204 protein-coding genes, 8 tRNA genes, 2 rRNA genes, 6 pseudogenes and 1 riboswitch (2 of these 221 running past the window's edge) are annotated in these 226,601 nt (G+C 62.4%); of the genes and pseudogenes, 105 read left to right on the forward strand and 115 right to left on the reverse strand.

The features are described from left to right. The 5 genes from AACG97_RS03475 to AACG97_RS03495 all read left to right on the forward strand — a co-directional run. Positions 1 to 2,194, forward strand: a 23S ribosomal RNA gene (locus AACG97_RS03475); it begins 699 nt to the left of the window's first position. Positions 2,195 to 2,328: 134 nt separating this feature from the next. Next, positions 2,329 to 2,444: ribosomal RNA gene (gene rrf / locus AACG97_RS03480) — 5S ribosomal RNA — on the forward strand. 222 nt (positions 2,445 to 2,666) lie between these two features. Then, entirely contained in the window at positions 2,667 to 3,326 is a 660-nt protein-coding gene (locus AACG97_RS03485) for a paraquat-inducible protein A (RefSeq protein WP_009682077.1), read from the forward strand. Further along, a complete protein-coding gene (locus tag AACG97_RS03490; protein WP_054913778.1) occupies positions 3,313 to 3,936 on the forward strand; it encodes a paraquat-inducible protein A in 624 nt (207 codons plus the stop codon). Before AACG97_RS03485 ends, AACG97_RS03490 begins: the two co-directional genes overlap by 14 nt. After that, on the forward strand, positions 3,929 to 6,229 hold the full coding sequence (locus tag AACG97_RS03495) for a PqiB family protein (protein ID WP_009682079.1): 2,301 nt from the start codon (positions 3,929 to 3,931) through the stop codon (positions 6,227 to 6,229). The genes AACG97_RS03490 and AACG97_RS03495 overlap by 8 nt, the downstream gene beginning before the upstream one ends. A 149-nt stretch (positions 6,230 to 6,378) precedes the next feature. Here the strand turns inward: AACG97_RS03495 and rpsT are convergent, their stop codons facing one another. Further along, a complete protein-coding gene (gene rpsT, locus AACG97_RS03500) occupies positions 6,379 to 6,657 on the reverse strand; it encodes a 30S ribosomal protein S20 (RefSeq protein ID WP_003247625.1) in 279 nt (92 codons plus the stop codon). Positions 6,658 to 6,907: 250 nt separating this feature from the next. Between rpsT and murJ the strand changes: the two genes are divergently transcribed. The 6 genes from murJ to ispH all read left to right on the forward strand — a co-directional run bounded on the left by murJ (position 6,908) and on the right by ispH (position 14,243). Further along, positions 6,908 to 8,446 (forward strand): murein biosynthesis integral membrane protein MurJ, encoded by a 1,539-nt coding sequence (gene murJ / locus AACG97_RS03505; protein ID WP_009682080.1) that lies wholly within the window; start codon positions 6,908 to 6,910, stop codon positions 8,444 to 8,446. Positions 8,447 to 8,564: 118 nt separating this feature from the next. Further along, entirely contained in the window at positions 8,565 to 9,515 is a 951-nt protein-coding gene (ribF, locus tag AACG97_RS03510) for a bifunctional riboflavin kinase/FAD synthetase (RefSeq protein ID WP_009682081.1), read from the forward strand. After that, positions 9,512 to 12,343: an isoleucine--tRNA ligase gene (gene ileS / locus AACG97_RS03515; protein WP_009682082.1), complete on the forward strand. Its 2,832-nt coding sequence runs from the start codon at positions 9,512 to 9,514 to the stop codon at positions 12,341 to 12,343. The genes ribF and ileS overlap by 4 nt, the downstream gene beginning before the upstream one ends. Beyond that, on the forward strand, positions 12,336 to 12,851 hold the full coding sequence (gene lspA / locus AACG97_RS03520) for a signal peptidase II (protein WP_003247609.1): 516 nt from the start codon (positions 12,336 to 12,338) through the stop codon (positions 12,849 to 12,851). Before ileS ends, lspA begins: the two co-directional genes overlap by 8 nt. Further along, entirely contained in the window at positions 12,844 to 13,281 is a 438-nt protein-coding gene (gene fkpB / locus AACG97_RS03525; RefSeq protein ID WP_009682083.1) for an FKBP-type peptidyl-prolyl cis-trans isomerase, read from the forward strand. The genes lspA and fkpB overlap by 8 nt, the downstream gene beginning before the upstream one ends. 14 nt (positions 13,282 to 13,295) lie before the next feature. Continuing rightward, positions 13,296 to 14,243 carry a 4-hydroxy-3-methylbut-2-enyl diphosphate reductase gene (gene ispH / locus AACG97_RS03530; RefSeq protein WP_029886696.1) on the forward strand — a complete coding sequence of 316 codons (948 nt, stop codon included), beginning with the start codon at positions 13,296 to 13,298 and terminating at the stop codon, positions 14,241 to 14,243. A 60-nt stretch (positions 14,244 to 14,303) separates the two neighbouring features. Here ispH and AACG97_RS03535 read toward each other — a convergent pair whose 3' ends face one another. Beyond that, the gene (locus AACG97_RS03535; RefSeq protein WP_029886697.1) at positions 14,304 to 14,792 is read right to left on the reverse strand and encodes a GspH/FimT family pseudopilin; all 489 of its coding nucleotides are present in this window, start codon (positions 14,790 to 14,792) and stop codon (positions 14,304 to 14,306) included. A gap of 110 nt (positions 14,793 to 14,902) precedes the next feature. On the opposite strand from AACG97_RS03535, the gene AACG97_RS03540 reads away from it, so the two are divergent. The 5 genes from AACG97_RS03540 to thiO are packed head-to-tail and all read left to right on the forward strand — an operon-like array spanning position 14,903 to position 17,727. Continuing rightward, on the forward strand, positions 14,903 to 15,085 hold the full coding sequence (locus AACG97_RS03540) for a prepilin-type N-terminal cleavage/methylation domain-containing protein (RefSeq protein WP_009682085.1): 183 nt from the start codon (positions 14,903 to 14,905) through the stop codon (positions 15,083 to 15,085). Further along, positions 15,082 to 15,720 (forward strand): PilW family protein, encoded by a 639-nt coding sequence (locus AACG97_RS03545; RefSeq protein WP_125855532.1) that lies wholly within the window; start codon positions 15,082 to 15,084, stop codon positions 15,718 to 15,720. The genes AACG97_RS03540 and AACG97_RS03545 overlap by 4 nt, the downstream gene beginning before the upstream one ends. After that, positions 15,717 to 16,184 (forward strand): hypothetical protein, encoded by a 468-nt coding sequence (locus AACG97_RS03550; RefSeq protein ID WP_125855533.1) that lies wholly within the window; start codon positions 15,717 to 15,719, stop codon positions 16,182 to 16,184. The genes AACG97_RS03545 and AACG97_RS03550 overlap by 4 nt, the downstream gene beginning before the upstream one ends. Before the next feature lies 1 nt (position 16,185). Then, positions 16,186 to 16,575 carry a type IV pilin protein gene (locus AACG97_RS03555; RefSeq protein WP_009682088.1) on the forward strand — a complete coding sequence of 130 codons (390 nt, stop codon included), beginning with the start codon at positions 16,186 to 16,188 and terminating at the stop codon, positions 16,573 to 16,575. 54 nt (positions 16,576 to 16,629) lie between these two features. Further along, on the forward strand, positions 16,630 to 17,727 hold the full coding sequence (gene thiO / locus AACG97_RS03560) for a glycine oxidase ThiO (RefSeq protein WP_125855534.1): 1,098 nt from the start codon (positions 16,630 to 16,632) through the stop codon (positions 17,725 to 17,727). A 489-nt stretch (positions 17,728 to 18,216) separates the two neighbouring features. Here thiO and AACG97_RS03565 read toward each other — a convergent pair whose 3' ends face one another. The 10 genes from AACG97_RS03565 to AACG97_RS03610 all read right to left on the reverse strand — a co-directional run bounded on the left by AACG97_RS03565 (position 18,217) and on the right by AACG97_RS03610 (position 28,001). After that, a complete protein-coding gene (locus AACG97_RS03565) occupies positions 18,217 to 19,626 on the reverse strand; it encodes an amidase (protein WP_009683017.1) in 1,410 nt (469 codons plus the stop codon). A 1-nt stretch (position 19,627) separates the two neighbouring features. Beyond that, positions 19,628 to 20,905 carry a Zn-dependent hydrolase gene (locus AACG97_RS03570; RefSeq protein WP_009683016.1) on the reverse strand — a complete coding sequence of 426 codons (1,278 nt, stop codon included), beginning with the start codon at positions 20,903 to 20,905 and terminating at the stop codon, positions 19,628 to 19,630. Between the two features lie 116 nt (positions 20,906 to 21,021). Next, positions 21,022 to 21,717 carry an ABC transporter ATP-binding protein gene (locus AACG97_RS03575; RefSeq protein WP_009683015.1) on the reverse strand — a complete coding sequence of 232 codons (696 nt, stop codon included), beginning with the start codon at positions 21,715 to 21,717 and terminating at the stop codon, positions 21,022 to 21,024. Continuing rightward, complete coding sequence (locus tag AACG97_RS03580) at positions 21,717 to 22,469, reverse strand: ABC transporter ATP-binding protein (RefSeq protein WP_009683014.1); 753 nt, start codon at positions 22,467 to 22,469, stop codon at positions 21,717 to 21,719. Before AACG97_RS03580 ends, AACG97_RS03575 begins: the two co-directional genes overlap by 1 nt. Further along, positions 22,469 to 23,488, reverse strand: a complete 1,020-nt coding sequence (locus AACG97_RS03585; RefSeq protein WP_225786134.1) for a branched-chain amino acid ABC transporter permease — start codon at positions 23,486 to 23,488, stop codon at positions 22,469 to 22,471. Before AACG97_RS03585 ends, AACG97_RS03580 begins: the two co-directional genes overlap by 1 nt. A 1-nt stretch (position 23,489) precedes the next feature. Then, complete coding sequence (locus AACG97_RS03590; RefSeq protein ID WP_029887332.1) at positions 23,490 to 24,350, reverse strand: branched-chain amino acid ABC transporter permease; 861 nt, start codon at positions 24,348 to 24,350, stop codon at positions 23,490 to 23,492. Between the two features lie 65 nt (positions 24,351 to 24,415). After that, positions 24,416 to 25,618: an ABC transporter substrate-binding protein gene (locus AACG97_RS03595; protein ID WP_144187517.1), complete on the reverse strand. Its 1,203-nt coding sequence runs from the start codon at positions 25,616 to 25,618 to the stop codon at positions 24,416 to 24,418. A gap of 90 nt (positions 25,619 to 25,708) precedes the next feature. Further along, positions 25,709 to 26,473, reverse strand: coding sequence for a FadR/GntR family transcriptional regulator (locus AACG97_RS03600; protein ID WP_197885337.1), 765 nt, complete (start codon positions 26,471 to 26,473; stop codon positions 25,709 to 25,711). Between the two features lie 183 nt (positions 26,474 to 26,656). Next, the gene (locus AACG97_RS03605) at positions 26,657 to 26,887 is read right to left on the reverse strand and encodes a PP0621 family protein (RefSeq protein WP_009683009.1); all 231 of its coding nucleotides are present in this window, start codon (positions 26,885 to 26,887) and stop codon (positions 26,657 to 26,659) included. A gap of 94 nt (positions 26,888 to 26,981) precedes the next feature. Then, positions 26,982 to 28,001: an outer membrane protein assembly factor BamD gene (locus tag AACG97_RS03610; RefSeq protein ID WP_009683008.1), complete on the reverse strand. Its 1,020-nt coding sequence runs from the start codon at positions 27,999 to 28,001 to the stop codon at positions 26,982 to 26,984. A gap of 147 nt (positions 28,002 to 28,148) precedes the next feature. Between AACG97_RS03610 and rluD the strand changes: the two genes are divergently transcribed. From rluD to AACG97_RS03650, 8 genes are all read left to right on the forward strand, one after another. Beyond that, on the forward strand, positions 28,149 to 29,111 hold the full coding sequence (gene rluD / locus AACG97_RS03615; protein ID WP_009683007.1) for a 23S rRNA pseudouridine(1911/1915/1917) synthase RluD: 963 nt from the start codon (positions 28,149 to 28,151) through the stop codon (positions 29,109 to 29,111). Continuing rightward, positions 29,108 to 29,848 carry a peptidoglycan editing factor PgeF gene (pgeF, locus tag AACG97_RS03620; protein WP_115293346.1) on the forward strand — a complete coding sequence of 247 codons (741 nt, stop codon included), beginning with the start codon at positions 29,108 to 29,110 and terminating at the stop codon, positions 29,846 to 29,848. Before rluD ends, pgeF begins: the two co-directional genes overlap by 4 nt. Positions 29,849 to 30,020: 172 nt before the next feature. Continuing rightward, positions 30,021 to 32,585, forward strand: a complete 2,565-nt coding sequence (clpB, locus tag AACG97_RS03625) for an ATP-dependent chaperone ClpB (RefSeq protein ID WP_009683005.1) — start codon at positions 30,021 to 30,023, stop codon at positions 32,583 to 32,585. Between the two features lie 462 nt (positions 32,586 to 33,047). Next, positions 33,048 to 33,123, forward strand: a tRNA-Asn gene (locus AACG97_RS03630). Between the two features lie 3 nt (positions 33,124 to 33,126). Beyond that, positions 33,127 to 33,203: transfer RNA gene (locus AACG97_RS03635), tRNA-Pro, on the forward strand. A gap of 6 nt (positions 33,204 to 33,209) precedes the next feature. Then, positions 33,210 to 33,285: transfer RNA gene (locus AACG97_RS03640), tRNA-Lys, on the forward strand. A gap of 47 nt (positions 33,286 to 33,332) precedes the next feature. Next, positions 33,333 to 33,409: transfer RNA gene (locus AACG97_RS03645), tRNA-Pro, on the forward strand. A gap of 5 nt (positions 33,410 to 33,414) precedes the next feature. Next, a tRNA-Lys gene (locus tag AACG97_RS03650) sits at positions 33,415 to 33,490 on the forward strand. Positions 33,491 to 33,676: 186 nt separating this feature from the next. Here AACG97_RS03650 and AACG97_RS03655 read toward each other — a convergent pair. From AACG97_RS03655 to AACG97_RS03665, 3 genes are all read right to left on the reverse strand, one after another. Continuing rightward, positions 33,677 to 34,972 (reverse strand): NAD(P)/FAD-dependent oxidoreductase, encoded by a 1,296-nt coding sequence (locus AACG97_RS03655; protein ID WP_009683004.1) that lies wholly within the window; start codon positions 34,970 to 34,972, stop codon positions 33,677 to 33,679. Between the two features lie 84 nt (positions 34,973 to 35,056). Then, on the reverse strand, positions 35,057 to 35,230 hold the full coding sequence (locus tag AACG97_RS03660; RefSeq protein ID WP_033744188.1) for a DUF3094 family protein: 174 nt from the start codon (positions 35,228 to 35,230) through the stop codon (positions 35,057 to 35,059). Positions 35,231 to 35,363: 133 nt separating this feature from the next. Further along, a complete protein-coding gene (locus AACG97_RS03665) occupies positions 35,364 to 35,993 on the reverse strand; it encodes a DUF1780 domain-containing protein (RefSeq protein ID WP_009683003.1) in 630 nt (209 codons plus the stop codon). A gap of 131 nt (positions 35,994 to 36,124) precedes the next feature. Between AACG97_RS03665 and AACG97_RS03670 the strand changes: the two genes are divergently transcribed. Then, a complete protein-coding gene (locus AACG97_RS03670) occupies positions 36,125 to 36,808 on the forward strand; it encodes an energy-coupling factor ABC transporter permease (protein ID WP_009683002.1) in 684 nt (227 codons plus the stop codon). 50 nt (positions 36,809 to 36,858) lie between these two features. Here AACG97_RS03670 and yacG read toward each other — a convergent pair whose 3' ends face one another. Genes yacG through AACG97_RS03690 form a run of 4 tightly spaced genes read right to left on the reverse strand, consistent with a single transcriptional unit; the run spans position 36,859 to position 39,756 of the window. After that, a complete protein-coding gene (yacG, locus tag AACG97_RS03675; protein ID WP_009683001.1) occupies positions 36,859 to 37,059 on the reverse strand; it encodes a DNA gyrase inhibitor YacG in 201 nt (66 codons plus the stop codon). Next, the gene (gene coaE, locus AACG97_RS03680) at positions 37,056 to 37,679 is read right to left on the reverse strand and encodes a dephospho-CoA kinase (RefSeq protein ID WP_225786133.1); all 624 of its coding nucleotides are present in this window, start codon (positions 37,677 to 37,679) and stop codon (positions 37,056 to 37,058) included. The genes yacG and coaE overlap by 4 nt, the downstream gene beginning before the upstream one ends. Beyond that, a complete protein-coding gene (locus tag AACG97_RS03685) occupies positions 37,679 to 38,545 on the reverse strand; it encodes a prepilin peptidase (RefSeq protein WP_197885153.1) in 867 nt (288 codons plus the stop codon). The genes coaE and AACG97_RS03685 overlap by 1 nt, the downstream gene beginning before the upstream one ends. A 2-nt stretch (positions 38,546 to 38,547) precedes the next feature. Next, positions 38,548 to 39,756 carry a type II secretion system F family protein gene (locus tag AACG97_RS03690; protein WP_197885154.1) on the reverse strand — a complete coding sequence of 403 codons (1,209 nt, stop codon included), beginning with the start codon at positions 39,754 to 39,756 and terminating at the stop codon, positions 38,548 to 38,550. A gap of 215 nt (positions 39,757 to 39,971) precedes the next feature. Here AACG97_RS03690 and AACG97_RS03695 point away from each other — a divergent pair, with 215 nt between their 5' ends. From AACG97_RS03695 to AACG97_RS03710, 4 genes are all read left to right on the forward strand, one after another. Beyond that, positions 39,972 to 40,382 (forward strand): pilin, encoded by a 411-nt coding sequence (locus AACG97_RS03695; protein WP_029884908.1) that lies wholly within the window; start codon positions 39,972 to 39,974, stop codon positions 40,380 to 40,382. 71 nt (positions 40,383 to 40,453) lie between these two features. Next, positions 40,454 to 40,529: transfer RNA gene (locus AACG97_RS03700), tRNA-Thr, on the forward strand. A gap of 236 nt (positions 40,530 to 40,765) precedes the next feature. After that, a complete protein-coding gene (locus AACG97_RS03705) occupies positions 40,766 to 41,689 on the forward strand; it encodes a hypothetical protein (protein WP_232555171.1) in 924 nt (307 codons plus the stop codon). After that, positions 41,689 to 42,183 (forward strand): hypothetical protein, encoded by a 495-nt coding sequence (locus AACG97_RS03710; protein WP_232555172.1) that lies wholly within the window; start codon positions 41,689 to 41,691, stop codon positions 42,181 to 42,183. The genes AACG97_RS03705 and AACG97_RS03710 overlap by 1 nt, the downstream gene beginning before the upstream one ends. A gap of 2 nt (positions 42,184 to 42,185) precedes the next feature. Here AACG97_RS03710 and AACG97_RS03715 read toward each other — a convergent pair. Together AACG97_RS03715 and AACG97_RS03720 are read right to left on the reverse strand one after the other, a co-directional pair. Further along, positions 42,186 to 42,337: pseudogene (locus AACG97_RS03715) on the reverse strand (recombinase family protein); the annotation flags it as partial. Between the two features lie 98 nt (positions 42,338 to 42,435). Continuing rightward, the gene (locus tag AACG97_RS03720) at positions 42,436 to 42,576 is read right to left on the reverse strand and encodes a hypothetical protein (protein ID WP_232555173.1); all 141 of its coding nucleotides are present in this window, start codon (positions 42,574 to 42,576) and stop codon (positions 42,436 to 42,438) included. Positions 42,577 to 42,983: 407 nt separating this feature from the next. Between AACG97_RS03720 and AACG97_RS03725 the strand changes: the two genes are divergently transcribed. After that, positions 42,984 to 44,465 (forward strand): hypothetical protein, encoded by a 1,482-nt coding sequence (locus AACG97_RS03725; protein WP_232555174.1) that lies wholly within the window; start codon positions 42,984 to 42,986, stop codon positions 44,463 to 44,465. A gap of 109 nt (positions 44,466 to 44,574) precedes the next feature. On the opposite strand, the gene AACG97_RS03730 is transcribed toward AACG97_RS03725, so the two are convergent. From AACG97_RS03730 to AACG97_RS03805, 16 genes are all read right to left on the reverse strand, one after another. After that, the gene (locus tag AACG97_RS03730) at positions 44,575 to 45,162 is read right to left on the reverse strand and encodes a tail assembly protein (RefSeq protein ID WP_145913853.1); all 588 of its coding nucleotides are present in this window, start codon (positions 45,160 to 45,162) and stop codon (positions 44,575 to 44,577) included. Continuing rightward, positions 45,162 to 45,521 carry a hypothetical protein gene (locus AACG97_RS03735; RefSeq protein ID WP_191087282.1) on the reverse strand — a complete coding sequence of 120 codons (360 nt, stop codon included), beginning with the start codon at positions 45,519 to 45,521 and terminating at the stop codon, positions 45,162 to 45,164. The genes AACG97_RS03730 and AACG97_RS03735 overlap by 1 nt, the downstream gene beginning before the upstream one ends. 258 nt (positions 45,522 to 45,779) lie before the next feature. Next, positions 45,780 to 45,977, reverse strand: a complete 198-nt coding sequence (locus tag AACG97_RS03740; RefSeq protein ID WP_145913855.1) for a hypothetical protein — start codon at positions 45,975 to 45,977, stop codon at positions 45,780 to 45,782. Between the two features lie 129 nt (positions 45,978 to 46,106). Beyond that, on the reverse strand, positions 46,107 to 47,264 hold the full coding sequence (locus AACG97_RS03745) for a phage major capsid protein (RefSeq protein WP_232555175.1): 1,158 nt from the start codon (positions 47,262 to 47,264) through the stop codon (positions 46,107 to 46,109). Between the two features lie 81 nt (positions 47,265 to 47,345). Beyond that, positions 47,346 to 47,576 (reverse strand): helix-turn-helix domain-containing protein, encoded by a 231-nt coding sequence (locus AACG97_RS03750; RefSeq protein WP_232555176.1) that lies wholly within the window; start codon positions 47,574 to 47,576, stop codon positions 47,346 to 47,348. Positions 47,577 to 47,579: 3 nt separating this feature from the next. Further along, a complete protein-coding gene (locus AACG97_RS03755; protein ID WP_232555177.1) occupies positions 47,580 to 48,869 on the reverse strand; it encodes a tyrosine-type recombinase/integrase in 1,290 nt (429 codons plus the stop codon). A 307-nt stretch (positions 48,870 to 49,176) separates the two neighbouring features. Then, positions 49,177 to 49,470, reverse strand: a complete 294-nt coding sequence (locus AACG97_RS03760; RefSeq protein WP_232555178.1) for a hypothetical protein — start codon at positions 49,468 to 49,470, stop codon at positions 49,177 to 49,179. Continuing rightward, a complete protein-coding gene (locus tag AACG97_RS03765) occupies positions 49,470 to 49,898 on the reverse strand; it encodes a hypothetical protein (protein ID WP_232555179.1) in 429 nt (142 codons plus the stop codon). Before AACG97_RS03765 ends, AACG97_RS03760 begins: the two co-directional genes overlap by 1 nt. 463 nt (positions 49,899 to 50,361) lie before the next feature. Continuing rightward, positions 50,362 to 50,766, reverse strand: a complete 405-nt coding sequence (locus AACG97_RS03770) for a hypothetical protein (protein ID WP_182407805.1) — start codon at positions 50,764 to 50,766, stop codon at positions 50,362 to 50,364. A 57-nt stretch (positions 50,767 to 50,823) separates the two neighbouring features. After that, positions 50,824 to 51,111: a hypothetical protein gene (locus AACG97_RS03775; RefSeq protein ID WP_232555180.1), complete on the reverse strand. Its 288-nt coding sequence runs from the start codon at positions 51,109 to 51,111 to the stop codon at positions 50,824 to 50,826. Between the two features lie 3 nt (positions 51,112 to 51,114). After that, a complete protein-coding gene (locus tag AACG97_RS03780) occupies positions 51,115 to 51,246 on the reverse strand; it encodes a hypothetical protein (protein WP_290371024.1) in 132 nt (43 codons plus the stop codon). Continuing rightward, positions 51,243 to 51,536: a hypothetical protein gene (locus AACG97_RS03785; RefSeq protein ID WP_232555181.1), complete on the reverse strand. Its 294-nt coding sequence runs from the start codon at positions 51,534 to 51,536 to the stop codon at positions 51,243 to 51,245. The genes AACG97_RS03780 and AACG97_RS03785 overlap by 4 nt, the downstream gene beginning before the upstream one ends. After that, positions 51,533 to 51,802 carry a hypothetical protein gene (locus AACG97_RS03790; protein ID WP_232555182.1) on the reverse strand — a complete coding sequence of 90 codons (270 nt, stop codon included), beginning with the start codon at positions 51,800 to 51,802 and terminating at the stop codon, positions 51,533 to 51,535. The genes AACG97_RS03785 and AACG97_RS03790 overlap by 4 nt, the downstream gene beginning before the upstream one ends. After that, on the reverse strand, positions 51,799 to 51,996 hold the full coding sequence (locus AACG97_RS03795) for a hypothetical protein (RefSeq protein WP_232555183.1): 198 nt from the start codon (positions 51,994 to 51,996) through the stop codon (positions 51,799 to 51,801). The genes AACG97_RS03790 and AACG97_RS03795 overlap by 4 nt, the downstream gene beginning before the upstream one ends. Further along, complete coding sequence (locus AACG97_RS03800) at positions 51,993 to 52,439, reverse strand: hypothetical protein (RefSeq protein ID WP_232555184.1); 447 nt, start codon at positions 52,437 to 52,439, stop codon at positions 51,993 to 51,995. The genes AACG97_RS03795 and AACG97_RS03800 overlap by 4 nt, the downstream gene beginning before the upstream one ends. Then, positions 52,436 to 52,609 (reverse strand): helix-turn-helix domain-containing protein, encoded by a 174-nt coding sequence (locus AACG97_RS03805; protein ID WP_115295239.1) that lies wholly within the window; start codon positions 52,607 to 52,609, stop codon positions 52,436 to 52,438. The genes AACG97_RS03800 and AACG97_RS03805 overlap by 4 nt, the downstream gene beginning before the upstream one ends. Positions 52,610 to 52,799: 190 nt before the next feature. Here AACG97_RS03805 and AACG97_RS03810 point away from each other — a divergent pair, with 190 nt between their 5' ends. Further along, the gene (locus AACG97_RS03810; RefSeq protein WP_232555185.1) at positions 52,800 to 53,351 is read left to right on the forward strand and encodes a hypothetical protein; all 552 of its coding nucleotides are present in this window, start codon (positions 52,800 to 52,802) and stop codon (positions 53,349 to 53,351) included. Here the strand turns inward: AACG97_RS03810 and AACG97_RS03815 are convergent, their stop codons facing one another. Next, on the reverse strand, positions 53,352 to 54,560 hold the full coding sequence (locus AACG97_RS03815) for a site-specific integrase (RefSeq protein WP_232555186.1): 1,209 nt from the start codon (positions 54,558 to 54,560) through the stop codon (positions 53,352 to 53,354). Between the two features lie 844 nt (positions 54,561 to 55,404). Between AACG97_RS03815 and AACG97_RS03820 the strand changes: the two genes are divergently transcribed. The 3 genes from AACG97_RS03820 (at position 55,405) to AACG97_RS03830 (ending at position 57,381) form a co-directional block, all read left to right on the forward strand. Further along, positions 55,405 to 55,764 carry a hypothetical protein gene (locus tag AACG97_RS03820; protein WP_197886543.1) on the forward strand — a complete coding sequence of 120 codons (360 nt, stop codon included), beginning with the start codon at positions 55,405 to 55,407 and terminating at the stop codon, positions 55,762 to 55,764. Between the two features lie 112 nt (positions 55,765 to 55,876). Then, entirely contained in the window at positions 55,877 to 56,332 is a 456-nt protein-coding gene (locus AACG97_RS03825) for a GFA family protein (RefSeq protein ID WP_064314579.1), read from the forward strand. 350 nt (positions 56,333 to 56,682) lie between these two features. Then, positions 56,683 to 57,381 (forward strand): hypothetical protein, encoded by a 699-nt coding sequence (locus AACG97_RS03830; protein ID WP_009686076.1) that lies wholly within the window; start codon positions 56,683 to 56,685, stop codon positions 57,379 to 57,381. Positions 57,382 to 57,428: 47 nt separating this feature from the next. On the opposite strand, the gene AACG97_RS03835 is transcribed toward AACG97_RS03830, so the two are convergent. After that, the gene (locus AACG97_RS03835; RefSeq protein ID WP_197886544.1) at positions 57,429 to 58,814 is read right to left on the reverse strand and encodes a GntP family permease; all 1,386 of its coding nucleotides are present in this window, start codon (positions 58,812 to 58,814) and stop codon (positions 57,429 to 57,431) included. A 238-nt stretch (positions 58,815 to 59,052) separates the two neighbouring features. Next, positions 59,053 to 60,528 carry a PAS domain S-box protein gene (locus AACG97_RS03840; RefSeq protein WP_009686078.1) on the reverse strand — a complete coding sequence of 492 codons (1,476 nt, stop codon included), beginning with the start codon at positions 60,526 to 60,528 and terminating at the stop codon, positions 59,053 to 59,055. A 204-nt stretch (positions 60,529 to 60,732) separates the two neighbouring features. Here AACG97_RS03840 and AACG97_RS03845 point away from each other — a divergent pair, with 204 nt between their 5' ends. Next, positions 60,733 to 61,719, forward strand: a complete 987-nt coding sequence (locus tag AACG97_RS03845; RefSeq protein WP_009686079.1) for a hypothetical protein — start codon at positions 60,733 to 60,735, stop codon at positions 61,717 to 61,719. A gap of 76 nt (positions 61,720 to 61,795) precedes the next feature. Beyond that, the gene (locus AACG97_RS03850) at positions 61,796 to 61,975 is read left to right on the forward strand and encodes a CsbD family protein (protein ID WP_029884902.1); all 180 of its coding nucleotides are present in this window, start codon (positions 61,796 to 61,798) and stop codon (positions 61,973 to 61,975) included. A 76-nt stretch (positions 61,976 to 62,051) separates the two neighbouring features. On the opposite strand, the gene AACG97_RS03855 is transcribed toward AACG97_RS03850, so the two are convergent. Then, entirely contained in the window at positions 62,052 to 62,873 is an 822-nt protein-coding gene (locus AACG97_RS03855; RefSeq protein WP_029884901.1) for an amino acid ABC transporter permease, read from the reverse strand. Beyond that, positions 62,870 to 63,691: an ABC transporter substrate-binding protein gene (locus AACG97_RS03860; protein ID WP_009686082.1), complete on the reverse strand. Its 822-nt coding sequence runs from the start codon at positions 63,689 to 63,691 to the stop codon at positions 62,870 to 62,872. The genes AACG97_RS03855 and AACG97_RS03860 overlap by 4 nt, the downstream gene beginning before the upstream one ends. Positions 63,692 to 63,809: 118 nt before the next feature. Between AACG97_RS03860 and AACG97_RS03865 the strand changes: the two genes are divergently transcribed. Both AACG97_RS03865 and AACG97_RS03870 read left to right on the forward strand, forming a co-directional pair. Continuing rightward, positions 63,810 to 64,694: a homocysteine S-methyltransferase family protein gene (locus AACG97_RS03865; RefSeq protein ID WP_175442619.1), complete on the forward strand. Its 885-nt coding sequence runs from the start codon at positions 63,810 to 63,812 to the stop codon at positions 64,692 to 64,694. Between the two features lie 164 nt (positions 64,695 to 64,858). Continuing rightward, entirely contained in the window at positions 64,859 to 66,832 is a 1,974-nt protein-coding gene (locus AACG97_RS03870; RefSeq protein WP_232555151.1) for a BCCT family transporter, read from the forward strand. Positions 66,833 to 66,838: 6 nt separating this feature from the next. Here the strand turns inward: AACG97_RS03870 and AACG97_RS03875 are convergent, their stop codons facing one another. Beyond that, the gene (locus AACG97_RS03875; protein ID WP_115293360.1) at positions 66,839 to 67,795 is read right to left on the reverse strand and encodes an arsenic resistance protein; all 957 of its coding nucleotides are present in this window, start codon (positions 67,793 to 67,795) and stop codon (positions 66,839 to 66,841) included. Positions 67,796 to 67,936: 141 nt separating this feature from the next. Between AACG97_RS03875 and AACG97_RS03880 the strand changes: the two genes are divergently transcribed. From AACG97_RS03880 to AACG97_RS03920, 9 genes are all read left to right on the forward strand, one after another. Then, positions 67,937 to 68,482: a fimbrial protein gene (locus tag AACG97_RS03880; protein ID WP_064314581.1), complete on the forward strand. Its 546-nt coding sequence runs from the start codon at positions 67,937 to 67,939 to the stop codon at positions 68,480 to 68,482. Positions 68,483 to 68,554: 72 nt separating this feature from the next. Beyond that, positions 68,555 to 69,310 (forward strand): fimbrial biogenesis chaperone, encoded by a 756-nt coding sequence (locus tag AACG97_RS03885; protein ID WP_115293361.1) that lies wholly within the window; start codon positions 68,555 to 68,557, stop codon positions 69,308 to 69,310. Continuing rightward, positions 69,294 to 71,882, forward strand: a complete 2,589-nt coding sequence (locus AACG97_RS03890; RefSeq protein ID WP_115293362.1) for a fimbria/pilus outer membrane usher protein — start codon at positions 69,294 to 69,296, stop codon at positions 71,880 to 71,882. The genes AACG97_RS03885 and AACG97_RS03890 overlap by 17 nt, the downstream gene beginning before the upstream one ends. Next, complete coding sequence (locus AACG97_RS03895; RefSeq protein ID WP_115293363.1) at positions 71,879 to 73,228, forward strand: fimbrial protein; 1,350 nt, start codon at positions 71,879 to 71,881, stop codon at positions 73,226 to 73,228. Before AACG97_RS03890 ends, AACG97_RS03895 begins: the two co-directional genes overlap by 4 nt. Then, a complete protein-coding gene (locus AACG97_RS03900) occupies positions 73,218 to 73,985 on the forward strand; it encodes a fimbrial biogenesis chaperone (protein WP_115293364.1) in 768 nt (255 codons plus the stop codon). Before AACG97_RS03895 ends, AACG97_RS03900 begins: the two co-directional genes overlap by 11 nt. 46 nt (positions 73,986 to 74,031) lie before the next feature. Next, a complete protein-coding gene (locus tag AACG97_RS03905) occupies positions 74,032 to 76,851 on the forward strand; it encodes an ATP-binding protein (protein ID WP_197885458.1) in 2,820 nt (939 codons plus the stop codon). Next, positions 76,851 to 78,035, forward strand: a complete 1,185-nt coding sequence (locus tag AACG97_RS03910; RefSeq protein WP_029884892.1) for an EAL domain-containing response regulator — start codon at positions 76,851 to 76,853, stop codon at positions 78,033 to 78,035. The genes AACG97_RS03905 and AACG97_RS03910 overlap by 1 nt, the downstream gene beginning before the upstream one ends. A 100-nt stretch (positions 78,036 to 78,135) precedes the next feature. Continuing rightward, entirely contained in the window at positions 78,136 to 81,054 is a 2,919-nt protein-coding gene (locus tag AACG97_RS03915) for a hybrid sensor histidine kinase/response regulator (protein WP_223809638.1), read from the forward strand. A 28-nt stretch (positions 81,055 to 81,082) separates the two neighbouring features. After that, on the forward strand, positions 81,083 to 81,730 hold the full coding sequence (locus AACG97_RS03920) for a response regulator (protein ID WP_029884890.1): 648 nt from the start codon (positions 81,083 to 81,085) through the stop codon (positions 81,728 to 81,730). A 90-nt stretch (positions 81,731 to 81,820) separates the two neighbouring features. Here AACG97_RS03920 and glyA read toward each other — a convergent pair whose 3' ends face one another. Beyond that, positions 81,821 to 83,074 (reverse strand): serine hydroxymethyltransferase, encoded by a 1,254-nt coding sequence (gene glyA, locus AACG97_RS03925; protein WP_009686086.1) that lies wholly within the window; start codon positions 83,072 to 83,074, stop codon positions 81,821 to 81,823. A gap of 369 nt (positions 83,075 to 83,443) precedes the next feature. Beyond that, on the reverse strand, positions 83,444 to 87,274 hold the full coding sequence (locus tag AACG97_RS03930; protein ID WP_225786128.1) for a sensor domain-containing protein: 3,831 nt from the start codon (positions 87,272 to 87,274) through the stop codon (positions 83,444 to 83,446). A gap of 248 nt (positions 87,275 to 87,522) precedes the next feature. Between AACG97_RS03930 and AACG97_RS03935 the strand changes: the two genes are divergently transcribed. The 3 genes from AACG97_RS03935 to gdhA all read left to right on the forward strand — a co-directional run bounded on the left by AACG97_RS03935 (position 87,523) and on the right by gdhA (position 91,397). Continuing rightward, a complete protein-coding gene (locus tag AACG97_RS03935; protein ID WP_029884888.1) occupies positions 87,523 to 87,921 on the forward strand; it encodes a hypothetical protein in 399 nt (132 codons plus the stop codon). A gap of 237 nt (positions 87,922 to 88,158) precedes the next feature. Beyond that, on the forward strand, positions 88,159 to 89,826 hold the full coding sequence (gene ettA, locus AACG97_RS03940; protein ID WP_009686092.1) for an energy-dependent translational throttle protein EttA: 1,668 nt from the start codon (positions 88,159 to 88,161) through the stop codon (positions 89,824 to 89,826). A gap of 230 nt (positions 89,827 to 90,056) precedes the next feature. Continuing rightward, a complete protein-coding gene (gene gdhA / locus AACG97_RS03945) occupies positions 90,057 to 91,397 on the forward strand; it encodes an NADP-specific glutamate dehydrogenase (RefSeq protein ID WP_197886162.1) in 1,341 nt (446 codons plus the stop codon). A gap of 49 nt (positions 91,398 to 91,446) precedes the next feature. On the opposite strand, the pseudogene AACG97_RS03950 reads toward gdhA, so the two are convergent. The 4 genes and pseudogenes from AACG97_RS03950 to AACG97_RS03965 form a co-directional block, all read right to left on the reverse strand. Beyond that, positions 91,447 to 91,943 (reverse strand): annotated as a pseudogene (locus AACG97_RS03950) (GreA/GreB family elongation factor). Positions 91,944 to 92,011: 68 nt separating this feature from the next. Further along, a complete protein-coding gene (locus AACG97_RS03955) occupies positions 92,012 to 92,368 on the reverse strand; it encodes a hypothetical protein (protein WP_009686095.1) in 357 nt (118 codons plus the stop codon). A 121-nt stretch (positions 92,369 to 92,489) separates the two neighbouring features. Next, positions 92,490 to 94,343, reverse strand: coding sequence for an Lnb N-terminal periplasmic domain-containing protein (locus AACG97_RS03960; RefSeq protein WP_054913978.1), 1,854 nt, complete (start codon positions 94,341 to 94,343; stop codon positions 92,490 to 92,492). A 69-nt stretch (positions 94,344 to 94,412) separates the two neighbouring features. Continuing rightward, positions 94,413 to 94,901, reverse strand: a complete 489-nt coding sequence (locus AACG97_RS03965; protein WP_009686097.1) for a DUF3015 domain-containing protein — start codon at positions 94,899 to 94,901, stop codon at positions 94,413 to 94,415. Between the two features lie 261 nt (positions 94,902 to 95,162). On the opposite strand from AACG97_RS03965, the gene AACG97_RS03970 reads away from it, so the two are divergent. The 4 genes from AACG97_RS03970 (at position 95,163) to AACG97_RS03985 (ending at position 99,483) form a co-directional block, all read left to right on the forward strand. Next, a complete protein-coding gene (locus tag AACG97_RS03970) occupies positions 95,163 to 97,601 on the forward strand; it encodes a Lon protease family protein (protein WP_197886161.1) in 2,439 nt (812 codons plus the stop codon). 162 nt (positions 97,602 to 97,763) lie between these two features. Next, positions 97,764 to 98,102 (forward strand): PA4575 family protein, encoded by a 339-nt coding sequence (locus tag AACG97_RS03975; protein WP_009686099.1) that lies wholly within the window; start codon positions 97,764 to 97,766, stop codon positions 98,100 to 98,102. A gap of 147 nt (positions 98,103 to 98,249) precedes the next feature. Next, positions 98,250 to 98,738 carry a TIGR00645 family protein gene (locus AACG97_RS03980; protein WP_003247486.1) on the forward strand — a complete coding sequence of 163 codons (489 nt, stop codon included), beginning with the start codon at positions 98,250 to 98,252 and terminating at the stop codon, positions 98,736 to 98,738. Between the two features lie 127 nt (positions 98,739 to 98,865). Further along, positions 98,866 to 99,483, forward strand: a complete 618-nt coding sequence (locus AACG97_RS03985) for an FKBP-type peptidyl-prolyl cis-trans isomerase (protein WP_009686101.1) — start codon at positions 98,866 to 98,868, stop codon at positions 99,481 to 99,483. Positions 99,484 to 99,596: 113 nt separating this feature from the next. Here AACG97_RS03985 and AACG97_RS03990 read toward each other — a convergent pair whose 3' ends face one another. The 3 genes from AACG97_RS03990 to AACG97_RS04000 form a co-directional block, all read right to left on the reverse strand. After that, positions 99,597 to 99,842: a PA4570 family protein gene (locus tag AACG97_RS03990; RefSeq protein ID WP_054903906.1), complete on the reverse strand. Its 246-nt coding sequence runs from the start codon at positions 99,840 to 99,842 to the stop codon at positions 99,597 to 99,599. 83 nt (positions 99,843 to 99,925) lie between these two features. Beyond that, the gene (locus AACG97_RS03995; RefSeq protein WP_009686103.1) at positions 99,926 to 100,267 is read right to left on the reverse strand and encodes a zinc ribbon domain-containing protein YjdM; all 342 of its coding nucleotides are present in this window, start codon (positions 100,265 to 100,267) and stop codon (positions 99,926 to 99,928) included. Positions 100,268 to 100,434: 167 nt separating this feature from the next. Next, a complete protein-coding gene (locus AACG97_RS04000; protein WP_029884883.1) occupies positions 100,435 to 101,403 on the reverse strand; it encodes a polyprenyl synthetase family protein in 969 nt (322 codons plus the stop codon). Positions 101,404 to 101,647: 244 nt separating this feature from the next. Here AACG97_RS04000 and rplU point away from each other — a divergent pair, with 244 nt between their 5' ends. From rplU to AACG97_RS04025, 5 genes are all read left to right on the forward strand, one after another. Further along, entirely contained in the window at positions 101,648 to 101,962 is a 315-nt protein-coding gene (gene rplU, locus AACG97_RS04005; RefSeq protein WP_003247466.1) for a 50S ribosomal protein L21, read from the forward strand. 38 nt (positions 101,963 to 102,000) lie between these two features. Beyond that, positions 102,001 to 102,258 (forward strand): 50S ribosomal protein L27, encoded by a 258-nt coding sequence (gene rpmA / locus AACG97_RS04010; RefSeq protein ID WP_003247464.1) that lies wholly within the window; start codon positions 102,001 to 102,003, stop codon positions 102,256 to 102,258. A 188-nt stretch (positions 102,259 to 102,446) separates the two neighbouring features. Continuing rightward, positions 102,447 to 103,673 carry an Obg family GTPase CgtA gene (cgtA, locus tag AACG97_RS04015; protein ID WP_029884881.1) on the forward strand — a complete coding sequence of 409 codons (1,227 nt, stop codon included), beginning with the start codon at positions 102,447 to 102,449 and terminating at the stop codon, positions 103,671 to 103,673. Between the two features lie 85 nt (positions 103,674 to 103,758). Further along, a complete protein-coding gene (proB, locus tag AACG97_RS04020) occupies positions 103,759 to 104,877 on the forward strand; it encodes a glutamate 5-kinase (protein WP_009686107.1) in 1,119 nt (372 codons plus the stop codon). A 22-nt stretch (positions 104,878 to 104,899) separates the two neighbouring features. Further along, positions 104,900 to 105,343, forward strand: coding sequence for a CreA family protein (locus AACG97_RS04025; protein WP_161892746.1), 444 nt, complete (start codon positions 104,900 to 104,902; stop codon positions 105,341 to 105,343). A gap of 111 nt (positions 105,344 to 105,454) precedes the next feature. Here the strand turns inward: AACG97_RS04025 and AACG97_RS04030 are convergent. The 4 genes from AACG97_RS04030 to mksB all read right to left on the reverse strand — a co-directional run bounded on the left by AACG97_RS04030 (position 105,455) and on the right by mksB (position 111,735). After that, a protein-coding gene (locus AACG97_RS04030; RefSeq protein ID WP_225786126.1) for an IS3 family transposase occupies positions 105,455 to 106,815 on the reverse strand; the annotation gives its coding sequence in 2 pieces (ribosomal slippage) (positions 105,455 to 106,347 and positions 106,347 to 106,815; 1,362 coding nt in all). A gap of 105 nt (positions 106,816 to 106,920) precedes the next feature. Continuing rightward, complete coding sequence (gene mksF, locus AACG97_RS04035) at positions 106,921 to 109,752, reverse strand: Mks condensin complex protein MksF (protein WP_197886129.1); 2,832 nt, start codon at positions 109,750 to 109,752, stop codon at positions 106,921 to 106,923. After that, positions 109,749 to 110,456 (reverse strand): Mks condensin complex protein MksE, encoded by a 708-nt coding sequence (gene mksE, locus AACG97_RS04040; protein ID WP_009686110.1) that lies wholly within the window; start codon positions 110,454 to 110,456, stop codon positions 109,749 to 109,751. The genes mksF and mksE overlap by 4 nt, the downstream gene beginning before the upstream one ends. After that, positions 110,446 to 111,735, reverse strand: a complete 1,290-nt coding sequence (mksB, locus tag AACG97_RS04045) for an Mks condensin complex protein MksB (protein ID WP_009686111.1) — start codon at positions 111,733 to 111,735, stop codon at positions 110,446 to 110,448. The genes mksE and mksB overlap by 11 nt, the downstream gene beginning before the upstream one ends. Before the next feature lie 458 nt (positions 111,736 to 112,193). On the opposite strand from mksB, the gene AACG97_RS04050 reads away from it, so the two are divergent. Then, positions 112,194 to 112,979, forward strand: coding sequence for a hypothetical protein (locus AACG97_RS04050; protein WP_029887539.1), 786 nt, complete (start codon positions 112,194 to 112,196; stop codon positions 112,977 to 112,979). Further along, positions 112,976 to 113,431: a ribosomal protein S18-alanine N-acetyltransferase gene (gene rimI, locus AACG97_RS04055; protein ID WP_029887538.1), complete on the forward strand. Its 456-nt coding sequence runs from the start codon at positions 112,976 to 112,978 to the stop codon at positions 113,429 to 113,431. Before AACG97_RS04050 ends, rimI begins: the two co-directional genes overlap by 4 nt. Positions 113,432 to 113,458: 27 nt before the next feature. Here the strand turns inward: rimI and AACG97_RS04060 are convergent, their stop codons facing one another. Beyond that, on the reverse strand, positions 113,459 to 114,376 hold the full coding sequence (locus AACG97_RS04060) for a LysR substrate-binding domain-containing protein (RefSeq protein WP_197886126.1): 918 nt from the start codon (positions 114,374 to 114,376) through the stop codon (positions 113,459 to 113,461). Between the two features lie 187 nt (positions 114,377 to 114,563). On the opposite strand from AACG97_RS04060, the gene AACG97_RS04065 reads away from it, so the two are divergent. After that, the gene (locus tag AACG97_RS04065; RefSeq protein WP_144187550.1) at positions 114,564 to 115,178 is read left to right on the forward strand and encodes a LysE family translocator; all 615 of its coding nucleotides are present in this window, start codon (positions 114,564 to 114,566) and stop codon (positions 115,176 to 115,178) included. A gap of 106 nt (positions 115,179 to 115,284) precedes the next feature. Here AACG97_RS04065 and AACG97_RS04070 read toward each other — a convergent pair. Both AACG97_RS04070 and AACG97_RS04075 read right to left on the reverse strand, forming a co-directional pair. Next, positions 115,285 to 115,361, reverse strand: a tRNA-Met gene (locus tag AACG97_RS04070). Positions 115,362 to 115,456: 95 nt separating this feature from the next. Next, complete coding sequence (locus AACG97_RS04075) at positions 115,457 to 116,380, reverse strand: FecR family protein (protein WP_225786175.1); 924 nt, start codon at positions 116,378 to 116,380, stop codon at positions 115,457 to 115,459. 191 nt (positions 116,381 to 116,571) lie between these two features. Here AACG97_RS04075 and AACG97_RS04080 point away from each other — a divergent pair, with 191 nt between their 5' ends. The 3 genes from AACG97_RS04080 (at position 116,572) to AACG97_RS04090 (ending at position 119,271) form a co-directional block, all read left to right on the forward strand. Then, on the forward strand, positions 116,572 to 117,786 hold the full coding sequence (locus AACG97_RS04080; protein ID WP_009686117.1) for an MFS transporter: 1,215 nt from the start codon (positions 116,572 to 116,574) through the stop codon (positions 117,784 to 117,786). Positions 117,787 to 117,892: 106 nt separating this feature from the next. Further along, positions 117,893 to 118,030 (forward strand): hypothetical protein, encoded by a 138-nt coding sequence (locus AACG97_RS04085; protein ID WP_165944152.1) that lies wholly within the window; start codon positions 117,893 to 117,895, stop codon positions 118,028 to 118,030. Positions 118,031 to 118,113: 83 nt separating this feature from the next. Further along, entirely contained in the window at positions 118,114 to 119,271 is a 1,158-nt protein-coding gene (locus tag AACG97_RS04090; RefSeq protein ID WP_338463389.1) for an MFS transporter, read from the forward strand. A gap of 73 nt (positions 119,272 to 119,344) precedes the next feature. On the opposite strand, the gene AACG97_RS04095 is transcribed toward AACG97_RS04090, so the two are convergent. Both AACG97_RS04095 and AACG97_RS04100 read right to left on the reverse strand, forming a co-directional pair. After that, positions 119,345 to 120,295 carry a FecR domain-containing protein gene (locus AACG97_RS04095; RefSeq protein WP_047149690.1) on the reverse strand — a complete coding sequence of 317 codons (951 nt, stop codon included), beginning with the start codon at positions 120,293 to 120,295 and terminating at the stop codon, positions 119,345 to 119,347. Beyond that, positions 120,288 to 120,803: a sigma-70 family RNA polymerase sigma factor gene (locus AACG97_RS04100; protein WP_225786174.1), complete on the reverse strand. Its 516-nt coding sequence runs from the start codon at positions 120,801 to 120,803 to the stop codon at positions 120,288 to 120,290. The genes AACG97_RS04095 and AACG97_RS04100 overlap by 8 nt, the downstream gene beginning before the upstream one ends. Positions 120,804 to 120,973: 170 nt before the next feature. Here AACG97_RS04100 and AACG97_RS04105 point away from each other — a divergent pair, with 170 nt between their 5' ends. Genes AACG97_RS04105 through AACG97_RS04115 form a run of 3 tightly spaced genes read left to right on the forward strand, consistent with a single transcriptional unit; the run spans position 120,974 to position 125,180 of the window. Then, positions 120,974 to 121,600, forward strand: coding sequence for a DNA-3-methyladenine glycosylase family protein (locus AACG97_RS04105; protein WP_115293373.1), 627 nt, complete (start codon positions 120,974 to 120,976; stop codon positions 121,598 to 121,600). Positions 121,601 to 121,653: 53 nt separating this feature from the next. Next, positions 121,654 to 122,712 carry a bifunctional DNA-binding transcriptional regulator/O6-methylguanine-DNA methyltransferase Ada gene (ada, locus tag AACG97_RS04110; RefSeq protein ID WP_054882060.1) on the forward strand — a complete coding sequence of 353 codons (1,059 nt, stop codon included), beginning with the start codon at positions 121,654 to 121,656 and terminating at the stop codon, positions 122,710 to 122,712. 56 nt (positions 122,713 to 122,768) lie between these two features. Further along, positions 122,769 to 125,180: a DUF3772 domain-containing protein gene (locus tag AACG97_RS04115; RefSeq protein ID WP_125854898.1), complete on the forward strand. Its 2,412-nt coding sequence runs from the start codon at positions 122,769 to 122,771 to the stop codon at positions 125,178 to 125,180. A 77-nt stretch (positions 125,181 to 125,257) separates the two neighbouring features. On the opposite strand, the gene AACG97_RS04120 is transcribed toward AACG97_RS04115, so the two are convergent. The 15 genes from AACG97_RS04120 to AACG97_RS04190 all read right to left on the reverse strand — a co-directional run bounded on the left by AACG97_RS04120 (position 125,258) and on the right by AACG97_RS04190 (position 140,513). After that, a complete protein-coding gene (locus AACG97_RS04120; RefSeq protein WP_029887928.1) occupies positions 125,258 to 126,688 on the reverse strand; it encodes an aldehyde dehydrogenase family protein in 1,431 nt (476 codons plus the stop codon). Between the two features lie 12 nt (positions 126,689 to 126,700). Then, positions 126,701 to 128,200, reverse strand: coding sequence for a purine-cytosine permease family protein (locus tag AACG97_RS04125; RefSeq protein ID WP_197886122.1), 1,500 nt, complete (start codon positions 128,198 to 128,200; stop codon positions 126,701 to 126,703). A 92-nt stretch (positions 128,201 to 128,292) separates the two neighbouring features. Further along, positions 128,293 to 128,682, reverse strand: a complete 390-nt coding sequence (locus AACG97_RS04130) for a YybH family protein (protein WP_029887927.1) — start codon at positions 128,680 to 128,682, stop codon at positions 128,293 to 128,295. 572 nt (positions 128,683 to 129,254) lie between these two features. Beyond that, positions 129,255 to 129,725 carry an OsmC family protein gene (locus AACG97_RS04135; RefSeq protein ID WP_197885885.1) on the reverse strand — a complete coding sequence of 157 codons (471 nt, stop codon included), beginning with the start codon at positions 129,723 to 129,725 and terminating at the stop codon, positions 129,255 to 129,257. A 363-nt stretch (positions 129,726 to 130,088) separates the two neighbouring features. Further along, entirely contained in the window at positions 130,089 to 131,189 is a 1,101-nt protein-coding gene (ychF, locus tag AACG97_RS04140) for a redox-regulated ATPase YchF (RefSeq protein ID WP_009686182.1), read from the reverse strand. 24 nt (positions 131,190 to 131,213) lie between these two features. Beyond that, on the reverse strand, positions 131,214 to 131,798 hold the full coding sequence (gene pth / locus AACG97_RS04145) for an aminoacyl-tRNA hydrolase (RefSeq protein ID WP_009686183.1): 585 nt from the start codon (positions 131,796 to 131,798) through the stop codon (positions 131,214 to 131,216). A 79-nt stretch (positions 131,799 to 131,877) separates the two neighbouring features. Continuing rightward, positions 131,878 to 132,477, reverse strand: coding sequence for a 50S ribosomal protein L25/general stress protein Ctc (locus AACG97_RS04150; RefSeq protein ID WP_009686184.1), 600 nt, complete (start codon positions 132,475 to 132,477; stop codon positions 131,878 to 131,880). 120 nt (positions 132,478 to 132,597) lie between these two features. Beyond that, complete coding sequence (locus AACG97_RS04155) at positions 132,598 to 133,539, reverse strand: ribose-phosphate pyrophosphokinase (RefSeq protein ID WP_003247410.1); 942 nt, start codon at positions 133,537 to 133,539, stop codon at positions 132,598 to 132,600. A gap of 48 nt (positions 133,540 to 133,587) precedes the next feature. Beyond that, a tRNA-Gln gene (locus AACG97_RS04160) sits at positions 133,588 to 133,662 on the reverse strand. A 21-nt stretch (positions 133,663 to 133,683) separates the two neighbouring features. Continuing rightward, positions 133,684 to 134,544: a 4-(cytidine 5'-diphospho)-2-C-methyl-D-erythritol kinase gene (gene ispE / locus AACG97_RS04165; protein ID WP_125854896.1), complete on the reverse strand. Its 861-nt coding sequence runs from the start codon at positions 134,542 to 134,544 to the stop codon at positions 133,684 to 133,686. A gap of 4 nt (positions 134,545 to 134,548) precedes the next feature. Further along, the gene (lolB, locus tag AACG97_RS04170; RefSeq protein WP_029886866.1) at positions 134,549 to 135,166 is read right to left on the reverse strand and encodes a lipoprotein insertase outer membrane protein LolB; all 618 of its coding nucleotides are present in this window, start codon (positions 135,164 to 135,166) and stop codon (positions 134,549 to 134,551) included. A 4-nt stretch (positions 135,167 to 135,170) separates the two neighbouring features. After that, a complete protein-coding gene (locus AACG97_RS04175) occupies positions 135,171 to 136,892 on the reverse strand; it encodes a tetratricopeptide repeat protein (protein ID WP_182367347.1) in 1,722 nt (573 codons plus the stop codon). A gap of 1,020 nt (positions 136,893 to 137,912) precedes the next feature. Next, positions 137,913 to 138,272 (reverse strand): hypothetical protein, encoded by a 360-nt coding sequence (locus AACG97_RS04180; RefSeq protein ID WP_009686191.1) that lies wholly within the window; start codon positions 138,270 to 138,272, stop codon positions 137,913 to 137,915. Between the two features lie 764 nt (positions 138,273 to 139,036). Further along, positions 139,037 to 140,014, reverse strand: a complete 978-nt coding sequence (locus AACG97_RS04185) for a hypothetical protein (protein ID WP_009682970.1) — start codon at positions 140,012 to 140,014, stop codon at positions 139,037 to 139,039. A 10-nt stretch (positions 140,015 to 140,024) separates the two neighbouring features. Then, on the reverse strand, positions 140,025 to 140,513 hold the full coding sequence (locus tag AACG97_RS04190; RefSeq protein ID WP_125854894.1) for an Hcp family type VI secretion system effector: 489 nt from the start codon (positions 140,511 to 140,513) through the stop codon (positions 140,025 to 140,027). 580 nt (positions 140,514 to 141,093) lie between these two features. Here AACG97_RS04190 and hemA point away from each other — a divergent pair. The 6 genes from hemA (at position 141,094) to AACG97_RS04220 (ending at position 146,442) form a co-directional block, all read left to right on the forward strand. After that, complete coding sequence (gene hemA, locus AACG97_RS04195) at positions 141,094 to 142,371, forward strand: glutamyl-tRNA reductase (RefSeq protein ID WP_009682968.1); 1,278 nt, start codon at positions 141,094 to 141,096, stop codon at positions 142,369 to 142,371. After that, positions 142,368 to 143,450 (forward strand): peptide chain release factor 1, encoded by a 1,083-nt coding sequence (gene prfA, locus AACG97_RS04200; protein ID WP_197885889.1) that lies wholly within the window; start codon positions 142,368 to 142,370, stop codon positions 143,448 to 143,450. Before hemA ends, prfA begins: the two co-directional genes overlap by 4 nt. Then, the gene (prmC, locus tag AACG97_RS04205) at positions 143,450 to 144,280 is read left to right on the forward strand and encodes a peptide chain release factor N(5)-glutamine methyltransferase (RefSeq protein ID WP_197885890.1); all 831 of its coding nucleotides are present in this window, start codon (positions 143,450 to 143,452) and stop codon (positions 144,278 to 144,280) included. Before prfA ends, prmC begins: the two co-directional genes overlap by 1 nt. Beyond that, positions 144,274 to 145,029: a molybdopterin-synthase adenylyltransferase MoeB gene (locus tag AACG97_RS04210; RefSeq protein ID WP_029886863.1), complete on the forward strand. Its 756-nt coding sequence runs from the start codon at positions 144,274 to 144,276 to the stop codon at positions 145,027 to 145,029. Before prmC ends, AACG97_RS04210 begins: the two co-directional genes overlap by 7 nt. Next, the gene (gene murI / locus AACG97_RS04215) at positions 145,022 to 145,819 is read left to right on the forward strand and encodes a glutamate racemase (protein ID WP_029886862.1); all 798 of its coding nucleotides are present in this window, start codon (positions 145,022 to 145,024) and stop codon (positions 145,817 to 145,819) included. Before AACG97_RS04210 ends, murI begins: the two co-directional genes overlap by 8 nt. Positions 145,820 to 145,923: 104 nt before the next feature. Beyond that, positions 145,924 to 146,442 carry an acyloxyacyl hydrolase gene (locus AACG97_RS04220; protein WP_009682962.1) on the forward strand — a complete coding sequence of 173 codons (519 nt, stop codon included), beginning with the start codon at positions 145,924 to 145,926 and terminating at the stop codon, positions 146,440 to 146,442. Positions 146,443 to 146,507: 65 nt separating this feature from the next. Here the strand turns inward: AACG97_RS04220 and AACG97_RS04225 are convergent, their stop codons facing one another. From AACG97_RS04225 to AACG97_RS04245, 5 genes are all read right to left on the reverse strand, one after another. Beyond that, the gene (locus AACG97_RS04225; protein WP_125854892.1) at positions 146,508 to 147,209 is read right to left on the reverse strand and encodes an SDR family NAD(P)-dependent oxidoreductase; all 702 of its coding nucleotides are present in this window, start codon (positions 147,207 to 147,209) and stop codon (positions 146,508 to 146,510) included. A 19-nt stretch (positions 147,210 to 147,228) separates the two neighbouring features. Next, the gene (gene phrB, locus AACG97_RS04230) at positions 147,229 to 148,650 is read right to left on the reverse strand and encodes a deoxyribodipyrimidine photo-lyase (protein ID WP_125854891.1); all 1,422 of its coding nucleotides are present in this window, start codon (positions 148,648 to 148,650) and stop codon (positions 147,229 to 147,231) included. Next, positions 148,641 to 149,540: a MerR family transcriptional regulator gene (locus AACG97_RS04235; RefSeq protein ID WP_009682959.1), complete on the reverse strand. Its 900-nt coding sequence runs from the start codon at positions 149,538 to 149,540 to the stop codon at positions 148,641 to 148,643. Before AACG97_RS04235 ends, phrB begins: the two co-directional genes overlap by 10 nt. Continuing rightward, a complete protein-coding gene (locus tag AACG97_RS04240) occupies positions 149,530 to 150,498 on the reverse strand; it encodes a YbgA family protein (RefSeq protein WP_197885892.1) in 969 nt (322 codons plus the stop codon). The genes AACG97_RS04235 and AACG97_RS04240 overlap by 11 nt, the downstream gene beginning before the upstream one ends. Before the next feature lie 99 nt (positions 150,499 to 150,597). Further along, positions 150,598 to 151,584, reverse strand: coding sequence for an NAD(P)/FAD-dependent oxidoreductase (locus tag AACG97_RS04245; protein ID WP_115293383.1), 987 nt, complete (start codon positions 151,582 to 151,584; stop codon positions 150,598 to 150,600). A 187-nt stretch (positions 151,585 to 151,771) separates the two neighbouring features. Between AACG97_RS04245 and AACG97_RS04250 the strand changes: the two genes are divergently transcribed. Continuing rightward, positions 151,772 to 152,677 carry a TIGR01777 family oxidoreductase gene (locus AACG97_RS04250; protein WP_029886855.1) on the forward strand — a complete coding sequence of 302 codons (906 nt, stop codon included), beginning with the start codon at positions 151,772 to 151,774 and terminating at the stop codon, positions 152,675 to 152,677. Positions 152,678 to 152,690: 13 nt separating this feature from the next. After that, positions 152,691 to 153,713, forward strand: coding sequence for a ferrochelatase (gene hemH / locus AACG97_RS04255; RefSeq protein ID WP_009682955.1), 1,023 nt, complete (start codon positions 152,691 to 152,693; stop codon positions 153,711 to 153,713). Positions 153,714 to 153,791: 78 nt separating this feature from the next. Here hemH and AACG97_RS04260 read toward each other — a convergent pair whose 3' ends face one another. Together AACG97_RS04260 and upp are read right to left on the reverse strand one after the other, a co-directional pair. After that, on the reverse strand, positions 153,792 to 155,066 hold the full coding sequence (locus AACG97_RS04260; protein WP_009682954.1) for a uracil-xanthine permease family protein: 1,275 nt from the start codon (positions 155,064 to 155,066) through the stop codon (positions 153,792 to 153,794). 2 nt (positions 155,067 to 155,068) lie between these two features. After that, positions 155,069 to 155,707 (reverse strand): uracil phosphoribosyltransferase, encoded by a 639-nt coding sequence (gene upp / locus AACG97_RS04265; RefSeq protein ID WP_009682953.1) that lies wholly within the window; start codon positions 155,705 to 155,707, stop codon positions 155,069 to 155,071. Positions 155,708 to 155,865: 158 nt separating this feature from the next. Here upp and AACG97_RS04270 point away from each other — a divergent pair, with 158 nt between their 5' ends. The 3 genes from AACG97_RS04270 to AACG97_RS04280 all read left to right on the forward strand — a co-directional run bounded on the left by AACG97_RS04270 (position 155,866) and on the right by AACG97_RS04280 (position 157,297). Continuing rightward, the gene (locus AACG97_RS04270) at positions 155,866 to 156,423 is read left to right on the forward strand and encodes a hypoxanthine-guanine phosphoribosyltransferase (protein ID WP_009682952.1); all 558 of its coding nucleotides are present in this window, start codon (positions 155,866 to 155,868) and stop codon (positions 156,421 to 156,423) included. Between the two features lie 44 nt (positions 156,424 to 156,467). Further along, a complete protein-coding gene (locus AACG97_RS04275; RefSeq protein WP_009682951.1) occupies positions 156,468 to 156,938 on the forward strand; it encodes a hypothetical protein in 471 nt (156 codons plus the stop codon). Between the two features lie 68 nt (positions 156,939 to 157,006). Further along, positions 157,007 to 157,297, forward strand: a complete 291-nt coding sequence (locus AACG97_RS04280; protein ID WP_009682950.1) for a PA4642 family protein — start codon at positions 157,007 to 157,009, stop codon at positions 157,295 to 157,297. Between the two features lie 268 nt (positions 157,298 to 157,565). Here AACG97_RS04280 and mqo read toward each other — a convergent pair whose 3' ends face one another. Then, positions 157,566 to 159,074 carry a malate dehydrogenase (quinone) gene (gene mqo / locus AACG97_RS04285; RefSeq protein WP_197885893.1) on the reverse strand — a complete coding sequence of 503 codons (1,509 nt, stop codon included), beginning with the start codon at positions 159,072 to 159,074 and terminating at the stop codon, positions 157,566 to 157,568. Between the two features lie 765 nt (positions 159,075 to 159,839). Here mqo and AACG97_RS04290 point away from each other — a divergent pair. Further along, the gene (locus tag AACG97_RS04290) at positions 159,840 to 160,424 is read left to right on the forward strand and encodes a YajG family lipoprotein (protein WP_029886852.1); all 585 of its coding nucleotides are present in this window, start codon (positions 159,840 to 159,842) and stop codon (positions 160,422 to 160,424) included. Positions 160,425 to 160,519: 95 nt separating this feature from the next. Here the strand turns inward: AACG97_RS04290 and AACG97_RS04295 are convergent, their stop codons facing one another. Beyond that, positions 160,520 to 160,726 (reverse strand): hypothetical protein, encoded by a 207-nt coding sequence (locus tag AACG97_RS04295; RefSeq protein WP_009682946.1) that lies wholly within the window; start codon positions 160,724 to 160,726, stop codon positions 160,520 to 160,522. A 160-nt stretch (positions 160,727 to 160,886) separates the two neighbouring features. Between AACG97_RS04295 and AACG97_RS04300 the strand changes: the two genes are divergently transcribed. Beyond that, positions 160,887 to 161,147: a hypothetical protein gene (locus tag AACG97_RS04300; protein WP_009682945.1), complete on the forward strand. Its 261-nt coding sequence runs from the start codon at positions 160,887 to 160,889 to the stop codon at positions 161,145 to 161,147. Positions 161,148 to 161,180: 33 nt separating this feature from the next. Here the strand turns inward: AACG97_RS04300 and AACG97_RS04305 are convergent, their stop codons facing one another. Next, positions 161,181 to 162,347, reverse strand: coding sequence for a 1-acyl-sn-glycerol-3-phosphate acyltransferase (locus AACG97_RS04305; protein ID WP_054912104.1), 1,167 nt, complete (start codon positions 162,345 to 162,347; stop codon positions 161,181 to 161,183). Between the two features lie 124 nt (positions 162,348 to 162,471). Between AACG97_RS04305 and AACG97_RS04310 the strand changes: the two genes are divergently transcribed. The 4 genes from AACG97_RS04310 to AACG97_RS04325 all read left to right on the forward strand — a co-directional run bounded on the left by AACG97_RS04310 (position 162,472) and on the right by AACG97_RS04325 (position 164,468). After that, positions 162,472 to 162,654 (forward strand): CPXCG motif-containing cysteine-rich protein, encoded by a 183-nt coding sequence (locus tag AACG97_RS04310; RefSeq protein WP_009682943.1) that lies wholly within the window; start codon positions 162,472 to 162,474, stop codon positions 162,652 to 162,654. Continuing rightward, positions 162,654 to 162,914, forward strand: a complete 261-nt coding sequence (locus AACG97_RS04315) for a putative signal transducing protein (protein WP_029887158.1) — start codon at positions 162,654 to 162,656, stop codon at positions 162,912 to 162,914. Before AACG97_RS04310 ends, AACG97_RS04315 begins: the two co-directional genes overlap by 1 nt. A gap of 15 nt (positions 162,915 to 162,929) precedes the next feature. Further along, positions 162,930 to 163,550 (forward strand): SOS response-associated peptidase, encoded by a 621-nt coding sequence (locus tag AACG97_RS04320; protein WP_029887159.1) that lies wholly within the window; start codon positions 162,930 to 162,932, stop codon positions 163,548 to 163,550. Positions 163,551 to 163,649: 99 nt separating this feature from the next. After that, on the forward strand, positions 163,650 to 164,468 hold the full coding sequence (locus AACG97_RS04325) for a M48 family metallopeptidase (RefSeq protein WP_054881704.1): 819 nt from the start codon (positions 163,650 to 163,652) through the stop codon (positions 164,466 to 164,468). Between the two features lie 43 nt (positions 164,469 to 164,511). On the opposite strand, the gene AACG97_RS04330 is transcribed toward AACG97_RS04325, so the two are convergent. The 3 genes from AACG97_RS04330 to AACG97_RS04340 all read right to left on the reverse strand — a co-directional run bounded on the left by AACG97_RS04330 (position 164,512) and on the right by AACG97_RS04340 (position 167,381). Continuing rightward, complete coding sequence (locus AACG97_RS04330) at positions 164,512 to 165,096, reverse strand: TMEM165/GDT1 family protein (protein ID WP_009682938.1); 585 nt, start codon at positions 165,094 to 165,096, stop codon at positions 164,512 to 164,514. Between the two features lie 87 nt (positions 165,097 to 165,183). After that, positions 165,184 to 165,324, reverse strand: a riboswitch (yybP-ykoY riboswitch). A 38-nt stretch (positions 165,325 to 165,362) separates the two neighbouring features. Then, on the reverse strand, positions 165,363 to 166,361 hold the full coding sequence (locus AACG97_RS04335) for a class I SAM-dependent methyltransferase (protein WP_009682937.1): 999 nt from the start codon (positions 166,359 to 166,361) through the stop codon (positions 165,363 to 165,365). Between the two features lie 54 nt (positions 166,362 to 166,415). Next, positions 166,416 to 167,381 (reverse strand): 2-hydroxyacid dehydrogenase, encoded by a 966-nt coding sequence (locus tag AACG97_RS04340; protein WP_054889829.1) that lies wholly within the window; start codon positions 167,379 to 167,381, stop codon positions 166,416 to 166,418. 210 nt (positions 167,382 to 167,591) lie between these two features. Here AACG97_RS04340 and AACG97_RS04345 point away from each other — a divergent pair, with 210 nt between their 5' ends. The 8 genes from AACG97_RS04345 to AACG97_RS04380 all read left to right on the forward strand — a co-directional run bounded on the left by AACG97_RS04345 (position 167,592) and on the right by AACG97_RS04380 (position 180,367). Next, positions 167,592 to 169,274 carry a fatty acid--CoA ligase gene (locus AACG97_RS04345; protein ID WP_054889824.1) on the forward strand — a complete coding sequence of 561 codons (1,683 nt, stop codon included), beginning with the start codon at positions 167,592 to 167,594 and terminating at the stop codon, positions 169,272 to 169,274. 331 nt (positions 169,275 to 169,605) lie between these two features. After that, positions 169,606 to 171,492 (forward strand): DUF1302 domain-containing protein, encoded by a 1,887-nt coding sequence (locus tag AACG97_RS04350; RefSeq protein ID WP_009682933.1) that lies wholly within the window; start codon positions 169,606 to 169,608, stop codon positions 171,490 to 171,492. A gap of 25 nt (positions 171,493 to 171,517) precedes the next feature. Further along, a complete protein-coding gene (locus tag AACG97_RS04355) occupies positions 171,518 to 172,882 on the forward strand; it encodes a DUF1329 domain-containing protein (RefSeq protein ID WP_125854888.1) in 1,365 nt (454 codons plus the stop codon). Positions 172,883 to 173,661: 779 nt separating this feature from the next. After that, positions 173,662 to 176,364: a LuxR C-terminal-related transcriptional regulator gene (locus tag AACG97_RS04360; RefSeq protein WP_232554974.1), complete on the forward strand. Its 2,703-nt coding sequence runs from the start codon at positions 173,662 to 173,664 to the stop codon at positions 176,362 to 176,364. A gap of 158 nt (positions 176,365 to 176,522) precedes the next feature. Then, positions 176,523 to 178,130, forward strand: coding sequence for a tetratricopeptide repeat-containing response regulator (locus AACG97_RS04365; protein ID WP_054890458.1), 1,608 nt, complete (start codon positions 176,523 to 176,525; stop codon positions 178,128 to 178,130). Then, positions 178,127 to 178,819, forward strand: coding sequence for a sensor histidine kinase (locus AACG97_RS04370; protein ID WP_009682688.1), 693 nt, complete (start codon positions 178,127 to 178,129; stop codon positions 178,817 to 178,819). The genes AACG97_RS04365 and AACG97_RS04370 overlap by 4 nt, the downstream gene beginning before the upstream one ends. Before the next feature lie 72 nt (positions 178,820 to 178,891). Then, positions 178,892 to 179,536 carry an MBL fold metallo-hydrolase gene (locus tag AACG97_RS04375; protein ID WP_029887745.1) on the forward strand — a complete coding sequence of 215 codons (645 nt, stop codon included), beginning with the start codon at positions 178,892 to 178,894 and terminating at the stop codon, positions 179,534 to 179,536. Positions 179,537 to 179,644: 108 nt separating this feature from the next. Then, complete coding sequence (locus AACG97_RS04380) at positions 179,645 to 180,367, forward strand: OmpA family protein (RefSeq protein WP_029887746.1); 723 nt, start codon at positions 179,645 to 179,647, stop codon at positions 180,365 to 180,367. Between the two features lie 35 nt (positions 180,368 to 180,402). On the opposite strand, the gene pta is transcribed toward AACG97_RS04380, so the two are convergent. Both pta and AACG97_RS04390 read right to left on the reverse strand, forming a co-directional pair. Next, on the reverse strand, positions 180,403 to 182,490 hold the full coding sequence (pta, locus tag AACG97_RS04385) for a phosphate acetyltransferase (RefSeq protein WP_029887747.1): 2,088 nt from the start codon (positions 182,488 to 182,490) through the stop codon (positions 180,403 to 180,405). A gap of 31 nt (positions 182,491 to 182,521) precedes the next feature. Continuing rightward, positions 182,522 to 182,824: a DUF3565 domain-containing protein gene (locus AACG97_RS04390; RefSeq protein WP_054890460.1), complete on the reverse strand. Its 303-nt coding sequence runs from the start codon at positions 182,822 to 182,824 to the stop codon at positions 182,522 to 182,524. Between AACG97_RS04390 and AACG97_RS04395 the strand changes: the two genes are divergently transcribed. Further along, positions 182,823 to 183,308 carry an FKBP-type peptidyl-prolyl cis-trans isomerase gene (locus AACG97_RS04395; protein ID WP_029887748.1) on the forward strand — a complete coding sequence of 162 codons (486 nt, stop codon included), beginning with the start codon at positions 182,823 to 182,825 and terminating at the stop codon, positions 183,306 to 183,308. The two genes, AACG97_RS04390 and AACG97_RS04395, sit on opposite strands and share 2 nt — an antisense overlap. Before the next feature lie 144 nt (positions 183,309 to 183,452). Continuing rightward, positions 183,453 to 183,935, forward strand: coding sequence for a glutathione peroxidase (locus AACG97_RS04400; RefSeq protein WP_009682696.1), 483 nt, complete (start codon positions 183,453 to 183,455; stop codon positions 183,933 to 183,935). Positions 183,936 to 184,056: 121 nt separating this feature from the next. Here AACG97_RS04400 and AACG97_RS04405 read toward each other — a convergent pair whose 3' ends face one another. After that, on the reverse strand, positions 184,057 to 185,247 hold the full coding sequence (locus tag AACG97_RS04405; protein WP_054890457.1) for a glycosyltransferase family 4 protein: 1,191 nt from the start codon (positions 185,245 to 185,247) through the stop codon (positions 184,057 to 184,059). A 266-nt stretch (positions 185,248 to 185,513) separates the two neighbouring features. On the opposite strand from AACG97_RS04405, the pseudogene AACG97_RS27965 reads away from it, so the two are divergent. Both AACG97_RS27965 and AACG97_RS27970 read left to right on the forward strand, forming a co-directional pair. After that, positions 185,514 to 186,200, forward strand: a pseudogene (locus AACG97_RS27965) (PAS domain-containing protein); the annotation flags it as partial. A 129-nt stretch (positions 186,201 to 186,329) separates the two neighbouring features. Then, positions 186,330 to 186,740: a methyl-accepting chemotaxis protein gene (locus tag AACG97_RS27970; protein ID WP_371928201.1), complete on the forward strand. Its 411-nt coding sequence runs from the start codon at positions 186,330 to 186,332 to the stop codon at positions 186,738 to 186,740. 166 nt (positions 186,741 to 186,906) lie between these two features. Here AACG97_RS27970 and cysZ read toward each other — a convergent pair whose 3' ends face one another. Then, positions 186,907 to 187,635, reverse strand: a complete 729-nt coding sequence (gene cysZ / locus AACG97_RS04415) for a sulfate transporter CysZ (RefSeq protein WP_054890456.1) — start codon at positions 187,633 to 187,635, stop codon at positions 186,907 to 186,909. Positions 187,636 to 187,957: 322 nt separating this feature from the next. On the opposite strand from cysZ, the gene trxB reads away from it, so the two are divergent. Then, positions 187,958 to 188,920, forward strand: coding sequence for a thioredoxin-disulfide reductase (trxB, locus tag AACG97_RS04420; RefSeq protein ID WP_003247318.1), 963 nt, complete (start codon positions 187,958 to 187,960; stop codon positions 188,918 to 188,920). Positions 188,921 to 189,296: 376 nt separating this feature from the next. On the opposite strand, the gene nadC is transcribed toward trxB, so the two are convergent. After that, positions 189,297 to 190,145, reverse strand: a complete 849-nt coding sequence (gene nadC / locus AACG97_RS04425; RefSeq protein WP_009682701.1) for a carboxylating nicotinate-nucleotide diphosphorylase — start codon at positions 190,143 to 190,145, stop codon at positions 189,297 to 189,299. Positions 190,146 to 190,366: 221 nt separating this feature from the next. On the opposite strand from nadC, the gene AACG97_RS04430 reads away from it, so the two are divergent. The 3 genes from AACG97_RS04430 to ampE all read left to right on the forward strand — a co-directional run bounded on the left by AACG97_RS04430 (position 190,367) and on the right by ampE (position 193,969). Continuing rightward, positions 190,367 to 192,496 (forward strand): DUF1631 domain-containing protein, encoded by a 2,130-nt coding sequence (locus AACG97_RS04430; protein WP_197886393.1) that lies wholly within the window; start codon positions 190,367 to 190,369, stop codon positions 192,494 to 192,496. Between the two features lie 73 nt (positions 192,497 to 192,569). Next, positions 192,570 to 193,142 carry a 1,6-anhydro-N-acetylmuramyl-L-alanine amidase AmpD gene (gene ampD / locus AACG97_RS04435; protein ID WP_197886392.1) on the forward strand — a complete coding sequence of 191 codons (573 nt, stop codon included), beginning with the start codon at positions 192,570 to 192,572 and terminating at the stop codon, positions 193,140 to 193,142. Continuing rightward, complete coding sequence (gene ampE, locus AACG97_RS04440) at positions 193,139 to 193,969, forward strand: regulatory signaling modulator protein AmpE (protein ID WP_054890468.1); 831 nt, start codon at positions 193,139 to 193,141, stop codon at positions 193,967 to 193,969. The genes ampD and ampE overlap by 4 nt, the downstream gene beginning before the upstream one ends. 21 nt (positions 193,970 to 193,990) lie before the next feature. Here the strand turns inward: ampE and AACG97_RS04445 are convergent, their stop codons facing one another. Next, complete coding sequence (locus tag AACG97_RS04445) at positions 193,991 to 194,767, reverse strand: TatD family hydrolase (protein WP_054890467.1); 777 nt, start codon at positions 194,765 to 194,767, stop codon at positions 193,991 to 193,993. A gap of 2 nt (positions 194,768 to 194,769) precedes the next feature. Next, positions 194,770 to 195,765 (reverse strand): catabolite repressor/activator, encoded by a 996-nt coding sequence (cra, locus tag AACG97_RS04450; protein WP_125855254.1) that lies wholly within the window; start codon positions 195,763 to 195,765, stop codon positions 194,770 to 194,772. 388 nt (positions 195,766 to 196,153) lie between these two features. On the opposite strand from cra, the gene ptsP reads away from it, so the two are divergent. From ptsP to AACG97_RS04465, 3 genes are read left to right on the forward strand one after another with little or no spacing between them, the layout of a single operon-like run. Beyond that, positions 196,154 to 199,006, forward strand: coding sequence for a phosphoenolpyruvate--protein phosphotransferase (gene ptsP / locus AACG97_RS04455; RefSeq protein ID WP_070085853.1), 2,853 nt, complete (start codon positions 196,154 to 196,156; stop codon positions 199,004 to 199,006). Continuing rightward, the gene (gene pfkB, locus AACG97_RS04460) at positions 199,007 to 199,954 is read left to right on the forward strand and encodes a 1-phosphofructokinase (protein ID WP_054890464.1); all 948 of its coding nucleotides are present in this window, start codon (positions 199,007 to 199,009) and stop codon (positions 199,952 to 199,954) included. Further along, positions 199,951 to 201,690 (forward strand): PTS fructose-like transporter subunit IIB, encoded by a 1,740-nt coding sequence (locus AACG97_RS04465; protein WP_009682710.1) that lies wholly within the window; start codon positions 199,951 to 199,953, stop codon positions 201,688 to 201,690. Before pfkB ends, AACG97_RS04465 begins: the two co-directional genes overlap by 4 nt. Before the next feature lie 98 nt (positions 201,691 to 201,788). Here AACG97_RS04465 and AACG97_RS04470 read toward each other — a convergent pair whose 3' ends face one another. Continuing rightward, positions 201,789 to 202,007 (reverse strand): DUF3820 family protein, encoded by a 219-nt coding sequence (locus tag AACG97_RS04470; RefSeq protein WP_054890463.1) that lies wholly within the window; start codon positions 202,005 to 202,007, stop codon positions 201,789 to 201,791. 201 nt (positions 202,008 to 202,208) lie between these two features. Between AACG97_RS04470 and AACG97_RS04475 the strand changes: the two genes are divergently transcribed. After that, positions 202,209 to 202,685 (forward strand): ferritin-like domain-containing protein, encoded by a 477-nt coding sequence (locus tag AACG97_RS04475; protein ID WP_009682712.1) that lies wholly within the window; start codon positions 202,209 to 202,211, stop codon positions 202,683 to 202,685. Here AACG97_RS04475 and AACG97_RS04480 read toward each other — a convergent pair. The 18 genes and pseudogenes from AACG97_RS04480 to AACG97_RS04565 form a co-directional block, all read right to left on the reverse strand. Continuing rightward, positions 202,682 to 204,172 carry a sensor domain-containing diguanylate cyclase gene (locus tag AACG97_RS04480; RefSeq protein ID WP_054890462.1) on the reverse strand — a complete coding sequence of 497 codons (1,491 nt, stop codon included), beginning with the start codon at positions 204,170 to 204,172 and terminating at the stop codon, positions 202,682 to 202,684. The two genes, AACG97_RS04475 and AACG97_RS04480, sit on opposite strands and share 4 nt — an antisense overlap. A 572-nt stretch (positions 204,173 to 204,744) precedes the next feature. Beyond that, positions 204,745 to 206,079 (reverse strand): OprD family porin, encoded by a 1,335-nt coding sequence (locus tag AACG97_RS04485; RefSeq protein ID WP_070085855.1) that lies wholly within the window; start codon positions 206,077 to 206,079, stop codon positions 204,745 to 204,747. Positions 206,080 to 206,284: 205 nt separating this feature from the next. Then, positions 206,285 to 206,509: a hypothetical protein gene (locus tag AACG97_RS04490; RefSeq protein ID WP_029888076.1), complete on the reverse strand. Its 225-nt coding sequence runs from the start codon at positions 206,507 to 206,509 to the stop codon at positions 206,285 to 206,287. 195 nt (positions 206,510 to 206,704) lie between these two features. Further along, positions 206,705 to 207,142, reverse strand: a pseudogene (locus AACG97_RS04495) (ATP-binding protein); the annotation flags it as partial. A 55-nt stretch (positions 207,143 to 207,197) separates the two neighbouring features. Beyond that, positions 207,198 to 207,635: pseudogene (locus AACG97_RS04500) on the reverse strand (sensor histidine kinase); the annotation flags it as partial. A gap of 29 nt (positions 207,636 to 207,664) precedes the next feature. Then, on the reverse strand, positions 207,665 to 208,825 hold the full coding sequence (locus tag AACG97_RS04505; protein WP_317529134.1) for an IS3 family transposase: 1,161 nt from the start codon (positions 208,823 to 208,825) through the stop codon (positions 207,665 to 207,667). A gap of 113 nt (positions 208,826 to 208,938) precedes the next feature. Next, positions 208,939 to 209,037, reverse strand: a pseudogene (locus AACG97_RS27975) (hypothetical protein); the annotation flags it as partial. Positions 209,038 to 209,150: 113 nt separating this feature from the next. Beyond that, positions 209,151 to 210,584 carry a heavy metal sensor histidine kinase gene (locus AACG97_RS04515; protein ID WP_144187573.1) on the reverse strand — a complete coding sequence of 478 codons (1,434 nt, stop codon included), beginning with the start codon at positions 210,582 to 210,584 and terminating at the stop codon, positions 209,151 to 209,153. After that, the gene (locus tag AACG97_RS04520; protein WP_054890587.1) at positions 210,559 to 211,233 is read right to left on the reverse strand and encodes a heavy metal response regulator transcription factor; all 675 of its coding nucleotides are present in this window, start codon (positions 211,231 to 211,233) and stop codon (positions 210,559 to 210,561) included. The genes AACG97_RS04515 and AACG97_RS04520 overlap by 26 nt, the downstream gene beginning before the upstream one ends. Before the next feature lie 9 nt (positions 211,234 to 211,242). Further along, positions 211,243 to 214,335, reverse strand: coding sequence for a multidrug efflux RND transporter permease subunit (locus tag AACG97_RS04525; protein ID WP_125855695.1), 3,093 nt, complete (start codon positions 214,333 to 214,335; stop codon positions 211,243 to 211,245). Further along, a complete protein-coding gene (locus AACG97_RS04530) occupies positions 214,332 to 215,495 on the reverse strand; it encodes an efflux RND transporter periplasmic adaptor subunit (protein WP_125855696.1) in 1,164 nt (387 codons plus the stop codon). Before AACG97_RS04530 ends, AACG97_RS04525 begins: the two co-directional genes overlap by 4 nt. Positions 215,496 to 215,660: 165 nt before the next feature. Then, a complete protein-coding gene (locus AACG97_RS04535; protein ID WP_054890585.1) occupies positions 215,661 to 216,395 on the reverse strand; it encodes a YkgJ family cysteine cluster protein in 735 nt (244 codons plus the stop codon). Beyond that, a complete protein-coding gene (locus AACG97_RS04540; RefSeq protein ID WP_009685180.1) occupies positions 216,392 to 216,703 on the reverse strand; it encodes a hypothetical protein in 312 nt (103 codons plus the stop codon). The genes AACG97_RS04535 and AACG97_RS04540 overlap by 4 nt, the downstream gene beginning before the upstream one ends. Before the next feature lie 87 nt (positions 216,704 to 216,790). Then, on the reverse strand, positions 216,791 to 217,690 hold the full coding sequence (locus AACG97_RS04545; protein WP_009685181.1) for a chemotaxis protein: 900 nt from the start codon (positions 217,688 to 217,690) through the stop codon (positions 216,791 to 216,793). A gap of 519 nt (positions 217,691 to 218,209) precedes the next feature. Beyond that, complete coding sequence (locus AACG97_RS04550; protein WP_115293400.1) at positions 218,210 to 219,394, reverse strand: HlyD family type I secretion periplasmic adaptor subunit; 1,185 nt, start codon at positions 219,392 to 219,394, stop codon at positions 218,210 to 218,212. Further along, positions 219,391 to 221,559, reverse strand: coding sequence for a type I secretion system permease/ATPase (locus AACG97_RS04555; RefSeq protein WP_054890296.1), 2,169 nt, complete (start codon positions 221,557 to 221,559; stop codon positions 219,391 to 219,393). Before AACG97_RS04555 ends, AACG97_RS04550 begins: the two co-directional genes overlap by 4 nt. Further along, entirely contained in the window at positions 221,556 to 222,992 is a 1,437-nt protein-coding gene (locus AACG97_RS04560; RefSeq protein ID WP_047149712.1) for a TolC family outer membrane protein, read from the reverse strand. The genes AACG97_RS04555 and AACG97_RS04560 overlap by 4 nt, the downstream gene beginning before the upstream one ends. A gap of 63 nt (positions 222,993 to 223,055) precedes the next feature. Next, on the reverse strand, positions 223,056 to 226,601 hold the final stretch of the coding sequence (locus tag AACG97_RS04565; protein ID WP_338463404.1) for a BapA/Bap/LapF family large adhesin. It continues 13,335 nt past the right edge of the window; the window shows 3,546 of its 16,881 coding nt (coding positions 13,336-16,881); its start codon lies beyond the right edge, outside the window; its stop codon occupies positions 223,056 to 223,058.

Genomic DNA, 226,601 nt, shown 5'->3' on the forward strand with positions numbered 1-226,601 from the left:
TTAGGTAACACTGACTGGAGGACCGAACCGACTACCGTTGAAAAGTTAGCGGATGACCTGTGGATCGGAGTGAAAGGCTAATCAAGCTCGGAGATAGCTGGTTCTCCTCGAAAGCTATTTAGGTAGCGCCTCATGTATCACTGTAGGGGGTAGAGCACTGTTTCGGCTAGGGGGTCATCCCGACTTACCAAACCGATGCAAACTCCGAATACCTACAAGTGCCGAGCATGGGAGACACACGGCGGGTGCTAACGTCCGTCGTGAAAAGGGAAACAACCCAGACCGTCAGCTAAGGTCCCAAAGTCATGGTTAAGTGGGAAACGATGTGGGAAGGCTTAGACAGCTAGGAGGTTGGCTTAGAAGCAGCCACCCTTTAAAGAAAGCGTAATAGCTCACTAGTCGAGTCGGCCTGCGCGGAAGATGTAACGGGGCTCAAACCATGCACCGAAGCTACGGGTATCACCTTTTGGTGATGCGGTAGAGGAGCGTTCTGTAAGCCTGTGAAGGTGAGTTGAGAAGCTTGCTGGAGGTATCAGAAGTGCGAATGCTGACATGAGTAACGACAATGCGAGTGAAAAACTCGCACGCCGAAAGACCAAGGTTTCCTGCGCAACGTTAATCGACGCAGGGTTAGTCGGTCCCTAAGGCGAGGCTGAAAAGCGTAGTCGATGGAAAACAGGTTAATATTCCTGTACTTCCAGTTATTGCGATGGAGGGACGGAGAAGGTTAGGCCAGCCTGGCGTTGGTTGTCCAGGTTTAAGGTGGTAGGCTGAAATCTTAGGCAAATCCGGGATTTCAAGGCCGAGAGCTGATGACGAGTTGCCTTTAGGCGACGAAGTGGTTGATACCATGCTTCCAAGAAAAGCTCCTAAGCTTCAGATAACTGGGAACCGTACCCCAAACCGACACAGGTGGTTAGGTAGAGAATACCAAGGCGCTTGAGAGAACTCGGGTGAAGGAACTAGGCAAAATGGCACCGTAACTTCGGGAGAAGGTGCGCCGGCGAGGGTGAAGGACTTGCTCCGTAAGCTCATGCCGGTCGAAGATACCAGGCCGCTGCGACTGTTTATTAAAAACACAGCACTCTGCAAACACGAAAGTGGACGTATAGGGTGTGACGCCTGCCCGGTGCCGGAAGGTTAATTGATGGGGTTAGCGCAAGCGAAGCTCTTGATCGAAGCCCCGGTAAACGGCGGCCGTAACTATAACGGTCCTAAGGTAGCGAAATTCCTTGTCGGGTAAGTTCCGACCTGCACGAATGGCGTAACGATGGCGGCGCTGTCTCCACCCGAGACTCAGTGAAATTGAAATCGCTGTGAAGATGCAGTGTATCCGCGGCTAGACGGAAAGACCCCGTGAACCTTTACTATAGCTTTGCACTGGACTTTGAATTTGCTTGTGTAGGATAGGTGGGAGGCTTTGAAGTGGGGACGCCAGTTCTCATGGAGCCATCCTTGAAATACCACCCTGGCAACTTTGAGGTTCTAACTCAGGTCCGTTATCCGGATCGAGGACAGTGTATGGTGGGTAGTTTGACTGGGGCGGTCTCCTCCCAAAGAGTAACGGAGGAGTACGAAGGTGCGCTCAGACCGGTCGGAAATCGGTCGTAGAGTATAAAGGCAAAAGCGCGCTTGACTGCGAGACAAACACGTCGAGCAGGTACGAAAGTAGGTCTTAGTGATCCGGTGGTTCTGTATGGAAGGGCCATCGCTCAACGGATAAAAGGTACTCCGGGGATAACAGGCTGATACCGCCCAAGAGTTCATATCGACGGCGGTGTTTGGCACCTCGATGTCGGCTCATCACATCCTGGGGCTGAAGCCGGTCCCAAGGGTATGGCTGTTCGCCATTTAAAGTGGTACGCGAGCTGGGTTTAGAACGTCGTGAGACAGTTCGGTCCCTATCTGCCGTGGACGTTTGAGATTTGAGAGGGGCTGCTCCTAGTACGAGAGGACCGGAGTGGACGAACCTCTGGTGTTCCGGTTGTCACGCCAGTGGCATTGCCGGGTAGCTATGTTCGGAAGAGATAACCGCTGAAAGCATCTAAGCGGGAAACTTGCCTCAAGATGAGATCTCACTGGGATCTTGAATCCCCTAAAGGGCCGTCGAAGACTACGACGTTGATAGGTTGGGTGTGTAAGCGCTGTGAGGCGTTGAGCTAACCAATACTAATTGCCCGTGAGGCTTGACCATATAACACCCAAGCAATTTGCTGACGCAGATTGCGGTGGTGAAGATGACATGAACCGAAAGTTCGCAAGGCATCACAAACATCACATATCCGGATTCGCTGGGCTGTCCATCTGGACATTCTGGCTACAGAATTTCTTGACGACCATAGAGCATTGGAACCACCTGATCCCATCCCGAACTCAGTAGTGAAACGATGCATCGCCGATGGTAGTGTGGGGTTTCCCCATGTGAGAGTAGGTCATCGTCAAGATTCATTTCGCAAAACCCCTATCTGCGCATGCAGGTAGGGGTTTTGTCTTTGTGCTCCAAAAAAGTCCCCTGGCTCACCACAATCCCTGTGGGAGCGGGCGCGCCCGCGAACACCGGCGCAGCCGGTGCCATTCACCGCGCCGTGCGCTTCACCGGCACGCCGGCTCCCACAATTCGAGCCAGAACACTAGAATAGGCCCACGCACCTACTCAGAAGTACTCCATGTCCAATCCCGTCGAACCTGAATCGCTGGCCCGGTTGCCGCTGGAAGAGCTTGTGGCCTGCCACGAATGTGACCTGCTGCTGCGCAAGCCCGTGCTACAACACGGTGAAAAGGCCCTCTGCCCGCGCTGCGGTTACGAGCTGTATGCTCACCGGCACAATGTGGTCAATCGCAGCCTGGCCCTGGTACTGACGGCCTTGTTGCTGTTCGTGCCAGCCAATTTTCTGCCCATCATGCAGCTGCACCTGCTTGGCCAAACGTCTGACGATACTGTCTGGAGTGGTGTGCTAGGCCTGTACAACTCGGAAATGCGTGGCGTGGCGGTGGTGGTTTTCCTTTGCAGCATGGCTATTCCATTAACCAAGTTGCTGTGCCAACTGGCTGTATTGCTGAGTATTCGCCTGAACGTGGGGCGCGGTTTGGGCCTGCTGTTCTACCGTATCTATCACCACCTGCGCGATTGGGGCATGCTCGAGGTCTATTTCATGGGTGTACTGGTGGCCATCGTCAAGCTGGTCGACCTGGCTGAATTGACCGTAGGGTTGGGGTTGTTCTGTTTTATCAGCCTGTTGTTGATCCAGGTTTGGCTGGAAGTGGTGATGTCACCGCACCAGATCTGGAGTGCGCTATCGGGGGAGGACCTGCATGCGGGCGATTGATGCGGGCATTCTGGTCTGCAATGAATGCCATGAGCTGAACCGGCAGGCGCCGGACAGTAAATCGCAAAGCTGCACACGTTGTGGCGCTGTAGTGCATGCGCGGCGTCCGAACAGCATCGTGCGCACCTGGGCGCTGCTGATTGCCGCGTCGATTCTGTACATCCCGGCCAACGTGTTGCCCATCATGACCGTGAGTACCCTCGGCCAAGGCAGCCCGGACACGATCATGTCCGGGGTCATTACCTTGCTCAAGCACGGCATGGTGCCGATCGCTGCAGTGGTGTTTATTGCCAGCATCCTGGTGCCGACCTTCAAGCTGGTAGGCATCGGTTTGCTGCTGTACTCCGTACAACGGCGGCAACCCCTTTCGGCCCGGCAACGGATATTCATGTACCGCTTCATCGAATTCATCGGGCGCTGGTCCATGCTGGACATCTTCGTCATTGCCATTCTCGTGGCAGTGGTGAATTTCGGCCGAATCGCCAGTGTCGAAGCCAATTTGGGCGCCGTCGCCTTCGCAACTGTGGTGATCCTGACAATGTTTGCTGCTTTAACTTTCGATCCCCGACTGATTTGGGATAACACGGAGTCGGATGACGACCATGAGTGACCTGCCAACGGCTAAAACCCGCCCAGCCTCGAACTGGTCGGCCATCTGGATACTGCCTTTGATCGCCTTGATGATCGGTGGTTGGCTCGCTTGGCAGGCTTACCGCCAGGCCGGTGTGGAGATTGAAGTGCGCTTCGAGTCGGGCGACGGGATCGTCGCCAACAAGACCGAGGTGATCTACAAAGGGATGCCGGTTGGCAAGGTGAAGAGCCTGGTGCTCGATGCCGAGGGTGAGAACCAGGGTGTTATCGCCACGATCGAAATGAACAAGGATGCCGAGCCGCATCTGACCAAGGGGACGCGCTTCTGGCTGGTGAAGCCCAGTGTCACCCTGGCAGGCATTTCAGGCCTGGAAACCCTGGTGTCTGGTAACTACATCGCAGTCAGCCCGGGCGAAGGTGAGCCTACCAAGCGCTTTACCGCGCTGAAGGTGGCGCCGCCACTGTCGGACAGCGAACCTGGCCTGCATCTTGTACTCAAGGCTGAACGGCTAGGTTCGCTCAACCGTGACAGCCCAGTGTTCTATAAACAGATCCAGGTCGGCCGGGTGAAGAGTTATCGCCTGTCCGAAGACCAGAGCACGGTGGAGGTAAAAATATTCATCGAGCCGGCTTACGCCAGCCTGGTGCGCAAACACACGCGCTTCTGGAATGCCAGCGGGGTAAGCATCGACGCTTCGCTTTCGGGTGTGAAAGTGCGTAGCGAGTCGCTGTCGAGCATCGTTGCCGGGGGTATCGCCTTTGCAACCCCGGAGTATCGCAAGGACAGCCCGCCAACCGACCCCAGCCTGCCGTTCCGCCTGTATGAAGACTTCGATGCAGCTCAGGCGGGGATACGGGTCAAGGTCAAGCTTACCGATTACGAAGGCCTGCAGGCGGGTCGTACCCCGGTCATGTACAAAGGCATCCAGGTTGGCTCGCTGAAAACGCTGAAGATGGAAGACAACCTGGCCAGCGCTTCGGCCGAGCTGACACTGGACCCGCTCACCGAGGACTACCTGGTGGAAGGGACCCAGTTCTGGGTGGTCAAGCCTTCGATTTCCCTGGCGGGTATCACGGGGCTGGAGGCGCTGGTAAAAGGTAACTACATCGCCATTCGCCCCGGCGAAAAGGGCGCGCGGCCAGAGCGCGAGTTCGAGGCGCGTGCCAAGGCGCCGCCGCTGGACCTCAAGGCGCCTGGCCTGCACATGGTGCTGTTCGCCGACACCCTCGGTTCGCTGGAGGTCGGCAGCCCGGTGATGTATCGCCAGGTCAAAGTGGGGAGCGTGCAAAGCTATCAGTTCGCCCGCAACAGTAACCGCATCCTCATTGGTGTGCACATCGAGAAAGAATACGAAAAACTGGTCAACGGTTCGTCGCGCTTCTGGAACGCCAGCGGTATTACCCTGACTGGCGGCTTGTCCGGCATCAAGGTGAAGAGTGAGTCGCTGCAAACGCTGATGGCCGGTGGCATTGCCTTTGACACGCCGCGTGCGGATGTTCCGCTGAAGCGGCACATTCCGCGCTTCCGGCTGCACGAGAGCCAAGAGGCGGTGAACCGTGCGGGCACCTTGATCACCATCCGTGTCGACCGCGCGGATGGCCTGAAGCCAGGCACAGCGATTCGCTTCCGGGGCCTGGATGTGGGCAGCATCGAGAGCGTCGACTTGACCAATGACCTGCAGGCGGTGCTGCTGCGGGCGCGTATCACCGAAGCGGCAAATCGCATCGCCCGGGCCGGGACGCAGTTCTGGGTGGTCAAACCTGCGTTTGGCCTGGTGCGCACTGAGAACCTGGATACCCTGGTGACCGGCCAGTACCTGGAGGTGCAGCCGGCCACCAAAGACCGCGGGCCGCAAAGTGACTTCATTGCGCTGCCCGAGGCGCCGCAGGTGGCTGGGCCAGAGGTCGGCCTGCCGTTGACACTCAGTGCACCACGCCGTGGCTCGATCAAGCCCGGGGTGCCCGTTACTTACCGCGAGGTAGCCGTGGGTAAGGTGACAGGCTTCGAGCTTGGGCAGAGTGCTGACCGCGTGCTGATCCATATCCTGATCGAGCCGCGTTATGCCGCGCTGGTGCGCAGTGGCAGCCGTTTCTGGAACACCAGCGGCTTCGGCTTCGACTGGGGGCTGTTCAAAGGCGCGACCGTGCGCACCGAGTCGCTGGAAACCGTGATCGATGGTGGCATCGCCTTCGCAACGCCGGACGGCGAGCGGATGGGTAACCCGGCCCGGCCGCAGCAGACCTTCGCCTTGTTCGACAAGGCCGAGGACGAGTGGCTGCAATGGGCGCCGAAGATTCAGTTAGGCAAGTAACAGCAGGCAATCACAGTCACTGGGGCTGCTTTGCAGCCCGGTGGCGACCAAGGCCGCCCCTGCAAAATTGCGGTTACACCTTGGCGCATGCCCAAATCGCAGGCAACAAAAAGCCGACCCTAGGGTCGGCTTTTCGACTTTAACGTCGCTTAGGCAGCTGCAGCTTCTTTCAGCGCCTTGATGTGGCCATTCAGACGGCCTTTGTGACGAGCAGCCTTGTTCTTGTGGATGATACCTTTGTCGGCCATGCGGTCGATTACAGGTACAGCCAGAACATAAGCGGCTTGTGCTTTTTCAGCGTCTTTTGCGTCAATGGCTTTAACTACATTCTTGATGTAGGTGCGGACCATGGAACGCAGGCTGGCGTTGTGGCTGCGACGCTTCTCAGCCTGTTTTGCACGTTTCTTGGCGGAAGGTGTGTTGGCCACCGTCGAGCTCCTCGAAAGACTTTAGGTAAATAGCAAACAAAATAGGCCGCGAATCATGCCGATCAGTCGAGCGGATGTCAAGGCCACCTGCAAGGTTCCGCCGAGCGGTGCGCCAACAAGCGGGAAAGATTCCTTTCTGCTGCGCGACCTGTACACTCGGGAATTTTTGGCTCCCCTGCGAAGGCGCGGGAGTATCGCACATTCGGATGCTGTCTGGCAGCGTCCTCTGTCATTGGCGTGAATCTTTTCGATGAACCTGCTCAAATCCCTGGCTGCAGTAAGCTCGATCACCATGATTTCGCGGGTGCTGGGCTTCATTCGCGACACCATTCTGGCGCGTATCTTCGGTGCGGGCATTGCCACCGACGCTTTCTTCATCGCTTTCAAGTTGCCCAACCTGCTGCGGCGCATTTTCGCCGAAGGTGCATTCTCCCAGGCCTTCGTGCCGATCCTGGCCGAATACAAGACGCAGCAAGGCGAGGAGGCGACCCGCACTTTCGTTGCCTATATCACCGGTTTGCTCACCCTGGTCCTGGCCCTGGTGACCGCCATCGGCATCCTGGCGGCACCCTGGGTGGTGTGGGCCACGGCCCCGGGGTTTGTCGACAGCACGGAAAAGTACGAACTGACCACGGCCCTGTTGCGGGTGACCTTTCCTTATATATTGCTGATCTCCCTGTCGTCCCTGGCCGGGGCGATCCTCAATACCTGGAACCGTTTCTCGGTACCGGCCTTTACCCCGACCCTGCTCAACGTGGCGATGATCGCCTTCGCGGTGCTGCTCACGCCGTACTTCAACCCGCCGATCATGGCCCTGGCCTGGGGCGTACTCGCCGGTGGCCTGGCGCAACTGTTGTACCAGTTGCCGGCGCTGAAGAAGATCGGCATGCTCGTGCTGCCCCGCCTGAACCTGCGCGATACCGGCGTGTGGCGGGTGCTCAAGCAGATGCTGCCGGCCATTCTCGGGGTGTCGGTGAGCCAGATCTCGCTGATCATCAACACCATCTTCGCCTCGTTCCTGGTGGCTGGCTCGGTATCCTGGATGTATTACGCCGACCGCCTGATGGAGCTGCCTTCCGGCGTGCTGGGCGTGGCCTTGGGTACCATCCTGCTGCCGACCCTGGCCAAAACCTACGCCAACAAGGATCGCGAGGAGTATTCGCGGATCCTCGACTGGGGCCTGCGCCTGTGCTTCCTGCTGGTGTTGCCGTGCACCCTGGCACTGGCCATTCTGGCCGAGCCGCTGACCGTGGCGCTGTTTCAGTATGGCAAGTTCAGCGCGTTCGATGCCGCCATGACCCAGCGGGCGCTGATGGCCTATTCGGTGGGCTTGCTGGCGATCATTCTGGTCAAGGTACTGGCACCCGGCTTTTATGCGCAGCAGAATATCCGCACGCCGGTGAAGATCGCGGTCTTCACCCTGGTCTGCACCCAGCTGTTCAACCTGGCCCTGGTCGGCCCGCTGGCGCATGCCGGGCTGGCCTTGGCCATCAGCCTGGGTGCCTGCCTGAATGCCGGTTTGCTGTTCTGGAAGCTGCGCAGTCAGCGCCTGTTCGAGCCGCAGCCGGGCTGGGCGATGTTTCTGGCCAAGCTGGTGCTGGCCGTGGCGCTGATGTCGGCAGTGCTGCTGGTGGGCATGCACTACATGCCGGCCTGGGAGCAGGGCATCATGCTGCAGCGCTTCATGCGCCTCGGCGTGCTGATCGTGGCGGGGGTCGTGACCTATTTCGGCTGTTTGTTCCTGTGCGGTTTCCGCCCCCGGCATTTCGCTCGCAAGGCCTTGCACTAGGGCTACCTGCGGGTCAGGCGTCGGTTTTTCGCATTCCACGCCGCCCCTGGGCGCTGCTGCCTGTCACCGGCGCCCGGGTGTGGTTATAATCGGCCACTTTATGAGCAAGAAGCGCGTTATGCAGCTGGTTCGAGGTCTTCACAACCTGCGCCCCGAGCACCGGGGCTGTGTCGCCACCATTGGCAACTTCGACGGGGTTCACCGTGGCCACCAGGCAATCCTGGCGCGCCTGCGCGAGCGCGGCCAGGCCTTGGGCCTGCCGACCTGCGTGGTGGTCTTCGAACCGCAACCGCGCGAGTACTTCGCGCCCGATACCGCACCTGCGCGCCTGGCCCGCCTGCGCGACAAGCTCGAGCTGCTGGCCGCCGAAGGCATCGACCGGGTGCTGTGCCTGGCCTTCAACCAGCGCCTGAGCAAGCTCGGCGCCGATGCGTTCGTCAAGACCATCCTGGTCGATGGCCTGGGCGTGCGTCACCTCGAAGTGGGCGACGATTTCCGCTTTGGCTGCGACCGCGCCGGCGACTTCGCCTTCCTGGTCGAGGCCGGTAAGCAATATGGCTTTACCGTCGAAGCTGCCAACACCGTGATTCAGGACGGCCTGCGGGTCAGCAGCACCGAAGTGCGCCAGGCCTTGGCCGACGGCAACTTCGAGCTGGCCGAGCACCTGCTGGGCCGCCCATACCGCATTACCGGCCGTGTGTTGCACGGCCAGAAGCTGGCTCGCCAGCTTGGCACGCCCACTGCCAACATCCAGCTCAAGCGCCGCCGCGTACCGCTGTCCGGGGTCTACCTGGCCAGCATCGAAATCGACGGCAAGGCCTGGCCGGGTGTCGGCAACATTGGCGTGCGCCCCACCGTTGCCGGTGATGGGCGCCCGCACCTGGAAATTCATCTGCTGGACTATGCCGGCGACCTTTACGGCCGGCGCCTTACGGTGGAGTTCCACCACAAGCTGCGTGAAGAGCAGCGATTCGCCTCCCTGGAGGCGCTGAAGTCGGCGATCGATGCGGATATCGCCGCCGCACGTGCACATTGGCACGCTCAACCGCTAACGAAGAGCCTGAAATGACCGACTACAAAGCCACGCTTAACCTTCCGGACACCGCCTTCCCCATGAAGGCCGGCCTGCCTCAGCGCGAACCGCAGATCCTGCAGCGCTGGGACAGCATTGGCCTGTACCAGAAGCTGCGCGAAATTGGCAAGGATCGTCCAAAGTTCGTCCTGCACGACGGCCCGCCCTATGCCAACGGCAAGATTCATATCGGTCATGCGCTGAACAAAATCCTCAAGGACATGATCGTCCGTTCCAAGACCCTGGCCGGTTTCGACGCGCCGTACGTGCCAGGTTGGGACTGCCATGGCCTGCCGATCGAGCACAAGGTCGAGGTTACCCACGGCAAGCACCTGTCGGCCGACCGCACCCGTGAGCTGTGCCGCGAGTATGCTGCCGAGCAGATCGAAGGGCAGAAGACCGAGTTCATTCGCCTGGGCGTGCTGGGTGATTGGGACAACCCGTACAAGACCATGAACTTCGCCAACGAGGCGGGTGAAATCCGTGCCCTGGCCGAAATGGTCAAGCAAGGTTTCGTGTTCAAGGGCCTGAAACCGGTGAACTGGTGCTTCGACTGCGGTTCGGCGCTGGCTGAGGCGGAAGTCGAGTACGCCGATAAAAAATCGCAGACCATCGACGTGGCCTTCCCGGTTGCCGATGAAGCCAAGCTGGCTGCCGCCTTCGGCCTGGCGTCGCTGGCCAAGCCTGCCGCCATCGTGATCTGGACCACCACCCCGTGGACCATTCCAGCCAACCAGGCGTTGAACATCCATCCCGAGTTCACCTACGCCCTGGTCGACACCGGTGAGCGCCTGCTGGTGCTGGCTGAAGAACTGGTGGAGTCGTGCCTCAAGCGTTACAACCTGGAAGGCTCGGTCATCGCTACCGCCCAAGGCGCGGCGCTGGAGCTGGTCAACTTCCGTCACCCCCTCTACGACCGCCTGTCGCCGGTGTACCTGGCCGACTACGTCGAGCTGGGCGCCGGTACCGGGGTGGTGCACTCCGCGCCAGCCTACGGTGAAGACGACTTCGTCACCTGCAAGCGTTACGGCATGGTCAACGATGACATCCTTACCCCGGTGCAGAGCAACGGTGTGTATGTCGAGTCGCTGCCATTCTTCGGCGGCCAGTTCATCTGGAAGGCCAACCCGGCCATCGTCGAGAAACTCGGTGAAGTCGGTGCGCTGATGCACACCGAAACCATCAGCCACAGCTATATGCACTGCTGGCGCCATAAAACCCCGCTGATCTACCGCGCTACCGCGCAGTGGTTCGTGGGTATGGACAAGCAGCCGACTACCGGCGAGCCGCTGCGTGAGCGCGCGCTGAAAGCCATCGAGCAAACCAAGTTCGTTCCGGCCTGGGGCCAGGCACGCCTGCACGCGATGATCGCCAACCGCCCAGACTGGTGCATTTCGCGTCAGCGCAACTGGGGCGTACCGATTCCGTTCTTCCTGCACAAGCAGACCGGCGAGCTGCACCCGCGCACCGTCGAACTGATGGAAGAAGTGGCCAAGCGCGTCGAGCAGCAGGGCATCGAAGCCTGGTTCAAGCTGGACGCTGCCGAACTGCTGGGCGGTGAAGCCGAGCAGTACGACAAGATCGCCGACACCCTCGACGTGTGGTTCGATTCGGGCACCACCCACTGGCACGTGCTGCGTGGCTCCCACAACATCGGCCACGCCACCGGCCCGCGCGCCGACCTGTACCTGGAAGGCTCCGACCAGCACCGCGGCTGGTTCCACTCGTCCTTGCTGACCGGTTGCGCCATCGACAACCATGCGCCGTACCGCGAGCTGCTGACCCACGGCTTCACCGTGGACGAAAACGGCCGCAAGATGTCCAAGTCGCTGGGCAACACCATCGAGCCGGAGAAGGTCAACAACACCTTGGGCGCCGACATCCTGCGCCTGTGGGTTTCGGCTACCGACTATTCCGGTGAAATGGCCGTTTCCGAGCAGATCCTGCAGCGCAGCGCCGACGCCTACCGGCGTATCCGCAATACCGCACGCTTCCTGCTCTCGAACCTGTCCGGTTTCGACCCGGCCCGCGACCTGCTGGCCCCGCAAGACATGCTGGCGCTGGACCGCTGGGCCGTGGACCGCACCTTGTTGCTGCAACGCGAACTCGAAGAGCACTACAGCGAGTACCGTTTCTGGAACGTGTACTCCAAGGTGCACAACTTCTGCGTGCAGGAGCTGGGCGGCTTCTACCTCGACATCATCAAGGACCGCCAGTACACCACCGGCGCCAACAGTGTGGCCCGCCGTTCCTGCCAGACTGCGCTGTATCACATCAGCGAAGCGCTGGTGCGCTGGATTGCACCGATCCTGGCGTTCACCGCCGACGAAATCTGGCAGTACCTGCCGGGCGAGCGCAACGAGTCGGTCATGCTCAATGGCTGGTACCAGGGCCTGAGCGAACTGCCGGAAGGCACCGAGCTGGACCGTGGCTACTGGGACCGCGTCATGGCGGTTAAGGCCTCGGTCAACAAGGAGCTGGAAAACCAGCGTACCGCCAAAGTCATCGGCGGCAACCTGCAGGCTGAAGTGACCCTGTACGCCGATGAGGGCCTGAGCGCCGACCTGGGCAAGCTGGGCGACGAGCTGCGCTTTGTGCTGATCACCTCCGCTGCCAGCGTGGTGCCATTTGCCCAGGCCCCTGCCGAAGCGGTTGCCACCGAAGTCGAGGGCCTGAAACTGCAGGTGGTCAAGTCCGGCCACGCCAAGTGCGGCCGTTGCTGGCACTTCCGCGCCGACGTTGGCAGCCACCCGGAGCACCCGGAAATCTGCAGCCGTTGCGTCGACAACCTGACCGGCTCGGGTGAGGTGCGCCACTATGCCTAACCCTGCAGCGGGCCGCTTCGGGCGCCTCGCATGGCTGTGGCTGAGCTTGCTGGTCCTGGTCATCGACCAGGCCACCAAGCTGTATTTCAACAACGCCCTGACCATGTACCAGCAGATCGTCGTCATACCTGACTACTTCAGCTGGACCCTGGCCTACAACACCGGCGCCGCGTTCAGCTTCCTGGCCGACGGCGCCGGCTGGCAGCGCTGGTTGTTCGCCCTGATCGCCGTGGTGGTCAGCGCAGTGCTGGTGGTGTGGCTCAAGCGCCTGGGGCGCAATGAAACCTGGCTGGCCGTGGCGCTGGCGCTGGTGCTCGGTGGGGCGATCGGCAACCTGTACGATCGCATCGTGTTGGGCCATGTGGTCGACTTCATCCTGGTGCACTGGCAGAACCGCCATTACTTCCCGGCTTTCAACGTGGCCGACAGCGCCATCACCGTTGGTGCGGTAATGCTGGCGCTGGATATGTTCAAGAGCAAGAAGTCCGAGGATCCGGTCCATGACTGACACCCGTATCGGCCAGAACACCGAAGTCACCCTGCACTTCGCGCTGCACCTGGAAAACGGCGACACCGTAGACAGCACGTTCGACAAGGCCCCGGCAACCTTCAAGGTCGGCGATGGCAACCTGTTGCCGGGCTTCGAGAACGCCCTGTTCGGCTTCAAGGCCGGTGACAAGCGTACGCTGCAGGTTGCGCCAGAAAATGCCTTCGGCCAGCCCAACCCGCAAAACGTGCAAGTCATGCCGCGGTCCAACTTCGAAGGCATGGAGCTGTCCGACGGGCTGTTGATCATCTTCAACGACGCCGCCAACGCCGAACTGCCAGGGGTGGTCAAAGCGTTCGACGACGACCAGGTGACCATCGACTTCAATCACCCACTGGCTGGCAAGACCCTGACCTTCGAGGTGGAGATCCTCGAGGTGAAGGCCCTGTAAGCCTGGAGCCGAGCATGCAAATCAAACTCGCCAACCCTCGCGGCTTCTGCGCGGGGGTCGACCGGGCGATCGAGATCGTCAACCGCGCGCTGGAAGTCTTCGGCCCGCCGATCTACGTGCGCCATGAAGTGGTGCACAACAAGTTCGTCGTCGAAGACCTGCGCAACCGTGGCGCCGTCTTCGTCGAGGAGCTGGACCAGGTGCCGGATGATGTCATCGTCATCTTCAGTGCCCACGGTGTTTCCCAGGCTGTGCGCCAGGAAGCTGCTGGCCGTGGCCTGAAAGTGTTCGATGCCACTTGCCCACTGGTGACCAAGGTGCATATCGAAGTCGCCAAGTACAGCCGCGATGGCCGTGAGTGCATTCTCATCGGCCACGAAGGGCACCCGGAAGTCGAAGGCACCATGGGCCAGTACGACCCCAGCAACGGTGGCGCCATCTACCTTGTCGAAGACGAGGAAGACGTGGCCAAGCTGCAGGTGCGCGACCCGGACCACCTGGCTTTCGTCACCCAGACCACCCTGTCGATGGATGACACCAGCCGTGTGATCGACGCCCTGCGTGCGCGCTTCCCGAACATTGGTGGCCCGCGCAAGGACGACATTTGCTACGCCACGCAAAACCGCCAGGACGCCGTCAAGCAACTGGCCGATGAAAGTGACGTAGTGCTGGTGGTTGGCAGCCCGAACAGTTCCAACTCCAACCGGCTGCGCGAGCTGGCCGAGCGCATGGGCACCCCGGCCTACCTGATCGATGGCGCCGAGGACCTGCAACGCGGCTGGTTCGACCAGGCTGCGCGTATCGGCATCACCGCCGGTGCGTCGGCCCCGGAAGTGCTGGTGCGTGGTGTGATCGAACAGCTCAAGGCCTGGGGTGCTACCGGCGCTGAAGAGCTGGATGGGCGGGAAGAGAACATCACGTTCTCGATGCCCAAAGAGCTGCGGGTTCGCTCGCTGATCTGACCGGCCGGGGCTTAGGTGCACGAGCGGCCTTGCGCGACGCAAGGCTGCTCGATAAGCGCGTTAGCCGGGGCAGCGCTGATTGTCGCGGTGCTCAGCCAGCAAGTTGACCCTCCCTGAAGAGGCCATCACCACTTGGTGGCGGCTGCTGGCCGCCGAGCGCTCGCACACCTCCAGGGTGATGGCGAACCAGCCGTTACCCAGCTTCATTGGCACACCCAGGGCACTGAACTTGAACTGTTCGTCGCTGTTGCCGACGATTACCAGCGGCCTGGCCAGGCGCTGCTCACGCAGTACCTGCCGGTTGTGCTCCAGGGCTACACGCCAACCATTTCCCCAATTGCCATCCAGCGCCTGCACCAGCACCGGTTGCCCCTGCAACAGCGCGTGGCTACGGGCGCTACGCAGTGCCTGGGCCAAGTCGCGCGCCACCGCCGCCCGCTGCAGGTCATCGCTCATCCTGGCGTAGGCCGGTAGGCCGATCTGCGTCAGCAACGTCGCCACAGCCAAGGCCGACAACATCTGTATCAGTGTTACCCCACGTTGCTTCACCGTGCATTCCTCCCAGGAAGTGCTTCGCTAATAGCTTCTCGGTGGCTGGCCAGGAGTTCCAGTCGCTCAAGTTGAAGGCAATAGCGGGAAAAATCGCAGGAGGTGCAGGGATGCACGCATGGCAAAAGGGCATGACGCTGCTGGAGGTGTTGTTGGCGGTGGTGGTCGTGGCCGTGGGCATGTTCGCCGCTGCGGGGCTGCAACTGCAGGCCTTGCAAGCCACAGACAGTGCGCGACGCGATGGGCAGGCGGCAATGGCGGCACACAGTGAGCTTGAAAGGGCACGGCGATGAGGCGCCGGCAAACGGGTGCTGGTTTGCTTGAGTTGCTGCTGGCGCTGACCATCGGGTTGATGGTGCTGGTGGCGGCCAGCCAGCTGTTCGCCTCCGTGCACCAAGCCTGGCGGCTGCAAGGCGCCGCGCTGCGCATGCAAGGGGAGGCGCGCCAGGCGCTGCTGCGCATGGCCCAGGATATTCGCATGGCGGGCATGTTTGGCTGTTTGCGCCTGAAACCTGGCGACTTTCCGGCCCAGGCTGTGCCGCCTGGCTTCGCCCGGCCAATGGAGCTGGGGCCGTCCAGCTTGAGCCTGATGGTCGCCGAGTTGCCGGGGCATACCGGCGACCCGGACTGGACCTTGCTGACCAACTGCATCGACGAGGTCAAGGTGCTGAGCCGCCGAGCACAGGCTAGCGCCACACAGATGGCGGTGCCCATCAGCCATCACCACTATGCGCACAGCGGCGGCAGGCTGTATTTCAAGCGCCGGGGCAACAATCAGCCGCTGGTCGAGCATGTGCGGGAGCTGCGCATCGTGCAGGTTGCCGGTGAGCGGATGGATATTCAGCTGACCTTGTATGAGCCCACGCTGCAACTTGAGCAGCACCACGCGTTGAGCGTGGCATTGCGCAACCCGGTACCGGCTTCATGAGCCGCCAGCGGGGTGTGGTGCTGCTGTTGGCCTTGGTCCTGAGCCTGCTGCTCGGCCTGCTGGCCGCATCGGCGCTGCGCGACGCGCTGGTCGAAACGCGTATGAATGGTTACCTGAGCGATGGCCTGCACGCACTGGAAGAGGCCGAGGCCGCCTTGCAGGCCGGGGTGCGCAAGCTGGAACAGGGCCCGCCGCCGCCCTCGTGCAATGCCTGCCTGCCGCCACCACAGCCACACGACCTGGCTGGCCAGTGGCAAGCCACCCCAACTGGATATTTCCAGCTACAGAACCTGGGCATCAGCCAGCGTGCTGCGCACGTGCCCGAAGGGCAGGCGGTCACCCTGTTGCGCATTACTGCCGTCAGCAAGCGAAGCCAATCCAGGCATGTACTGGAGGCGGTCTACGCCGCAGCCGACGGCACATTCCAGCGCATCACCTGGCGACAGAGACTGAGAGGAGACTGACATGCAGCAAGGTTTGAGCCTGATGGAGTTGTTGATTGTCCTGGCCGTGACCGGCATTCTGGCAGCCATTGCCTACCCCAGTTACAGCGACCAGCTTCGGCGAGCCGCGCGCAGCGAAGTGGTTGGCCTGCTGCACGATGCCGCCCTGCGCCTGGAGCGCCACCGCGTACGCACCGGCCAATACGCCGAGGGCGACCCGGCGCTGCCCGGCGGCACCCGCCATTACAGCTTGCAGGCGCAACGCGACAGCGACAGCTTCACGCTGCGCGCCCGGCGCTTGCCGCATGGGCTGATGGCGCAGGATGGCTGTGGCGACTTCCAGCTGGACCAGGCAGGGGTGCAGCGCAACCCAGGTGCCGTTGAGCACAGCGCGCACTGCTGGGGGAGCTGAAGGTTGAATGGTGCCCGGCGCATCGCGGTTTTACTTCAGGTGTTGGATCGACAGATGAGCAAGCAAGTAGTGGTGGTTGGCGGCGGGGTGATCGGCCTGTTGACGGCGTTCAACCTGGCGGCCAAGGTCGGCCATGTGGTGGTGTGCGATCAGGGCGAGGTCGGCCGTGAGTCGTCGTGGGCCGGTGGCGGCATCGTTTCGCCGCTGTACCCGTGGCGCTACAGCCCGGCAGTGACTGCCCTGGCGCACTGGTCACAGGACTTTTATCCGCAGCTGGGCGAACGCTTGTTCGCCAGCACCGGTGTCGACCCCGAAGTGCACACCACTGGCCTGTACTGGCTGGACCTGGATGACGAAGCTCAAGCGCTGGCCTGGGCCGAGCGCGAACAGCGGCCGTTGAGTGCGGTGGATATCTCGGCAGCCTATGACGCTGTGCCGGTACTGGGCCCGGGTTTCAAGCGCGCCATCTACATGGCGGGCGTGGCCAATGTGCGCAACCCGCGCCTGGTGAAATCGCTGAAGGCGGCGTTGCTGGCAATGCCGAACGTGACTTTGCGCGAGCACTCCCAGATCACCGGTTTCGCCCAGCAAGGCGGGCGTGTGACCGGGGTGCAGACGGCCGACGGTGTGCTGGCGGCGGATGAGGTGGTGCTCAGTGCTGGCGCCTGGAGTGGCGACCTGTTGCGTACGCTTGGCCTGGCGCTGCCGGTGGAGCCAGTGAAGGGCCAGATGATTCTGTTCAAATGTGCCGAAGACTTCCTGCCGAGCATGGTGCTGGCCAAAGGGCGCTATGCGATCCCGCGGCGTGATGGGCACATTCTGGTGGGCAGTACGCTTGAGCATGCCGGGTATGACAAGACCCCGACCGGGGATGCACTGCAGAGCCTGAAGGCTTCGGCGGTGGAGTTGTTGCCTGAGCTGGAAGGGGCCACCGTGGTGGCGCACTGGGCCGGGCTGCGGCCGGGGTCGCCTGAGGGCATTCCGTATATCGGGCCGGTGCCGGGGCATGCGGGGTTGTGGTTGAACTGCGGGCACTACCGGAACGGGTTGGTGCTGGCGCCGGCTTCGTGCCAGCTGTTTACCGATTTGCTGACCGGTGCCGAACCGATCATCGACCCGGCGCCCTATGCCCCAGCGGGGCGTTTGGGCTGAGAATACCGGGGCCGCTGTGCGGCCCTATCGCAGGCAAGCCAGCTCCCACAAATGGACTGCCCCCAATAAGTTGGACACCAATCCAATTTCTTGGGGGCAGTCCACCCTGTGGGAGATTCTATGGTTCCTGGCAAGGGTAGCCGGAGCATCTTCAGCGCCTGTGAGATCGAGCGCCGCCCGCGCGGCGCATCGCGAGCTGCGCTCGCTCCTACGTTTGTTTCGGGCCAGTAACGCCTGTGACAGGCGCGCGCGGCCGCCTTGTTTGTACGGCGCGATATTGAGGCATGCACCAAGGCGTTCGCGCGCGAATCCCACAGGAATAATTGGCCCGAAACAAACGTAGGAGCGAGCGCAGCTCGCGATGCGCCGCGCGGGCGGCGCTCGATCTCACAGGCGCTGCATATCTTGTGACAAACACCTGTCAGCCCTACGGCGATCCCTGTGGGGGCTGGCTTGCCTGCGATGAGGCAGGGAAGGCCGGTAGGGTTATCAGCCTGTGATCGGCGCCTGTAAATGCCGGCTCGGGTAATGCTGCTCATACACCTTGCACACCCGCAGCACCTGATCATCGGCAAAGCGCCCGGCCACGACCTGAAGCCCCACCGGCAAGCCTTCGCGGGTGAACCCGCAAGGCACTGACGCTGCTGGTTGTTGGGTCAGGTTGAAGGGGTAGCTGAACGGCGTCCATTCCATCCATTGCCCCATCCCCGACCCAGGCGGTACGTTGTGCCCGGCCTCGAACGCCACCAGCGGCAGCATCGGCGAAACCAGCACGTCATAGCGCTGGTGGAAGGCATTCATCTTCGCAATCAACTCCGCCCGTGCCTCCAGTGCTTGGGTGTACTGGCTCAGGCTGATGCGAGCCCCCTGTTCGGCAATCCAGCCCAGCCCAGGGTCAAGCAGCGCTCGCTGCTCATCGCTCAACGCACTGGCCAGCCGCGCTGCACCGGCAAACCACAGGGTATTGAACGTTTCCAGCGGGTCGCTGAAGCCGGGGTCCACTTCTTCGACCTGCGCTCCCAGCCGAGCCAGGCGCTGTACCGCTTGCGCCACCAGCGCCTCAATCTGCGGGTCGACCTGCACGTAACCAAAATTGGCACTGTAGGCGATGCGCAGACCATTCAGGTCTTGCTGCTGGCCCAGCCACGGAGCCTGTCGTGGCGCACCGGCCAGCCCGTCACGTGGATCGGGGCGGGCGACACAGTCGAGCATCAGCACCGCGTCATCCACGGTGCGCGTCATCGGCCCCAGGTGCGACAGTACGGTCATGGCACTGGCCGGCCATTGCGGCACATAGCCAAACGTGGGCTTGATGCCGAAGGTGCCGGTAAAGGCGCAGGGTATGCGGATAGAGCCCCCGGCATCGCTGCCCTGGTGCAGTACGCCCAGGTTCAATGCGGCAGCGGCGGCGGCACCACCCGACGAGCCACCGGCAGTCAGCCGTGTGTTCCAGGGGTTACGGGTGATGCCGTACAGCGGGTTGTCGGTTACGCCCTTCCAGCCGAACTCGGGGGTAGTGGTCTTGCCCACCAGGACTGCACCGGCCTCACGCATGAAAGCGCTGAACGGGGCATCGACCTCCCATGGCCCGGCCGCGGACGTGGTGCGGGACCCTTTGCGGGTGGGCATGCCACGGGTCAGGGTCAGGTCCTTGATCGAGGCGGGTAGGCCATCGAGCCGGCCGCAAGGCTCGCCCCGTTGCCAGCGTTGTTCGCTGGCCCGGGCAGCCGCAAGGGCGCCTTCGCCGTCGACGTGGCAATAGGCGTTGACCGCCGGGTTGTGCTGGTCGATGCGCGCCAGCACATCGTCGACCACCTCCACAGGCGACAACTGGCGGCGCTGGTACAGTTCGAGCAGTTCGGCAGCGGTGAACTCGCCAATCGCGGTTTTCTGAGGCATTTCAGCGGGCTCCTGGGTTGGCGGCCTGGAACATGGCGCGCAGCAATACGTCGCAACCATCTGCCAGGTCCTGCGGCGCGGCATTTTCGATTTCGTTGTGGCTGATGCCGCCTTCGCACGGTACGAATATCATCCCGGCCGGGCCTAGCTCGGCGAGGAAAATCGCATCGTGGCCGGCACCACTGACAATATCCATGTGGCTCAGGCCCAGCGCACGCGCCCCTTGGCGCACGGCATCCACGCACTGCTCGGCGAAGTACAACGGCGGGAAGTCGGCCGTCGGGGTGAGCTGCCAGGCAAGGCCGTGTGCCGTTGCGCTGGTTTCGATGGCCGTGCGCACTTCACTGACCATGGCGGCGAGGTGCTCTGGGTCGAGGTGGCGCAGGTCGATGGTCATGTGCACCTGGCCGGGGATGACGTTGCGCGAGCCCGGGTGCAGGGTCAGGCAGCCTACCGTGCCGCAGGCATGCGGCTGGTGGGCGTGGGCAACACGGTTGACCGCAGCCACGACCTCGGCGGCACCGACCAGCGCATCCTTGCGCAAGTGCATGGGGGTGGGGCCTGCATGTGCTTCTACACCGGTCAGCACCAGGTCGAACCATTTCTGCCCCAGGCAGCCCTGTACCACGCCGATGGTCGTGCGCTGGTCTTCCAGTATCGGGCCTTGCTCGATATGCGCTTCGAAGTAGGCACCCACGGCATGCCCGGTAGGTACGCGCGGGCCGGCATAGCCGATGCGCTGCAGCTCGGCCCCCACCGACAGGCCCTGGTCATCGACCTTGTCCAGGGTCTGCTGCAGGTCGAACTTACCGGCGAATACCCCAGAACCCATCATGCACGGTGGAAAGCGCGAGCCTTCTTCATTGGTCCACACCACCACTTCCAGTGGGGCTTCGGTGGTCAGCTTCAAGTCGTTGAGGGTACGCATGACTTCCAGGCCGGCCATGACCCCGTAGCAGCCATCGAACTTGCCACCGGTGGGCTGGGTGTCGATGTGGCTGCCGGTCATGACAGGCGGCAGGGCCGGGTTGCGGCCGGGGCGGCGGGCAAAAATGTTGCCGATGGCGTCGACGCTGACGGTGCAGCCGGCTTCTTCGCACCAGCGTACGAACAGGTCGCGGGCCTGGCGGTCAAGGTCGGTCAGGGCCAGGCGGCACACGCCGCCCTTGGCGGTGGCGCCGAGCCGGGCCAGGTCCATCAGCGATTGCCAGAGGCGTTCGCGGCTGACCAGCGGGCCTTGGGCAAGCAGGTGCTGCGGGGGATCGATGCGGGTGTTCATGGTTCATCTCTCCTGAAAGTATCGGGTTGCTGGTACCGGCCTCTTCGCGGGCTTGCCCGCTCCCACAGGTCCTGCATAGTCCTTGGAAGAGGCCGGTACAGAAAAGCAGGTCTGGGTCAGGCACTCAGGGCCAGATAACGGTTCTTGATACTCGGGTCCTCACGGAACTGCGCCGCACTGCCCTGGTAGGCAACCCGACCCTGCTCCAGCACGTAGTGGCGGTCTGCAAGGGCATCGCAGACCATCAGGTTCTGCTCCACCAGCAGGATCGACAGCCCTTCGTCCTTGATGCGCCGCAGAATCTTCACCAGCTCGTCGACAATCACCGGCGCCAGACCTTCAGTCGGTTCATCGAGGATCAGCAGCTTGGGCCCGTTGAGCAGCGCGCGGGCGATGGCCAGCATCTGCTGCTCGCCACCGGACAGCGCGAAGCCACCGTTACGGCGCCGCTCCTTCAGCCGCGGAAACATGCTGTACACGTCCTCCAGCTGCCAGCGACTGGTCTTGCGCACGGCGATCTTCAGGTTCTCCTCGACACTGAGCTGGCGGAAAATGCCGCGGTGCTCTGGCACCAGGGCAATGCCCAGCCGGGCAATGTCGAAGATTTCACGGCCGACCAACTGTTGGCCGTTGAAGCTGATCTGCCCCTGCCGAGGGCGAACGATGCCAAGAATGCTGCGCAAGGTGGTGGTCTTGCCGGCACCGTTGCGCCCAAGCAGTGTGACCAGTTCGCCTGCCTCGACCTTGAGCGAGACGCCTTCGAGCACATGGCTCTTGTCGTAGTAGGAATGGATCGAATCGACGTTGAGCATCAGGCGGCCTCACCAAGGTATGCAGTGCGCACGCGTTCGTCGTTGCGCACCTGTTCAGGGGTACCCTCGACCAGGATCTGGCCGTGGCTCATTACCGTGATGCGCTGGCTGATCGACATGACGATGCTCATGTTGTGCTCGATCAACAGCACGGTATGGTCACGGCCCAGGTCGCTGATCAGGTCGGTCATGACCGGGATGTCATCAATGCCCATGCCCGAGGTGGGTTCGTCGAGCATCAGCAGGGTAGGCTTGGCGCAGATGGACATGCCCACTTCCAGCACCCGTTGCTGGCCGTGCGACAGCTCGCCGGCGAGGGTGTTGGCGCGGCCAGTCAGCTGCAGGCGCTCCAGTACCTGGTCGGCGGTGTTCCAGTGGCTGCGCTTATGCTCGACGCTACGCCAGAAGTTCAGCGCGCCCAGGCCATCGCGGCCCTGGGCCGCCAGGCGCAGGTTCTCGCGTACCGACAGGTTCTGGAACAGGCTGGTGAGCTGAAACGAACGCGCCATGCCCAGTGCCACACGGCCGTGGGACGGCTTGCGGACGATGTCCTGGCCATTGAACAGGATCTTGCCGGCGGTGGCCTGGCGCTCACCGGTCAGGCAGTGGAACAGGCTGGTCTTGCCGGCGCCGTTGGGCCCGATAACGGTGTGAATGGTGCCGGCGCGCACGTTGAGGTCCACGCCCGCGACCGCCTTGAACGGCCCGTATGCCAACTCCAGCTGGCGGGTTTGCAGGAGGTAGTCGCTCATCACAAGGTCTCCTTGGTCTTGGCCTGGGGTTTGTCGTGGGAGGCACGGCTAGCCAGCAGGCGCTTGGCCAGTTCGGCCAGGCCGCCCCACAGGCCACCGCGCATGAACACCACGACCAGGATCAGGATCACCCCAAGCAGCATCAGCCAGCGTGGCCACAGTTCGGACAGCACATCGCCCAACAGCACGATGGCACCGGCCCCCAGCAGCGAGCCGAACAGCGAGCCGGTACCGCCGACAATGGTCATGATCAGAATGTTCTCGCTCATCATCAGGTCGATGTTCGACAGCGGCGCAAAATGCAGCAGCATGGCGTACAGCGCCCCGGCAATCCCGGTGATGGCGCCCGACAGCATGAACACCAGGATCTTGAAATGGCGGGTGTCATAGCCGATGGCAGCAGCGCGGGTCTCGTTCTCGCGGATGGCCAGCAGGGTGCTGCCGAACGGCGAGCGAATGACCCGCAGGGCGCCGGCGAAGATCAGCAGGAACAGCACGGCGACAAACACATAGAAGTGCCGCGGGTCGGCCAGGTCGACCAGCATATGGCCGGCGATCTCGATGTTCGGCCGTGGTACGTCGAGCAGGCCGTTGTCGCCGCCGGTCCAGCCACTGAGGGTATAGGCCAGGAAGTAGGCCATCTGGCTGAAGGCCAAGGTCAGCATGACGAAGTAGATGCCCGTGCGGCGTATGGCCAGGGCGCCCACCAGCAGCGCGAGGAAGGCGCCGAATACAGCGGCGCCAAGCAGCGCGGCGAACATGCCCCACTGCAGGTGGATCATCAGCAATGCCGCGCCATAGGCGCCCACACCAAAGAAGATGCCTTGGCCGAACGACAGCAGGCCGGTGTAGCCCAGCAACAGGTTGCAGGCCAGCGCGGCCAGGGCAAAGATCAGGATTTCAGTGGCCAGGGTGGCCGATGGCAGCAGCAACGGCAGCGCCACCAGGCTGACGACTACCAGCAACAGCAGTGCCGGGGCACGGCCCCTGGCGACTGGCAAAGGGTTTTTTTCACTCATCTCAGGCTCTCCCGAACAGGCCATACGGACGCACCAGGATCACCGCCGCCATGGCGCCGTAGATCATCAGGCTGGCGCCTTGTGGCCACAGGCTGGTCATCATGCTTTGCACCACACCCACCAACAGGCCGCCGACCAGCGCACCGCCAAACGAGCCCATGCCGCCGATCACCACCACCACGAAGGCGATGCCGAGGATTTCCGGGCCGACGAAGGGCTGGGCACCGCGCAGCGGCGCGAACAGCACACCGGCCACGCCGGCCAGGCCTACGCCCAGGGCGAATGTCAGGGAGAACAGGCGGAAGATATTGGTACCCAGCAGCGACACGGTTTCGGTGCTCTCGCTGCCGGCCCGCACCAGGGCGCCGAAGCGGGTGCGTTCCAGTAGCAGCCACAGGCCAACGCCGATCAGTGCGGCAAAACCGATCAGGAACAGGCGGTAGTACGGGTAGATGAAGTCACCCAGGATCAACACCCCGCGCAGCTCGGGCGGCACGGCGATGTTCTTGCCCACCGGGCCCCAGATCAGCACCGAGGCTTCCTGGATGATCAGGGCGATGCCAAGGGTAACGAGGATCTGGAAGGTGTGTGGCAGGTGATAGATGCGTTTGATCAACAGGCGCTCGACCGCCCAGGCCAGGGCGGCCACCACCAGGGGCGCGATCAGCAGCGCCAGCCAGAAGCTGCCGGTGATGGCCACGGCGGTGTAGCACAGGTAGGCGCCAAGCAGAAAGAACGCACCATGGGCGAAGTTGACGAAGTTGAGCAAGCCGAAAATGATCGTCAGGCCTACGGCGATGAGGAAGTAGATCATCCCCAGGCCCAGGCCGTTGAGCAGTTGGAACAGGTACAAATCGAGCATGAGCGTGCCCTCGACAGCGCGCGGCGCGGCTGCCTGTACGAGTGTGAGTGACTAACGCCGCGGCTTCAGGCCAGGGCGCAACCGGTGTGGTCGGGCTCGACGAACGAGCGGCCCGAGCTGATGACTTCGGCCAGGTCGTCTTCGTCGCGCATCTGCCCTTGGGGCTTGCCGCGCAGCAGGTAGTAATCCTTGAGCACCTGGTGGTCGCTCGGGCGGATCAGCTCGTCGCCGGTCGGCCCCTGGAAACGCATGCCCTGCAGTGCTGCAGAGACGGCGGCACCGTCCAGGCTGCCGGCCTTGACGATGGCTTCGAGCATGACCTTGGTGCCGATGTAGTCGGCGGCCAGCGGGTAGTTGGGGTTGATGCCGTAGGCCTTGCGGGTGGCGGCAACCAGTTGCTGGTTCAGCGGCGTATCCACCTGGTGCCAGTACTGCGCGCCCAGGTACACGCCTTCGAGCACGTCGCTGCCCAGCTCCTGGAACTGGTCGAGGCCGGCTGACCACACCATCAGCACTTTCATACGGTCCTTGATGCCGAAGTTGACCGCCTGGCGCAGCGCGTTGGAGGCCTGGCTGCCGAAGTTGAGCAGCACCAGCACGTCGGGTTTGGCCGCGATGGCATTGGTGAGGTAGCCCGAGAATTCCTGCTCTTGCAGCGAGTGATAGCTGTTGCCGATATGTTCCACGCCCTGCTCGGCGAAGACTTTGCGGGCGTTGTCCAGCAGCGCGTCGCCGAACACGTATTGCGGGGTGATGGTGTACCAGCGCTTGGCCTGCGGAAGTTGGCGAATCATCGGCACCAGGGTTTCGCGGATGGCGCCGTAGGTCGGCACCGACCAGCGGAAGGTCGAGGCGTTGCAGTCCTTGCCGGTGATTTCGTCGGCGCCCACCGGGGTCATGAACACGCCACCGGCCTTGTGTATTTCCTTGGAAACCGCCAGCGCCGAAGACGACAGGGTGCAGCCCTGGAAGAAGCGGGCGCCATCCTGGCCAATGGCTTCCTGTACCTTGCGCACGGCCTTACCGGCGTTGCCTTCGGTGTCGATGACTTTGTACTTGAGCGGGCGCCCCAGCAACTGCGGGTATTCGGCGATGGCCAGGCGCGAGCCCATGTCGGCGTACTTGCCGTAGCTGGCGAAGGCACCCGACATGGACTTGAGCCCATAGAAGGTCAACGGTTGATCGGCGAATGCCCGGTGTGCTCCCAAGGGGAGGCTACCGAAGGCACCCAGGGCAAGGCCTGCCTTGAGCAGGGTACGTCTTTGCATGGGTAACTCCTTGGTTGTGGTTATTAGGCAGGAGTGGCAATGACAAAGCGGGTACGGCCGGGCCTGTGAGCAGGCCTCTTTCCAGGCGGATCAGTGGTGGTGGTTGAACTCCAGCAGGAAGTGGCGGGCGACCTCGCCCTCCAGTGCGGTCATGTGGTGTTCGGCGTCGCACATGTGCTCGTGCATCAGCCGGCGTACGCTGGGCTCGTCACTGGCGCGCAGGGCGCTCAGCAGTTGTTTGTGGTAGTCGATGTTGGCTGCGGCGAACTGCTGACGCTTGGGCATGTAGGCTTTTTTCAGCACCACCAGGTCGCGCAGCAAGTCGTTGAGGAACACTGCCATAAAGCGCAGCAACGGGTTGGGGCAGCGGTGGGCCAGCAGGGTGTGGAACTCCAGCTCCGCCAGGCGCTGTTCGCGCTGGCCCTCTTCGCTGTCTTCCGGCGCACTGCAGAAGTCGATGTTGGCCTCAAGCGCGGCATAGTCCGCTTCGCTCAGCTGGCCCATTACCGACACTGCCAACTCGACCTCGATGACTTTGCGCAACTGGTACACCTGCTCGCCGTCCAGGTGCTGAAAGTGCAGGTAGTTGCGCAGCGCTCGGCTGGCGGGCTCGGTGCCGACCTCGGCCAGGTAGGCACCACCGGCAGGGCCGGTGCGGGTGCTGACCAGGCCTTCGACCTCAAGAGCCTTGAGTGCCTCGCGGGCAGTGCCCTTGGAGCACTCGAAGTGTTCCATCAGTTCACGCTCGGTGGGCAGGCGGTCGCCGGGGTGCAGCGCTTCGGTGACGATCGAGCGCTTGACCGATTCGACGATCACATCCGACAGCTTTTGGCGCTTGCGTTTGGGTTTGAGCATTTCGCTATTTTTCATATTTATGCGGATAAATAGGATTTAGCGAATTTTGCCGGGGTGGGTCAATGCTGGGGGAGGGGGAGGGGTCGTATTTGGTGTGAAAGGGTCGGGGAGGGATATGTGAAGAGGTGTATGGACTGCAGACCCTGTGGGTGCGGGTAAACCTGCTCCCACAGGGCTCTTTGTTCAGCCTTGGCGGCCAGGACCTTGCTGCAGGTGGGCCTGGCTGCAATACCACTCGTTGCCCTGCTGCAGCGCCCGATCATTGGGCAGGTGCACGCCGCAATGGGCGCAGCGCACCATCGTCAGTGGCGCATCGAGCTTGGCGTCGGGGCGCGACTGCTGGCTGATTTTGAATTTGCGCCACAGCCAGAACGCGGCGGCGATCAGGGCGATCCAGAAAAGTAGGCGAACCATGGTGTCCAGCTTGTTGATGGAAGAAGCCGACAGTCTAGGATGCAGCCAATAAAAAAGGGAGGCCCAAGGCCTCCCTTTCATTTACCGCGGTCGGTCAATCGAACAGACCAAAGGTCATGTAGCTGAACCAAGAGCGGTCTTTCTCGGCCTCTTTCGGGCCCTCGGGCACGATCGGGTCGCCGTTTTCATCCTTGGGCAGCAGCTCTTGCGGCATCTCGTCGCGCGCGTCCTGGAACTGCTTGACCACGTCCTGATTGGCGCGGGTTTCACCCGGCGGCAGCGGCGTGTCGGTCTCGATCAGGCCCAGGGTGGCCTTGGACAGCCAGCCGCGGCCGTCAGACTCGGTCTGCTTGGGCTGGAACTCGCCATCGACCAGGCTTGGGTGGTCTGGGTAGTTGAGCTTGAGGGTTTCCAGGCTGGTGGCGGCCAGTTCGTCCAGGTGCATCTTCTGGTACGACTCGACCATTACGGCCAGGCCGTCACCAACCGAAGGCGTTTCCTGGAAGTTCTCGACCACGTAGCGGCCACGGTTGGCGGCAGCCACGTAAGCCTGGCGGCTCAGGTAGTAGTCGGCCACGTGGATTTCGTACGACGCCAGCAGGTTGCGCAGGTAGATCATGCGCTGCTTGGCATCGGGCGCGTAGCGGCTGTTGGGGAAGCGGCTGGTCAGCTGGGCGAACTCGTTGTACGAGTCGCGGGCAGCACCCGGGTCACGCTTGGTCATGTCCAGCGGCAGGAAGCGCGCCAGCAGGCCACGGTCCTGGTCGAACGAGGTCAGGCCCTTGAGGTAGTAGGCGTAGTCCACGTTCGGGTGCTGCGGGTGCAGGCGAATGAAGCGCTCGGCAGCCGACTTGGCAGCCTCGGGCTCGGCGTTCTTGTAGTTGGCGTAGATCAGTTCGAGCTGCGCCTGGTCGGCATAACGGCCGAACGGGTAGCGCGACTCCAGGGCCTTGAGCTTGTTCACGGCGCTGGTGTAGCTGGAGTTGTCCAGATCAGCCTGGGCCTGCTGGTACAGCTCGGCCTCGCTGAGGTTCTCGTCGATGACTTCCTTATTCGAGGAACAGGCCGCGGTGAGCCCAAGGATGGCGATCAGCAGCAGGTGTTTCACTTGCATGGCGGCTTGCGTCCCTTTGACGGCCGCTGTTTTGGGCGGTGCCGTCCTGTTATGATGAGCGCCCCGGCCAACCCCGGGACAAAAGAAGCCGTATTTAACCACAAGCTCGCAGCCGAAACCAAAGGCTGTGCGCCCGCCGAATCGAGCATGTCCGAGATCATTCAACTTAGCGCAGAGGTCCCGTCCGAATTGGGCGGCCAACGCCTCGACCAGGTCGCCGCCCAATTGTTCGCCGAGTACTCGCGTTCGCGGCTAACTTCGTGGATCAAAGAGGGCCGCCTGACGGTCGATGGTGCCGTCGTGCGCCCTCGCGACCTCGTTCACGGTGGCTCCCAGCTTGCCCTGCAGGCCGAACAGGAAGCCCAGGGTGAGTGGGTAGCAGAAGATATCGAACTGGATATCGTCTACGAAGACGACCACATCATGGTCATCAACAAGCCCGCCGGGCTGGTCGTGCACCCGGCTGCCGGGCACGCCAGCGGCACCCTGCTCAATGCGCTGCTGCACCACGTGCCAGACATCGTCAACGTGCCGCGTGCCGGTATCGTTCACCGCCTGGACAAGGACACCACCGGGCTGATGGTGGTGGCCAAGACCCTGCAGGCGCAGACCAAGCTGGTCGAGCAGATGCAGGCGCGCAAGGTCAGCCGCATTTATGAGTGCATCGTCATCGGCGTGGTCACCGCCGGTGGCAAGATCGACGCCCCGATCGGTCGCCACGGCGGCATGCGCCAGCGCATGGCGGTCACCGACGGCGGCAAGCCAGCCGTCAGCCACTACCGGGTGCTCAAGCGCTTCCGCTCGCACACCCATGTACGGGTCAAGCTGGAAACCGGCCGCACCCACCAGATCCGCGTGCACATGGCCCATGTGGGCTTTCCGCTGGTCGGCGACCAGACCTACGGTGGCCGCTTCCGCATTCCGCCGGCTGCCAGCCCAACCATGGTCGAGGCAGTGAAAAGCTTCCCGCGCCAGGCGCTGCACGCGCGGTTCCTTGCCCTGGCCCACCCGATCACCGGTGAAGTCATGAAGTGGGAGTCGCCACTGCCCGACGACTTCGTCTGGTTGCTGTCGCTGCTCAACCAGGACCGTGAGAGCTTCATCGGATGAGTGACCTGGCGCGGACGCTGCTGTTTCCCGACTGGCCAGCCCCGGCCTCGGTACGCGCCTGTGTCACCACCCGTCAGGGCGGTGTGAGCCTGCCGCCCTACGCCACGTTCAACCTGGGTGACCATGTGGGGGATGACCCTGCCGCGGTTGCCGAAAACCGTCGCCGCCTGCGCGAGCAGTTCGCCATCCAGCCAGCCTGGCTCAAGCAGGTGCATGGGCTGGAGGTGGCGGATGCCAACCCGGCCGTGGTCGCCGAGGCCGATGCCAGCTGCACCAGCCAGCCCGGCATTGCCTGCACCGTGATGACGGCCGACTGCCTGCCTGTACTGTTCTGTGACCGTGCGGGCACCCGCGTGGCGGCGGCGCATGCGGGCTGGCGCGGGCTGGCGGGTGGCGTGCTGGAAGCCACCCTCGACCGCCTGGCGCTGGCGCCCCAGGAGGTGCTGGTGTGGCTGGGGCCGGCGATCGGGCCCAAGGCCTTCGAAGTGGGGCTGGAAGTGCGCGATGCCTTTACTGCCGTGCACCCTGAAGCCGCCCGGGCTTTTGTCGAGGGCGAGCGGCCAGGCAAGCTGATGGCAGACATCTACGAATTGGCGCGCATTCGCCTGGCGGCCCGTGGGGTATCGGCTGTTTATGGCGGTGGCTGGTGCACGGTCAGTGACGAGCGGTTTTTCTCCTACCGCCGTACGCCGCAGGGTGGCCGCTTCGCTTCGCTGGTGTGGTTGCAGCCGCTCTAGCCTTGATGGGCACCGCCTGCCCCAAGCGCTAATCCAACCCGTTGATCCCGGTCAACCCCGCTACGCTTGAATCTTCCAGAATCAGCCTTATCTATAAAGGCATCTCAGGCAGGTTTCTTTATAAACAGGCGCTGTCCATCGCTCCGACCTGCCCTTTAAAGGAAGGTACACCATGCGAATAGACCGTTTGACCAGCAAGCTGCAACTTGCAATATCCGATGCCCAATCCCTGGCCGTAGGCATGGACCACCCTGCCATCGAGCCCGTGCACCTCTTGCAGGCATTGCTCGAACAGCAGGGCGGCTCGATCAAGCCACTGCTGATGCAAGTGGGCTTCGATATCAATAGCCTGCGCCAGGCACTGGTGAAAGAACTCGACCAGCTGCCGAAAATCCAGAACCCCACCGGCGACGTCAACATGTCGCAGGACCTGGCGCGCCTGCTCAACCAGGCCGACCGCCTGGCCCAGCAAAAGGGCGACCAGTTCATTTCCAGCGAGCTGGTGTTGCTGGCCGCCATGGACGAGAACAGCAAGCTGGGCAAGTTGCTGCTCAGCCAGGGTGTCAGCAAAAAGGCCCTGGAAAATGCCATCAACAACCTGCGCGGTGGCGCGGCGGTGAATGACGCCAACGCCGAAGAGTCACGCCAGGCGCTGGACAAGTACACCGTCGACCTCACCAAGCGTGCCGAAGAAGGCAAGCTGGACCCGGTCATTGGCCGCGACGACGAAATCCGCCGTACGGTGCAGGTGCTGCAACGCCGTACCAAGAACAACCCGGTGCTGATCGGCGAACCCGGCGTGGGCAAGACCGCCATCGCCGAGGGCCTGGCCCAGCGCATCATCAATGGCGAAGTGCCCGACGGCCTGAAAGGCAAACGCCTGCTGGCGCTGGACATGGGCGCGCTGATTGCGGGTGCCAAGTACCGCGGTGAGTTCGAGGAGCGCCTGAAAGGGCTGCTGAACGAGCTGTCCAAGCAGGAAGGCCAGATCATTCTGTTCATCGACGAACTGCACACCATGGTTGGCGCCGGCAAGGGCGAGGGTGCCATGGACGCAGGCAACATGCTCAAGCCGGCCCTGGCCCGTGGCGAACTGCACTGCGTGGGCGCCACTACGCTGAACGAGTACCGCCAGTTCATCGAGAAAGACGCCGCCCTGGAGCGCCGCTTCCAGAAAGTGCTGGTAGAGGAACCGAGCGAAGAAGACACCATCGCCATCCTGCGTGGCCTGAAAGAACGCTATGAAGTGCACCACAAGGTGGCCATCACCGACGGTGCCATTATCGCTGCGGCCAAACTCAGCCACCGCTACATCACCGACCGTCAGTTGCCGGACAAGGCCATTGACCTGATCGACGAAGCGGCCAGCCGCATCCGCATGGAGATCGACTCCAAGCCGGAAGTGCTCGACCGCCTCGATCGCCGCCTGATCCAGTTGAAGGTGGAATCGCAGGCGCTGAAGAAGGAAGAAGACGAGGCAGCGAAAAAGCGCCTGGAGAAGCTGACCGAAGAAATCGAACGGCTTGAGCGCGAGTATTCCGACCTGGAAGAAATCTGGGCTTCGGAGAAAGCCGAAGTACAGGGCTCGGCGCAAATCCAGCAAAAGATCGAGCAGGCCCGCCAGGAGCTGGAGGCTGCCCGCCGCAAGGGCGACCTGAGCCGCATGGCCGAGCTGCAGTACGGGGTAATCCCGGACCTGGAGCGCAGCCTGCAGATGGTCGACCAGCACGGCAAGACCGAGAACCAGTTGCTGCGCAACAAGGTGACTGAGGAAGAGATTGCCGAGGTGGTGTCGAAGTGGACCGGTATTCCGGTATCCAAGATGCTGGAGGGCGAGCGCGAAAAACTGCTGAAAATGGAAGCGTTGCTGCACCAGCGCGTGATCGGGCAGGGCGAAGCGGTAACCGCCGTGGCCAACGCCGTGCGCCGCTCACGTGCCGGGTTGTCCGACCCCAACCGGCCAAGTGGTTCGTTCCTGTTCCTGGGCCCTACCGGTGTGGGCAAGACCGAGCTGTGCAAGGCACTGGCCGAGTTCCTGTTCGACACTGAAGAGGCCATGGTCCGCATCGACATGTCCGAATTCATGGAGAAACACTCCGTGGCTCGCCTGATTGGTGCGCCACCCGGGTACGTAGGGTACGAAGAGGGCGGTTACCTGACCGAGGCGGTACGGCGCAAGCCCTACTCGGTGGTGCTGCTGGACGAGGTGGAGAAGGCCCACCCGGATGTGTTCAACGTGTTGCTGCAGGTGCTGGAAGATGGCCGCCTGACCGACAGCCACGGGCGCACCGTGGACTTCCGCAATACGGTGATCGTGATGACCTCCAACCTGGGCTCGGCACAGATCCAGGAGCTGGTCGGCGACCGCGAGGCACAGCGTGCGGCAGTGATGGATGCAGTAGGGGCGCACTTCCGTCCGGAGTTCATCAACCGTATCGACGAAGTGGTGGTGTTCGAGCCGCTGGGCCGCGAGCAGATCGCCGGCATTACCGAGATACAGCTGGGCCGCCTGCGCAGCCGCCTGCTGGAGCGCGAGTTGTCGCTGAGCCTGAGCCCGGAAGCGTTGGACAAGCTGATCGCCGTGGGTTACGACCCTGTCTACGGTGCCCGCCCGCTGAAACGGGCGATCCAGCGCTGGATCGAAAACCCGCTGGCGCAATTGATCCTGGCAGGCAAGTTCATGCCGGGTACCGCGATCACTGCCAAGGTGGAAGGCGACGAAATCGTCTTTGGCTGACCTGCTTCACCATGAGCCCCGCGTTTGCGGGGCTTTTTTTGCCTGGCTGTCTGCGCTGGCCTGTTAGCGGGTCATACGTTTACCTGCAGCCTTGAAGCCTGCGCACAATCCTGTAGGAGCGGGTTCACCCGCGAAGAAGCCGGCACCGCCCCAGCAAATTCGGGCTTTCCCAGCCTGTCTGGATAACCCGCTGAAATTTTTGAAATTTTTGCTTGCATCAAAAAACGAGTGCCCCTAATATACGCCGCGTTGTCAGGCACTAAGCGAATCATCAGCAGTAACGATGGTCGCAAAAAAACTTACAAATCAGTAAGTTGAATGAAAAAAAGTGGTTGACAAGCAAAACGAAGAATGTAGAATAGCCGGCCTCAGCAGCTACAACGCGAAAGCAGCGAAGCTCAAGAGTCCGAAGCGAACACAGTCTTCGGAGTAGCAAATCGGAAAGTAGTACCGAAGTTCAGTTCCGCGATAGCTCAGTCGGTAGAGCAAATGACTGTTAATCATTGGGTCCCTGGTTCGAGTCCAGGTCGCGGAGCCATCTCGGGGTGTAGCGCAGTCCGGTAGCGCGCCTGCTTTGGGAGCAGGATGTCAGGAGTTCGAATCCCCTCACCCCGACCATTTTCCGGGTCGTTAGCTCAGTTGGTAGAGCAGTTGGCTTTTAACCAATTGGTCGTAGGTTCGAATCCTACACGACCCACCATGTAAAGAAGGGCATCTCAAAGAGATGCCCTTTTTTTTGAAAGACCTCGGGGTGTAGCGCAGTCCGGTAGCGCGCCTGCTTTGGGAGCAGGATGTCAGGAGTTCGAATCCCCTCACCCCGACCATTTTTGGGTCGTTAGCTCAGTTGGTAGAGCAGTTGGCTTTTAACCAATTGGTCGTAGGTTCGAATCCTACACGACCCACCATGCAAAAAAGGGCATCTCCTACGAGATGCCCTTTTTCTTTGCCTCGGGAAAATGCACCCTTGCCTTGTTGGAGCGGGTAAAACCCGATCCAACAAGGGGCAAACCAAGGCCTTGAGCCTGTTGCAGCCTCTGGGGGGGGGCTGGCCGGCGATGAGGCCTGTACAGGCAGCCTCTATTGCATGTTTGTCAGTGCAACTTCAACCGCGGCTCGGTACCCCGGCCAATCTTGCTGCCCAACATCATCAATGCCGTACGGAAGAACCCGTACAACGCCATCTGGTGCATGCGGTACAGCGACACATAGAACATCCGCGCCAGCCAGCCTTCCAGCTTCACGCTGCCCATCAGGTTACCCATCAGGTTGCCCACCGCCGAGAAGCGCGACAGTGAAACCAGCGAGCCGTAGTCCTTGTAGGCATACGTGGGCAGCGGCTTGTTCTCCAGCCGTGCTTTAAGGCTTTGCGCCAGCATCGACGCCTGCTGGTGCGCCGCTTGCGCGCGTGGCGGTACATTGCGGTCGCTGTCTGGCTGCGGGCACGCCGCACAGTCGCCAAAGGCGAAAATGTTGTCGTCGCGGGTGGTTTGCAGGGTAGGGCGTACCACCAGCTGGTTGATGCGGTTGGTTTCCAGGCCATCGATGTCCTTGAGGAAACCGGGCGCACGGATACCGGCCGCCCACACCTTCAAACTGGCCTGGATCACCTCCCCGTCCTTGGTTTTCAGGCCGTCCTCGGTGACTTCGCTGACAGCGGCATTGGTCATTACCTTGACCCCGAGTTTTTCCAGGGTCTTGTGCACCGGTACGCTGATGCGCTCCGGTAGCGCCGGCAGAACGCGCGGGCCGGCCTCGATGATGGTGATGTGCATGTCCTTGGGCTGGATGCGGTCCAGGCCATAGGCCGCCAGCTCGTGGGCCGCGTGGTGCAGCTCGGCCGCCAGCTCCACACCGGTGGCGCCCGCACCCACAATGGCTACGCTGATTTTCTCGCTGGCCACGTCGCCGGCGTGGGCACGCAGGTAGTGGTTGAGCAGTTGCTGGTGGAAGCGCTCGGCTTGCTTGCGGGTGTCCAGGAACAGGCAGTGCTGCGCCGCGCCCAGGGTGCCGAAGTCGTTGGTATTGGAGCCCACGGCAATGACCAGGGTGTCGTAACCCAGGGTACGTGCAGGCAACAGCTCGCGGCCCTCTTCGTCCAGGGTGGCGGCCAGTTGGATCTGCTTGCCTTCACGGTCCAGGCCGCTCATGCGCCCCAGCTGGAAGTTGAAGTGGTTCCACTTGGCCTGGGCCACGTAGTTCAGTTCGTCTTCCGAGGAGTTCAGCGAGCCGGCGGCCACTTCGTGCAGCAATGGCTTCCAGATGTGCGTGAGGTTGGTGTCGACCAGGGTGACGTCGGCCTGCTTGCGCTTGCCCAGGGTTTTACCCAGGCGGGTCGCCAGTTCCAGGCCGCCGGCGCCGCCGCCGACAATCACGATGCGATGAGTCATGGGGATATCTCATAAGGTTTACGGAATGCTTGCCCTTTGGGGGCGGCCGCAAACTGCACGAGGGGAGGGCGAGCGCAAGGCAGCTCACAGCACCAGTCCACTCAGCAGGCGGCTGACAAGGCCCAACCCGATGGTCACGGCCACCACCAGCACAAGGAGCAGCCATGGCCGGAAGGGGCGGCGCTCGACTTGGTGCTGTGGGGCTCGCAGATACTCATCGACACGACGCTGATCTTCCGGGTTCAGGCGGCTGGTCATGGTAGGGCCTCGTCAGGTAGACGTAAGAGACTGCACAAACGCTACAGCGTTCGTGCAAGCGCTTGAAACAAATGATAATGCGTTCTATCCCTGGCGCCGAGTGTACGCCATCGCAAACACTCGCTGCACGGGATCAAAGACTGATGCCAACGTCGAAGACGATGCTGCGCCCCAGGTTGCTGCGCAGGAAATCTGGCGCATCGGGGTGGGCGAACAGCACGCGGGCAAAGGTTGGCCCGACCAGCGACAGCGAGCGCCAGCCCTGGCGCAGGTATTCGGTGGGCGGCGGGAAGTGGGTGTTCAGGTCCAGCACCTCGCGCTTTAGGCTGGAAAACGCAATGATGTCCAGCTCGTTCAGCTCCAGCCCGCGCTCGCGATAATTGCGCGCCTTCTTGCGCAAGGTGGGCGCCAGCCGCCCGAGCAGTTCGGTGGCACTGATGCGCCGTGGGCGGGCTTCGCGGCGCACCAGCTGCGCCAGGGAAAATGCACTGCGCCGGCGCTGCAGCTCCTCGCGCCATTCATCATTCAGGCGGCGGCCCTCGTCGAGCACGAAAAACACCTCGAAGGCGGCGTCGCGAAACAGCACGTCGGGCGGCTCTTGCCCGGCCGGGGTGAAGTCTTCGCTGCGGTAGGGAATGTTCAGCCCCTGCAACAGTCGCTGGCACACCCACCGCTCCCGCTCCCACTTGCGGGCGTTGGAGAGGAAGGCATTGGCTTGTTCGGCCTGAATGGTCAGCAGGCGCAGGTAGTCGGAGTCATCCATGCACACAAGCTTAGCCGTTAATCGATGACAGCAAGAGGCACGCATGCGGCCGCAGGCCGTCCGCTGCAGAGGGGCCGGGAAGTTTGCGTGTACACTGCCCTTATCCACAAGCCGGCAAGGGGCATTATTCAGTGATCAGCGCACAGGTGTTGTCTGGCACCACCCTGAGCCTTGGCTGGCTGGGTTACGTGCCGCTGCTGGCCTGGGCCGCCAGCCAGGTTCGCTGGGTGGAACTGCTTACCGACCGGCGCCGCCAGCACCTGCTGTTTGGCACGGTGTTCTGCCTGTTCGCGTTGTGGCTGGTAAGGCGCGATTTCGATACCGGCGTGGCGTACCACTTCATCGGCATGACGGCGGTTACCCTGTTGCTGGACTGGCCACTGGCCGTGCTGGGCGGTTTCATGGCCCAGCTGGGCCTGCTGGTGCTGGGGCGCCAGGACCTGGCGGCGTTGGGGGTCAATGGTCTGTTACTGGTGGGTTTGCCGGTGCTGATCACCGAGGTGTGCGCCCTTGTGGTGGAGCGGGCACAACCGCGGAACCTGTTCGTTTACATCTTCTGCTCAGGGTTTTTCCCTGCCGCACTCACGGTGCTGGTCTGCGTGCCGGTGGCGCTGGGGCTATTGTGGCTGGACGGGCGCTTTGCGCTGCCAGAGTGGCTTGGCGACTTTGTCGGTTACCTGTGGCTGATGATGTTCCCCGAAGCGTTCATCAACGGCATGGTGATCAGTGCGCTGGTGGTGTTTTGCCCGGACTGGCTGGAAACCTTCAACCGGACCCGGTATTTGCAGGCGCCGTGGAAGGACGATGAGCACTGAGCCCGCAGGCTATGCCGATGCATCACCGCCTGCCCGGCAGGTGGGTCAGTTCAATGCCGCGACTCCAGGTCACCTGAATACAGCTCGTCCTCGGACTCCTGCGCCCCAGGAATCTTGTGTTCCTCCGCTGCCCAGGCACCCAGGTCGATCAGCTTGCAGCGGTCTGAGCAGAACGGCCGGAACGCGCTTTTCTCGGTCCATTCCACAGGTGCGCCACAGGTCGGGCAATCGACGGTCAATGGCTGGCTCATGGCTGGCCTCCTTTCAAAGTCAGGTAAAAGTGGTGCAGGCGGTCAATCTGCTCATGCAGCGCGGCGAGGTCGCCGTCATTGACCACCACATCGTCGGCATGGCGCAAGCGTTCCTCACGGGCCAGCTGGGCCTTCAGGATCGCCTGCACCTGCTCGGTACTGGTGTTGTCCCGGGCCAGGGTACGCGCCACTTGCAGCGCCTGCGGCGCATCGATCACCAGCACGCGCTGGGTCTTGTGGTGCTGCCCCGACTCGATCAGCAGCGGCGACACATAGATCGCATACGGCGACTCTGCCTTGGCCAGGTAGCTGAAAATCTCCTGCCCGATCAGCGGGTGCAGCAGTTGCTCCAACCATTTGCGCTGCGCGGGGTCGGCGAAAATCAGCTGGCGCAGCGCGGCACGGTCGAGCTGGCCGTCGGCTTGCAGCACCCCCGCGCCAAAGCGCTCGACAATGCTGGCCAGGGCCGGGCGGCCGGGCTCGACCACCCAGCGTGCGGCCTGGTCGGCGTCGACCAGGTGCACGCCAAGCTCGACGAAGCGCTCGGCGGCGGCGCTTTTGCCGCTGCCAATGCCGCCAGTAAGGCCGAGAATCCAGGGGGGGAACGCCGCAGTGGTCATCAGTATCCCAGCAGTTGCAGGTAAGAGGCGTATATTTCATCACCCCAGAGCACGGCAATCCACCCCGCAATGGCCAGATAAGGGCCAAACGGCATCGCCGCGCCTAGTGCGTGCCGGTGCAAATGCAACAAGCACAGGCCAACCAGCGCCCCGACCACCGACGACAACAGCAGCGTCAACGGCAGCACCTGCCAGCCACCCCAGGCGCCGATCAGCGCCATCAGCTTGAAGTCGCCATAACCCATGCCTTCCTTGCCGGTGACCAGCTTGAACAGCCAGTACACCGACCACAGGCAGAGGTAACCCGCCACCGCCCCCCATACCGCACTGCCCAGCGGCACATACACCGCAAAGGCGTTGACGATCAGCCCCAGCCACAGCATCGGCAGCACCAGCACGTCCGGCAGCAGCTGGTGATCGGCATCGATCAGGCTCAGGGCCAGCAGGCACCAGGTCAACGGCAATGCCAGCAGCCCTTCGGCCGACGCACCAAAACGCCAGGCCACCAGCAGCGACAGCAGTGCGCTGGCCACTTCCACCAGTGGGTAACGCGGGCTGATGCGGGCCTTGCAGGCAGAGCAGCGCCCACGCAAGGTCAGGTAGCTGAGCACTGGAATGTTTTGCCACGGGCGAATCGGGTGTGCGCACTGCGGGCAGCGCGAAGCAGGCAGGCACAGGTCGAAGCGCGGGTGCTGCGTAGTCGGCAGCCCCAGAACCTGCTGCGCTTCACGCTGCCATTGGCGCTCCAGCATGATCGGCAGGCGGTACACCAGCACATTCAGAAAGCTGCCTACCAGCAGGCCGAGCACGCTCGCCAGGGTGTAGAAGTACGCCGGCTGTTCAGCCAGCAAGGTCCATAAAGTCATGTTCAGATCAAGCTACCCAACTGGAAGATCGGCAGGTACATCGCCACTACCAGGCCACCCACCAGCAAGCCCAGGACCAGCACGATGGCCGGCTCCAGCAAGCTGGTCAACTGGTCCAGCGCCTGGCTGACCTGTTCCTCATAATGGCTGGCGGCTTTGTCCAGCATCGTGTCCAGCGTGCCGCTGGCTTCACCGATGGCCGTCAGTTGCACCAGCAAGGGTGGAAACAGCGGCTCACCCGCCATCGCCTGGTTCAGCCCCTGCCCATTGGCCATACCCTGGCGCAAGCGCAGCACCGCCTGTTCATGCAACTGGCCCCCGGTCACCCGCGCCACTGTACCCAAGGCATCCAGCAAGGGCACCCCGGCCCCATAAGCGGTTGCCAGGCTACGCGCAAAGCGCGCCAACGCGGCCTGCCCCAGCAGCGTGCCGAATACCGGCAAGCCCAACACCAGGCGCCCGAGCCACAACCGCGCAGGCGCATGCCGGCGGCACAGCTGGCGCCCGGCAAAACCTAGCACCAGGCCCAGCGCCAGCAACATCGGCGCAAACCGGCCGAACCCTGTGGACAAGTCGATCACCCACTGGGTAAATGCCGGCAATTGCGCGCCCATGCCTGCGAACATGTCCTCGAACCTGGGTATTACCTCCAGCAACAACACCGCCGACACGCCCAACCCGGTCAGCAACAGCAGCAACGGGTAGACCATCGCCTTGCGCACCTTCTTCTGCAGCGCCCGGCGCTGTTCCAGCATGCCTGCCAGCTGCTCCAGCTGCCGGTCCAGCGTGCCCGACTGTTCGCCCACCCGTACCAGGTTGCAGTACAGCGCATCGAACCAGCCCGGGTGGCGTTGCAACGCATTCGCCAGCCCCAGGCCCGCAGCTACATCCTGTTTCAATCTAACCAGCAGCGCAGCCAGGGCGGCACCACAGCCACTGCGCCCCATCACCTCGAACGCCTGCAACAGCGGCACCCCGGCCTTGAGCAAGGTCGCCAACTGCCGGCTGAAACCTGCCGGGTCGGCCTTTTCCCGGCGCTTTGGCAGCTTGAGGCCAAGCCCGCTGGCCGGCCGCAAACTGGCCACGTTGATGCCTTGGCGAATCAACCCGGCACGTACATGGGCCGGGCTGGGCCCAGGCGTTTGGCCACTGACCGGCGCGCCGTTGGCGTCGGTGCCGTGCCAGCTGTAGAGGGGGGTGGTAGTGGTCATGCGAAGGTCCTTTTGTTGCCCGTGCGACAAGCCTCGAAACAGCTTGCCGCGCCTATGCCAGGGCGCGCGTCCATGATGCTCACTAGAGTAGTTCAGCGATGATGAAGCCCAAGCAGGCAGGGGTGACAAAAGGTGACTGTTCAGGCCTACTGCGCCGCTGTCGCTTGGGGCGAGATTGACCCTAACGAGTACGCGTATCAAAAAGGAAACTGTTCATGAAAGGGCAACGCGGTATCACCCTGATCGAACTGATGATCGTTGTGGCGATCATCGGCATTCTGGCGACCATCGCCTTACCGATGTACACCAACCACCAGGCCCGCTCCAAGGCCGCGGCCGGCTTGCTGGAAATCAGCGCCCTGAAAACGGCGATGGACCTGCGGCTGAACGACGGCAAGGATGTAGCCGGCGTAGCCGAACTGGGCGGCCAGCCGGCAACGGCGCATTGCGCGATCACCGCCAACGGCAAGGCGGCCGATAGCAGCGGCAGCCTGGTGTGCACCCTGGTGGACGCACCGGCCACCGTGCTGGGCAAGGCCCTGACGTTGACCCGTTCGGCAACGGGCTGGGCGTGCACCACCGACATCGAAGAAGACCTGGCGCCGAAGGGCTGCAAGGGGGCCTGAGGGCAGGGCAATAAAGTAGTGGAAACAGGGGTTTGCGTAACAGGTGCGAGCAGTGGTACGTTGCGCTACACGCCGGTGTAGCTCAGTCGGTAGAGCAGCGCACTCGTAACGCGAAGGTCGCAGGTTCGATTCCTGTCTCCGGCACCAGTAAAATCAAGGCTTTAGGTTAAATTCAGTTTTCGCTTTTCTCATGCATGACAGCAGCGTGACAGCAATTGGAGAGGGTTTTCTCTCGGCCTAGCAGTTTCCTCGCGGTTTTATCTGTGGGTGTATGGTGGGTGCAAATGGACGTCCCCAATCGCTGCCTGACCCGGAATCCGAGGTCATCTGCTGGTTAGACTCCATGTGTCATCCTTTACCAAAATTGTGTTTAGGGTGTGGCAATGAGTCGAGTACCGAAGCGGATCTACTGTTTCAGATTGATGAACCTCGCTGGTCATCTCGTCGACATAAGCGAGACGCTGATTGATATTTCGGACGCCCTCACTATCGGGCAGACCGAAATCCAGCTGTTTGAGGATGTCATACGCATCCAGCGTTTCCGTGACTCGCCCGCGGGGCGGTTGTACCACCTGACGCGCTACTCTCCAGGCACCCTTAACTCGACTTTGACGCCTAAAGCTGCCGGGAAGCAGGACAACGAAGGAAGTCTAGGCGCCCCGGCTGGCAAAGAGTTCAAGACGGGTGAGGGCTACGTACTCGTGAACAGCCATAACGTGCTGTTCTGTGGGCACGGCCTGACCCACCAAAAATGCACATCCTATTTCTTTCAACTGATCAAGGGGCAGGGGCACGCCCTTGATGCTATAAAACTTCATCCGTCGAGTAATATCGACAAGGTCGCCCTCCTTAATGCCCAGGGGGCTAAGACCATTAGACTGAACGTAAACGCATACAAGCTCAGCTTGCCAGAAGCTGAAAAGGGCTGGTTCGGGCAAGTCATGTCCTCGGTTGGTGATGAGGTTCTGGCTCTGATTGGTAAGGACCCTGATCGTTCTCAAGAAAAGGCGCTTGAGAATATGACCGTCGCTCTTGAGATCGGGCTGGAGGGGAATTCTCGGGCAACGGTAGAGTCGAAAGATACAATCACCGATTTTGCCAACGAAGTTTTAGGTGATGATGAGTCCCCTGTAGATAGTTTCACTATATTGACGCGAGATGGAACGCCAATTACTAGTGAGGATGTAAAGCTGCACTCCACTATCTCTGTTGAGAAAAATGGAACCTCGCTAAACCATGTAAATGTCTGGGATGGTATTATCAAATACTATGGGCAGTTGGTTAAGCAGAATCTGCTGGAGCAATGATGAAAATTGAATGGCGTCGTGTGTTCTTCTTCTTAGGCGCGCTTTTTGTCAGCTGCTGGTGCGGCTGGAAGGGGCAGCCTTTGATCCATGAGAGCGACGACGCTAGGTCTATGATTACAGATGTCTTCGCTATACTGGCGGGCTTCCTTATGACGGTCCTTACTTTGCTAATTGAGCCTAAGCCAACGGCGAAGATTTGGAGGGAGGCAGCCTCCAAAAAAACTACCTTTGTGAATCGTATCATTCGATATAAGTGGCTTTTCATGCTCTACTTGAGCGTGCTTGGTCTTATTTTTGCGTCAAACTTGCTCATGAAAAGTAAGGATCCTGGTGATCTTTTGATGTGGCTTGAAAGAACTTATCTGTCGATGGCGACGCTTGCTTTTATTATCTCTCTTACACTTCCGCATCAGCTAATGCAGCTCCAGGTTGATCGTTACAATGAAATGATTAATGAGAAAAAGAAGGGCTCAAACAATCAATCTGCCGATTGAGATCAAGATTTAATCCAGAGCACGGTTTTGTTAGAGCAGTTCGCGTGCTTTACGTTGCCCGACTGCCCAGGCCGGCGCCCAGCAGCTCCTTCAGCCGTTTATGCAGTCCCTCATAAACCGGTCGGCCCTGATACGTCCCTGCGGGCTTAGCCTTCTAAACTCTCTAAATCTGGCGCTCTCGGTGCTGCAGTAGCAGTAACTCATATTGTTTGGTTCACGATTCTAGTCTTTGGGAGATTCGAAGACTAGCCTTTAGTCGTTGATATTACTGGTCACGCTGGTTTGTCCGTTTATCGGCTGACCATGAATAGTGCCCAGCGCATTGGCGTAGATCGTAATGCCGTTCATCTTCGCTATGGCAACGCTCTGATTCTTCGCGATGAACGCTTTCAAGTAGACTTCGATGCCAGGGCTGCTTGCACACAGGCTGGTCGGAATAGCTCATGGTTCGTCCGCGATTCCCGTGTCAGGATCAGCGCGGGATCAAGATTGCTATCTGCGTTTTCGATTACCGCAACGCTTGGCAGAGGTAGGGGACGCACGGGCAAATCTCTAAGTGTGGTGGTCCGCGATACATAACATGCTTTCGATCACTGCCAAATCCTCTCCGCCGTGGTGCTTCGATGTGGACTACCTCACTCTTTAATCCACCGCTGTATGAGGGTGCTCCGACTATCGACTCCATCGCCAGGAGGAGACCGTACCTTGCCCCCCACCCCAACTGAAGTGCGTTTTCCCCTCTTGCCATTTTAGAAAAGGCCAATCAATGTAGCAGCCAAATGACACCGCATAGGCTGAACATGATCCGACTCAAGGCTAAGCTAACTGTATTACTGCTTTGTTTGGTTAGGAAGGCACCATTTCTCGCGGGTCCGCGCTTGAGGTATCTAGCCCAGCAGTATAGTTCGAATAGATCGGCTGAACTTGAAATCAACCGCTGGGATGAAAAGGTTTCAGAAGCCAGCTTAATGGACGATAAAACCACTTGGCGGGGTGTTCATGCAGTAATGCCATTAAGCAAAGAAGAAGCGACTAAAATTCATGGTCACATGTACAGAAATAGCACAAATTTTGGTCCTGCTAAAGAGGAGCTAGATATTAATTTCTTTGGATCGGGTTACCAATCTTTGGGTTTCATTGATTTCTCCAATGACTTGATCTGTCCTGCTATGCGCATCTCCCTTGTTGCTGAGTTGCCAAAATCATGTTCGGCTAATATCTTGTATTTACCCAATGGGATTATTTACCTTAGTCTCTATGTATATCTCAAATCATCGGCTACCCTGAGACTTTCTAGAGTAAGTGTGGCTCACATCAAGCGCTATATTTCTTTGTTTTCTCTGAACCCATTTTCAAAAAAATTTCCCGTTATCAGACATCACGACAGACATAATCAGATCGAAGATTACATTTTTGCTGTGGCGAAAAATATCGTAGATGAATCAAATCAGGCGATTATCGCATTGTTGAATATGTGGGGCGTTAAGAAGGGTGATGCTGATATTACTAGGGTGGCTGACTTTTCAAGGGACTCGGCCTACCCTTATTTCAGGGATGAATTCGAGGAATCTCCTTGCCATAGAGTGGTAGTTGACCCATCCTCAAAGTTTTTATCTGCTAGGATTGGGAATGTGCTCGGTGAGGAATTTATAACTTACCGAGTACCTACGCGGATTGGCGTGGACGGAATATTCATACATAGCGAGGATCGCGGAAAAATTGAAGAATTTGATCAATATATAAATTCAGACCAACCTGGTCTGACCAAATATGCCGCTTTCCTATATTTGAAGTCGATAGAGAAGCGGATATTGAATTGTGGGGAGCGTATTGGTGCTTTGTTTGGTGGAGACTCAGGGGGTAGTAAGCCTCTACTCAATCGTTTGGATGCATTCAGTTCAAGGCGAAATACAGAAAATTTGAAAGTTTTAATATCTCAGGATTTGAATCTAAATATAATTGAGGGGCGGTTAGATTCGCTCCAGAAAAGCTCGCACTGGTTCGAGTCTGCATATGTCGATTACTTGCGGACCAATCTAAAATATATGAGCACGCTAGCAGTCGACTTGAGGAATAAAATCAAAGCCCGGCATGATATAACCAATGCTGAGCTTCAGTTATCTAATTTGGGCTGGATGAAAAAATACTCAAGGAGGATGTGGTATCTGGTTTGGATACAATTGATCCTGGCTGTCATAGCCGTAGATTGGTCCTCCGGTGGAATTGACAACAATGCGATGTTTAAAAATTACGAAGCTATCAAGCAAAAATTCACTAGCTAAGTGATACGGTGGAGTGGCTTGTAATGCTTGGCGGGTTAAAGGTGTCCTCAGATCTGAGGACACCCCCTACACCCGGAATTCGGAGTATTCAAAGTGATCCTGGCTCACTTTAAGCCTTGTCCTGCGCCTCGATCGATGCAGAGATGATGGCTCCACCCCAGCGGCGCTCGCCGATGCAGATCGGTACCGGTAATCCACTAGCGGTGGTGTTCTTGGCACTTCCAAAGGCGTAGCTAGGCAGGTTCTCGGGCGCGCCGCTCTGTGACAGCCCCTTCGCCTGGGGGCTGAGCATCTGAATGACACCTCCAGCGACCAACGCGACACCTGGCCCGTAAGTGGTGCCTCCCGTGAACGGTCCAGCAATGATCAACGCGATTCCAACGATCGTCTGCAACAGCCCGGCACGTTTGCTGCCATGCACTACCGGCACCAACCAAAGCTCTCGAGCACCGCCCAGGTCTAGCTCACCATCGCCTATGTTCTTGCCGTTCTTGAAGACCGCGAAGCGCAGGCCACGACCCTCTGCGTCAAGTAGGTCACGTGTGAAGCCTGGAAAGTTAGCGTCCAACGCTTTGGCGGCTTCCTTCGCGTCACCGCGATCGAGCAAGAAATGGTGGTGCTTGCCGTACTTCTTGCCCAAGAAACCGCCCAGGCGAATCTTGGTCTTTGGTGCGTAGTCGATCACGGTTGCGGCCATTACACGGCCTCCTGTGGCATAGCCAGGTGGATGCCCAGGCGCCGGGCAAGCATCTCGCGACACTGCAACGCCTCCAGGTGAATGGCGGCCTCCCGGGCGGGATCAGGGTTCCAGTTCGGCGCATAGCTGCACATGGAAGCGCGAGCGCCGCGCAGGCTGCCACGCAGCAAGTCGGCGGATATCCGGGCCTCCTCCTCGGTGAAGAACACGCCATCGAGCTTGACCCTCTGGCCGGCCTGGACGTGCTCGACTTCCCATAGCAGATAGCAGGGGCCGCCTTTGTCCAGGGTGAAGGTGGCCACGTCGCAGGCTCGGGCGAAACGCTCTTGAAAGGTGGACGGAGCTGGTTGAATGGTCATCAGCGGTTAGCCTCCAGGTGTTAACTCGTCGGTGTTAAAGCGTTAACTTTTCGAGGTTAAAGCTGTTAACCCGGTTAACATCCGCCAGAGGGCCCTAACGCCGTCTATGCCTCTGTTTCCGTGGCTTACAGCCCCATGCACGTTCGGCATGGGTGTTAACGTCGCTTTAACATTTTTTGTTAAAGGGGGAAAAAATCTGCACGTGGGGTCGATAGCGGTCTAGGTCAGCGGACCTTCTAGACTTTCGACCCGCCCCCCTCAGTAGTCCGGCGCTTTGTACGGCGGCGCCGACCGGATCTTTTCCAGCGCTTCTGCTGCGCTCAGGCCGGTGGCCAACAGTCGATCAATCTCTTTGCTCAACCGCTCACGCTCCTCCATCTGGCGCAGCAGGGCGCGGCTGTGAGCGATCTGGTTGAGGGCTCGTTGAACTGGCTTGGGTAGATGGGTATGGCTCATGGTCTTCTCCGGTGTGAATGAAAAGGCCCGCGAGTGCGGGCCAGTGCCGGATCACCCCACAAAGGAAAGAAGGGCTCCGGCTGCTGCGGTTAGGAGGTCGTGGCACTCACAGCTAACCCACGCTCGTTGTCACGGTGTCGGCGGGCCGGCCAGCGTGACGAGTCGAGTAGCTGTGGGAGCGAACACAGCCAGGCCAGCGCGCAGCTCTGCCAGGATGGTCACCATGTTGCGGCGGAAGTTGTCACCGTCATGGCGGCTGGCCTCAACGGTTACCTCCTGGCGGTCCAGCAGCGCTGCCACGCTGGTATCAAGGATCAATGCTTCACCCTGCGGCATACCGTTGGTGACGACGACTGGAGTGCCCCACAAGCTGGGTGGCGCAGGATCACGCGGTGTACCGATCACATACTGGCCGTCGCCATCCTCGGCGCGCTCGCTCTCGATGGCGAACCAGTCACGCGGGTTCATCACGATAACGTTCGGGTTCCAACCTTCGGCCTTGAGGTCTGTGAGGGCGGCGCCAATACGGTCAGCCGGCTTACCGGTGGTGATGCCGGCAGCGGTGGCTTGCTTCTTGAACCCGAGGATTTCCCCCGCGCCGCCGTCGCCGTTGATGAGTTCGGCTTCCAACTTCTGGCGCACGCCCACGCTCATCAGCGTGTTGATCTGTCCCTCAAGCTGGTCATTGTCCTGCAGCACCTGGAGGCTCGCCGGAATCCAGGTGGCGATGGTGGCGATCTCCGCCCGCTCCATCTTGGTTGGCATCGACCCTTCGGCCTTCTCCTCACCTTCTTCTTTCTGGTAGGCCGCGCCGTTGATGTAGCCGTCGAGGCGAACGAACTCGTAGGTAGCGCTGGTGACCGGCACGATCGGCAGCACATCCAGCAAGCTCAGCCGCGGCTGCGGAATACCACGGATGCCGGCGCCATCACGCTGCGGGGCAGTTGGATAGCTGGTCGAGCCAGTGACGCCTTTGTTGGGGCTGGTGATGGCTGCGCGGACGCCCACTTTGCAATTGATCTGGCCGGTGGACTTTATACCGTTGCGGAAGCCGGCGATGCCATCGGCGGCCACGACCTGGGCAGTTACAGCGTTGGAGTCGGTGGAATCGTCGTTAGCGCCTCGGCGGGCGCTGACATTCACCATCTTCTGCTCGATTTCTTGAAGGCGGGCGCCGAACTCGGTTTGTTTCTCTGCAGAGGACGATTTGAAGTCAGCGATCTGCGTGCCGATGTTCTGCAGCGTTTGATTCAGCTGGGTCATGTCCTGCTGATAGGGATCTGGCATAGGGTTCTCCGGGGTGTGTAAACGATGCCGTCTACCCTATGCGCGCACGCACACCCCGGTCAGCGGTTAACTTCGACGTCCTCAGTCGGTATGCGTCGCAAAGCGCACTATGTCGGCTATTTTGTAGAACCGCCGATTACCACGGCGCACGAATGGCAGCGGTGAACGACCCTCGGCAGCCAGGCGGCGCAGGTAGCTGGGGGCATATCCCAACAGGTCTGCCGTGGCTGGCTCGGGTACCAGGCCACCAATCAGCGGGGTGATGCCGGCCTGGGCCAGCCGCTCGGTAACGTCCTGTTCAACGTCGACCATGATTTACATACTCCTCTGTGATGCATCCGGGTTTTCGCTAGAGGCCCCGTGGTCTGTGGCCTGTGGCGAATCTTGTGAAATTGCGTATCTCGGGTATGTCTCGCCTGTGAGTGCGCTCAACCCGAGCCCGTCTAAATGGTCGTGCCAGCGCTCCAGTGCTTGGCGCTTGAGCGCTTCGGCGGTGGTGTGGATGTAGGTGGCGTCCATGTTGCGCAGGGCGTGGTTCACCAGCATCTCGCCCACCAGGTAATCCACGCCCAGGTCCATCCAGCAGGTGCGGGCCACCTTGCGCACGTCGTGACTGGTCCACTGGCGGTCGCTCAGTTCGGCAAATACCTGGCTGGCTGTCGTGGCGCCCAGTGGCCCGCGACGGCTGGCCGGGAACAGGTACGCACCTTGGTAGCCCTGCGCGGCCTGCTGGGCCTGATAGCGGCTCAGCAATGCGCAGGCCTGACGGGTCAGCGGCAGGGTGTGGTTCTGCTTGGTCTTGGTGTCGTCAGCGGGGATGAACCACTGGCCGGCCTGCAGATCGACGTTGCGCCACAGTGCGCTGCGCGTCTCGCCCAGGCGGGTGCCGTGGCACAGCATCATCAGCGCCAGCAGGGCGTCACCGGGCCGGGTCTCGCTCCAACCAGCCAGCTTGGCCAGCAGCTCGGGTAAGTCTCGCTCCCGCAGCCGTGACGACTTGGGCTTGATCCGCACCCCGACGAAATCCCCGAAGCGCAGCGAGCCCATGGGGTTCTGCTCGATCATCCCGAGCCGGTGCGCCTTGCGCATGGCCACCGCCAGCACGTTGAACACCAGGCGCAAGAACGACAGGGCGTAGCGCTCCTGCAGTGGCCACATCAGGCGTTGGTCGAGTGTGGCCTTGCTCACCTCGGCCAGCGGCAAATCATGCAGCCGTGGCGCCAGGTGGCAGGTGATCGCCGACTTCGCGCCGGCCTTGCGCTTGGCCGACAGGTTGCGATCACGCAGCATGCGGTCCAGGTACCAGTCCAGCAGCTCACCGGTACGGCTCCAGGTGCTGGTCAGCGAGGTGGCCTCGGCGTCTGCGGCACGGCGCCCCAGGATGGCTGGCAGCGCTGTGAGCATGGCCTTGGTGGTCAGGCTGGGAAAGTCGCCGGCCTTGCCCCACTTGCCCCTGACGACAACGTGCCAAGCGCCCCGGGTGCGGTCGACGGTGGAATAGCGGAATCGCAGCTCGGGATAGCGCGGGTCACGCAACTGGCGCACCGGCTGGCCGGCTTGCTTGCGGATCTCGGCGTCAGTGAATGTGATGTGTTTGGTGGTCATGCATCACGCCTCGCGGATACAGGGTGAACATTCCTTGAAGTCGGATTTTCGGACTTCAAATGCCTAGCTGAGTTGGGCGACAAGGGTGTTGCTGTCATGGCAACACCTTTGGCGGGCATCACTTCTTGGAGGTAGGCCAATTGAGCTGATTCGGACCAGATCAGCCGAAACAGACCGAATGATCTGTCACGACAATCCACCGTGTTGATTCCTACACAGGGTGTTGATAACGCCACGGTGGATGAGATTTCCCACCTACCTCGACGAGCGCGCGACGATTGTTCGCCTAGCCGCCTGCTACGGCTTGTCATGGCCCCACCTCCGCACCTGGCCAGCGCACACGAACATCTGCCAAGGCCTCGTCGCGGGTGATCGGCTCGCTGATCATGGTGAACGGCCGGCACCCAGGTACCAGCACCGTCCAGTTGCAGCGGCGCTCCAGGCCGTCGTTCGCTGCCAGCTCGGCCAGTAGCGCCAGCCGGTGCGCTTTGACGTACCGGCGAATGTCGTCGGTGATCAGCGCCTTGGGGCCGACCACTACCCGCATGCCGCGCTTGCGAACAGAGAGCCCTTGGTCGCGCAAAAAGTCGACGGCTGCCATCACAGCTCCTCCTCATCGGGACCTATTTCAAATTCCTCGGTTAAGGTGCTCAAAGCCGATAGCGCCACCCCAGCTTTAGGCCGGAATTCATCGGAAAAGGTGGGCTCGCTGGCCAAGACATTTAGGTGCTCATTCGGAGAATCTTTAAGGTGCTCAACTACCGATGCACCCAACACCCACCACCAAGAGCCGCCACCTCTCCGCCCTTCTTCGCCGTGCCGAACGGCCTTGGCCCCCACGGCCTGCTGTGCTCGGCGCACGCTCGCCCAGGCACAACCGGAGGTTTGAGCGGCTCTCTTGATCTCGCTTGTCGGCACAGGCCCGCGCGCCAGCAGATCCAGCAAAAAACGCTGGGCCTTAGCTTGGCCTTTGGAGAGCAGGGCAGGAGCACTGCCTTGCTCGGGTTGATTGCCGACCACGCGCCGCATTTAGCTGCACCTCGTGCCGTTTGCTGCACCCCGTTGACCTGGCGCCAGGCAATCCAGCGTCAGTTGCTGGGGCGCGTTGTTTACGACCAGCTCCAGGTGCCCGGCCAGCGTGCAGGCTTGGGCGGCTAGTAATTGCGGCTTCACGAACACCGCGCACTTGCGGCAGCAACCTGCAGCAGTCCACGGAAGCCACTCGAACACCAGGAACGTGTACCCACCCGCTCGCTTGCATCCGGCATCGGCCTGCGATCTGCACCGGGCTTGTTCCGTCGTAACTCGGCTCATTTCAAATCCCTGTGGTGGTAATAGTTATAAAGGGGCTCAATTTTTGAAGCTGGAACTGCCCTCAAAAGGCCGGTAACGCTTCAAAAATTGATGCCTTATTGGCCTTCAAAAGCTCGAAAACCTCGGGAAGGCTTCAAAAAATCGCGCCTTCGACTTCAAAAAATGAAGCCGGTAAACATCAACCGGTCAGCCGTCTTAAGGCAGTGGTCGTTGGGCCGATCTCCAGCCCCTTTCCCGGGCATTCGTGAATTGGCAACCAGGTCAATGCATACAACGCGCACCTAGCACCCTCCCGCCCCTTCATGTTCGTTCTGCTCTTCACGATCAGGTTTCGCTCCTGCAACCCCTGCAGCGATTTGGCTAGCGTTCCCTCAGCCATGCCGCCGCGCTCCTCCATCATCGAGTGCGTGGCCGCTAGGTCGCCGTTGTTGTTCCCGCGGTACTGCGAGAGCAGCAGCATGAACACCTTCAGTTCGGAGCCGGTCATCGTCAGAAAATCGGGATGCTCGCCCAGCAGCCTGGGGATCATGTACGCGCCACGACCTCCCCAATCTGAGTCGCGGCGGGTTTTCCTCTTGGCCATCAGAGCCTCAGTTCTGCACCATTCAGCCGCGGATCGGACTGATCGGCCTTGGTCGCCTTACCCATGGCTCACCTCCGGCGAGCAGGCGCCAGCAAAGGCCCGGCAAACCTGACCGTTGTTCACCGCGTGCCAGTAGGTCAGCTCGTCCAGCGAGTCGATGAGGCAGGCAGTCACAACCGCATCAGCACTACGCAAAACTGCGCGACCGCACTCTGCGTCCGCCTGGCTCAAGAAGGGCCCCAGCAAGTCCCGTTCGATCTTCGGATGGCTCACGTAAAACAGTTCAGTGGCTTTCTTCGGGCAAGCCGATCCCGTCAGCGCTTGCGCACTGTTTTGGTTCTTCATGGGTTACTTCCTGTTGAAGTTGATCGGCGTGAGGCTGTCGACGTTGTGCGATGCACGCAGAGGCTGGGCGGCTTCCCAAACCATGCTGGCTTGCTGCGCAATCACGGCTGCGACGAGAGGGGGCACCGAGCTCATACCTTCACCTCCTCGTCTGTTCCGGGCCGCTCGCCTACAAGGCCATAAGAGGCTCCCAAGTGGCGATGAGCCCAGCAGAAATTGCGGCTGAAAATTCGGACCTGCTCAAGATGCCGCGCAATGTCGCGCATCGGTCCTTCCTCATGGCTCTCACACACGGGGTAGAGCAGGTCGTAAAGCTTATTGAATTCATCCCGGGCGAAGTTCATGGAGCACATAGCGCGGGCATCAAGCACCGCCTCCGAGAGAACCTCACCTTCGAGAATCACCGCTTTTGGGAGGTTGTTCATTGGGCGCCTCCTGCTACAGAAGCGCTGTAGCTATAACCCCAATGACGGTGCTGCCAGCAGAAATTCTGTGTACCCAGACGGACGTTTTCCATATGGGCGTAGAGACTCTTGGAAACGGGGTGCTGCTGTCCAAGTGCAGGGATGATCAAGTTCGTGATGATCCGCTCAAGCTTCTTGAACTCATCCCTGGCTTGGTTGTGATGGTGGACTTCGAAGTCAGCGAGCAAGGCCGGCCGCAACACAGTTTTGTTAGTGGTGTTTTTCATTCGGCACCCCCTTGAGCTTCAAGGGCGCGAGCCTGATCCATGTGGTGGTTGTAGCGCTTCAAGCGGCCGGACAGCGAAGAGTTTGCGTGAAGTGCACTGAGCGCCATTTTGCGGTGGGCGAGGGCGCGGCTTTTCGTTTCTTGACCGCTGCCCGTTGGCGAGCAGGTGTTGTACTGGTTGAGATGTTCTGTCACGATGCTTTCCTCTCGTTGGTGCTACCCAATGCGATATCCCCGGAAAGGTGCTGCAACACCTTCTCCTGCAACTGCTCTACTGACTCAGTGCCCTGTATTGCCTCCAAGGGGCTAGGGCGCTGTGTTAACCCCCATTGATGACCATCCAGCGTTATGCCTACCCATTCCGGCTCTCCCTCTAGGGCGATATGCCGAACCTTTCCGAACATCGCCTTATTCACTTCCTCACGGAGCTGCAGCCAGTGATCATGGTCGCCTGCCGTTCCGACGTCTTGGGTTTTCACCCAAACAGGTAGCTCTCCCCTGATCCGCATCTCGTTCAAGAAAGTCCACCACAAGCTCGCCTTGCGCCGCTCAGCTTCCACCAGGCCGGCAAGCTTTCGCCGCTGATCCAAATTCAGCGCCACCACGGCCTCAGCCGGGAGGGAGTCCACGCCACTCACCGGCTGCTCTCCTTTGCGACACGGTTGATCCACGCCTCGAGCTCTTTCACCAAGATCAATCGGCGCTTTCCCGACTTGAACGCCTGCAGTTCACCTTTAGCGATAGCGCTGTAAATGGCGCTCCGGCTGTGGCTTGTCAGTCGAGCCGCTTCCTCTGGGCCGACTGCCATGGGTTGAGTGATCGCTGCGGTAGTCACTGAAATCTCCTCGTGTATTGAAGTTTGTGGACACCATAGTCAAGCGAATGTGATGTGTCCACATTTTTCTTACACTCATGGATTCGAAAGGACACCCATTGACACGTATCGACACAGCGCAAGGTCTGTGACATGCTGCCGCGAATGGATTGAGGAGATCGGTATGGCAAAGGCCCCGGCCAACAGAGTCAAAGCGGAAACCCTATCTCTAAGGGTTTCTCCAGAGTTGAAATTTGGGCTTGAACTCTTGGCTCGCATCGAAGAGCGTTCTTTAACAACCCAGGTTGAGCGAGCTCTGAAGGAACTATTCAACACAGTCAGAATGGATAGTAGTTATTTGGGTGACTACACGTTTTCATATCCAGTGAGTGATGAGCTCTATTTTTTGGACGTGCTTGGCCTAATCTATAGCGTGGATTCGCCTACAAGGCTCATTAGAACCGCAATCATGATGCCTCATACACTCTCGCAGAGAGAAACGGCGATACTGCGGTTCATACACGACACTCCAGAGTTCAATGGAGATGACAGTGTTTATTTCTCATTGCCCAGTGATGACGAAGAGTTATTGGATGCTCTAACTAAAAATTACTTCAGAAATAAGCAGCCGCTTGATATGAAAACTGTCAGAAAGAATTGGGCAAAGATCAATGATGTAATTGATTTCGCGCTAGAGCACGGTCACTATCCGCCAGACAGTCCGTCCTGGGACTGACTAGAGCAACTCCACGGCAGCCGCCTTTGTATCAGGGGCTAAGTGGGCGTATCTCAGAGTCATCTTGAGGTCGGCATGCCCCAATAGGTCCCGGATCGTATTGAGCGGAACGCCCTTCATTGCTAGTTTTGAGGCGAAGGTGTGTCGAAGGTCGTGCCAGCGGAATGAGCTCACTTTTGCTTCTTTCAATACCCCGTCCCAAGACTTTTTGACATTATCCATTACGCCGCCAGTCCGGCTTGGAAAGAGCAGGGGTAGGCCACTAGACTGGATTTTCCACTCTTTGATAGTTTCCAGCGCTTCCTTGTTCAGTGGGATGTGCCTGGTCTGGTCTGACTTTGCGCCCTCCCCAACTACCGTCAGCGTCTTTTGTGAAAAATCAATATCCGGCCAAGTTAGATTAAAAAGTTCGCCTCTGCGCAGTCCGGTGTTCAGGCTGATGATCGCCATCGGCTTCAAATGGTCGGCGAACTTCTTGCCCCTCAAGTCGGGTAGCTCTTCTTTCTTCCGCTCCCGGCGCCACCGGTTGGCGCTGTCACGTTCGCCCCTAATGCGCTCCTCCCGATCGTCCAGAGCCTGACGCAACCGCCGTTCCTCTTCCGAGGATAGGAATCGAACCCGGGCGCGGGTGTCGAGCCGCATCGGCTTCAGTTTGGTCATCGGGTGTTGATCAAGGGCGCCCCACTCGACTGCCTTGGAAAGCGCCCCGCGGAGGGCTGCCAGCTTCCTGTTTGCGGTGGCATCCTTCAGCCCGGCAGCCAACCACTTCACCCGCATAGCCTCTAGATCGCGCTGGGTGATGTCTGTCAGCGGTTTACGCATCAGTGCGCCGAAGCTGTACTCTATGGCGTGTCGCGTCTTCTGGTGGGCTTTGTGGTGGGTTTCCAGCCACGGGTAATAGCTCTCCTCCAGGTAGCTCTGAAGGGTGTGCGCAGCTCGACGCTTACTCTTGGTAGCCACCAGTGGGGTGCCGTGGGCGTGGGCCTCAGCAAGCCATCGAGCAGCCTCGGTGCGCGCCTGGTCCAGGGTCATCATGCCAACTCGCCCCAAGGTGGCGGCCTGGTTCCGCCCCCAGGTCACCATATAGCTGGCGTGGCCACTGGGCAGCACCCTGATCGACAGGCCCGGCTGTGCGGTGTCGTGGATGCGATATGCCTTCTCTTGCGGCTGGATGCTGGATAGAACCTTGGCGGTGATCTTGGTTTTCATGGTGGTTGTCCGTGACAGCAGGGTGACAGCAAAAATGACTATACGGACCTGTCTCGGTGGACTCAACCAGACGATATTCCCCAATGAATACGGGATTTCCCCTGTAATCACTGGGCACTATAACGCACTCGTAACGCGAAGGTCGCAGGTTCGATTCCTGTCTCCGGCACCACATCCAGCTCCACTGCATTGCGCTGAATGCTTTGGAAGCCCTCTAAACCGGCCTTATGGCTAATGCCAGTCAGTTAAGTAATTTGGGGCCGCTTTGCGACCCTTCGCGGGCACGCCCGCTCCCACAGGGATCGCGCATTTCTTGCGTTCACCGCCAGACGTGTGGGAGCGGGCGTGCCCGCGAAGGGCTGCAAAGCAGCCCCAGTAATTCTTAACTGACGGGCATTACCCTTCTGGCCGGTTTTTCGTCTCCAAGACCGACCGTCGGGAACCCACTAAATCCCCAATAACCGGGGGTGTTTTTTGGGTTACAGCGTCTTTCCTGAATGGAGAGCGTACCCCAATGCCACGCCTAGCCACTCCGCTCAGCGACCTCAAATGCCGCACGGCCAAACCGAGTGATCGCGCCTACATTCAAAACCCGGCGCTCGATCTGGCCGGCTCGATTCAAGCGCCGCGCACCGTGCACCGTCCTGCACTCTCGCTGACCCGCCTTCCTGGGAGGTATGGCAGGGACCGGTATCTGTGCCTTTGTTCTGGGCGTCAGTACAGGCGGCCCTGGTGCGCTGGCTTGTGCTGTCGTCGGAGGAGCAGTGGGCGGTAAAGTCCTCGGAGATGGAGGGGGCAAGGCGGGCGAAATGTTTGGTGACTTTTTGTACGGCGAGGTATCGGAGTGAATGAAATTGAGCCTGGACTCATTGCGATTCTGATTCTTGCACCCATGATGCTTGCGATGGTCGTGCAGTGTTTCATCGCACATAAATACACTGAATACTACGAGTCGTTGCTAACGCGCTGTAGCTTCGTGACCGGTAATAAGATTACGTTTCAACATGCAGGTCTTTTGGGCAAGGTTATGCGTACGGGTTTGATCTCCATGGTGCTGGCCATACCTAGCATCTTCCTGCGCAGGGGGTTGATTGACTTCGATGAAGTCAAACGTTTCCCCTCAAGCATGAGGCGATTGTTGGTGAGCCTTTTGATGATTCACATCCTCTTGGCCACCGCGCTGATTATTTTCACTTACACCTAGCCTGACCGCTTCTGCATGGGGCGCGGTACTGGCCAGCCCGATAGCGGTAGCCCCTGTGTTCGGGCATCTGCGGCCAGTCCGGCAAGCTGGCCTTTCAAACGGGAGAAACGCCATGACGGATAAAAACAACGATAACCGCCCTGTCTACCAAGCAGCCTGCCATTGCGGCACCGTGCGTTTCTCACTGCGGTTGACCGATGGTCTGCGCACCGCACGCAGGTGCAACTGCTCGCTGTGCCGTATGCGCGGGGCGGTGGCGGTGTCGGTCAATCTGGGCGATATCACGGTCACCCAAGGTGAAGAGGCGCTGACGCTCTATCAGTTCCACACCCGGGAAGCCAAGCACTACTTCTGCTCGAAGTGCGGCATCTACACCTTTCACCAGCGGCGTTCCTCGCCGGACCAGTATGGGGTGAACGTTGCGTGTATCGAAGGGATGAGCCCGTTCGATTTTGCAGAGGTGGCGGTCAGTGAAGGGCGTGTTCATCCCAAGGATCGGGTGGGGGGTGGCGCGGAGGTTGCGGGGTGGGTGCGGTATGCAGCTAACCCGGCGTGTGATCAGGGCTGAGGGCATCGCCCATGTTCGCGTGGGTCTTCGGGATCTGGCTTTCGCCAACGGGGTAGGTGTAGGTCTTAAACCGCCACAGCCCAGCCCGTGCAGGCCAGCTCGAAAGGCACCAGACTGACGCCATAGCGGGTAATGAACGGCGAGTCCGAGGCTGGCAGTGGGGCCGCTTTGCGGCCCATCGCGACGCAAGGCCGCTCCTACAGGGGGAGGTGGCGACGCAAGGGAATAGCAAATGGCTCAAGTTGAGTGGAACGCTTGCGCCGCTCTCGGGCATGGTAATCAGGCAAGGCGCGCTGCCAGCACTTTGCAGTAACCATTCACTGGCCAATGCCAACTGCCGAGGATTTTGCATGGATCAGAACAGAGACAGCCTGAAAACAACCAACCCTATCGCCGGGCTGCCGGGGGCAGTATTCGAGAAAGCCTGGGAGGTGCGTTGGGCCTTGAAACTCACCTACGTGTGCCTGTTCATGGATATGGCTTTCATGACAGCCTTGGGGACCACTCTGCTGGATTTCTCGGGGGACATGGCTACGGTCTGGGGGAATATCGGGCGGATCTTTGTGAGTGTCGTGGTGTTTTGCCTGGCCGTGTCGGTGTGCGTTCCAGTGCTTGCGCAGGTCGCGGTCATGCTTGGTTCCTACATCCCTTGGCACTGGCTACAGAGCCGGCGCGATTACTCCCTGCTACACAATCACGTGACCTATAGCGCCTTGAAAGAGCACAGTCTTCGTGAGGGCAATGAGTTCCTGTTCAACTACTGGCGCAGCAAGAGCCAGCAACGGGAGGTGTGGCGTCAGCAGCGCTACCAGGCCGGTGTCCTGGTATTCGGGCTGGTGGTGATGGCCATTGCCAACGCCAATGTCGGGGCGCATTACCAGTTGCCTGGCTTGATGCATCAGGTCACCGAGCTGATTGGCTGGGAGGGCTATCTGGTGCTGGGGGGCATTACGCTCTGCCTGTTGCACTGGGCGTGGTGGGCTGCGGATGAGATTGGCCAGATCTACTACCCGCCCTTGGCAGAAAAGCTGAGGGAGCGCGGCTACTGACGCCGGGGCATGTGAGCCAGGAAAACTGGCTCACCCGCTCACCCGGCTCAGCCCACCGCAACCGCCGCATTCACCACCAACACCACGACCAACCCCACCACCGCCACGATCGACTGCACCACCGAGATGGTCTTGGTCGCTTCCCCCATGGTCATGCCAAACGACTCTTTCACCATCCAGAAGCCGGCATGGTTGGCGTAGTTGAAGAACAGCGAGCCACAGCCGATGGACAGGGCCAGCAAGGGCAGGTTCAGGCTGGGGTCAGCACCTGCCAAGGGGGCCAGCAGGCCGGCAGCGCCGACGATGCCAACGGTGGCCGAGCCGGTAGACACCGACAGCAGCATGGCGATCAGCCACCCCAGAATCAACGGCGGGAATGCCGATTGCTGGGTCAGGTGCACGATGGCATCGCCAACCTTGGCGCTGGTCAGCATCTCCTGGAAAGCGCCGCCGCCGGCAATGATCATGATGATCGAGGCAATCGGCTTCAGGCTTTTGCCCAGCGCATCGCGCAACTGCTCGGCGTTGCCACCGCGCGCCAGTACCAGGCTGAAGCCTGCGAACAGCACGCCCAGCAGCATGGCGATCAGTGGGTTGCCAAGGAAGCTGGCCAATTCCAGCAGCGCATTGCCCTTGGGCAGCAGCATTTCGGCAACGGCATGCACCAGCATCAGGATCGCCGGCAGCAGCGCGGCCAGCATGCCGATCAATACACCGGGGCGGGGTTGGCCGTCGGCCTGCTCAGCCAGGGTGAACTGGTCCAGCAGTGCCTGATCGGGGCGGGTGCTCATGCGCCGGGAAATGAACATGCCGTACAACGGGCCGCCCAGGACCATGGCAGGGATCGCGGCAAGGAAGCCGTAAAGCATGGTCGGCCCAACCGAGGTCTTGAGCACGGCAATGGCGGTCAGTGGGCCTGGGTGCGGAGGGACCATGCCATGCATGGCCGCCAAGGCGGAAATCACTGGCACTCCCACGTACACATAGGCAGAGCCCTTGAAGCGCGCCTTGCCCTCCAGCTTGCGTGCCACGCTGAAAATCAACGGCAGCATGATCACCAGGCCCACCTCGAAGAACATCGGGATGCCGATGACGAAGGCCACCATCATCATCGCCCAGGGGATCAGCCGGTCGGGGGTGCGTTTGAGGATCACATCGGCGACCTGTTCGGTAACGCCAGCATCCGCCAGGATCTTGCCCAGCATGGCGCCAAGGGCAATCACCACCCCGACCGCACCCAGTGTCTTGCCAGCACCGGTGAGCAGATGCGAAACGATACTGCCGGGTTGCATATGGGTCGCGAAGCCCACGCCAATGGACACCACCAGCAGGGCCAGAAGCGGGTGCATCTTCAGGCGCGATACGATCAGCGCCACCAGCACCAGAACACTGACCAGGGCGGTCAGCAACAGCTGAATATCTAAGGGAGTCATGCAAGGAGTCTCGGTTGGGCAGGCGCGTCAGCGGCAAACAGAAGGTGCAGGCAGGGCAATCAAATGTGCGGGCTGGCCAGCATGCAAAGGCATCGGGACGGGGAGTGCGGTCATGGAACGATTCACCTTGTTATTTGGTCATCTATATGAATCTGCCCAGAGTATTTGCGGTCAACCGGGATACTGTCAAGGGTAGGCCCTGGCAGCGGCAGCGCCAGGCCCAGCCGCGAACAACCCATTAGGTACTGAACAAACGCCGTTCCCGCGCCCACACGATCGCTTCACTGCGGCTGTGCACATCGAGCTTGGAATAAACCGTTGCCACGTGGTTGCGCACCGTGTTCAGCGCCAGGTTCAGGCGCGCCGCAATCTCCTTGTCGGCCAGCCCTTCGCAGATAAGCGCCAGCACATCCCGCTCGCGGCGGGTAAGGTCGGTGAACGAGGCATCGGGCAACCGGCCGGTGTTGATACGTTTGGCATTGGCCAGCTTCTCGATCAAGGTCTGGCTGAACCACGATGCATCCTGCATGACGGTCTCGATCGCCTCGACCAGTTCCAGCTCCGAGCGCTTGCGCTCGGTGATGTCCATCAGCACCAGCAGGTAGCACGGGGTGTCCAGCAGGCTCACGGTGTCGGCTTGCAGCATGCAGTCGAGCGGGTCGTCACCTTTCTTGCGCAGCTTCACATCCAGCGCCTCGATACGCCCGCTCTTTTCCAGCGCATCGAACACCTGCGCTGCCACCCCGCGGTCGGCGAAGAAGTCGATTTCGGCCACGGTTTTCCCGATCAGCTCCTGGGCGGTGTAGCCCAGGCTGTCGAGGAACGCTTCGTTGGCATCGATCAGTTGCTGCTTGTCTGCGCTGCACAGCAAGGTCGGCACAGGGCTCAGGCGAAACGCCTTGGCAAAGCGCTCTTCACTCTGGCGCAGGGCGTTCTCCGCCTTGCGCCGGGGCTCCAGGTCGGTGAACGAAAACAGCATGCAATCCTCTTCGTGCATGTCCAGCGGCTGCCCGGCCACGATCACCAGCTTGGTGCCGCCTTCTGGCAAGCGCAGCTCGGCCTGCATCTGCGGGATGGTCGCACCTTCTATCAGGCGCTCGATCGCCAACTCCTTGCGCTCGGCGTTTTCCAGCACGTCCACTTCATACACCGACCGGCCAATGACGTTTTCCCGCACATGCCCGGTCATTTCCAGAAAGCCCTGGTTCACCTTGATGAAGCGCAAGTCGCTGAGGCGGCAGATAACGGCGGGGGCAGGGTTGGCGTTGAAGGTTTTTTCAAAGCGCTGCTCTGCGCTGGCCCACTCGGTAGCGTCGGCCAGTATCAGCACCAACGATTCGGCCTCGCCCTTGCTGTCTTCCAGCACCATGCTGCGCACCCGGTGTACCCGGCTGCGTGCCTCCTCATCACCAACCGGCGAAACCTCGACCACGACATCGCTGAACACTTGCCCCGCCGCCACGCGGGCAATGGGGTACTGGTCGGCTTCCAGTGGATGGTTGTTGCGGTAGCGCAGGGCAAAGCGCTGGCGATAACCCTCGGCGTCACCGCCCAGCTGTTCCAGGCTGTCGACCCCGTGCATGCGCAGGGCGGCTTCGTTGGCCCAGATGATGGTCTGGTCCACTTCCAGCAGCATCACGCCATCCGAAAGCCCGGCAATTATCTGCTGCAGCTGGCGGCGGTTGGTTTCACGGGCAAGCACGGCGTCGCTCATGGGCGTCCCCCGGTCGGTAGTGGCTGGTGTTGTGACTGGCGTTGAGCATAAACGCAGCAGGCACCGGCAGATTGGTGCCAATGCACTAGTGCGGGTGGGGCAGATGCATCAATACACCCTTGCATGGGACCCGCAAACTGGCCATGACGTTGCATCAGGCACCCGTGGCCGGTGCAGCCAGTTCCCATTGACGAGGATGCATAGATGACTGAAGCCTATGTAAGCACCCCGGCAAATGCCGTGAGCCCGCTGCGGGTGTCGTGGAGTGCAGTTTTCGCCGGGGGGGCCATTGCCTTGGCTACCTACCTGGTACTCAGTGTGCTGGGCACCGCCATCGGGGCCGGAGCCGTTGACGCGATGGCCGATGGCAACCCGCTGCGTGGCTTTGGCACAGGTGCGGGGGTGTGGTTGTTCGTCAGCACCCTGGTTTCGGTCGCCGCCGGTGCCTGGGTTGCCGGCCGCACGGCGCCGGGCCGCGGTGGCCTGCATGGCCTGTTGAGCTGGACGGTGACCACATTGCTGGCGACCTGGCTGCTGGCTTCGCTGGCCGGGGGCGTGGTCGGCACTGCCGGCAATATTGCCGGTAAAGGCCTGTCGCTTGCCGCGGATGGTGTGGCTGCCGCCGCACCGGCAGTCGGCCAAGGCATCAAAGAGCGCCTGGGTAAGCAGGGCATTTCGCTCGACTGGGACAGCCTGGAAGCGGAGCTGAACAAGACCCTGCAGCAGTCCGGCAAGGCCGAACTGAACCCGTCGAACCTGGAGCAGCAGGCCGATCAGGCGCAGGCGCAGGGTGAGTCGGCGGGCCGTATTGCCGCCGAGGACCCGACCCAGGCCGTTGACCAGCTCAAGCAATGGTTCGACCGGGTACGCAAGGCCGGTGAGCCTGCGCTGAGCGCGGCAGACAAGCAGGCCCTGGTCAACATCGTGGCGGCGCGCACGGGCAAGAGCCAGCAGGAGGCCCAGCAGATCGTGGATAACTATGCCCGTGCCTACCAGCAAGCCGCCGAGCAGGTGCAGGTGCTGAAAGACCAGGCAGAGCAACAGGCGCGTGAAGCTGCCCAGGTAGCGGCCAGCAACGTGTCCAAAGCCGCCTGGGGCACGCTGGTAACCCTGCTGCTTGGCGCTGCCTTGAGCGTTGTGGCAGGCCGCTTCGCCCTGTCGTCACGCAAGACCCGGGTCGTGAATGTGTGATCACCCGCCCAGGTTTGCCCGTTTCACTGGTGTAACCCCAACCCACATGTACGGATGTCGTTGAAGGAGAAAAACCATGAGCAGCACGTCTGACAAAGTCAAAGGCATGGCCAACGAAGTGGTTGGCAAGGTTAAGCAAGCCGTCGGTAAAGCGACTGGCAATACCGAGCTGGAGGTAAAGGGCAAGGTGCAGGAGAAAAAGGGTGAAGCCCAACAAGTGGTTGGCGATGTGAAGGACGCCGTCAGCAAGGACTAGCCGACTGTCGCCCCACCCATCAGCGGTCGCCTTCGGGCGACCGTTCTTGCATGTGCCTGCTGCGCCCAGGCGCTGCTCAGCGCTGGTACGCCTTGCCGAAGTGCCGTTCCAGGCGCGCTTGCACCAGCTCCAGCAGAATCGACAGTACCCAGTAGATGATTGCCGCGGTGGTCAGCATTTCCAGGTAACGGTAGCTGGAGCGCCCGTACGACTGGGCCAGGAACATCACTTCCCACACCCCCATCACCGAAATCAGCGATGAATCCTTCAGCATCGAGATGAACTGGTTGGCCGTGGGCGGAATGATCACCCGCATGGCCTGGGGCAGCACGATGTAGCAGAACGTCTGCGGCGGGCGCATGCCCAGCGCCAGCGCCGCTTCGCGCTGGCCGCGCGCCACGCCGAGAATGCCGGCGCGGAAGATTTCACTGAGGTAGGCGCCGTAGTTCAGCGACAACGCAATGATGCCTGCGCTGATTGCGCCGGGCACCAGGCCGACCTGTGGCAGGCCCAGGTAAATCAGCAGAATCTGGATAAGCAGCGGCGTACCGCGGAAGAACGACGTGTAGAAACTGGCGATACCGACCAGCACCGCACTGCCGGACAAGCGCGCCAGGGCTGCGGCAAAGCCCAGCAGCACCGAGACCACCATCGAGCACAGGCACAGGAACAGGGTCAGCGCTGCGCCTTGCAAAAAGCCGTTAGGGCCCAGTTTGAAGCCGGCGAGGTTGGGGAACTTCTCCACAATGATCGCAAACTTCAGGTCGAAGCTGAGGAAGAACGCCACGAACAGACCGAACAGCGCCAGCCAGGTCAGCAGCAGCCGGGTGCGAAAGCCGAACAGGCTGGCGCCCGTGGCTTTGGCCGCGGGCTTGGGGGAAGAAGGGAAGGTGCTCATTTGCTGATGTCGGCGCCAATCCATTTCTGCGACAGCTTGGCCAGCGTGCCATCGGCTTTCAGTTCGGCAAACACCTGGCGCACCTTGGCATCCCATTCAGGGTCGCCTTTCTCGATGGCCACCGAGTTGGGCTCTTCATACAGTGGGGCACCGGCCAGCTTGAAGCGCTTGTCCTGGGTCAGGCGCGGCTGCGCGGTCACCAGGTTGGTAAGAATGGCATCCAGACGCACGCCCGCGCCCAGGCCCAGGTCCTGGAAAGCGACGTTGTCGGTGTCGTAAGGCGCAATCTGCACAAAGTCGAAGGGGTAGTCGATCTTCTGGTCTTCCTTGCCTTCGATCACCAGGTTCTTGTTCAGGTAGCTCTCGTAGCTGGAGGCGCTGGTCAAGCCTACCTTGCGCCCATCCAGGTCCTTGGCCCCATGAATGCGCTCATCCTTGGCATTGACCACGATCACTGCCGGCGATGCGTAGTACTCCACCGGGAAGTCGAACACTTCGGCGCGCGCCTTGCTGGGCGTCATCGAGCAGATGCAGATGTCGTAGCGGCCGCTCCAGCGGCCGGCGGCGATCACGTCCCACGACGGGGTTTCCAGGCGCAGCTTCACGCCAAGCTTGTCGGCCACAGCCTTGGCCACATCCACGTCGAAGCCGTCGAGTTGGTTCTGATCATTGAGGAAGGAGAACGGCGGGTAGCTCTCCATCAACACGTTGACCATTTCCTTGCGCGATTCAACCCGCTCCAGCGTGGTGCCTGCCAGGGCCTGGGACGCAGTGGCGAGCAACACGAGGCCCGCGCCGAGCACAGTAGAAAAGCGCATGTACATACCTGAAAAGTTTGCCAAAAAAGAGAAAGTGTATTTAATAGTTATAAACCTTTCTCTCATAATGAATTTTATTCATAACCACCTTCAGAGTAGTTATATGACACAGCGCGCGATGGTTATTCTCGACGGGGGCATGGGCCGTGAACTGCAGCGCAGCGGCGCACCGTTTCGCCAGCCCGAATGGTCGGCGCTGGCGCTGACCGAGGCGCCCGAGGCCGTGGTAGGTGTACATGCGGCGTTCATTGCCGCGGGTGCCCAGGTCATTACCAGCAACAGCTATGCGGTCGTGCCGTTCCACATTGGCGAGCAACGTTTTGCTACAGAAGGCCAGCAACTGGCCAATACCGCCGGCCAGCTGGCGCGTCATGCCGCCGATAATGCTGCACACCCGGTCAAGGTAGCGGGTTCGCTGCCACCGCTGTTCGGCTCTTACCGCCCTGACCTGTTCCAACCTGAGCGGGTCGAAGAAGTCCTCAAGCCGCTGCTCGCCGGCCTGGCGCCGCACGTTGACCTGTGGCTGGCCGAAACCCAGAGCGCCATCGCCGAAGTACGTGCCATCCATGCGCACCTGCCCGAAGACGGCCGCCCGTTCTGGGTGTCGTTCACTTTGCAGGACGAGGACGTGGATACGGTGCCGCGCCTGCGTTCCGGTGAGCCGGTGGCTGATGCCGTGCAAGCGGTAGTCGGGCTGGGCGCCGCAGCGGTGCTGTTCAACTGCAGCCAGCCGGAAGTAATCGGCGCGGCCATTGACGTCGCCCGTGCCGTTATCGACAAGCAAGGGGCAGGGGTGGCCATCGGTGCCTACGCCAACGCCTTCCCCCCGCAGCCCAAAGAGGCTACCGCCAACGATGGGCTGGACGAGCTGCGTGAAGACCTGGACCCACCGGGCTACCTTGCCTGGGCCAAGGACTGGCGTGAACGCGGCGCCAGCATGGTGGGCGGCTGCTGCGGCATCGGCCCCGAGCACATTGCCGAGCTGAAGCGTAACCTCGGCTGACAGGTTCGAAGGCTTCTATACGGCAAGCGAAGCGGCTAAGTTTTGGAATTGCTGGAACTGACGGTAAGGTTTCAGCATCTTCCATGCATCATGCGCCACGGGCAGTCGTGTTCTGACTGCCCAGTGATGGAGCGCAGCGCTGAACGCCCGAAGGAGTAACGCCTATGCCTGAAAACCAGAAACGCAGGAGCACCATCAACCCACCTGTCTTTTTCACCAGTGCAGTACTGGTGCTGTTACTGGTGTTGTACGCCACAATGTTCCAGGCGCATGCCCAAAGCGTCTTCGAGCAGGTTCAACAATGGATCGTCACCAATGCAGCCTGGTTCTACATCCTCACCGTCGCACTGGTGCTGATCAGCGTCGTCTTCCTGGCCGTAAGCCGCTACGGCGACATCAAGCTGGGCCCGGACCATAGCGAGCCCGACTACCCCAACAAAAGCTGGTTCGCCATGCTGTTCTCTGCCGGCATGGGCATCGGCCTGATGTTCTTCGGTGTGGCCGAACCGGTGATGCACTTCATCAACCCGCCCGTGGGTGACCCCAACACGGTGGCCGCCGCCCGCGAAGCCATGAACATCACCTTTTTCCACTGGGGGCTGCATGCCTGGGCGATCTACGCCATCGTGGCGTTGATCCTGGCCTACTTCAGTTTCCGCAACGGTCTGCCGCTTACCCTGCGCTCGGCGCTGTACCCCTTGATCGGCGAGCGTATCTACGGCCCTATCGGCCATGCAGTGGACATCTTCGCCATCCTGGGCACGGTATTTGGCGTCGCCACCTCGCTGGGCTACGGTGTGCTGCAGATCAACAGTGGGCTGAACCAGTTGTTCGGCCTTCCGATCAGCACCTCGGTGCAGGTCATTCTGATTGCCGTTACCTGTGCATTGGCCACGCTGTCGGTGGCCAGCGGCCTGGACAAGGGCATCCGTATCCTGTCGGAGCTCAACCTGGGCCTCGCGGTGGTCCTGATGCTTTTCGTGCTGGCGGTAGGCCCTACGGTATTCCTGCTGCAGGCCTATGTGCAGAACACAGGGGCCTACCTGTCCGATATCGTCAACAAGACGTTCAACCTGTTTGCCTACGAACCTACCGACTGGATTGGCGGCTGGACCTTGCTCTACTGGGGCTGGTGGTTGTCCTGGTCGCCCTTCGTGGGGCTGTTCATTGCGCGCATTTCCCGTGGGCGCACCATTCGCGAGTTCGTGTGTGGCGTGCTGTTCGTCCCGGCCGGCTTCACGTTGCTGTGGATGACCGTGTTTGGCGACTCCGCCATCCATATGATCCTGCACGGCGGTGTCAAGGACCTGGCCACGGTGGTGGATCAGGACAGCTCGCTGGCCTTGTTCGCGTTCCTCGAGCACTTCCCCTGGTCTACGGCCATCTCGATGCTGGCAGTGCTGATGGTGGTCGTGTTCTTCGTTACCTCGGCCGACTCGGGTGCGCTTGTCGTGGATATGCTGGCGTCCTCCGGCAGGGGCCATTCACCGCTCTGGCAGCGCGTGTTCTGGTCGGTCACCATGGGCGCGGTGGCCATTGCCCTGCTGCTGGCCAACGGCCTGAAAGCATTGCAGGCGGCCACCATTGCCAGCGCCTTGCCGTTCGCGATCATCCTGCTGTTTTCCATCTGGGGTTTGTTCAAGGCCCTGGGGCTGGACGCCACACGGCGTGGGCTGCGCACCCAGGCACTGCCAGGTCAGCGGCAGGGCCGTCAGAACCACGGCGGCTGGCAGCGCCGCTTGCGCAATATCGCCATGATGCCGCGCAGGGCGCACGTTACCCGCTTCATCGCCGATGTGGTCAAGCCCGCGTGCGAAGAAGTGGCGCAGGAACTGCCCAAACAGGGCTATGAGGTGACCGTGGATGAGCGTGAAGACGGCCGCATCACGCTCGAGCTTTCCCATGCCGGTGAAGGGCGCTTCAAGTACGAGGTACGCCCCCGGGCATTCAATACGCCGAGCTTCGTCATGCGCGACGCCGATGACAACAGCGATGCGCGCAAATACTTCCGTGCAGAGGTGTACCTGCGCGAAGGCGGGCAGGACTACGATGTGATGGGCTGGAGCCGCGAGGATGTGATCGGCGACATCCTCGACCAGTACGAGCGCCACCTGCATTACCTGCACGTGGTGAGCTGATGCCGTTTACGTGCGGGCGATCGCCGGAATCGCCCGCACGTAGACCAGCTCGCAGACCAGCTCGACCAATGTCTGGGTAATCACCGCCGCTGCCGCCAGCGTGCGCCACTGCTCTGGCAAGGCGAGCGCCAGCGGCAACACCACCAGCGAGTTGCGCGTCGCCGCACTGAACATCACGGCGCGCTTCTGCTGTGCCGGCAAGCCCAGCAGCCTCGCTGTTGCCCAGCCGATGGCCGGTGCCACCAGCGCAAAGCCCAGGTAAACCGGCACTACGGGCAGCAGTTGCGGCAGGTCGTGCAACACGATCCGGATCTGTGAAGCGATCACCACGAACAGCACCAGTGCCATCGCCGGTACGGGCATCCAGGCCCAGGCATCGTTCCACCGGCTCACCCCCCGCCACTTGCCGACCAGGGCACTGGTCCACACGGCCAAGGCCAACGGCACGACGATCATCGCCATGAACGCCTGCACGAAGGGCCCTATCGCCAGGTTCAACGGCTGGCCATCGTCGAGCATGAGCGCCAGGTAAAACGGCAACAGCAGCAGTTGCAGCAGCAACAGCACGGGGGTGGCGGCCAGCATGAGCCGCGCATCGCCTTTGCCCATGTGTGTGAACACCACCACATAGTCGATGCAAGGTGCCAGCAGTACCAGCAGGGCGCCTGCCAGCAAGGCCGGCTGGCCCGTCAGCCCGCGCGTCAGGCCCCACACCAGCAAGGGCACCAGCACGAAATTGGCCAGCAACAAGGCAACCATGAAGCGTCGATTGGCCAGGCTCGCGCGCAGGTCCAGAAAGGGTATCTGCAAGAACATGGCGTACATCAGCACGGCGATGGCGGGTGTGATCAGCACTTCCAGCACTGAAGCACCCGCACCGGCGAAAAGGCCGAAAGCGCAGGCCGCCAGCACGGTGGCGAAATAGATCAGCGTTTGCCGGGATTCGAGTTGGTCTCTGGTCAAGAAATTACCTGCTGAAAAAAGTGCGGGCCATGCGGTGCCGGGCACTGCAGCCAGTGGTTGTTTTAAGACTCGTCTGAGTTATCCGCCAGCGCCATCGCTGCATTCTATGTGCAGCCTACACAACAACCACAGGACGTCGTAATGAACATTCGTGCCATCGCTATCGCCGTAGCTGCAACCATGACTGCCCCTGGCCTGGCCAGCGCGGCCAATACCATTACGTTCAGCGGGGAGGTCACTGACCAGACTTGCTCGGCTGTCGTCGATGGCAACACCGAGCCAACCGTCGTCATGCAAAGTGTGCCAGCCAGTGCGCTGATCGGCGGCTCCGGCAAGAACACCGGGGAAACCAAATTCACGTTGCGCCTGACCGGTTGCGCTGCGCCAGCCGACGCCAACGAGCAATTCACGACGCTGTTTCAAGCTACCAACCCTACAACGCTGGGCAACCTGACCAACACGGCCACCAACGGCGCCACAGGCGTTGCGTTGCAGTTGCTCGATGCACCCGGCGGCAGCCCGGTAAACCTGGCAGGTGGGGCGGCAGTCAGCGCGGGGCAAATCGTCCTGAGCGCCGGCCAGACGTCTACAAGCCATGACTATGCCGTGCGTTATGTCTCCGAGGCAGCCACCGTCACCGCAGGCCCTGTCCTGGGCGCCGTCACTTACACCCTGCGTTACGAGTGATGCGTGCACGCCAAGCTTTCTGACTGCCGCCATTGGACAGTACTCATGGCGGCAGGCCTTCGAGGTAAATGCATGAGAACTTCGTCAGCAGGTCGGCTTCGTTCGGTCGCCATTGCGCTTGCGCTGGTGCTGGGCATGACGGGTACCGCATTCGTCCAGGCCAGCGTAGTGGTGACAGGTACCCGGGTCATCTACCCCGGGGATGCAAAGGAAAAAACGCTGCAACTCACCAATCAGGATGCCTTCGCCAATGTCGTGCAAGCCTGGGTGGATTCCGGTGACCCGGCCTCCACGCCCGAAACTGCCAGGGCCCCGTTCATGGTCAACCCGGCCGTGTCACGTCTGGCCCCGGGTAGCGGGCAGTCCCTCAGGCTCATCTATACCGGCTCGGCGTTACCCGGCGACCGGGAATCGGTCTTTTATCTGAACGTGCTGCAGATCCCGCCACGCAATACCGCGCACGCCGACAGCAACCAGATGTTGCTCATCCTGCGTAATCGCCTGAAGCTGTTCTACCGCCCTGCTGCCATTGCCGGAACGGTTGAGCAATTGCCTGAAAAACTGCGTTTTAGCCTCGTGGGCCAGGGCGCCAGCTGGCAGGTGCTTGTGGATAACCCAACGGGGTTCTATGCCTCATTCGGGGCTGCGACGCTCACCGCGGGTAACCGCCAGGTAACGCTGCATGCCACCATGGTGCCGCCCTACGGCTCGGTGCGTTGGGCGCCGGAGAGGGGCGGCCTGCTCGAGGGCAAAGCCCCCGAGCTCAGGGCGCAGTTGATCAACGACTATGGCGCACGCGTGGGCATCACTCATGTGTTGCAGCGCTAACCTGCGGCGCAACACGGCCCTGCTAGGTGGTGTTGCCTTACTGATGGCGCGGTTAGCCCACGGCAAGGGCGATTACCGCTTCGATGACAGCCTGCTACTCGGCTCGGGTCTGGCCGGCGGCAACCTGGAGCGTTTCAACCAGGCGCAGCAGGTCGATCCAGGTACTTACCTTGTCGACGTGTATGTGAACACGCAATACGTCAACCGAAGTGAAGTGAGCTTTCGGCCGCAAAACGATGTGGTCGAACCCTGTTTGTCCGAGCAGTTCCTGCGCCAGCACATGAACGCGCGCAAGGTCGAGACGCCCATCGTCGATTCGACCCAATGCATGGCCCTGAGCAAGCGGCTGCCGGGATCAATGTTTCAATACGACTCCGCCCGCTTGCGCCTGGACCTTTCAGTACCCCAGGCATTGCTCTACATCAAGCCGCGCGGCTACGTCGACCCGCAGGACTGGGACGCGGGCAGTGCCATGGGCTTCGTCAACTATGACGCCAGCCTTTACAACTCTCGCTATCAAGCGTCAGAAAGCGAAGCTGCCAATTATGGTTACCTGGGGCTGAACACGGGCTTGAACGTCGGGCTGTGGCGTTTGCGGCATCAGTCCAACTACAGCTACTCAAGTTTCGGTGGCACCGCGGTCAGCCGCTGGAACAGCATTCGCACCTATGCACAGCGCGCAATCGCGCCCTGGCAAAGCGAGCTGACGGTGGGCGACAGCTTCACCGAAGGCAACTTGTTTGGCAGCATCGGCTTTCGCGGCGTGCGCCTGGCCAGCGACGACCGCATGCTGCCGGACTCTCAGCGTCAGTATGCTCCGCAGGTACGCGGCACGGCGGCGGGCAATGCACGCGTGGTGATCAGCCAGAATGGCCGCAAGGTTCAAGAAACCACCGTAGCGGCTGGGCCATTCGTTATCGACGACCTGTACGGCACGGCTTACAACGGTGACCTGGACGTGCAGGTGATCGAAGCTGACGGCAGTATCACGCGCTTCACCGTGCCCTATGCGGCAGTGCCCGACTCAATCCGCCCGGGCATCTCGCGCTATAGCGCAACCTTAGGCCAGGTCCGCCAGACTGATACCAACCAGGGCGTCTTTGCCGAGGCCACTTACCAACGGGGCCTGACCAACGCAGTGTCCGCCAACCTCGGGGCTCGGGTAGCGCAGGACTATTTGGCTGTGCTGGGCGGCGGCGTGCTGGCAACGCCTTATGGCGCGTTCGGGCTCAACAGCACCTTTTCCAGTGCCACGGTAGAAAACCGTCAGCACAGGCAAGGCTGGCGCATGGGGCTGAGCTACAGCCGCACCTTCCAGCCTACCAACACCACGCTCAATCTTGCCGGGTACAGATACTCAACTCAGGGTTATCGGGATTTGGCCGACGCACTGGGTGCCCGGCAGGCCACCGTGCGCGGTGAACGTTGGGACTCGACCAGCTTCAAGCAGCGGAACCAGCTGACCGTGCTGGTCAGTCAAGGGCTGGGCGGGTATGGAAACCTGTATCTGTCCGGGTCGCGAAGCGATTATTACGACGGCAAGAGCCGTGATACGCAGGTGCAGTTCGGTTACTCGAACACCTGGCGACAGCTTAACTACAGCCTGGCCTATTCACGTCAGCGCACCACCTGGTACCGCGATAAGGCGGAAAGTTCAGAACTCAGTTTCACAAACCCGGCGGACGTGTACGACACCAGCAATAGCAGCAATACCCTGACGCTGACCTTCTCCATGCCCTTGGGCAGCTCAAGCCGGGCACCGACCATCAGCTCAATGGTGACCCGGCGCTCAGGTGATACGAATGGCAGCAGTTTCCAGACAGGTATCAACGGTACGATGGGCGCACAGCGTGACATGAGCTACGCGATCGCGGCCAGCCGTGACAGCGCCGGGCGCGGGACGAACTGGACCAGCAACCTGCAGGCGCAGAGTGCCGTTGCCACCTTCAATGGCGGCTTTTCGCAAAGCGCCGACTATCGGCAGATCAATGGCGGCATTCGCGGAGCGGCCGTGGTGCATGAGGGTGGTCTCACGTTGGGTCCCTACGTCGGGGATACCTTCGCGCTGGTGCGGGCCAAGGGCGCGGGCGGCGCGATCATCCGGGGTGGGCAGGGGGCACGTGTGAACGCTGATGGGTATGCGGTGGTGCCCTCTTTGTCACCTTACCGATACAACCCTGTCGGGCTTGACCCCAGTGGAATGGGTGAACAGGCCGAGTTGATCGAAACCGAGCGAAAGGTGGCCCCTTATGCCGGTGCTTCCGTGCTGGTCGACTTCAAGACCTTGCTTGGGCATGCCTTGTTGATCCAGGCCAGCTTGCCGGGCGGTAGGGCAATCCCCCTGGGAGCCGACGTGGTCGACGAACAGGGCACGACCCTTGGCATGGTAGGCCAGGGCGGGCAAGTGTATGCACGTGCCCAGGCCGACAGCGGGCGCTTGCTGGTGCGTTGGGGCGCCGGCCCTAGCCAGCGATGTCAGCTGCCCTACGACGTCAACAGCGCCACAGCCGCCAACAGTCAGGGCTTCATTCACCTGAAAAGCATATGCACGCTCAATGAGGAACCATCATGACGCTCAGGTCCTGGCTGCTGACGGCCATCCTGCTCATCCCTGCTCAACACGCCTGGGCGACCTGCTACAGAGTGACCTCCGTGGGCGCCGCCAACACCACGGCCAACGCTGCGATCAGGCCCGGGGAGGGTACTGCCGGCGCCTGGGCCGGTGCATGCGACACGTGCAATGGGTCATTGGGCATACCGAGTGTGATCAACGTCAGTGACCCAAGCTTTCAACCTTATGGCACGTTGATCGCGAGCTCCGTGGTCCCCTTCACCCAGTATGGCGCTACGGCTGGCTACAATCCGGAGTACGTATTTTTTCGCTGCGAGGGGCAAGATGCGGTTTACGAAATGTGGTCTACCAATGGCGATGATGTCTACAGTGGCTGGTTCCAAGGGGGCGACAGCGTCGGCCTGAGCCTGGGTTTGCAGGACGCCTACAGAACGGCCTGGCCTAATGTGCTGTTGCGCTTGACCCATCTTGCAAGCGGCGAGCCTTTCACTCACATCTGGCGTGAGCGTAGGCTCACTGGCCTGGACATCGATTCTCGCGGCTATCAGTTGGTCAAGGCCAAGAACCTCAGCGCCGTGCGTGCGGAGGTTTTCAGCGCACCGAAAGACCCTACGTACAACTATTACAGCGACACGGTCTCGTCGCAGCTCTACGCCTATGCCCAACAGGCGGCCTACATCGCGATCAAGGGGCCGGGCCTTGCTTATCCGACGGTAGGGCAAACCCACTACGGTAACTGGAGTGGCTGGTATGGGAACTGGCCTGGTGCATTGGGCCTGTACAACCAGGTCACGCTAAAGCGTTACCCCACCTGCAGCGTATCGAGCGTTACACCCTATGTGGTGTTTCCCTCGATCAGCGTGAGCGAGATCAACGCCGGGGGCAGCCGCGAGGTGCCTTTTCAGATCAATTTCCGCTGCCAGAGTACTGTTCTCAACAGCGCCAGCGCCAACGGTACAGCCATTGGCATCAAGGTTTCTTCCGGCGCCCTGGCTGCGTCCTCTTCCTTGGGCCTGATCAACGCCCAAGGTGGTCTGGCCTACTTGCTGTCGGACCGTTATGGCCAGGCGGGAATGGCGCAGGGGGTGGGCATTCGCGTGCTGCGCGGCGGCGCTCCCATCAACTTGCTGGCCAATGAAGACTCTGCCAATGGCAGTGGTGCAGCGGGTCGAGGGTGGTACCCGGTTGTCAGCAATACCGCCAACCTCACAGGCACTATCAATGGTATCGGCCAGTACACCGAGACGTTCAGAGCTCGATTGGAAAAGCTCTCCATCGGCACCATGCCGACGGTAAGGCCTGGTCGGGTCGAGGCCACTGCGCAAGTGGTGATACGTGTCCAGTAGCTACGCGCAGGGCCTGCTGCTGGTCGTCGTCGCGCTGGTCAGTACGGTCACCTGCGCGGGTGTCACTGCTGAGCGTACCCGGGTCATCGTGCGTGAAGGTCAGCGTGACACTTCCTTGGCACTGGTCAATCAAAATGCCTATCCAGTCGTGGTTCAGGCCTGGGTCGACAATGGGGAGCTGAATGTTACGCCGGACACCGCAACTGCACCCATCATGCCGCTTCCGCCAATGTTCAGGCTCGAGCCCCGGCAACAGCGAAGCCTACGCCTGGTGACTACCGGGCAGGCGTTTGCACAGGATCGAGAGTCCCTGTACTGGCTGAATGTGTACGAGATTCCACCCCGGCCGCGCGAGGCGCTGGGCGAGGGCTCGACCCGGCTGACGATCACGCTGCGCACCCAGCTGAAAGTCATCTATCGCCCCCAAGGCTTGTCGAAGAAGGCCGAGACAGCGCCTTTGCAACTGGTGGTCAAAGCCCAGGGCCGCACTGTGCAGTTGCATAACCCGACGCCGTTTTACATATCCCTGGCGCAGGCGCAGATCGGCGATGGCAAACGGTCGATCGTGCTTGATGCGCCGTTGTTGACGCCATTCAGTACGCAGCGCCAGACAGTGGGCGGTAACGTGCCCAGCGACGCGACGTTCAACTACACATGGCTGGATGATGATGGCAATGCGCAAACCGGCGAGCGTCCTGTCCTGGGCGCGATGCCCCACAGCGTCGAACCTACGCTAGAGGCCGCTGCAGCAGATTGAGATTCGTCCTATTCAGCAATGGCATTGGTGCCCCTAGGCTGGCTGCATGAAGCTAGCCAACCTGTTACCTGCCGCTCAGTGGAACCTGTCGACGCCTATTGCCGCACGCAATTTGTTGCGCCTTTTCGCGATCACCCTCGTCGCGGGGTTCTACATTGGCGCCTACGGTTACATGCGCATGACCTTGAACGAGGAAATCTCGTCTCGGCGCAGGTACATGAACGAGGCCATTTTCAACGCCCAGGATTTCTTTGTCAGCCGTCAGACCTTGCTTAAATCGCTAGGGCTGTCGACGGTCAGGCATGCTGGCTCCTCGGGTGGCGAGGCGTACATTCCAGGCGAGGAAGTCCATGTTTTCCTGCGCCAGCCCAGCGGTACATGGAGCTTGTGGCTGACGCCGCGCATGCTGGATTTCCTGCGAACCAAGCAGACCAGCCTGTTGTATGTCCCTCACGCCCTTGATGGGCCGGTGCAATGGCTTTTCAGTCAGCCTCAGCGTCCTCCTCTGGTCCCCAACGCTGTGTTGCAACGGCTGCGCGGCTCGACTGGCGAGCCTGGCCAGGAGCAGATCTTGCTGGCAGACGCTGGAGATGAAAAATCGCCTCCGCTCTATATTTTCATTGCCATGGATGAGCGCGACCGGGCTTCAGGGTGGCTGGGCCTTGAGGTGGAAGGCTCGCAACTGCTCACAGCGCTGGCGCATGAGCAGGCCGGCGACTTCCAGCTCGTGGACAGCGCAAGCCAGATCATCGCCAGCAACGATCAGGAGCAACAACTGAGCGCTCGGCACTATACGGCAACGCCTATCGATGACGGCTTTGGTTGGGAAGGCGGACATTGGCTTCCGGATCGGCTGACCATCCGCAAACAACTTGATCATTCGGACTGGCAGATCGTCTATAGCATGCCCTTGGCGTTGTTGGTCCCCGTGCTGATTCTGCCGTTCGGGTTGGCAGTGCTGATCAGCGTCGCTGTTACGCTGTTAATGCTGTGGTTGGTTCGTCGGGTCGACGTGCGACTGATCAGCCCGGCAGCGGCGCGAATCGATGCATTGGTCGAAAGTGAAGCGTTCAGCAGTGCTGTCATCCGCACCGCCCCGGTAGCGCTGTGTGTGCTGCGTCGTAGTGACGGCGAAGTGGTTTTGGCCAATCGGCTGAGCGAGCAATGGCTGGTCATGGGCGATGAACGCACCAAAGCCTGCCAGGACTGGATCACCCGTGCCTTCAGCAAGCCTGCGCAGACCAGTTGTACAGAAGAGCTGCAAATGGCCGACGGCCGTCATCTGTGTCTGAGCTATGCCCCCACTCGCTACAGGCGTGAAGACGTTCTGATCTGCGCCTTCAGCGACATTACCGAGCGCAAAACCGCCGAGCTGTCGTTGCAGCAGGCCAGGGCCCTGGCCGATGCCGCCAATGAAGCGAAGACACTGTTCCTGGCGACGATGAGCCATGAAATCCGTACGCCCCTGTACGGCATGCTGGCCACGCTTGAATTGCTCTCCCGTACCCACCTCGACAGCCAGCAGCGAGGGTATCTCAATGCCATCGAAGGTTCATCTGCCACTTTGCTGCAACTGATCTGCGACGTGCTGGATGTGTCCAAGATCGAGGCAGGCCAACTGGCGTTGGAAACAAGTGCGTTTTCCCCGATCGAACTGACACAGGAAGTGATGAAGGGCTATATGGGCGCCGCCCATACAAAAGGGTTGCAGTTGCTCAGTTGCATGGACCCGCAGCTTCCTGAACAGGTCCTGGGCGACAAAATGCGCACCCGTCAGATCCTTGGCAACCTGCTCAGTAACGCGGTGAAGTTCACTAGCAGTGGCCGGATAATGGTCAGGCTCCACATGGTTGGGGTCGAAGGTGAGCGCATGATGTTGCGCTGGCAAGTGGTCGATACCGGGCAGGGCATACCTGAACAGGACCAGCAGTACTTGTTCGAGCCGTTCTTCCAGAGTGGCCCGAGTACGAACACTGTTGCAGGAACGGGCCTTGGCCTTTCCATCTGCAAGCGACTGGTCGAATTGATGAGCGGCTCTATACGGGTGTTCAGTGAGCCGGGCTTGGGCAGCAGCTTCTCGTTCACACTGCCGCTTGGCCAATTGGCGCTTGATGAAGACCAGTACTGGGCACAGCCATTGCTCAATCAGGAAGTAGCTGTCTATTCCGGTGTTCCCGAACTGGCCGAGCACGCCGCAGGCTGGCTGCGTCGCTGGGGGGCGCGAGCGCAAGTAACGACCGCGCGGGACGTGCCTCATGAGCCAGGCACCGTGCTGGTCGAGATATGCCCCGGGCCGGCCAGCTCGGCAGCCATCGAGCATTGGCCAGGTCCGGTGATACGCGCATGCGCCGATGGTCATGGCCTATCGCGTCCTGCGGCTCAATGTTGGCAGGTGGCGTTGAATGATCTTCAGTTGCTCAACCGGGCTGTGAGCCAAGCCCAGGGTATAGAGGCGCGTCACAATGCAACTGCCCGCCAGGCCATGATCGAAACCAAGCTGTGCATTCATGTACTGGTGGCTGAGGACAATGTCATCAACCAGCTCATATTGCGTGACCAGCTGGAAAAACTGGGCTGCACCGTTACCCTGGCCAGTGATGGCGAGGAAGCACTCGCCCTCTGTCAGATGCACGTTTTCGATCTGGTGCTGACCGACGTGAACATGCCAAGGATCAACGGGTACCAACTGGCGCAACGCCTGCGCCAGCTAGGCCAGGCCATACCCATCGTGGGCGCCACCGCGAACGCGATGCTCGATGAGGCAGAGCGTTGCCTGGGCGCCGGGATGGATCAATTTCTGGTCAAACCGTTCACGTTGCATGCGCTCTATCAGTGCCTGTTGCCGTACCGAAAGGTCTCGCCCTGATGCTCTACCGCGTCTTGATCGTCGAGGATCATCCGTTTCAACTCCAGCACCTGGCACAACTGTTCCGATCCGTCGGCGGGTTTGATGTCGAGCTGCAAGGGAATGCCAGTATGGCGATCGAAAGCTTGCGCAACCAGGCTTACCACCTGGTCGTGACGGACCTCATGATGCCCCAGCTGGACGGTGTACAGTTCATTCAGAAGATGAGCCTGTTACCTACGCCACCGGCCCTGGGGCTCATGACAGCCGCTTCTACGCGCATGCTCGGCGGCGTCGCCAAGGTTGCCGAGAATCTCGGTATGCGCGTCGCAGGCATGATCAGTAAACCTTTGCAGATTCATCACGTTCTTGCACTGCGCCATTACCTGGACCGCGGGCGCACCCAAGCCAACCGGCAACCTGTTGCCTGCCCTGGCGTGCATTCGGCGCGAGTCCTGACCCATGCGCTCCAGTCAGGCGAAATACAGGCCTGGTTCCAGCCCAAGAAGTCTCTGCTCGACGGCCGGATCGTCGGTGCGGAGGCGCTAGCCAGGTGGCTGCATCCGGTCGAAGGTATCCTGATGCCTCGGGCATTTCTGGCCGAGCTGGAGTCAGCGGGGCTCGACCTGCAGCTGCTGTACAGCATGCTTGAGCAAACGCTTGCCGTTCAGGCGCTGTGGGCGGCTCAGGGGCACAGGTTACCGGTCTCGATCAACCTTCCCACGCATCTGCTTGACCAGCCCGACCTGGTCGACACGTTGCACAGGGCAGTGCGAGCGCGAGGCGCTGATCCCAAAACCATCACCTTCGAGTTGACAGAGACGTCTACCACTCGCCATTCCAGTGACTATCTAGCGGGCACGTGCCGGTTGCGCTTGATGGGTTTCGGTCTGGCCCAGGATGATTTTGGCAAGGGGTACAGCTCCTATTCCAACTTGATAACTACGCCTTTTACCGAAATGAAGATAGATCGTTCCTTGGTCAATGGGTGTGCAAAAAGTCCTGACATGGCTATCGCCCTGGCCAGTGCGGCTGAACTTGGGCGAGCACTGGGAATGGTTACGGTAGCAGAGGGCGTCGAAACCCGAGAGGACCTTGAAGTTGTCCGCAAGGCACGGTGTAACCAAGTGCAGGGGTTCATTATTTCCCCAGCGGTAGATGGTACAAGGATGCCTGCGCTGCTGAACGGGCATAGCTATGAGTAAAACGCATCAAAAACCAGGATGAAACGTTTCAGCTTTAAGATAATGAAGCCATTTGGCATGAATTTTGTGTCCAGGAGAGCACTCCTACCTTCATAGAGTGATGTCGACGATCAACACCATGAAAAATGCAAGCTTGCGCATGGATAAACTTGCGCGCAGCTCTCAACGTCTGAACAAAGCCATCCTGCTGCTCAGCGGGCTTTTACTGTTGTTGTCCAGTACATGTTATTGGGCGGTATCGCGTCTTCTGGAATCGGAACAGCAAAGACTCGAACTGCACTTTGCCAGGGTGATTGAAATCATCCATGAGCATGAGCTGTTTCTGCGTAACCTGACCAATAGTCTGCCACCCAATGGCGAGCTTCCCCCGCCTGTGAGGCAGGGCGTCATGTTGCTCGATTCGGTCAGCACTGACGGCAGAACGTTGACCAAGGCTAAAGGCTTCGAACTTTCATTACCCTTCACAATTGCCTACACGGGGGACTTCAGACCCGAGGAAGTAAGCGGCGCTCTGGGGCTTGGGCTGCGTCTGACCGACTACTACGGCGGGTTCTGGGCTCGCTCCTTCTACGCATCGCCGCAACTGTTCGTGCTCGAGCAGGGAACGGGCGCGAGTATCGCCGTGCCTGCTGCCGGTGACCAGCGTCAGCATCAGCCGCTGCTGCCTCGCCACTATGTAACCGTGGTAGATCGCTTGGTGAAGTTGCTGGCCCAGCCCGATCTACCGCTTGATCAGCGTGTTCATTGGGTGCGAGCGCCTGCCCGTCTGTACAACGACAACCTGCGTATGGTCGCGCTCATGGGGCTAGGGCCAGCGCATACCCTCAAGCCGAGCGCAACGGGTGAACACTTGATGGCCTTGGCCGCAGTGATGGACACCGAGCAGGTGGACGAATTCGAGCGCGTGCTCAGGTTGTCGGTCTACAACCAGTTCACCCTCATCTCGCCGGACGGCAAGGTGTTGATGGGCGAGCGCAGTGATGGGGACCCGGCGCCGCTTGGGTTGAGCTTCAACCGCAACGGCTTGCGTTTCAAGATGATCTCGTCGTCGGGCGACTCATGGACGGGGCTGTATGCCATCAGCTACAGGGATTTCCTGCGCTATGCCAAGTGGCCGCTTCTTGGTCTTGGCCTGACGATCATCGCCGCCGTCCTGTTGGGGCTGTGGGTCAATCACTGGTACAAATCGCGCATCGTCCGGCCTGCTCAGCGAGCACAGGTCCGGCTTGCCGAAAGCGAAGCCTTCAGCCGCATCATCCTGCACAACGTGCCGGTAGGTTTGTGCGTTGTTCGTCGTCACGACCACCGCGTGCTGTTGGAAAATGAGCGTGCAGCGCAGTTGGGCGTTACCGCAGCGGTACTGCAACTGCTGCGGGACAACCATGGTGACGAGGCCCCCGGTGAACTGTGCTTGCTGGTGGATGAGCGTTATGTACAGGTCGTGGCTGTGGCTACGCGTTACGACGGCGAAGACGTGTTTCTATGCGGTTGTAATGACATCACTCGCCACGTTGACGAGCAACTTCAACTCAACCAGGCCCATCAACGTGCAACGGCTGCCAATGAGGCCAAGACGGTTTTCCTGGCTACCATGAGCCATGAAATCAGAACCCCGCTGTACGGCGTGCTGGGCAACCTCGAATTGCTGTCGCTGACCGAGCTCAATGAGCGGCAGAGGCATTACCTGCAGATCATCGAGAATTCATCTGCCGTGCTGTTTCAGTTGATCAGTAACGTGTTGGATGTGACCAAAATTGAATCTGGGCAGATGGCCTTCGAGCATGCGGCCTTCGATCCGCGGCAACTGGTAGACGACGCGCAGGCCAGTTTCAAAGCCACGGCTCAGGGGAAAGGGTTGCAGCTTGACGCTGAAATCGATGCACAGGTACCCGCGCAGGTCCAGGGCGACGCCGGGCGGATCAGGCAGATCTTGCACAACTTGCTGGGCAACGCAATCAAGTTTACCCCCTCCGGGCGGGTACGCCTGCGGCTGATCGTTCACGAACGCAATGCCCAGGATGTGCTGCTGCAGTGGCAAGTCACAGACACCGGAAAGGGAATCCCCGAGAAAGCCCTCGAACACCTGTTCAAACCGTTCTATCAGGTTTCCGCAGGGCAGGAAGGAGGAGCCGGGCTCGGGCTTTCCATATGCGCGCGGTTGAGTGAGTCGATGGGCGGCACGATGCGAGTGGTCAGTGAGCCTGGTTTGGGTAGCAGCTTTTCGCTGTTCATCCGTTTGCCCGTCGTTATCGCGCTATCCCAGGCCGTGAAGGCTGTCCCACGGGTGGTCTCGCAGGCGGCGTCTGCCCCATTGAAGTTGTGTGTGTTGGTGGCAGAGGACAACCCGGTCAGCCAGGCTGTGCTGCGTGAGCAGCTTGAAGCCATCGGGGTTTCCCCTACCGTAGCAGCTGACGGTCAGCAGGCTTTGCAACTGTGGCAATCCAAAACGTTTGACCTGGTCATCACCGACATCAACATGCCGAAGGTGAATGGTTACGAGCTGGCCCGCCAGTTGCGAGAGGCAGGCGTCCAGGCGCCCATCATTGGCATCACTGCCAATGCGTTGCGCGAAGAAGGCGAGCGCTGCCTGCAGGCGGGGATGAACGCCTGGGTAGTCAAGCCTTTGAGCCTCGGTGCTTTGCGTCAGGTGCTGATGAGCCATTGCCATGGCTTGAGCGAACCCTACGTTGCGAACGATTCAGGCAAGGAGGATTTCTCGGGCTGGCTGTCATTATCCCAGCCCATGCGCAAACTGCTTGCCCAAACGTTGGCGAGCGATATTGCGCAGTTGGAAGGGGGGGTGACCGAGCACGATGCCGTTCTGGTGCAACAGCGGTTGCATAGCCTGGGCGGTGCTTTGGCCAGCGTTAACGCCACTGCCTTGTGCAGCGAGTGCCTACGCCTGGAGAACATGTTGCAGGAGCTGCCGCTGGACGTACGCGTGAGCGAGCAAGTCATTGCCCTGTGCGGGCGCCTTGCCAAGGTCGCGCAGCGTTTGTCAGACGAGATTCCCGGATGAGCCTTGTCCCCTATTGGAGTATTTCTGCATGCCTCATCACAAGGTTGTCCTCGCCGACGACCATCCCATTGTTCTGCTAGGGGTGCGTGAAGTCATTCAACGCATCGGGCGCTATAAGGTCGTCGGCCAAGCCACCAACTCTTCCGAATTGATTGAACAACTGCGCCTGCACAATCCTCGCACCCTGATCACTGACTTCAATATGCCGGGCGATTGCACCTACGGTGATGGCTTCAAACTCATCGAGTACATTCTGCGCCACTTCCCGGATACTCAAGTGCTCATTCTGACCATGATCTCCAACGACCTGATCCTCTCCCGCCTCCAAGAGTTGGGGGTTGCCGGGGTCATTCAGAAAAATCACCTGCATGATGAAATCGAAAAAGCGCTCAGTGCAATCCGCAAGCGGCGTCGATACCGAAGCCCGCTATCGGCGCCCACTTCCGTGGTGCGTGAAGCGGTCAGGGTCGAGGAGCGGTTCAATCAACTGTCGCCCAGGGAGCTTGAAGTCGTTCGGCTCTTTGTTACCGGTATGACCGTAGGCGATATTGCCCGGCAATTGTCGCGCAGCAACAAGACAGTCAGTGCGCAGAAAATCTCGGCGATGCGCAAGCTCAACGTTGACAGTGATCAGGATCTGCTGACCTATTGCATCGAGGCCAGGCAATTCCAGTGATTCACCGCGCCGGGCGGCAAATCCTGTGAGGAGTGGGCGGGCATAAAAAAACCCGGCATCGAGCCGGGCTTTTCTTCTGGCGAGCAGCGATTAGTTGCCGTAAACCGGCAGCTTCTTGCAGATGGCCTTGACCTTTTCACGCACGGCATCGATCACCGCTTCGTTGTTCAGATCAGCCAGGATGTCGCAGATCCAGCCAGCCAGTTCCTTGCACTCGGCTTCCTTGAAGCCACGGGTGGTGACGGCTGGGGTGCCGAAACGCAGGCCCGAGGTGACGAACGGCGAACGTGGGTCGTTGGGTACCGAGTTCTTGTTGACGGTGATGTAGGCTTTGCCCAGGGCAGCGTCCGCATCTTTACCGGAGATTTCCTGCTTGATCAGCGACAGCAGGAACAGGTGGTTCTGGGTACCGCCGGACACCACGTCGAAACCACGCTCGATGAACACTTCGGCCATGGCCTGGGCGTTTTTCACGACCTGCTGCTGGTAAGCCTTGAACTCAGGCTGCAGGGCTTCCTTGAAGCAGATGGCCTTGGCGGCGATGACGTGCTCCAGCGGGCCGCCCTGGGCGCCAGGGAACACGGCGGAGTTCAGCTTCTTCTCGATTTCTTCGTTCTTGCGCGCCAGGATCAGGCCGCCGCGTGGGCCGCGCAGGGTCTTGTGCGTGGTGGTGGTGACCACGTCGGCGAACGGTACCGGGTTCGGGTACACGCCAGCGGCAACCAGGCCGGCAACGTGGGCCATGTCGACGAACAGGTAGGCACCCACCTTGTCGGCGATGGCACGGAAGCGGGCGAAGTCCAGCACTTGCGAGTAGGCGGAGAAGCCGGCAACGATCATCTTCGGCTTGTGCTCGACAGCCAGGCGCTCGACTTCGTCGTAGTCGATCAGGCCGTTGCCGTCGATGCCGTACTGGATGGCGTTGTACAGTTTGCCCGAGGAGCTTACCGAAGCACCGTGGGTCAGGTGGCCACCGTGGGCCAGGCTCATGCCCAGGATGGTGTCACCGGCCGACAGCAGGGCCAGGTAGACAGCAGCGTTGGCCTGGGAGCCAGCGTGCGGCTGAACGTTGGCGTAATCGGCACCGAACAGCTCTTTGGCACGGTCGATGGCCAGTTGCTCGACGACGTCGACGTACTCGCAACCACCGTAGTAGCGCTTGCCTGGGTAGCCTTCGGCGTACTTGTTGGTCAGCACCGAGCCCTGGGCTTCCATGACAGCCGGGCTGGTGTAGTTTTCCGAGGCGATCAGCTCGATATGCTCTTCCTGGCGCAGGGCTTCTTGCTGCATGGCTTCGAAGAGCTCGGCGTCGTACTTGGCAATGGTCAAATCACGGCTGAACATGGCGGTCCTCAAGGATCGGGGTAGTTTGGGGGGGCATTCTAACCGATTGATTCGCGGCTGGCATATGAAGTGGCGTCAAGTCGCGGACCAATGGGTCTCATGTTGCATCCCGCGCCGTGTCTGGGCTGAGCGGGGGTTGGAGTTGACTTTGAAGTCCGGTTTCTGGGGGGCTTTGCGCCCCATCGCCGGCAAGCCGGCTCCCACAGGTTGGCACATGGCTGGAAGTTGGTGCGGTCGGTGTGGGAGCGGGCCCGCCCGCGAAGAACCCGGCGCGGTGGCTGGCACCGGCTACGCCGGTGTTCGCGGGCACGCCCGCTCCCACAAGGTCCTCCTGAATCAATAGTTGCGATGAGGCCAGTGCAGGCAGCGTCAATGGAACATGAACAACGTCTCGTTGGCGAACTGTGCCTCGAACTGATGCGCCGGCATCGGGCGCCCGAACAGGTAGCCCTGCACTTCGTCGCACCCGTGCTCGCGCAGGAACTCCAGTTGCTCGTGGGTTTCCACGCCCTCGGCGATGACCGCCAGGTTCAGGCTGTGGGCCATGGCGATGATCGCCCTGGCAATCTGCGCGTCCTGCTCGCCTTCGGGCAGGCCGTCGACGAAGGTTCGGTCGATCTTCAGCACGTCGATAGGGAACTGCTTGAGGTAGTTCAGCGACGAGTAGCCGGTGCCGAAGTCATCCACCGCAATGCTCAGGCCAAGGTTCTTCAGGCTCGCCAGTATCTGCAGCGCCTCGTTCACCTCACGCATCAGGATACTCTCGGTCAGTTCCAGCTCCAGGCACGCCGGCGGTAGCCCGCATTCCTCAAGGATGGTGGCAATCCGGGTGCCCAGCTGGCCATCGGAGAACTGCCGCGCCGAGATGTTCACCGAGACCTTGGGCACCCGCACCTTGGCCTTGTGCCAGGCCTTGAGCTGGCGGCTGGCCTCGCGCAGCACCCAGTCGCCCACATCCACCACCAGGCCCAGTTCCTCGATCACCGGGATGAAGTCGCCGGGCGGCACCAGGCCGCGGGTCGGGTGCCGCCAGCGCAGCAGCGCCTCGGCACCGGTCAGGCGTTTGCCATCGCCACTGAACTGCGGCTGGTAGTACAGGATGAACTCGTTCTGCTCCATGGCGTGGCGCAAGTCGCTTTCCAGCTCCAGGCGCTCCAGGGCGCTGGCGTTCATCTCGGCCTGGTAGAACTGGAAGTTGTTCTTGCCGCGTTCCTTGGCGTGGTACATGGCGGTGTCGGCGTTTTTCATCAGCTGGCTCAGCTCGCTGCCATCCTGCGGGCTGAGGGCGATGCCGATACTGGCGGTGACGAAGAACTCGCGGTTTTCCAGCACGAACGGCCGCACCAGGCTGGCAAGGATGTTCTCGGCCACATGGATGGCACGGTTCAAGGCCATTTCCCGGGTCGCGCGCGGTTGCAGCAGCAAGGTGAATTCGTCGCCGCCCATGCGCGCCACGGTGTCGTCGTCGTCCACGCAGGCCAGCAGGCGCAAGGCCATGTCCTTGAGCATGCGGTCGCCGGCGGCATGGCCAAGCGAGTCGTTGATCGGCTTGAAGCGGTCGAGGTCGAGGAACATCAGCACCACCCAGGCCTTTTGCCGCTCGGCCTGTTGCAGGGCGTTGTACAAACGGTCCTGGAACAGCGTGCGGTTGGGCAGGTGGGTGAGGGCGTCGTAGTAGGCCAGGCGGTGAATGCGTTGCTCGCTGGCCTTGCGCTCGCTGATGTCGGTAAAGAAGCACACGTAGCTGGCCAGGTCGCCCTCATCGTCCAGCACTGCGGTGATGCCGACCCAGGCCGGGTAGTGGTCGCCGTCACGGCGCTTGAGCCACACCTCGCCCTCCCAGCTGCCGCGCTGGTGCAGTTGCTTGACCACGTAGCGCAGGTGGCTTTCCTGCTGTTCGTCGACCGTGAGCATGCTGGGCAACTGGTCGAGCACGTCGCTGACGGCGTAGCCGCTGACCCGGCTGAACGCTTCGTTGGCCTGGACGATATAGCCGGCCGGGTCGGTGATGAGAATCGCCGAGGTCGAGTGCTCGAATACCGTCGCGGCCATGCGCAGGTCTTTTTCTGCGCGGCGCTGCTGGCTGATGTCGCGGCCGACCCCCAGCACACCTTCGAAGCGCTGGTCGTCGTCCCACACCAGCACCAGGCGCAGTTCGATCGGGATCTTGCGGCCATCGGCGCGCAGGCAGTCGAACAGGAACAGCTGGGTCGGCAGCTGGCTGCGCAGCTGGGCCAACTGCTCGGCGTCGCCCATGGCCTTGCTGACCCGCTCCATCAGGCTGTAGATGCCGGTGAGCTGGGCCGGGTTGGCGATGATCGACTGCCAGCCGTTGGTGAAGATCCACTCGGCCTGGTAGCCCAGCACGCTCTGCACCGACGGGCTGACGTAGTTGAGCTGGAGCAGGCTGTCGGTGGAGAAGATGACGTCGCTGATGCTTTCGGCCAGCATGCGGTAGCGCTGCTCGCTGTCACGCAGCGACTGGCTGGCCTCGATCTGTACGGTGACATCCTTGCCAACGCCGATGATGCGCGTTACCAGGCCTTCGGCGTTGCGGGTCAGTACCTGCTCACGGATGTCGTAGCAGCGCCAACTGCCGTCCCGGTGGCGGAAGCGCAACTGACAGTGCAATTGCTGGTCGTGGCCATTGTTCCGCTGTTGCTGGCGCAAGGCCTGGTAGTGCGCGGCGTCTTCGGGGTGCAGCAGCAGTTCCCAGAAGCGCTCGCCCATGTGTGCCAGCTCGGTACGGTCGTAGCCCAGTGTCTGGCCGAGGTGGCGGTTGCTGAAGATCATCCGCTGGCTGAGCACATCCTGCACGTACAGCTGGTCGGGTACGGTGCGCACCACGTCGGACCAGAAGCTTTCGCGCTCCAGCAGCGACAGTTCGACCTGCTTGCGGCTGGTGATGTCGCTGATGCTCAGGATCACCGCCTGGTAGTCACGCCGTTGTTGCGGCAGGCGCGCCATCAACCACAGGTGCAACTCGCCACCCAGCGGTGACGGCAGGCGTACTTCCAGCTCCAGCACCTGGCGCTGTTCGATCAGCGCGTCGATCAGTTGCATGCCGATGCTGTCGCGGCCATCGCCGGTGCCGTCGATCAACCGCTGCCAGGCGCCTTCATGGCAGTCGATGTTCAGTAACTGGCGGGCCACCTGGTTGACTTCGGTGATCTTCAGTTCCAGCAGCAGGGACCGGCGCAGGCCTGGATCCAGGGCCAGGCTGTGCTTGAGTGCGGCGCGGTTGCGCAGGTGGTAGCGGTCCAGCTGGCCCGGCAGGCTCGACAAGTCGAGCACGCACAGGGCCACGCCGGTGCCTTCGAAAATTTCCTGGTAGCGCCGGCGGTCTTCCTGCAGCGCACGCTGGCGCCGGCGCATGTTGATCAGGGCCAGCACCGGCAGCAGGGCGCAAAACAGCACCAGCAGGCATTTGCCGATCAGCGCCGGCAGCAGCTTCTGTTGCATCAGCTTGGCGTCGAACAGGCCGCGCAGTTGCCAGGTGCTGTTGTCGATGAAGGCCAGCATCACGCTTTGCAGCGGGTCATCGCTGGTAGCGGTGGGGGCATGGCGCTGCAGCACTTCGCCGGTGCGGCTGTTTTCCAGCAGCCATAACGGGTGGGTGCCGGTGTCCAGGTGCAGGGTGAGCTCGCGGTAGTAGTCTGGCGACAGGCGCAGCAGCCAGTAGCCGCGGTCCTGCTCGGTGGCCTGGCGCAGCAGCATGTACAGCGTGTGGTTGTCGGGCGAATTGGTGAAGAAGTACGCACGCCCCTGGTTCAGCGCCAGCAACTCGTCCAGCCACTGCCGGTCCGGGCTGCCGGCCAGGCTGTCGGCGCGCAACTGCCCGGTGCTGTCCAGCCAGGCCAGGCTTTGCAGGTCGGGCAGGCGCTGGCGCAGGGTATCCACCAGGCTGGGCATGGCTGCGGGCGTCGGCGGGTTGATGTAGGGCTGTACCACATTCAGCGCCTGCTGGGCCTTGAACGCCATGTTCAGGTTCAGGTGGTCGGCCATTTCCACGCTGGCATCCAGGCTCTGCGCGCGCAGGTCGGCCTGGGTGTGGTTGAACTGGACGAACAGTTGCCACAGCAGCAGGCCCAGCAGGATCAGGGCCAGCAGCGCCAACGTGCCCTTGATCGACCCGCGCAGGGTAGAGGCGGGTGCTTCAGGCGCGGAACGCAGTGACGACGGGTGAGTAAGATTGATCAAGCGCTGATCCTGCGATTGGGCTGGCGATGGCAGGGACGAAACGTGCACGGCATGTACCGATGTCCGGCAGTCACACCGTGGTGGCGCACTATAAGGCCGGACACCCGAAACCGGCTAGCATGCCTACGATTATGGCAAAGTGCCAGCCATCTGGACCGATGGCGACTGCCCGCCGGTTCGGCAAGCCCCTGCAACCTGTGCGAGAATGCCGCCCGCTTTACATGACAACGCATCGGAGATGTTCGCTTTTGGTTACTCACTTTTCCTCCAATGGCCTCGATTCCGCCTGTGGGCGTAGCAGTCAGACCCTTGTCAGCACTGCCGTGACCGAGGACGTATCCTGCAAGTCTTGCCAGCGTTCGCTGAGCAAACCTGAAGCGGCCAGTTCGGCCAAGCCCAAGGCCCCGTCGCTGGCTGAACTGCGCAAGACCGCCAAGGCGGCAGCGCCGGCAGTGGCTGCGGCCCACAAGCCTGCAGCCAAGGTGGTCAGCACTGCCCCTGCGGCCGCCAAACCCGCGAATGTTGCCGAGCAGCAGCCTGCCCGCAGCAGTGGCTTCAGCGTGAAGTCTGCCTGGGCCGCGCGCCTGGCCGAGCAGGGTGACCGTTGCCGGTTGCCGCGTGGCAAGGCCCGGCAGCGTCACGTCTGAGCCATCTCGGCAGCTGTGCCGCCCCTTTCGCGGCTAAAGTCGTGAAGGGGCCGCCACAGGCAACACATTTCCCCATAGATCACACCGTTCCCTGCCCACCATCGCCCCGCCTATGAAACGCCGTGCGATGGCGTAGAATGGTCGCCTTTGTTCAATTACACCCAAACACACATCTCCCTGGTCAGCGCGCCAGGGCGATCGTCGATGTCTTTACTTACCTGATTAGAGGGCTTGGTTTTGGCTCAATACGTCTACACCATGCATCGGCTGAGCAAGGTCGTGCCGCCGAAGCGGGAAATTCTCAAGAACATTTCCCTGTCATTCTTCCCAGGCGCCAAGATTGGCGTGCTCGGCCTGAACGGCGCCGGTAAGTCGACCCTGCTGCGGATCATGGCGGGCGTCGACAAGGAATTCGACGGCGAAGCCCGTCCGATGCCCGACATCAACGTGGGCTACCTGCCCCAGGAACCGCAACTGGACCCGAGCAAGACGGTCCGCGAAGTGGTCGAAGAAGCGGTCAGCGTGATCAAGGACGCCCAGGCCCGCCTGGACGAGGTGTACGCTGCCTACGCCGAACCAGATGCCGACTTCGACAAGCTGGCCGCCGAACAGGCCAAGTTGGAAGCCATCCTGCAGGCCGCCGATGGCCACAACCTGGAGCGCCAGCTGGACGTCGCTGCCGACGCCCTGCGGCTGCCGGCCTGGGACGCCCGCATCGAGCACCTGTCCGGTGGTGAGAAGCGCCGTGTGGCCCTTTGCCGCCTGCTGCTGTCGGCCCCAGACATGCTGCTGCTCGACGAACCAACCAACCACCTGGACGCCGACTCGGTGGCCTGGCTGGAGCGCTTCCTGCACGACTTCCCGGGCACGGTGGTGGCGATTACCCACGACCGTTACTTCCTCGACAACGTCGCTGGCTGGATCCTGGAACTGGACCGTGGCGCCGGCATCCCGTACGAAGGCAACTACTCGGGCTGGCTGGAAGCCAAGTCCGAGCGCCTGGCGCAGGAGTCCAAGCAGCAAAGCGCCCATGAAAAGGCCATGAAAGAGGAACTGGAATGGGTGCGCAAAGGCGCCAAGGCCCGCCAGTCCAAGTCCAAGGCCCGCCTGCAGCGCTTCGAAGAAATGCAGTCGCAGGAATTCCAGAAGCGTAGCGAAACCAACGAGATCTACATCCCGGCCGGCCCACGCCTGGGTGACAAGGTCATCGAGTTCAAGAACGTCACCAAGGGCTATGGCGACCGCGTACTGATCGACAACCTATCGTTCGCCATGCCAAAAGGCGCGATCGTCGGCGTGATCGGTGGTAACGGTGCTGGTAAGTCCACCCTGTTCCGCATGCTGATGGGCAAGGAACAGCCGGATTCGGGCAGCATCGAAATCGGCGAAACCGTGCAACTGGCTTGCGTCGACCAAAGCCGCGAAGACCTGGACGGCAGCAAGACCGTGTTCCAGCAGGTGTCCGACGGTTCCGACATGATCAAGATCGGCAACTACGAGATCCCGTCGCGCACTTACGTTGGCCGTTTCAACTTCAAAGGCGGCGACCAGCAGAAGTTCGTCAAGGACCTGTCCGGTGGTGAGCGGGGTCGCCTGCACCTGGCGTTGACGCTGAAGGAGGGCGGTAACGTCCTGCTGCTCGACGAACCGTCCAACGACCTGGACGTGGAAACCCTGCGTTCGCTGGAAGAAGCCCTGCTGGACTTCCCGGGCGCCGCGATCGTGATTTCCCACGACCGTTGGTTCCTGGACCGTGTGGCGACCCACATCCTGGCGTACGAAGACGACTCGAACGTGGTGTTCTTCGAGGGTAACTACACCGAGTACGAAGCCGACCGCAAAAAGCGTCTGGGTGACGCTGCTGCCCAGCCGCACCGGGTAAGGCACAAGAAACTGGCCCAGTAAGCCAGTGTTTTGATGCACAAGAATGGGGCCCTTGGAGGCCCCATTTTTGTGCCTGACGTTTACCGGCGTGGCTGTTTACAGGCCAGTATCGCGGCTTATTTTGTATACACTTATATAAAACGCACCAAATAAATTCAGAAAAACGACATGTCGCCCTGTTCCGGTGCGATTGCTTCTTGGTACATTCCCGAAAAACCAATAAGTCCAAAATCTTCGGTGAGATGTCTACCATGATCGAATCTGTCGACAGTTTCCTCGCGCGCCTGCAACAGCGCGACCCAGGCCAGCCCGAGTTCCATCAGGCAGTGGAAGAAGTGCTGCGCACGCTATGGCCTTTCCTTGAGGCCAACCCTCATTACCTGCAGTCCGGCATTCTGGAGCGTATGGTCGAGCCGGAGCGTGCGGTGCTGTTTCGCGTGTCGTGGGTCGATGACCAGGGCAAAGTGCAGGTCAACCGCGGCTACCGTATCCAGATGAGCAGCGCCATCGGCCCGTACAAGGGCGGCTTGCGCTTCCACCCCTCGGTCAACCTCAGCGTGCTGAAATTCCTGGCCTTCGAGCAGGTCTTCAAGAACTCCCTGACTTCGCTGCCCATGGGCGGTGGCAAGGGCGGGTCGGACTTCGACCCCAAAGGCAAGAGCGACGCCGAAGTGATGCGCTTCTGCCAGGCGTTCATGAGCGAGCTGTACCGCCACATCGGCGCCGACTGCGACGTGCCGGCCGGTGACATCGGCGTGGGTGCCCGCGAAATCGGCTTCATGTTTGGCCAGTACAAGCGGCTTGCCAACCAGTTCACATCGGTACTGACCGGCAAGGGGATGACCTACGGTGGCAGCCTGATTCGCCCCGAAGCCACCGGCTACGGTTGTGTGTATTTCGCCGAGGAAATGCTCAAGCGCCAGGACAAGCGCATCGACTGCCGTCGCGTGGCGGTGTCGGGCTCGGGCAACGTTGCCCAGTATGCCGCGCGCAAGGTCATGGACCTGGGCGGCAAAGTGATCTCCATGTCGGACTCCGAAGGCACGCTGTATGCCGAAGCCGGCCTGACCGATGCCCAGTGGGAAGCACTGATGGCGCTGAAGAACGTCAAGCGGGGCCGTATCAGCGAGCTGGCCGAGCAGTTCGGCCTGGAGTTCCGCAAGGGCCAGACCCCTTGGAGCCTGGCATGCGACATCGCCTTGCCATGCGCCACGCAGAATGAACTGGGCGCCGAAGACGCCCGTACCTTGCTGGCCAACGGCTGTATCTGCGTGGCCGAAGGCGCCAACATGCCGACCACCCTGGAAGCGGTGGATATCTTCCTGGAAGCCGGCATCCTCTATGCCCCGGGCAAAGCATCCAACGCCGGCGGTGTGGCCGTGTCTGGCCTGGAAATGTCGCAGAATGCCATGCGCCTGCTGTGGACTGCCGGCGAAGTGGACAGCAAGCTGCACAACATCATGCAATCGATCCACCATGCTTGCGTGCATTATGGTGAAGAGGCGGATGGCCGGGTCAATTACGTGAAAGGTGCGAACATCGCCGGCTTTGTCAAAGTGGCAGATGCGATGTTGGCTCAGGGCGTGGTTTGATCCGGGATCGCAGGGGGCCGCTTTGCGGTCCGTCGCGATACAAAGCACCTCAACCTTCAGCGATCACGTCAGTCACTTCGATCACCAATTCCCCAACCGGCCGCTGCCACACCACCTCATCCCCGGCCCCGCCCCCAGCAAAGCCCGCCCCAACGGCGACCCCCAGTTGATCAGGCCGCGCCCGGCATCCGCCTCATCCTCGCCCACCAGCCGTACCTCATGCGCCTGGTCTTGCGCGTCGACAAAGCGTACCCGGCTGCCAATCTGCACCTTGCTGTGCGACGTCGCGGGCGGTACCACCTGGGCGCTCTGCACCCGCGCGCTGAAGTACCGCAGGTCGCGCTCGGTATCGGCCAGCCGCTGCTTGTCCACACGCTCGCCCTGCGCCTGCAGGTCGCTGCGCAAGGCATTCAACTCGGCCACACGTTCCTGCAACTGGCGCAGGCCGCTGGCGGTCACATAGTTGGGTTGCTCACTGACGCGCCGCTCTACCGGTTGATCGGCCTGGGCGGCGGCTTGGTCCTCATTGACGAATGCTCGGCTCATGCAAGGCCTCCTTGTGCAGAAGACCATCATGGCAGGCCGCAGGTTTAAAGAAATGTCCGTTAACGACCTCAGTCGTGGCGATAGGCCTTGGCGGCGCCACGGTCCTTTTCCTGCTGCCACTCGCGGTCGCGCTGGTCCCAGAAGCGCTCGTGGTACTGGCGCTGCTCTTCAGTGTTCTGCATGGCCTGGCACTGGCGAAAGCCATCGTCCCAGCCGGTTTCGTACTGGCGCTCGTGCAGGTAGCGGGGTACGTCCTTGCGAAAGTCGCCGGCCATGGTGCCGGCGGCCTGGTGGCCACTGCTGCAGCCGTCCTGAAAGCCATCGGCATAGGCAGGGGGATAGCCGTTGGCGAGCATTTGCTCGTGGGTGGTTTCACAACCTGACAGCAACAACGCAATGCACACGCCGAACCAGTACCGCGACATAACCACCTGACCCTCCCGTCGATAGGGGCAAGTCTAGGTGGCGATTTGTCGGGTTGGTGTCAAAACAGTGTCAAAGAGTTGGTCGGGCCACACTGTTGCCTGTGCAGGCAACCCACAATCTTCAGTAGTGGTACCACTTCAGCTCCAGCATCACCTCATTCTGCGCAGTGGCCAGGTGGCTGAACTCACGCGACGCACTCAACCTCACCCCCAGGTTCTGGCTGATTTCCCATTGCTGGTTCAGGCTCAGGCTGCGACGTACTTCGCCATTGGTGAAGTAATCCCCTTTGGCCTCCAGGGTCATGTTGCCCAGCCCGTTGCGCCACAGCAGCCCGCCATTGAACCCCGCGGCCGGGGCAATGAATTCGGCGAAGTCGTTGTGGTGTTCCACCCGCACCGTGCCCAAGGCAAAACCGAGCAAGCCATCGGCCAGTTGCCAGGTACCGCCGGCGCCACCATTTACATGGCTCACCAGCACCTCGTCATCATGCTTGCCGGGTACCCGCTCCAGGCCGCCAGCCACTTGCCATGACCAAGGCTTGAGCAACGCATTGCGTGGGGTCAGCGAGCGGATGGTGGCCAAGTCCAGGCGTTGTACCTGCCAGTCGTTGCCTTCGTACTGGCGCACCTTCAATTGCAGGATCTCGATCTGCGCGCCCAGCGGGAAGCCATAGGCGTTGTCGTTCAGGTCGTGGTAGGCCATGCGCAGGCCATACTCGGCGTAGGCACGGTCTTCGCGGGTGCCCACCCCCAGTTGCCAGGTTCGTGAGTCATGGCCGTCTTCGGGCAGGCCGGGGCGCTCTACCTGCAGCGGCGGGGGCGGGTTGCCGTTGATCGCCCGCAGCAGTTCGAAGCTGCGCTTGGCTTGGCCCGGGTCACGTTCCTGACCGTTGGCACGGTAGCGCTCGAGGCGATAGGCGGCGTCCTGCACCAGCGCCTGGCGCTCGCGGGGCAGCGCCTTGAACGCAGGGCTCTGCAGTTGCGCGGTGTCGGCGCTGACCGCCAGCACCTGTTGCTTTTCGTTGTGGTCCAGCGGCTCGGCGCGGGCCAGCAGCTCACGTTCGCGCGAAGGGCGGTAGGTTTCGCTGGCGACCAGGCCGGATTGCTTCACGGCCTTGACCGTGTCGGTGGGGATCGCGGTCAGCGGAAACTGCGATGTCAGGTCCAGGCTTGGGCGGGCCACCTGCAGCAGTTCCAGCAGGCGGTACGAGCAGTTCTCGTCGAAGAAGAAGTAATCGAACTGGATCTGCTTCAGTTCCCACACATGCTCGACCATGCGCCCGGTTTCCTGTGGGGTCAGGTCCAGCTGGTATTCCCACAGGTCGCGGTTTTCCAGGCTGCGGTATTCGGAGAGCTTCTCTTGGTAGGGCATCAGCGCGAACAGCCCCGGGTAGCCGCCCATCAGGCCTTTCCAGGCATACAGGATGCTGTTGTCGCTGCCTTCGATGTAGGCGCCGAAGTTGATCGCGTAGCTCAGCAGCGTGGTGTCGTCGCTGCGGGTAGTGGACTGGTCGATGCGCAGCAGGGTGTGGCCGAACATCGACGAGGGGCTGTTCAGGTAGGCCGCCGGGAAAATCAGCGCGGCGCTGTGCGGGTCGACCGATTTGTACCAGGTGTTGAACGCCTGGCAGTCCGGTTGTGGCAAGCCTTGCAAATTCAGCTGCTCACGCAGCCAGCGGGTGCGTGCGGGGAATACGCACTGGGCATGTTTGTCGCCGAGGCTGGCCGGGGCGTACAGGGCTTGCACCGTGGCTTGCAGCTCCTGGTCGGGGTGGTGCGCACCGTCTTTGGCCAGGAAGAACGCGTCATCGTCCACATAGCTGCGCCAGCCGCCGAGCTTGGCGGTTTCGTAATGACCCAAGGCAATCCAGTAGGGGGTATTGGCCAGTTGCTGGAGGCGGCCTTGATCCAGCACAGGGGCGGCGTGAACAGGGGCGCAGACACACAGCGCGAGGGCAGCGAAGCGTTTGAGCATATCGGGCAACTACTTCTGAACGATGCCGAAAAAGGCGAAACCCGCCCCCGAAGGGGCGGGAGCTGCAGCTTAGGCCTCGGTAGCGTATTTGGCCAGGCGTGGGTCGCCCTTCAGTACAGCGAGGGTGTTGCTGTGGACAGTTTCAGCGGTGACGTCGGCGCTGCTGAAGATCTGGTTGAAGTGCTGGTGGGTGACCGAGTTGAAGTAGCCACGGTCTTCCGGGGCCACGCCGAGTACCACGGCATAGGTGGTCAGTGCTTCACCTTGGCCCATGGCCATGTCTTCGGAAAGCTCGTTCATCATGCCGTTCATGGCGAACCAGGACTTGCCGCCGTAGGTCAGCGAAGCCTTGGTCGAGCAGCCGTTGGTGCCGGAGGTCATACCGAAGGTGGCGTTACCAGAGGTGCCGTTGGTGGTGGAAGCCAGGAAGTGAGCCGGCGTGCCGCGCTGGCCCTCGAACAGCATGTTGCCCCAGCCGCAGTTCGGGCCGCCTGGCGCTTCTGCCATGGCGTTGAGCGAGACCACGGTGAACAGAGTACCCAGAAGAATCCGTTTCATAGCTTTTTTCTCTTTGTCATAACCAAGGGTCAGTGTTTTCTGGCAACTCGGTTGCCAGGTCGGGAAAGCATTTCACCCACCCGCGCAGCTTGGAGTTTAGGCACGATCTAAAGGTTGCGTTGTTGATTGCGAAAAATTTGCTGTTCGAATACCTGCTCTGGCGGTGAGGTGCGGCGATATAAAGTCCCCGGGAGCCTTGCAAGGCGCGCGCGGGCAGCGCCAGAATGCTGCGTATCTGCCCCGCCGAAGTAAGGAAACCCAATGCCCGATCCTGTCGCTGCGCGCCTGCGTCTTGCGCCTGAAGCCCTGACCCGGCGTTTCTCACCCGAGCAGTTTGCCTTTACCAATACCGACGATCTGGAGCCGTTTCGCGGAGTCCTGGGCCAGGAGCGTGCTGTCGAGGCCCTGCAGTTCGGCGTGGCCATGCCACGCCCTGGTTACAACGTGTACGTGATGGGCGAGCCCGGCACCGGGCGTTTCTCGTTCGTCAAACGCTACCTCAAGGCCGAAGGCAAACGCCAGCAGACCCCGGCCGACTGGGTATACGTCAACCACTTCGACGACACCCGCGAGCCGCGGGCACTGGAGCTGCCGTCCGGCACCGCCACCGAGTTCATCGCCGACATGGGCGGGCTGATCGACAACCTGCTGGCCACCTTCCCGGCGGTGTTCGAGCACCCGTCGTACCAGCAGAAGAAGGGCGCCATCGACCGCGCCTTCAACCAGCGCTATGACCGCGCCCTGGATGTGATCGAGCGGGCGTCGCTGGAGAAGGACGTGGCCTTGTACCGCGACTCCAGCAACGTCGCCTTTACCCCCATGGCCGATGGCAAGGCGCTGGACGAAGCGGAATTCGCCCAGTTGCCGGAAGAGGTGCGCGAGCAGTTCCACGAAGACATCGCCCAGCTCGAAGAGCAGCTGAACGAGGAGTTGGCCAGCCTGCCGCAATGGAAGCGCGAGTCGAACAACCAGTTGCGCCAGCTGAACGAAGAAACCATCACCCTGGCCTTGCAACCGCTGCTGGCGCCGCTTTCGGAAAAGTACGCCGAGAACGCCGCGGTCTGCGCCTACCTGCAATCGGTGCAATTGAACCTGCTGCGCACCGTGGTCGAGCAACTGGTTGATGACAGCAAGACCGACGCCGTTGCCCGCAAGCTGCTGGAAGAGCAATACGCGCCAAGCCTGGTCGTGGGCCACTACGCCAACGGTGGCGCACCGGTGGTGTTCGAGCCGCATCCGACCTACGACAACCTGTTTGGCCGCATCGAATACAGCACCGACCAGGGCGCGCTGTATACCTCGTATCGCCAGTTGCGCCCGGGGGCGCTGCACCGGGCCAATGGCGGCTTCCTGATCCTCGAAGCCGAGAAGATGCTGGGCGAACCTTTCGTGTGGGACGCGCTCAAGCGTGCGCTGCAATCGCGCAAGCTGAAAATGGAATCGCCGATCGGTGAGCTGGGCCGGGTGGCTACTGTCAGCCTGCAGCCGCAGATGATCCCGCTCAATGTCAAGCTGGTGATCATCGGCTCGCGGCAGCTGTATTACGCACTGCAGGACCACGACTCGGACTTCCAGGAGATGTTCCGCGTGCTGGTCGACTTCGACGAAGACATGCCCATGGTCGACGAGAACCTGGAGCAATTCGCCCAGCTGTTGCGCACCCGCACCAACGAAGAAGGCATGGCGCCGCTGACCAGCGATGCGGTGGCGCGCCTGGCCACGTTCAGCGCACGCCTGGCGGAGAACCAGTCGCGCTTGTCGGCCCGTATCGGCGACCTGTTCCAGCTGGTCAGCGAAGCCGACTTCATCCGCAAGCTGGCCGGTGACGAAATGACTGACGCCGGCCATATCGAGCGGGCGCTCAAGGCCAAGGCCACTCGTACCGGCCGGGTATCGCAGCGGGTACTGGACGACATGCTTGCCGGCATCATCCTGATCGACACTGAGGGTGCGGCGATTGGCAAGTGCAACGGGCTGACGGTGCTGGAAGTCGGCGATTCGGCGTTCGGCATGCCGGCACGTATTTCGGCCACGGTATACCCGGGCGGCAGCGGTATCGTCGACATCGAGCGAGAGGTCAACCTGGGCCAGCCGATCCACTCCAAGGGGGTGATGATCCTCACCGGTTATCTGGGCAGCCGCTACGCCCAGGAATTCCCGTTGGCGATTTCCGCGAGTATCGCCCTGGAGCAGTCCTACGGCTATGTCGACGGTGACAGCGCCTCGCTGGGCGAGGCGTGCACGCTGATCTCGGCCTTGTCGCGTACACCGCTCAAGCAGTGCTTCGCCATTACTGGCTCGATCAACCAGTTTGGTGAAGTGCAGGCCGTGGGTGGGGTGAACGAGAAAATCGAGGGCTTCTTCCGGCTGTGCGAAGCCCGTGGCCTGACGGGCGAGCAGGGGGTCATCATCCCGCGTGCCAACGTGGCTACCCTGATGCTGGACGAGCGTGTGTTGCAGGCTGTGGAAAACGGCATGTTCCACGTCTACGCCGTCAGCCAGGCCGACGAGGCGCTCAGCCTGCTGGTGGGCGAAGAGGCCGGCGTGCTGGATGACAAGGGCCAGTTCACCGAGGGCAGTGTCAACGCCCGGGTGGTGGAGCGCCTACGTGAAATTGCCGAGATGATCAGCGAGGAAGAGATCGAAAAGGCGGAAAAGGAGCGCCTTGAGGAAGTCATCGCTCAGGCCAAGCCCGCCTAAGTCAATAAACCGGCGCTGGCGGCCATGTGCTACCGTTCAGCGCCGGTTTTCCAACTTTCTGTTTTGCTCTTCTATGCTGGAACTTAAGGAAGGAACAGCGTTCAGGATGGAAACAGCCTGAGGGTTTCAGGCTGAACAAGGCTCATTGGAGGGGACGCGGCCATGCGCAACCTCAGCCTCACACGCCAGTGCCTGGGCCTGGTGACCCGCATCGAATGCAGCATCCGCCCATTGGCCGGCGACACCGGCATGTGGACCTTGCTGTTCGCCGCCGGCATGGCCGGTGAACAACCCTCTGCAATCAAGGCCCAGGGGCCGTTCCATGGGCCAATGGTGGCCGAGTCGGTGCTGCATGCCATCGTCGACAGCCTGACCCTGCACGGGTACCAAGTGGCAGAAGACCCGCAGATCTGGTGCTTGCACCTGCAGGCGCAGCTGCGCCGGATCAACGGCGAGCGCTGCCGGAACCTGGGGGACTACCAGTTCCATCCGGAGACCTGAGCGAGCGCTAGGGCCGCTTTGCGGGCCCATCGCGACGCAAGGCCGCCCTACAGGGGGGCGTGGTCGCCTGGATCGGGCTTTTGCTGCAACAGGTGGCTGGCTATACTCGCCGTCGCTTTTTTAGTCACCTGATGAGTCCCGAACTTCATGGAACGTATCCTCGAAAACGCGATGTATGCCTCGCGCTGGCTGCTCGCCCCGATCTACTTCGGCCTGTCACTCGGCCTGCTGGCCCTGGCGCTGAAATTTTTCCAGGAAGTGGTCCACGTCCTGCCCAACGTCTTCGCCCTCAGTGAAGCCGACCTGATCCTGGTGATCCTGTCGCTGATCGACATGTCGCTGGTGGGCGGCCTGCTGGTGATGGTGATGATTTCCGGCTACGAGAACTTCGTCTCGCAACTGGACATCGACGAAAGCAAGGAAAAGCTCAACTGGCTGGGCAAAATGGACTCTTCGTCGCTGAAGATGAAGGTGGCCGCATCGATCGTGGCCATTTCGTCCATTCACCTGCTGCGAGTGTTCATGGACGCACAGAACATCTCCACCGACTACCTGATGTGGTACGTGATCATTCACATGACCTTCGTGGTTTCGGCGTTCTGCATGGGCTACCTGGACAAGCTGACCAAGCACTGAGTTGTACAGGGCTGTTCGCGCGCGCAGCCTTCGGCCTGGTAGCTGCTCGCGGCGGCCCAGTGTGCTAGGCTGCTCGCCCTTTTCATCAAGGGCGCGGCTGCACTGCGCCCTGCAGTGGAGCACGACAATGTCCGAACTCAACCTGTCCACCGACGAAACCCGCGTCAGCTACGGCATTGGCCGTCAGCTGGGCGGCCAGCTGCGGGACAACCCACCACCAGGCGTCAGCCTGGAAGCGATCCTGGCCGGCCTGACCGACGCTTTCAACGGCGCCGACAGCCGCGTCAGCGAAGCCGACCTGTCGGCCAGCTTCAAGGTCATCCGCGAAGTGATGCAAGCCGAAGCGGCGGCCAAGGCCGAAGCCGCTGCTGCCGCGGGCAAGGAATTCCTGGTCGAGAACGCCAAGCGTGACGGCATCACGACCCTGGCTTCCGGTCTGCAGTTCGAAGTGCTGACTGCCGGCGACGGCGCCAAGCCAAGCCGTGAAGACAACGTGCGCACGCACTACCACGGCACCCTGATCGACGGCACTGTGTTCGACAGCTCCTACGAGCGTGGCCAGCCGGCTGAATTCCCGGTCGGCGGCGTGATCGCTGGCTGGACCGAAGCCCTGCAGCTGATGAACGCAGGCAGCAAATGGCGCCTGTACGTGCCGAGCGAGCTGGCTTACGGCGCCCAAGGCGTGGGCAGCATCCCGCCACACAGCGTGCTGGTGTTCGACGTCGAGCTGCTCGACGTTCTGTAAGATCGCCGGGGCCGCTTTGCGGCCCATTCGCGGGCTTGCCCGCTCTCACAGGTGTCGCGTTAGCAGTACTTGTGGGAGCTGGCTTGCCAGCGATGAGGCCGGGCCTGAAAACCTCAGTTCCAGTCTGTTCCCGTAGGGCGCAACGCCCGCGCATAGCAGAACAGAAACAGATTCCGCACCAACTCCTTCAATACCCCCGGTTCACTCGAATTCAACCCGCTCATGTCCAGGTCGCCCTGGTCACGCAGTTCGTCGAGGGCTTCTGCTTCGAGTACCGCGCACACTTCGCCGGTTTCCCGATGAAGAATGCGCAGGTAAGGGTGAGGGCGGTCCAGCCAGGCGTCGATCAGATAAGTCATGGCTACTCTCCTTGGAAATCGATTCCAATGAGAATAATTCTTATTATCAGAATAGCAAGCGCCAATTGGCGGAATTCATGTAATCAGACTTTGCGAACGAACTCGGACTTCAGCTTCATAGCGCCGATGCCGTCGATCTTGCAGTCGATGTCGTGGTCGCCATCGCACAGCCGGATGTTCTTGACCTTGGTGCCGACCTTGACCACCAGGGATGAACCCTTGACCTTCAGGTCCTTGATCACGGTAACGGTGTCGCCATCCTGCAGGATGTTGCCGACCGAATCCTTTTTCACCACCTCGTCGCTGGCGGCCTCGGCATCGCCGCTGGCCGACCACTCGTGGGCGCATTCAGGGCAGATCAGCTGAGTGCCATCCTCATAGGTGTATTCGGAATTGCATTTCGGGCAGGGTGGCAGAGTGCTCACTTCGGTTCCTCAAACAAACAGACGGGCGGTAGAAAGCCCGCATTGTAAAAGGTATTTTTCCAGAAGGGATTATGTCCGGACAAAAGCAACCGCGGGCTTGCCCTCTCCCACAGTGTCGGTATCAACCTGTGGAAGCGGGCAAGCCCGCGAAGAAGCGGCTCGGTCTGTCAGTGCGTGCGCGCGACTGCAAACTCGCTCAGCTCAACCAGCGCATCGCGGTACTCGCTGGCCGGCAGCACCTCAAGGCATGCAATGGCGCGCTTCACGTAATCACGAGCCAGCTCTGCGGTGTACTGCAGCGCACCCGATTCCTCGACTGCCACGCGAATCTGCTCGAGGTCTTCCAGGCCGCCCTTCTGAATGGCCTGGCGCACCAGCGCAGCCTGTTCGGCAGTGCCTTCGCGCATGGTATAGATCAGCGGCAGGGTAGGCTTGCCTTCGGCCAGGTCGTCGCCAACGTTCTTGCCCAGCGTCTGCGAGTCGCCCTTGTAGTCCAGCAGGTCGTCGACCAGCTGGAAGGCCACGCCCAGGTGGTCGCCAAAGGTTCGCAGGGCTTCGCGCTGCGCGTCCGTGGCTTCGGCCAGCGCCGCGGCGCTGTGGGTGGAAGCTTCGAACAGCATGGCCGTCTTGCCCCGGATGACCTCCATGTAGACTTCCTCGGTGGTGCTGGCGTCGCGTACCCGCGACAGCTGCAGCACCTCACCCTCGGCGATCACCCGGGTGGCCTTGGACAGGATCTGCATGACCGGCATCGAGCCCAGCTCGACCATCATTTCGAACGAGCGCGAATAAAGGAAGTCACCCACCAGCACGCTCGGCGCGTTACCCCACAGGGCATTGGCGGTGGAACGCCCGCGGCGCATGCCGGACATGTCGACCACATCGTCGTGCAGCAGGGTGGCGGTGTGCAGGAACTCGATGGTGGCAGCCAGCAGGCGCAGGTCGTCGCCTTCACGGCCCAGGGCCTTGCCACACAGCAGGACCAGCAGGGGGCGCAGGCGCTTGCCGCCGGCGGACGTGATATAGTCGCCGATCTTCGATACCAGCGGCACGCGCGAGGTCAGCTGCTTCTTGATGATCTCGTCGACGGCGCTGAAATCATCAGCTACCGCGCGGTAGAAGGTTTGGGGTTGCATCGGCTGCTCCAGTGAGGTTGCGCGGCATGCTAGGTCGCAGGTCCCGGTGTGTCAAGGCGCGGTGCCAGCTGGCCGGGGGCGGCACTTGCAAGCAAAACCGTGGTTGCGTACAATCGCGCACCCTAACTTCCTGGGCAGCACCTGCCTTACGCAATTGCGCCGGGCCGTTCCAGCCCTGTGCAGCCATGCCAGCCAATACTCATCATATAAAGCGCTGGGTGAGCAGGATTATCGGAGAAATACCATGTCTTACGCAGTAATCGTTACCGGCGGCAAGCAGTACAAAGTCGCTGAAGGTGAATTCCTCAAGATCGAAAAACTGGAAGTCGCCACTGGCGAATCCGTGACTTTCGATCGCGTCCTGCTGGTCGCCAACGGTGAAGAAGTCACCATCGGTGCTCCAGTTGTTGCTGGCGCTAAAGTAGTGGCCGAAGTCGTTTCGCAAGGCCGCCACGACAAGGTTCGCATCATCAAGTTCCGTCGTCGTAAGCACCACATGAAGCGTATGGGCCACCGCCAGTGGTTCACCGAGATCAAAATCACCGGCATCCAGGCTTAATCCCCTAGATCCCCTGAATTTATTTGGAGAATTGAACCATGGCTCACAAGAAGGCTGGTGGTAGTACTCGTAACGGTCGCGACTCAGAATCGAAACGCCTTGGCGTGAAGATGTATGGCGGCCAGGTTATCAAGCCAGGCAACATCATCGTCCGTCAGCGCGGCACCGAATTCCACGCTGGCTACGGCGTTGGCATGGGCAAGGATCACACCTTGTTCGCCAAGATCGAAGGCGTGATCAAGTTCGAGAAGAAAGGCGAGTTCATGCGCCGTTACGTGAGCATCGTCGCCGCTTAATCGCGACGTCGCTCCAGAAGCCCCGTCATGCGACGGGGCTTTTTCGTTTGTGGTGAGCCTCTTGCAAAGCTGTTTGTCTGGGTTGCCGGCGTTGGTTTCTACGGTCGTACGGGGCCGCCGCGCTCATTTTTGCAAGAGCCTCATGTTTTTGAGTCATTCAGCTCGTCTGCCGACGAGAGGCGGTTTTAATGAAGTTTGTTGACGAAGTATCTATTCGGGTCAAGGCCGGTGACGGCGGCAACGGTTGCATGAGCTTCCGTCGCGAGAAGTTCATCGAGAACGGTGGCCCCAATGGTGGGGATGGCGGTGACGGCGGCTCGGTGTACATGGTTGCCGACGAAAACCTGAACACCCTGGTCGACTACCGCTACACCCGTCACCACGAAGCCCAGCGCGGCGCCAACGGCGGCAGCACCGACTGCACCGGCAAGAAGGGTGAAGACCTGTTCCTGCGTGTGCCGGTCGGTACTACCGTGATCGATGCTTCCACCCAGGAAGTGATCGGTGACCTGGTCACCCCGGGGCAGAAACTGATGGTCGCCCAAGGCGGCTGGCACGGCCTGGGCAACACGCGCTTCAAGTCCAGTACCAACCGGGCACCGCGCCAGACCACCCCAGGCAAGCCGGGTGAGCAGCGTGACCTGAAGATGGAAATGAAGGTGTTGGCCGACGTGGGCCTGCTGGGCCTGCCAAACGCCGGCAAAAGCACCTTCATTCGCTCGGTTTCGGCCGCCAAGCCGAAAGTGGCCGATTACCCGTTCACCACCCTGGTGCCGAACCTGGGTGTGGTCAGCGTCGACCGCTGGAAGAGCTTCGTCATCGCCGACATCCCCGGCCTGATCGAAGGTGCTTCCGATGGCGCCGGCCTGGGTATCCGCTTCCTCAAGCACCTGGCCCGCACCCGCGTGCTGCTGCACCTGGTGGACATCGCGCCGCTGGACGAGAGCAGCCCTGCCGACGCAGCCGAAGTGATCGTCAACGAGCTGACCCGCTTCAGCCCGTCGCTGGCCGAGCGTGAGCGCTGGCTGGTGCTGAACAAGGCCGACATGGTCATGGACGACGAGCGCGACGCACGCGTGCAGGAAGTGGTCGAGCGCCTGCAGTGGGACGGTCCGGTCTACGTGATTTCGGCCATCTCCAAGCAGGGCACCGAAAAGCTCAGCCACGACCTGATGCGCTACCTCGAAGACCGCGCCGACCGCCTGGCCAACGACCCGGCCTACGCCGAAGAGCTGGCCGACCTCGACCAGCGCATCGAAGACGAAGCCCGTGCCCAGCTGCAGGCCCTGGACGACGCCCGCACCCTGCGTCGCACCGGCGTCAAGAGCGTGCACGACATCGGCGACGATGACGGTTGGGACGATGATTTCGAGGACGACGAAGACGGCCCGGAAATCATTTACGTGCGCGACTGACCGGTTGCAGTACACTAAACGCCGCTCTCTGGAGCGGCGTTTTTGTATCCACGGTATCTACAGATTCGACATAGGTTGGAAGAAGATGCGAAGCAAGGTGACGGGCGCCAAGCGCTGGGTCGTGAAGATTGGCAGTGCTCTGCTGACCGCCGATGGCAAGGGCCTCGACCGCGGGGCCATGGCCGTTTGGGTCGAGCAGATGGTCGCGCTGCGTGAGGCGGGCGTGGAGTTGGTACTGGTGTCCTCCGGGGCCGTTGCTGCCGGCATGAGCCAGCTGGGCTGGACCTCGCGACCGAGCGCGATGAACGAGCTGCAGGCCGCTGCGTCGATCGGCCAGATGCGCCTGGTGCAGGCCTGGGAGTCGAGCTTCGGCGAGCACGGCAAGCACACCGCGCAGATCCTGCTGACCCATGACGACCTGTCCGACCGCAAGCGTTACCTGAACGCCCGCAGCACCCTGCGTACCCTGGTCGACCTGGGTGTGGTGCCCGTCATCAACGAAAACGACACCGTGGTCACCGACGAAATCCGTTTCGGCGACAACGATACTCTGGCGGCGCTGGTGGCCAACCTGGTCGAGGCCGACCTGTTGGTGATCCTTACCGACCGTGATGGCATGTTCGACGCCGACCCGCGCAACAACCCCGAGGCCCAGCTGATCTACGAAGCCCGTGCCGACGACCCGGCGCTGGATGCCGTGGCCGGCGGCACCGGTGGCGCGCTGGGCCGTGGCGGCATGCAGACCAAGCTGCGCGCCGCGCGCCTGGCGGCCCGCTCGGGTGCCCACACCATCATTATCGGTGGCCGCATCGAGCGCGTGCTCGACCGCCTGAAGGCTGGCGAGCGTCTGGGGACCTTGCTGTCACCCGAGCGCGGCATGCTCGCGGCGCGCAAGCAGTGGCTGGCTGGGCACTTGCAAACCCGTGGCACCCTGGTGCTGGATGCCGGTGCCGTGCAGGCGCTGCGCCAGGCCAACAAGAGCCTGCTGCCGGTGGGGGTGAAAACCGTGCAAGGCAGTTTCCGCCGTGGCGAGATGGTGGTGTGCGTCGGCCCGGACGGTGCAGAGGTCGCCCGTGGCCTGGCCAACTACAGCGCCCTGGAGGCGCAGAAGATCATTGGCCAGCCTTCGGATGCCATCGAGAGCACCTTGGGCTACATAGCGGAGCCAGAACTGGTGCACCGCGACAACCTGGTTCTGGTCTGAGGGTTTGGCTGTGTTGAAAAGGATGATTGCCGTTGCCGCTTTGGCCTTGCCCATGCTGGCCGGGGCTGAGGAAATCGGCCAGGTGTCCACCGTGTTCAAGTTCCTTGGGCCGAACGACCGCATCGTGGTGGAAGCATTCGACGACCCCAAGGTCGAAGGTGTGACTTGCTACCTGTCGCGGGCCAAGACGGGCGGGGTGAAAGGCGGGCTGGGCCTTGCCGAAGATCGGGCGGAGGCCTCCATCGCCTGCCGCCAGGTCGGGCCGATCAGCTTCAAGGGTGAGCTCAAGGATGGCGAGGAGGTGTTCAAGGAGCGCACCTCGCTGGTGTTCAAGACCATGCAGGTGGTGCGCTTCCTCGACAAGAAGCGCAATACCCTGGTGTACCTGGTGTACAGCGACCGCATCGTCGAGGGCAGCCCGCAGAATGCGGTGACGGCGATTCCGATCTTGCCTTGGGCGCAGTGATCGCCTGGTAGATGGCCGGGAGGCCTTTGGCCTCCATCGCGACGCAAGGCCGCTCCCACAAAGGTCCTGCATATGCCGGTCAATGGACTGCCCCCAATAAGTTGGACAGTTTCAGCTAGCAGCCCCTGCAGCATGAGCTCTGTATTTCACAGGGCTCATGCCATTGAGCTTTAGCTTGATGCGGTCATGGTTGTAGTAGTGGATGTACTCATCCAGACCGGCTTTCAGTTCTTCAACGCTCTTGAAGCGCTGCGGGTAGAAAAATTCGGACTTAAGCGTACCAAAAAAGCTCTCCATAGCCGCATTATCCAAGCAGTTTCCTTTACGTGACATGCTCTGCTTCACCCCTTGCTCGGCCAGCTTGTGGCGGTACTGCGAGTGTTGGTAGTGCCAGCCTTGATCCGAGTGGAGTACCAGTTTCGGCTTGTTTCCCAGGCGCTTGAAGGCCTTGCCCAGCATGTTGGTGACCAGCCCAAGGCATGGCCTGCTGGCCACTTCGTAGGCCACAATTTCGGCGTTGTACAAGTCCATCACGGGGGAGAGGTAGACTTTTTCCTGAGCCACTTTGAACTCGGTCACATCGGTCACCCACTTCTGATTCGGGCGCTGCGCGATAAAGTTTCGCTCCAGCAGGTTGGGCGCGATGGTGCCGACGACACCCTTGTACGACCGATATTTTTTCGGCCGCACGAGTGAGCGAAGATCAAGCTCGATCATCAAACGCTCCACCACTTTTTTGTTAACCAAGGTCCCGCCATTGCGGATCACGATCGCAACGCGCCGGTAACCGTAAAGCCCTTTTTCCTCGTGATAGACACGCTGAATCATCTGCTTCAGAGCAGCATGCTTATCAGGTTTGGCCTGCGCTTGAAGCTGGTAATAGAACGTACTGCGCGGCAGATCCGCCAACTCCAGAACAGCGGCCAAGGGAAACCTGTCCTTGAGCGCAGACACGATCAGGGTTTTTTGGGCTGCCTTCGCTCCTGCTTCTTCAACTCTTCCAGCTTTTTTAGGTAAGCGTTCTCCATGCGCAGCCATTCAAGCTCAGCCAGCAACTGGTCGCGGCTTTTATCGGTGTCATCAGAGGTTGTGGGTTTGATGGGGTAAGGCTTTTTCGACATGGCAGCAGGTTTTCTTCTCTTGGGAGCAGGCGAAGCCGGACTTCCACTGTAGTACTGCCGCGCCCAAATGCCTATCTGCGAAGACTGACCAAGACCGAAATGGGCGGCGGTCTGGCGCAAGGAAAGCTGATGCTTGTGCATGTACTCAAGGACTGAGCGCTTATAGGTCGCACTGTACCGCTGGCCTGGTTTACGCAGACTGAACTGGCCATGTTTCTGGAAGCTGGAGACCCAGCGCCGCAGCAGGCTGAAGTCCACTGCAAGTCGCTGGGCTACTTTTCGGAAACCTTCACCACCCTCCAGGTAGGCATGAACGGCGGTAAGCTTGAATTGGTCTGAGTACTTGCTCATATGGACACCCCAAGAAATTGGATTGGTGTCCAACTTCTTGGGGGCAGTCCACAATGTGGGAGCGGCCTTGTGTCGCGAAAGGGCCGCAAAGCGGCCCCAGGTTCCTCAGGCCAACTCTTCGGCCTGATCCTCACGCACAACCGCTTTCACCTCATCCAAGCGGCTGATGAACTTCCAGTCCGCCTCGTCGATGTAGATGCCATTCGGCCCGCTGCCACCTTCCAGGTCGATCGCCACACGTGCCGATACCTGGGGCTTTACGCTCGCCAGAATCGGCACGAAGCCCAGCTGCAGGCTGGTTTCCAGCAGTGCCGCCTGGTTGCGCTCGTCGATGTCGGCCGCTTCGTCCAGGTAGTACGGCAGGCGAATACGGCCGGCCAGGTCGCGGTCCATCAGGTGCAGCAACAGGTACATGTTGGTCAGCGCCTTGATGGTCATGGTGGTGCCGTTGGACGCCGCACCATCGATGTCGGCATGGATGACCGGCTGGCCGTTGACCTTGGTGATCTCGAACGCCAGCTCGAACAGGTCCTTCAAACCCAGTTGGTTGTGGTTGGCCGCCACCAGGCGCGCCAGGTACTCCTTGGCCTCTTCGTTCTTGTTGTCCTGCTCGGCGCTCTGGGTCAGGTCGAATACCGACAGGGTTTCGCCTTCCTCGTACTGGCCGGCACTGTGGATGATCTGGTCGATATGCTTGAGCGCTTCCTTGTTCGGCGCCAGCACCACGCGGAAGCTTTCCAGGTTGGATACCTGGCGCTTGTTGATCTCGCGGTTGAACAGCGCCAGCTGGTGCTCGAGGCTGTCGTAGTCGCTGCGGATGTTGCGCAGGGTGCGGGCGATGTCGGTCACCGCCGCGCGGCGCGCCTTGGCCAGGGTCAGGGCTTCGTCGGTGCGGTGCGCATAGGCGTTCACCAGCAATTGCAGGCGGCGCTCCATGTCGTCTTCACTGTCGAACTTGGCCACGCCTTTCAGGCGCACCTGGGCATACAGTGCCTCGATCTGGTTATCGACGCGCTGCAGGCTCTGCCAGCTGTCCTGGTAGTCGTTGAGCAGCGGCAGCAGGTTGTCCATCGAATCGTCGATGGCTTCCATGAAAGGCGTACCGTAGGGCAGGTCGGCCGGCAGCAGTTGGCGGCGGCGCAGGGCGTCTTCCAGGGTGCGCTGCTTGGACTCCAGGTCGCCGAGCTGGCGGCCGACCAGCTGCAGCTTGGCCGACAGTTGCTGGACGCGTTCGGTGAACGCGTCGCTGGAGCGCTTGAGCTCGTCCTGGGCGGCTTCCAGTTGCGACAGTTGCTCGAGTTTTTCCGGCTCTTCGGCAGCGAGGGTCTGGCTGCGGCGGTAGTCTTCCAGGGCCTTCTGGGCGTCCAGCACTTCCTTATACAGGGTTTCGGTCTGGGCCTTGGAGGCAGAGCGGTCGGCGGCTACGGCCTGCTGGGTCTTGAGCTGTTTCAGCTCTTTCTCCAGGCGCTCTTTCTGATCGCGCAGGGCGGCGCGGTCGGCCAGGGCCTGCAGGGCCGGCGGGTCGATGTTGGTCAGGTCGATGGCCAGGCCCGGCGCCTCGAAACGCTCGCCCTTGAAGCCGTCGAGCACCGCTTCCAGCGATTTTACCCACAGGTCGCTGTCGTCCAGCTCGATGCCGCGCTCGCCCAGTGGCAGGCTGAACAGCGCACCGTTGAACAGGCGCATCAGGCGGTCGACGTCCTGCTGCGAGAACTCTTCGCGCAGGCGCGCATAGCTGTTGTTGTCGGCATGGTCGAGCTGCTGCTTGACCTGCTTCAGGCGCTTTTCCAGGTCGCGCACACGCTCGTCGAGGTCTTCGGCGCTGAACTGCCGCGACTGGGCCAGGGCACCGGCCAGTTCGTCGTGCGCGTCCTTGGCTGCCAGCAGTTGCTGCTCCAGCACCTTCACGTCATCGACCAGCGCAAAGCGGTGCTTGAGGACCGACAGCTCACCCAGCCAGCGCTGGATACCGGTGATTTCGCGCTCCAGGCGCATCAGCTCCTGGGTGCCGCCGCGCTGGTCGTTCTGCAGGCGGTCCTGCTCGCCACGGTAGTGCTCGGCCTGGATCACCAGCTCTTCCTTGCGCGCCATGGCGTATTCCTGCCATGTGCCCAGCAAGGTGTCGAGCACCGGGGAAATGCGGTGCAGCTTGCCGCGCAGGATGTCACGCTGGGCCACGCCGCCCGCCAGCGCCTCGACCAGCGGGCCGGCCGCGACCAGGGCGTTGTAGTCCTGTTCCATGCGGCGTACGTCGCGGAAGGCCTCTTCGCAGGCGGCGATGTAGTCGACGCTGCCCGAGCGCAGGCTGTGCTCGAAGGCATCGAGGAACAGTTGCTTGAGCTTGGCCGCAGTGATTTCGCGCATGTGCAGCAGGTTGATGAACAGTGCGCGGAAGGTTTTCAGGCTTTGCTCGCTGGTGGAGCGCAGCGGGATCATGGTCAGGTCCAGCGGCACCGACGTGTGGCCGCCGACAAGCAGCCGGCGCAGCTCGTCGGGCTTGACCTCGTAAGCCTTTATGCCCAGGCGCTCGAGGTTGGTGAAGAGCTCTTTCTGGCGCAGGCAGGTGTCGTTCTTCTGGTAGTGGGCCAGATCCAGTTCGCCCTTGTAGGCGAAGAACTGGTGACCGAAACCACCGCCCGGCCCGCGGCCGACCACGCCAATCACGTGGGGGCCATGGGGCAGGCTCAGTTCGCAGAGAATGTAGGAGGTGTCGCTGGCAAAGTAGAAGCGGCGCGACTGCTCGAGGCTGTACTTGCCGAAGCTCATGTCTGACATGCGTGCCAGGATCGGGAACTGCAGCGCGTTGATCGACGCCGATTTGCCCAGGTTGTTGGCGCCGTAGACCGACAGCGGGTGCTCCAGCGGGAACAGGCCAAGGCTGTAGCCTGCAGTGTTGAGCAGTGCAAAGCGGCGGATGCCGTAGCGTTCCTGGCTCATGCGTCAATCTCCTGTTGCTCTTCGCGGATGGCCCGGGCCAGGGCGTCCTCTTCGCTTTCCTCGCCCTCGAACGGCGTGAGGTCCAGCGGGTCGTCGGTGCGGTTGAGTTCTTCGGGGCTTTCTTCCTCGACCAATACCGGGGTCGGCAGCGGCAGGTCGCTGTGCAGCGTGGCGGCCAGGTCGCGGTCCTGCTGCACCGACAGGCACACGTCGAGGAAACGGTGCATGGGCGGCAGGAAGCGGTAGATGCCGCCTTCTTCGTGGGCGAAGCCCAGCTGGGTCATGCGCCGCAGGATCTTCTCTTCAAGCTCGTCGACGGTCTGCACCTCGGCCTGCAGGAACAGGTCGCGGTACTTGTCCAGCAACGAGGGCAGCTCGTCGCGGCCGATACTGCCGCCGTCCAGCACTGCCATGGGGTCGCGGCCCTGGTCCGCCAGGTGCTCGACCAGGATGAAGGTGAACAGCGACAGGCGTTGCGCGGTCTTGTTGACCTGCGCGGCGGTCATGTCCGGCACGAAGTAGTAGAAACCACGGGTGTCGCACACCAGCTCGAAGCCCAGGGCCTTGAACAGGGTGCGATATTGGTCCTGGAAGTTCGACAGCTGAGCGTACAGCTCGGGGTCGCGACGGCTGATGTGGAAGCCTTTGAACAGCTCGCGGAAGATCGGCGCGAGCTGGGACAGTTCGGAAAGATCAAGATGCATGGGCTGGGCTCGCGTTGGGGTCGGTAGGCGCGCTGTTGGCGTCTTCGCGGCTGGAGGTCAGGGCGAACGAGCGCAGGCTGACCAAGTGTTCCTGGGTGGTGTACTCGCGCCGGTCCAGGCGTTCGCGCTTGAAGCGCTTTTCCCGCGACAGGCGCGAGAACCAGTACAGCAACTCGTCGGTGGCGCCTTCGGGCTCCTGCTCCAGCAGCCAGACCATCAGGTCGGGCAGGGGCAGCGCCTGTTCGCAACGTTCGGCCATTTCCTTGACCGTGCGTGGGGCGCGGGGCAGGGCACCGGACTGCGTCTTGTGGGCCTTGGGGAAGCGCGCCGGCTTGGGCTCGAAGCGGGCCAGGGCGTACACGTAGGCTTCGACCTGGCTGGCACTGCCGAGGAAGGTGCTTTGCGGGCGGGTGAACATCGGCATGGCCGCTTGCGGCACGGCATCCAGGCCCTTGCGCCGGATCACCGACAGGGCCAGTGCGGCGCCACGGGTCACGGCGTTGTGCCGACGGGCTTCTTCGCGCAGCGGCAACAGCAGTTCGCGGGCGTGGCGCAGGGTGAGCTGAGCGTTGGTCTGCATCTCCAGGATGCGCGCATGGGTGCGCAGCAGCATGTCGTCATCGACCAGGTGGCCCAGGCGCGCCTGTTCGCCCAGCAGCTTGAGCAGCACGGTCTCGACCTTGCGCACGCCTTGCTCGAAGGCGCCGTCGGCGTTGACCAGCTGGATCATCGGCTCGACGTACTCGTCCCAGGTGGCCAGGACCTCGGCATAGCGCTGGCGCAGCGGGATCTGGCGGTTGCTGGTCTTGGCCCGTTCGGCCACGGCCACCAGCGCCTGCTCGTCGTTGTCGAGCTTTTTGAGCACATCGCGCACGCGCATGTCGAGCAGGCGCAGCTGGCGCGCCAGGTCGTCGCTGTCGCGGTTGTCGAAGGCGTCCTGGATGTGCCCCGCAAGGCGTTCCAGGTGGCGCAGGTAGGCTTCGATCTCCAGGCACAGGCCCAGCCGGTGCTCGCGGCGCAGGTAGGCGAGAAAGTCGTGTATCTGCGCATTGAGCTCGAAACGGTTCGGGCTTTTGGCCACCGGGACCAGGATGTCCAGGCGGATCCACACGTCGAGCAGCTGGGTGATGTCCTGCGGGGTGCTTTCTACTTGCTGGCGGGCCACATGCTGGCGCAGCTCGACCAGGCTCAGGGTGCCCTGGTCGAAACGCTCGCACAGCGGCTCGATCAGGGCCCAGTGTTCGGCTAGGGCGCGCAGGACGCGCTTGGGTTCGATCATTGGCTTCGACTCGTTGCCAAGAAAAAGGGGCGATTGTACTGCATCCGGGGGGCAGGGTTTCACCCCTTGGTCTGTAATGGGGGGATAACCTCATGTCACATGGGTGTATGGCGTGGTTTTTGTGGTGGCAGTGAGATCGAGCGCCGCCCGCGCGGCGCATCGCGACGCAAGGCCGCTCCTACATCTGTTTCGGGCCAATTACTCCTGAGTCCTTGGCGCGCGCACCCTGGGTGTATGACTGGAAACTGTAGAAAAGCAGCAGCGCCCCCTTCGATATCGAAGGGGGCAAGCAAGGCGGGCAGCGATGACTTCACAGGAGCGACTGGCCAGAAACAGATGTAGGAGCGGCCTTGCGTCGCGATGCGCCGCGCGGGCGGCGCTCGGTCTGATAGACGCTGCAAAAACCAAGGCGTACACGTTAGAATGCCCAACTGCCTCCCCCCCTCGGACCCTGCCCCTTGCTCACCGAACCCCGCCGCCGCGCCTTCCTTTCCGCCATGCAAGTGGTGCACTGGCTGCCGCGCGCCGAATTGCCGTTCGCTGCGCCGTCGCGCCCCGAGTTGCTGCTGCCGGTGGCCCCGGTCGAGGACCTCGACTTCGATGTGCGGCCGGCCCCCCCTGGCAACGAAAAGCCAATCGCGCCCCAGGCGCGCTCCGCCGAGCGGCCCAAAATCGAGATCCCGCGGCCCGGCAGTGGGCCCAAGCCGGCGGTCAAGGCGGTCGAGGCCGAGGCGCAACCCGCACCACCAAGGCCGGCGCCGGTGCCACCGCCACGTTTCGCGCTGCAGTTGCTGCGCGCCGGCAGTTGCCTGCTGCTGGTCGAGCTGGCCACCGGCCAGCCGTTCCAGAGCCGCGACCCTTCCTACCTGCTGCTCAAGGACATGCTGCGCGCCGCCGGGCTACCCGATGCACCGCAGATCATCGGCGAGCCGGTGCGCTGGCCGTTGCTGGTACGCGGCAACATGGACCAGGGCCCGGAGGCGGCGCGTGATTTTGTCCAGGGCTTTGTCCAGGCGCGCCTGGAAGACGCGCCGTGCACCTGCCTCTGGCTGGTGGGCCTGCCAGCGGTGCGCTTTGCCGCCAACGCCGACGCCCAGGCCTATTACCAAACCCTGAAGCTCGACGGCCTGGGCGATGCCTGGGTCTTGCCGGGCCTTGAACTGTTGATGGACGAGCCGCAGCGCAAGGCGGACGTCTGGAAAGCCATGCGCCAGCTGATGGCGCGCTGGAAGAGCGTTGAATGAGTGACTCGATCAGTTTTCGCCCGATGACCGAGGCGGATCTGGATGCCGTACTTAAGATCGAATATGCCGCGTTCAGCCACCCCTGGACCCGCGGGATTTTCCAGGATGCGCTCAAATCCTACGAAGTCTGGCTGATGTTCGATGGCGAGCAGCAAGTGGGCCATGGGGTGATCAACGTGATCATCGACGAAGCGCACCTGCTCAACATTACCGTCAAACCCGAGAACCAAGGCTGCGGCCTGGGCCTGCGCCTGCTGGAGCACCTGATGGCCCGCGCCTACCAGCTAAATGGCCGCGAATGCTTCCTGGAAGTGCGCGCCAGCAACCAGTCGGCCTACCGCTTGTACGAGCGCTACGGCTTCAATGAAATCGGCCGTCGCCGTGACTATTACCCCGTGGCGGGTGGCCGTGAAGATGCCCTGGTGATGGCTTGTACCCTGCTTGAAGACTGACCCTGCGTGCTGCCTGGTTAACATCGCCTAGCGCGGCTGGCCCGGCAACGGCGGTGCCGGGGCGTCAGGCTGCAACAAGCCCAAATGAGCCAGACAGGCGTGGCACTCTTCCATGACCCAGCCTGTGAAGCGCTGGCGCTTGCCACCATCGTTCAACGGCTGGGGGCTGAGCAGGTGGTAGGCCGAGCCATCGCGGATAAACCCGAACGGCGCCTGCAACTGCCCGCTGTCGAGTTCGTCGCGCACCATCAAGGCAGAGGCCATGGCCACGCCCAAACCGGCGCTGGCGGCCTGGATCGACAGATAGAAATGCTCGTAGTCACTGCGTTCGCAGTGCCGTGCCCGTTGGCCGCTGAGGCGCAGCCAGGTGGGCCAGGCAGCGGGGCGGGTGGTGCTGTGCAGCAGGCGTTGGCCGTCGAGCCGGAACCCGGCGCTGGGGCGGCACACCGGGCCGACCCACTCATCGCAGACCTTCTGGTTGAACAACTGGTTACCCCAATGGAAGTCGTCACGGCGGATGGCCAGGTCGACGCCGCCGCGGGCGAAGTCCAGCGGACCGCCAGCGGCTACCAGGTGCAACTGCAGGTCGGGGTGGGCTGCATGGAAACGCGGCAGCCGCGGGATCAGCCAGCGCATGGCGATGGTCGGTTCGCAGGACAGCACCAGCACATTGTCACGGGCCTGGTGTTGCAAGCGCTGCACGGCGCCTTCCAGTTGTTCGAAGATCGCCTGGGTGGTGCCGTGCAGCGCGCGGCCGGCGGCGGTGAGAAAAATGGCCCGGTTGCGGCGTTCGAACAGTTCTACGCCAAGGCTTTCTTCGAGCAAGCGCACTTGCCGGCTGACGGCGCCGTGGGTGACGTGCAGGTGTTCGGCGGCGCGCACGAAGCTTTCGCTTTGGGCGGCGATGTCGAAGTAGCGGAAGGCGTTGAGTGGGGGCAGTTTCATGGCAGTTCTCCAAGCCGGCACTGCAGCGTTGGGCAGCCTGCACAATCACACGCTGGCTGGAGCAGGCGCTAGGTATCTGTGACTGAAACTATCAGATTTACGCCACGATAAATCGATTTTCCCTGCACCGTAAGCTTCCGATAATTCTCGGTCTGTGCATTTTCATCGCCTATCGAGGGCTATCCCCATGACCGAACTCGTCGCCGTCGCCGTATTCACCCTGCTCGCCGTCATCAGCCCCGGTGCCGACTTCGCCATGGTGACCCGCAGCAGTTATGCACAAGGCCGCAAGGCCGGGCTGGCTGCCGCAGTGGGGATCGCCTTGGGGGTCCAGGTGCACGTGCTATACACGGTACTGGGCATTGCCGTGATCATCAGCCAGAGCCCGATGCTGTTCCTGGCCATGAAGGTGGTGGGCGCCGGGTATCTGATCTACCTGGGGTACAAGTCGGTCACCAATACCCGGCGCATCAGCCTTGAGGGTGGGGCGCCTAACAGTGCCTCGGTGCTGCAAGCCCTGCGCACGGGGTTTTTGACCAACGCACTGAACCCCAAGACCATGTTGTTCGTGGTCAGTGCCTACACCCAGGTCGTGCAACCGGGCAGCTCGTTGCAGCTGGCATTTGCCTATGGTGCGTTCATGTCGTTCGCGCACTGGCTGTGGTTCAGCCTGGTCGCGGTGTTTTTTTCCAGCACTGCCTTGCGCAAGGCCATGATCGACCGCCAAGTGCTGGTGGACCAGGTGATCGGCGTGGCGCTGATCGGGCTCGGGTTGACTGTGGCAGTGAGCGGCATCCGCTGACGCCCAAGGGGCAAGAAGGAGTAGCAGCCCCGGGGCTGCTTTAGATGCGGCAGTTCTCGCAGGCAAAGAAAAAGGGCTTACCTTGCGGTAAGCCCTTCGTCTTGTTTGGTGGCTACACAGGGACTTGAACCCCGGACCCCAGCATTATGAATGCTATGCTCTAACCAACTGAGCTATGTAGCCGATGGCGCGCATTATTCTCTTGAACGCCCCCCCTGTCAACACTCATTTCAAAAAAAATTTGCACGCTTTCAAAAACTTAGCGGCCAGGGCCGGTTCTAGCGCACCACAAGCCAGTGCCCGAGCACGCCTTGTAGCTGCAGATGCTGGGTGGCGGCCAGGGATTGCAGGGTTTTCCCGGCGCGGTCGAGGTTGAAATCGCCGCTTACACGGCGATGGGCCAGTTGTTCATCCATAAGCCATACCCGCTGGCCCTGGTAGCTGGCCAGGCGCTCCAGCACCTGCCCCAGCGGCATGTCGCTGGCCTTCAGGTAGCCGCTGCGCCAACTGTCTACGGTTTTCAGGTCCGCTGGGCGTACCGTGCCGATGCGCGTGTCATCGAAGGTTACCCGTTCACCTGTCGAGACCAGGCGCTGCTCACCCCCCCGCACGACCATGGCCTTGCCACTGATGACCACCAGTTCGTCATGGTCGGCATGGCGGGTGACCTGCAGACGGGTGCCGAACACCTCGATGCGTGCGTTACCCACTGCCACCTCCAGGGCGCGCCCATCGAGCGCCACCTGCAGGTACACCTGGCCCTGTACCAGATGCAGCTGGCGGGTACGGCCGCGCAGATCCACGTTCATCGCACTGGCGCTGTCCAGGCTCAAGGTCGTGCCATCGGCCAGGCGCGTGCTGCGCCGCTCGCCCACATCGGTGTGCAGCTCGCTGGCCAGGCGCTGCATCCACGGCCAGTAAAGGTAGGTAGCGGCGGCCAGGCCCAGGAGAAAGCACAGCGCCACCCATTTGCCCAGGTGACTGCGGCGCTCGCTTGGCGGCCGTGGGCGAGGGCGGGCGGGTGAGGGCTGCACCTGCTGCCAGAAACGCTCCAGCTCGGCATAGGCCTGGGCGTTTTCAGCGGCTTGGCACCAGGCCGCGAAGGCCCGGCGCTGGGCGTCGTCACAGTTGGGGTGGCGCAACGCCGAGAACCACTCGAGCGCTTCCTGCTCGGGGTCGGGTTGCAGCTGTTTGGCGGGCATCGGGCTCATGGGTACGGTCTGCTCGCGAGTGGGGCCAGTGGGCCCAACGATGACAGGAGAAGTAGACAAGGATGCTAATTATATTGAGAACCATTTTCAAGAACGTCGCGACAGAGGGAAAAAAAGGTAGCTATGTATCTATTTGTTTCCCGATAATCGGATCCCAAACCTGAGGACGGAGATTTAGGCAAATGGCCACCAGTAGCGCCTCCACCGCATCCAGCCAGGCACCGGCCAACCAGGCCACGCCGCTGGTGATGCGTATCATCGGTTTCTGCGCGCTGGCGCACCTGATCAACGACCTGATCCAGTCGGTACTGCCGGCGATCTACCCGATGCTCAAGGCCAATTACAACCTGAGCTTCGCCCAGATCGGCATGATCACCCTGACGTTCCAGATCACCGCCTCGCTGTTGCAGCCCTGGGTCGGCTTTTTCACCGACCGTCGGCCGGCACCGAACCTGCTGCCACTGGGCACCTTGTGCACCCTGGTGGGGATCGTGATGCTGGCCTTCGTCGGCAGCTTCCCGATGATCCTGCTGGCGTCGGCACTGGTGGGCATCGGTTCCTCCACCTTCCACCCCGAAACCTCGCGTATCGCGCGGCTGGCCTCCGGCGGGCGCTTCGGCCTGGCCCAGTCAACTTTCCAGGTGGGGGGCAACACCGGTTCGGCGCTGGGCCCGTTGCTGGCGGCGGCCATCGTCATTCCGTTCGGCCAGACCCACGTCGCCTGGTTCGGCCTGGCTGCGTTGTTCTTCCTTGGCGTAACCCTGATGCTGCGTGGCTGGTACAAGGAACACCTTAACCAGGCCAAAGCACGCAAGGCGGTGCAGGCCACCCATGGCATCTCCCGCCAGCGGGTGATCGTGGCGCTGATCGTGTTGGGCTTGCTGGTGTTCTCCAAATACTTCTACATGGCCAGCTTCACCAGCTACTTCACCTTCTACCTGATCGAGAAATTCGCGGTATCGGTAGCCAGCTCGCAGTTGCACCTGTTCCTGTTCCTCGGGGCCGTGGCGGCGGGGACCTTCTTCGGTGGGCCGATCGGTGACCGTATCGGGCGCAAGGCGGTGATCTGGTTCTCGATCCTGGGCGTGACCCCGTTCACCCTGGCGCTGCCCTATGCCGATCTGTTCTGGACCACGGTACTGAGCGTGGTGATCGGCTTCATTCTGGCTTCGGCGTTTTCCGCCATCGTGGTGTATGCGCAGGAGCTCGTGCCGGGCAGCGTGGGCATGATTGCCGGCATCTTCTTCGGCCTGATGTTCGGCTTTGGCGGCATCGGTGCGGCACTGCTGGGGTACGTCGCAGACTTGCGGGGCATCGAATACGTCTATGGCGTCTGTTCGTTCCTGCCGCTGTTCGGATTGCTGGCGGTGTTCCTGCCCAATACCGGCAAGCGCTGATTTCGTCGGGGCCGCTGCATGCGGCGGCCCCTGCCGATTGACGACCGGACTGTCCTTGGCCTAGAGTGCCGCCACTTTCCCCTCCCACCTGCGTAGTAGCCAAGTAATGCGCCGTACCCCGTCACTGCCCAGCGCCCGCCAGCCTGCCCTTCAGGGCTTGCGCCATGCGTGGCCGAGCGACACGGTACTCAAGCGCCGCCGCAGCGTGCTGTTTGCCTTCACCTTCTCGCCACACTTCGCCTGACCTGATCTGCGCGTTCGCGCCGCTGGCCACTTTGGCCTGCGCGCCTGTGTCTGCACGTTTTTCCGGTTTGCAAGGGGTGGTACATGAACATGCGTTTGCTGGCGGGCCTGTTGTTCGCTGTTTCGGTCGTGGGTTTCAGCCTGGGGGCGAGCCTGCCCCTGGTTTCGTTGCGCCTGCATGAAGCAGGGGCGGGCACCCTGGAAATCGGCATCATCTCGGCTATTCCTGCTGCCGGCATGATGCTTTCGGCGTTCCTGGTCGATGCCTGCTGCCGCCACCTCACCCGGCGCACCATCTACCTGCTGTGTTTCAGCCTGTGCACACTCAGCATCGCCCTGCTCGAAGCGGCCTTTGGCTCGCTGTGGCTGCTGGCGCTGCTGCGCCTTGGCCTGGGGCTGGGCATGGGTATCGCCATCATCCTGGGCGAGTCGTGGGTCAACGAACTGTGCCCGGAGCACAACCGCGGCAAGATCATGGCCCTGTATGCCACCAGCTTTACCGGCTTCCAGGTGCTCGGCCCGGCCATGCTGGCAGTACTGGGGGCGGACAGCCCATGGATCACCGGCGTGGTCACCGTTGGCTATGGCCTGGCCTTGCTGTGCATCGTGCTGACGGTGCCCAATGACCATGTGGCGCACGAAGAAGGCGAGAAAAGCTTTGGCCTGGCGGGGTTCTTTCGGGTGGCGCCGGCGTTGTGCATGGCGGTGCTGTTCTTCTCGTTCTTCGACGCCGTGGTGCTGTCGTTGCTGCCGGTATACGCCAGCAGCCATGGCTTCGCCGTGGGTGTGGCGGCGTTGATGGTGACGGTGGTGTTTGCCGGCGACATGTTGTTCCAGCTGCCGCTTGGCTGGCTGGCCGATCGGGTCGAGCGCACCGGGCTGCACCTGGTGTGCGGGCTGGTGGCGATGTCGATCGGTATAGGTTTGCCCTGGTTGCTGGACCTGACGTGGCTGTTGTGGCCGCTGCTGGTGGTGCTGGGGGCGGTGGCGGGGGGGACTGATACCTTGGCGTTGGTGCTGATCGGCCAGCGCTTCAAGGGCCAGGACCTGGTCACCGCCAATGCCAGCGTGGGCCTGCTGTGGGGCGTAGGCAGCCTGGTAGGGCCGTTGGTCAGTGGCGCCGCGATGGGCGTGGCGCCGCATGGCCTGCCAATGGCGCTGGCGCTGATGGCCGGGCTTTTCGTGTGCTTTGCCCGGCAGTCGTTTCGGGCTGCGGGCCGCCTGCGCGCGTTGGCGGACTGACGGCTTCGGGGTTGCTTCGATCATGAATGGCCGCGTTGCGCCCCATCGCGATACAAGGCCGCGCCCGCGCGCGTCAGGCGGCTGCGATGCTGACCCAATACCGGGTATGGTACTCGACCCGCACCGGCAGGCTACGGCTGAGCAGGTGCAGGATGGCGCCGGTGTCGCTCAACTGGAAGGTGCCAGACACCATCAGGCTGGCCACTTCCGGCGCACAGCGCAGCAGGCCCGGGCGATAACGGCCCAGTTCGGCGACAAACTCGCCAAGCGGCATCTGCTGCACGCTGAGTACGCCGTCAGTCCAGCCCCACGGGTCACTGTGCAACGTTACGGCCTGGACACGGCCGTCGCGCCACACCTGCAAGGTCTCGCCCGGCTGCACTTGCCTGCGCAGTGCCGAGGCGGGGAACAGCGTGACCTGGCCACGGCGCACCGCCAGCAGCAGGCCCTGGCGGTTTTCACGCAGCAGCAACTGGCCGTCCAGGGTGACCAGCCGCCCAACCGGCGTTTCGATCAGGAACGGCCGGTGGTCGTTGGCGTTGCTCTCCAGGCTCACTTCACCGCGTAGCAGCGCCAGCTGGCGCTGTTCAACGCTGTAGTCCAGGTCGATGGCGCTGGCAGTGTTCAACTGGATACGGCTGCCGTCGCGCCCCTGCACCTGGCGACGCTCGCCGACAGCGGTGCTGTTGTCGGCCAGCAGCTGAGGTAAACCCAGTGGTTCACGCGCCGCCAGGCCCAGGCTGCCGCCGACGGCCAGCAGCGCCAGCAGCTTGAGGTGGTTGCGTCGGCTGCCACGCTGCTGCTGGCTGCCTTCCAGGGTGCGCCGGCTCAGGTCCTTGGGCAGCCCTGCCAGTTCGTCGCTGAGCAGGCTTACGCGCTGCCAGGCCAGTGGGTGATGCGGGTGGCTGGCCAGCCATTGCTCAAACTGTTGCCGGGTACGCGGGCAGGGGCTGTCGAAGCGCAGCTTCACCAGCCAGTCGATGGCCTGGTCAACCTGGGCTTGGGTGGGGGTGGCATCAGGCATCGGCGTAGCGCAACCTGTAGCAGACACCCAGGGCGCTGGCCAGGTCGCGCTCGATGGTCGCGCGCGACACGTGCAGCTGTCGGGCGATCTGGACAATGCTCAAACCGTCCAGCTGGGCCAGCAGGAAGGCCTGGCGCGCCCGCGGTTTGAGCTGATGCAGGGCGCGGTCCAGGCGCGCCAGGGTATCGAGGATGAGTAACCGGGCCTCTTCGCTGGGCGCTTCGGTTTCTGGCACCTGGGCCAGGCTCTGCTGGTAAGCCCGCTCCAGTGCGCGTCGGCGGAACTGGTCGATCATCAAGCCGCGGGCAATGCTGCTCAGGTAGGCGCGCGGTTCTTTCAACGGCGATGCCTGGCGCGCGCGCAATACCCGCACGAAGGTATCCTGGGCCAGATCGGCCGCATGTTCACTGCACCCCACACGGCTGCGCAGCCAGCCACGCAGCCAGGCATGGTGGGACTGGTAGAGCAGAGCGACCTCGGCCGGTTTGAGCGTGTCGTTGATCTGCATCGTTGCCAAGGCCGGTCCCATGAGGTGTGCGAATGTGAACAGTTCTCAATTCTATGCGCGGAGGATGGCGCGGGGCAATGGTGGGCCAGGAATTAGCCGCGCAAGAACCGGCGTTCCCCCGATGAACGGCTGCGCTAAGCTGCACCTGCACTCGACTTGATGGAGCCGCCATGATTCTGGCCGACCTTTCCCCTGCGGCTTACCGCCAAGCCGGCGAATACCTGGCGGCGCTCGACCCTGACTGGGCGCGGCATGTCGCCGCGACCGGGCCATGCCTGCACCAGGCCACCCCTGGCCGCGAACCTTACGAGGCGCTGGTGCGCGCGATTGCCTACCAGCAGCTGCATGCCCGGGCAGCTGAGGCTATCCTGGGCCGGTTGCTGGCGTTGTTCCCGCAGCATGCGTTTCCGCCGCCCGAGCAGTTACTGGCCGCAAGCCCGCAAACCCTGCGCGCCTGCGGTTTTTCGGCGAGCAAGCTGGCGACTATCCAGGGCATTGCCCAAGCCAGGCTGGACGGCCTGGTGCCGACCCGCGAAGCAGCACTGGCCATGAGTGACGACGCCCTGATCGAACGCCTGGTAGCGCTGCGCGGGGTAGGGCGGTGGACGGTGGAAATGCTGCTGATCTATAGCCTGGAGCGGTCGGATATCCTGCCCGTCGACGATTTTGGCGTGCGCGAGGGGTATCGCCGCCTCAAGGGCCTGGTCAAGGCGCCGACCCCGGCGCAGATGCGTTCGCTGGGCGGCGCCTGGCGGCCATACCGAACCGTGGCAGCCTGGTACCTGTGGCGCGCCTGAGGTTTTTACACCGCCAAGGCCGGAGCCGGCCGCACGAGTCTGGAAGCATAACAATGACCGCCTACACCACCCCCGACCAGCGCTGGCAAGCCGTCGAAGCCCGCGACCCCGCTGCGGTCGGGCACTTTGTTTATGCCGTGCGCACCACCGGCATCTATTGCCACCCCAACTGCAAGTCGCGGCTGGCCAAGCGCGGCAACGTCGAGTTCTTCGATACCCCTGCGTTAGCCGAAGCCGCTGGCTACCGTGCGTGCAAGCGCTGCACCGCTGGCGCCAAGCCCAGTGCGGCGCGCCATAGCCAGTTGGTCATCCGCGCCTGCCGCCTGATCGAAGCCAGCGACCCCAGCCCCAGCCTCGACCAGCTCGCTGCGCAACTGGCCGTCAGCCCGTACCACCTGCACCGGCTGTTCAAAGCCGAAACCGGCGTTACCCCCAAGGCCTACGCCAGCGCTTTTCGCGCCCGGCGCCTGCGCGCGCACCTGGAAGATGCTCGGTGCTCGGTCACCGATGCCATCTACGACGCCGGCTACACCTCCAACAGCCACTTTTATGCCAGCGCCGACCAGCGCCTGGGTATGCGCCCCCGGCAGTACCGCGCCGGGGGCGCAGGGGCCACCATTCATTTTGCCCTCGGCCAGTGCTACTTGGGCGCCATCCTGGTGGCCCAAAGCGACAAAGGCATTTGCGCGATTCTGCTGGGCGACGATCCTGAAACCCTGCTGCATGAACTTCAGGATCAGTTCCCCAAGGCCCGGTTGATCGGCGGTGACCGCGGTTATGAGCAACTGGTTGCCGAGGTGGTGGGGTTCGTCGAGGCCCCGGCGCTGGGCCTGGGCCTGCCGCTGGATGTACAAGGCACAGCGTTCCAGGAGCGCGTGTGGCAAGCCCTGCGCGAGGTGCCGGCTGGCAGCCGCATCAGCTACAGCGACCTTGCCGAACGCATTGGCGCGCCCAAGGCGGTGCGGGCGGTAGCCCTGGCGTGTGCGGCCAATCGCATCGCCGTGGCCATACCTTGTCACCGTGTGGTGCGCCGGGATGGCGACATCAGCGGCTACCGTTGGGGCGTGGCGCGCAAGCAGCAACTGCTGACGCGAGAAACGGCACTCTCCTGATGCCTTGAAGCCGCGTAGAATCCCCCGCCAAATCGGATTGTAAAGAGGAATATTCGATGAGGCGTCTGAGCCTTGTTCGTTTTTGCCCTGGCCTGATGGCCATGCTGGCGCTGCTGCTGGTGCTCACCGGCCCGGCCGCGGCGGCCCCTGCCACGCCGTTGTCCAACCCGGCCAATGCGGCAGCCCCGGCAGTGGATGAAAACGCCAGTATCGAGCAGTTGAGCGATAGCCTGGACCAGATTCGCCAAGGCGTCAGCAGTAACGCCAACGACGACCTGCTGTCGCAGTTGCGGCTGGCGGCCATGCAGGTTCAGCGCCAGGCTGATGCCTTGAGTGCGCAGCGCACCACCGATGTGGAAAAGCTCGACGACAAGCTCAAGGTGGTTGGCCCGGCCCAGCCCGACGAGCCTGCGGCCCTGACCCAGCAGCGCAAGGCCCTGGAGGCCGAGAAAAAGGCCTTGGTCGCCCAGCAGGACCAGGCCACCAAGCTGACGCAGTCGGCCCGCGACCTGTCCACGCAAATCGTCAACTTGCGCCGCAGCCAGTTCAACTCGCAGATCACCAGCCGCGCCGCCTCGCCGTTGAGCCCGGCATTCTGGCAGAGCATCATCCGCCCAACCCAGGATGACGTGGCGCGCCTGCGCGACCTGCGGGGCGAAGCAGCCGTTGCCATTGGCAGCGCGTTCAGCCCCGAGCACCGCTGGCCGTTCATGGCCAGCCTGGTAGCGGCCATCCTGGTCTGGACCCTGGTGCGCCTGTGGATAGAGCGGCTATTGGCCCGTGCCATGGTCCGCTGGTTGCCCGAAGGCCGGCTGCGCCGCAGTGCCCTGGCGCTGGGGGTCAGCCTGGCAACACTGGGCACCATCGCCGGTTCGGTTTCCCTGCTGCGCTGGGGGTTGGAGAGCAATGCCGAACTGGGCAGCGATATCGCCAGCCTGGTCAACCATATCCTGGCGCTGGTGGTGTTCAGCGCGTTCATCGCGGGCCTGGGCCGTGCCATGCTGATGCTGCAGCGCCCGTCCTGGCGCCTGCCGGCCATTCACGACGAAGTGGCCAGCGCGCTGGGCTGGTTCCCCAAGGTGCTGGCCCTGGCACTGATGGTCATGATGACCATGGAGCGCATCAACACCGTGATCGGTGCCAGCCTGGCGCTGACCGTGGCGGTGAACGGCCTGACCGCGCTGGTAGTGGCGATGATCTTCGCCGGCGCGTTGCAGCGCTACCGCCGCACCCTGCGCAAGCTTGAACTGGAACGCCCCACCGGCCTGGGCGGGTTGATCCCGTTCGTGATGGTCATCTGGCTGGGGGGGATCATGCTGGCCATGGTGACCGGCTACCTGACCCTTGCCTACTTCCTTACGGCCAAGCTGCTGTGGGTCAGCCTGGTGATCACGTGCGCCTACCTGTTGACCAGCTTCTTCGGCGACCTGTGCGAAACCCTGCTGTCGCCACGCCAGCCCGGCGGCCTGGCACTGGCGTCGACCCTGGGGCTGGCGCCACGTCACCAGGCCCAGGCCAGCACCATCCTGGCCGGTATCGGCCGCACCGTAGTGCTGTTCCTGGCGCTGCTGCTGGCGTTGATGCCGTCGGGCACCAGCCCCAGCGAACTGCTGCTCAGCCTGGGCGACTGGGACGGTACCGGTGGCAAATTGCTGGGCAACCTGAACATCGTGCCGCAGGACATTCTGCTGGCGATGGCTATTCTGCTCGGCGGCTTGTTCGCCATCCGGGTGGTCAAGCGCTGGCTCAGCGAACGGCTGTTGCCGGAAACCGACATGGATGCCGGCATGCGTGCCTCGCTGGTCACCCTGGTGGGCTACCTCGGGTTCATTTTCCTGGCCATGCTGGTGATGTCGACCCTGCGCATCAACCTGACCAGCCTGACCTGGGTGGTCAGTGCCTTGTCGGTCGGTATCGGTTTTGGCCTGCAGCAGATCGTGCAGAACTTCATCTCGGGCCTGATCCTGCTCACCGAACGCCCGGTGAAGGTCGGCGATTGGGTCAGCCTGGCCGGCGTCGAGGGCGACATTCGCCGCATCAACGTGCGCGCTACCGAAATCCAGATGTCCGACCGCTCCACGGTGATCGTACCCAACTCGCAGTTCATCTCGCAGAACGTGCGCAACGTGACCATGGGCAACGCCCTGGGGGTGGTCGGCATCACCTTGACCCTGCCGCTGGATACGGATGCCAACCGTGTACGTGAGTTGCTGCTGGCGGCCTACCATGAACACGAGGCAATTCTGGACGCGCCCGCCAGCTCGGTGTCGTTCAAGGACCTGACCAGCAATGGCATGGTGATCGCGGTCAGTGGCTATGTGGCCGGGCCGCGCCAGGTGTCGGGTACCCGCAGTGACCTGCTGTTCACCATCCTTGGGCGGCTGCGTGACGAGGGTATCGCCTTGTCTTCGCCGCAGAGCATGGTGCTGGTACAGGAAGCTGCGCGCCCGGCTGACGAAGCGCCGTGATGCGCTTCATGCCAGTGGCACGCGACTAGATGAATGGCAGAAGCTGTCGAAAGGGGCCGCCAAACGGCCCCGCACAGTCACCCCAGGCACCGTGTCACATGCTTGACCGACTGGTAGCCCGACAAGCCCCAAGGGCCCAGCTCACGGCCTATACCGCTACCCTTGGTGCCACCCCATGAGGTCTCGACGAACACCGCCTGCACCGAGTTGATCCACACATGGCCCACCTCCAGCGCATCGGCCACCCGCTCGGCGCGCGCCAGGTCTGTGGTGCACACTGTCGCCACCAGGCCGAAGCGGCTGTCATTGGCCTCGGCAATCGCCTGCTGTTCGCTGGCGAAGCGCCGTGCGCACAATACCGGACCAAAGATTTCTTCGTTCCACAGGCGGCTGCCTTCAGGCACATCGGCATACAGGGTAGGGCTGACGAACCAGCCGCCACGGTCCAGCACTTTGCCACCGACCAGGCACTGCAAGCCTTCCTCCCGCGCCGTGGCAAAGTAGCCGGCCACCTTCAGCCACTGGGCCTGGCTGGTCAGTGGGCCCATGTCGGCTTCTTCGCTCAGCGGGCTGCCCACCCGCAGGTTTTCCAGCGCTGCCTGCAAGCGTGGCAGCAGGGCGTCGGCGATGCCGTCCTGTACCAGCAGGCGTGATGTAGCCGAGCACATCTGGCCCGCGTTCCAGCAGATGCCGGCAACGATCCATTGCACCGCCGCATCGACGTCGCAGTCATCGAACACCAGGATCGCCGACTTGCCGCCCAACTCCAGCGTGACCGGCCGGCATTGCGCCGCTGCGCTGCGCATCACCTGGCTGCCAACGTTATTGCTGCCTGTGAACGACAGTTTGTCCAGGCCGTTGTGGTTGCTCAGCGCGGCACCCGTCTCGGCTTTGCCATTGACGATATTCAGCACCCCGGCCGGCAGGCCCAGGGTGTCGGCGATCTGGCCGTAGGCGAGTTCGCACAGCGGGGTTACTTCCGAGGGCTTGAGCACCACGGTGCAGCCAGCGGCCAGGGCCGGGGCAAGCTTCCAGGCGCTGGTCACCAGTGGGAAGTTCCAGGGTACGATCAGGCCGACCACGCCCACCGGCTCCAGGCGGGTGCGGGCGGTGAAGCCGGGTGCAGCCAGCGGTACGTCGCGGTTTTGCCCAGGCAGTTGTTCAGCCAGCTCGGCGTAATAGCCGAAGGTAGCGATGGCGTCGTCCAGGTCGATTTCTGCCTCGTGGCGCGGCTTGCCGTTGTTGCGCATCTGCAGGGCGACCAGCGCTTCGCGGCGTTGCCCAAGCTGTTCGGCGAAGCCGCGCAGATACGCTGCGCGCTCACTGGCGCTGGTGCATTTCCAGGCGGGCAGGGCTGCACGTGCGGCGGCCACGGCCTGGTCGACCTGCTCGGCACTGGCAGCCATCAGTTCGGCAAACGGTTGGCCCAGCGCAGGGTCGTTGACGCTGATGCAGTCGCTGCCCTGGCCGTCGACCCAGCGGCCGGCAATGTAGTGGGAAGTGGTCATGGTGGTTTCCAGTCAGGCCATTTCGGCAGTGGTTACAGGCGTGTGCGCAGCCTGTTTGCAACGCACCCAGCGTGGGCCCTGCGGGCCATACACGCCGGCAGGTTCGGGGAACAGGTTGAGCAGCAGCAGGTACAGCACCCCGGCCAACCCCAGGGTGACCGGCAGGCTCAGGTCAATGCCACCGGCCAGGTCGCCCAACGGTCCGACGAATTGCCCCGGCAGGTTCACGAAGCACAGGCCGACCACTGCGCTGGGGACCCAAGCGCCCATGCCGCGCCAGTTCCAGCCGTGCAGGAACCAGTAGTGGCCACCCCGCTGGCCGCGGGTGAATACCTGCAGGTCATCAGCGTGGTAGAAACCACGGCGGGTGACCAGGCCGAGGATCATGATCACCATCCACGGGCTGGTGCAGGTGATGATCAGCACGGCGAAGGTCGACACGCTCTGCACCAGGTTGAAGGTAAAGCGGCCGATGAAAATGAAACCGATCGCCAGCACCCCAATCAGCAGCGTGGCGCCGGTACGGCTGAGCAGGCGCGGGAACACGCTGGACATGTCCAGGCCTGTGCCATACAACGCCGTGGTGCCGGTGGACATACCGCCGATCACCGCAATCAGGCACACCGGCAGGAAGAACCAGCTGGGGGCGACAGCCAGCAGCCCGCCGACATAGTTGTTGGCGGCAATGTAGTCCGGTGCCTGGGTGGCCACCAGGGTGGCGGTGCACAGGCCGAACAGGAATGGAATCAGCGTGGCACCCTGGGCCGCTATCACCGCCAGCATGATGCGCGCCTTGGGGGTTTCGCGTGGAATGTAGCGCGACCAGTCACCGAGGAAGGCGCCGAATGACACCGGGTTGCTCATCGCCAGGATCGCAGCGCCGACGAAAGCTGCCCAGAAACCGGCCTGGCCCAGGTTGACGCTGCCTGCGTAGCCCGCGTCGAACGGCCCGGCAAAAGCAGCGATACCCAGCAGGAACAGCAGGCTCGACGCCCACACGGCAATCTTGTTGACCCACAGCATGAAGCGGAAGCCGAAGATGCAAACCACCAGCACCAGCACCGCGAACAGGCCGTAGGCCAGGCCCAGGGTCAGGTCAGTTTCCGGCAGGCCGACCAGGCGCTTGGCGCCGCCGACCAGGGCATCGCCCGAACTCCATACCGACAGCGAAAAGAATGCCACTGCCGTGAGCAGCGACAGGAACGAGCCGACGATGCGCCCATGCACGCCGAAGTGCGCGCCCGAGGAGACCGCGTTGTTGGTGCCGTTCAGCGCGCCGAACAGGCCCATCGGTGCCAGGATCAGCGCGCCAACGGCAACGCCGAGCACGATGGCCCACACCCCCGCCTGGAACGACAGCCCGAACAACACCGGGAAACTGCCGAGCACGGCGGTGGCGAATGTGTTGGCGCCGCCGAAGATCAGGCGGAACAGGTCCAGCGGGGAGGCGTCGCGTTGATCGGCGGGGATCTGTTCTACGCCGTTGGTCTCGATACCGGTCGAGTGGCTCATGGTGATGCTCCAGCGCGGTTGTTGTGGGCCGGCGCAGTGCGCAAGCCTTCTTGTGGGTGCGATGGCAGGGCGGCAGGGCCGCAAAAAGGTGATCAGGCCGGCGATACGGCCGACAGGTGTTCGTGGCAGGCCAGCCACTGGTCAGCGTGGCGGCGGAACACGATGGTCTCGCGCTCGTTCAGCTGGTGCTCGGCACCGCCGATGCGCAGATGCGTGGCCACATCATGCATGAAGATCGCCACGTCGCCTTGCAGGCTGACCTGGGCGTTGCTGGACGCGCAGGCGAGCACGGCAAACCCTTCGGCCTGCCACTGGGCCCAGACCTTCTCATAGGCCCGGCGTGACAGCAGGGGTTGCGCCAAGGTATGGAAAAGGAACGTGGCGTCTTCGCTGAAGCAGGCGAAGTAGCGGGCGGTGTCGTTGCTGGCGAAGGCGGCAACAAGGTCGGCGGCGGCTTGCCGTACCTGCAGGGTCTGGTCCACGGGGTGGCCTCACGGGTTCTTATGATTGTGGTGAAGCGATTCTGGTGGGGCTTGCCGGGGGGAAAAATCGCTGGCGACAAATAATCAGTTCAGGAATTTGTGAAGTGATGCGCTGGCAGCCCGGCGTTTGGCTATACCCGACTGGCGGAGCAGGTCGGAGCAACTGTCTTTCTCAAAATTCGCAAAGCCTGCGCGATTCATTGTGGGAGATTACCCAGCGCTACGGGCTGGGCTGTCACGCAGAGAACTCAGTTCGTAAGCGCGACGCGGCCTGTGTGGGAGCGGGCGTGCCCGCGAAGCACGCGACGCGGTGTCTAGCACCGGCTGCGCCGGTGTTCGCGGGCACGCCCGCTCCCACAAGAACCGTGTAATCTTCAAGTGCTGCATTTTGGCAGTTGATTTACAACCTCTTCGGCTGAGGCAACACCAGATCCAGCCAAGGCTCGCCAGTCCTGAGCATGGCATTGAGTCGCACCAGGACGATCCCGCGTGCGCGCAGCATCTCATAACGGCCCTTGAGCGCTGGGTTGTAAGTTCATCGCCACCACTCCAATGTCTTTGACCTGAGCCCGCTAGTCGACCGTCACCTCAGCCGCGCACTCCACCGGGAAATTCACGGAGTTGGCGATAAAGCACTCATGATGCGCATCCTCATGCAGGCGCAGGGCAACTTCCCGGTCCGAGTCTGCGCTGATGGTAACCTGCGGGCGCAGCAGCACATGGGTAAAACGGCCCTTGCCGTGATCGTCACCTTCCACCATGCGCCCCAGTGGAAGGTCGACATACGCCAGTACATTCACGCCGTTGACCGCGCACAGGTGCAGGTACCAGAGCTTGTGGCATGCCGACAGCGATGCCACCAGCATGTCTTCCGGGTTCCAGCGCTGCGGGTCGCCACGGAATGCCGGGTCTGCGGAGCCTTGCAGGGCAACCTTGCCGGCGGCCTCGACATTGAAGTTACGGCTGTAGGCGGTATAGCCGGCGGTGCCGTAGCCCTTGTTCCCTGTCCACGTCACCTGAACCACATATTGATGTTCTTTCATGCATCATCCTTGAAATGATCAGCCCGTGTTGTTTCGCCGACTCACCGTGAGAGGGTGTTTCTGGTTGGTGTGTTACCTGTACCGGCCTTATCGCCGGCAAGACAGCTCTCATGGAACAATACATAACTTATTGTTTTAGCATGGCGTGTATAGAAATCGACCCGCCGCGAAGCATTCAACGCGGTGGCTGGCACCGGCTGCGCCGGTGTTCGCGGGCACGCCCGCTCCCACAAGGACCCTGTTAAATCAAAAAGCTATATAGAAGCCCAGCCGCCTTAGCGATAAGGCCGGCACGGGCCACATAAAACGAAAACCCCTTGAGACATAAGCCGCAAGGGGTTTCTGGTCACTGCAGGCTACCGCTTAGACGTTAAAGCGGAAGTGCATCACGTCGCCATCTTTGACGATGTAGTCCTTGCCTTCCAGGCGCCACTTCCCGGCTTCCTTGGCGCCGCTTTCACCCTTGAACTGGATGAAGTCGTCATAGGCCACGACTTCAGCGCGGATGAAGCCTTTTTCGAAGTCGGTGTGGATAACCCCGGCCGCCTGGGGTGCGGTGGCGCCCACGCGTACGGTCCAGGCGCGAACTTCCTGCACGCCAGCAGTGAAGTAGGTCTGCAGGTTGAGCAGTTCGTAACCGGCGCGGATCACGCGGTTCAGGCCTGGCTCTTCCAGGCCCAGGGCCTCGAGGAACATGTCTTTCTCTTCGCCATCGTCGAGTTCGGCGATTTCTGCTTCGATCTTGTTGCACACCGGCACCACGACCGCGCCTTCTTCCTCGGCAATGGCCTTGACCACGTCCAGGTGCGGGTTGTTGTCGAAGCCGTCTTCGGCGACGTTGGCGATGTACATCACCGGCTTGCTGGTCAGCAGGTGGAAGCCGCGGATGACCGCCTTGTCTTCGGCGCCCATGTTCTTCATCAGGCTGCGTGCCGGCTTGCCTTCGGTGAAGTGCGGGATCAACTGCTCGAGGATGGCCTTCTGTGCCAGCGCCTCTTTGTCACCGCCCTTGGCATTGCGTGCGACCTTCTGCAGTTGCTTCTCGCAGCTGTCCAAGTCAGCGAAGATCAGTTCGAGGTCGATGATCTCGATGTCACGCTTGGGGTCCACACTGTTTGAAACGTGGATCACGTTCTCGTCTTCGAAGCAGCGGACCACATGGGCAATGGCGTCGGTCTCGCGGATGTTGGCGAGGAACTTGTTGCCCAGGCCTTCGCCTTTCGATGCACCGGCCACCAGACCGGCAATGTCGACGAACTCCATGGTGGTCGGCAGGATGCGGTTCGGCTTGACGATTTCAGCCAGCGCAGCCAGGCGCGCGTCGGGCATCGGCACGATGCCGCTGTTCGGCTCGATAGTGCAGAAAGGGAAGTTCTCCGCCGCGATGCCAGATTTGGTCAAGGCGTTGAACAGGGTGGACTTGCCGACGTTGGGCAGGCCGACGATGCCGCAATTGAAACCCATGGGTATTCCCCTCTCTAAAGGAAATCAGGCCTTCTGACTGTGCAGTTCGCGCATCGCCTTGGCGAAATCGCCGGCAAGCACGTCCGGCAGCACGCCGAGGGCAAAATCGATGCTGGCGTCGAGCTTCTCCTGCTCGGCGCGCGGCGCGCGGCCCAGGACGAAGTTGGAGACCAGTTTGGCGTCGCCCGGGTGGCCGATGCCAAGCCGCAGGCGGTGGAAGTCGTTCTGGTTGCCGAGCTGCGCGATGATGTCGCGCAGGCCGTTGTGCCCCCCATGACCGCCGCCGCGCTTGAGCTTGGCAACGCCCGGGGGCAGGTCGAGTTCGTCGTGCGCCACCAGGATCGCTTCCGGCTTGATGCGGAAGAAATTGGCCAAGGCCGCCACGGCCTGGCCGCTACGGTTCATGTAGGTGGTGGGGATCAACAAACGAACGTCGTTGCCCTGATGGCTGAACTTAGCCGTCAGGCCGAAATATTTTTTGTCAGCGGTCAGCGAAACACGCTGGGCGCTGGCAATGCGTTCAACGAAAAGAGCCCCTGCGTTATGCCGGGTCTGTTCGTATTCGGGGCCGGGGTTACCCAGGCCGACGATCAACTGGATGGCGGTCACGTCAGGGGCTCTTCCTTGGAGTTGGTGGGCTACAGTGCGCGCGGCACTGTAACCCGATCAACGCCGGCGTGCGAGTGGATTACTCGGCAGCGCCTTCTTCAGCAGCTTCGGCGGAAACGCGCGGAGCGTGAACGTTGGCAACAGCTTTGTCATCACCGTGGGCCAGAGCGACGAACTCTACGCCTTTCGGAGCTTTCAGGTCCGACAGGTGGATGATGGTGCCGATTTCAGCGTTGGCCAGGTCGACTTCGATGAACTCTGGCAGGTCTTTGGCTTCGCAGGAAACTTCGATCTGCGATTCAACGTGCGAAACTTCGCCGCCTTTCTTGACCGGTGCTTCTTCGTTGATGAAGTGCACTGGAACAACAGCGGTCAGCTTCTGGCCAGCTACGACGCGAACGAAGTCAGCGTGCATGATGAAGCCTTTGGCTGGGTGACGCTGCATGGCCTTGACCACGACGTTCTGCTTGGCGCCGTCGACGTTCAGTTCGATAACGTGGCTGAAGGCAGCTTCGTTTTCGAACAGTTTGGCGATTTCCTTGGCCACGATGGTCAGGGACTGGGCTTCTTTATCGCCACCGTAGACTACGGCAGGGATGCTGGCGGAGTGACGCAGGCGGCGGCTCGCACCTTTCCCCAGGTCAGTACGCGCTTGGGCGTTCAGGATGAAATCGGTCATTTTACTTCTCCAAAATAGCCTCCCGAATGGCGTTTGCGACCAGCGCCAGACGGGGATGGCAAAAAAGCCCCGCCCCAACACAGGTTGGGGCGGGGCGCTTCATATCAACACGGGTTCCGCTTAGCGGAACATCGCGCTGATCGATTCTTCGTTGCTGATACGGCGTACCGCTTCAGCGACAACCGGTGCGATATCCAGCTGGCGGATACGGTCACAGGCTTGAGCAGCGGCGGACAGCGGTACGGTGTTGGTCACCACCAGCTCGTCCAGTACCGACTTCTCGATGTTCTCGATCGCGCGGCCCGACAGGACAGGGTGCGTGCAATAGGCATAAACCTTGGCAGCGCCGTGTTCTTTCAGGGCTTTGGCCGCGTGGCACAGGGTGCCGGCGGTGTCGACCATGTCGTCTACCAGGATGCAGGTGCGCCCTTCGACGTCGCCGATGATGTGCATGACCTCGGAGTGGTTAGCCTTTTCACGGCGTTTGTCGATGATACCCAGGTCGACACCCAGGGACTTGGCGACGGCGCGTGCGCGCACAACACCACCGATGTCCGGGGATACGATCATGAGGTTCTCGAAACGCTGGTCTTCGATGTCGTCTACCAGTACGGGCGAGCCGTAGATGTTGTCGACGGGAATATCGAAGAAGCCTTGGATCTGGTCAGCGTGCAGGTCGACAGTGAGTACACGGTCGATACCGACGACAGTGAGCATGTCAGCGACGACTTTGGCGCTGATGGCTACACGTGCCGAACGCGGACGGCGGTCCTGGCGGGCATATCCGAAGTAAGGAATCACGGCGGTGATTCGGGATGCTGAGGAGCGGCGGAAGGCGTCGGCCATCACTACCAGTTCCATCAGGTTATCGTTGGTCGGGGCACAGGTCGGCTGAATAATGAAAACGTCTTTACCGCGAACATTTTCATTGATCTCAGTGCTGATCTCGCCGTCGGAGAATTTACCGACAGAGACGTCACCGAGAGGGATATGCAGCTGACGTACTACACGCCGAGCCAGATCGGGGTTAGCGTTCCCCGTAAAGACCATCATCTTGGACACGCGCAGTACCTGGAGGCTGAGGGTATACCTGGATGAGTATAAGGAAAATGGCAGGGGCGGCTGGATTCGAACCAACGCATGGCAGGATCAAAACCTGCTGCCTTACCGCTTGGCGACGCCCCTGTATCTGTTGCTTGCGAACGCTTATGCGCCCGACTTCTTGACCAGACTTTGCAGCTTGCGATGCAACATCGAAACATTGCTTCCTTTCGCCACAAACCCTGTTTGGGTCGCTGAAAGAAGGGCCAGAACTTTATCAGCTTCGGCTTTGCTTGGGAAGGCCCCAAACACACAGCTTCCAGTGCCGGTTAATCGAGCTTCGGTGAATTTTCCCAGTGAATTCAACGCATTGCGAACTTCTGGGTAATTCTGCTCTACCACCGGTTGGCAGTCATTTCGACTGTTTCCCTTGGGAACGGGGCGCATCTTAAGGGGCAGTGAATCACGTGTCAACTGCGGATGTGAAAAAATTTCTGCTGTGCTGACAGACACTTGCGGCACCAGCACGACATACCAGGGTTCTTCCGGGTCGACCGGGGTCAGCTGTTCGCCCACGCCCTGGGCGAAGGCTGCATGGCCGCGCACGAATACCGGTACATCCGCCCCCAGGCTCAGGCCCAGGGCGGCCAGGCGGTCTTCGTCCCAATCCAGCTGCCACAGGTGGGCGAGGGCCAGCAGGGTGGTGGCAGCATCCGAACTGCCGCCGCCGATACCGCCACCCATGGGCAGGACCTTGGTCAGCCAGATGTCCGCACCCAATGGGGTACCTGATTGCGCTTGTAGCTTGCGCGCAGCACGCACGATCAGGTTGCTGTCGTGCGGCACCGCCTCGATAGGCGTATGCAACTGAATCACGCCGTCATCGCGCAGGGCGAAGTGCAGTTCGTCGCCGTGATCGAGAAACTGAAACACCGTTTCCAGCTCATGGTAGCCGTCGGCGCGGCGGCCAACGATGTGCAGCCACAGGTTGAGCTTGGCCGGTGCCGGCAGGGTCAGGGTGTGCATGGGCTCACTGCCCCAGCTGGCGCGGCTGCCAGTCCTTGATCACCAGGGTCACGTCCAGGTCCTGGCCGTGCAGCTTCAGGCGCTCGGGCAGCCAGTACCCGTTCTGCTCGGTGTAGCTCAGGTACTGCACCTGCCAGCCATCCTGTTCGAGGGTGGCCAGGCGGCTGTCGCCGTCAAGGCTCAGTGTGCTCTTGCTGTCAGGGGCGGGCAGGCCGCGTACCCACCAGACCAAGTGCGAGACCGGCAATCGCCAGCCCAGTTGCTCTTCCAGCAGGGCTTCAGGGCTGGGGGCTTCGTAGCGGCCCTGGTTGGCCACTTCCAGCACCACGCCGCCGGGGCGACCGGTGAGGCGGGCGGCACCTCGGCCCAGCGGGCCGGCCAGGCGAATGTCGTAGTAATCCTGGCGTTGCAGCCAGAACAGCGTGCCGCTGCCCGAATCGCGCGGTGCGCGGATGCCGACCTTGCCGTTGATCTGCCAGCCGTCGAGGCTGCTCAGTTGCTCTTTATGGGCGCGCCACTGCTGTGGGTCGCCATGGCCCTGCAGGGCCTCGCGGCTTCCAAAGCCGGCACAGCCGGCGAGCAGGGCGATCAGGGTGAAGGTAATGCAATGGCGCAGAAACATGGCGTTAAAGGGTCTCGGATCCGGTCAGGCGCAGAAGGGTCTTGCGCAGGAGGGGGCTGTCGGGCTGGGCATCGAAGCCCTTGGCCCAGACCTGGCGGGCTTCGCGGCGTTTGCCGTTGGCCCACAGCACTTCGCCCAGGTGGGCGGCCACTTCGTGGTCGGGGAAGTTGGCAAACGCCTGGCGCAGGTAGGTTTCAGCCACGTCGAGGTTGCCCAGGCGGTAATTCACCCAGCCCAGGCTGTCGAGCACTGCCGGGTCGTCGGGGGTCAGCTGGTGGGCCTTTTCGATCAGCGTCCGGGCCTCGGCGTAGCGGGTTGTGCGGTCGGCCAGGGTGTAGCCCAGGGCATTCAGGGCCATGGCGTTTTCCGGCTCGCGGGCGATGATCGCGCGCAGGTCTTGTTCCATCTGCGCCAGGTCGTCGCGTTTTTCGGCCAGCATGGCGCGGGTGTAAAGCAGGTTGAGGTCGTCCGGGTAGCGCTGTATGGCCTGTTGCAGCACCTGGTTGGCCTGGGCGTCCTTGTTGTTGTTGCTGTAGCTTTCCGATTCGATCAGGTACAGCTGGATGGCGTAGTCCGGCTGCGCTTCGCGGGCCTCGGCAAGCAGGCGCGAGGCCTCGCTGCCACGGCCGTTGGCGATCAGAATGTCGGCCTGGCGCAGTTGCGCCGGCAGGTAGTCGGGGCCCGGGCCGACCAGGGCGTATTCACGCAGGGCGCCTGCGGGGTCGTGGCGCTCTTCGCGGATACGGCCCAGGTTGAGGCGCGCGGCGTCGACGTTGCTGTCGCGCTCGACCAGTTCCTGCAGGTAGCCCTCGGCCTCGTCCCAGTCCTTGTTCTCCAGGCACACCAGGGCCAGGGAGTAGCGCAGTTCGTCGTCGTCGGGGTATTGCTGGACCAGGCTGAGGAATTCGCCCTTGGCATCGGCGATACGGTCCTGCTCGACCAGGGTGCGGGCGTAGGTCAGGCGCAGGCGTTTGTCGTCCGGGTTGTCGCGAATGGCCCCGCGCAGCAGGGGCAGGGCCTCGGGGCCGCGGTCCAGTGCCTGAAGCAGGCGGGCGCGCAGCAGGATCGGGGCAATTTCACCATTTTGCGGGGGGTGTGACTCGAGCAGTTCCAGGGCTTCTTCGGTCTTGCCGTCCTGGTTCAGCAGCAGGGCCTTACCGAATACCAGCTGGCCGTTGTCGGGGTATTTCGCCAGCAGCCGCTCGAAGCTCTGCAGCAAGCCGTCACGTGTGCTCTGGTCGGTTTCGGCAGCTGACAGGGCCAGGAAATCGAAATGGGTGTCGCCCTGACCCTGCAGTACCTTTTCCATGTAGGCCATGGAGTCGTCATAACGGCCGGCGCGCGCCAGTTGAATGGCAGCGGCGCGTTGGGCGTCGAGGTTCTGTGGGTCGTTGCGGGCCCAGACCAAAGCGTTTTCCAGGGCGGGCTCGTCGGCGCCCAGGTATTCGGCGATGCGGTAGGCGCGCTCGGATACGCCGGGATCCTGGGTCTTGGCGGCCTGGTCGGTGTAGTTGGCCAGGGCGATATCGAAGCGGTTGCGCTGCCCGGCCAGTTCCGCCACCAGCAGGCTGTAAAGGGTGTCTTGCTTGAAAGAACCATACACCACGGGCTTCTCGGCCTCAGCCTTGGCGGCATCGGCAACGGGAGGCTCGGCCTTTTGCGGGGCCAGGCTCTGGCAGCCCTGGAGCAGGGCGAAGGCAAGCAGCAATGCGTATGGTTTGTTCATAGAAGGCTTAATAGGAGGACTCACCGGCGGTCGCAGCATGATGACACAAGCGCGGGGGCAAACCCACCTGTGTGGTGTCTGGTTAACTGCGACCTTTGTGGTGGGAGAGGGTTCCGTGATGTGGTGGCTGTGCCGGGTGTTTGGCTTGGGTTTTTTGGCGGTTTATGAGATCGAGCGCAGATGGTGTAAAGGCGGCCACCCGCGAAGCGCACCACTGCGTGGCGTTTACCCCAGAGCAGATGGTAGACGCCCTGCTGTAGCTGTCCGGCTGACGTTATTCTCTCGCTACCAACTGCGGCTTGGGTCCAGGGTATGCAGCCAAATGCGGAATAGAATAAGTGCTCCGATAAGTGTTGGGTGCATAGCCCCTAAGACGATCAGGGTGCGCTTCATGCGTATAGGGAAGCTCGTGACCTCATCAAGGTCAACTAAGCCTTTCCGTGCATATATCTTTGGTACTGTTAGCAGTATTGATATTGAGAGTGTGCGCATTACCTTGCCAATAAGGCCTGCTTGTGAAAAGGTTTTCTTATTTCCGCTTACGAATGCGCTATTCGGTAGTAGTGATTCGATCCTGCCAAGATGATAGGTTGATATGTAGAGGGATGCGCAAAGCGTGATGATCATGGCGGCCAAAATTATAAATGCAACAATGCCCACAGCAGTGCTCATTGGGTGCCTACCTTTTCATACAGTACTTCGCCGAGCGCTTCCCCTACAGCACCGCCAAGCATGTTTCCTCCCGTGGCTCCCGCAGCCCCACCAATAACAGCGCAGAGGAGTGCGCCTGTACCGGCTGTTGGCACGCCAAGAGCGAGACAAGTACTAGTGGCAATATTTCCACCGTAGCTTGCTGCTATCCCTCCCCCGGCGACACTGCCTGTCAAGGAAGATCCATGGACGTATTTAGCTCTTCTACACTCATTATCGCGGCCAGCGGTACAGGTTTTTGTAGGAAATTTCCCCTCGTTAAATTGCCACGTCAGGTTTCGATTCGGGGCAAGTCGTATCGGCATGAAGTCATAGATAATGCGACAGCATCAAGGCAATGAACAAGGTGATGTGAATAATCCATAGGATTAACAAAATGCGCTTTTCGCGGAGGGGGGAGTTTTTTACTTCCTCAATTTCAGCGTAACCCCTGTAAATGAAGATTTTGGGTATAGCCAACAGTGTTGCAATCTGGCCGGTTCTTATTGTTTTGCCCAAGAGTCCGGCGTGCTGGTAATTTTTGATGTTGTCAGATACGAGGCGAGAGGTGGGGAGGAAAGATTCAAAATGCTCGGTGTATTTGTGTGAAATAATAATTTGCGCGCTAGCGGCAATTAACATTGCTGTAATCAGGATCAGCGCGATCAGTCCTGGCTCTATGTTAGTCATTTTGAGAACTCGTGATACAAAAAGTCACCTAATACCTCGCCTTTTTTTCTGCGAAATCACCGGCTAACTTCGCCCCGGCAGTGCCACCGATGACCGCGCAGGTGAGTGCCCTAGTCCGGCAGTCCCTACTCCTAGTGCCGGATACTGCGGGTGCAACAATATTCCCTCCTAGATAACCGCCTACAGCGCTACCAGCCAGGCCTCCAGCTAATGATGCAGAATTTACATATGCGGCTCGCTTCAAGCATGGCGAATTTATAGACCGGTTACTGCTATGTTAAGCATTATGCCAATATAGGTTCACGCATATGCTATTGGCGCTGTTATTAGCAATAACAACGGGAGCGTTTGCTCGAGCTTCAATACTGGTTTTCAAAGGGTTTGGTAGTGATCAGCAGCATATAGGCATGCCCTAAATAATAGCAGTGTGAGAAAAAGTGCTAAGCACATAATGACGAGTCTGCTAAGTAATTTTTTTATGCGGGCCGGTAGTTGGTTTACTTCATTAATGTCTATCAGGCCTTTACGTGCATAGACTTTTGGGGAGACTAACATTAAAGATATTGTCCCGAATCGAAAAACTTTTCCGATAAAGCCAAGTTCAGCGTATGTTTTTCTGTTCTCACTGATCAGCTTGCAGTTGGGTAGCAGCGATTCAATGTGTTCAGTCAGGCGATGGGACAAATATAGCGTTATCGACATGGATATGAAGATCGCGGTGATAAGGAGGGCGAACACCGCTCCCAAAATTTCATGAGCTGTGGTCACTTTATCACCCGTTCGTAGAATAAATCTCCCATGAATTCTCCACCATCGCTTCCGAACTTCCCGCCTAGCATCCCCCCAAAGGCTCCGCCCGCTACACCGCAAGCGATAGCTCCAGGCCCGCCCGATACGGTTCCGAGAACCACGCCGCAAGCTGCTACGCCAACTATGTTGCCTGCATATGCGCCAACTACGCCTCCACCTACGCCACCTGCCAATGAACTACTCTCCACAATTTTAGCTCTTCTGCACTCTTCCTCTCTCCCTTCCGTGCAGGCTTTATTGATTGACAGACCTGTACTCGAAACTTCCAGTGCAATGCCTAAATAAGTTCCTTTTTTTATCAGGTTAGCAGCCTTGCTCACACCGGCAACCTTATCCGCATACCCTGCAATCTCACCCGTATGCAAATAGCTTTTCGTGGAAATGGCTAGCATTCTTTTGATGGAGCCATTGTTGCGCAAGCCTGAGCCGAACGCCGCCAACCTGCGCAACTGCTCATCCAGCTTCGTGAAAAGCCCCGCCCGCTTGGCGTAAAACTGCTCGCGGGCTTTGAGGGACCCTGAGCTCATGTGCTCTCTATGCAGCGTCTCGATTTCCAGCAAGGTGTCTTGAATCGCTTTGAGATACTTGCTCCAACTATCGCTTACCACGCCCGTGCCCATGGACGCATGGGCGAGCAGACTCTTCAACAGCTCGAAATTGTCTACGAAAAACTCATCGGCACCCTGGCCGCTATGCATCAACCCCATATGGGTCACGGTAGCCTTCGACATCAAATACGCCTCCTGACTGGTACAGGAAGGCGTTGACCAGTCACCGACGATCACCAGTTCGCCGCTTCTGACCACGCTGTTGCAAATGTGCGAATTCAGGATGTCGAACTTGCTGGCCGAATGCCCAGTCAGCGCAAGGCCGGCCTTGAGGGTGTGGTAGTTCTGCATCCTGGGGTTGATGAACGCACGGGCTTCAGACATGGCGACCCCCTCAGGCGTACTTCTTGTTTCCGATCCGGTCCCACCCGCCAGCGATGTTGCCGCCGCCGGAGCCGTCAATGCGTTTTTGCTGGGTATAGGTGGTTTTGATTCTCCCGTAATCGAGCTGCACCACCTCTATCGGTACTCCATCGGCGGCGCTTTGGGTGTAGTCGGCAATGATCACTTCTTCGAGAATGATTTCGTAATATTTGAGCTTGTCGCCGCCCGCGCGGCAGAGTGCGAGTTTCACTTCCTTGAGGTGTTGGCCTGCGCAACTGGCTTCCATTAATTTGCAACTGGCACTGTCGAGAGATTTGGTAAAGGAGAAAAGGCTGACGGCCGTGCGGCCTGATGTGGCGCCACCGGCAGAGCTTGCGGTGGCTGAAGTGCTTTGGCTTACACCAAATTGGTAACCCGTGACTTCGATCCATCTGTTGTATTTTTCGTCCAGGGCCTCGCCTGGGATATCATCGATTTTTATATAAGCGTCAAAAGCCATACTTACCTCTGTTTGGTAATCATTGTCAGGTTTTAATTTTCTGGCGAGGAACGAAATTCAGATTAGTGATTGGAAAGGCTAGGCATTGAAATTGGGTGAGGCAATAGCTGGAGCTGCAATTCAGAAATGGACTACAAGTCGATGGAAAAAATCGATACAGATATGTCGAAAAAAGTAATTCACATAAGCTTTTGCAGGAAATATCCCTCGTTACGTTGTCACGTCGGGATTCCATTCGGTCAAGTCAGCGCGTCTCTTATTTGCCGCTGCTTCAGTGGCGTAGCGTGCCTCGGTTCTGCTTCTAAGCACGCGGTAGCTCAGGCGCCGCACATTGCGACTTCAGGAGGCCGAGCGAAGGGCATGCGGAGGGAGGTGAGGGGCATGGATGCCCGTCAAGCGCTGAGGTCCATGGTGATAATCCTGGCAAGGGGGCTGCAGGATCCGGGGCTGGAATCACAGGTCAGGCGGGCGTGCAGCCGGCGACAGCAGCAGCCCTGTCAGCACAATAGCGAACGGTGGTTGTCCTGAAACCTGCGAAAGAGGACAATTATCGGCTTCCCGTCACAACCAGCGACCTCGCATGGCCTTTCTTGCACTCGGTATCAACCATAAGACTGCCTCGGTAGACGTACGCGAGCGCGTGGCGTTTACCCCAGAGCAGCTGGTAGACGCCCTGCAGCAGCTCTGCCGACTGACGTCCAGCCGCGAAGCGGCGATTCTGTCGACGTGCAACCGCAGTGAACTCTATATAGAGCAGGACCACCTGTCCGCCGACGCCGTACTCAAATGGCTGGCCGATTATCACCGCCTCAGCCTCGACGAACTGCGCGCCAGTGCCTACGTGCACGAAGAGCACGACGCCGTGAAACACATGATGCGCGTGGCCTCGGGCCTCGACTCGCTGGTGCTCGGCGAGCCCCAGATCCTCGGCCAGATGAAGTCTGCCTACGCCGTGGCCCGCGAAGCCGGTACCGTCGGGCCGTTGCTCGGGCGCCTGTTCCAGGCCACCTTCAGTGCTGCCAAACAGGTGCGTACCGACACCGCCATTGGCGAGAACCCGGTGTCGGTGGCCTTTGCCGCCGTCAGCCTGGCCAAGCAGATCTTCGCCGACCTGGGGCGTAGCCAGGCCCTGCTGATCGGCGCCGGCGAAACCATCACTCTGGTCGCCCGCCACCTGCATGAGCAGGGCGTGCGCCGCATCGTGGTGGCCAACCGCACCCTGGAACGCGCCAGCATCCTGGCCGAACAGTTCGGTGCGCATGCTGTTCTGCTGGCCGACATCCCCCAGGAGCTGGCCAACAGCGACATCGTCATCAGCTCCACTGCCAGCCAGTTGCCGATCCTTGGCAAAGGCGCGGTCGAAAGTGCGCTGAAGCAGCGCCGGCACAAACCGATCTTCATGGTCGACATCGCCGTGCCCCGCGATATCGAAACGGAGGTCGGTGAGCTCGATGACGTCTACCTCTACACCGTCGATGACCTGCACGATGTGGTGGCGGAGAACCTCAAGAGCCGCCAAGGCGCGGCCCAGGCTGCCGAAGAACTGGTGACAGTCGGCGCCGAAGACTTCATGCTGCGCCTGCGTGAACTGGCTGCCGTGGATGTGCTCAAGGCCTATCGCCAGCAAAGCGAGCGCCTGCGCGACGAAGAACTGCAAAAGGCCCAGCGCCTGCTGGCCAACGGCGGCAACCCCGAGGACGTACTGGCTCAATTGGCCCGGGGCCTGACCAACAAACTCCTGCATGCGCCCAGCGTGCAGTTGAAAAAGCTCTCGGCCGAGGGGCGCGTCGATGCGCTGGCCATGGCCCAGGAACTCTTTGCCCTCAACGAGGGCTCGACGGACAAAACCCCGCAATGAAAGCGTCGCTGCTGAACAAACTGGAAATTCTCCAGGACCGCTTCGAAGAACTCACCGCCTTGCTCGGCGATGCCGAGGTCATTTCCGACCAGACGCGCTTTCGCGCGTATTCCCGTGAGTACGCCGAGGTCGAGCCGGTCTATGCTGCCTATAAAGAGTGGCGCAAAGTCCAGGACGACCTCGAAGGTGCCCAGGCGCTGCTCAAGGACAGTGACCCGGACATGCGCGAAATGGCCGTGGAAGAAGTGCGTGAAGCCAAGGAGCAGTTGCTGACCCTGGAGGCGCAGCTGCAGCGCATGCTGCTGCCCAAGGACCCGAATGATGGCCGCAACGTGTTCCTCGAGATCCGCGCCGGCACCGGTGGCGACGAGGCCGCGATCTTCTCGGGTGACCTGTTCCGCATGTATTCGCGTTACGCCGAAAAGCGTGGCTGGCGCCTGGAGATTCTGTCCGAGAACGAGGGCGAACACGGCGGCTACAAAGAAATCATCGCCCGTGTCGAAGGTGAAAACGTCTACGGCAAGCTCAAGTTCGAGTCTGGCGCGCACCGCGTGCAGCGCGTGCCGGAGACCGAATCCCAGGGCCGCGTGCACACTTCCGCCTGCACCGTGGCGGTACTGCCCGAGCCAGACGAACAAGCGGCCATCGAAATCAACCCGGCTGACCTGCGCGTGGACACCTACCGCGCCTCCGGTGCCGGCGGCCAGCACGTCAACAAGACCGACTCGGCGATCCGCATCACCCACTTGCCCACCGGCATCGTGGTGGAGTGCCAGGAAGAGCGTTCGCAACACAAGAACCGCGCCCGCGCCATGTCCTGGCTGTCGGCGAAACTCAACGACCTGCAGACCAGCGCCGCCCAGAACGCCATTGCCAGCGAGCGCAAACTGCTGGTCGGGTCGGGTGACCGCTCGGAACGTATTCGTACCTACAATTACCCACAGGGGCGGGTGACCGATCACCGTATCAACCTGACCTTGTATTCGCTGGACGACATCCTCAGTGGTGGCGTGGACGCGGTGATCGAGCCGTTGCTGGCCGAATACCAGGCCGATCAACTGGCTGCCCTGGGGGACTGATGACCATCATCGCCAGCCTGCTGCGCAACGCACAGTTGCCAGAATCGCCTACCGAACGCCTGGATGCCGAACTGCTGCTGGCAGCGGCCATCGGCAAGTCGCGCAGTTATCTGCACACCTGGCCCGAGCGGATCGTCAGCAGCGAAGACGCGCAGACCTACGCCGGGTACCTGCAGCGCCGCCGCGGCGGTGAGCCGGTGGCGTATATCCTTGGCCAGCAAGGTTTCTGGAAGATCGACCTGGAAGTCGCGCCGAACACGCTCATCCCACGGCCGGATACCGAGCTGCTGGTCGAAACCGCCCTCGAACTGCAGCCCGCAGCCCCAGCCAGGGTTCTCGACCTGGGCACTGGCACGGGCGCCATCGCATTGGCTCTGGCCAGCGAGCGCCCCGCCTGGCAGGTCACGGCCGTAGACCGGGTGGCAGAGGCCGCTGCGCTTGCCGAGCGCAACCGGCAGCGCCTGGGCCTGAGCAATACCCAGGTGCGCCTCAGCCATTGGTTCGACAGCCTGGCCGGTGAGCGTTTCGACCTGATCGTCAGCAACCCGCCCTACATCGCCGCCGCAGACCCACACCTGGTGGCTGGCGACGTGCGTTTCGAGCCCAGCAGTGCGTTGGTGGCTGGCCCCGATGGCCTGGACGACCTGCGCGTGATCGTCACCCAGGCCCCTGGGCACCTGGTGCCGGGTGGCTGGTTGCTGCTGGAGCATGGCTATGATCAAGCCGCGGCAGTACGAGCCTTGCTGGTCGAACAGGGCTTCAACGAGGTGGCCAGCCGGACCGATCTGGGTGGCCATGAACGCATCAGCCTGGGGCGCCTGCCATGCTGAGTGATCTGGAACTGCTGCGCTACAGCCGCCAGGTGCTGCTGGCGCAGATCGACATCGACGGCCAGCTACGCCTCAAGCACAGCAAGGCATTGATTGTCGGGCTGGGTGGCCTGGGTTCGCCGGTCGCCCTGTACCTGGCAGCCGCGGGGGTTGGCGAACTGCACCTGGCGGACTTCGATACCGTCGACCTGACCAACCTGCAGCGCCAGGTGCTTCACGACAGCGACAGTGTCGGCATGAGCAAGGTCGACTCGGCGCTGCAGCGCCTGCAGGCCATCAACCCTGAAGTCACCCTGGTTGCCCACCGCCAGGCGCTGGACGACGACACCCTGGCAGCCGCGGTAGCGGCCGTCGACCTGGTACTGGACTGCTCCGATAATTTCTCCACGCGCGAGGCGGTCAACGCCGCCTGTTTCGCCGCCGGCAAACCCTTGGTCAGCGGTGCGGCAATCCGTTTGGAGGGGCAGCTGTCGGTGTTTGACCCGCGTCGCGACTACAGCCCTTGCTACCACTGCCTGTATGGGCATGGCAGTGAAGCCGAGCTGACCTGTAGCGAGGCGGGGGTGATCGGCCCACTGGTGGGCCTGGTCGGCAGCCTGCAGGCGCTGGAAGCGATGAAGCTGCTGGCAGGCTTCGGCGAGCCGCTGGTCGGCCGGCTGCTGTTGATCGACGCCCTCGGCACCCGTATTCGCGAACTGCGGGTCAAGCGCGACCCGGCGTGTGCCGTGTGCGGCAAGCGCGATGGCTGAGCGCTCGGCGCCGGTCGGCGTGATGGACTCAGGTGTTGGTGGCTTGTCGGTGCTCGCCGAGATCCAGCGCCTGTTGCCCAACGAGACACTGCTGTACGTGGCCGATTGCGGCCATGTGCCTTATGGCGAAAAATCCCCGGACTACATCCGTGAGCGCTGCCGGCGCATTGCCGGGTTCTTCCGCGAGCAAGGCGCCAAGGCCCTGGTGCTGGCCTGCAACACCGCCACGGTGGCGGCCGCAGCGGATCTGCGCGAGCTGTACCCGAACTGGCCATTGGTGGGGATGGAGCCTGCAGTAAAGCCTGCCGCGGCTGCGACACGCTCAGGCGTGGTTGGCGTGCTGGCCACCACCGGCACGTTGCAAAGTGCCAAGTTCGCGGCTTTGCTCGACCGCTTCGCCAGCGACGTGCTGGTGATCACCCAGCCTTGCCCGGGGTTGGTCGAGCTGATCGAGACCGGCGACTTGTGCAGCCCCACGCTGCGCCAGATGCTGTGGGGCTATGTCGAGCCGCTGCTGGCCGCTGGTTGTGACACCTTGATCCTGGGCTGTACCCATTACCCCTTCCTGCGGCCGCTGCTGGCCGGCATGGTGCCGCCAGATGTGGCCATCATCGATACCGGTGCCGCCGTCGCCCGCCAGTTGCAGCGGCTGCTAGGCAACAATGGCCTGCTGGCCGCCGGACCGGCGCAGGCTACCCGCTTCTGGACCAGCGCCGACCCCTCATCCCTGAAAAAAATCCTGCCTGTGCTGTGGCATAAGTCTGACGATGTGCAAAGCTTTGCCATGTGAAAAAAACGTGAAGAAAAGCTGAACTATCGTACCACTGCCGCTTTCTATGCCTTGCCTGAGATGAGGCGATCATTAAAACAGCACTAGGATGAAGGATGTTTCTCATGAAGAAACTGCTGGGCTTGGCGGCGGCTGCCGTTTTCACCATGGGGCAGGCAGTGTTGGCGCAGGCTGCTGATGTATCGGTTTCGGTAGGGCAGACCGGTGACTCGACGATGGTCTACCGGCTGGGGCTGCAGTCGAACTGGGATGCCAGCTGGTGGCAGACCAGCGTCGGCCGCGTGACCGGCTATTGGGACGGTGCCTACACCTATTGGGACGGCGACGACACGGCTAGCAACCACAGCCTGTCGTTCGCACCCGTATTCGTGTACGAGTTTGCCGGCCATTCGGTCAAGCCCTACATCGAGGCGGGCATTGGCGTGGCAGCTTTCTCCAGCACCGAGCTGGAAAGCAACGAACTGGGTTCGTCGTTCCAGTTCGAAGACCGCATCGGCTTCGGCCTGCGCTTCGCCGGTGGGCATGAAATTGGTGTGCGTGCGATTCACTACTCGAACGCCGGCATCAAAGAACCCAATGACGGGGTTGAAAGCTACAGCTTGCATTACCGCATGGCGCTCTGACCCGATCGGGTCAACCATCAACCGCCAAGCGCGACCCAGGTTCGCGCTTGGCGGGGAGCCTGCCGTCACCTTGGCGGCAGCGGCCATAGCCCACTGAGGTCAAGCGTCTCCAGTACCAACTCGGGCTCAGCCGCGGGCCAGCGCCGCAACAACTCCTGCGCGGCGCTTTGCGGCGTCCACTGCTCCGGAAAGGCTTGCGCAGGCGTCACTGGCGTTTTCAGCGACTGCGGTCCTACCACGGTCAGCGATATCCCCAACGCCTTGAGCGCATCACGTTGCTCCCGTACCCACTGCGGCAGGTGGTTCCAACCGGCGGTTACCTGGCTTGGCGCGTACAACTGCAGGGCCGAATAACGGTTGAAAATAGCCATCACCTGGGGTGAATCACCCTTTGCCAGCAAGGGCATCACCGCTGTCAGGCAGTGCTTGCCCGCCAGCTGGTTGCTGGTGACGATGGCCTCGATCAATTCGCTGTCAGCCACATCGCCCGGCAGGTAATCGCTGGTGCCGGCATTGATGATCACGCCGTCCAGTGAGTGCCAGTGACGGGCGATCAACTGACAAGCGTCAGCGGCTTGCTGTGCATCGTGCAACTGCCAGGGCACTTGCAGGAATTGCTGGCCATAGCGTTCGCCCAGCGCTTCAAACGCAGGCGCATCCTTGCCACTCGCGGCCACCCGGTGGCCTTGGTCGAGCAGCCCTTGCAACAACGCCAAGCCAAGTCCATTGCTTGCGCCTGTAACCCAAAAACTGCGTGAGTTATTCAAGACGTTCTGCCCCCTGATGTTACCGCCGCGGCAGGCCTTTGAAGGCCTCCAATGCACGTTGGCGACTACTGCCCAGATCCACTATTGGATTGTGATACGAATTACCAGCGAAAAGATCCGTAGATTTCATCGGACCATGAATTGTTTTTTCATCGATATCGCGAAGCTCCGGCAGCCAGTGGCGAATGAAACGCCCCTGAGGGTCGAAACGCTGTGATTGCGAGACCGGGTTGAAAATGCGGAAATAGGGCACCGAATCGGTGCCGGTAGAGGCGCTCCACTGCCAGCCGCCATTGTTGGCGGCCAGGTCACCATCGATGAGGTGGCGCATGAAGTGACGCTCGCCCTTGCGCCAGTCGATCAACAGGTTTTTGCTGAGGAACATGGCGACGATCATGCGCAGCCGGTTGTGCATCCAGCCCGTGTGCAGCAGCTGGCGCATGGCCGCGTCGATGATGGGGAAGCCGGTGCGGCCCTGCTCCCAAGCCTCGAGATCGCCCGGCGCATCGCGCCAGGGCAGGGCTTCGGTATGGCTGCGGAAGGCGCGGTGCCGGGAGACCTGTGGGTAGCCGGTGAGGATATGCTTGTAGAATTCGCGCCACAGCAGTTCGTTGACCCAGGTCTGCACACCCGTGCTACCGCTGTCGAACTCGCCCTTGTTGGCGGCAAGGGCCCCATGCAAGCACTGGCGCGGGGAAATTACCCCGGCGGCCAAATAAGGCGAAAGCTGGCTGGTCCCCGGCATTGCCGGCAGATCCCGGGTTTTAAGGTAATCGTCGATGGTTTCGTCCAGAAACTGCGACAGGCGCTGCTGTGCATGGGCCTCGCCCGCCGGCCAGTGCTCACGCAAGGCGCGCGGGGTTTTTTCGAAGCCGTCGATATGTTGCGGGATCGGGTCACTGTGGATCTTCAGCGCAGCCTGGCGCTTTACCCGCCGGGCGAGCGCAGGCAGGCTGAGGTGCAGGTGTTCAAGGCAGGTTTTCTTGAACTGGCTGAATACCTGAAAGTAATCGCCACTGCGGGTCAGGATGGTGCCTGGGCGAAACAGCAGTTGGTCGAGATAGCTGTGCGCCTGGACAGACGCTTTTTCCAGCAGCTTGCGCGTAGCAGCGTCCCGGCGCTGCTCGTTGATGCCGTATTCCTCGTTCCAGTGCACGCTTTGCACCTGGTGTTGTTGGCAAACATCGAGTACGGCCTGAGGCGCCTGGTCCCAGGTGTCGATCTTGCGGATCAGCAGTGGGATGTTCAGCTTTTCCAGCGCCTGGCGCAGGTCGCGCAGGTTGCGTAGCCAGAAATCGACTTTGCAGTCGGCGTCGTCGTGCGCACGCCATTGCCCGGGGCTGACCAGCCACAAGGCGACGGTCGGCCCGCGTTCGGTCGCAGCGCTCAGTGCGGTATTGTCATCGATGCGCAGGTCACTACGCAGCCAGGTCAGGTGCATGGGGCATTGATCTCTACAGGCTGGCGGTCATGGGCTTGAAGCAGGCGCAAGGCCGCTTGCGGGGTATCGAACAGGAAAAGGTCAGGCAGTTCGCTGTCTTTGAGGCGGGTTTCATGCAGTGCAACCATGCTGCCACCAAGCAACTTCGGCCCCGGCACCCCTTGCAGGGCACGCAGCAAGGCTTTGTCGTCCATGCGCGGGCCCAGGTGCAGTAGCACGGCCCGGGGTTGGAAGATGCTGACTGCGCTTTGCAGTTGCGCCGCGCTGACAGGCTGCTCGAGCACCTCCACGGGGATGCCATTGCTGGTGAACAACCAGGCGCACAGCCACAGCCCTGGGCTGAAAGCGCGCTCGCTGTCTTCGGCCAGAAGCACGGCGGGGCCGTGCAGCAACTGGTTGTCGTGGTAGACGCGGGCGCCCAGCTTGCTGCGTAGCCAGCCGTAGAAGAACACCTGCTCCAGCCGCGCGTTGAAGTAACTGCCCCAGCGCAGGTCGAGCAGGTCGAGCAAGGGCAGCAGCAATTGTTCGCACAGGGTCAGAGCCGGATACAGCGCCATGGCCTGGTTAAGTTGCTGGTCCAGGTTACGTTGCGACAGGCCGGCGATGGCTTCGACCAGCTCGTACTGACGGGCTTGCCAGTCGCCTTTGGGCGCGCTGCTGGTTGGTTTGTCGAGCAACTCGCGCACTTGGCCAACAGAGGCACCCCGCTGCAACCAGGCCAGGATCGTTTCTACCCGTTCCACCTGGCTTTGTGGGTACAGACGGTGCCCCTTCGCTGTGCGTTGTGGTTTCAGCAGGCCATAACGGCGCTCCCAGGCGCGCAGCGTGACCGGGTTCACCCCGGTGCGGCGGGCCAACTCGCCTATTGGTAACAGCACCTCAGACCGCATTGCGTAAACCCAGGCTTTCAGGGTGGGGTTGCAGGTAGGTTTGCTGAAGCAGGTACGGGTCCGGGTGCTTGCGCAGGTGGTGTTTGAGCAGCGTCAGTGGCACCACCAGCGGCACGACGCCCTGCTGGTACTGGCCGATGATCGCCTGCAGCTCGGCTTTGTCCTGCTGGGTGAGGGTGTCCTTGAAATAGCCGCTGAGGTGCTGCAGCACATTGCAGTGGGTGCCACGGCTGGCACAGCGGCGCAGCGCCTGCATCAGCTGGCTGAAATACCGCTGGCCCACCTGTTGTGGGTCATCGTCCTTGCTCATGCTGCCGAGCAGGCGCCCGAGGGTGCGGTAGGCCTGAGGGTTGTTGGCCATCAACAGGTACTTGTAGCGCGAATGGAAGCTCACCAAGGCTCCCCGGCTGAGGCCCTCGGCCAGCAGGCGTTGCCAGTCGGCATAGGCATAGACACGGCTTATGAAGTTCTCGCGCAGCACCGGGTCATGCAGCCGGCCTTCCTCTTCCACCGGCAGGTCGGGGCGTAGCGCGCAGAAGGCCTGGGCAAAGGCGCCGCGACCACTCTGCACCGCAGGGTGGCCGTTTGGCTGATAGACCTTGACCCGTTCCAAGCCGCAGGACGGCGATTTCTGCATGAAAATGTAGCCGCAGATGTCACCCAGCTCATCGGCCATCTGCTCGCCGTAGCTGCGTAGCGGCCCGGTCAGGTCCATGCCCGGGTTGCGGGTGCCGACCACTTCAGGGTTGTTCGGGTCGCCAACCAGGCGGATCGGATCGCGAGGCACGCCTAGCCCGATGGCTACCTCTGGGCAAACAGGCAGCCATTCGAAATGTTCTTCCAGTTGCTTGCGACACAGGTCGGAGGCCTTGTGGCCGCCGTTATAGCGCACGCTGTGCCCGGTGAGGCAGGCGCTGATGGCAATACGCGGCTTGCTGTGGGTGGGCGGGTTTTGCATGACTGCCTCCGAAAACCTGTACGTTTGTAAAAACTTGTACAGGTTTATTCCAGCACAGTGCGGAAGTTATGCAAACCAGTTTTTTTGTATAAGGTGAAATCAGTCCAAATGTTCGAGCAGTCGCCGTGCTGCTTCCTGGCCGCTAAGCCAGGCGCCTTCTACACGCCCCGACAAGCACCAGTCGCCGCATGCATACAAGCCCTGGTCGGCATCGGCCAGGGCGCCCCACTCATGGTTGCTGCTCGGGCGGGCATACAGCCAGCGGTGGGCCAGGGAGAACGCGGGCGCGGGCACCACGCAGCCGATCAGTTCGGCGAATTCGCCGTACAGATGCTCGATCACTGCCTCTCTGGGCAGGTCGATATGCTGTCGGCTCCAGTCTGCCGTTGCGTGCAATATCCAGGTATCGGGCTGCTCGTCGCGGCCAGGCTTGCTGCGGTTGCGTGCCAGCCAATCGAGGGCGCTGTCCTGCACGAAGCAGCCTTGCATCGGTGTATCCAGCGGGGCATGGAATGCCAGGGCCACGGCCCAGGTGGGTTCCATCTGCACGCCGGCCGCCACGGCGGCCAACTTGGGCGTGGCGGCCAGCAGCGGTGTCGCCTGGGGCGCCGGCACGGCAATTACCACGCGGCTGAAGGGGCCGTGGCTGCAGCCGTCGGTATCCTGCAGGTGCCAGTACTGCTTGCCGCGAAACACCTCGGCAATGCGGCAGTCGAAATTCACCGTCACGTCCTCGAGCAGGCCGCGGGTGATCGCGCTCATGCGCGGCACGCCTACCCAGCGTGTCTGCTCGTCGGGGGAGGGGCTGAGGGTGCCGTCGCGGTAGTTGTACAGCTGGGGTTTCCACTGTTCTGCCCAGCCTGCGGCCACCCATTGCTGGACCTGCTCGACAAAGCGTCGGTCGCGGGCAGTGAAATACTGCGCGCCAAGGTCGAGGGCGCCGGCCTCGCTGCGCTTGCTGGCCATGCGCCCGCCGCTGCCCTTGCCTTTATCGAACAAGTGCACCGACTGCCCGGCCTTCTGCAAAGCCTGGGCGGCAGACAAGCCGGCGATACCGGCACCAATGATGGCAATAGGTACTGTCATGATGGCCTCTTCAAACCTTGCTATGAGCAGACTACGCTGTCAGGAAAACCTGTACAAAGCAAAAATATTGTATAAGGTAATTCCGCTTTGCCGGACAGGTTGGCCTATGTTTATCCGAGAGCGTCGGGTCAAAAAAGTGCCTTGATGTTAAAAATAGACCAACGCTGCAATCTGCGAGGACACAGGCATGCATATATTGCTGACAGGCGGTACCGGGTTGATTGGCAAGCACCTGTGCCAGTACTGGCTCAGCCAGGGCCACCGGCTGACAGTGTGGAGCCGGCGGCCACAGGAAGTGGCGAAGATCTGCGGCGCCGGGGTGCGGGGCATCGCCCGGCTTGAGCAACTGGAAGCAGACGATCAGCTCGATGCAGTGGTCAACCTGGCGGGGGCGCCGATTGCCGACCGGCCCTGGACGGCCGCCCGGCGCAACCTGTTGTGGGCTAGCCGCATTGCCCTGACCGAGCAACTGCTGGCTTGGCTGGGTACCCGCGAACAGCGCCCTGAGGTGTTGCTATCCGGTTCAGCGGTGGGCTGGTACGGAGACGGCGGTGAGCGCGAACTGACCGAAGCCTCGCCCCCGGTGCGGGAAGATTTCGCCAGCCAGTTGTGTATAGCCTGGGAAGAAACAGCCCAGCGCTCGCAGGCCCAGGGCATCCGTGTGGTGCTGGTGCGTACCGGGCTGGTGCTGGCCAGCGATGGCGGCTTTTTGTCGCGCTTGCGCATCCCCTTCAAGCTGGGGCTGGGTGGGCCGTTGGGCAACGGCCGGCAGTGGATGCCGTGGATCCATATAGACGACCAGGTCGCCCTGATTGATTTTCTCTTGCAGCATAAGGACGCCAGCGGTCCTTATAATGCCTGCGCTCCAACGCCCGTGCGCAACCGCGAGTTCGCCAGGCGGCTGGGCCGTGCGCTGCATCGGCCGGCGCTATTGCCGGTGCCGGCACTGCTGCTCAAGGCCGGCTTGGGCGAGCTGTCGACCTTGCTGTTGGGCGGCCAGCGTGCGCGCCCGGTACGTTTGCTGGAGGCGGGCTTCGCCTTCCGCTTCAATGATCTGCAATCGGCCCTGGACGACCTGTCCAGCCGCCTCTGACATAGGACGCTGCATGACTGATCACGCCCTGCTGCTGGTCAACCTGGGTTCCCCGGCCTCCACTTCGGTGGCCGATGTACGCCGCTACCTCAACCAGTTTCTGATGGACCCGTACGTGGTGGACCTGCCTTGGCCACTGCGGCGGCTGCTGGTGTCGTTGATCCTGATCAAACGACCGGAGCAGTCGGCCCATGCCTATGCGTCCATTTGGTGGGAGGAGGGCTCGCCGCTGGTGGTGCTGACCCGCCGCCTGCAGGCCGCCATGGTCGAGCACTGGCCGCATGGGCCGGTTGAAATAGCCATGCGTTACGGCCAGCCGGCGCTGGAGGATGTGTTGGCGCGTCTGGCAGCGCAGGGCGTGCGCAGGGTTACCCTGGCGCCGTTGTATCCACAGTTCGCGGACAGTACGGTGACCACGGTCGTGGAGTTGGCGAAACAGACCATCCAAGAGCGCCAGTTGCCGTTGCAAATGCGGGTGCTGCAGCCGTTCTACGAGCACCCCGCGTATATCCAGGCACTGGCGGCCAGCGCCGAACCTTACCTGGCACAGGATTACGACCACCTGTTGCTGAGTTTTCATGGGCTGCCGGAGCGGCACCTGAAAAAGCTGTACCCGCGCGGCACGCGCGGCAAGCATGATCTGCGTGCAGCCGACTGCTGCAAAGATGCCAGCGCCGAGGTGCGCGCGGTGTGTTACCGGGGTCAGTGCCTGGCGACCGCCAAAGCGTTTGCGGCGCAGTTGGGTATACCCGACGGCAAGTGGTCGGTGAGTTTCCAGTCGCGGCTGGGGCGTGACAAGTGGATCGAACCGTACACCGAAACACGCCTGGACGAGCTGGCCAAGGCGGGGGTCAAGAAGTTGCTGGTGATGTGCCCGGCATTCGTGGCCGACTGCATCGAAACGCTGGAAGAAATCGGCATGCGCGGCAGTGAGCAGTTTGTCGAGGCCGGCGGGCGGGAGCTGGTGCTGGTGCCGTGCTTGAACGACCACCCGCAGTGGGTGAGGGTGTTGGCGGACATGTGTGAAAAGGCCTGAGTGAACCGGCCTTTTCGCGGGTGAACCCGCTCCCACAGGGTGTTTTGCTGCCCTGTGGGCGCTCAGGTCAAGGGTGGCTCAAGGCTGCTGATCCTCGAGCTTCTTGTGCTTCCAGCCGTCATTGCCAGGCAAGATCAGGTTCAGGGCAATCGCCACGATGGCACACAGTGCAATCCCCTTCAGGCCCCAGTCATCCGGGCCATCACCGCTGCCGATCAGTACCCCGCCAATACCGAACACCAGGGTCACCGACACGATCACCAGGTTGCGCGCTTCGGCCAGGTCGACCTTGTGGCGGATCATGGTGTTCAAGCCTACCGCGGCGATCGAGCCGAACAGCAGGCACAGGATGCCGCCCATCACCGGCACCGGAATACTCTGCAGCAGCGCGCCGAACTTGCCGATGAACGCCAGGGTAATGGCGAATACCGCCGCCCAAGTCATGATCTTCGGGTTGTAGTTCTTGGTCAGCATCACCGCACCGGTCACTTCGGCGTAGGTGGTGTTGGGCGGGCCGCCGAACAGGCCGGCGGCGGTGGTGGCCAGGCCGTCACCCAGCAGGGTGCGGTGCAGGCCGGGCTTCTTCAGGTAGTCACGGCCGGTTACGCTGCCAACCGCGATAACCCCGCCAATGTGCTCGATCGCAGGTGCCAGGGCTACCGGAACGATGAACAGAATGGCCTGCCAGTTGAACGCTGGCGCCGTGAAGTTGGGCATTTCCAGCCAGGGGGCAGCGGCAATTCTGGCCGTGTCGACCACGCCAAAGGCAAATGACAGGGCAAAACCCACCAGCACGCCAGCGATGATCGGCACCAGGCGGAAGATGCCTTTGCCAAACACAGCGACGATCAGTGTGGTCAGCAGCGCCGGCATGGAGATCAGCATGGCTGTCTTGTACGGCAGCAGCACGCTGCCGTCGCCAGCCTTGCCCATCGCCATGTTGGCAGCAATCGGCGCCATGGCCAGGCCGATGGAGATGATCACCGGCCCGATCACCACGGGCGGCAGCATGCGGTCGATGAAACCGGTGCCTTTGATTTTCACCATCAGGCCCATGAAGGTATACACGAAACCTGCGGCCATCACGCCGCCCATGGTCTCGGCCAGGCCGAACTGGCCTTTGGCGAGAATGATCGGGGTGATGAAGGCGAAGCTGGAAGCCAGGAACACCGGGACCTGACGGCCGGTGACCAACTGGAACAGCAAGGTACCGATACCCGCGGTGAACAGCGCCACGTTCGGGTCCAGGCCGGTGATCAGTGGCATCAGTACCAGCGCACCGAATGCCACGAAGAGCATCTGCGCGCCCGAAACGACCTGGCGCCAGAGCGGGTCGTTGAAGCCGTCCTGCATGTTCAGGCGTCCTTTTGCTTGGTGCCGAAGATCTTGTCACCGGCATCGCCGAGGCCCGGCACGATATAGCCGTGCTCGTTCAGGCGCTGGTCGATCGAGGCGGTGTAGATCTGTACATCGGGGTGAGCTTTTTCCACCACGTCGATGCCTTCTGGTGCCGCGACCAGGACCATGGCGCGAATCTCTTTGCAGCCAGCCTTCTTCAACAGGTCGATGGTGGCAACCATCGAGCCGCCGGTTGCCAGCATGGGGTCGATGATCAATGCCAGGCGCTGGTTGATGTCCGGGGCGAGCTTTTCCAGGTAGGTGTGGGCTTCGAGGGTCTCTTCGTTGCGGGCAACACCGACCGCGCTCACCTTGGCACCCGGGATCAGGCTGAGTACGCCGTCGAGCATGCCGATGCCGGCACGCAGAATGGGCACTACGGTGATCTTCTTGCCGGCGATTTTCTCTACCGCGACCTTGCCACACCAGCCGTCGATCTCGTAGGTTTCGAGCGGCAGGTCCTGGGTGGCTTCATAAGTCAGAAGAGCGCCGACTTCCTGGGCGAGTTCGCGAAAATTCTTGGTGCTGATATCGGCACGGCGCATCAGGCCGAGCTTGTGGCGGATCAGCGGGTGGCGGATCTCACGAGTGGGCATAGGGGGGCTCCGAAAGGCGGGCAAAAAAACCGCGCTAGATTAATCTATTCAGCCTGCGCTGTCGTCTGGTCATTCTGCACGTTAGTCCATAAACGCTTGATCTGTGACGAGCGGATGCGTACCTTTGCCCGCTTTTCCAAAATCCCCCGGAGCGCGCCATGTCCGCCGATCTCGAGCATATCCGTCAAGTCATGCGTGAAGCTGACTGCCTGTACACCGAAGCTGAGGTCGAAGCGGCCATCGCCAAGGTGGGCGAGCAGATCTGCAAGGACCTGCACGACAAGAACCCTGTGGTGTTCTGCGTGATGAACGGTGGCCTGATCTTCTCCGGCAAACTGCTGACCCACCTGCAGTTCCCGCTGGAAGCTTCCTACCTGCACGCCACGCGCTACCGCAACCAGACCAGTGGCGGCGAGCTGTTCTGGAAGGCCAAGCCCGAGGTGTCGTTCATCGACCGCGACGTGCTGATCGTCGACGACATCCTCGATGAAGGCCATACCCTCAGTGCCATCATCGAGTTCTGCAAGCACGCCGGCGCGCGCTCGGTGTACACCGCCGTGCTGATCGACAAGGACCACGACCGCAAAGCCAGCCCGGACCTCAAGGCCAACTACGTGGGCCTGCCCTGCATTGACCGCTACATCTTCGGCTATGGCATGGACTACAAAGGCTACTGGCGCAACGCCAACGGCATCTTCGCCGTCAAGGGCCTGTAAAAACGGCCACGTGTTAGAGTGCGGCTTCATACAAGGAGCCTCACATGCGTGCGTTTCTCCCCCTTCTGGTGGCCATCAGCCTGCCGCTGGCCGCTGCACCGCTGCACAGCCAGTTCCTGCCCCCGGACGACCTGGCCCTGCGTCAGGAAGCACCCACCAGCCAGCAGTTGCTGCAAGTGACCGACTACTCGGTGGTAGTCGGTGCCCAGCGGCAGTCCGACCAGCAGCCGATCCCGATCACCTCGTCGCTGCAAGTGCGCCTGAAGGGCAAGCCGCTGAGCAAGGGGGCGACCATTGCCCAGGTGCTGCTGACATTCGACGGTGAGGCCGCCAAGAGCCTCAAGAAACCGGTGTACGACGACAAGACCCGCACCTTGAACCTGAATTACCCCCTCAGCGACTACCGGGTGATCATGGACCTGCTGCGCAACGAAACGCTGTATGTGCAGTTCCTCACCTATGGCAATGGCCACATCTGGGCCGACCTGCACACGGGCACCGTACGTACGCGTTGAGGCGCGCGGCCTGCGGGGGGTAAACTGCCGGCCTTCGAAATTCCGTGATGGTCCAGATGGAGCCGGCAATGCGTAAAGACAAGAAACAGGTAATCGGTGACGAAATCAGCGACGACTACATCAAGTCGTTCCTTCAGTTCGAGCCGGCCGATGGCGTCACCTCACCCTCGCTGCACAAACTGGTGAAAGCTTACCGCGGCCTGCGTGTGGACGACTTCCAGCGTTTTGTCGGGTTCTTCGTCGAAGCCGGCCTGGACCTGGATGGCAAGGACGAACACGGCAAAACCTTCGTCGAGCAGATCGCCGACCAGCGCAATGCGCAGGAGTACATCGAGATCATCGCCCAGGCCCGTGGTTGATCGTTGGCCTGTGCCGCCTCCTCGCGGCCCAGGCTGACCAACCCGCAGGCAAAAAAACGCCCCGAAGGGTGATGCCTGTCCTTTAAGCGTTATTGGGGCTGCTTTGCAGCCCTTCGCGGGCGCGCCCGCTCCCACATGTTTGGCGCTGCACTCAATAAATGCGCGATCCCTGTGGGAGCGGGCGTGCCCGCGAAGGGCCGCAAAGCGGCCCCCAATTACTTAACTGACTGGCATTACCCCGAAGGGCGTTTTTTCGTTACCGGGCCAGTCAGGCGTAATGCTTGGCTGCCGGGCTGCTTTCCACCAGGTCCAGTGCCGCGTCGTTATCTGCACTGATCTTGCGGTACAGGGCAGCATCGGTTGCAAGGGTCTTCTCGCGTGCGGGGAAGATTTCCTTGAGTTTGTCGGCCCAGGCCCCTTTGGCCTGCTCAGGGAAGCAACGCTCGATCAGTTCCAGCATGATCGAAACGGTCACCGAGGCACCTGGCGAGGCGCCGAGCAGTGCAGCCAGGCTGCCGTCCTGCGCCGAGACCAGCTCGGTGCCGAATTGCAGCACGCCGCCTTTCTTCGGGTCTTTCTTGATGATCTGCACGCGCTGACCTGCGACTTCCAGGCGCCAGTCTTCGGCCTTGGCCTGCGGGTAGAAGCGCCGCAGGGCTTCCAGGCGCTGTTCCATCGACTGCATCACTTCGCTGACCAGGTACTTGGTCAGGTCCATGTTGTCGCGGGCCACGGCCAGCATCGGGCCGATATTGCCCATGCGCACCGACAGCGGCAGGTCCATCAGCGAACCGTGCTTCAGGAACTTGGTGGTAAAACCGGCATAAGGACCGAACAGCAGCGAAGTCTTGCCGTCTACAACCCGGGTGTCCAGGTGCGGTACCGACATCGGTGGCGCCCCCACGGCGGCCTGGCTATAAACCTTGGCCTGGTGCTGCTTGACGATTTCCGGGTTGTCGCAGCGCAGCCACTGGCCGCTGACCGGGAAGCCGCCAAAACCTTTGCTCTCCGGGATGCCGGACATCTGCAGCAGCGGCAGGGCCGCGCCGCCGGCGCCCAGGAACACGAAGCGGGCGTCCACTTCACGGCTGCCGCCGCTGTTGACGTCCTTGATGCTGACGGACCAGCCGCTGCCGTTACGGCGCAGGCCGACGACCTTCTTGCTGTATTTGACCTGCGCGTCCGGCGCGTCACCCAGCAGCTTCAGCAGCTTCAGGGTCAGGGCGCCGAAGTTGACGTCGGTGCCTTTGGCCACGCGGGTCGCGGCGATGTGCTGGTCGGCAGGGCGGCCAGGCATCATCAGCGGCATCCAGTCGTTCATCACAGCCTTGTCTTCGGTGTACTCCATCTCGGAGAAGGCATGGTGCTGCTTGAGCAGCTCGAAGCGCTTCTTGAGGAAGGCAACACCCTTGTCACCCTCGACGTAGCTCAGGTGCGGGACAGGGTTGATGAATGCACGCGCCGAGCCGAAGTTGTCCTTCTTGCTCAGGTAGGCCCAGAACTGGCGCGAAACCTCGAACTGGGTGTTGATGTGCACGGCCTTCTTGATGTCGATGCTGCCATCGGCGGCCTGCGGCGTGTAGTTCAGCTCGCACAGGCCGGCGTGGCCGGTGCCTGCGTTGTTCCAGGGGTTGGAGCTTTCCGCGGCTCCGGAGTCCATCGCCTCGACGACCTCAAGCTTCAGGGTCGGGTCAAGCTCCTTGAGCAGTACGGCCAGGGTGGCACTCATGATGCCCGCGCCTACCAGTACCACATCAACCGATTCGTTCTGCGCCATTTAACGCGTCTCCACAATCTACAGCTACCTAATTGACAGCATAGGACCTGGGGTTGCCAGGGTCGCCATGTCCGACTTTTCGCAGTTCTTGCAACTTCCGCGGACACCGCCAACCAGTCTTCGGGTTCAGGTATTGAACGCCGTTTGCCAGGGCTGCGGCAATTCGACTTATGGTCAAGGTGTCGTGCGTGCGTTATGGAGCGGGTCAGGCACTCATGCAGGATGAGCGCATTTGCCGCCTGTTCAGGGCTGTTCGGGACACATCTGCCGCTTTTACACATGCCAGACTGTTCATTTGCTCGCCACACTCTTGTGAAGTTGTGAAAACCGTTTTTTCACGCTCTTTTGGAGACGTGAACCTCAAAAAGGGACTGCGCGATGGCAACCCGCAGGTTCATGCAGCGTGAAGGGCCGGAAAAGCAGGCACGACAGCCGATGCAAGACCTGAGTGGAAGGCTCTCTGTGGGCGAAGCGTTGAAGTTGCCGGGGTCAATCGGCGAGTGCGGGGCCCGATCAGGAGACGTCCTTATAATCGGGGGGAGATTATAACGATGTCGCGGGCAGAAATGTCGCCATTCGTGGTTTTTATTGCAGCGTTTGTCAGGCCAGGCGCATGCGCGGCTGCCAGTGCTGGCTTGCACAGGCGCAAAGTACAGGCCCGGGCAGTGCATGAAAGCATTGTCACAAGCGGGCTGGGACCGATGACTGGCCGATGCGGGGCTGGGTATACTGTGCGCCTTAGCCGCATTTTCTGGAGAAACGCGCATGTTGCAACGTCTGTTGTTCGGTTTGCTTGCCGTGGCCAGCCTCAGCCTGGTCGGTTGTGCCCACAGCCCGCAACAACTCAACCCGCAACCCACGCTCAAGGCCCAACTCGCGCCGGTCGGTCATGGCCAGCCGGTGGTGGTCCGGGTGGTTGACGGTCGCCCATCGCAGTCGCTGGGTACCCGTGGTGGCATGTACCCTGAAACCAGCACCATCAGCGTCAGTGGCAACGACGTGGTGCCCAAGCTGCAGGCCCAGGCTGAAGCGGCTGTGCGCCTGCTCGGCTTCACGCCTACGGCCAACGCCTACAACGCGCCGCAGTTGACCGTGACCCTGGCCGAGCTGAAGTACCAGTCGCCCAAAGACAACCTGTACGTGACCGAAGCCACGATCGGTGCCACCTTCCGTGCCGACGTGAAGAATGGCGGCCGCAGCTACAGCGGCCGTTACGGCGCGTCGCTCGACCAGCGCTTCGGCATGGCACCGAACCAGGACACCAACACCCAGTTGGTAGGCGACGTTCTGAGCGATGCGCTGACCCGCATGTTCAAAGACCCGAGCATTGGACAGATCCTGGCCCAGTAAGCCCTCTGCGCTGCTGAAAACCCGCTGCCTGGTCGCCAGGCAGCGGGTTTTTTTGTGCCTCGCCCACGCTTGCCGGTGGGGTGGCCGGCGCAGGTTCACGCCGCCTCTATGTGGAAATCCAGCAGGCTGAAGCCAGTGCCGGCGTCCACCTCCGGCAGGTCTGCATGCACATGCCCGCCCAGCGCGCAGTAGACCAGCCACTGGCGGTCTTGCACATTGATGGCAAAACCATCGATCAGCGCCTGTTGCTCCTCGCTTTGGGCAACGAGGTAAAGGCGGTCCTGGTTTTCGGCGTGCAGCATGAAGTAGCTCCGGCTCATGGGAAGGTCGACAGGGTGGCCTGCTCAGATGACGAGCCGATGACAGATGAAATTAAATGACAGTTTGTCGCCAATGCCGGGCAGCGAAGGGCGAGTTGCGTAGAATGCGGGCCTTCGCCGTCGCTTACACCGAGGTTGCGTGATGTCCTTGCAAGTGCTTTGGGGTTTTCTGGCCGCCCATCCCACCAAGTTGATCAATGTGTTGGCGCTGCTGCTGACCTGCCCGGGCGGGTTGCTGCTGCAAAGCGCGCGGCGGCGCGCGGCCGAAACCCGCGAGAGCCTGGCGTTTGAGGAGGGGGTAGTGGATGCCTTCGACCTGCGGGTGCCCAAGTACTTCTACATTCTGGGCTTCGCTTGCCTGGCCATGGCGCTGCTGCTGTCCTGGCTCAGCACCTGGGTGTGAGATTGCGGGGCTGCAAGGCAGCCCCGCAATCGGTCAGGCAACCGGCGCCTGCTGCCTGACCTGGTACTGGTTGCGCACCGGTGTCGCATACTGCAATACCAGGTACGGCCGCTGCTCTTCAGGGCAGGCCGCCAGCCGACGTTGCCATTCTTCCTTGGCCTTGGCCAGTTCGTCGGCCGGGAACACCTGTTCGGCGCCAGGTACCTGCAGGGCTTCGTCCTTACCCTCCCACATTGCGTAGGCCAGGTAATGCACCGGGAACAACCGGTAGCCAGCCAGGATCTGGCGGTCGATCTCTGCGGCCAGCTGCTTAGTATCCTCGTAGTACTCGGTCACCGGTGGCGCGAAGTTGATGTGCACCCGGCCCTTGTAGCCGGTAATGCCCTTGGCGATGCTGTTGTCGTCCTCCCCTGGGGCCTTCTGGTAGCTGCCAGTGGTGGCGCGGATATACAGCTCGCGGGCTTTGGCCTGGTCGCACGGGTCGTACTCGTAGCTGATCGACACCGGTGTCAGGTTCAGGCTCTGGATGACGGCGCCAAACGCCTCGTCCTTGCGGCTCATGTGGAACATCTTGAGGATCGCCGAGTCGGTGCGGTCGTCACCGTCCTTGGCGCGGCCCTCGGCCTGGGCGATCCAGATCGAGGTGGCGTCGTTGCGGATCGAGTGGTTGATGTAGGCCGAGAGCAGCTGATAAGCCGCCAGCTTTTCACGGCGCCCGCTGATCGAACGGTGCACGATGAAACTCTTGTTCAGGCGCATCATGTCGCTGACGAACGGCTTTTGCAGCAGGTTGTCGCCAATGGCGATGCGCGGCGTGGGCAGGCCGGCGTGGTACACCGCATAGTTGACGAAGGCCGGGTCCATCACGATGTCGCGGTGGTTGGCCAGGAACAGGTAGGCCGTACCTGCCTTCAACTGCTCCACACCGGAATAGGTGACGCCGTCGGTGGCGCGGTCGATGGTCTGGTCAACGTAGTACTCGACCTTGTCCTGCAAGGTGGAAACGCAGGTCACACCGGCGAATTCCTTGCGCAGGCGGCGGGCGATCAGCGGTTTGAGCAGCCAGCCGAAAGCCCCGGCTGCCCGCGGGAAGCGGAAGTGGGTGAGGATATCGAGGAATGCCGGGTCGCTGAGCAGGCGGGCCAGAACCGCAGGTACCTCAGCGTCGTCGTAGGGTCGGATGGCATCGAATTCGCCCATCATGCTCTCTTGTTGGAAACGGCTAGGGTAATAAACAGGGGCAGGCTCCGAAAAACGGCTCGGACGCACACGGGCCCCGTAAACAGACCGACAATTATACGCATAAGTCACCCCGGAGGCCGCGATGCTCGAAACTGCGTTCTACGATTGCCCTTATTGCGGCGAAGAGGTCGAAACCACGGTGGACCTGTCCGGTGGCGATCAGGAGTACATCGAGGACTGCCAGGTGTGCTGCAGGCCGATTCGTTTCGTGCTGCAGGTGCATGGCGAGGAATGGATGCTGGATGTCTACGGCGAGAACGAATGATGCGGCGGATCTACGAACCGGAAAACCTGCTTGAAGCCGAAATGCTGGCCGGGATGCTCGCCAGTGAAGGCATCGCGGTGCAGGTGGTGGGCCGTGACCTGATCGGTGCAGTCGGCGAGCTGCCCATGCAAGGGTTGCTAGGGCTTGCGGTCGCCGATGAGCAGGCCGAGTACGCACGGCAGCTGATCGATGCGTACAATGAGGCCCAGCCACTGGTTGGCGACGAACCGGAGAGTATCCCCGGTACCTTGATCTGCTAGGTTCTGAATTCGCTCATGTGTGGACGTTACGCCCTGTTTCGCTGGCCCCAGGCCCTTGCCAGTCTGCCGGGGTTCCCCGCGGGCCAGCCGGCCCAATGGAATATCGCACCTGGGGCATCGGTGCTGATCCAGCGCCAGCTTGACGGCCAGCAGCAACTGGCCATGGCGCGTTGGGGGCTGACCCCGGCGTGGCTCACCGACCTGTCCCGCACCCCCGCCCATGCCCGCGCCGAAACCCTGGCCGAGCAACCGATGTTCCGTGAGGCGTTTCGCCAGCGCCGCTGCCTGATGCCGGCCAACGGCTTTTACGAGTGGCGGGGCACGGTACGCAAGCGTCCTTATTGGCTGACGCCGGGGGAGGGCGCCTCGTTGTACTTTGCGGCCATATGGGAAGCCTACCCCGTGCAGGACCAGGTGTGGCTGAGTTGCGCGGTGGTGACCCAGGCGGCCATGAACCAGCGCCGGCCGCTGATCCTCGACGATGCGGGCCAGGCTGCCTGGCTCGATCCGGATACGCCGGTTACCCGCCTGCACGAACTGCTGGCCAGCCCGCCTGCGCCACTGCGCGAAAGGGCCTTGGCGAATTTCGTCAATGACCCGAAGCTGGATGCGCCGGAGTGTCTTACCCCGCTTTGATGGGTGGCCGGTGCTGGTGATGAAAATCTTCCCTGCGGCTATGGCGGCTACCGGCGAGTCGGCCTAGGATACGGCGCATGCAAAAAAGGGAGTGTTTTCATGCGTAAGTCTTTTGTCGTCAGCCTGTTGAGTGCTGGCATCGTGCTGGGCGGCTGCCAGGCGGTGAATACCACCAGTGGCGGTGCTGTCGGCGTCGAGCGCCAGCAGTACATGTTCAGCATGCTCTCCACCGATGAAGTCAACCAGATGTACGCCCAGTCGTACCAGCAGACCCTCGGTGAAGCCTCCAGCAAGGGGGTGCTCGACAAGTCCAGTGCCGATGCCAAGCGGGTGCAGGCCATCGCCAGCCGGCTGATTGCCCAGGCCCCCAAGTTCCGCCCGGATTCCGCGCAGTGGGACTGGCAAGTCAACGTGATCAAGAGCGACGAACTGAACGCCAACTGCGGCCCTGGCGGCAAGATCATCGTGTATACCGGCCTGATCGATCAGCTCAAGCTCACCGATGCGGAAATTGCCGCGGTTGTCGGTCACGAAATCGCCCACGCCCTGCGTGAGCACAGCCGCGAGGCGATGTCCAAGGCCTATGGTGTGGAAATGGCGCGCCAGGGGGCGGGTGCCATCTTTGGCCTGGGCCAGAACAGCATGGCCATGGCCGACACCGTGGTGAACTACGCCATGACCCTGCCCAACAGCCGGGCCAACGAAAACGAAGCCGACCTGATCGGCCTGGAGTTGTCGGCCCGTGCCGGCTACGACCCGAACGCCGCAATCACCTTGTGGAACAAGATGAGCAAGGCGTCCGAAGGCGCCCCGCCCGAGTTCATGAGCACTCACCCGGCATCTTCCAGCCGCATTGCCTCGCTGCAGGCGGCCATTCCCAAGGTGATGCCGCTGTATCAGGCCGCGGCCAAGCCATGATCGCTTGAAGCGTGGGGGCGCGCGGCGCCCCCGTGTTTTCCGGTTACCCGACCCAGCCACTGGCCTTCATCGCCGAGTACACGGCCACGATCGCCAGTACGAAGAACGCCGCGGCCGCCAGGCGACGGATCAGCGTCAGCGGCAGCTTGTCGGCTGCAAAGTTGCCCGCCAGCACCACGGGTACGTTGGCAATCAGCATGCCCAGGGTGGTGCCGATGATGACCATGATCAGGTGCGGGTATTGGGCCGCCAGCATCACGGTCGCGACCTGGGTCTTGTCACCGATTTCGGCGAGGAAGAACGCAATCAGCGTGGTCAGGAACGGGCCGAAGCGGCGCGCCGGGTTCTCGTCATCGTCCATTTTGTCCGGTACCAGGGTCCACAGCGCAGTGGCGGTGAAGCTCGCGGCCAGGATCCAGTGCAGGGCCGAATCGCTGAAGAAGCTACCGACCCACGCCCCTACGGCACCGGCTGCGGCATGGTTGGCCAGGGTGGCGGCGATGATGCCGGCAATGATCGGCCAGGGCTTGCGGAAGCGCGCGGCGAGAATGAGTGCGAGCAGCTGCGTCTTGTCGCCGATTTCGGCGAGCGCAACGATGGCGGTGGGGACCAACAGAGATTCCAGCATCAGGATTCCTACGGGGGCGGGTCGACACGGCTATGACACGTACAGCCTTCCCGCCCCGGGTAAGGTGTGCGTGTCATAGGTCTTGTCAAACCCCGGATCCGTCTATGCGGATCTCTCCATGCACGTGGGCATGGGGGTCGCACGCGCCATGGTCTGTGGACCAAGTATGTTGACGCGTACCGGGCGAGCGGTGGGCTCGCGGGAGACTACTCCCCTAGGACGGAGCGGATTCTGCCTTGGCAAAACGCTTTCGGCAAGCGCTGTTTTCAGCCATGCACGGCCTGGTAGATTCGGAAGCCTTCCGCCTCGTCGCGTATCTGGCAGTTGCCCAGCGCCCCTTCGATCAGCGGCTGGTAGCGCAGGAAGCTATTGGCAACCAAGCGCATTTCGCCCCCTTTTCGCAGATGAACCGCTAATTTTCTCAGCAAGTTTTCCGAGGCCTGGTAATTGGTGTGCACCCCGGTATGGAACGGCGGGTTGCTAAGAATCAGGCTCAGGTCGAGCGGTGCTGCATCAATGCCATCACCGCTGATCACCTCACCTTCCAGGCCGTTTGCAGCCAGGGTCAGACGGCTGGCCGCCACGGCGAAGGCATCCACGTCCAGCAACGTCACCCGGTTGTGCGGGTAACGGCGCTTGACCGTGGCACCCAGCACCCCGGCACCGCAACCGAAGTCCAGCATGTGGCCGCTGGGCAGGTTGTCCAGGTGCTTGAGCAGCAGCGCAGTGCCGCGGTCCAGGCGGCCGTGGCTGAACACACCGGGCAGGCTGACCACTTGCAGCGGGCCGTCTTCCAGGGCCAGTTCAAAGCGCTGCGCCAGGCTCTGCAGCGGTGTCGCCTGCGGGGCCTGGTCGACCGTCACCTGCCACAACTGGCAATGCCGCGCGCTGTCGAGCTTGCGCGGCTTGCCGAAAGCCTGCAACAGCTTGGCCGCGCCCTCGATGCCACCGCGTTTTTCACCGACCAGGTACAGCGCGCGACCCGCCAGGCGGGAAGCCAGGGCGTTGAGCAGGTAGGCGGCCAATTCGCGGGATTTGGGCAGGAACAGCACGGCGCTGTCGAACGCGCCCGCCGGGGGCTCTACGCCATACTGGCTGCGGCCCGCAAAGCGGCCTTCGAGCACGGCCTGGTCGCCGGCGTGCCACGACCAGGCGCGGGCTTCGGGCAACTGCCCGAGCAAGCCGTCGGCGGGGGCGCCGGCGAGCAGCAGCGGGCCCTGGAACAGCTCCGCCTGGCGGAGCAATACTTCACTGCGCGGGTCCATGAACGACGCCTCCTGGAAAAAAGTGGCGCAGTGTAGCAGAGCCCGGCTCCTGGCTCAGCTGACCACGCGGCGTGGCTGCCCGGCGAAAAAGGCCTGGGCGTTCTCGCTGAGCTGGCCGACGATACGCTGGCGCGCCTCCACCGCGCCCCAGGCGCTGTGTGGGGTGATGATCAGGCGCGGGATACCGGCTTCGAGCAGCGGGTTGCCGTTGACCGGCGGCTCCACGCTCAATACGTCGGTGGCAGCGCCGCCCAGGTGGCCACTGCGCAGCGCATCGGCCAGGGCCTGCTCATCGATCAGGCCGCCGCGCGCGGTGTTCACCACCAGCGCCCCAGGCTTGAGCAGGGCCAGCTCGCGCGCCCCCAGCATGTGCCGGGTGTGCTCGTTCAAGGGGCAGTGCAGGGTCAGCGCGTCAACCTGCGGCAACAACGCCTCCAGCGGCAGCCGGTCGGCGCGCTGCGGGCGGCCGGGGATCAGCCCGCTCAGTACGCGCATGCCGAACGCTTCGGCCAGCCGCGCCACCGCGCCGCCCAACTCACCGTGGCCAAGCAGGCCAAGGGTTTTGCCCTGCAGTTCGACAATCGGGAAATCCAGCAGGCAGAACTGGTTGGCCTTGGCCCATTGCCCCTCTGCCACCGCCTGGTGGTAGTCGCACAGCCGCGTGGCCAGCGCCAGCAGCAGCGCGAGGGTGTGCTGGGCGACAGACGGCGTGCCGTAGCCTTGGCAGTTGCACACCGTGATGCCCTGGGCGCGGGCGGCGGCCAGGTCGACGTTGTTGGTGCCGGTGGCGGCCACCAGAATCAGCTTCAATTGCGGGTTGGCGGCCAGCACGGCGGCGTCGAGCACAACCTTGTTGCTGACCACTGCTACCGCGCCCTGCAGGCGCTCGGCGACCTGTTCCGGGGCGGTGGCGGCGAACAGCCCGAACTGGTCGAACTGCTGCTGCAGTGGCGACAGATCCAGGTCGCCGAGGTCCAGGGACTGGTGGTCGAGAAACACGGCGCGACGCGGGCTGGGCATGAACATCTCCTGGGCAGGGCGGGTTTGTGGTGGGGCTCCCGGCGCAGTGTCCAGCTCAACCTCGCCGCCCGTCAACGCCTTGCGGCTCATACCTTGGCCAGGCAAATCATTCCTTCGGCTGATTTGGCCGTCACATTGGCGAACTACAGTAACTCCCCAGATCAGCTCCCCACAGACTTTTCCGGCCCGCTTCCAAGAAAAGGGATACCCATGTTGCAGACCCGCATCATCAAGCCCGCCGAGGGCGCCTATGCCTATCCATTACTGATCAAGCGCCTGCTGATGTCTGGCAGCCGCTACGAAAAGACCCGCGAAATCGTCTACCGCGACCAGATGCGGCTGACCTACCCACAGCTCAACGAGCGTATCGCCCGGCTGGCCAACGTGCTGACCGAGGCCGGGGTCAAGGCCGGTGACACCGTGGCGGTCATGGACTGGGACAGCCACCGCTACCTGGAATGCATGTTTGCCATCCCGATGATCGGCGCCGTGGTGCATACCATCAACGTGCGCCTGTCACCCGAGCAGATCCTCTACACCATGAACCACGCCGAAGACCGGGTGGTGCTGGTCAACAGTGACTTCGTCGGCCTGTACCAGGCCATCGCCGGGCAGTTGACCACTGTCGACAAGACCGTACTGCTGACCGATGGCCCGGCCCAGGCCGCCGACCTGCCCGGGCTGGTGGGTGAGTACGAACAACTGCTCGCCGCCGCCAGCCCGAGCTACGACTTCCCCGACTTCGACGAAAACTCGGTGGCGACCACGTTCTACACCACTGGCACCACCGGCAACCCCAAGGGCGTGTACTTCACCCATCGGCAGCTGGTGCTGCACACCCTGGCCGAGGCTTCGGTCACCGGCAGTATCGACAGCGTGCGCCTGCTGGGCAGCGATGACGTCTACATGCCGATCACGCCGATGTTCCACGTGCATGCCTGGGGCATTCCCTACGCGGCCACCATGCTCGGCATGAAGCAGGTGTATCCCGGTCGTTACGAGCCCGAGATGCTGATCAGGCTGTGGCGTGAAGAGAACGTCACCTTCTCCCACTGTGTGCCGACCATCCTGCAGATGCTGCTCAATTGCCCGACTGCCCAAGGCCAGGACTTCGGCGGCTGGAAAATCATCATCGGCGGCAGCTCGCTGAACAGGTCGCTGTACCAGGCGGCGCTGGCCCGCGGCATCCAGCTGACCGCAGCGTACGGCATGTCCGAGACCTGCCCGCTGATATCCGCCGCGCACCTGAACGACGAGTTGCAGGCCGGCAGTGAGGATGAGCGCGTCACCTACCGTATCAAGGCCGGGGTGCCGGTACCGTTGGTGGAGGCGGCGATTGTCGACGGCGACGGCAACTTCCTGCCCGCCGATGGCGAAACCCAGGGCGAGCTGGTGCTGCGTGCACCGTGGCTGACCCAGGGTTATTTCAAGGAGCCGGAAAAGAGCGAAGAGCTGTGGCTGGGCGGCTGGCTGCACACCGGCGACGTCGCCACCCTCGACAACATGGGTTACATCGACATACGCGACCGTATCAAGGATGTGATCAAGACCGGTGGCGAGTGGGTGTCGTCACTCGACCTGGAAGACCTGGTCAGCCGCCACCCGGCCGTGCGCGAAGTCGCGGTGGTGGGGGTGGCCGACCCGCAGTGGGGCGAGCGCCCGTTTGCCCTGCTGGTGGTGCGCGAGGGCATGGCGATCGATGCGAAAGCGCTGAAGGACCACCTCAAGCCGTTCGTCGAGCAAGGCCATATCAACAAATGGGCGATTCCCAGCCAGATCGCCGTTGTTACTGAAATTCCCAAGACCAGTGTCGGCAAGCTGGACAAGAAGCGCATACGCCAGGACATCGTGCAGTGGCAGGCCAGCAACAGCGCCTTCCTGTCCACCCTGTAAACCCGGGGCGGGTCGCGTGCGACAGAACGCGACCCGCGTTCTAGAGCGGCTGGCGCCTTGCCAAATGGTAAAAATGCGCCATCCTTGAGCACTGCCAGCACGCGATCAAGGAAAAAACCCAACGAGTGGTTGGCACGGAGCGCAAATCACACTTTAGAGGGATCAAGCGCCTGTGCCTTGCTGGCTATAGTCGGGGCCAGGGGATTTTCAGGAATGGGGGAGGGCGTCACGCGCTAGCCGTGCCGCCGCAGGCGCAAGCCTGCAAACCGGTCACTCGGCCGTTCTTGAAAGGACTCACTGCCATAACAATAAAGTACATGGAGTAGCGTCGATGAAATCTGCAAATCCGTTCTGGCGCCGGGCCAAGCTGCCCTTGGCCGTCAGCATCGCTTCCACGCTCGCAAGTCCTGCTTTCGCTGTCAGTTTCAACATCGGTGAAATCGAAGGCCAGTTCGACTCGTCGCTCTCCATTGGCGCCAGCTGGTCGACCGCCAACCCCAACCGGAACCTGATCGGGGTGAACAACGGCGGCAAGGGCCTGTCGCAGACCTCCGACGACGGTCACCTGAACTTCAAGAAGGGCGAAACCTTCTCCAAGATCTTCAAGGGTATCCACGACCTGGAGCTCAAGTACGGTGATACCGGCGTATTCGTGCGCGGCAAGTACTGGTATGACTTCGAGCTGAAGGACGAAGGTCGCGAATTCAAGGACATCAGCGATTCCAACCGCAAGGAAGGGGCCAAGTCGTCCGGCGCCGAACTGCTCGACGCCTTCGTCTACCACAACTACTCGATCGGTGATCAGCCGGGCTCGGTTCGCCTCGGCAAGCAGGTGGTCAGCTGGGGCGAAAGTACCTTCATCGGTGGCGGCATCAACGCGATCAACCCCATCGACGTGTCGGCGTTCCGCCGCCCGGGTGCCGAGATCAAGGAAGGCCTGATTCCGGTCAACATGTTCTACATCTCCCAGAGCCTGACCGACAACCTGTCGGCCGAGGCCTTCTATCAGCTGGAGTGGGACCAGACGGTCGTCGACAACTGCGGCACGTTCTTCTCGCAACCCGACATCATCGCCGATGGCTGTACCGACAACCTGCGCGTGCTCAACAGCAGCCGCACGGTACCGGGCGCCGCCCAGCAGTTTCTTGCCACGCGCGGTGTGAACATCAACGAAGAGGGCGTGATGGTGCGCCGTGGTGCCGACCGCGATGCGCGTGACAGCGGGCAGTTCGGTGTGGCCATGCGCTACATGTTCGAGCCGCTGGACACCGAGTTCGGTGCCTACTTCATGAACTACCACAGCCGTGCGCCAATCTTCAGCGCCACAGGGGCCGCACCTTCGGTATTTGCAGGGCTCAGCGCGCTGCCTGCGCAACTGCGGGCGCTGGCGCCGCTGATCGTGGCCGGCAATTCCGAGTACTTCGTCGAATACCCGGAAGACATTCGCCTGTATGGCTTGAGCTTCTCCACCACATTGCCCACTGGCACCGCCTGGAGCGGCGAAATCAGCTACCGGCCCAACGCACCGGTGCAGCTCAATACCACGGACATCCTGTTTGCCGGGGTTCGCCCGATTGGGGGCGCGTTGAGCAACGCCTCGCTGCTGACAGGCACCCCTGGCCAGGACCTGCATGGCTACCGTCGCAAGGAGATCACTCAGTTCCAGACGACCCTCACGCACTTCTTCGACCAGGTGATGGGCGCCAGCCGCATGACCGTGGTCGGCGAGCTGGGTGTGACCCACGTCGGTGGCCTGGAGAACGCGCACGATACCCGTTACGGCCGTGACCCGGTATTCGGCCCAGGCCCGCTGCCCGCCACCGGCGGCGCAGATACCTGCCAGGCACTCAACAGCAGCACCATCGCCGGCGCGGGTGCGGGTGCCTCCACCGCCAACCTGAACCGCAAGTGCGAGAACGACGGCTACACCACCAGCACCTCGTGGGGCTACCGCGCCCGCGTGATCTGGGACTACAACGACGTGTTCGCCGGGGTCAACCTGAAACCGAGCGTGGCCTGGTCGCACGACGTGTCGGGCTATTCACCAGGCCCTGGCGGCAACTTCGAGGAAGGCCGCAAGGCAGTCAGCCTGGGCCTGGACGCCGAGTACCAGAACACCTACACGGCGAGCCTGTCGTACACCAACTTCTTCGACGGCAAGTACAGCACCGTGGATGACCGCGACTTCGTCGCCCTCAGCTTCGGCGTGAACTTCTAAGCCCACAGATCCAGGACAACACGACATGAACAAGACCAGAAGTCTGCTGCAAGCCGGTGTGCTGGGCCTGTCCCTGCTGGCGACCAGCGTCATGGCTGCGGTATCCGCCGACGAGGCGGCCAAGCTGGGTAGCACGCTGACCCCGATGGGCGCCGAAAAGGCCGGTAACGCCGATGGTTCGATCGGCCCATGGCAGCCCTTGTCGAAAACCGCAGGCAGCGTCGATGGCAAAGGCTTCCTGTCCGACCCCTACGGCAGTGAGAAGCCACTGTTCACCATCACTGCGCAAAACGCCGAGCAGTACAAGGACAAGCTCTCGCCAGGCCAGATGGCCATGCTCAAGCGTTACCCGGACACCTTCAAGATCCCGGTATTCAAGACCCACCGCGGTTCCACCGTGCCTGCCGACGTGTTCGCCGCCATCAAGGAGAACGCCACCAAGACCACCTTGGTGGAAGGCGGCAACGGCCTGAGCAACTTCCGCACCGCGATACCGTTCCCCATTCCGAAAAGCGGCCTGGAGGTGATCTGGAACCACATCACCCGCTACCGGGGTGGCAGCGTCAGCCGCCTGGTTACCCAGGCCACGCCGCAACAGAACGGCTCCTTCAACCCCGTGTACTTTTCCGACCAGTTCGTCTTCCGCGACAAGATGAAGGATTACGACCCGAACAACCCGGGCAACATCCTGTTCTACTTCAAGCAGGAAGTTACCGCCCCGGCGCGCCTGGCCGGTACCGTACTGCTGGTGCACGAAACCCTCGACCAGGTCAAAGATCCGCGCAAGGCCTGGATCTACAACGCCGGCCAGCGCCGAGTGCGCCAGGCGCCACAGGTGTCGTACGACGGCCCGGGTACCGCCGCCGATGGCCTGCGCACGTCGGACAACCTGGACATGTACAACGGCGCGCCAGACCGCTATGACTGGAAGCTGGAGGGCAAGAAGGAGCTGTACATCGCCTCCAACGCCTTCAAGCTCGATGACCCCAAGCTCAAGTACACCGACATCATCAAGGCCGGGCACATCAACCAGGACCTGGCCCGTTATGAGCTGCGCCGTGTTTGGCATGTGGTCGCCACGCTGAAACCGGGGCAGCGGCACATCTACGCCAAGCGTGACTTCTACATCGACGAAGACACCTGGCAGGCCGCAGTGATCGACCAGTACGATGGCCGTGGCCAGCTGTGGCGCGTGTCCGAGGCGCATGCCCAGCCTTACTACAATGTCGAGGTACCGTGGTACACCCTGGAGGCCATCTACGACCTGCAGTCTGGTCGTTACCTGGCGCTAGGTATGAAGAACGAAGAGAAGCGTGCTTATGACTTCGGCTTCAGTGCCAGCAAAGCCGACTTCCAACCGGCGGCGCTGCGCCAGTCCGGCATTCGCTGAGCAGAACGCATTCAAGCGTCGGTTTACCGTAATGTTGTTCACTTGTGTGTGATGTCACACTGATTGGGGCTGCTGCGCAGCCCATCGCGACACAAGGCCGCTCCTACCAGGACCGTGCAGTTCTTGAGGCCTGCGCTGTACCTGTGGGAGATTCTATGGTTCCTGGCAAGGGTAGCCGGAGCATCTTCAGCGCCTGTGAGATCGAGCGCCGCCCGCGCGGCGCATCGCGAGCTGCGCTCGCTCCTACGTTTGTTTCGGGCCAGTAACCCCTGTGCCAGATGCGCGCGGCCGCCTTGTTCGTACGACGCGATTTTGAGGCATGCGCCAAGGCGTTCGCGCGCAAATCCCACAGGAATAATTGGCCCGAAACAAACGTAGGAGCGAGCGCAGCTCGCGATGCGCCGCGCGGGCGGCGCTCGCTCTAACAGGCGCTGCATACCTTGTGGCAAACACCTGTCAGCCCTGATGCAATCCCTGTGGCTGCCTTGCCTGCGGTGGGCCGCAATGCGGCCCCAGTTGCTTGAGCGAACAGCATTACCGGTTTACCGGGGCGTTTTCATTGGCCGCTCCATGCCCTCGGCGTGCAAGCCTGAACGGGCGATAAGTCCGCTGAATACCTGCCCAAACCCGCCGCCCACCCCCGTGTCCATCAGCCATGTCGCTTTTTGTCGCAGTCTTTTCTGCGGCAATTGTTTCCATCATCTTCAAATGCGTAGCGTTACCGGCTAGTCTCGCAGGCATCCATATCGCCGTAGTCTTCCAACCAGAACGAGCCGGCCATGACAGAACTGTCCCGCACGCATGGATTCGCGACTCAGGCCTTGGGCCTGCTGGACGGGCGTTTCTTCCGGCCGCCATTGCCGGACGGGCACGTGCCGCGCCCGCGTTTGTGCCAGCGCTTGTACGCCGGCCTTGGTGGCCGCTTGCTGCTGGTCAATGCGCCGGCCGGCTTCGGCAAGAGCTCGCTGGCCATCGAGTTCTGCGAGTCGCTGCCCGATCACTGGCGCAGCCTCTGGCTGGGCCTGAGCCAGCGCGATGCCGACCCTGGGCGCTTTCTCGAGCGGCTGCTCGAAGGCCTGCAGCAGTACTGCCCGGCCATGGGCCTGTTGAAAATGCGCCAGCGCCATCAGCCATTCGCCTTCGAGGAGTGGCTCGATGGCCTGCTCGACGAGCTGGCGCAGTACCTGCGTGGCGATACGCCATTGCTGCTGGTGCTCGACGACTATCACCTGGCCCAGGGGCCGGTACTCGACCGCTGCCTGCAGTTTTTCCTCAACCATTTGCCGCCGGGCCTGGTGTTGCTGGTTACCAGCCGGCAGCGGCCGGACTGGCACCTGGCACGTCTGCGCCTGTCACGGCAGTTGGTCGAGCTCAACGAACAGGAGCTGCGGCTGACCGCCGAAGAAGCGCTGGCGGTGATCGGTCGCCAGCCCAACGGCTTGCGAGGCCAGGCGCTGGACAACCTGATCCAGCGCAGCGACGGGTGGGTGGCAGGGTTGCGCTTCTGGCAACTGGCGGTCAGCGAGAGCGCCGACGAGCAGGCCTTGCCACAGGCCCTGCACGGGGGCGAGGGCCTGATCCGCGACTATCTGCTCGAAGAGGTCATCGACATGCTGCCTGCCGAGGTGCAGGCCTTCCTCGATGAAACCGCCTGCCAGGAACGTTTCTGTGCCCCGCTGTGCGATGCATTGCGGGGGCGCGACGACAGCGCCGCGATCCTGCGCTTCTTGCAGGCACACCAGGTGTTCCTGGTACCGCTTGACGAGCATGGCCACTGGTTCCGCTACCACCACCTGTTCTCCGACCTGCTGCGCAGCCGCCAGGCCAGTGAGCCACTGGCCGACCTGCACCTGCGTGCCTGCCGCTGGTTCGAGCGCCAGGGGTTGCTGGATGAAGCCGTGGAGCAGGCCCTGCGTGCCGGCCACCTCGACGTCGCTGCCGACCTGGTACAGAGCCTGTCCGAGGAACAACTGCTGGCCGAACAGAATGTTGGCATGCTGCTGCGCTGGAAGATGGACCTGCCCGACAGCCTGCTGATCAGTACCCCGCGGCTGATCGTGCTGTACAGCTGGGCGCTGGGCCTGGCCTGCCAGCTGGACGCGGCTGAAGAACTGGCAGGCCACCTCAGCCGCTTCCTGCCTGCACCTTCGGCGACCGCGCAAAAGTCCATGCTGGCCCAGTGGCTGGCACTGAGCGGTGTCATCGCCCGTGGCCGCGGTGATCGTGAGCGCACCCTGGCCTATTGTGGCGAAGCCCTGCAGAGCCTGCCCGGCAAGCGCTATGGGCAGCGCCTGGTCTGTTTATCGACGTTGTCCAACCTGGCGATTGCCGATGGCGACTTCTGGCGCGCCCGTGGCTGGAACCGTGAGGCGCTGGAGCTGGCCCAGCGGGTCGGCAACCCGTTGTTCGAGGCGTTGGCGCATTATGACCGGGCGCGGGTGTTGCACGCCCGTGGCGAGGTGCTGCGCGCACTGGATGAAGTGCGCCAGGGGCTGCAGCGCCTGCAAGGGCTCTCGGCGCAGCGGCTGTATGCGGTGCGCGCCCGCCTGACGCTGTATGAAGGCTACCTGCTGGTCTCGCGCCTGCAGCCGGCCCAGGGCCGTGCACGCTTGCGCGCGGGGTTGGGCGAGGCACGTGCCTGCCGCGACATCAGCGTGCTTATCGGCCACTGCGTGATTGCCACCCTCGATGGGCGCGACGGGCAGTTCGCCGAGGCCTTTGCCGAACTGGCCGAGGCAGAGCGGCTGATGCATATCTGGGATGTGCCGCCGGTTTACTACCTGGCCATGATCACTCTGGTCAAATGCGAGCTGTGGCTGGCCCAGGGGCGCGTCGACCTGGCCGAGTCCTGGTTGCTGCGCCTGGGCCAGACCTATGGCGGTGAGCAGCCGGCGGCGGCGCCAGAGTTTCACCCGCTGCTGCCGGTGCATATCGCCCTGCAGCAGGCGCTGCTCGAACGTGTGCTGTCACGCCGCACAGAGGCGCTCGAGCGCCTGGCCGGGCTGGTCGAGCGCGGCCAGGCCAGCGGCGGCATGATGCTCACCGTCAGCGCGCTCAGCCAGTGGATGCTGCTGTTGCTGGACGAAGGCCGCGATGGCCAGGCCGCGCAGTTGTTGCCCGGCTTGCTGGAGGCCGCACGCGGGGGCGTGCTGCAACCGTTCCAGCCGTTGCTGCAACGGCACCCGCAGTGGCTGCAGGAGCAGTTGCTGGCCAGGGCCGGCTGCCCGGTGCAGGTCGACCTGCTGGGGCATTTGCCAGCGTTGCCAAGCGCCCCATGCGGTAGCAGCGAGGCCCTGAGCGGGCGGGAGCTGGCAGTGCTCGAACTGATCGCCCAAGGTTGCTCCAACCAGCAGATCAGCGAGCGCTTGTTCATTTCCTTGCACACGGTCAAAACCCACGCCAGCCATATCAACAGCAAGCTGGGCGTGGAGCGGCGGACCCAGGCGGTGGCCAAGGCCAAGTCACTGGGGTTGCTGGCGTAGTGCTGGCGGTGCTGGCTACCGCCCGTTAAAGTAATGGCCTCGGGCCATGTTCGCGGCCGATAATGCTCGATGCTCATCTTTCCCGGCCAGCTGCCGATACAGCGATCGGTGGCATCGCCTCGCGCGATTTTTCAATCATTCCAGGGCAGGTCGTGTTGATGCTGCAGTACGGGCAAAAGAGCTTTCTGATCGTCGACGATTTCACCGACTTTCGCACGTCGACCCGGTCCATGTTGCGCGAGTTGGGTGTGCGCGACGTCGACACTGCCGACAGCGGCGAGCAGGCGCTGCGCATGTGCGCGCAGAAGCGCTATGACTTCATCCTGCAGGACTTCCACCTGGGCGATGGCAAGAAGAATGGCCAGCAGGTACTCGAAGACCTGATCATCGACAAGCACATCAGCCATGAGTGCGTGTTCATCATGGTCACCGCCGAGAGCAGCCAGGCCATCGTTCTCAGTGCCATCGAGCACGAGCCCGACGCCTACCTGACCAAGCCGTTCAACCGGGTGGGGCTGGCCCAGCGGGTCGAGAAGCTGTTCCAGCGCAAAACCCTGCTCAAGCCGATATTGCAGGCGCTGGACCGCAACCGCCCGGGCGAGGTGCTGGCGGCATGCGCCGAGCTGTGCAAAAGGGACCCGCGCCTGGCACCCCTGTGCCTGCGCTACCGGGCCGATGCCTTGCGCAACCTAAACCGCTTCGATGAGCTGGAGAAATTCCTCAAGGCCATTCTCGCCAGCCGCCCGCAACCGTGGGTGTACACGGCGCTGGGGGCCTTGATGCACAAACGTGGCCAGAATGCCCAGGCCCAGGGCGTCTACGAACAGGCGCTCAAAGCCTTCCCGATCATGCCAGCCTTGTACGATGGCATGGCCGAAGTGCTGGTGGCCCAGGGCGAAAGCAAGCGTGCGCAGAGCCTGCTGGAAGAGGCAGTGCGCCTGTCGCCACTGTCGGTGCGGCGGCAGTCGACCCTGGGCAAGCTGGCGCTGGAAAACGAAGACTTCGAAAGCGCTTCCAAGGCCTTCCGCCATGCGGTGAACCAAGGGCAGAGTTCGCGCTACAAAGACCCGGAAAACAACCTGGGCCTGGTGCAGGCGCTGATGAGCAAGAATGCAGGCTTTGGCCTGGACGCCCGTACCCGCGTCGAGATCAACACCACGCTCAGCGAAGTGGCCAAGGAAAACCCCGAAGACCAAGGCTTGCAGGTGCGTGCGCGGATGATGAAGGCCGCCAGCCTGCAGCAGGCCGGTGACCCGGAAACGGCTGCCAAGCTGACCGATCAGGCCATTCTGCGCCTGGACAAGATGAACCAGTTCTTCTCGGTCGATTCGGCCCTCACCGTCGCCGCGCAGTTGCAGGCGATGGGCCAGGAAGCCGCCGCCATCGGCGTACTGAAAAGCTGTGTGGAAAGTTATGGCGATGACCCCAAGGTCATGGAAAGAGTGGGCAAGTTGACGGACGACCCGAGTGTGCTCAACGCCATTACCGAAGCGGTCACCCTCAATCGCCAGGGTGTGCGCAGTTACCAGGGAGGGCAGCTCGGCGAGGCGTTGCAACTGTTCCGCAAGGCGCTGGGTCTACAGCCCAGGAACATCAGCATCGCCCTGAACACCGCCCAGGCGCTGCTGCGCATTGGTGGTGAAACCCCCCAGCCCGCGATCATGCAGGAATGCCGCGACGCCTTGACCAGCGTGGCCGGTATCCCTGCCAGCGACAATCGCTATGACCGTTACCGCAAACTGCACATCCGAGTGTTCGGCGCATGAATCAAGACAATCAGGGGCTGGATTTTTCCACGGTGATCGCCTCCACCGTGCACGACCTCAAAAGCTCCCTGGCGGCGTTGATCCAGTGCCACGGCCAGTGGGTGGAGCGCCTGCCCGAGGAACTGCGCGGCGGGGCCGAGCAAGGGATCATGGAGCACGAGTTTCGTCACCTCAACGGCATGCTGGTGCAGCTGCTGGGGTTGTACAAGCTTGGTGTGAACCAACTGCCGGTGTGCCCGGACTACCACGAACTGGACGACTTCATCGAGGCCCAGCTGGCGGCGCATGAGGAAGTGCTCAAGCACAACGATATTCTCGCCACCTGGCGCATCGACACGGATAACCCGCTGGGTTTCTTCGACCGCGAGCTGGTGGCCTCGGTGATCGCCAACGTCATCACCAATGCCACCCGCTTTGCCGGGCATGCCTTGTTGATCAGCATCGAGGAGGCTGACAACCAGTTGGCCATTTGCGTGAACGATGACGGCCCCGGTTATCCACAGCGCATGCTTGACCGCCAGGAGGAATATACCCAGGGCATCGACTCGACCAGCGGCAGCACCGGCCTGGGGCTGTACTTTGCTGCACGCATTGCGGCGCTGCATGAAAGTGGCGGGGTGCGTGGGCGCATCGAGATCTCCAATGGCGGTGCACTGGGCGGTGGCTTGTTCAAGTTGTTTCTGCCGTAGGGATTGGGGTGCACCTGCCGGCTTTTCCTGGCAGGCTTTGCGCAGAACTCCGGCTTTACCTGCGAGAACACCATGACCCAAGCCCTGCCTGCGCTCATCCGCGAAACCTTCCCTGTCGGGCCTTTGCAGTGCAACTGCACGCTCATCGGCGACCCGTTGAGCAAAAAGGCCATCGTCGTCGACCCGGGCGGTGATCCAGACAAGATTCTGGCCCGCCTGCAGGCCCATGGCCTGACGCTGGTGAGCATCATCCACACCCACGCCCACTTCGATCATTTCCTCGCCTCGGGCAAGCTCAAAGCGCTGACCGGTGCCACGCTGCATCTGCACAAGGCCGACCAGGCGCTGTGGGACAACCTGGAGATGCAGTGCCAGATGTTCGGCGTGCCCTACACCCCGGTGCCGTCGCCTGATCGCTGGCTGGCCGATGACGAAGAACTGGCGTGCGGCTGCGGCGTGGCCTTGCATACACCCGGGCACACGCCCGGCTCGATGAGCTTCTGGTTCGCCGACGCCAAGCTGTTGATCGCAGGTGACACCTTGTTCCGTCGGGGCATAGGCCGCACCGATTTGTGGGGTGGCGACCAGCGGGCTATCGTGCGCTCGATCAAAGAGCGGCTGTACCGGCTGGACGAGGAGGCCACCGTGGTCACCGGCCATGGGCCTGATACCCGGCTGGGTGACGAGATGCGCGAAAACCCGTTCGTGCGTGCCTGATGGCACATGAAGGCGCTTTCATGGAATTTTTCGTTGCCGGTGCGTTCCAAGGCTGGCATAGATGCATTTGCGATCTGTCGCATTCATGAATTGAGTAGGAGCTTGTCCATGTTCACCATGCGTCGTCTGATTATCGTCGCAACTGCCGCTGCCCTGATGACCGGCTGTGCCAGTCAGAACCCTTACGACAACCAGGGGCAGGCGCAGGGCTCTACTGGGATGAGCAAGACTGCCAAGTACGGTGGCCTGGGTGCGCTGGCCGGTGCGATCGCCGGTGCCGCCATCGACCACAACAACCGTGGCAAGGGCGCCCTGATCGGCGCTGCCGCCGTGGGCGCTGCCGCCGCCGGTTATGGCTACTACGCCGACAAGCAGGAAGCCGAGCTGCGCGCACAAATGGCCAACACCGGTGTGGAAGTGCAGCGCCAGGGTGACCAGATCAAGCTGATCATGCCGGGCAATATCACCTTCGCCACCGATTCGGCCAACATCGCGCCAAGCTTCTACCAGCCGCTGAACAACCTCGCCAGCTCGTTCAAGCAGTTCAACCAGAACACCATCGAAGTGGTCGGTTTCACCGACAGCACCGGCAGCCGCCAGCACAACATGGACCTGTCCCAGCGCCGGGCGCAGGCCGTCAGCACCTACCTGACTTCGCAGGGTGTGGACAGCTCGCGCCTGTCGGTACGTGGCATGGGCCCGGACCAGCCGATCGCCAGCAACGCCGATGCCAATGGCCGTGCGCAGAACCGCCGTGTCGAAGTGAACCTGAAGCCGATTCCAGGCCAGCAGTATGACCAGCAGCAGGGCCAGGTGCAGCAGTATCCCTGAATAGGCATGGGGGCCGCGTTGCGGCCCCGTTTGTTTCAGCGCCCTACGCTGGCCTGAATCGCCGTGAGGGCAATGGTATGGACGATATCGTCCACCTGCGCCCCGCGTGGCAGATCGTTCACCGGCTTGCGCAGGCCCTGCAGCATTGGCCCCAGGCTGACCCCGTCGGCACTGCGCTGCACCGCCTTGTGCGTGGTATTGCCGGTGTTCAGGTCGGGGAATACGAAGACCGTGGCGCGCCCGGCCACCTGGCTGGTGGGCGCCAAGTCCCGGGCAATTGCCGGGTTGGCTGCAGCGTCGTATTGCAGCGGCCCATCGATCAGCAAGCCTTGCGTGGCGGCCTGCGCCAGGCGGGTCGCCTCGCGCACTTTCCCCACTTCCTCATCGCTGGCCGAATCGCTTGAATAACTGATCATCGCCACCCGTGGCGCGATGCCGAAGGCTTGCGCCGATTCGGCACTTTGCCGGGCGATCTCCGCCAGTTCGGCGGCGCTTGGGTGAGGGTTCATCACGCAGTCGCCGTACACCAGTACCTGCTCGGGGAACAGCATGAAGAACACCGACGATACCAGGCTCGCCCCCGGCGCGGTCTTGATCAACTGCAGGGCAGGGCGGATGGTGTTGGCGGTGGAATGCACCAGCCCCGACACCAGGCCGTCCACCTCATCCAGGGCCAGCATCATGGTGCCGATCACCACCGGGTCTTCCAGTTGCTGCTCGGCCATCGGCGCGTTGAGGTTCTTGCTTTTGCGCAGCTCCACCATCGGCTCCACATAGCGCCCGCGAATCAGCTCCGGGTCCAGTATTTCCAGGCCTGGTGGCAGGGTGATGCCCTGCGCGCGGGCGACGGCGTCGACATCTTCGGGCTTGGCCAGCAGCACGCAGCGGGCGATGCCACGGGCCTGGCAGATGGCCGCTGCCTGCACCAGCAGCGGCTCTGCACCTTCTGGCAGAACGATGCGCTTGTTTGCCTGCTGCGCGCGCTGGATCAATTGGTAGCGGAACACCGCCGGCGACAGGCGCAGCTCGCGCGGGGTGCCGCAACGTTGGTGCAGCCAGGCTGCGTCGAGGTGGCTGGCGACAAAGTCGGTGATGAACTCGGCGCGTTCGCGGTCGTCCACCGGGATTTCCCGGTTAAGCGAATTGAGCTGGTTGGCGGTGTCGTAGGAACCGGTGCTGACCGACAGGATCGGCAGGCCCGCCTGCAGCGCGCCGCGGCACAGCCCGAGGATGCGAGCGTCCGGTTTGCTGTCACTGGTCAACAACAGGCCGGCCAGCGGTACGCCATTGATCGCAGCCAGGCTGACGGCCAGGATGATGTCGTCGCGGTCGCCCGGTGTGACGACCAAGGTGCCGGAGGTGAGCAGTGGCACGGTATTGGCCACGGTGCGCGCGCAGATGATGATCTTGCTCATGCGCCGTTGTTCGTAATCGCCGGCATTGAGCACCTGGGCGCCAAGCAACTCGGCCACGTCGCGGGTGCGCGGTGCGTTCAGCTCGGGCTGATAGGGGATGCAGCCCAGCAGGCGAAAGTCATTGCCGCGCAGCAGCGGCGAGTGTTCGCGCAGGCGGGTGGCGAAGTCGGCCATGCTTTCGTCGGTGCGGACCTTGTTGAGGATCACCCCCAGTACTTTCGGGTCGCGAGGGCCGCCGAACAGTTGCGCCTGCAGTTCGACCCGGCCGGACAGCTCGCTGAGCACTTCGTTTTCCGGCGCCGAGACCAGGATCACCTCGGCATCCAGGCTCTTGGCCAGGTGCAGGTTGACCCGCGCGGCATAGCTGGCGTGGCGCGTGGGCACCATGCCTTCGACCACGACCACGTCATTGCCGATGCAGGCTTGCTGGTAAAGCCGGATGATTTCTTCCAGCAGTTCGTCCAGCTGCCCATCACCGAGCATGCGCTCGACCTGGGCCAGGCTCATCGGCACGGGGGGCTTGATGCCGTGGGTACGGGCGACCAGTTCGCTGGAGCGTTCGGGGCCGGTGTCGCCCGGGTGGGGCTGGGCGATGGGCTTGAAGAAACCCACCTTCAGCCCGGCCCGTTCCAGGGTACGCACCAGGCCCAGGCTGATCGACGTCAGGCCGACACCAAAGTCGGTCGGCGCAATGAAAAATGTCTGCATGCGTGCTTCTCGAAATAAGCGGTGCAAGAAATTAACGGCCAAGGGTAGCGCTATCGGCCCCTTGTGCGCACCAGCCACATGCGAACGGCTGGCCGATACGCTGCAGGCGCTGGGCCGGGTCGAGCACCCACGGGCGTGCCTGCCACGGCGGTTGGTGGCGCAGGTGCTGGGTGTGGCCGCAGGACAGCTCGGCTACCCAATGGCCTTCTCCGTCCTGGTGAAAGCCGATGATCCGACTGATGGACCGTTGCTGCACGCCAGTGCGTTCGCAATCGGGCGATGGCTTGGTTACACTGGTGCGCTCTACATTCTTTTGCAAAAGGTCTTGCCCCATGCTGATCGCCGCCAACAAGGCTGTCTCCATCGACTATACCCTGACCAACGACGCCGGGGAGACCATCGACAGCTCCGCCGGTGGCGCGCCGCTGGTTTACCTGCACGGTGCCGGCAACATCATTCCAGGCCTGGAAAAAGCCCTGGAAGGCAAGCAAGCCGGTGACGAACTGGAAGTTGCCATCGAACCGGAAGACGCCTACGGCGAATACCTGGCCGAGCTGGTCAGCACCCTGAACCGCAGTCTGTTCGAAGGCGTCGACCAGCTGGAAGTGGGTATGCAGTTCCACGCTTCGGCGCCGGATGGCCAGATGCAGATCGTGACCATCCGCGACGTGGACGGCGACGACATCACCGTTGACGGCAACCACCCGCTGGCTGGCCAGCGTCTGAACTTCAAGGTCAAGGTCGTCAACGTGCGTGACGCCAGCGACGAAGAAATCGCTCACCGTCATATCCACGGTGAAGGTGGCCATCACCACTGATTTTCTGCGCTAAGCTCAGAAAGTCGCCAGGCGCTCGGGCAAGCCGATCTGCCTTCCTACGGGAGGTGGGCGGTTTGAACGGGCGCCTTTTTAGTGGGCGCGATTTGCCTGCGCGGCAACCCGGAAGCTGAGAGGGGGTTCATCATGAGTGCATTTCACGAGCTGAAACTGGAGGCGCTGAACGGCGGGGAGCTGCCCCTCGCACCGTTCAAGGGCCAAGTGGTGCTGGTGGTCAACGTCGCTTCCAAGTGTGGTCTCACGCCGCAATACAAGGCCCTGGAAAACCTCTATCAGGTTTACAAGGACAAGGGCTTCAATGTGCTTGGCCTGCCGTGCAACCAGTTTGCCGGGCAAGAGCCGGGCAGTGAAAAGGAAATCCAGGACTTCTGCAGCTTGAACTACGGGGTGAGCTTCCCGCTGGCGGGCAAGCTGGAGGTCAACGGGGCGCAGCGCCATTCGCTGTATCGCCTGCTGGCGGGTGAGGGCGCCGAGTTCCCCGGCGACATTACCTGGAACTTCGAAAAGTTTCTGGTGGGCAAGGACGGCCGAGTGCTGGCGCGTTTTTCTCCCCGCACGGCGCCAGATGACCCGGCGGTGGTGCAGGCCATCGAGAAAGCGTTGGCCTGACGCGGTCGTCTTTAGGAGCGGCCTTGTGTCGCGATCGGGCCGCATGGCGGCCTCCGGATATAGGCATTGTTGCAACTATCGAGGGTCTGCTCTGCAGCCCGATCGCGACACGAGGCCGCTCCTACACAGATCGCGTAGCACCCAGCCTCGAAGCAGGTGAAGTCGCAGCCTGGTTCCGGGCTGCGTGCAAATACCCCTCGAACTGCTCGACAATCGCCTGCCAGCCCTGGCGGCTGGCATGCTGCCGCGCATTCAGGCGCACGCGACGCAGCGTTTCCTCTTCCTCCAGCAGCCAGCAGGCGGCATCGATGAATGCGGGCTGGTCGCCCGGCATGGCCAACGCACCGTTGTGGCCATGGCGGATATGTTGCGCAGCTGCCGCCTGGTCACAGGCAACCACCGCCAACCCCGAAGCCATGGCCTCGAGCACTACGTTGCCGAAGGTTTCGCTTGTGCTGGGGAACAGGAACAGGTCGCCACTGGCGTAGTGTTGTGCCAACACTTCGCCGCGCTGGGCGCCGCAGAAGAGCGCCTCGGGGAGCTGCTGCTGGAGGGCGGCGCGCTGTGGGCCGTCACCCACCAGAACAAGGCGCAGGCGTTTCTGTGGATAGGTTTGCTGCAAGGCCTGCAGGCAAGGCTGTAGCAGGCGAAGGTTCTTTTCTGCCGCCAAGCGCCCGACGTACAGCACGGCGATGTCGTCTGCACCCAGCCCCCAGCTTTCGCGCAAAGCCTGGCTGCGCCGGGCCGGGTTGAACAGGCAGGCGTCGACCCCGCGGGCCAGCAACCCCAGGTGCTGGAAGCCGCGGCGCTCAAGCTCAAGGCGCTGGCTTGCGCTGGGCACCAAGGTGACCGCCGTGCGCCGGTGGAACCAGCGCAGGTAGAGGGTGAGCAAGCGGCTCAGTAAACCCAGGCCGTAGTGGCCGGAGTACTGCGGGAATTTGGCGTTGAAGCCACTGACCACCGCCAGCCCCAGGCGCCGGGCAGCGCGCAGCGCGCTCAGCCCGAGCGGCCCCTCGGTGGCGATGTAGAGCACGTCCGGGCGCTGCCGGCGCCAGCGGCGTAGCAGCGTGTGCATCGACACCTCGCCCCATTGCAAGCCTGGGTAACCCGGCAGGCCCCAACCGCGGCACAGCACCAGCTGTGGATTGTGCTGTGCGTGGTTATCGCCGGCCTGGCGTGGGCGTACCAGCTCAACCTGATGGCCGCGCTGGCGCAACCCTTCGCTCAAGCGCCCAAGGGTGTTGGCCACGCCGTTGATTTCGGGTGGGAAGGTTTCGCTGACGAGGGCGATGCGTAGCGCAGGTGTGTTCATGGCAAAAGTTTCTGCCTGCACGATTGCGTCAATGTGACGGTCACGTGGCGCGCAGGTGACAGCTGACCATCGGCTTGTGCAGCGTGCAGATTATTTCCTGGTGCGCCGCTCAAGGGGCCGTGCCGTCGGCCGATGAAGATGCATTCGACCACCTGTTGCGCTCCAGGAGAGCGGTGATGTTCAACAACAAGCTCAAGCAAGAAAACCGGCAACTGCGCGAAGACCTGATGTGTATCGAACAGGTCAAGAGCAGCCTCGACAGCGAGATGCTGGTGCTGCAACTCGACCCCCAGGGACGGATCGAGATGGTCAATGGCAACTTCGAGAGCGAGATGCTCTACCGGGCCGACCAACTGCTTGGACGCAACATCGAGGACATCGTCCCCGCCCATGTGCGATCGCTGGACTTCTACCAGCGGATGAAAGCCGCCATCACTCGTGGCGAGCACCTGAACGGCGCGTTTCGCCTGTTGCGCGGCAATGGCCAGGAAGCCTGGCTGCGCTCTATCCTGCAGCCGGTCAAGAACAGCGAGGGGCGCATTCGCTACTTCACCCTGCATTCCAGCGACCTGACCCGCACCATCGAGGCTTCGCGCGAACATGAGAGCCTGATCAAGGCGCTGATGCGCTCCACGGCGGTCATCGAGTTCGACCTCGACGGTAACGTCCTCACCGCCAACGAGCGCTTCCTGGCCACGGTCGGCTACCGCCTGGAGCAGATTCGCGGCAAGCACCATCGTCTGTTCTGCACGCCGGAAGAGGCCAACTCAACCGCTTACCAGGCGTTCTGGGACAGGCTGCGTCGTGGCGAGTACGTGGCTGACCGCTTCAAGCGCATCGATGCCCACGGCCGGGTGGTCTGGTTGGAGGCCTCCTACAACCCGATCTTCGATGCCCACGACGTGCTGTACAAGGTGGTCAAATTCGCCACCGTGATCACCGACCAGGTCAACCAGGAACAGGCGGTGGCCGAAGCGGCGGATGTCGCCTACACCACCTCGCTGGGCACCGATGCCAGCGCGCGCAAGGCTACCGAGGTGGTCACCCAGAGTGTCAGCGTGATGCGCGGCCTGGAAGCTTCGATGCAAGAGGCGGCCGAGGGTATCCAGGCGCTGGACACGCAGTCGCGGGTGATCGGCTCGATCATCAAGACCATCAGCGATATTGCCGGGCAGACCAACCTGTTGGCGCTCAACGCGGCCATCGAGGCCGCCCGTGCGGGCGAGCAGGGGCGCGGGTTTGCCGTGGTTGCCGACGAAGTCCGGCAATTGGCCTCGCGTACCAGCAGCGCCACCGAGGAAATCGCGCGGGTGGTGCAGCAGAACGAGCAGTTGGCGCAAGCGGCGGTGACGATCATCGACACCAGCAAGCGCCAAGCCGAACAGGGGCTGGCGCTAGCCGATCAGACGGGCAACGTGATTGTCGAGATCCAGGACGGGGCGAAGCGGGTGGTGGATGTGGTGGGGCAGTTTTCCAGCCGATTGGGGCAGTAAAACCCAAACCAGACGCGCTCTGCTTTTTGTAGGAGCGGCCTTGTGTCGCGATAGGGCCGCAAAGCGGCCCCAGCAATTTATGCATCAACGTTGAGATCCTGGGGCCGCGTTGCGGCCCTATCGCGACACAAGGCCGCTCCTGCAGAGATCGCGTAACGCCCAGGGATCAGTCCCGCTCCCGCACCCAGAACAATGTAGCCCCGGCGACCGCCGCCGGCATCATCAGCACGTTCACCCCCGGGATCAGCAACGCCAGGTACGTCACCCCGCCAAAGCCCAGGCTCTGCCAGCGCTTCTGGCGCAGCCAGGCGAGCATGTCCTGCCAGCTCATCTTGTTGTTGTCGGCCGGGTAGTCGATGTACTGGATGGCCATCATCCATACGCCGAAGATCAACCACAGCGGCGCGGCTACCACGTTGACCACCGGAACCAGTGAGAGGATGAACAGGCCGATGGCCCGTGGCAGGAAGTAGCCCAGCTTGCGCATTTCGCGACTGAGCGTGCGCGGTACCATTGCCACCAGTTCGCCCCAGCTGAATGCCGGGAAGTTGTCTTCGCCACGTACCACCACTTCAACCTTTTCGGCGAGAAAACCGTTGAACGGCGCGGCGATGACGTTGGCGACCAGCGTGAAGGTGAAGAACACCATCAACACCACCAAGGCGACGAACAGCGGCCAGAGGATGTAGGTAAGGAAGCTCAGCCAGCTCGGCAAGCTTGGCATCAGGGCATCCACCCAGAGGCTGAACTGATGGCCGGCGAAGTAGATCAGGCCACCGAACAGCAGCAGGTTGACCGCCAGCGGCAGCAGCACGAACAAGCGCAGGTTGGGGCTGAGCACCAGTTTCAGGCCTTCGCGCAGGTATTGGGGGCCAGAGAGGACAGGGGCTTGCATCGAGGTACTCCGCAGAGAAGGGAAACGCGCTGACCTTACCGAGTTTGGCGTGCCGACGAAAGGCAGCGTGGGGTCGGGAAACCGGCTGTAACAAAAGCATCGACAGTATGACCACCGATGAAATCGCAGCATAGACGATGCCTATGAGGTGGATTGTCGAAGGATATTTCCTTAATCTTTGCGACCTCGCTACAGTGCGTTCACCTTTCCGCTTTCCGGGCCTGCGCGTTGTAGCCTTCCCCAAGTGCTGCGTGGGTCCTTTTAAATTTTCCAGCTGGCGCCGCCGGTGTATCGAAACCGGCCCGCTCGACAGGAGTTCGACATGTCTGAAGTACGTCATTCGCGCGTCATCATTCTGGGTTCCGGCCCTGCCGGTTACAGCGCTGCGGTGTATGCCGCCCGTGCCAACCTCAAGCCGCTGCTGATCACCGGCATGCAGGCCGGTGGCCAGCTGACCACCACTACCGAAGTCGACAACTGGCCGGGCGACCCGCACGGTCTGACTGGCCCGGCCCTGATGCAGCGTATGCAGGAGCATGCCGAGCGCTTTGAAACCGAGATCGTGTTCGACCACATCAATGCTGTCGACCTGGCCAACAAACCATTCACCCTGCAGGGTGACAGCGGCAAGTACACCTGCGACGCACTGATCATCGCCACTGGCGCCAGCGCCCGCTACCTGGGCCTGCCGTCGGAAGAAACCTTCATGGGCAAGGGCGTTTCGGCCTGCGCTACCTGCGACGGTTTCTTCTACCGCAACAAGCCGGTCGCTGTGGTGGGCGGTGGCAACACTGCCGTGGAAGAGGCCTTGTACCTGGCCAACATCGCCAGCAAGGTGACCCTGGTGCACCGCCGCGAAACCTTCCGCGCCGAGAAGATCCTGGTCGACAAGCTCAACGCCCGCGTGGCCGAAGGCAAGATCGAGCTCAAGCTCAACGCCACCCTGGACGAAGTACTGGGTGACAACATGGGCGTGACCGGTGCGCGCCTGAAGAACAACGACGGCAGCAGCGATGAAATCAAGGTCGATGGCGTGTTCATCGCCATTGGCCATACCCCGAACACGTCGCTGTTCGAAGGCCAGCTGACCCTCAAGGACGGCTACCTGGTGGTCAACGGCGGCCGTGAAGGCAATGCTACCGCCACCAACGTCGAAGGCGTATTCGCGGCCGGTGACGTGGCCGACCACGTGTACCGCCAGGCGATTACCTCGGCCGGTGCTGGCTGCATGGCAGCGCTGGACGTCGAGCGCTATCTGGACGGGTTGGCCAACGCCTCGTTCTGATTTGCCAAGTGCACGGGGGGCTCGCGCCCCCAACTGGAAACCGGCTCGCCGCAGCATCTTCAGCGCCTGTGAGTTTGAGCGCCGCCCGCGCGGCGCATCGCGAGCTGCGCTCGCTCCTACGTTTGTTTCGGGCCAGTAATCCCTGTGCCAGGCGCGCGCGGCCGCCTTGTTCGTACGGCGCCATATTGAGGCATGCGCCAAGGCGTTCGCGCGCAGATCCCACAGGCATAATTGGCCTGAAAAAAACGTAGGAGCGAGCGCAGCTCGCGATGCGCCGCGCGGGCGGCGCTCGATCTCCCAGGCGCTGCATATCTTGTGGCAAACACCTGTCAGCCCTGATGCGATCCCTGTGGGAGCTGGCTTGCCTGCGATCAGCTCACAGGCTCAGCCGCATCGACAGATCGACCGCCTTCACATCCTTGGTCATCGCCCCGATCGAGATGTAGTCCACGCCCGTTTCGGCAATCACCCGCAGGGTGCTCTCGTTGACCCCGCCGCTGGCCTCCAGCTTGGCCTTGCCGGCCGTGATGCGCACAGCCTCACGCATTTCTTCCAGGCTCAGTTCGTCGAGCATGATGATGTCAGCCCCCGCCGCCAGCGCCTCGCGCAGTTCGCCAAGGCTCTCCACTTCTATTTCCACCGGTTTGCCCGGGGCAATGCGGTGCGCAGCCGCCACGGCCTGAGCCACGCCGCCGCTGGCGGCGATGTGGTTCTCCTTGATCAGGAAAGCGTCGTACAGGCCGATGCGGTGGTTGTCGCAGCCGCCACAGGTCACCGCGTACTTTTGCGCCAGGCGCAGGCCAGGCAGCGTTTTGCGGGTGTCCAGCAGGCGCACCTGGGTGCCTTCTACCAGGCTGGCAAGAAAGCGCGCACGGGTGGCGACACCCGACAGCAGTTGCAGGAAGTTCAGGGCACTGCGCTCACCGCTGAGCAGCGAACGGGCTGGGCCTTCGAGGTGAAACAGGGGCTGGTTGGCGCTGGCACGGTCACCGTCAGTGACTTGCCAGTGCACCGCCACCCGCGGGTCGAGCTGGCGGAAGACCGCATCGACCCAGGCAGTGCCGGCGATCACACAGTCCTCGCGGGTGATGATGGTCGCCTTGGCCAGGCGCTCGGCCGGGATCAACTGCGCGGTGATATCGCCACTGCCGATGTCCTCCAACAGCGCACGGCGCACGTTGGCTTCGATTTCAGCGGTCAGGTCGGCAAGGCGTAGGTTCGGCATGGTCGGCTCCACAAGCAAGATGCCCGCGATTATAGGGCAGGGGGCTGGTGTGTACAGCCGCCTTGGCGCCGACCTTTGGTCGGCGCGTGGGGGGTGCCTGCCTGGGGTGAATCCGTGCTGGCAGCGCTGAGGGTTTTTGCCGATAATGGCGACCAGTATTTGGCGTCATAGCTTTGACGATACCTGCTGCGGCGGGCAACCCACCCTGCAAGGAGTCCAGGATGCATGAAGAAGGCAAGGTGGTGCCCCTGGCGGCCGCCATCGACCGGGGCCGGCGTGCGCCTCTGCCTTGCCATCCGGTGTTGCTGCTGCAAGTACGCGACAAGGCCGCCCTGCAGTTGCGCCTGGGCTTGCAGGCGCTGTTCGACAACGCTGACGACACCCTGTTCGAGATGGCTGACAAAGCCTTCGAGCACGCCGACCAGAACTTGTATTTCGAGGCCATGCGCGACCTGCGCCTGAAGCGCAAAAGCATTGAGCGTGGCTTTCTCGACATCTTCCATACGACTTTCGCCCGCATCGGCCAGGCGGACCTGTTGCTGCACCTGGCCCAGCCGGGGAACACGTGCGGCAAAGCGCAGGCCGAGCGGGTCGCTGCTGTCGAAGGCATGGTGGGGCGCGTGCTGGCACGTCATCGCCCGGCCTTGCAACAGCTCGGGCTGCGCTTGCAGGTGCTGCTCGACCGCCCCGTGTACGAGGGTGACAACCCGCTAGGGCCCGCCGCATTATGTGGTTACTTCCTCGATGCCGGGCGTAACCTGGGGGTTTGCCTGCGGGTGAAGCTGGTGTTGCTCACGCTGTTCGAGCGCTATGTGCTCAGTGATGCCGATGTGATCTACGGCGAGGCCAACCAGCTGCTGGCTGCCGCCGGCGTGCTGCCCGAACTGCAACCGGTACCGCGCCGGCCTGCCGAGGAGCGGCGCCTGGGCGCGCGACGTTGCCCGCCCATGCCAGGCCAGGATGTGGGCGCGGACGCAGCCGGGCAGGCGTTTTTTGCCTCGTTGCAAACCCTGCTGGCGCCGGTGCGGGGGCAATTTGCCCCACGTTTGCAGGGGGTGGCTGCCGCCCAGCCGATCAGCACCACCGACCTGCTGCGGTTACTGACCCATTTGCAGCATTATGTGCCCGCCACGCACGAGGCAGATGACTTCGAGCTTGGCCAGCAGCTTGAGCAATTGCTGCTGCGGGTCAGCGTGCGCAGTGGCATACGCAGGCGTATCGCGGTCGCCGACGAAGACATGATCAACCTCGTGAACCTGCTGTTCGCGTTCATTCAGCAGGACGACAACCTGCCGGCCAGCCTGCGGGCGCTGATCATCCGGCTGCACATTCCGCTGCTGAAGGTGGCGCTGCTGGACAAGGGGTTGTTCTGCGGGGCTGGCCACCCCGCACGGCGGCTGCTCAACGAAATCGCAGCGGCGGCCATCGGCTGGGAGAGTGGCCGCGAAGATGTGCGCGACAGTCTGCACGTGCGGGTGGCGCTGATCGTGCAGCGCGTGCTCAGTGAATTTGACGAAGATACCCGCGTGTTCGACCACCTGCTGCAAGATTTTCTCGCGTTCAGCCAAGAGGAGCGGCGGCGCAGCGATTTGCTCGAGCAACGTACCCGCGACGCCGAAGAGGGCCGCGCACGCACCTTGCAGGCCAGGCACCAGGTGCAGCAATTGCTCAACCAGCGCCTGCGCGGCCAGGTGTTGCCCCAGGTGGTGGTGCAGATGCTGGTACAGGCCTGGAGCCAGGTCCTGCTGCTGGCCTGGCTGAAGCACGGCGAGGGTTCCGGGGCCTGGTGCGATGCCGTGCAGACCATGGACACCCTGCTGCTCAGCGTTACCCCGGGCCGTGAGCCGCAAACCCTGTTGCAGCAGGTGCCAGGCCTGCTCAAGGCGTTGCGCGACGGCTTGGCCAGCGTGGCGCAGGACTCGCTCACGACCCGCGCATTCTTCCAGCAGCTTGAGCGGTTGCACCTGTGCGCCTGCGGGGGAGGCCAGTGGCAACCCTTGGACCAGGTGCGGGTGACGCAAGCGATTGTCCTGGCAAGTGCCGAAGAACCAGGCTGCCCGCCGCCAGGGCGCGACAGCGGGCACGCTGCGGCAGTGCGCCAGGCGCAGCGCCTGCGCGTCGGAACCTGGGTCCAGGTGCTGGATGAAGACCCACCACTGCGCTGCAAGCTGGTAGCACGTGTCGAGAACAGCGACAGGCTGGTGTTCAGCAACCGCACCGGCCTGAAAGTGCGAGAGTGGAGCAGCGCCAGCCTGGCCAGGGCACTGCAGCGCGGCGAAGTGCGGGTGCTGGGTGACGGGCTGTTGTTCGAGCGTGCACTGGAGGCCGTACTTGACGGCCTGCACCCGTGATCATTCACCTGCACAGGGCGAGAGCCGCAAGGCATACTGTTGTCCTGTTCAAGGCGTTTTCAGGATCTGCCCCATGCAATTGGACCGTGCCACTGGCTGGTTCCACGGAAACGGAATCACCCATTGCCCTTCGCCCAACTTCAATGCTCGGCCGGAGGGCGAAGCGATTTCCCTGCTGGTGATTCACAACATCAGCCTGCCGCCGGCGTGTTTCGGTACCGGCAAGGTTCAGCAATTTTTCCAGAACCGCCTGGACCCCCAGGAACACCCGTACTTTGCCAGCATCAGCCACCTGACCGTGTCCGCCCACCTGTTCATCGAGCGTGATGGCGCGGTGACCCAGTTCGTGTCGCTGTGCGACCGCGCCTGGCACGCAGGTGTTTCGTGTTTCGACGGGCGCGAAGGCTGCAATGACTTCTCCATCGGCATCGAGCTGGAAGGCACTGACGACCTGCCCTATACCGATGCCCAGTACACCGTGCTGGAACAGCTTACGCGGCACATCTGCGGTGCCTGGCCGGCCATCGACCTGGGCCGTATCCAGGGCCATAGCGACATTGCCCCGCAGCGCAAGACCGACCCCGGCAAGGCATTCGACTGGCCGCGCTACCGTGAAGCGCTGCGGCACAACGAGGACAAGGCATGAGTTTTCTGGTGTTGGTGCTGGCGCTGTGGGTCGAGAAGTTCTCGGCCCTGCGCCATCAGGTTCAACGTGACGGTTTTTTCCTTGGTGAGCTGGTGCGCCTGGAGCGCAGCGGCAAGGTTCACCCGTGGTGGACGCTGACGCTTCTGGTGCTGGCGCCGGTCGCCCTGCTGGTCTTGCTGTTGCACGTACTGGAGCCGGTGGCCTATGGCCTGCTGGCGCTGCCGGTGCATCTGCTGGTGTTGGTCTACAGCCTGGGCCGCGGTGACGCCAAGGCCTCGCTCGGCCCGTTCCGTGACGCCTGGCGCCGGGGCGATGACCAGGCCGCCTTGCACGTGGCAGAGCGCGACCTTGGCCTGGCGGCCGATGAGCCGCACACGTTGTTGGTGCGGGTGCAGGGCAACTTGCTGTGGCAGGTGTACCAGGGCTTCTTCGCCGTGATCTTCTGGTATTTCGTGCTGGGGCCGGGGGCAGCGTTGGCGTATCGGTTACTGGCGCTGTGCGCTGGGCACAGCGGGCAAGCGGTGCTGAAGGCGCGCGCCGAGCAGTTGCGGCACATCATGGACTGGCTGCCGGTGCGCGTGCTGGCGTTGAGCTTTGCCTTGGTGGGCAATTTCCTGGCGGTGACGCGGGTGATGCTGCACGAGGTGCTCAACTGGCACATCAGCGCCGCACACCTGGTGGCGCGGGTCGGGCGCGTTGCCGACGACATTCCCGACGATGAAGACAGCCAGCGTGGGTTGGGGCGCCTGGACAGCCTGTGGGAGCTGCTGCTGCGCTGCGGGGTGTTGTGGTATGCCGCGTTCGCGCTGTGGACGGTGCTGGCCTGAAATCAGGCGGGGGCAGCGCGGCTACCAGCCGAACAGCTCATACGCGTTGCGGGTACTCGCTGCAGCCAGCTCGCCGGCCTCGACACCCATCACTTGCGCCAGCGCACCGGCTATCTCGGGCAAATGCTCCGGGCTGTTCCTCACCCCTGGGAACATGGCCGGCGCCATGTCTGGCGCATCGGTCTCCAGCACCACGCTGTCCAGCGGCAGGCGCGCCAGGGTCTTGCGCAGCCGCAATGCCTGCGGCCAGGTCGCTGCACCGCCCAGCCCCAGCCGAAAGCCCAGCTTGATGTACTCGCGGGCCTCTTCATAACTGCCGGCAAAGGCATGCACCACCCCCGCCCGTGCCGGTTTGTAGCGCTTGAGCGTGGCAATTACCTGGGCATGGCTGCGGCGCACGTGCAACAGCGCCGGCAGCTGGAAATCACACGCCATCTGCAGTTGCGCTTCGAACAACGCCTGTTGGCGGGCCTTGTCCAGGTGTTCGAGGTAATAGTCCAGGCCAAATTCGCCCACTGCACACAGCCGTGGGTCACCGCGCAGGCGCTCCAGCCACTCGCGCAATTGCTGCAGGTGCTCGGGCCGATGCTGTTCCAGGTAGACCGGGTGCAGGCCCAGCGCGGCGTACAGGCCTGGTTCGGCGCCGGCCAGCGCCCACACCCGCTGGAAGTTCGCCTGGTACACCCCGAGCACGACCATTCGCTCCACCCCGCGCGCCGCTGCGTTGGCCAGCAGGCGCGCGCGGTCGGCGTCGAAGTCGGGGAAGTCCAAGTGGGTGTGGGTGTCGATCAGGCGCATGTTCAGCCTGCGGCGATACGTTGTTTGAACGTACGGCCTATGGCATGCACGCCAGGTTCGTAGCGCTTTTCCTCGATGGCGGCCAGCGCCAGTTCCAGCGCAGTGGCGGCGATCAGGCCGTGCTGCTGGGCCATGGCATTGACCGGCAGTGGCAGGAAGTCCAGCAACTGGTTGTCGCCAAACGTGCCCAACTGCAGCTGCCGGGAGCCGGCGGGGCGCGCCTGCAATGTGTCGAATACCCCTTGCAGCAGCACATACGAGGTGGTCACCAGGGCATCGGGCAGGCCCCCCAGGTCGTCGATCAGTTGCTGCATCAGGCGCTGGCCGCAGGCCCGGCTGAAGGCTTCGCCCTGGTAGCGGCGCACGTCACCGGCATAGCCTTGCAGCGCTTCATCGAAACCACCTGCACGGGCCTGGCTGACCGACAGCTCCGGGCGGGCGCCGAGCAAGGCAATGCTGCGTGGCGCGGCGCGCAGCAGGCTGGCGGCCAGCTGGCGGCTGGCGTCGCGGTCGTCGCTGATCACCGAACAGAAATGCGCAGGGTTCAGGCGGCGGTCGATGGCGATCACCGGCAGGCCTTTGTTCTGCAGTTCGCGGTAGCTGTTATCTTCGGCTGGCAGGCAACTGGCAACGAACAGCGCATCGCAACGACGGGCGCGGAACAGTTGCTGCAACTGGCGTTCGCTTTCGGGTTGGTCATCGCTGCTGGCGATCAGCAACTGGTAGCCGCGGGCGCGGGCGCCCTGTTCCAGTTGCTTGGCAATGCGCGCGTAGCTGGGGTTCTCCAGATCCGGGAGAATGAACCCCAGGGTACGGGTATGCCGGCTGCGCAGGCCAGCAGCCTGTGGGTTGGGGGTGAAGCCGTGGGCCTCGACCACCGCGCGCACCCTGTCGACCGTGCTGCTGCTGATGCGTTGCTGTTCAGCCTTGCCATTGATGACGTAGCTGGCGGTGGTCACGGACACACCGGCCAGACGGGCGATATCGCTGAGTTTCACCGAATTTTCCTTGTTGTTACCGGGGCTGGCGGGCAGGCCGGGCCGGCTAGTTTGACCGCCTACCGGCCATCCGCGCAGACGACTATTGTCGCAATTGTCCGACAAGATGGGGCTTTTTCCTTGGCAGATTATCGAGTAACGTGGCCGCCTGGTCAGATTAAACGTTTCAGCTGCCGATTTTCTGCCTCGGCCGAGAAAGCTGCAAGCGTTAGGCTGGCAGCCCTAAGCTGCAAATTTCAACTTGCAAGCTATAAGAAAAAGCGTGTCGGTGCACTGCCCGCTTTCGCTTGCAACGCGCAGCTCGAGGCCTGCAGCCCGCCGCTGGCCGTTACGTGAATTTCACAACAATACTCCAGTACCCCAACGGGAACTGCATAAGGAGAAGGTCATGCTCGAGCTCGCCAAGGAGCAGATAGCCATGGGTCAGACGGCAGCCGACAAGGCTGAGGCCTTGCGCCTGCTGGCCGACCGGCTGGTTACCGATGGCCTGGTTGCCGACGGGTACTTGCAAGGGCTGCAAGCCCGTGAGGCGCAAGGCTCTACCTTCCTTGGCCAGGGCATCGCCATTCCCCACGGTACGCCGCAAACCCGTGACCTGGTGTATGCCACCGGCGTACGCCTGTTGCAGTTCCCTGAAGGGGTGGACTGGGGTGATGGGCAGATGGTCTACCTGGCCATCGGCATCGCTGCGCGTTCCGATGAACACCTGCGCCTGCTGCAACTGCTGACCCGTGCACTGGGCGAAACCGACCTGGCCGAAGCGCTGCGCCGGGCCAGCTCCGCCGAGGCGTTGCTCAAGCTGCTGCAAGGCGCGCCGCAAGCGCTGGCCCTGGATGCGCAACTGGTCGGCCTGAACCTGCCGGCCGAAGACTTCGACGAACTGGCCTGGCGTGGGGCCCGGCTGTTGCAGCGCGCCGACTGCGTCGACAGCGGTTTTGCCGCCGTGCTGCAGCAGGCCGAGCCGCTGCCGCTGGGCGAAGGCCTGTGGTGGCTGCACAGCGAGCGCCAGGTGCGCCAGCCAGGCCTGGCCTTCGTCACCCCGCAACAGCCGCTGCGCTACCGTGACCAGCCGCTCAATGGCCTGTTTTGCCTGGCCAGCCTCGGCGCGGCCCACCAGGCCTTGCTGGAGCGGCTGTGCGAAGTGCTGATCGAAGGCCGTGGGCAGACGCTCTACCAGGCCACCAGTAGCCGTGCGGTGCTGGAGGTTCTGGGAGGCGAGGCGCCGCCAGACTGGCCCTGCGCCCGCGTGGTGCTGGCCAACCCGCATGGGCTGCATGCCCGCCCGGCCAAAGTGCTGGCGCAACTGGCCAAAGCCTTTGAAGGGGACATCCGCGTGCGCCTGGCCGACAGCGCCCAGCCAGCGGTGTCGGTGAAGAGCCTGAGCAAGCTGCTCAGCCTGGGCGCCCGTCGTGGCCAGGTGCTGGAATTGCTGGCCGAACCCGCGGTTGCCGCCGATGCCTTGCCAGCGCTGCTGGCCGCCATCGAGCAGGGCCTGGGCGAGGAAGTCGAGCCGCTGCCACAGGGCACCAGCGCTGAACCGGAGGCCGCGCCCGAGGTGGTACAAGCGCCACCGGCCGGGAGCCGCATTCAAGGCGTGGGCGCCGCCCCAGGCATCGCCAGCGGCCCCGCGCACGTGTGTGTCGAGCGCGAGTTCGACTACCCCCTGCGTGGCGAGTCGTGCACGCAGGAGCGGCAGAAGCTGCGCGACGCCCTGGCGGTCGTGAGCAGTGAACTGCAGGCGCTGGTGCAGCGCAGCGACAAAGCCATTGGCGAGATTTTCGTCACCCACCAGGAGATGCTTGCCGACCCTGCCCTGACCGACGATGTCGAACAGCGCCTGGCCCAAGGCGAGAGCGCCGCCGCCGCGTGGATGGCGGTGATCGAGGCCGCGGCCCGCCAGCAGGAGGCCTTGCATGATGCCTTGCTGGCCGAGCGCGCCGCCGACCTGCGTGACGTGGGCCGTCGCGTGCTGGCGCAGTTGTGCGGGGTGCAGGCGCAAGTGGAACCCGAGCAGCCCTACGTGCTGGTCATGACCGAAGTGGGCCCATCCGATGTCGCCCGGCTGGACCCGGGCCGGGTGGCCGGTATCGTCACCGCCCAGGGCGGCGCGACCGCGCACAGCGCCATCGTCGCCCGGGCCCTGGGTATCCCCGCCGTGGTTGGCGCAGGGGCCGCGATACTGCTGCTGCAAAGCGGTACACCGCTGCTGCTCGATGGCCAGCGCGGTACGGTCAGCGTGGCGCCGCCGGCCGATGAGCTGCAACGCGCGCTGGCCGAGCGCGACCAGCGCGAGCAGCGTTTGCAGGCTGCCTGGGCCAGCCGTTTCGAGCCCGCGGTTACCCGTGATGGGCATGCAGTCGAGGTGTTTGCCAACATCGGCGAAAGCACTGGCATCGCCAAGGTGGTGGACCAAGGTGCCGAGGGCGTGGGCCTGCTGCGCACCGAGCTGATTTTCATGGCGCACCCTCAAGCGCCGGACGTGGCTACCCAGGAGGCCGAGTACCGCCGTGTGCTCGATGGCCTGGACGGGCGGCCGCTGGTAGTGCGTACCCTGGATGTCGGCGGTGACAAACCGTTGCCGTACTGGCCGATTGCCGCCGAAGAAAACCCGTTCCTTGGCGTGCGCGGCGTGCGCTTGACCCTGCAGCGCCCGCACGTCATGGAAGACCAGTTGCGCGCGTTGCTGCGGGCCGCCGACCAGCGGCCGCTGCGTATCATGTTCCCCATGGTCGGCCAGGTGCACGAATGGCGTGAGGCGCGGGCCATGGTCGAGCGTTTGCGTGCCGAAATCCCGGTCGCCGACCTGCAACTGGGCATCATGGTCGAGGTCCCCTCGGCAGCCCTGCTGGCGCCACAGCTGGCCCGCGAAGTGGACTTTTTCAGCATCGGCACCAACGACCTGACGCAGTACACCCTGGCCATCGACCGTGGCCACCCAAGCCTCTCGGCCCAGGCCGACGGCCTGCACCCGGCGGTGCTCAGCCTGATCGACATGACGGTGCGTGCCGCCCATGCCCATGGCAAATGGGTCGGTGTGTGCGGGGAGCTGGCGGCCGACCCGCAAGCGGTCGCCGTGTTGCTGGGCCTGGACGTGGATGAACTCAGCGTCGCCGCGCGCAGCATTGCCGAAGTCAAGGCCCTGGTCCGCCAGGCCGATCACCAAACGGCCCGCGCCCTGGCGCGCGAGGCCCTGCAACAGGACAGCGCGGCAGCGGTACGCGCGCTGGTGGAGCGTTACTGAATGGCCAAGATCCTCACCCTTACCCTGAACCCGGCGCTGGATCTCACTATCGGCCTGGGCACCTTGCGCCCAGGGCAAGTCAACCGCAGCCAGGCGCAGCACAGTCACGCCGCCGGCAAGGGGCTGAATGTCGCCCAGGTGCTGGCCGACCTGGGGCACAGCGTAACCGTGGGCGGCTTCCTCGGGGGTGACAACCTGCAACCGTTCGAGGCGCTGATCGAAACCCGCGGCTTCGCCGACTGCTTTGTCCGCGTGGCGGGTGAAACCCGCAGCAACATAAAGCTGGTCGAAGCCGATGGCCGCGTGACCGACATCAACGGCCAAGGCCCGCAGGTGGACCAGGCGGCGCGCGATGCCTTGCTCAGCCGCCTGGCCCAGGTCGCGCCAGGCCACGATGCGGTGGTGGTGGCCGGCAGCCTGCCGCGTGGGGTCAGCGCCGAGTGGTTCCAACAATTGCTCGAACAGCTCAAGGCCCAAGGCCTCAAGGTGGCCCTGGACAGCAGCGGTGAAGCTTTGCGGGCCGGTTTGCAAAGCGCGCCGTGGCTGGTCAAGCCCAATACCGAAGAACTGGGCGAAGTGCTCGGCGAGGCAGTGGTTACCCAGGCCCAGCAAGGCGCCGCTGCCGAGCGCCTGTTGGCCAGCGGCATCGAACACGTGGTGGTATCGGCGGGTGAGCAGGGGGTCAGCTGGTACATGCGCGACCGCGTGCTGCACGCAGTCCCGCCCACGGTGCGGGTCGCCAGCACGGTGGGGGCAGGGGATTCCCTGGTCGCCGGCATGGTGCATGGCCTGCTGCAGGGCGAAGCGCCCGCGCAGACCCTGTCCCGGGCCACCGCCATCGCCGCCCAGGCCGTCACCCAGGTTGGCTTCGGCATCTGCGACCGTGAGCAACTGGCTCGGCTGCAGGCGGCCGTGCAACTGACAGAACAACAAGAGGGTTGCCGATGAACATTGCCATTGTCACCGCCTGCCCTAATGGCCAGGTGTCGAGTTTGCTGAGTGCCCGCTTGCTGTCTGCCGCAGCCCAGCGGCGCGGTTGGAGCACCAGTGTCGAGGTGCAGGATGCCGAACACCCCGAGCGGCAACTGAGCGCGACGCAAATCGCCGAGGCCGACTGGGTGCTGGTGGTCAGCACCGGCCCGGTTGACCTGTCCCGCTTCGTCGGCAAGCGCCTGTTCCAGAGCACGCCGTCGCAGGCCCTGGCTGACCGCGAAGGTTTCCTCGATGAGGCGGCGGCCAACGCCCGCTTGCTGACGGATGTGCCAGGCAAGCCGGCGCTGGAAGAGCGTTCTGCCGGCGTTAAGATTGTTGCAGTCACAGCCTGCCCGACCGGTGTGGCTCACACCTTCATGGCCGCGGAGGCTTTGCAGCAGGCAGCGCAACAAGTGGGCTACCAGCTCACCGTGGAAACCCAGGGCTCGGTCGGCGCACGCAACCCGTTGTCTGCCGAAGCCATCGCCCAGGCCGATGTGGTGCTGTTGGCCGCCGACATTGAGGTGCCCACCGCCCGCTTTGCCGGCAAACGTATTTACCGCTGTGGTACCGGGGTCGCCCTCAAGCAGGCGCGGGCCACGCTGGACAAGGCCTTGGCCGAAGGCAAGGTGGAAAACAGCGCCGATGCCGCGGCGGCCGCGCCCGCCAAGGGTGAAAAGACCGGGGTGTACAAGCACCTGCTGACTGGCGTGTCGTTCATGCTGCCTATGGTGGTGGCGGGCGGCCTGCTGATCGCGCTGTCATTCGTGTTCGGCATCGAGGCCTACAAGGAGCCCGGCACCCTGCCGGCGGCGCTGATGCAGATTGGTGGCGAAGCGGCCTTCAAACTGATGGTGCCACTGCTGGCGGGCTATATTGCCTGGTCTATCGCCGACCGCCCCGGGTTGGCGCCGGGCATGATCGGTGGCCTGCTGGCGAGCACCCTGGGTGCCGGCTTCATTGGCGGCATCGTGGCCGGTTTCCTGGCGGGCTACAGCGCCAAGGCCATCGCCCGCTGGGCTCGTTTGCCCAGCAGCCTGGAGGCGCTCAAGCCGATCCTGATCATCCCGTTGCTGGCGAGCCTGTTCACCGGCCTGGTGATGATCTACGTGGTCGGCCAGCCGGTTGCAGCCATGCTGGAAGGCCTTACCCGCTTCCTGGACAGCATGGGCACCACCAACGCCATTCTGCTGGGGCTTTTGCTGGGCGGCATGATGTGTGTCGACCTTGGCGGGCCGATCAACAAGGCCGCCTATGCGTTCTCGGTGGGGCTGCTGGCCTCGTCGAGCTACGCCCCCATGGCCGCGACCATGGCGGCGGGCATGGTGCCGCCGATCGGCCTGGGTATCGCCACCTTCATTGCCCGGCGCAAGTTCGCGCAAAGCGAGCGCGAGGCCGGTAAGGCGGCCCTGGCGTTGGGGCTGTGCTTCATCTCGGAAGGGGCGATCCCGTTTGCTGCCAAAGACCCGCTGCGGGTTATTCCGGCCAGTGTCGCCGGTGGTGCGTTGACCGGGGCATTGTCGATGTACTTCGGCTGCAAGCTGATGGCCCCGCATGGCGGCTTGTTCGTGCTGCTGATCCCTAATGCGATCAACCACGCGCTGCTGTACCTGTTGGCAATCGTCGCGGGCAGTTTGCTCACGGCGGTGGTCTATGCCGTGATCAAGAAGAGTGAGCGGGTAGAGCTGGCTGTGGCGCCCGTTAAAGGCTAGCGGTTTGTATAGGCAGTACTGGCCTCTTCGCGGGTAAGCCCGCTCCTACAGGAATTTCGCAGGCTTGCAGAGTGCGCGGGCCACCTGAGGGAGCGGGTTCACCCGTGCTTCTGCCGCAATGGCTTTAGCAGATCACCCAGGCCGTTATGGTCGATCTCATGCATCAACGCCAGCAACCTCCCCAGTTCCCCCGTAGGGAAACCCTTGCGTGCGAACCAGGCCAGGTAGTCTCCCGGCAAGTCGGCAATGCATCGCCCCTGGTATTTGCCGAAGGGCATCGTGCGGGTCACCAACAGTTCCAGGGTTTCGGGTTTCATCAGAAGAGACCGGGTTGTGACGAAGCGCCGACCATACTGCAATCTGCACGAGCGCCCAAGCGGTAATCATGCAGAACACCGGTATCCGGCTTTTCTGGTTGTTATCTAAGCTGTTGATATTAAAGAATATTCAAGATCATTCCAGGTTGGCACGAACACTGCTCCTATCCAGATGACTATCACCTGCCAAGGAGCTTTACCATGAGCAACCCGAACAAAGACGTGATCGATGTACTGAACGACCTGATCGAGTACAGCAAGGACGGCGAGAAAGGTTTTCGTGAGTCGGCCGATGATGTCAAGAACCCGGAGCTGAAATCGTTCTTCGCCCAGCGCGCCGGCGAATGCGCCAATGCGGCCGGTGAACTGCAAAGCGAAGTGCGCCGCCTGGGTGGCGACCCGGAAACCTCTACCAGCTTCAGTGGCGATCTGCATCGCGGCTGGGTCAACCTTAAGTCGATGGTCACCGGCAAGGATGAAGAAGCAGTGCTCAACGAAGTGGAGCGCGGCGAGGACCATGCCCTGAAGGCTTATAAGGAAGCCCGTGAGAAGCTGGTTAAACTGGGCCGCACTGCCTCAGACACTACCTATGCCCTGGTGGAGAAGCAACTGCAAGGCGTGCAGCGTAATCACGACCAGGTGAAAGCACTGCGCAACGCTGCTCGCGCCCGCTCTTAAGCCTCTGGGCCCTCTACCCGGTTACGGCCTTTGGCCTTGGCCCGGTAGAGGGCCTCGTCCGCGGCACCCAGCAACCTGGCCAGGTCGTACTGGGTGCCGGACAGACCGATGCCGATGCTGACCGTGACCCCACGGGCATCATCGGCAAACGGTACAAGTTCTTCTACACTCCGGCGGATGCGCTCAGCCATTACCTGAGCACCTGCCAGGTCGGTCTCCGGCAGTACTACCTGAAACTCCTCCCCGCCGTAGCGCGCAGCCAGATCTGCAGGGCGTCTCAGGCATGCCTCGATGGCCTTGGCCACCTCGCGCAGGGCATGGTCGCCACCGGCATGACCATGGCGCTGGTTGAATGCCTTGAAATGGTCGACATCCACCATCAGCAACGCCAACGGCATGTGATTGCGCTGCGCCCGCGCCCACTCCTGCCGCAATACCTGGTCTAGCCGCCGGCGGTTTGCCAGGCCGGTGAGGCTGTCGGTAGCTGCCAGTGTCGCCAAGCCCTGTTCGGCTTCGTGGCGGCGGCGCAATTCCCGGCCCAGCATCAAGGTGAGCCAGAGGATGCCGATGCACAATACGCCCGTGGCGACACTGACCACCGTGGCGGTACGGCGCCACGACTGGAACACCTCGTCAGCTGAATGCTGCACCAGCACGATCAGCGGTAACTGCGCTACCCGGGCGAAGGTGAACATGCGTGGCTGGCCGTTACTGGTCGCGGGGGCGGTGAAACTCCCGTGCTGCTCGCGGAGAATGCGTTTGAAATTCGGCCGAGTGGCAAAATTGGTACCGATCTCAAGCGTTTCCGGGCGCGAGGTTTGCCGGGCGAGCAATTGCCCATCCGTGTTCAGCAGGCTGATGCTGCTGTCGTCGCCGATGTCCAGGCGCCGGAACAGGTCGTTGAAGTACGACAGGCGCAGCGCCCCGGCGGCGACCCCGGCAAACTCGCCTTGCGGCCCGGAAATACGCCGGCTGAAGCTGATGCACCAGTCCAGGTCACCCAGTTTGGCCTTGAATGGCGGGCCCACCAGCAGCCCCAGGTGAGCATTGTGCTGGTGCGCCCTGAAGACCCCAGTATCGCCAAAGTTGGCCTGGCGCGGCACGCTGCTGGTGGAGTCACCGACCACGTTGCCTTGCTTGTCCAGCCAAAGCACGTCACCGCGTTGGCGGTCGACGAACGCCTCGTTGAACAGCAGACGCTGGCGCAACGGGCCGGGAATTTCCGGAAGCTCCTTGCGCCCAACGGCCCAGATCAACCCTTTGAGCGATTGGTCGTAGAGCTCGGCATTGCGCAGGATGTCGCTTTCGATCAGTTGCACGATGTTGTTGGCTGAACGCACGGCCGACTGCTCGACGCTGTCCCGCTCGCGAGCCAGCAGGTAGCTGACGATCGCCACGATAGCGAGCACGGCAAGGCAACTGCCCAAATTGAGGGTCAGCTCGGGGTGCGACCTGTAAAATGCTCGAGGCGGGGATTGGGTGGGCATGGTCGCTACTGCAGGGGCAGGGCTATTCGCGGCGGCGGTATTCTAGGGAAGCACGGATTGTCGGACAAGATTTGTCCGACGGAATCACGCTGTACTGCATGTTGGATTTACGCTGAACCCTGTGGGAGCGGGCGTGCCCGCGAAGCAAGTGTTGCGGTGTATGGCACCGGCTTCACCGGTGTTCGCGGGCGTGCCCGCTCCCACAGGGATCGCCTCAGCGCTGACAGGTGATTGCCACAAGGTATGGCAGCGCCTGTTAGAGCGAGCGCCGCCCGCGCGGCGCAATCGCGAGCTGCGCTCGCTCCTACGTTTGTTTCGGGCCAATTATTCCTGTGGGATTCGCGCGCGAACGCCTTGGTGCATGCCTCAATATCGCGCCGTACAAACAAGGCGGCCGCGCGCGCCTGTCACAGGCGTTACTGGCCCGAAACAAACGTAGGAGCGAGCGCAGCTCGCGATTGCGCCGCGCGGGCGGCGCTCGATCTCACAGGCGCTGAAGATGCTCCGGCTACCCTTGCCAGGAACCATAGAATCTCCCACAGGCGTTCAGGTGTGCTGCCTGCAAACGAGGGTCAGAACACGTTCACGGGGTAATCGACGATCACCCGCAGTTCATCGTTGTCGCTGTTGCTGTCGATCGAGGCATAGCCCTGGCTGCCACGGTGGGTGGCATAGCGCACCAGCACCGACAGGTCTTTAAGGTCACCCTCCTGGAACACGTACTTCAAGTCCAGGTCGCGTTCCCAATGCATGGCGCTCTTGCCATCGGCACGGTAGTAGTCGTAATGGGTGGTGTCCTGGGTGGCCTTGGTCAGGTCCGCTTCGCCGCGCGAATAGGACAGCGAGCTGGTCAGGCCAGGCACGCCGACACCTGCGAAGTCATAGTTGTACTGCAGCTTCCACGACCGCTCGTTGGGGGCGTTGAAGTCCGAGTACATGCGCGAGTTGTCCAGGTACACGCTGTCGCCCAGGTTGATGTAGTCGAACGGGGTGTTGCCATTGACCCGCTGGTAGGCGGCGGTGACGCTGTGGTACCCGGCGTTGACGGTGAAGTGCACGCTGTAGGTGTTGTTGTCGATCTTGCCCAGCAGGGCCTGGCCGGTGTCCTGGGTGTGATAGAAGTGCACACCGGGGTTCAGGCTGACCAGATCGCTGACCACGTAGGTGTAGTCGAAATCAGCGTAGTACTGGTTCCAGATGTCCTTCAGTTCGGCGGCGTACAGGTTGGCGGTGATGTTCGGCGTACCGCTCCAGGAGGCACCAGCCCAGTTCAGGTGCTTGCTCTTGTCGTGTTCGTCGAGCGAGCCGTAGTAGGTGTCGATGCGGCGGTGGCCACTCTGGTTGTACGGGTGGGTGAAGCTCACCTGGCCGCCTTCGAGCAGCAAACCGTCGACGCTGGTGTTGGTCAGGCTCACACCGCGGAAGGTTTGCGGCAGCATGCGGGTTTCGCCGCCGGCAATCACCGGGTTGGTGAGGAACAGGTCACCGGCCTTCAGTTCGGTGTCGAAGGCTTTGAGCTTGACTGCAGCGCCAGCGGTGGAAAACGAATGCGGCGCAGCACCCAGTTCGCCGTCGTCCTTGATGTGCGCTGGCAGGATGCTGGTGCCGGCATGGCCGCCGCCACCGTCGAGCTTCAGGCCCAGCATGGCATGGGCGTCCAGGCCAAAACCGACCGTGCCTGGGGTGTAGCCCGACTCGAACCGCGCCACTGCGCCCTGGCCCCACTCGCGGGTATCGCGCACGCCGGCGTTGTGGTTGTCGCGGTTGAAGTAGGCATTGCGCAAATGCAGATTGAAGGACGACCCTTCGATGAAGCCATCAGCCTTGTCTTCATCTGCCTGGGCGGCGCAAGGGATCGTTGCAGTCAATGCAATGAAAAACGGGGTGAAACGAAACGCGGAAGGCACCGGTAGAAGCTCCTTTGGTCTGACGGTGGGGCAGTTTTTATTTTGAATGTGCGTCTTTCTTATGGGTAAACGTTACAGCCGGGCTGAGAGTTACGGGCACATAAAAAAAGCCGCTGATGGGCAGCGGCTTTAAAAGGCTAACATATCGGCACAGGCTGTGCCCATGGCGTAGCCAAGGGAAAGTGGAAGCAACAACAGCGCCTGATCAGCTGTCGGCTTTGGCATCGACAGAGGCCTTGGAAGCGGTCTGTTCAGCATCTTTCATCACGTCGGCCTTGTGTGCGGCAACGCTTTCGCGGGCCTCCTGGTGCACGGCGGCGAGTTCGCTGTTACGGTTGACGAACGCCGGCGATTCTTCGGCCATGGCCAGGGGCGACAACAACAGGGACGACAGGACGAAAACGCTGGCAATACCCATACTGTTGGACATTTGAAACTACCTTCTTGCTGTGCAAGTGCTAATGAAGACGGGCTAAAGTTAGTCCTTTCATTGCACTTGATACAGAGCGAAGTGCGATAAGCACTGTTGCGCAAAAGGTAAAGATGTACGCAAAAAGCAATAGGGCTTTCGTCTGCAAGCCGCAGGCTAGACGCGGCCTTTGCAGCCCCGACAATTGCCGCCCGGTCATTGAACCAGGGGCTGCTTCGCACCCCATCGCGACACAAGGCCGCTCCTACAGGTCGGGAGCTGGATACCGAATGTATTCGCCCCGGCTTCACTGCGCACGAACACGTCCCCGCCATGCATCAGCGCAATTGCCTTGACGATGGCCAGGCCCAAGCCATGGTTCCCGCCCCCGCTGTTGCTGCGCGCCGCATCCACCCGGTAGAAACGCTCGAACAGCAGCGGCAGGTGCTCGTCGGCAATCGCAGGCCCCGGGTTGCTCACGGCAATGCTGACCTGCTGCGGCCCGGGGACGATCCTTACCTGGATCACCTGGTGCGGCGCCGTATGCTGCACGGCATTGTTCAGCAGGTTGATCAACGCCCGGCGCAATTGGGCTTTTTCGATGGGAACCTGGGCATCGCCACCGACGCTGACCTGCGCGTCTTCGAGAATGTAGGAGCGGCCTTGTGTCGCGATGGGCTGCATGGCAGCCCCGGCAATTGCCGCCCTGTCACTGAGCCAGGGGCTGCTTCGCACCCCATCGCGACACAAGGCCGCTCCTACAGGTCGGGAGCTGGATACCGAAAGTATTCGCCCCGGCTTCACTGCGCACGAACACGTCCCCGCCATGCATCAGCGCAATCGCCTTGACGATGGCCAGGCCCAAGCCATGGTTACCGCCCCCGCTGTTGCTGCGCGCCGCATCCACCCGGTAGAAACGCTCGAACAGCAGCGGCAGGTGCTCGTCGGCAATCGCAGGCCCCGGGTTGCTCACGGCAATGCTGACCTGCTGGGGCCCGGGGACGATCCTTACCTGGATCACCCGGTGCGGCGCCGTATGCTGCACGGCATTGTTCAGCAGGTTGATCAACGCCCGGCGCAATTGGGCTTTTTCGATGGGAACCTGGGTATCGCCACCGACGCTGACCTGCGCGTCTTCGAGAATGAGGTGCGCCCCATTTGTTGGACAATCTTTGATTAGGCTGCTGCGGCCTGATTCCTGTATGCCACGGGACTCAGGCCGGCCAGCCCCATCTTGATTCGGTCATGGTTGTAGTAATCGATGTATTCATCGATTGCAGCGCTCAGATCCTCGATGCTGGCGAAACGCTGACCGTGATACATCTCGGTCTTCAGTGTGCCGAAGAAACTCTCCATTCGCGCATTGTCCAGGCAGTTGCCTTTGCGTGACATGCTCTGCTCCAGTCCCATCTCCTCTAGTCGATTCCGGTAGCGGTAGTACTGATACTGCCAGCCCTGGTCGGAGTGCAGCATAGGCCTGGCCCCTTCCGGTAGCCGTGACAACGCCTGCTCGAGCATCTGACCGACCAATGGATAGTGCGGCGAGGTGTCGATCTGGTGCGCCACGATCTCACCATTGAACAGGTCCAGCACCGGAGAGAGATACAGCTTTTCACCCGCCACCTTGAATTCGGTCACGTCCGTTACCCACCTCCTGTTTGGCTCCTCTGCCGTAAACTTGCGCTCCATCTTGTTGGGAGCGATGCGTCCGGGCTCGCCACGATAGGACTTGTACTTCTTCACGCGCACCGTGCATTTGAGGTCGAGTTCGGCCATCAGTCGCCGCACGACCTTACTGTTAACTGCGTGGCCGACGCTGTGCAATGTCGCTGTCATGCGCCGATAGCCGTAGCGACCTTTATGCCGCTGCTGAATCTCACGGATACGGTCCTTGAGCGCAGCCAGCTTGTCACCGGCGGCCATCAACTTGCGCTGGTAGTAATACGTACTGCGCGCCAGTCCGGCCAGCTTGAGCAGGCCGTCGAGCGGGAAGCGGGTGCGTAGGGCCGAGATGATCAGGACTTTTTCTTCTCGGCCCTCTTCTGTCTCGCCTTCTCCTCGCGCAGTTCTTTTAACTTTTTTAGGTAGGCGATCTCCATCTCGGCGTGACGCAGCTTGGCCAGCAGTTCGGCGTACGAGAGTTCTTCCTCGGACTTGGGCGAGGTGCTGGCGGGTGGGGTGGATGGTTTGATCATGACGTTTCGCGGTCCCTTGTTCCCTGCTATCAGAGCTTTGATACCGCCACTGTAGTACTGCGCTTCCCATATGCCTATCTGGCTGGAATGCGTCAGGTTGAAAACAGCCGCCGTTTCGCGCAACGACAACTTGTCGCGCCATTTTCGCTCAAGCACCGAGAGCTTGAACTCAGGGCTGAAAGTCTGCGCGTGTCTGGACAGGCTGGCCTCGCCATGGATGCGGTAGGCCTGTACCCAGCGGCGCAGTAAGGAGGGATCCATCTGGAACTGTGCGGCTATGAAACGGTAGCCAATGCCACGTTGCAGAAAAGCCTGGATGGCGGAAAGCTTGAATTGTCTAGTGTACTTGCTCATATGAAACGCCCCTGAGGTTGGATTTTTGTCCAACGTCAGGGGCGCAGTTCAGAATGTAGGAGCGGCCTTGTGTCGCGATGGGCTGCATGGCAGCCCCGGCAATTGCCGCCCTGTCACTGAGCCAGGGGCTGCTTCGCACCCCATCGCGACACAAGGCCGCTCCTACAGGTCGGGAGCTGGATACCGAATGTATTCGCCCCGGCTTCACTGCGCACGAACACGTCCCCGCCATGCATCAGCGCAATTGCCTTGACGATGGCCAGGCCCAAGCCATGGTTCCCGCCCCCGCTGTTGCTGCGCGCCGCATCCACCCGGTAGAAACGCTCGAACAGCAGCGGCAGGTGCTCGTCGGCAATCGCAGGCCCCGGGTTGCTCACGGCAATGCTGACCTGCTGCGGCCCGGGGACGATCCTTACCTGGATCACCTGGTGCGGCGCCGTATGCTGCACGGCATTGTTCAGCAGGTTGATCAACGCCCGGCGCAATTGGGCTTTTTCGATGGGAACCTGGGCATCGCCACTGACGCTGACGCTGACTTGCGCGTCTTCGAGAATGTAGTCAAGGTAGTCGAGTGTGGTCGCCACCTCTTCGGCCAGCGATGCCTGGGTCAGGGCAGTGGCTTTGCTGCCCTGGTCGGCACTGGCCAGGAACAGCATGTCGTTGATGATGCTGCGCAGGCGCTCCAGCTCTTCCAGGTTCGATTGCAGCACTTCGAAGTAGTGCTCGGCGCTGCGCCCGCGGGTCAGCGCCACCTGGGTCTGGCCGATCAGGTTGGTCAGCGGCGAACGCAGCTCGTGGGCAACGTCGGCATTGAACGCCTCCAGCCGTGAGTAGGCCTGGCTGACCCGGTCGAGCGCGGCGTTGAAGGCACTGGCGAACTGCGCCAGCTCAGGGGCCAGGGCCTGGGTTTGCAGGCGCCCGTCCAGGCGTGGCGGGGCCAGTGCCTGGGCCTCCCTGGAAAGCGCCAGCAAAGGGCGCAAGCCGATGCGCGCGACCCAGTAGCCCAGCACCGAGGCCAGCAGCACGCCAAGCACTGCCAGCCCGATGATCGCCAGCAGCAGGCTGTGCTGGGCCTGCCAGAAGGTTTCGGTGTCGATGCCGATCATGAATCGCAGTGGCGGGCGCTGGCCTAGCGCCGGCAGCTCGCTGACCAGCACTTTGTACGGGTAGGGGTGGTCCGGCAGGCGCAGGTCGCGCATGCCCGGCGCGCCCTCGGCGAACTGGCGCACCAGCGCGCTGGGCTGGCCATATTCATAGCCGGGGTCGCTACCGACCACCCAGAAACGGATGCGCTTGTCTTCCTCGCTCAGCAGGTTCAGCTTGTTGATGATCTTGGCCCAGTGCTCGGGCGTGCCGTAGCGGTTGAGTGTGGATTCGAGCACGCTGAAGCGCGCCTCCAGCTCGGCTTGCGGCAGCAGGTCGAGGCTGCGGTCGACCTGGCGATACAGGGCCGAGCCGATCAGCAGGAACACGGCCAAGGCCACCAGGATGAACAACGCCGACAAACGCAGCGCAATGGAGTTACCCCGCACGGTTTTCCAGGACATAACCCATGCCTCGAATGGTGTGCAGCAGTTTCTGGTCGAACGGCCCGTCGAGCTTGGCCCGCAGGCGTTTGATCGCGACCTCGACCACGTTGGCGTCGCTGTCGAAATTGATGTCCCAGACCAGTTCGGCAATTGCCGTCTTCGACAGGATTTCCCCCTGCCGGCGGGCCAGCACGCTGAGCAGCGAGAACTCTTTGGCGGTCAGGTCCAGGCGCTGGCCGGCCCGCGTGGCCTTGCGTGCCATCAGGTCGATCCACAGGTCGGCCACCTGAACCTGCAGGGGCTCATGGCTGCTGCTGCGGCGGGTCAAAGCCTGCAGCCGGGCCACCAGTTCCAGAAACGAAAATGGCTTGCCCAAGTAGTCATCGGCGCCTTCGCGCAGGCCACGGATACGGTCTTCGACCCGCTCACGGGCGGTCAGCATGATCACCGGGGTCTGCTTGCGCGCGCGCAGGGCGCGGAGCACGCCGTAGCCGTCCAGCCCGGGCAGCATCACATCCAGCACAATGACGGCATAGTCGCCCTCCAGTGCCAGGTGCAGGCCATCGATGCCATCGCGCGCCAGGTCCACACTGAAGCCTTGCTCGGTGAGGCCGCGATGCAGGTAGTCGGCGGTTTTTTCTTCGTCTTCGATGATCAGCACACGCATGGTCTTGTCCTAGCTGGCACTTGGCGCTGCCGCGCGGGCAGCCTGACGGCGATGGAACAGGCGCTCCAGGGCCAAGTATATGACCGGGGTGGTGAACAGCGTCAGCGCCTGGCTCACCAGCAGGCCGCCGACCACGGCAATGCCCAGTGGTTGGCGCAATTCCGCGCCGGTGCCAAAGCCGAACATCAGCGGTACCGCGCCGAGCAGCGCGGCCAGGGTGGTCATGATGATCGGCCGGAACCGCGTCAAGCAGGCCTGATGAATCGCCTGTTCCGGTGAAAGGCCCTGCTGGCGCTGAGCTTGCAGGGCAAAGTCGATCAGCAGGATGCCGTTTTTCTTGACGATGCCGATCAGCAGCACGATGCCGATCAGCCCCATGATGCTGAAGTCCTGGCCCATGGCCCACAGCAGGATCAACGCGCCAAGGCCCGCCGAGGGCAGGGTGGAGATGATCGTCAGTGGGTGGACAAAACTTTCGTACAACACGCCGAGAATGATGTACACCGCCACCAGTGCCGCCAGGATCAGCCAAGGCTGGCTCGCCAGCGAGCTTTGGAAGGCCTGCGCTGCGCCCTGGAAGTTGCCGCTGATCGAATCGGGCATGCCCAGCTCGCGCTGGGTGCGTTCAAGGATGCTCACCGCATCGCCAAGGGCCACGCCCGGGGCCAGGTTGAACGACAGGTTGGCGGCCGGGAACAGGCCGTCGTGGCTGATCGACAGCGGCCCGGTGCTGGGCGGCGCCACATGGGCCACGGCCGCCAGGGGCACCATTTCATTGCTCAGGGGCGAACGCAGGTAGAAGTAGTTGAGGCTCTCGGCTTTACCACGCTGGCGCGCATCCAGTTCCAGAATGACCTTGTACTGGTTGGTGTCGGTCTGGAACTCGCTGATCTGGCGCTGGCCGAAGGCGTCGTACAGTGCCTGGTCGACGTCTGTAGTGGTCAGGCCGAAACGGGCGGCGGCCTGGCGGTCGATGTCGATGCGCGTGACGCTGGCCCCCAGTTGCAGGTCATTGGACAGGTCGCGCAGCGCCGGGTTGTTGCGCAGCCGCTCGGTCAGGCGCTGGGTCCACAGGTTGAGCGCCTCGGCGTCGTTGCTCTTGAGCACGTACTGGTACTGGGTGCGTGAAGGGCCGGAGCTGAGGTTGATGTCCTGGCCGGCGCGCATGTACAGCACGATCCCCGGCACCTGGGCCAGCTTGGGGCGCAGGCGGTCGATCAGTTCGCTGGCCGAGACATCCCGCTCGCCACGGGGCTTGAGGGCAATCCAGAAACGGCCGTTGGCGATGGTCTGGTTGCTGCCGGTAACGCCCACCGAATGCGAGAACGCGCGCACCGCCGGGTCGGCACCGATGATTTTCGCCAGCGCCTGATGTTTCTCGATCATCGACGGGTACGACACATCCGCGGCCGCCTCGCTGGTGCCAAGGATGAAGCCGGTGTCCTGCAGCGGGAAAAAGCCCTTGGGGATGGCCACGTAGCCCACGACCGCCAGCGCCAGGGTCACTGCGAACACGCCCAGCGTCACGCGCTGGTGGGCGAGGGCATGGTTCAGGCCCCGCTCGTACCAGCTGACCAGGCGTTCGCCGAAACCGCCCTGGTGCCCGCCAGGTGGGCGGTGCATGAACAGCGCACACAAGGTCGGCGCAAGGGTCAGCGACACCACCACTGAAATCAGGATGGTGGATGTGGCGGTCAGGGCGAATTCCTTGAACAGCCGGCCAACCACCCCGCCCATGAACAGCAGTGGGATGAACGCTGCGATCAGCGACAGGCTGATCGAGACCACGGTGAAGCCGATTTCCCCTGCACCCTTGAGCGCTGCGGTACGGCTGTCGTCGCCGGCTTCCAGGTGGCGGTGGATGTTCTCCACCACCACGATGGCATCGTCCACCACGAAACCCACGGAAATGACAATGGCCACCAAGGTCAGGTTGTTCAGGCTGAAGCCCAGCACGTACATCAGTGCGCAACTGGCGATCAGCGATACCCCGAGTACGCTGGATACCACCAGCGTCGCCGACCACTGGCGCAGGAACAGCGCCATCACCCCGATGACCAGCGCCACGGCGATCATCAAGGTCAGTTCCACCTCATGCAGCGAGGCGCGGATGGTTTGCGTGCGGTCTTGCAGCACCGACACCTCGACCGAGGCCGGCAGCATTTCCTGCAGCTTGGGCAGCGCGGCCATGACCCGGTCCACGGTGTCGACGATATTGGCGCCGGGCTGGCGGAAGATCACCAGGTTCAGCCCCGGCTGGTCGCCGGACCAGGCCTTGACGTAGGCGTTTTCCGCGCCGCTGACGACCGTGGCCACGTCGCGCAGGTACACCGGGCTACCGTTCCGGTACGAGACGATCAGTTGCGCGTAGTCCTCGGGGTGGAACAGCTGGTCGTTGGCGGCCAGGGTCGACACGCTGTGTTCGCCGTACAGGGCGCCCTTGGCCAGGTTCAGGCTGGTTTGCGCAATGGCCTGGCGCAGGTCGGCCAGGGTCAGGCCGATGGCGGCGAGTTTTTCCGGCTGCGCCTGCACGCGGATCGCCGGGCGCAGTTGCCCGGTGATGTTGATCAAGCCGACCCCTTCGATCTGGCTCAACTGCCGAGCCAGCAAGGTTTCGGCGTAGTCGCTGAGGTCGTTGCCGGGCATCTGGCTGGAGCTGACTGTCATCACCAGCACCGGGCTGTCGGCCGGGTTTACCTTGCGCCAGGTGGGCGGGTTGGGCAGGTCTTGCGGCAGGCGCGCAGTAGCGGTGTTGATCGCCGCCTGCACTTCCTGCGCGGCCGTGTCGATGTTCTTGTCGAGGGTGAACTGCAGCACCAGGGTGGTCGAGCCCAGCGCGCTGCTGCTGGTCATCTGGGTCATGCCGGGGATGGCACTGAATTGCACCTCCAGCGGGGTTGCCACCGACGAGGCCATGGTTTCCGGGCTGGCGCCGGGCAGTTGCGCGGTCACCTGAATGGTGGGGAAATCGGCCTCGGGCAAGGGGGCGACCGGCAGCCGTGGGAAGGCGATGGCGCCCAACAGCACCAGGGCGAAGGTCAGCAACAAGGTGGCGATGGGGTGGTCGATGCACCAGGCCGAAACACCGTTGCGCGTGTTCATGGCTGGCTCCGCTGGTCTGCCATGGCCGGCGCTGTAGGCGCATCGGGGCTGACCTCTACCCGTGAACCGGGCTTGAGCCGCGACTGGCCATCGAGCACCAGGCGCTCACCCGGCTTGACACCGGCAATGACGTTCAGCTCGCTGTCCTGGTACAGCACCTTGACCGGCACGCTGGTGACCTTGTCGCCGTCCAGGCGGTAGACGAAGTGCCCGTCCACCCCACGTTGCACCACCGGCGGCGGGACCACCAGGGCATTTTCCTGCACGGCGGTGCGCAGGCGAACGGTGACCAGTTGCCCCGGCCACAGGCGGCCGTCCTTGTTGTCGAATTCGGCTTTGACACGCACGGTGCCGGTGGTGGCGGAAACCTGGTTATCGATCAGCGCCAGGTGGCCTTCGCCAAGCAGGCTGCGTTCGCCGTCAGCGTCCATGTACGCCTGCACCAGCGCAGGGGCCGGTGCCGTGAGCAGGCGTTGCAGGGTTGGCAGCATTTGCTGGGGCAGGGCGAACTCGACGGCGATCGGGTCGATCTGCGTCACGCTGAACAAGCCTTGCGTGTCGCTGGTGCGTACCAGGTTGCCCGGGTCGACGTTGCGAATGCCCACCCGGCCAGTCACCAGCGAGCGGATCCGGGTATACGACAACTGCACCTGGGCGTTGGCGATGGCTGCCTGGTTGCCTTTGACGGTGGCCTGCAACTGGTTGACCAGTGCCTGTTGCTGGTCGAGCTGTTGCCTGGACACGCCGTTATCGCGGCTGAGCAGGCGGTAGCGCCGCAAGTCCACTGCCGCCACCTGGATCTGCGCCTGGCTTTGGCCGAGCAGGGCGCGCGCCTGGTCGAGCTGGGCCTGTATGGCGCGGTCGTCGAGGGTGGCGAGCAAGTCGCCCTGCTTGACCCACTGGCCTTCCTTGACCAGAACCTGGGTCAGTACCCCCTCGACCTGCGGGCGCACCTCGACGCTGTGCAGCGACAGCACCGAACCGATGGCGCTGGCGTAGCGGGGTACGTCCCGTTGGACGACGGTTACCACCCGCACCGGGATGGCCGTTTGCGAGCGGGCGGCGGGGGCAGGCTGGCGCTGGGTGTACCAAGTTCCCGCTGCTACCAGGATGAGCAGTACCAAGGCGGCAAGCAAGGCAGAGCGGAACGGACGTCGCATTGGTGCGGGCACCTTGGCCAATGGGGAGGGTGGTCAGTCATTCCATCTTATAGCCGCCGAACCGGGTCGGCAGCGTGACCGCTGGCTGACAACCGTGTCAGTTTCAGATAACCGGCTGCCCGGTCTGCTCCCTCGCGGGTGAACCCGCGCCCACCACCTGCAGGGCTAGAAACCGATAAAGGCGTAATACACCGGGGGCTCGTTGGTGGTGTGCAAACCATGCCCCTGCAAGCCCGCCGCCAGCGTCTCATCCTCCACATGCAAGGTCCACTGTGTACCGTCATCATCCGGCACCTGCGCCAGCGCCCCGGCAAACGCGCCCATGTCCGGCAGGTAGGCGGTAAATCCGTTGCCCTTGAGCGCACTGGTGGTCATGCCCAGTGCCTGGCACACCGCCACCTTGGCGCCAATGTCGTCACGGTCGGCCTGGCGCGAAGCCTGCACCAATGCCTCCAGCCCGGCATCCACCAGTTGCGTGCCGTGAAGCAGCGCAGGCCCCTGCTGCCAGGCTTCTGGCGGGCAGTCCTTGGCCTCTGGGCGCAGGGGGAGGTGCGGGTTGATTTCCACCGGGTAGATGCGGCACACCAACGGCCGTTGCTCATAGATGCTGCAGCGGTCGTTGTCGTCCAGGTTGCGGCAGCGGCCGGGGTTAAACGCGGCAAAGGTCACCGACACCCGCGCCTGGCCATTGCCGCAGGCTACCGGGTACGACCGGCGCAGCACATGCTCACGTTGCTCCACCGGCATGCCCGGGCCATCGGTGACGAAGGCTTCGATCAGCACAACCACCTGACCGCCGTCATGTGCCCAGCGGCCTGCCTCGGCCAGGGTCAGGGGGACATGGTGGCCGCTGCAGCACTTGCCGCATCCGGTGCAGCCAAAACGCAAGGTGGCGGTCACTTGGCTTGCGGGCTCCATTCGCTGACGAAGGCACGCTGCTGTTGGCGGTCGTACAGGCATAGCTCGGTGCCAGTGCGCTGCTGCATGTGCTTCTGCGGGTAGACACCTTCGACCAGCAAGGCACTCATGCCTACCTGGTCATCGAATTCGGCGGGCTTGCCGCGGGCGTGGGCGTCCTTGAACTGGCTGGCCGCCAGGCAGGCTTTGAGCATCTGCTGGCGCTGCGTGTTCCAGGCCTGGCTGCTGGAAGCCTGGGCGATACCGCTGAAAAGGGCGCAGCCGATCAGGATGGAGCTGAGATACTTCATGGCGGGTTCCGGCAAATTTTTTGCGAGGGCCCGAATTATGCCCGACTTGCCCCCGGCAGCAAGCCGGGGAGTTTGTCGCTGAATATATCAGTGCTCGGCGAACACCACGGCACGTGCTGCCACCACCAGACAATCGGTCAGCTCCGGCGAGGAAAACTTGGTGAGGATGGCATTCGCCCCGGCCTGGGTTGCCTTCTCGCTGCTCATGGCGCTGTCCAGCGAGGTGTGCAGCAGCACGTACAGGTGCTGGAAGTCGGGGGTTTCACGCAGGGTTCGGGTGAAGGCGTAGCCATCCATCTCGCTCATTTCGATATCGGAGACGACCACGTTGATCTCCTGTGCAGTGCCTTGCAGTTCCAGCAGCACATTGATCGCGTCCTTGGCGCTGCGCGCGGTGTGGCACTCGATGCCCAGGTTGCGCAGGGTGTGCACCGACTGCTGCAGGGCCACCTGGCTGTCGTCCACCACCAGGATATTGGTGGCGGCCAGCAGGCTGGCGTCTTCTGCGCTTACTGAGCCGCGCGCTGGCTCTGGCGCAGGCGGTGCAATGCCGTGGATGACCTTCTCGATATCCAGCACCTGCACCAAGGTGTTGTCGACGCGGGTAACACCGGTGATGAACGAGCGGTTGCCCGAGGCATAGGGCGGCGGTTTGATGTCGGTGCTCAGGCAATGCACGATGCGGCTTACGGCCTGCACGTGCAGGCCCTGGCGCGAACGGCTGATCTCGGTGACGATCAGGCAACCGCCTTGCGGGTCCTCCAGCGGCTGCTCGCCGATGGCACGGGACAGGTCGATGACCGACAACGAATGGCCACGCAAGGTGGCTACGCCTTTCACGTGGGGGTGCGACTCGGGCAGCTTGGTCAGCGGCGGGCAGGGGATGATCTCGCTGACCTTGAGCAGGTTGATTGCCATCAGCTTGCCGCTGCGCAGGGTGAACAGCAGCAGCGACAAGGAGTCCGCGCGGGCTTTTTGCGTGGCCATGGTGACCTTCGGTGGGAAACAGGGGGGATAACCGGTTATCGGCCTGGTCGGGCCGGGCTTTAGGTCTGTATTGCCTGTTCTGGCCTAATCGCCGGCAAGCCGGCTCCCACAGGGATCGCCTTAGGGCTGACAGGTGTTTGCCACAAGGTATGGCAGCGCCTGTTAGAGCGAGCGCCGCCCGCGCGGCGCAATCGCGAGCTGCGCTCGCTCCTACGTTTGTTTCGGGCCAATTATTCCTGTGGGATTTGCGCGCGAACGCCTTGGTGCATGCCTCAATATCGCGCCGTATAAACAAGGCGGCCGCGCGCGCCCGTCACAGGCGTTACTGGCCCGAAACAAACGTAGGAGCGAGCGCAGCTCGCGATTGCGCCGCGCGGGCGGCGCTCGATCTCACAGGCGCTGAAGATGCTCCGGCTACCCTTGCCAGAAACCATAGAATCTCCCACAGGGATCACATCAGGGCTGACAGGTGTTTGCCAAAAGATATGCAGCGCCTGTGGGAGCCGGCTTGCCGGCCAGTTACCGCTCGCGCAGGGCCTCCTTGGCCCGGTTCAGCGGTTTGATCAGGTAATCGAGGATGGTTTTTTCGCCAGTGCGGATATCCACTGTGGCAATCATCCCCGGGACAATCGCGAAGTGCTTGCCGGCCTTGTTCTTCAGGCTGTCCTGCTCGGTACGGATGAACACGCGGTAGTAGTAGATTTCCGGTTTCACCTCGTCTTGCAAGGTATCCGGCGAAATACCCACCACCTTGCCATCCAGCCCGCCATACACCGAATAGTCATAGGCACTGATCTTGACCTTGGCCGCCTGGTCCGGGTGGATGAAGGCAATGTCGCGCGGGGCGATGCGGGTTTCGATCAGCAGGCGCTCGTCCATCGGCACGATTTTCATCACCTGGCCACCGGGCTGTACCACGCCGCCCAGGGTGTTCACCTCGATGTCCTTGACGATGCCGCGCACCGGCGAACGCAGGGTCAGGCGGGTGAGCGAGTCGCTGCGCCCGCGGATTACCTCTGACAGGCTGTCGGCCTCGGCGCTGGCCTTGGCCAGCTCCTCCCGGGCGCGCACCAGGTAGTCGGAGCGGGCCTCGTTGGCTTTGAGTTCAAGCTCCGAACGCTGGCGGTTCAGGCGGATGACCTCCACCCGGCTGGAGGCGCCCATTTTCGCCAGGTTTTCGGTGATCTTCAGCTCGCTGCGCACCAGCCGCAGCGAATCCTCGATGCCTGCCAGGGTCTGCTCCAGGCCACGGCGGCGGGTCTGGTACAGCGCCGTTTCCGCTTCGATCAGCTCGGGCGAGTCGCGCAGGCTGGCCGGGAAGGCCAGCGGCTTGCCGGTCACCTCGGCTTGCAGCCGGGCCTGGCTGGCCTTGGCGGCGCGGTACTTGGCCTCGCTTTCGCCCACGCTGGAGGCGGTCTTGGTCGGGTCCAACTGCGCCAGTACCTGGCCGCGCTCGACCAGGTCGCCTTCGGCCACGTTCATCTGCGCGACGATACCCCCTTCGAACGACTGGATCACCTGCTCCCGGGAGCTGGGGATGACCTTGCCGGTACCGGTGGAAACCTCGGTCACCTCGAACCAGGCGGCCCAGGCCAGAAATGCGGCCAGCATCAGCGCGCTGAGGGTGATGAGGCGCCCGGCGCGGAAAACGGCCCGGTCGTCCTGCCCGTCCAGGTAGGACGCCGGGAGTTCGTGGTCGCTCATGCCTGCGCTCCTTGCAGTTTGGCCAATGCGGCATCGCGGGTGTCATCGATGACGATGCGCCCACCGTCGAGCACCACAATGCGCTCGACCCGTTGCAGCACGCTCAGGCGGTGGGTAGCGATCACCAGCGTGCGGCCCTGGCAGAAGCGCTCCAGGTTATCCAGCAGTTTGCGCTCGGTCATGTCGTCCAGCGATGCCGTAGGTTCATCCAGCAGCAGCACCTGTGGCTGGCGCACCAACAGGCGCGACAGCACCAGTGCCTGGCGCTGGCCGCCAGACAGGCCCAGGCCGCCTTCGAGGATCAGGTGGTCCATGCCCTTGGGCAGGCGGCGGACAAAGTCCAGCGCCCCGGTGGCAGCCAGCGCGGCCACCAGTTCCTGGTCGCTGGCCTGGCCGGCACCGAGGGTCAGGTTTTCCCGCAGGGTGCCGTGGAACAGCCGCGCGTACTGCGGCAGCAAGCCTACGTCGCGGCGCAGGTCGGCAGGGTCGAGGTGGGCCAGGGCGATGCCGTCCAGGCTGACCTCGCCCTGTACCAGGTCCATGGCCCCGCCCAACGCCTGCAGCAGGGTGGACTTGCCCGCGCCGTTGCGGCCGAGCACTGCAATGCGTTCGCCCGGCTGAATATCCAGTTGGCCAATGTTGAGCACCGGCGGGGATTCTTCGCTGTAGCGGAAGTTGGCCTGGCGCAGGCGGTATTCACCGCGGATTGCCGGCAGGTGCACGCGTGCTTCGCCTTCGGGGTGGTCGACCGCCGACTGCATCAGCTTGTCCAGGCCTTGCAGGGCGACCTTGGCCTGCTGCCAGCGGGTCAGCACATGGGTCAGCTGGGCCAGCGGCGCCATCATCCGCGACGACAGCATCGACGCCGCCACCAGGCTACCGGTGGTGAGGTCGCCGGCGATCACCATCGGTGCACCGACCACGATGACCACGGCAAACACGGCACCTTGCACGTTCTGGGTCCAGGTCACCAGGCCGTTGGTGAGCGTGCGCAGGCGCAGGTTGGTGTGCGCACAGGCTGCGTTGTACTGGTTCCACTGGCGCTCGAAGCGTGCCTCGGCCTGCAGCGCCTTGATTTCGTCCAGGCCCTGGATGCTTTCCACCAGCATGGCGTTGCGCAGCGCCGACTCGCGCATCGAGGCGTTGGCCAGCCGCGCCAGGCGCCGCTGCGCCAGCAGGCCTGGCAGCAGCATGGCCAGCAGCGCCACCAGCGGAATGAACACCAGCACGCCGCCGATCAGCCAGAACACGAACAAGAACAGCAGGAAAAACGGCAGGTCGGCCAACGCCGTGGCAGTACTGGAGGTGATCAAATCGCGGATCGACTCCAGCTCGCGCAGTTGCGAAATGAACGAGCCGGTGGACTTCGGCCGCACCGAGTTGCGCAGGCGCAAGGCATGGCCATAGACCAGGTCACTCACCCGCAGGTCGGCGCGCTTGCCGAGCAGGTCGGTGACCTTCAGGCGCAGCAGGCGCATGCTGAAGTCGAACACCAGCGCCAGCACCACGCCGCCGAACAGCACGTACAAGGTGGGTAGCGATTCTGCAGGGATCACACGGTCGTAGACCTGCATCGAAAACAGCACCCCGGCCAGCGCCAGCACGTTGGCCACCAGCGAGGCGACCATCACCTGCCCATAGGGGCGCAGGTCGCGCAGCACGATACGGGCGAACCAGTGGCGGTCGTAGGGGGCAGTGTAGTCATCGGTGCGCACATCGCGCAGTGGTCGCGCCGGGCGCAACAGCGCAACCCGGGTGATGCGGCCCTTGAGCGTGTCGCGGGGCAGGCGTGTGGTCAGGCCCTGGTCACCGGCGAACACCACCGCCAGGTCATCTTCTTCGGTGACTGCCTCGACCACGGCCAACTGGCCATCGTCCAGCTCCAGTACCAGCGGTGTACGCCATTGCCGGAGGCCCTTGGCATCGAAGCGCACGAAGCGCAGTGCCAGGCCGGCCTGGCGGGCCATGTGGCGAAGAATTTCGTCCAGCGGCCGGGCATCCTCCACCGCCGCCAGGCGAATACGCTGGGGCGACACGTCCAGGCGGTAGTGGTGCGCCACCTGCAGCATCACCTCCAGCCACGGCCCCAGGTCTGGCCGGTGCGGCGCGTCCGGCGCTGCTGCCGCTGGCTGGGTGGGCAGGGTTACATTGATCGAATCGCTCATGGCTGGATCTCCACACCTTGCAGGTTGCGCCCCTCAAGGCCAAAGGCCGTGCGCAGCGCGCCGGTGTTGTACAGGCAGTCGACATCCAGGCGCAGCAGATCGGAGCGGGTGCCGGCAAGTTCGAACCGTGACTGGTAGATCTCCTGCTCGGCGTTGAGCAGGTCGAGCAGGGGCCGTGTGCCCAGGTCCAGATACTGGCGGCCATAGAGCATGCGAGCCTCCTGGATGCTGACCTGGCGCGCTTCCAGCGAACTCAGCCGGCGGCCCAGCCCGGAGGTTTGTGCCTGAGCCTCGGCCAGGCCACGCCGTGCCTGCAGGCGCGCGGCATCTTCGGCGGAGTCGGCGGCGCTCAAGGCGTGGCTGGCAGCGCGGCTGCGGGCGCTGATCGCACCGCCTTGGTAGATCGGTACCTCGACGTTGAGGTAGATGCCCGCCTGGGTGCGGTCCATGCGTGAGTTATCGCGGTTGTAGTCGTTGTCCAGGTAATGGTTGACCTGGGGCTGCAGCGACACGGTCGGGTAGGCCTCGGCCTTGGCCTGGGCCAGCTCTGCCTGGCCTTGCGCACGCTGGGCCAGGGCCATCAGCACGGCCGGCAGGCGATCATCGCCTTGCGCAGGCCGCTTACAGGCCTGGTTCAACGCCGCAGGCGACTGCTCGGCCAGGGCCGGCGGGGTCACGCGGCCCATCAGCGCGGCCAGGGTGGAGCGCCAGCGCTCGTATTGCGACTGATATTCCTCCAGGGTGGCGCGGGCGCTTTCCACGCGGGATTCGGCCTGTACCACGTCGGAGCGGGTGCTGGCGCCCATGTCGCTGCGCTGGCGAGCCATCCCGGCAATGTCGCCCACGCCGCGGATCTGCTCGCGGGCAATGGCCATCAACTGTTCGTAGCGGCGGGTTTCGATCCAGGCATAGGCAGTGTCACGGGCCAGGTCGTCCACCACCAGCAGGATATTGGCCTGGGCCCGCGCGGCGGCGGCCTGCGCCGCGTTGACGGCGCTGTCGACCTTGCCGAAATCGTAGAGCATCTGCTTGAGCGACAGGTTGAGGGCCTGGCTGTTGCGATCGCCCCCGTAGCCGGTGTCATAACCGGTGCGGATACCGCCGGAAATCTGCGGGTAGTAACCCGCGCGGGCGACGTTGATGCCTTCGCCCTGTTTGTACAGGTTGCCGATCGCTTCTGCGATGCTGGGGTGCCATTGCGCGGCCTGCAACACCGCCTCGGTCAGGCCCAGGCGCTCGCCACTGGCGACCGGGGCCATGCCGGTCGGTGGCCGCGCAGGCACCGCCGCGGGCGCATCGCGTAGCAGCGATGGCCCGATGTGGCGCAGGTGGGGGTCTATATCATCGGCTGCCTGGGCAACCGGTTGGAGATTCAGGGCCAGGAGCCCGCAGGCTCCAAGCAACAACGGTGACAGCGGACTGCTTCGCTTCACATAGTTCCCTTACTGCTGGTCGTCCATGCCGCCGGGCGTTTGCCCGGCGGGTTTGCCGCGGCCTCAGACGACGTGAATGCCGTTCTGTACCCACAGGTGGTGGCTCGGGTCCTCCTGGGCCGTGTATTGGTTATAGTCGATCCCGTTGGCGGTCTGGTTGCCGACCAGGTTCCAGTTGTCAGTCATGTGCACCGAGTCATGGTTGTCGCCCTTGATGATCAACGTGTCGGTGCCGGTTTCAGTGATGGCCACCACGTCGGCCAGGTTGAGTGTCAGGGCCACCGCGCTGGTGTCGTTGAGGTCGATGGCCTCGATGCCATGCACGCGGCCGACCAGGTTGCCCAGGTCGATGCTGACATCGCCGCCACCCCATTGCAGGGTGTCGGTACCCGTGCCACCGTCGACGCTGGCGAAGTTCTGGTCGACGATCACCAGGGTGTCGTCACCGGCACCACCTTCAAGCGTGATGTGCCCGCCCTGGCTGCCCACCAGGTGGTCGTTGCCGTCGCTGCCAGCAACCACATCGCTGACAGCGGCGACACTGGCCAGGGCGACTGCCTCTTCACCGCTGTCGGCCAGCAGCGACGTGGTGCTGACCAGGCCAGCGGCATTGTCCAGGTTGATGGTCAATGTTGCCGTGTCGGTACTGCCGTTAGGGTGGGTCAGCTCGTAGGTGAAGGTATCGTGCTGGCCGACCGCTGCGGCGCTGACCCCCGAGTTGAGGGTGTAGGTGTAGCTGCCATCGGCCTGCACCAGCAAGGTGCCATAGGTGCCCGCCACGCTCACCCCGTTGTAGCCGGGTATGGTGTAGGTGTTGGCTGCGGTCAGTACGCTCAGCACGGTCAGTGCCGAACCCAGGGTATCGTCCGCCAGCAGGTTGCCGGTGGCCGCCGTGGCGCCACTGACCACGAACTCGTTCAGGTGCGTGGTGGTGGCATTGACACTGGTGGTGATCGAGCTGGCCAGGCCAATGCCGCCGGCGGTCACCCGTACGTGGTAGGTGCCGGCGCCCTGGTTCTGGAAGGTATACCCTGCGCCCCCGCCCAACAGGCTGATCAACGAGCCACCGCCTACCGATTGCACCAGCACGTACTGGCCCGTGGCCGGGTTGAGCTTGAGCAGTTCCAGGGTGGTGCCGTTGAGCAGGCTCAGCAGGTTGGCGGAATTGAGTACCACTTGCAGGTTAGCCGTGGTATCGGCAGCCACTGTAGTGGTGTAAGTGGCCTGGCGGCTGCCGATCAGCGGGAGGGTCAACGAGCCCAGCGTACTGCTGCTGGTGTCTACCCGGTTGGCCAGGGTGAGGTTGCTGAAGCCTACGTCGTTGACTGCGTCAAGTACCGTGGCTGGCGCCGCGTAGTTACTGTCGCTCCAGACTTCCGTGGCTTGTGGGCTATCGATGCGCACATACAAATTGGCGCTGTCGGACAGGCCGTTGGGGTGCACCAGCTGGTAGCTGAACACATCCACATTGCCGACGCTGGCGGGGCTGCCGTTTGGCGTGTAGGTGTAGCTGCCGTCGCCGCGGATCACCAGCGTGCCGTACAGGCCTTGCACCGTGGTGGCACTGCCGGCCGAGACGTAGCTGCCCCCTTTGAGCACCTGCAGCACCGCGGCGCTGTCCGGGCCCCGCGCATCCACCACGCCATCGGTGCCCACGTCGGTGATGACGTTGCCAGAGGTGGCTGTGCCAGTACCGGTGAACTCGGTCAGGCTGGTGGAGGTGATATCCAGCGAGGTGCTGACATTGGTGATCAGGCCAATGCCGCCGCTGCCCACCGTCAGGCGGTAATCGCCCGCCTGCAGCACCCCGATGTCGACTCGCAGGCCTTGGCCCAACGGCAACAGGATCAGGTCCAGCAAGCCCTGGCTGTTACCGGTGGCCAGCGTGACCCAGGTTCCGCTGGCATTCTTCACCTGCAGGGTGAAGGTGGTGTTGTCCAGCAGGGCCAGTGCACTGCTGGTGGTCAGGGTCAGCGTGGGGTCGGCCGTGGTGCCGGCGGCTACCGTCCAGGTGTAGGTCTTGGTGAACCCCGCCAACAGGGTGGTGAAGCTGTCGGTGTAGGTCCTGCTGGCGGTGACCGCGGCCAGGTCGACCGTCGCCGTGGCGAGGTTATCGCTGGCGATGACCGGGGCGTTGGCATCCACATCCGGCGCAGTGATGCTGGCGTTGCCCGACACGTTGCCGCGTGGGTCGCTCAGTGTCACCGCAAGCACCTGCCCGTTGTCCTGAGGGGGGCTCAGGGTCACGGTAAAGCTGCCATCGGCTTGCACGGTGGCGGTTTGCAGCACGGTGCCGCTGGCGCTGCGCACGGTCACCGTGGCGCCCACTTCACCGGTACCGGTCAGGGTGCTGCCGTCGGCACTGATCGCCAGGTTGGCGGCCGCAGCCGGCGGGGTCAGGTCCGGGGCGGTCAGTGCGGTACCGGTAGACTCATTGCCGGCACTGTCGGTGAGCGTGACGCTGAGTGCCTGGTTGTCGATCTGCGCGGCATTCAGGCTGACCACGAACAGGCCGGTGCTGCCCACGGTTGCCGTCCCCAGCACGGTCCCGGCACTGTTGCGCACGGTAACCGTGCTGCCAACCTGGCCAGAGCCGCTGACCATTGTGCCGTTGGTATTGATGGTGGCCAGCGGCGCCGCCGGCGGGGTGGTGTCCGGGGCGTTGAGGTTGACGCTGCTGGACAGGTTGCCCGCAGCGTCCGCCTGGCGCACCACCAGCAATTGCCCGTCGTTCTGTGGCGTGGTCAGGGTGATGCTGAAGGTGCCGTCGGCTTGCACCACGCCACTGCCCACCGATCCGTTGGCGCCTTGCACGGTGACGGTGGCGCCAGCTTCACCATTACCGGTCACCACGGTACCTGCGCCGTTGATGGTGACATTGGTCGGTAGCGCAGGCGGTTGCAGGTCGGCAGCGGTGTAGCGGGTGCTGCCGGACGTATTGCCCGCAACGTCGGCCTGGCTCACCGCCAAAACCTGGCCATTGAGCTGCGCGGCGTTGAGGTTGACGGCGTACACGCCACCGCCATTGACCACGGCGCTGCCGAGCACGTTGCCACCGGCATCGCGCACGGTCACCGTGGCACCGGCCTCGCCGGTACCGCTCAGCACCAGGCCGTTGGTCGACAGGCTGGTCACCAGCGGGTCGGATGGTGCGGTGGTATCGGCTGCCTGCAAGAAGGTGGGTTGCGACTCGCCGCCCACCAGGGCCACGGCGGTGACCTGCAGGTACTCGCCGTTGAGCTGCGCCGAGTTGAGCGTCAGCGTAAAGGTACCGTTCAATGTCGCGCCACCGGTACCGATCAGGTTGCCTGCGGCATCGTACACACGGATGCCGACGCCGCTGGGCGCGTTACCTGACAAGGTCAGGCCGTCGCTGCCCAGCGTCACGTTGGTCGGCGGTACTGGCGGAGCCACCAGCGGTGTGACATAGGTCGCCACCGCCGACGTATTGATGCCGTCGGACTGCGTGATGGCCAGCGTTGCCAGCGAGCCTGCTGCCGGCGTCAGGGTGATCTGGAAGTTGCCAGCGGCGTCTACCGTCCCAGTGCCTAGCACGCTGCCGCCCAGGCTGACGGTGACCGTGGCATTGGCCTCGCCCTTGCCGGTGAG

The sequence above is a fragment of the Pseudomonas sp. Nvir genome, from assembly GCF_963778085.1.
Lineage (GTDB): Bacteria > Pseudomonadota > Gammaproteobacteria > Pseudomonadales > Pseudomonadaceae > Aquipseudomonas > Aquipseudomonas juntendi.

Coding starts and splice junctions, on each gene's coding strand:
- AACG97_RS03485 (WP_009682077.1), top strand. CDS start 2,667: ATGTCCAATCCCGTCGAACCTGAATCGCTGGCCCGGTTGCCGCTGGAA.
- AACG97_RS03490 (WP_054913778.1), top strand. CDS start 3,313: ATGCGGGCGATTGATGCGGGCATTCTGGTCTGCAATGAATGCCATGAG.
- AACG97_RS03495 (WP_009682079.1), top strand. CDS start 3,929: ATGAGTGACCTGCCAACGGCTAAAACCCGCCCAGCCTCGAACTGGTCG.
- murJ (WP_009682080.1), top strand. CDS start 6,908: ATGAACCTGCTCAAATCCCTGGCTGCAGTAAGCTCGATCACCATGATT.
- ribF (WP_009682081.1), top strand. CDS start 8,565: ATGCAGCTGGTTCGAGGTCTTCACAACCTGCGCCCCGAGCACCGGGGC.
- ileS (WP_009682082.1), top strand. CDS start 9,512: ATGACCGACTACAAAGCCACGCTTAACCTTCCGGACACCGCCTTCCCC.
- lspA (WP_003247609.1), top strand. CDS start 12,336: ATGCCTAACCCTGCAGCGGGCCGCTTCGGGCGCCTCGCATGGCTGTGG.
- fkpB (WP_009682083.1), top strand. CDS start 12,844: ATGACTGACACCCGTATCGGCCAGAACACCGAAGTCACCCTGCACTTC.
- ispH (WP_029886696.1), top strand. CDS start 13,296: ATGCAAATCAAACTCGCCAACCCTCGCGGCTTCTGCGCGGGGGTCGAC.
- AACG97_RS03540 (WP_009682085.1), top strand. CDS start 14,903: ATGCACGCATGGCAAAAGGGCATGACGCTGCTGGAGGTGTTGTTGGCG.
- AACG97_RS03545 (WP_125855532.1), top strand. CDS start 15,082: ATGAGGCGCCGGCAAACGGGTGCTGGTTTGCTTGAGTTGCTGCTGGCG.
- AACG97_RS03550 (WP_125855533.1), top strand. CDS start 15,717: ATGAGCCGCCAGCGGGGTGTGGTGCTGCTGTTGGCCTTGGTCCTGAGC.
- AACG97_RS03555 (WP_009682088.1), top strand. CDS start 16,186: ATGCAGCAAGGTTTGAGCCTGATGGAGTTGTTGATTGTCCTGGCCGTG.
- thiO (WP_125855534.1), top strand. CDS start 16,630: ATGAGCAAGCAAGTAGTGGTGGTTGGCGGCGGGGTGATCGGCCTGTTG.
- AACG97_RS03565 (WP_009683017.1), bottom strand. CDS start 19,626: ATGCCTCAGAAAACCGCGATTGGCGAGTTCACCGCTGCCGAACTGCTC.
- AACG97_RS03570 (WP_009683016.1), bottom strand. CDS start 20,905: ATGAACACCCGCATCGATCCCCCGCAGCACCTGCTTGCCCAAGGCCCG.
- AACG97_RS03575 (WP_009683015.1), bottom strand. CDS start 21,717: ATGCTCAACGTCGATTCGATCCATTCCTACTACGACAAGAGCCATGTG.
- AACG97_RS03580 (WP_009683014.1), bottom strand. CDS start 22,469: ATGAGCGACTACCTCCTGCAAACCCGCCAGCTGGAGTTGGCATACGGG.
- AACG97_RS03585 (WP_225786134.1), bottom strand. CDS start 23,488: ATGAGTGAAAAAAACCCTTTGCCAGTCGCCAGGGGCCGTGCCCCGGCA.
- AACG97_RS03590 (WP_029887332.1), bottom strand. CDS start 24,350: ATGCTCGATTTGTACCTGTTCCAACTGCTCAACGGCCTGGGCCTGGGG.
- AACG97_RS03595 (WP_144187517.1), bottom strand. CDS start 25,618: ATGCAAAGACGTACCCTGCTCAAGGCAGGCCTTGCCCTGGGTGCCTTC.
- AACG97_RS03600 (WP_197885337.1), bottom strand. CDS start 26,473: ATGCTCAAACCCAAACGCAAGCGCCAAAAGCTGTCGGATGTGATCGTC.
- AACG97_RS03605 (WP_009683009.1), bottom strand. CDS start 26,887: ATGGTTCGCCTACTTTTCTGGATCGCCCTGATCGCCGCCGCGTTCTGG.
- AACG97_RS03610 (WP_009683008.1), bottom strand. CDS start 28,001: ATGCAAGTGAAACACCTGCTGCTGATCGCCATCCTTGGGCTCACCGCG.
- rluD (WP_009683007.1), top strand. CDS start 28,149: ATGTCCGAGATCATTCAACTTAGCGCAGAGGTCCCGTCCGAATTGGGC.
- pgeF (WP_115293346.1), top strand. CDS start 29,108: ATGAGTGACCTGGCGCGGACGCTGCTGTTTCCCGACTGGCCAGCCCCG.
- clpB (WP_009683005.1), top strand. CDS start 30,021: ATGCGAATAGACCGTTTGACCAGCAAGCTGCAACTTGCAATATCCGAT.
- AACG97_RS03655 (WP_009683004.1), bottom strand. CDS start 34,972: ATGACTCATCGCATCGTGATTGTCGGCGGCGGCGCCGGCGGCCTGGAA.
- AACG97_RS03660 (WP_033744188.1), bottom strand. CDS start 35,230: ATGACCAGCCGCCTGAACCCGGAAGATCAGCGTCGTGTCGATGAGTAT.
- AACG97_RS03665 (WP_009683003.1), bottom strand. CDS start 35,993: ATGGATGACTCCGACTACCTGCGCCTGCTGACCATTCAGGCCGAACAA.
- yacG (WP_009683001.1), bottom strand. CDS start 37,059: ATGAGCCAGCCATTGACCGTCGATTGCCCGACCTGTGGCGCACCTGTG.
- coaE (WP_225786133.1), bottom strand. CDS start 37,679: ATGACCACTGCGGCGTTCCCCCCCTGGATTCTCGGCCTTACTGGCGGC.
- AACG97_RS03685 (WP_197885153.1), bottom strand. CDS start 38,545: ATGACTTTATGGACCTTGCTGGCTGAACAGCCGGCGTACTTCTACACC.
- AACG97_RS03690 (WP_197885154.1), bottom strand. CDS start 39,756: ATGACCACTACCACCCCCCTCTACAGCTGGCACGGCACCGACGCCAAC.
- AACG97_RS03695 (WP_029884908.1), top strand. CDS start 39,972: ATGAAAGGGCAACGCGGTATCACCCTGATCGAACTGATGATCGTTGTG.
- AACG97_RS03705 (WP_232555171.1), top strand. CDS start 40,766: ATGAGTCGAGTACCGAAGCGGATCTACTGTTTCAGATTGATGAACCTC.
- AACG97_RS03710 (WP_232555172.1), top strand. CDS start 41,689: ATGAAAATTGAATGGCGTCGTGTGTTCTTCTTCTTAGGCGCGCTTTTT.
- AACG97_RS03725 (WP_232555174.1), top strand. CDS start 42,984: ATGATCCGACTCAAGGCTAAGCTAACTGTATTACTGCTTTGTTTGGTT.
- AACG97_RS03730 (WP_145913853.1), bottom strand. CDS start 45,162: ATGGCCGCAACCGTGATCGACTACGCACCAAAGACCAAGATTCGCCTG.
- AACG97_RS03735 (WP_191087282.1), bottom strand. CDS start 45,521: ATGACCATTCAACCAGCTCCGTCCACCTTTCAAGAGCGTTTCGCCCGA.
- AACG97_RS03740 (WP_145913855.1), bottom strand. CDS start 45,977: ATGAGCCATACCCATCTACCCAAGCCAGTTCAACGAGCCCTCAACCAG.
- AACG97_RS03745 (WP_232555175.1), bottom strand. CDS start 47,264: ATGCCAGATCCCTATCAGCAGGACATGACCCAGCTGAATCAAACGCTG.
- AACG97_RS03750 (WP_232555176.1), bottom strand. CDS start 47,576: ATGGTCGACGTTGAACAGGACGTTACCGAGCGGCTGGCCCAGGCCGGC.
- AACG97_RS03755 (WP_232555177.1), bottom strand. CDS start 48,869: ATGACCACCAAACACATCACATTCACTGACGCCGAGATCCGCAAGCAA.
- AACG97_RS03760 (WP_232555178.1), bottom strand. CDS start 49,470: ATGGCAGCCGTCGACTTTTTGCGCGACCAAGGGCTCTCTGTTCGCAAG.
- AACG97_RS03765 (WP_232555179.1), bottom strand. CDS start 49,898: ATGCGGCGCGTGGTCGGCAATCAACCCGAGCAAGGCAGTGCTCCTGCC.
- AACG97_RS03770 (WP_182407805.1), bottom strand. CDS start 50,766: ATGGCCAAGAGGAAAACCCGCCGCGACTCAGATTGGGGAGGTCGTGGC.
- AACG97_RS03775 (WP_232555180.1), bottom strand. CDS start 51,111: ATGAAGAACCAAAACAGTGCGCAAGCGCTGACGGGATCGGCTTGCCCG.
- AACG97_RS03780 (WP_290371024.1), bottom strand. CDS start 51,246: ATGAGCTCGGTGCCCCCTCTCGTCGCAGCCGTGATTGCGCAGCAAGCC.
- AACG97_RS03785 (WP_232555181.1), bottom strand. CDS start 51,536: ATGAACAACCTCCCAAAAGCGGTGATTCTCGAAGGTGAGGTTCTCTCG.
- AACG97_RS03790 (WP_232555182.1), bottom strand. CDS start 51,802: ATGAAAAACACCACTAACAAAACTGTGTTGCGGCCGGCCTTGCTCGCT.
- AACG97_RS03805 (WP_115295239.1), bottom strand. CDS start 52,609: ATGGCAGTCGGCCCAGAGGAAGCGGCTCGACTGACAAGCCACAGCCGG.
- AACG97_RS03810 (WP_232555185.1), top strand. CDS start 52,800: ATGGCAAAGGCCCCGGCCAACAGAGTCAAAGCGGAAACCCTATCTCTA.
- AACG97_RS03815 (WP_232555186.1), bottom strand. CDS start 54,560: ATGAAAACCAAGATCACCGCCAAGGTTCTATCCAGCATCCAGCCGCAA.
- AACG97_RS03825 (WP_064314579.1), top strand. CDS start 55,877: ATGACGGATAAAAACAACGATAACCGCCCTGTCTACCAAGCAGCCTGC.
- AACG97_RS03830 (WP_009686076.1), top strand. CDS start 56,683: ATGGATCAGAACAGAGACAGCCTGAAAACAACCAACCCTATCGCCGGG.
- AACG97_RS03835 (WP_197886544.1), bottom strand. CDS start 58,814: ATGACTCCCTTAGATATTCAGCTGTTGCTGACCGCCCTGGTCAGTGTT.
- AACG97_RS03840 (WP_009686078.1), bottom strand. CDS start 60,528: ATGAGCGACGCCGTGCTTGCCCGTGAAACCAACCGCCGCCAGCTGCAG.
- AACG97_RS03845 (WP_009686079.1), top strand. CDS start 60,733: ATGACTGAAGCCTATGTAAGCACCCCGGCAAATGCCGTGAGCCCGCTG.
- AACG97_RS03850 (WP_029884902.1), top strand. CDS start 61,796: ATGAGCAGCACGTCTGACAAAGTCAAAGGCATGGCCAACGAAGTGGTT.
- AACG97_RS03855 (WP_029884901.1), bottom strand. CDS start 62,873: ATGAGCACCTTCCCTTCTTCCCCCAAGCCCGCGGCCAAAGCCACGGGC.
- AACG97_RS03860 (WP_009686082.1), bottom strand. CDS start 63,691: ATGCGCTTTTCTACTGTGCTCGGCGCGGGCCTCGTGTTGCTCGCCACT.
- AACG97_RS03865 (WP_175442619.1), top strand. CDS start 63,810: ATGGTTATTCTCGACGGGGGCATGGGCCGTGAACTGCAGCGCAGCGGC.
- AACG97_RS03870 (WP_232555151.1), top strand. CDS start 64,859: ATGCCTGAAAACCAGAAACGCAGGAGCACCATCAACCCACCTGTCTTT.
- AACG97_RS03880 (WP_064314581.1), top strand. CDS start 67,937: ATGAACATTCGTGCCATCGCTATCGCCGTAGCTGCAACCATGACTGCC.
- AACG97_RS03885 (WP_115293361.1), top strand. CDS start 68,555: ATGAGAACTTCGTCAGCAGGTCGGCTTCGTTCGGTCGCCATTGCGCTT.
- AACG97_RS03890 (WP_115293362.1), top strand. CDS start 69,294: ATGTGTTGCAGCGCTAACCTGCGGCGCAACACGGCCCTGCTAGGTGGT.
- AACG97_RS03895 (WP_115293363.1), top strand. CDS start 71,879: ATGACGCTCAGGTCCTGGCTGCTGACGGCCATCCTGCTCATCCCTGCT.
- AACG97_RS03905 (WP_197885458.1), top strand. CDS start 74,032: ATGAAGCTAGCCAACCTGTTACCTGCCGCTCAGTGGAACCTGTCGACG.
- AACG97_RS03910 (WP_029884892.1), top strand. CDS start 76,851: ATGCTCTACCGCGTCTTGATCGTCGAGGATCATCCGTTTCAACTCCAG.
- AACG97_RS03915 (WP_223809638.1), top strand. CDS start 78,136: ATGTCGACGATCAACACCATGAAAAATGCAAGCTTGCGCATGGATAAA.
- AACG97_RS03920 (WP_029884890.1), top strand. CDS start 81,083: ATGCCTCATCACAAGGTTGTCCTCGCCGACGACCATCCCATTGTTCTG.
- glyA (WP_009686086.1), bottom strand. CDS start 83,074: ATGTTCAGCCGTGATTTGACCATTGCCAAGTACGACGCCGAGCTCTTC.
- gdhA (WP_197886162.1), top strand. CDS start 90,057: ATGATCGAATCTGTCGACAGTTTCCTCGCGCGCCTGCAACAGCGCGAC.
- AACG97_RS03955 (WP_009686095.1), bottom strand. CDS start 92,368: ATGTCGCGGTACTGGTTCGGCGTGTGCATTGCGTTGTTGCTGTCAGGT.
- AACG97_RS03960 (WP_054913978.1), bottom strand. CDS start 94,343: ATGCTCAAACGCTTCGCTGCCCTCGCGCTGTGTGTCTGCGCCCCTGTT.
- AACG97_RS03965 (WP_009686097.1), bottom strand. CDS start 94,901: ATGAAACGGATTCTTCTGGGTACTCTGTTCACCGTGGTCTCGCTCAAC.
- AACG97_RS03970 (WP_197886161.1), top strand. CDS start 95,163: ATGCCCGATCCTGTCGCTGCGCGCCTGCGTCTTGCGCCTGAAGCCCTG.
- AACG97_RS03975 (WP_009686099.1), top strand. CDS start 97,764: ATGCGCAACCTCAGCCTCACACGCCAGTGCCTGGGCCTGGTGACCCGC.
- AACG97_RS03980 (WP_003247486.1), top strand. CDS start 98,250: ATGGAACGTATCCTCGAAAACGCGATGTATGCCTCGCGCTGGCTGCTC.
- AACG97_RS03985 (WP_009686101.1), top strand. CDS start 98,866: ATGTCCGAACTCAACCTGTCCACCGACGAAACCCGCGTCAGCTACGGC.
- AACG97_RS03990 (WP_054903906.1), bottom strand. CDS start 99,842: ATGACTTATCTGATCGACGCCTGGCTGGACCGCCCTCACCCTTACCTG.
- AACG97_RS04000 (WP_029884883.1), bottom strand. CDS start 101,403: ATGCAACCCCAAACCTTCTACCGCGCGGTAGCTGATGATTTCAGCGCC.
- rplU (WP_003247466.1), top strand. CDS start 101,648: ATGTCTTACGCAGTAATCGTTACCGGCGGCAAGCAGTACAAAGTCGCT.
- rpmA (WP_003247464.1), top strand. CDS start 102,001: ATGGCTCACAAGAAGGCTGGTGGTAGTACTCGTAACGGTCGCGACTCA.
- cgtA (WP_029884881.1), top strand. CDS start 102,447: ATGAAGTTTGTTGACGAAGTATCTATTCGGGTCAAGGCCGGTGACGGC.
- proB (WP_009686107.1), top strand. CDS start 103,759: ATGCGAAGCAAGGTGACGGGCGCCAAGCGCTGGGTCGTGAAGATTGGC.
- AACG97_RS04025 (WP_161892746.1), top strand. CDS start 104,900: ATGATTGCCGTTGCCGCTTTGGCCTTGCCCATGCTGGCCGGGGCTGAG.
- mksF (WP_197886129.1), bottom strand. CDS start 109,752: ATGAGCCAGGAACGCTACGGCATCCGCCGCTTTGCACTGCTCAACACT.
- mksE (WP_009686110.1), bottom strand. CDS start 110,456: ATGCATCTTGATCTTTCCGAACTGTCCCAGCTCGCGCCGATCTTCCGC.
- mksB (WP_009686111.1), bottom strand. CDS start 111,735: ATGATCGAACCCAAGCGCGTCCTGCGCGCCCTAGCCGAACACTGGGCC.
- rimI (WP_029887538.1), top strand. CDS start 112,976: ATGAGTGACTCGATCAGTTTTCGCCCGATGACCGAGGCGGATCTGGAT.
- AACG97_RS04060 (WP_197886126.1), bottom strand. CDS start 114,376: ATGAAACTGCCCCCACTCAACGCCTTCCGCTACTTCGACATCGCCGCC.
- AACG97_RS04065 (WP_144187550.1), top strand. CDS start 114,564: ATGACCGAACTCGTCGCCGTCGCCGTATTCACCCTGCTCGCCGTCATC.
- AACG97_RS04075 (WP_225786175.1), bottom strand. CDS start 116,380: ATGCCCGCCAAACAGCTGCAACCCGACCCCGAGCAGGAAGCGCTCGAG.
- AACG97_RS04080 (WP_009686117.1), top strand. CDS start 116,572: ATGGCCACCAGTAGCGCCTCCACCGCATCCAGCCAGGCACCGGCCAAC.
- AACG97_RS04085 (WP_165944152.1), top strand. CDS start 117,893: ATGCGCCGTACCCCGTCACTGCCCAGCGCCCGCCAGCCTGCCCTTCAG.
- AACG97_RS04090 (WP_338463389.1), top strand. CDS start 118,114: ATGAACATGCGTTTGCTGGCGGGCCTGTTGTTCGCTGTTTCGGTCGTG.
- AACG97_RS04095 (WP_047149690.1), bottom strand. CDS start 120,295: ATGCCTGATGCCACCCCCACCCAAGCCCAGGTTGACCAGGCCATCGAC.
- AACG97_RS04100 (WP_225786174.1), bottom strand. CDS start 120,803: ATGCAGATCAACGACACGCTCAAACCGGCCGAGGTCGCTCTGCTCTAC.
- AACG97_RS04105 (WP_115293373.1), top strand. CDS start 120,974: ATGATTCTGGCCGACCTTTCCCCTGCGGCTTACCGCCAAGCCGGCGAA.
- ada (WP_054882060.1), top strand. CDS start 121,654: ATGACCGCCTACACCACCCCCGACCAGCGCTGGCAAGCCGTCGAAGCC.
- AACG97_RS04115 (WP_125854898.1), top strand. CDS start 122,769: ATGAGGCGTCTGAGCCTTGTTCGTTTTTGCCCTGGCCTGATGGCCATG.
- AACG97_RS04120 (WP_029887928.1), bottom strand. CDS start 126,688: ATGACCACTTCCCACTACATTGCCGGCCGCTGGGTCGACGGCCAGGGC.
- AACG97_RS04125 (WP_197886122.1), bottom strand. CDS start 128,200: ATGAGCCACTCGACCGGTATCGAGACCAACGGCGTAGAACAGATCCCC.
- AACG97_RS04135 (WP_197885885.1), bottom strand. CDS start 129,725: ATGAAAGAACATCAATATGTGGTTCAGGTGACGTGGACAGGGAACAAG.
- ychF (WP_009686182.1), bottom strand. CDS start 131,189: ATGGGTTTCAATTGCGGCATCGTCGGCCTGCCCAACGTCGGCAAGTCC.
- AACG97_RS04150 (WP_009686184.1), bottom strand. CDS start 132,477: ATGACCGATTTCATCCTGAACGCCCAAGCGCGTACTGACCTGGGGAAA.
- ispE (WP_125854896.1), bottom strand. CDS start 134,544: ATGCACACCCTGACCCTGCCGGCACCGGCCAAGCTCAACCTGTGGCTG.
- lolB (WP_029886866.1), bottom strand. CDS start 135,166: ATGTTTCTGCGCCATTGCATTACCTTCACCCTGATCGCCCTGCTCGCC.
- AACG97_RS04175 (WP_182367347.1), bottom strand. CDS start 136,892: ATGAACAAACCATACGCATTGCTGCTTGCCTTCGCCCTGCTCCAGGGC.
- AACG97_RS04180 (WP_009686191.1), bottom strand. CDS start 138,272: ATGACTAACATAGAGCCAGGACTGATCGCGCTGATCCTGATTACAGCA.
- AACG97_RS04185 (WP_009682970.1), bottom strand. CDS start 140,014: ATGTCTGAAGCCCGTGCGTTCATCAACCCCAGGATGCAGAACTACCAC.
- AACG97_RS04190 (WP_125854894.1), bottom strand. CDS start 140,513: ATGGCTTTTGACGCTTATATAAAAATCGATGATATCCCAGGCGAGGCC.
- hemA (WP_009682968.1), top strand. CDS start 141,094: ATGGCCTTTCTTGCACTCGGTATCAACCATAAGACTGCCTCGGTAGAC.
- prfA (WP_197885889.1), top strand. CDS start 142,368: ATGAAAGCGTCGCTGCTGAACAAACTGGAAATTCTCCAGGACCGCTTC.
- prmC (WP_197885890.1), top strand. CDS start 143,450: ATGACCATCATCGCCAGCCTGCTGCGCAACGCACAGTTGCCAGAATCG.
- AACG97_RS04210 (WP_029886863.1), top strand. CDS start 144,274: ATGCTGAGTGATCTGGAACTGCTGCGCTACAGCCGCCAGGTGCTGCTG.
- murI (WP_029886862.1), top strand. CDS start 145,022: ATGGCTGAGCGCTCGGCGCCGGTCGGCGTGATGGACTCAGGTGTTGGT.
- AACG97_RS04220 (WP_009682962.1), top strand. CDS start 145,924: ATGAAGAAACTGCTGGGCTTGGCGGCGGCTGCCGTTTTCACCATGGGG.
- phrB (WP_125854891.1), bottom strand. CDS start 148,650: ATGCACCTGACCTGGCTGCGTAGTGACCTGCGCATCGATGACAATACC.
- AACG97_RS04235 (WP_009682959.1), bottom strand. CDS start 149,540: ATGCGGTCTGAGGTGCTGTTACCAATAGGCGAGTTGGCCCGCCGCACC.
- AACG97_RS04240 (WP_197885892.1), bottom strand. CDS start 150,498: ATGCAAAACCCGCCCACCCACAGCAAGCCGCGTATTGCCATCAGCGCC.
- AACG97_RS04245 (WP_115293383.1), bottom strand. CDS start 151,584: ATGACAGTACCTATTGCCATCATTGGTGCCGGTATCGCCGGCTTGTCT.
- AACG97_RS04250 (WP_029886855.1), top strand. CDS start 151,772: ATGCATATATTGCTGACAGGCGGTACCGGGTTGATTGGCAAGCACCTG.
- hemH (WP_009682955.1), top strand. CDS start 152,691: ATGACTGATCACGCCCTGCTGCTGGTCAACCTGGGTTCCCCGGCCTCC.
- AACG97_RS04260 (WP_009682954.1), bottom strand. CDS start 155,066: ATGCAGGACGGCTTCAACGACCCGCTCTGGCGCCAGGTCGTTTCGGGC.
- upp (WP_009682953.1), bottom strand. CDS start 155,707: ATGCCCACTCGTGAGATCCGCCACCCGCTGATCCGCCACAAGCTCGGC.
- AACG97_RS04270 (WP_009682952.1), top strand. CDS start 155,866: ATGTCCGCCGATCTCGAGCATATCCGTCAAGTCATGCGTGAAGCTGAC.
- AACG97_RS04275 (WP_009682951.1), top strand. CDS start 156,468: ATGCGTGCGTTTCTCCCCCTTCTGGTGGCCATCAGCCTGCCGCTGGCC.
- AACG97_RS04280 (WP_009682950.1), top strand. CDS start 157,007: ATGCGTAAAGACAAGAAACAGGTAATCGGTGACGAAATCAGCGACGAC.
- mqo (WP_197885893.1), bottom strand. CDS start 159,074: ATGGCGCAGAACGAATCGGTTGATGTGGTACTGGTAGGCGCGGGCATC.
- AACG97_RS04290 (WP_029886852.1), top strand. CDS start 159,840: ATGTTGCAACGTCTGTTGTTCGGTTTGCTTGCCGTGGCCAGCCTCAGC.
- AACG97_RS04295 (WP_009682946.1), bottom strand. CDS start 160,726: ATGCTGCACGCCGAAAACCAGGACCGCCTTTACCTCGTTGCCCAAAGC.
- AACG97_RS04300 (WP_009682945.1), top strand. CDS start 160,887: ATGTCCTTGCAAGTGCTTTGGGGTTTTCTGGCCGCCCATCCCACCAAG.
- AACG97_RS04305 (WP_054912104.1), bottom strand. CDS start 162,347: ATGGGCGAATTCGATGCCATCCGACCCTACGACGACGCTGAGGTACCT.
- AACG97_RS04310 (WP_009682943.1), top strand. CDS start 162,472: ATGCTCGAAACTGCGTTCTACGATTGCCCTTATTGCGGCGAAGAGGTC.
- AACG97_RS04315 (WP_029887158.1), top strand. CDS start 162,654: ATGCGGCGGATCTACGAACCGGAAAACCTGCTTGAAGCCGAAATGCTG.
- AACG97_RS04320 (WP_029887159.1), top strand. CDS start 162,930: ATGTGTGGACGTTACGCCCTGTTTCGCTGGCCCCAGGCCCTTGCCAGT.
- AACG97_RS04325 (WP_054881704.1), top strand. CDS start 163,650: ATGCGTAAGTCTTTTGTCGTCAGCCTGTTGAGTGCTGGCATCGTGCTG.
- AACG97_RS04330 (WP_009682938.1), bottom strand. CDS start 165,096: ATGCTGGAATCTCTGTTGGTCCCCACCGCCATCGTTGCGCTCGCCGAA.
- AACG97_RS04335 (WP_009682937.1), bottom strand. CDS start 166,361: ATGGACCCGCGCAGTGAAGTATTGCTCCGCCAGGCGGAGCTGTTCCAG.
- AACG97_RS04340 (WP_054889829.1), bottom strand. CDS start 167,381: ATGCCCAGCCCGCGTCGCGCCGTGTTTCTCGACCACCAGTCCCTGGAC.
- AACG97_RS04345 (WP_054889824.1), top strand. CDS start 167,592: ATGTTGCAGACCCGCATCATCAAGCCCGCCGAGGGCGCCTATGCCTAT.
- AACG97_RS04350 (WP_009682933.1), top strand. CDS start 169,606: ATGAAATCTGCAAATCCGTTCTGGCGCCGGGCCAAGCTGCCCTTGGCC.
- AACG97_RS04355 (WP_125854888.1), top strand. CDS start 171,518: ATGAACAAGACCAGAAGTCTGCTGCAAGCCGGTGTGCTGGGCCTGTCC.
- AACG97_RS04360 (WP_232554974.1), top strand. CDS start 173,662: ATGACAGAACTGTCCCGCACGCATGGATTCGCGACTCAGGCCTTGGGC.
- AACG97_RS04365 (WP_054890458.1), top strand. CDS start 176,523: ATGCTGCAGTACGGGCAAAAGAGCTTTCTGATCGTCGACGATTTCACC.
- AACG97_RS04370 (WP_009682688.1), top strand. CDS start 178,127: ATGAATCAAGACAATCAGGGGCTGGATTTTTCCACGGTGATCGCCTCC.
- AACG97_RS04375 (WP_029887745.1), top strand. CDS start 178,892: ATGACCCAAGCCCTGCCTGCGCTCATCCGCGAAACCTTCCCTGTCGGG.
- AACG97_RS04380 (WP_029887746.1), top strand. CDS start 179,645: ATGTTCACCATGCGTCGTCTGATTATCGTCGCAACTGCCGCTGCCCTG.
- pta (WP_029887747.1), bottom strand. CDS start 182,490: ATGCAGACATTTTTCATTGCGCCGACCGACTTTGGTGTCGGCCTGACG.
- AACG97_RS04395 (WP_029887748.1), top strand. CDS start 182,823: ATGCTGATCGCCGCCAACAAGGCTGTCTCCATCGACTATACCCTGACC.
- AACG97_RS04390 (WP_054890460.1), bottom strand. CDS start 182,824: ATGGGGCAAGACCTTTTGCAAAAGAATGTAGAGCGCACCAGTGTAACC.
- AACG97_RS04400 (WP_009682696.1), top strand. CDS start 183,453: ATGAGTGCATTTCACGAGCTGAAACTGGAGGCGCTGAACGGCGGGGAG.
- AACG97_RS04405 (WP_054890457.1), bottom strand. CDS start 185,247: ATGAACACACCTGCGCTACGCATCGCCCTCGTCAGCGAAACCTTCCCA.
- AACG97_RS27970 (WP_371928201.1), top strand. CDS start 186,330: ATGCAAGAGGCGGCCGAGGGTATCCAGGCGCTGGACACGCAGTCGCGG.
- cysZ (WP_054890456.1), bottom strand. CDS start 187,635: ATGCAAGCCCCTGTCCTCTCTGGCCCCCAATACCTGCGCGAAGGCCTG.
- trxB (WP_003247318.1), top strand. CDS start 187,958: ATGTCTGAAGTACGTCATTCGCGCGTCATCATTCTGGGTTCCGGCCCT.
- nadC (WP_009682701.1), bottom strand. CDS start 190,145: ATGCCGAACCTACGCCTTGCCGACCTGACCGCTGAAATCGAAGCCAAC.
- AACG97_RS04430 (WP_197886393.1), top strand. CDS start 190,367: ATGCATGAAGAAGGCAAGGTGGTGCCCCTGGCGGCCGCCATCGACCGG.
- ampD (WP_197886392.1), top strand. CDS start 192,570: ATGCAATTGGACCGTGCCACTGGCTGGTTCCACGGAAACGGAATCACC.
- ampE (WP_054890468.1), top strand. CDS start 193,139: ATGAGTTTTCTGGTGTTGGTGCTGGCGCTGTGGGTCGAGAAGTTCTCG.
- AACG97_RS04445 (WP_054890467.1), bottom strand. CDS start 194,767: ATGCGCCTGATCGACACCCACACCCACTTGGACTTCCCCGACTTCGAC.
- ptsP (WP_070085853.1), top strand. CDS start 196,154: ATGCTCGAGCTCGCCAAGGAGCAGATAGCCATGGGTCAGACGGCAGCC.
- pfkB (WP_054890464.1), top strand. CDS start 199,007: ATGGCCAAGATCCTCACCCTTACCCTGAACCCGGCGCTGGATCTCACT.
- AACG97_RS04465 (WP_009682710.1), top strand. CDS start 199,951: ATGAACATTGCCATTGTCACCGCCTGCCCTAATGGCCAGGTGTCGAGT.
- AACG97_RS04470 (WP_054890463.1), bottom strand. CDS start 202,007: ATGAAACCCGAAACCCTGGAACTGTTGGTGACCCGCACGATGCCCTTC.
- AACG97_RS04475 (WP_009682712.1), top strand. CDS start 202,209: ATGAGCAACCCGAACAAAGACGTGATCGATGTACTGAACGACCTGATC.
- AACG97_RS04480 (WP_054890462.1), bottom strand. CDS start 204,172: ATGCCCACCCAATCCCCGCCTCGAGCATTTTACAGGTCGCACCCCGAG.
- AACG97_RS04490 (WP_029888076.1), bottom strand. CDS start 206,509: ATGTCCAACAGTATGGGTATTGCCAGCGTTTTCGTCCTGTCGTCCCTG.
- AACG97_RS04505 (WP_317529134.1), bottom strand. CDS start 208,825: ATGGCGCGACAAGTTGTCGTTGCGCGAAACGGCGGCTGTTTTCAACCT.
- AACG97_RS04515 (WP_144187573.1), bottom strand. CDS start 210,584: ATGTCCTGGAAAACCGTGCGGGGTAACTCCATTGCGCTGCGTTTGTCG.
- AACG97_RS04520 (WP_054890587.1), bottom strand. CDS start 211,233: ATGCGTGTGCTGATCATCGAAGACGAAGAAAAAACCGCCGACTACCTG.
- AACG97_RS04525 (WP_125855695.1), bottom strand. CDS start 214,335: ATGAACACGCGCAACGGTGTTTCGGCCTGGTGCATCGACCACCCCATC.
- AACG97_RS04530 (WP_125855696.1), bottom strand. CDS start 215,495: ATGCGACGTCCGTTCCGCTCTGCCTTGCTTGCCGCCTTGGTACTGCTC.
- AACG97_RS04540 (WP_009685180.1), bottom strand. CDS start 216,703: ATGAAGTATCTCAGCTCCATCCTGATCGGCTGCGCCCTTTTCAGCGGT.
- AACG97_RS04545 (WP_009685181.1), bottom strand. CDS start 217,690: ATGGCCACGCAAAAAGCCCGCGCGGACTCCTTGTCGCTGCTGCTGTTC.
- AACG97_RS04550 (WP_115293400.1), bottom strand. CDS start 219,394: ATGAGCGACCACGAACTCCCGGCGTCCTACCTGGACGGGCAGGACGAC.
- AACG97_RS04555 (WP_054890296.1), bottom strand. CDS start 221,559: ATGAGCGATTCGATCAATGTAACCCTGCCCACCCAGCCAGCGGCAGCA.